The sequence below is a fragment of the Collimonas rhizosphaerae genome, from assembly GCF_038896935.1.
Taxonomy (GTDB): Bacteria; Pseudomonadota; Gammaproteobacteria; order Burkholderiales; family Burkholderiaceae_D; genus Collimonas; species Collimonas rhizosphaerae.
Genome location: NZ_JBANDC010000002.1, coordinates 284,955 through 458,790 on the forward strand (window position 1 = coordinate 284,955; position 173,836 = coordinate 458,790).

General features: G+C 59.9%; 155 protein-coding genes and 1 other RNA gene (1 of these 156 running past the window's edge). 63 read left to right on the plus strand and 93 right to left on the minus strand.

Annotated features, from left to right (window positions below):
- The 3 genes from V8G57_RS03740 to V8G57_RS03750 form a co-directional block, all read left to right on the plus strand.
- On the plus strand, positions 1–738 hold the 3' portion of the coding sequence (locus tag V8G57_RS03740; protein ID WP_342828238.1) for an amino acid deaminase. It extends 579 nt beyond the left edge of the window; the window shows 738 of its 1,317 coding nt (coding positions 580–1,317); the start codon falls outside the window, past its left edge; the stop codon is at positions 736–738.
- A gap of 20 nt (positions 739–758) precedes the next feature.
- Positions 759–1,679: a sugar kinase gene (locus V8G57_RS03745; RefSeq protein WP_342828239.1), complete on the plus strand. Its 921-nt coding sequence runs from the start codon at positions 759–761 to the stop codon at positions 1,677–1,679.
- Positions 1,680–1,870: 191 nt separating this feature from the next.
- On the plus strand, positions 1,871–2,536 hold the full coding sequence (locus tag V8G57_RS03750; RefSeq protein ID WP_342828241.1) for a gamma-glutamylcyclotransferase: 666 nt from the start codon (positions 1,871–1,873) through the stop codon (positions 2,534–2,536).
- A 115-nt stretch (positions 2,537–2,651) separates the two neighbouring features.
- On the opposite strand, the gene V8G57_RS03755 is transcribed toward V8G57_RS03750, so the two are convergent.
- The 10 genes from V8G57_RS03755 to V8G57_RS03800 form a co-directional block, all read right to left on the minus strand.
- A complete protein-coding gene (locus V8G57_RS03755) occupies positions 2,652–4,202 on the minus strand; it encodes a 2-isopropylmalate synthase (RefSeq protein ID WP_092396522.1) in 1,551 nt (516 codons plus the stop codon).
- Positions 4,203–4,337: 135 nt separating this feature from the next.
- A complete protein-coding gene (gene lysM, locus V8G57_RS03760) occupies positions 4,338–4,811 on the minus strand; it encodes a peptidoglycan-binding protein LysM (RefSeq protein ID WP_092396348.1) in 474 nt (157 codons plus the stop codon).
- A gap of 113 nt (positions 4,812–4,924) precedes the next feature.
- Positions 4,925–5,800 (minus strand): CDP-diacylglycerol--serine O-phosphatidyltransferase, encoded by an 876-nt coding sequence (gene pssA, locus V8G57_RS03765; RefSeq protein WP_342828242.1) that lies wholly within the window; start codon positions 5,798–5,800, stop codon positions 4,925–4,927.
- Positions 5,801–5,842: 42 nt separating this feature from the next.
- Positions 5,843–6,487, minus strand: coding sequence for a phosphatidylserine decarboxylase (locus tag V8G57_RS03770; RefSeq protein ID WP_342828243.1), 645 nt, complete (start codon positions 6,485–6,487; stop codon positions 5,843–5,845).
- A 363-nt stretch (positions 6,488–6,850) separates the two neighbouring features.
- Entirely contained in the window at positions 6,851–7,042 is a 192-nt protein-coding gene (locus V8G57_RS03775; RefSeq protein WP_092396344.1) for a hypothetical protein, read from the minus strand.
- Positions 7,039–7,791 (minus strand): SIMPL domain-containing protein, encoded by a 753-nt coding sequence (locus V8G57_RS03780; protein ID WP_342828244.1) that lies wholly within the window; start codon positions 7,789–7,791, stop codon positions 7,039–7,041. Before V8G57_RS03780 ends, V8G57_RS03775 begins: the two co-directional genes overlap by 4 nt.
- 157 nt (positions 7,792–7,948) lie before the next feature.
- On the minus strand, positions 7,949–8,899 hold the full coding sequence (locus V8G57_RS03785) for an ion transporter (protein WP_342828245.1): 951 nt from the start codon (positions 8,897–8,899) through the stop codon (positions 7,949–7,951).
- A 149-nt stretch (positions 8,900–9,048) separates the two neighbouring features.
- Positions 9,049–10,065: a ketol-acid reductoisomerase gene (ilvC, locus tag V8G57_RS03790; protein ID WP_061942400.1), complete on the minus strand. Its 1,017-nt coding sequence runs from the start codon at positions 10,063–10,065 to the stop codon at positions 9,049–9,051.
- Between the two features lie 82 nt (positions 10,066–10,147).
- A complete protein-coding gene (gene ilvN / locus V8G57_RS03795) occupies positions 10,148–10,639 on the minus strand; it encodes an acetolactate synthase small subunit (RefSeq protein WP_014005248.1) in 492 nt (163 codons plus the stop codon).
- A 2-nt stretch (positions 10,640–10,641) separates the two neighbouring features.
- On the minus strand, positions 10,642–12,369 hold the full coding sequence (locus V8G57_RS03800; protein WP_092396338.1) for an acetolactate synthase 3 catalytic subunit: 1,728 nt from the start codon (positions 12,367–12,369) through the stop codon (positions 10,642–10,644).
- A 623-nt stretch (positions 12,370–12,992) separates the two neighbouring features.
- Here V8G57_RS03800 and V8G57_RS03805 point away from each other — a divergent pair.
- Genes V8G57_RS03805 through V8G57_RS03820 form a run of 4 tightly spaced genes read left to right on the plus strand, consistent with a single transcriptional unit; the run spans position 12,993 to position 15,239 of the window.
- Positions 12,993–13,562 (plus strand): RNA polymerase sigma factor, encoded by a 570-nt coding sequence (locus tag V8G57_RS03805; protein ID WP_092396334.1) that lies wholly within the window; start codon positions 12,993–12,995, stop codon positions 13,560–13,562.
- Entirely contained in the window at positions 13,559–13,969 is a 411-nt protein-coding gene (locus V8G57_RS03810) for a DUF3619 family protein (protein WP_092396332.1), read from the plus strand. Before V8G57_RS03805 ends, V8G57_RS03810 begins: the two co-directional genes overlap by 4 nt.
- Complete coding sequence (locus tag V8G57_RS03815; RefSeq protein ID WP_342828246.1) at positions 13,966–14,685, plus strand: DUF3106 domain-containing protein; 720 nt, start codon at positions 13,966–13,968, stop codon at positions 14,683–14,685. Before V8G57_RS03810 ends, V8G57_RS03815 begins: the two co-directional genes overlap by 4 nt.
- Positions 14,686–14,690: 5 nt before the next feature.
- Positions 14,691–15,239, plus strand: coding sequence for an RDD family protein (locus V8G57_RS03820; protein WP_342828247.1), 549 nt, complete (start codon positions 14,691–14,693; stop codon positions 15,237–15,239).
- Here V8G57_RS03820 and V8G57_RS03825 read toward each other — a convergent pair.
- Positions 15,236–16,087: a ferritin-like domain-containing protein gene (locus V8G57_RS03825; protein ID WP_342828248.1), complete on the minus strand. Its 852-nt coding sequence runs from the start codon at positions 16,085–16,087 to the stop codon at positions 15,236–15,238. The two genes, V8G57_RS03820 and V8G57_RS03825, sit on opposite strands and share 4 nt — an antisense overlap.
- Before the next feature lie 105 nt (positions 16,088–16,192).
- Here V8G57_RS03825 and V8G57_RS03830 point away from each other — a divergent pair, with 105 nt between their 5' ends.
- Positions 16,193–16,717: a gamma carbonic anhydrase family protein gene (locus tag V8G57_RS03830; RefSeq protein ID WP_092396324.1), complete on the plus strand. Its 525-nt coding sequence runs from the start codon at positions 16,193–16,195 to the stop codon at positions 16,715–16,717.
- Positions 16,718–16,769: 52 nt separating this feature from the next.
- The gene (gene hslO / locus V8G57_RS03835) at positions 16,770–17,732 is read left to right on the plus strand and encodes an Hsp33 family molecular chaperone HslO (protein ID WP_342828249.1); all 963 of its coding nucleotides are present in this window, start codon (positions 16,770–16,772) and stop codon (positions 17,730–17,732) included.
- Positions 17,733–17,791: 59 nt separating this feature from the next.
- On the opposite strand, the gene ftsB is transcribed toward hslO, so the two are convergent.
- From ftsB to V8G57_RS03860, 5 genes are all read right to left on the minus strand, one after another.
- Positions 17,792–18,166, minus strand: coding sequence for a cell division protein FtsB (gene ftsB / locus V8G57_RS03840; RefSeq protein WP_092396320.1), 375 nt, complete (start codon positions 18,164–18,166; stop codon positions 17,792–17,794).
- A gap of 68 nt (positions 18,167–18,234) precedes the next feature.
- Complete coding sequence (eno, locus tag V8G57_RS03845; protein ID WP_092396318.1) at positions 18,235–19,518, minus strand: phosphopyruvate hydratase; 1,284 nt, start codon at positions 19,516–19,518, stop codon at positions 18,235–18,237.
- Positions 19,519–19,632: 114 nt separating this feature from the next.
- Positions 19,633–20,487, minus strand: a complete 855-nt coding sequence (gene kdsA, locus V8G57_RS03850; protein ID WP_144738774.1) for a 3-deoxy-8-phosphooctulonate synthase — start codon at positions 20,485–20,487, stop codon at positions 19,633–19,635.
- A gap of 9 nt (positions 20,488–20,496) precedes the next feature.
- On the minus strand, positions 20,497–22,152 hold the full coding sequence (locus V8G57_RS03855; protein WP_092396314.1) for a CTP synthase: 1,656 nt from the start codon (positions 22,150–22,152) through the stop codon (positions 20,497–20,499).
- Between the two features lie 38 nt (positions 22,153–22,190).
- Positions 22,191–22,313: a hypothetical protein gene (locus V8G57_RS03860; RefSeq protein WP_342828251.1), complete on the minus strand. Its 123-nt coding sequence runs from the start codon at positions 22,311–22,313 to the stop codon at positions 22,191–22,193.
- 118 nt (positions 22,314–22,431) lie between these two features.
- Here V8G57_RS03860 and V8G57_RS03865 point away from each other — a divergent pair, with 118 nt between their 5' ends.
- From V8G57_RS03865 to V8G57_RS03890, 6 genes are all read left to right on the plus strand, one after another.
- Positions 22,432–23,844: an MFS transporter gene (locus V8G57_RS03865; RefSeq protein WP_342828252.1), complete on the plus strand. Its 1,413-nt coding sequence runs from the start codon at positions 22,432–22,434 to the stop codon at positions 23,842–23,844.
- Between the two features lie 140 nt (positions 23,845–23,984).
- Positions 23,985–25,472, plus strand: coding sequence for an efflux transporter outer membrane subunit (locus V8G57_RS03870; protein ID WP_342828253.1), 1,488 nt, complete (start codon positions 23,985–23,987; stop codon positions 25,470–25,472).
- Positions 25,473–25,490: 18 nt separating this feature from the next.
- On the plus strand, positions 25,491–26,687 hold the full coding sequence (locus V8G57_RS03875) for an efflux RND transporter periplasmic adaptor subunit (RefSeq protein WP_092396308.1): 1,197 nt from the start codon (positions 25,491–25,493) through the stop codon (positions 26,685–26,687).
- Positions 26,684–29,833 (plus strand): efflux RND transporter permease subunit, encoded by a 3,150-nt coding sequence (locus tag V8G57_RS03880; protein WP_342828254.1) that lies wholly within the window; start codon positions 26,684–26,686, stop codon positions 29,831–29,833. Before V8G57_RS03875 ends, V8G57_RS03880 begins: the two co-directional genes overlap by 4 nt.
- Positions 29,834–29,937: 104 nt before the next feature.
- Positions 29,938–30,627 carry a heavy metal response regulator transcription factor gene (locus V8G57_RS03885; protein ID WP_342828255.1) on the plus strand — a complete coding sequence of 230 codons (690 nt, stop codon included), beginning with the start codon at positions 29,938–29,940 and terminating at the stop codon, positions 30,625–30,627.
- Positions 30,624–32,021 (plus strand): heavy metal sensor histidine kinase, encoded by a 1,398-nt coding sequence (locus tag V8G57_RS03890; protein WP_342828256.1) that lies wholly within the window; start codon positions 30,624–30,626, stop codon positions 32,019–32,021. Before V8G57_RS03885 ends, V8G57_RS03890 begins: the two co-directional genes overlap by 4 nt.
- 94 nt (positions 32,022–32,115) lie before the next feature.
- Here the strand turns inward: V8G57_RS03890 and ffs are convergent.
- Together ffs and ubiD are read right to left on the minus strand one after the other, a co-directional pair.
- An RNA gene (ffs, locus tag V8G57_RS03895) (signal recognition particle sRNA small type) lies at positions 32,116–32,214 on the minus strand.
- A 103-nt stretch (positions 32,215–32,317) separates the two neighbouring features.
- A complete protein-coding gene (ubiD, locus tag V8G57_RS03900) occupies positions 32,318–33,802 on the minus strand; it encodes a 4-hydroxy-3-polyprenylbenzoate decarboxylase (RefSeq protein ID WP_342828257.1) in 1,485 nt (494 codons plus the stop codon).
- Between the two features lie 570 nt (positions 33,803–34,372).
- On the opposite strand from ubiD, the gene V8G57_RS03905 reads away from it, so the two are divergent.
- A complete protein-coding gene (locus tag V8G57_RS03905) occupies positions 34,373–35,335 on the plus strand; it encodes a transglycosylase SLT domain-containing protein (RefSeq protein WP_342828258.1) in 963 nt (320 codons plus the stop codon).
- 96 nt (positions 35,336–35,431) lie between these two features.
- Here the strand turns inward: V8G57_RS03905 and V8G57_RS03910 are convergent, their stop codons facing one another.
- The 6 genes from V8G57_RS03910 to V8G57_RS03935 all read right to left on the minus strand — a co-directional run bounded on the left by V8G57_RS03910 (position 35,432) and on the right by V8G57_RS03935 (position 41,136).
- The gene (locus V8G57_RS03910; RefSeq protein ID WP_092396296.1) at positions 35,432–36,154 is read right to left on the minus strand and encodes an ABC transporter ATP-binding protein; all 723 of its coding nucleotides are present in this window, start codon (positions 36,152–36,154) and stop codon (positions 35,432–35,434) included.
- Positions 36,154–36,924: an ABC transporter ATP-binding protein gene (locus V8G57_RS03915; protein ID WP_342828259.1), complete on the minus strand. Its 771-nt coding sequence runs from the start codon at positions 36,922–36,924 to the stop codon at positions 36,154–36,156. The genes V8G57_RS03910 and V8G57_RS03915 overlap by 1 nt, the downstream gene beginning before the upstream one ends.
- Positions 36,925–36,933: 9 nt before the next feature.
- Positions 36,934–38,148, minus strand: coding sequence for an ABC transporter permease subunit (locus V8G57_RS03920; RefSeq protein ID WP_092396292.1), 1,215 nt, complete (start codon positions 38,146–38,148; stop codon positions 36,934–36,936).
- Positions 38,149–38,162: 14 nt separating this feature from the next.
- Entirely contained in the window at positions 38,163–39,092 is a 930-nt protein-coding gene (locus tag V8G57_RS03925) for a branched-chain amino acid ABC transporter permease (RefSeq protein ID WP_092396290.1), read from the minus strand.
- 621 nt (positions 39,093–39,713) lie between these two features.
- A complete protein-coding gene (ispH, locus tag V8G57_RS03930) occupies positions 39,714–40,652 on the minus strand; it encodes a 4-hydroxy-3-methylbut-2-enyl diphosphate reductase (RefSeq protein WP_092396520.1) in 939 nt (312 codons plus the stop codon).
- A 28-nt stretch (positions 40,653–40,680) separates the two neighbouring features.
- Positions 40,681–41,136, minus strand: coding sequence for an FKBP-type peptidyl-prolyl cis-trans isomerase (locus V8G57_RS03935; protein ID WP_092396288.1), 456 nt, complete (start codon positions 41,134–41,136; stop codon positions 40,681–40,683).
- A 112-nt stretch (positions 41,137–41,248) separates the two neighbouring features.
- On the opposite strand from V8G57_RS03935, the gene radC reads away from it, so the two are divergent.
- The 3 genes from radC (at position 41,249) to rpmG (ending at position 42,485) form a co-directional block, all read left to right on the plus strand.
- Positions 41,249–41,923, plus strand: a complete 675-nt coding sequence (radC, locus tag V8G57_RS03940) for a RadC family protein (RefSeq protein WP_342828260.1) — start codon at positions 41,249–41,251, stop codon at positions 41,921–41,923.
- 135 nt (positions 41,924–42,058) lie between these two features.
- Positions 42,059–42,295 (plus strand): 50S ribosomal protein L28, encoded by a 237-nt coding sequence (gene rpmB / locus V8G57_RS03945; RefSeq protein ID WP_014005219.1) that lies wholly within the window; start codon positions 42,059–42,061, stop codon positions 42,293–42,295.
- Positions 42,296–42,317: 22 nt separating this feature from the next.
- Positions 42,318–42,485 (plus strand): 50S ribosomal protein L33, encoded by a 168-nt coding sequence (rpmG, locus tag V8G57_RS03950; RefSeq protein ID WP_009667251.1) that lies wholly within the window; start codon positions 42,318–42,320, stop codon positions 42,483–42,485.
- A 199-nt stretch (positions 42,486–42,684) separates the two neighbouring features.
- Here rpmG and V8G57_RS03955 read toward each other — a convergent pair whose 3' ends face one another.
- The 15 genes from V8G57_RS03955 to V8G57_RS04025 form a co-directional block, all read right to left on the minus strand.
- Positions 42,685–43,878, minus strand: a complete 1,194-nt coding sequence (locus V8G57_RS03955; RefSeq protein WP_371326572.1) for a DesA family fatty acid desaturase — start codon at positions 43,876–43,878, stop codon at positions 42,685–42,687.
- 124 nt (positions 43,879–44,002) lie between these two features.
- The gene (locus V8G57_RS03960; RefSeq protein ID WP_342828265.1) at positions 44,003–45,376 is read right to left on the minus strand and encodes a mechanosensitive ion channel family protein; all 1,374 of its coding nucleotides are present in this window, start codon (positions 45,374–45,376) and stop codon (positions 44,003–44,005) included.
- A gap of 55 nt (positions 45,377–45,431) precedes the next feature.
- On the minus strand, positions 45,432–46,685 hold the full coding sequence (locus V8G57_RS03965) for an RsmB/NOP family class I SAM-dependent RNA methyltransferase (protein ID WP_342828267.1): 1,254 nt from the start codon (positions 46,683–46,685) through the stop codon (positions 45,432–45,434).
- A gap of 64 nt (positions 46,686–46,749) precedes the next feature.
- On the minus strand, positions 46,750–47,379 hold the full coding sequence (purN, locus tag V8G57_RS03970) for a phosphoribosylglycinamide formyltransferase (protein WP_342828268.1): 630 nt from the start codon (positions 47,377–47,379) through the stop codon (positions 46,750–46,752).
- Positions 47,380–47,439: 60 nt separating this feature from the next.
- On the minus strand, positions 47,440–47,838 hold the full coding sequence (locus tag V8G57_RS03975; RefSeq protein WP_092396276.1) for a barstar family protein: 399 nt from the start codon (positions 47,836–47,838) through the stop codon (positions 47,440–47,442).
- Between the two features lie 53 nt (positions 47,839–47,891).
- On the minus strand, positions 47,892–48,314 hold the full coding sequence (locus tag V8G57_RS03980) for a ribonuclease (protein ID WP_342828269.1): 423 nt from the start codon (positions 48,312–48,314) through the stop codon (positions 47,892–47,894).
- A 112-nt stretch (positions 48,315–48,426) separates the two neighbouring features.
- Positions 48,427–49,629 (minus strand): patatin-like phospholipase family protein, encoded by a 1,203-nt coding sequence (locus tag V8G57_RS03985; RefSeq protein ID WP_342828270.1) that lies wholly within the window; start codon positions 49,627–49,629, stop codon positions 48,427–48,429.
- Positions 49,630–49,766: 137 nt separating this feature from the next.
- Positions 49,767–52,235, minus strand: a complete 2,469-nt coding sequence (locus V8G57_RS03990; protein ID WP_342828271.1) for a sodium-translocating pyrophosphatase — start codon at positions 52,233–52,235, stop codon at positions 49,767–49,769.
- A 260-nt stretch (positions 52,236–52,495) separates the two neighbouring features.
- Complete coding sequence (gene adk / locus V8G57_RS03995; RefSeq protein ID WP_144738753.1) at positions 52,496–53,152, minus strand: adenylate kinase; 657 nt, start codon at positions 53,150–53,152, stop codon at positions 52,496–52,498.
- A 226-nt stretch (positions 53,153–53,378) separates the two neighbouring features.
- The gene (kdsB, locus tag V8G57_RS04000; RefSeq protein WP_342828272.1) at positions 53,379–54,143 is read right to left on the minus strand and encodes a 3-deoxy-manno-octulosonate cytidylyltransferase; all 765 of its coding nucleotides are present in this window, start codon (positions 54,141–54,143) and stop codon (positions 53,379–53,381) included.
- A 12-nt stretch (positions 54,144–54,155) separates the two neighbouring features.
- Entirely contained in the window at positions 54,156–54,353 is a 198-nt protein-coding gene (locus V8G57_RS04005) for a Trm112 family protein (RefSeq protein WP_342828273.1), read from the minus strand.
- Positions 54,334–55,377, minus strand: a complete 1,044-nt coding sequence (lpxK, locus tag V8G57_RS04010) for a tetraacyldisaccharide 4'-kinase (RefSeq protein ID WP_342828274.1) — start codon at positions 55,375–55,377, stop codon at positions 54,334–54,336. Before lpxK ends, V8G57_RS04005 begins: the two co-directional genes overlap by 20 nt.
- Positions 55,364–55,798, minus strand: a complete 435-nt coding sequence (locus V8G57_RS04015; protein WP_144738749.1) for a biopolymer transporter ExbD — start codon at positions 55,796–55,798, stop codon at positions 55,364–55,366. Before V8G57_RS04015 ends, lpxK begins: the two co-directional genes overlap by 14 nt.
- Complete coding sequence (locus V8G57_RS04020) at positions 55,795–56,400, minus strand: MotA/TolQ/ExbB proton channel family protein (protein WP_092396260.1); 606 nt, start codon at positions 56,398–56,400, stop codon at positions 55,795–55,797. The genes V8G57_RS04015 and V8G57_RS04020 overlap by 4 nt, the downstream gene beginning before the upstream one ends.
- 273 nt (positions 56,401–56,673) lie before the next feature.
- Entirely contained in the window at positions 56,674–57,594 is a 921-nt protein-coding gene (locus V8G57_RS04025) for a LysR family transcriptional regulator (RefSeq protein WP_342828275.1), read from the minus strand.
- A gap of 131 nt (positions 57,595–57,725) precedes the next feature.
- On the opposite strand from V8G57_RS04025, the gene V8G57_RS04030 reads away from it, so the two are divergent.
- The gene (locus V8G57_RS04030; protein ID WP_342828276.1) at positions 57,726–58,673 is read left to right on the plus strand and encodes an alpha/beta hydrolase; all 948 of its coding nucleotides are present in this window, start codon (positions 57,726–57,728) and stop codon (positions 58,671–58,673) included.
- 236 nt (positions 58,674–58,909) lie between these two features.
- On the opposite strand, the gene V8G57_RS04035 is transcribed toward V8G57_RS04030, so the two are convergent.
- Positions 58,910–60,928, minus strand: a complete 2,019-nt coding sequence (locus V8G57_RS04035) for a tetratricopeptide repeat protein (protein ID WP_342828277.1) — start codon at positions 60,926–60,928, stop codon at positions 58,910–58,912.
- 543 nt (positions 60,929–61,471) lie between these two features.
- Between V8G57_RS04035 and xseA the strand changes: the two genes are divergently transcribed.
- Positions 61,472–62,833 (plus strand): exodeoxyribonuclease VII large subunit, encoded by a 1,362-nt coding sequence (gene xseA, locus V8G57_RS04040; RefSeq protein WP_342828278.1) that lies wholly within the window; start codon positions 61,472–61,474, stop codon positions 62,831–62,833.
- 172 nt (positions 62,834–63,005) lie between these two features.
- Positions 63,006–63,584 carry a superoxide dismutase [Fe] gene (gene sodB / locus V8G57_RS04045; RefSeq protein WP_092396252.1) on the plus strand — a complete coding sequence of 193 codons (579 nt, stop codon included), beginning with the start codon at positions 63,006–63,008 and terminating at the stop codon, positions 63,582–63,584.
- Between the two features lie 108 nt (positions 63,585–63,692).
- Here sodB and V8G57_RS04050 read toward each other — a convergent pair whose 3' ends face one another.
- Entirely contained in the window at positions 63,693–64,316 is a 624-nt protein-coding gene (locus V8G57_RS04050) for a TetR/AcrR family transcriptional regulator (RefSeq protein ID WP_342828279.1), read from the minus strand.
- A 231-nt stretch (positions 64,317–64,547) separates the two neighbouring features.
- On the opposite strand from V8G57_RS04050, the gene V8G57_RS04055 reads away from it, so the two are divergent.
- The gene (locus V8G57_RS04055) at positions 64,548–65,753 is read left to right on the plus strand and encodes an acetyl-CoA C-acetyltransferase (protein ID WP_342828280.1); all 1,206 of its coding nucleotides are present in this window, start codon (positions 64,548–64,550) and stop codon (positions 65,751–65,753) included.
- A 17-nt stretch (positions 65,754–65,770) separates the two neighbouring features.
- Complete coding sequence (locus V8G57_RS04060; protein ID WP_342828281.1) at positions 65,771–67,903, plus strand: 3-hydroxyacyl-CoA dehydrogenase NAD-binding domain-containing protein; 2,133 nt, start codon at positions 65,771–65,773, stop codon at positions 67,901–67,903.
- A 53-nt stretch (positions 67,904–67,956) separates the two neighbouring features.
- On the opposite strand, the gene V8G57_RS04065 is transcribed toward V8G57_RS04060, so the two are convergent.
- From V8G57_RS04065 to V8G57_RS04080, 4 genes are all read right to left on the minus strand, one after another.
- Positions 67,957–68,274, minus strand: coding sequence for an SCP2 sterol-binding domain-containing protein (locus tag V8G57_RS04065; RefSeq protein ID WP_092396246.1), 318 nt, complete (start codon positions 68,272–68,274; stop codon positions 67,957–67,959).
- Positions 68,275–68,526: 252 nt separating this feature from the next.
- Positions 68,527–69,672, minus strand: coding sequence for a CaiB/BaiF CoA transferase family protein (locus V8G57_RS04070; RefSeq protein ID WP_342828282.1), 1,146 nt, complete (start codon positions 69,670–69,672; stop codon positions 68,527–68,529).
- A gap of 6 nt (positions 69,673–69,678) precedes the next feature.
- Positions 69,679–70,599: an SDR family oxidoreductase gene (locus V8G57_RS04075; protein ID WP_342828283.1), complete on the minus strand. Its 921-nt coding sequence runs from the start codon at positions 70,597–70,599 to the stop codon at positions 69,679–69,681.
- Between the two features lie 48 nt (positions 70,600–70,647).
- A complete protein-coding gene (locus tag V8G57_RS04080) occupies positions 70,648–71,787 on the minus strand; it encodes an acyl-CoA dehydrogenase family protein (protein WP_342828284.1) in 1,140 nt (379 codons plus the stop codon).
- A gap of 433 nt (positions 71,788–72,220) precedes the next feature.
- On the opposite strand from V8G57_RS04080, the gene ugpB reads away from it, so the two are divergent.
- The 4 genes from ugpB to V8G57_RS04100 all read left to right on the plus strand — a co-directional run bounded on the left by ugpB (position 72,221) and on the right by V8G57_RS04100 (position 76,478).
- Positions 72,221–73,528: a sn-glycerol-3-phosphate ABC transporter substrate-binding protein UgpB gene (gene ugpB, locus V8G57_RS04085; protein ID WP_092396512.1), complete on the plus strand. Its 1,308-nt coding sequence runs from the start codon at positions 72,221–72,223 to the stop codon at positions 73,526–73,528.
- A 111-nt stretch (positions 73,529–73,639) separates the two neighbouring features.
- Complete coding sequence (gene ugpA / locus V8G57_RS04090) at positions 73,640–74,524, plus strand: sn-glycerol-3-phosphate ABC transporter permease UgpA (protein ID WP_092396240.1); 885 nt, start codon at positions 73,640–73,642, stop codon at positions 74,522–74,524.
- Positions 74,525–74,545: 21 nt separating this feature from the next.
- Positions 74,546–75,397 carry a sn-glycerol-3-phosphate ABC transporter permease UgpE gene (gene ugpE / locus V8G57_RS04095; protein ID WP_092396238.1) on the plus strand — a complete coding sequence of 284 codons (852 nt, stop codon included), beginning with the start codon at positions 74,546–74,548 and terminating at the stop codon, positions 75,395–75,397.
- A gap of 1 nt (position 75,398) precedes the next feature.
- Complete coding sequence (locus V8G57_RS04100) at positions 75,399–76,478, plus strand: sn-glycerol-3-phosphate import ATP-binding protein UgpC (RefSeq protein WP_342828286.1); 1,080 nt, start codon at positions 75,399–75,401, stop codon at positions 76,476–76,478.
- 44 nt (positions 76,479–76,522) lie between these two features.
- Here the strand turns inward: V8G57_RS04100 and V8G57_RS04105 are convergent, their stop codons facing one another.
- Positions 76,523–78,937, minus strand: a complete 2,415-nt coding sequence (locus V8G57_RS04105) for a penicillin acylase family protein (protein ID WP_342828287.1) — start codon at positions 78,935–78,937, stop codon at positions 76,523–76,525.
- A gap of 62 nt (positions 78,938–78,999) precedes the next feature.
- Positions 79,000–79,233, minus strand: coding sequence for a hypothetical protein (locus V8G57_RS04110; RefSeq protein ID WP_092396234.1), 234 nt, complete (start codon positions 79,231–79,233; stop codon positions 79,000–79,002).
- A gap of 149 nt (positions 79,234–79,382) precedes the next feature.
- On the opposite strand from V8G57_RS04110, the gene V8G57_RS04115 reads away from it, so the two are divergent.
- Positions 79,383–80,210 (plus strand): ferritin-like domain-containing protein, encoded by an 828-nt coding sequence (locus V8G57_RS04115; RefSeq protein ID WP_092396232.1) that lies wholly within the window; start codon positions 79,383–79,385, stop codon positions 80,208–80,210.
- 6 nt (positions 80,211–80,216) lie between these two features.
- Here the strand turns inward: V8G57_RS04115 and V8G57_RS04120 are convergent, their stop codons facing one another.
- Positions 80,217–81,062, minus strand: a complete 846-nt coding sequence (locus V8G57_RS04120; RefSeq protein WP_342828288.1) for an amidohydrolase family protein — start codon at positions 81,060–81,062, stop codon at positions 80,217–80,219.
- 223 nt (positions 81,063–81,285) lie between these two features.
- Between V8G57_RS04120 and V8G57_RS04125 the strand changes: the two genes are divergently transcribed.
- From V8G57_RS04125 to V8G57_RS04150, 6 genes are all read left to right on the plus strand, one after another.
- Complete coding sequence (locus V8G57_RS04125; protein ID WP_342828289.1) at positions 81,286–81,960, plus strand: response regulator; 675 nt, start codon at positions 81,286–81,288, stop codon at positions 81,958–81,960.
- Positions 81,950–83,347: a sensor histidine kinase gene (locus V8G57_RS04130; protein WP_342828290.1), complete on the plus strand. Its 1,398-nt coding sequence runs from the start codon at positions 81,950–81,952 to the stop codon at positions 83,345–83,347. Before V8G57_RS04125 ends, V8G57_RS04130 begins: the two co-directional genes overlap by 11 nt.
- A gap of 198 nt (positions 83,348–83,545) precedes the next feature.
- Positions 83,546–84,673 (plus strand): porin, encoded by a 1,128-nt coding sequence (locus V8G57_RS04135; protein WP_342828291.1) that lies wholly within the window; start codon positions 83,546–83,548, stop codon positions 84,671–84,673.
- A 178-nt stretch (positions 84,674–84,851) separates the two neighbouring features.
- Positions 84,852–85,448, plus strand: a complete 597-nt coding sequence (locus V8G57_RS04140; RefSeq protein WP_342828293.1) for a phosphatase PAP2 family protein — start codon at positions 84,852–84,854, stop codon at positions 85,446–85,448.
- Between the two features lie 57 nt (positions 85,449–85,505).
- Positions 85,506–86,168 (plus strand): response regulator, encoded by a 663-nt coding sequence (locus V8G57_RS04145; protein WP_342828294.1) that lies wholly within the window; start codon positions 85,506–85,508, stop codon positions 86,166–86,168.
- Positions 86,144–87,484, plus strand: coding sequence for an ATP-binding protein (locus tag V8G57_RS04150; protein WP_342828295.1), 1,341 nt, complete (start codon positions 86,144–86,146; stop codon positions 87,482–87,484). The genes V8G57_RS04145 and V8G57_RS04150 overlap by 25 nt, the downstream gene beginning before the upstream one ends.
- 6 nt (positions 87,485–87,490) lie before the next feature.
- Here the strand turns inward: V8G57_RS04150 and V8G57_RS04155 are convergent, their stop codons facing one another.
- Positions 87,491–88,711, minus strand: coding sequence for a CaiB/BaiF CoA transferase family protein (locus tag V8G57_RS04155; protein WP_342828296.1), 1,221 nt, complete (start codon positions 88,709–88,711; stop codon positions 87,491–87,493).
- A 293-nt stretch (positions 88,712–89,004) separates the two neighbouring features.
- On the opposite strand from V8G57_RS04155, the gene V8G57_RS04160 reads away from it, so the two are divergent.
- Positions 89,005–89,349 carry a hypothetical protein gene (locus V8G57_RS04160; protein WP_092396219.1) on the plus strand — a complete coding sequence of 115 codons (345 nt, stop codon included), beginning with the start codon at positions 89,005–89,007 and terminating at the stop codon, positions 89,347–89,349.
- A gap of 11 nt (positions 89,350–89,360) precedes the next feature.
- Entirely contained in the window at positions 89,361–89,921 is a 561-nt protein-coding gene (locus tag V8G57_RS04165) for a glycine zipper family protein (protein ID WP_342828297.1), read from the plus strand.
- A 97-nt stretch (positions 89,922–90,018) separates the two neighbouring features.
- On the opposite strand, the gene V8G57_RS04170 is transcribed toward V8G57_RS04165, so the two are convergent.
- Together V8G57_RS04170 and V8G57_RS04175 are read right to left on the minus strand one after the other, a co-directional pair.
- Positions 90,019–91,386, minus strand: coding sequence for an ATP-binding protein (locus V8G57_RS04170; RefSeq protein WP_092396215.1), 1,368 nt, complete (start codon positions 91,384–91,386; stop codon positions 90,019–90,021).
- Positions 91,387–91,425: 39 nt separating this feature from the next.
- On the minus strand, positions 91,426–92,148 hold the full coding sequence (locus V8G57_RS04175; protein ID WP_175500945.1) for a response regulator: 723 nt from the start codon (positions 92,146–92,148) through the stop codon (positions 91,426–91,428).
- A 329-nt stretch (positions 92,149–92,477) separates the two neighbouring features.
- On the opposite strand from V8G57_RS04175, the gene V8G57_RS04180 reads away from it, so the two are divergent.
- The 6 genes from V8G57_RS04180 (at position 92,478) to V8G57_RS04205 (ending at position 103,166) form a co-directional block, all read left to right on the plus strand.
- A complete protein-coding gene (locus V8G57_RS04180) occupies positions 92,478–92,975 on the plus strand; it encodes a Spy/CpxP family protein refolding chaperone (protein ID WP_092396211.1) in 498 nt (165 codons plus the stop codon).
- 341 nt (positions 92,976–93,316) lie between these two features.
- On the plus strand, positions 93,317–94,735 hold the full coding sequence (locus tag V8G57_RS04185; protein ID WP_342828298.1) for an MdtA/MuxA family multidrug efflux RND transporter periplasmic adaptor subunit: 1,419 nt from the start codon (positions 93,317–93,319) through the stop codon (positions 94,733–94,735).
- A gap of 17 nt (positions 94,736–94,752) precedes the next feature.
- Positions 94,753–97,899: an MdtB/MuxB family multidrug efflux RND transporter permease subunit gene (locus V8G57_RS04190; RefSeq protein ID WP_342828299.1), complete on the plus strand. Its 3,147-nt coding sequence runs from the start codon at positions 94,753–94,755 to the stop codon at positions 97,897–97,899.
- Between the two features lie 15 nt (positions 97,900–97,914).
- A complete protein-coding gene (locus V8G57_RS04195; protein WP_342828300.1) occupies positions 97,915–101,133 on the plus strand; it encodes an efflux RND transporter permease subunit in 3,219 nt (1,072 codons plus the stop codon).
- Positions 101,134–101,184: 51 nt separating this feature from the next.
- Complete coding sequence (locus tag V8G57_RS04200) at positions 101,185–102,666, plus strand: efflux transporter outer membrane subunit (RefSeq protein ID WP_342828302.1); 1,482 nt, start codon at positions 101,185–101,187, stop codon at positions 102,664–102,666.
- Between the two features lie 68 nt (positions 102,667–102,734).
- Entirely contained in the window at positions 102,735–103,166 is a 432-nt protein-coding gene (locus V8G57_RS04205; protein ID WP_092396201.1) for an EamA family transporter, read from the plus strand.
- Positions 103,167–103,174: 8 nt separating this feature from the next.
- Here V8G57_RS04205 and pabB read toward each other — a convergent pair whose 3' ends face one another.
- The gene (gene pabB / locus V8G57_RS04210) at positions 103,175–105,064 is read right to left on the minus strand and encodes an aminodeoxychorismate synthase component I (RefSeq protein ID WP_342828303.1); all 1,890 of its coding nucleotides are present in this window, start codon (positions 105,062–105,064) and stop codon (positions 103,175–103,177) included.
- Positions 105,065–105,205: 141 nt separating this feature from the next.
- Here pabB and V8G57_RS04215 point away from each other — a divergent pair, with 141 nt between their 5' ends.
- Positions 105,206–106,597, plus strand: coding sequence for an MFS transporter (locus V8G57_RS04215; protein WP_342828304.1), 1,392 nt, complete (start codon positions 105,206–105,208; stop codon positions 106,595–106,597).
- A 9-nt stretch (positions 106,598–106,606) separates the two neighbouring features.
- Here V8G57_RS04215 and V8G57_RS04220 read toward each other — a convergent pair whose 3' ends face one another.
- The 11 genes from V8G57_RS04220 to rpsP all read right to left on the minus strand — a co-directional run bounded on the left by V8G57_RS04220 (position 106,607) and on the right by rpsP (position 121,961).
- A complete protein-coding gene (locus V8G57_RS04220) occupies positions 106,607–110,647 on the minus strand; it encodes a translocation/assembly module TamB domain-containing protein (RefSeq protein WP_342828305.1) in 4,041 nt (1,346 codons plus the stop codon).
- 23 nt (positions 110,648–110,670) lie between these two features.
- Positions 110,671–112,461 (minus strand): autotransporter assembly complex protein TamA, encoded by a 1,791-nt coding sequence (locus V8G57_RS04225; RefSeq protein ID WP_425458220.1) that lies wholly within the window; start codon positions 112,459–112,461, stop codon positions 110,671–110,673.
- Positions 112,462–112,704: 243 nt separating this feature from the next.
- Positions 112,705–114,096 (minus strand): class II fumarate hydratase, encoded by a 1,392-nt coding sequence (gene fumC, locus V8G57_RS04230; protein ID WP_342828306.1) that lies wholly within the window; start codon positions 114,094–114,096, stop codon positions 112,705–112,707.
- Between the two features lie 70 nt (positions 114,097–114,166).
- Entirely contained in the window at positions 114,167–116,950 is a 2,784-nt protein-coding gene (locus V8G57_RS04235; protein ID WP_342828307.1) for a bifunctional diguanylate cyclase/phosphodiesterase, read from the minus strand.
- Between the two features lie 193 nt (positions 116,951–117,143).
- On the minus strand, positions 117,144–117,491 hold the full coding sequence (locus V8G57_RS04240) for a DUF3579 domain-containing protein (RefSeq protein ID WP_092396191.1): 348 nt from the start codon (positions 117,489–117,491) through the stop codon (positions 117,144–117,146).
- A 164-nt stretch (positions 117,492–117,655) separates the two neighbouring features.
- Positions 117,656–118,612 (minus strand): CobD/CbiB family protein, encoded by a 957-nt coding sequence (locus tag V8G57_RS04245; RefSeq protein WP_092396189.1) that lies wholly within the window; start codon positions 118,610–118,612, stop codon positions 117,656–117,658.
- Between the two features lie 191 nt (positions 118,613–118,803).
- Positions 118,804–119,484 carry a CoA pyrophosphatase gene (locus tag V8G57_RS04250; protein ID WP_342828308.1) on the minus strand — a complete coding sequence of 227 codons (681 nt, stop codon included), beginning with the start codon at positions 119,482–119,484 and terminating at the stop codon, positions 118,804–118,806.
- Positions 119,485–119,707: 223 nt separating this feature from the next.
- Positions 119,708–120,100 (minus strand): 50S ribosomal protein L19, encoded by a 393-nt coding sequence (gene rplS, locus V8G57_RS04255; RefSeq protein ID WP_092396187.1) that lies wholly within the window; start codon positions 120,098–120,100, stop codon positions 119,708–119,710.
- 180 nt (positions 120,101–120,280) lie between these two features.
- A complete protein-coding gene (gene trmD / locus V8G57_RS04260; RefSeq protein WP_342828309.1) occupies positions 120,281–121,030 on the minus strand; it encodes a tRNA (guanosine(37)-N1)-methyltransferase TrmD in 750 nt (249 codons plus the stop codon).
- A gap of 68 nt (positions 121,031–121,098) precedes the next feature.
- Positions 121,099–121,680 (minus strand): ribosome maturation factor RimM, encoded by a 582-nt coding sequence (rimM, locus tag V8G57_RS04265; protein ID WP_092396183.1) that lies wholly within the window; start codon positions 121,678–121,680, stop codon positions 121,099–121,101.
- Positions 121,681–121,709: 29 nt separating this feature from the next.
- On the minus strand, positions 121,710–121,961 hold the full coding sequence (gene rpsP, locus V8G57_RS04270; protein WP_061534110.1) for a 30S ribosomal protein S16: 252 nt from the start codon (positions 121,959–121,961) through the stop codon (positions 121,710–121,712).
- Positions 121,962–122,305: 344 nt separating this feature from the next.
- On the opposite strand from rpsP, the gene V8G57_RS04275 reads away from it, so the two are divergent.
- Positions 122,306–122,725 carry an NINE protein gene (locus V8G57_RS04275; RefSeq protein WP_342828314.1) on the plus strand — a complete coding sequence of 140 codons (420 nt, stop codon included), beginning with the start codon at positions 122,306–122,308 and terminating at the stop codon, positions 122,723–122,725.
- 79 nt (positions 122,726–122,804) lie between these two features.
- On the opposite strand, the gene V8G57_RS04280 is transcribed toward V8G57_RS04275, so the two are convergent.
- The 4 genes from V8G57_RS04280 to V8G57_RS04295 all read right to left on the minus strand — a co-directional run bounded on the left by V8G57_RS04280 (position 122,805) and on the right by V8G57_RS04295 (position 127,053).
- Positions 122,805–124,595 carry an acyl-CoA dehydrogenase gene (locus V8G57_RS04280; RefSeq protein WP_342828316.1) on the minus strand — a complete coding sequence of 597 codons (1,791 nt, stop codon included), beginning with the start codon at positions 124,593–124,595 and terminating at the stop codon, positions 122,805–122,807.
- Positions 124,596–124,709: 114 nt separating this feature from the next.
- On the minus strand, positions 124,710–125,639 hold the full coding sequence (locus V8G57_RS04285) for an FAD-binding protein (protein WP_144738707.1): 930 nt from the start codon (positions 125,637–125,639) through the stop codon (positions 124,710–124,712).
- A 107-nt stretch (positions 125,640–125,746) separates the two neighbouring features.
- Positions 125,747–126,499, minus strand: a complete 753-nt coding sequence (locus V8G57_RS04290; RefSeq protein WP_092396175.1) for an electron transfer flavoprotein subunit beta/FixA family protein — start codon at positions 126,497–126,499, stop codon at positions 125,747–125,749.
- Between the two features lie 326 nt (positions 126,500–126,825).
- On the minus strand, positions 126,826–127,053 hold the full coding sequence (locus tag V8G57_RS04295) for a sulfurtransferase TusA family protein (protein WP_038491550.1): 228 nt from the start codon (positions 127,051–127,053) through the stop codon (positions 126,826–126,828).
- Positions 127,054–127,314: 261 nt separating this feature from the next.
- Here V8G57_RS04295 and V8G57_RS04300 point away from each other — a divergent pair, with 261 nt between their 5' ends.
- Positions 127,315–128,661 (plus strand): tetratricopeptide repeat protein, encoded by a 1,347-nt coding sequence (locus V8G57_RS04300; RefSeq protein ID WP_342828319.1) that lies wholly within the window; start codon positions 127,315–127,317, stop codon positions 128,659–128,661.
- Here the strand turns inward: V8G57_RS04300 and V8G57_RS04305 are convergent, their stop codons facing one another.
- The 5 genes from V8G57_RS04305 to ugpQ all read right to left on the minus strand — a co-directional run bounded on the left by V8G57_RS04305 (position 128,662) and on the right by ugpQ (position 135,150).
- A complete protein-coding gene (locus V8G57_RS04305) occupies positions 128,662–130,251 on the minus strand; it encodes a rhomboid family intramembrane serine protease (RefSeq protein WP_342828320.1) in 1,590 nt (529 codons plus the stop codon).
- 81 nt (positions 130,252–130,332) lie between these two features.
- Entirely contained in the window at positions 130,333–130,884 is a 552-nt protein-coding gene (locus V8G57_RS04310; protein ID WP_092396169.1) for an NUDIX domain-containing protein, read from the minus strand.
- Between the two features lie 109 nt (positions 130,885–130,993).
- Entirely contained in the window at positions 130,994–133,618 is a 2,625-nt protein-coding gene (alaS, locus tag V8G57_RS04315; RefSeq protein ID WP_342828321.1) for an alanine--tRNA ligase, read from the minus strand.
- A 323-nt stretch (positions 133,619–133,941) separates the two neighbouring features.
- The gene (locus V8G57_RS04320; RefSeq protein WP_092396167.1) at positions 133,942–134,160 is read right to left on the minus strand and encodes a hypothetical protein; all 219 of its coding nucleotides are present in this window, start codon (positions 134,158–134,160) and stop codon (positions 133,942–133,944) included.
- 201 nt (positions 134,161–134,361) lie between these two features.
- The gene (ugpQ, locus tag V8G57_RS04325) at positions 134,362–135,150 is read right to left on the minus strand and encodes a glycerophosphodiester phosphodiesterase (RefSeq protein WP_342828322.1); all 789 of its coding nucleotides are present in this window, start codon (positions 135,148–135,150) and stop codon (positions 134,362–134,364) included.
- Between the two features lie 263 nt (positions 135,151–135,413).
- Here ugpQ and V8G57_RS04330 point away from each other — a divergent pair, with 263 nt between their 5' ends.
- From V8G57_RS04330 to V8G57_RS04355, 6 genes are all read left to right on the plus strand, one after another.
- Complete coding sequence (locus V8G57_RS04330; protein WP_342828323.1) at positions 135,414–135,698, plus strand: 2TM domain-containing protein; 285 nt, start codon at positions 135,414–135,416, stop codon at positions 135,696–135,698.
- A complete protein-coding gene (locus V8G57_RS04335; protein ID WP_342828324.1) occupies positions 135,695–136,789 on the plus strand; it encodes a sensor histidine kinase in 1,095 nt (364 codons plus the stop codon). Before V8G57_RS04330 ends, V8G57_RS04335 begins: the two co-directional genes overlap by 4 nt.
- Positions 136,786–137,580, plus strand: coding sequence for a LytTR family transcriptional regulator DNA-binding domain-containing protein (locus V8G57_RS04340; RefSeq protein WP_144738699.1), 795 nt, complete (start codon positions 136,786–136,788; stop codon positions 137,578–137,580). Before V8G57_RS04335 ends, V8G57_RS04340 begins: the two co-directional genes overlap by 4 nt.
- A 186-nt stretch (positions 137,581–137,766) precedes the next feature.
- The gene (locus V8G57_RS04345; RefSeq protein ID WP_092396157.1) at positions 137,767–139,542 is read left to right on the plus strand and encodes a glutamine--tRNA ligase/YqeY domain fusion protein; all 1,776 of its coding nucleotides are present in this window, start codon (positions 137,767–137,769) and stop codon (positions 139,540–139,542) included.
- 123 nt (positions 139,543–139,665) lie between these two features.
- On the plus strand, positions 139,666–140,157 hold the full coding sequence (locus V8G57_RS04350; RefSeq protein ID WP_092396155.1) for a DUF4429 domain-containing protein: 492 nt from the start codon (positions 139,666–139,668) through the stop codon (positions 140,155–140,157).
- Positions 140,158–140,249: 92 nt separating this feature from the next.
- A complete protein-coding gene (locus V8G57_RS04355) occupies positions 140,250–140,759 on the plus strand; it encodes a DUF1993 domain-containing protein (RefSeq protein WP_342828325.1) in 510 nt (169 codons plus the stop codon).
- Positions 140,760–140,986: 227 nt separating this feature from the next.
- On the opposite strand, the gene V8G57_RS04360 is transcribed toward V8G57_RS04355, so the two are convergent.
- Positions 140,987–141,898, minus strand: a complete 912-nt coding sequence (locus V8G57_RS04360) for a LysR family transcriptional regulator (protein WP_092396496.1) — start codon at positions 141,896–141,898, stop codon at positions 140,987–140,989.
- A gap of 109 nt (positions 141,899–142,007) precedes the next feature.
- Here V8G57_RS04360 and V8G57_RS04365 point away from each other — a divergent pair, with 109 nt between their 5' ends.
- Entirely contained in the window at positions 142,008–143,270 is a 1,263-nt protein-coding gene (locus tag V8G57_RS04365) for an MFS transporter (RefSeq protein WP_342828326.1), read from the plus strand.
- 33 nt (positions 143,271–143,303) lie between these two features.
- Here the strand turns inward: V8G57_RS04365 and betA are convergent, their stop codons facing one another.
- The 3 genes from betA to betI form a co-directional block, all read right to left on the minus strand.
- A complete protein-coding gene (betA, locus tag V8G57_RS04370; protein WP_342828327.1) occupies positions 143,304–144,977 on the minus strand; it encodes a choline dehydrogenase in 1,674 nt (557 codons plus the stop codon).
- A 71-nt stretch (positions 144,978–145,048) separates the two neighbouring features.
- Entirely contained in the window at positions 145,049–146,521 is a 1,473-nt protein-coding gene (gene betB / locus V8G57_RS04375) for a betaine-aldehyde dehydrogenase (protein ID WP_342828328.1), read from the minus strand.
- Positions 146,522–146,562: 41 nt separating this feature from the next.
- Positions 146,563–147,165, minus strand: coding sequence for a transcriptional regulator BetI (gene betI / locus V8G57_RS04380; RefSeq protein ID WP_092396145.1), 603 nt, complete (start codon positions 147,163–147,165; stop codon positions 146,563–146,565).
- Positions 147,166–147,456: 291 nt separating this feature from the next.
- Here betI and V8G57_RS04385 point away from each other — a divergent pair, with 291 nt between their 5' ends.
- Positions 147,457–149,040, plus strand: a complete 1,584-nt coding sequence (locus V8G57_RS04385; protein WP_342828329.1) for a BCCT family transporter — start codon at positions 147,457–147,459, stop codon at positions 149,038–149,040.
- 50 nt (positions 149,041–149,090) lie between these two features.
- On the opposite strand, the gene V8G57_RS04390 is transcribed toward V8G57_RS04385, so the two are convergent.
- Positions 149,091–150,389, minus strand: coding sequence for a solute carrier family 23 protein (locus V8G57_RS04390; RefSeq protein ID WP_092402081.1), 1,299 nt, complete (start codon positions 150,387–150,389; stop codon positions 149,091–149,093).
- A 232-nt stretch (positions 150,390–150,621) separates the two neighbouring features.
- Positions 150,622–151,140 carry a DUF1269 domain-containing protein gene (locus tag V8G57_RS04395; protein ID WP_092402079.1) on the minus strand — a complete coding sequence of 173 codons (519 nt, stop codon included), beginning with the start codon at positions 151,138–151,140 and terminating at the stop codon, positions 150,622–150,624.
- Between the two features lie 130 nt (positions 151,141–151,270).
- On the opposite strand from V8G57_RS04395, the gene V8G57_RS04400 reads away from it, so the two are divergent.
- The gene (locus V8G57_RS04400) at positions 151,271–151,573 is read left to right on the plus strand and encodes an antibiotic biosynthesis monooxygenase family protein (RefSeq protein ID WP_342828330.1); all 303 of its coding nucleotides are present in this window, start codon (positions 151,271–151,273) and stop codon (positions 151,571–151,573) included.
- A gap of 210 nt (positions 151,574–151,783) precedes the next feature.
- Here the strand turns inward: V8G57_RS04400 and V8G57_RS04405 are convergent, their stop codons facing one another.
- Positions 151,784–152,110 carry a DUF3563 family protein gene (locus V8G57_RS04405; RefSeq protein ID WP_092402073.1) on the minus strand — a complete coding sequence of 109 codons (327 nt, stop codon included), beginning with the start codon at positions 152,108–152,110 and terminating at the stop codon, positions 151,784–151,786.
- Positions 152,111–152,281: 171 nt separating this feature from the next.
- Here V8G57_RS04405 and sbcB point away from each other — a divergent pair, with 171 nt between their 5' ends.
- A complete protein-coding gene (gene sbcB / locus V8G57_RS04410) occupies positions 152,282–153,715 on the plus strand; it encodes an exodeoxyribonuclease I (RefSeq protein ID WP_092402070.1) in 1,434 nt (477 codons plus the stop codon).
- A 133-nt stretch (positions 153,716–153,848) separates the two neighbouring features.
- Here sbcB and V8G57_RS04415 read toward each other — a convergent pair whose 3' ends face one another.
- From V8G57_RS04415 to V8G57_RS04430, 4 genes are all read right to left on the minus strand, one after another.
- Positions 153,849–154,184 carry a DUF3861 domain-containing protein gene (locus V8G57_RS04415; RefSeq protein WP_092402067.1) on the minus strand — a complete coding sequence of 112 codons (336 nt, stop codon included), beginning with the start codon at positions 154,182–154,184 and terminating at the stop codon, positions 153,849–153,851.
- Between the two features lie 58 nt (positions 154,185–154,242).
- Positions 154,243–154,812 (minus strand): PadR family transcriptional regulator, encoded by a 570-nt coding sequence (locus V8G57_RS04420; RefSeq protein WP_092402064.1) that lies wholly within the window; start codon positions 154,810–154,812, stop codon positions 154,243–154,245.
- 98 nt (positions 154,813–154,910) lie between these two features.
- The gene (gene speG, locus V8G57_RS04425; protein ID WP_092402061.1) at positions 154,911–155,447 is read right to left on the minus strand and encodes a spermidine N1-acetyltransferase; all 537 of its coding nucleotides are present in this window, start codon (positions 155,445–155,447) and stop codon (positions 154,911–154,913) included.
- Positions 155,448–155,489: 42 nt separating this feature from the next.
- Positions 155,490–157,979 carry an acyl-CoA dehydrogenase gene (locus tag V8G57_RS04430; protein WP_342828334.1) on the minus strand — a complete coding sequence of 830 codons (2,490 nt, stop codon included), beginning with the start codon at positions 157,977–157,979 and terminating at the stop codon, positions 155,490–155,492.
- Between the two features lie 496 nt (positions 157,980–158,475).
- On the opposite strand from V8G57_RS04430, the gene V8G57_RS04435 reads away from it, so the two are divergent.
- The 6 genes from V8G57_RS04435 to V8G57_RS04460 all read left to right on the plus strand — a co-directional run bounded on the left by V8G57_RS04435 (position 158,476) and on the right by V8G57_RS04460 (position 163,935).
- Complete coding sequence (locus tag V8G57_RS04435) at positions 158,476–159,594, plus strand: SDR family oxidoreductase (RefSeq protein ID WP_092402055.1); 1,119 nt, start codon at positions 158,476–158,478, stop codon at positions 159,592–159,594.
- An 89-nt stretch (positions 159,595–159,683) separates the two neighbouring features.
- Positions 159,684–160,571, plus strand: coding sequence for a KPN_02809 family neutral zinc metallopeptidase (ypfJ, locus tag V8G57_RS04440; protein ID WP_092402052.1), 888 nt, complete (start codon positions 159,684–159,686; stop codon positions 160,569–160,571).
- A gap of 35 nt (positions 160,572–160,606) precedes the next feature.
- Complete coding sequence (locus V8G57_RS04445; RefSeq protein WP_342828335.1) at positions 160,607–160,990, plus strand: MAPEG family protein; 384 nt, start codon at positions 160,607–160,609, stop codon at positions 160,988–160,990.
- A gap of 19 nt (positions 160,991–161,009) precedes the next feature.
- Positions 161,010–161,297 (plus strand): hypothetical protein, encoded by a 288-nt coding sequence (locus V8G57_RS04450; protein ID WP_092402045.1) that lies wholly within the window; start codon positions 161,010–161,012, stop codon positions 161,295–161,297.
- Positions 161,298–161,323: 26 nt separating this feature from the next.
- On the plus strand, positions 161,324–161,554 hold the full coding sequence (locus V8G57_RS04455) for an RNA-binding S4 domain-containing protein (RefSeq protein ID WP_061539267.1): 231 nt from the start codon (positions 161,324–161,326) through the stop codon (positions 161,552–161,554).
- Between the two features lie 359 nt (positions 161,555–161,913).
- The gene (locus tag V8G57_RS04460) at positions 161,914–163,935 is read left to right on the plus strand and encodes a PepSY domain-containing protein (protein WP_342828336.1); all 2,022 of its coding nucleotides are present in this window, start codon (positions 161,914–161,916) and stop codon (positions 163,933–163,935) included.
- A gap of 8 nt (positions 163,936–163,943) precedes the next feature.
- On the opposite strand, the gene V8G57_RS04465 is transcribed toward V8G57_RS04460, so the two are convergent.
- The 6 genes from V8G57_RS04465 to V8G57_RS04490 all read right to left on the minus strand — a co-directional run bounded on the left by V8G57_RS04465 (position 163,944) and on the right by V8G57_RS04490 (position 169,625).
- A complete protein-coding gene (locus V8G57_RS04465; protein WP_139220184.1) occupies positions 163,944–164,651 on the minus strand; it encodes a hypothetical protein in 708 nt (235 codons plus the stop codon).
- A 163-nt stretch (positions 164,652–164,814) separates the two neighbouring features.
- Positions 164,815–165,192 (minus strand): hypothetical protein, encoded by a 378-nt coding sequence (locus V8G57_RS04470; protein WP_092402036.1) that lies wholly within the window; start codon positions 165,190–165,192, stop codon positions 164,815–164,817.
- Positions 165,193–165,289: 97 nt separating this feature from the next.
- Positions 165,290–166,033, minus strand: coding sequence for a DUF4198 domain-containing protein (locus V8G57_RS04475; RefSeq protein ID WP_092402033.1), 744 nt, complete (start codon positions 166,031–166,033; stop codon positions 165,290–165,292).
- A gap of 55 nt (positions 166,034–166,088) precedes the next feature.
- Positions 166,089–166,673, minus strand: coding sequence for a transmembrane anchor protein (locus V8G57_RS04480; RefSeq protein ID WP_342828337.1), 585 nt, complete (start codon positions 166,671–166,673; stop codon positions 166,089–166,091).
- On the minus strand, positions 166,670–167,413 hold the full coding sequence (locus V8G57_RS04485; RefSeq protein ID WP_092402027.1) for a HupE/UreJ family protein: 744 nt from the start codon (positions 167,411–167,413) through the stop codon (positions 166,670–166,672). Before V8G57_RS04485 ends, V8G57_RS04480 begins: the two co-directional genes overlap by 4 nt.
- Positions 167,414–167,528: 115 nt before the next feature.
- Positions 167,529–169,625, minus strand: a complete 2,097-nt coding sequence (locus V8G57_RS04490; protein WP_342828338.1) for a TonB-dependent siderophore receptor — start codon at positions 169,623–169,625, stop codon at positions 167,529–167,531.
- A 509-nt stretch (positions 169,626–170,134) separates the two neighbouring features.
- On the opposite strand from V8G57_RS04490, the gene V8G57_RS04495 reads away from it, so the two are divergent.
- A complete protein-coding gene (locus V8G57_RS04495; RefSeq protein WP_342828339.1) occupies positions 170,135–171,361 on the plus strand; it encodes an acetyltransferase domain-containing protein in 1,227 nt (408 codons plus the stop codon).
- A gap of 128 nt (positions 171,362–171,489) precedes the next feature.
- Here V8G57_RS04495 and V8G57_RS04500 read toward each other — a convergent pair whose 3' ends face one another.
- From V8G57_RS04500 to V8G57_RS04515, 4 genes are all read right to left on the minus strand, one after another.
- Positions 171,490–172,242, minus strand: a complete 753-nt coding sequence (locus V8G57_RS04500) for a M14 family metallopeptidase (RefSeq protein WP_342828340.1) — start codon at positions 172,240–172,242, stop codon at positions 171,490–171,492.
- A 48-nt stretch (positions 172,243–172,290) separates the two neighbouring features.
- A complete protein-coding gene (locus V8G57_RS04505; protein WP_342828341.1) occupies positions 172,291–173,154 on the minus strand; it encodes a GNAT family N-acetyltransferase in 864 nt (287 codons plus the stop codon).
- Between the two features lie 120 nt (positions 173,155–173,274).
- Positions 173,275–173,709, minus strand: a complete 435-nt coding sequence (locus V8G57_RS04510) for an ExbD/TolR family protein (protein WP_342828342.1) — start codon at positions 173,707–173,709, stop codon at positions 173,275–173,277.
- Positions 173,710–173,722: 13 nt separating this feature from the next.
- A partial coding sequence (locus V8G57_RS04515) for an ExbD/TolR family protein (RefSeq protein ID WP_425458226.1) occupies positions 173,723–173,836 on the minus strand: 114 nt, incomplete at its 5' end.

Sequence of the window (173,836 nt, forward strand, 5' to 3'; positions counted from 1 at the left end):
CAGCAGGCGGCGGTGCTGGCGGCGCTGGCGCGCTGGCCCGAGAGCATCGTGCTGGCCGGCGTCGAAGTCTACGAAGGCGTGCTGAAAGAAGAAGCCGATATCCGCGCTTTCCTGCAGCATGCGGTGGCCTGCACCAAACAGCTGGCCAAGGATGGCCGCTTTGCTGCCCGCACCGGCGGCAGCGCGGCACGGCCGGTCATCCTGACCGGCGCCGGTTCGGCCTGGTACGACGTGGTCGCCGAGGAATTCGCCAAGACCGAGATCGGCCTGCCGCTGGACGTAGTGCTGCGCCCCGGCTGCTACCTGACCCACGATGTCGGCATCTATCGCGCGGCGCAGGCACAGATCCAGACCCGCAATCCTATCGCGCGCAAAATGCGCACCGAACTGCAGCCGGCCCTGCAGCTGTGGGCGTATGTGCAGTCGATCCCGGAAACCGGCAAGGCCATCATTGCACTCGGCAAGCGCGACGCCGCATTCGACGCCGGCCTGCCGTCGCCGGCGCTGCACTATCGTCCCGGCAGCACGGCGCCGGCGGCCACCCCGGCGCACTGGCAACTGACCGGCATGATGGACCAGCATGCCTATCTGCAGATCGCCGAAGGCGACGATATCAAGGTCGGCGACATGATCGGCTTCGACATCTCTCATCCTTGCCTGACCTTCGACAAGTGGCGCCAGATAGCGGTGCTTGATGCGCAGCACCAGGTGGTGGACGTGATCCAGACCTTCTTTTAATTTTTATGCCGGCACACGCAATGACTACAGATATCCTGGCCTATGGCGAAGCCATGGTGGAGTTCAACCAGCGGCAGCACGATGCGCGCATGTACTTGCAGGGCTTCGGCGGCGACACCTCGAATTTCTGCATCGCCGCGGCCCGCCAGGGTGCGCGCAGCGGTTATATCAGCGCGCTCGGCAACGATCATTTCGGCCAGAAACTGCGTGACCTGTGGCTGGCCGAACAGGTAGACGCCAGCCATGTCGCCAGCGATCCGCACGCCGCCACCGGCGTGTATTTCGTTTCGCACGACCAGGACGGCCATCACTTCGACTACCTGCGCGCCGGCTCGGCCGCCAGCCGCTATGCCAGCGCACAGCTGCCGCTGGCGGCGATCGCTGCGGCCAAGGTGCTGCATTTGTCGGGCATCAGCCTGGCGATCAGCGAATCGGCTTGCGATGCCGGCCTGGCGGCGATGGCGCATGCGCGCAAGCACGGCGTACGCACCTCGCTCGACACCAACCTGCGGCTGAAACTCTGGCCGCTGGAACGGGCCCGCGAAAAAATGCGCGAGGCGTTTGCGCTGTGCGACGTCTGCCTGCCCAGCTGGGACGACGTCAGCGCCCTCACCGGCCTTGACGACCGCGATGCGATTGTCGACGCCCTGCTGTCCTACGGCATCGGCCTGGTCGCCTTCAAGCTTGGCGCCGAAGGCTGTTATGTCGCTACCGCCGGCGAACGGCGTCTGGTGCCGGCTTACGGCGTGGAAGCAGTCGATGCTACCGGCGCCGGCGATTGTTTCGGCGGCGCTTTCATCGCGCGCCTGACGGCCGGCGACGATCCCTTCCACGCCGCCCGCTACGCCAATGTCTGCGCCGCCTTGTCGACGACAGGTTATGGCGCGGTTGCGCCGATTCCGCGCGCAGCGCAGGTCGAAGAAATACTAGGTTCGAATTAGTTGACCGGCTGTTGCATTGCTGCAGCAGCCTGCCGACGGCTCCCTGTACGGCAGCCGTCGGCGTCGGCGCGCCTGCTGTTCCCTCGTGGCGGCGAGCGTTTATCCCGGCTGCCCTCAAGGGGTGAGGCAAGTTCGCCGGCGATTTGGCAAAGCACTTGTTGCCGACGGCTGATCTGGCTTATTCTGTAGCCATGAGTATCACGCGTGAAGATCTTGAACAGGACCGCCTGCGGACCATCCTGGATAACACCCCGATTGCTTCCGCCCTGCTATCCGAAGCAGCGCTGGAGGCGTCCTGGCGCGCCGCCCTGGCGTCCCTGCCCGATCCCGACGGCGATGTCTGGCTGTTCGGCTATGGTTCCCTGATCTGGAATCCGATGGTGGAATACAGCGAGCGCGTGCCGGCCATGCTGTACGGCTATCACCGCGGCTTTTACCTGTATTCGCGCATCAACCGCGGCACCTGGGATAATCCCGGCCTGGTGCTGGGGCTGGACCGCGGCGGCTCCTGCCAGGGCATCGCCTTCCGCATCCCCGCCATCAGCATCGAAACCGAACTGAAAATGCTGTGGCGCCGTGAAATGATGACAGGCGCTTACCATCCGCGCTGGCTGCCGATGCAACTCAAGGGCAAGAACGGCCCGCGCGTCAAGGCGCTGGCGTTCGTCATGAACCGCCAGCATGAAAGCTATACCGGCCGGCTGCCGGACCCGAAAGTGGTTTCCCACCTGCGCGACGCCTGCGGACTCTACGGGCCGGCCAGGGATTATTTGCGGCATACCCTGGAAGGGCTGCTTAAAGAAGGATTCCGCGATCCATACCTGGCGCGGCTGTGGGCGCAGCTGGAATCTGGTTAGTAACGGTCGATGAAGACCATCGAATGCGGCTGCACGTACTCCGTGGACCGTTAAATAGGGTCGGAGTCGAATTATTGTTGTTCAATAATTCGACTCTGACCCTATTTAACTGCTGTTATAGCTGCGGGTTCAGTTTTTCGGACTTCGAGTGCAGTTTGTTGAGCGCTGACAGGTAGGCTTTGGCTGACGCCACCACGATATCCAGGTCGGCGCCGACGCCGTTGACGATGCGGCCGGCCTTGGACAAGCGCATGGTCACTTCGCCCTGCGACTGGGTGCCGGTGGTAATCGCATTGACCGAGAACAGCAGCAGCTCGGCGCCGCTGGCTACCTTGGTTTCGATGGCGTTGACGATGGCGTCCACCGGTCCGTTGCCCTCCGCTTCGCAGCTGGACTCCTTGCCGTCGATTGAAAACACCACGCTGGCGCTAGGCTTTTCGCCAGTCTCCGAATGCTGCGATAGCGACACGAAACGATAAAACTCCTTGTCGTGCGAATGCTGCTCATCCGAAACCAGGGCGATGATGTCTTCGTCGAATATCTCCGACTTGCGGTCCGCCAATTCCTTGAAGCGTGCAAAAGCCGCATTCACTTCCGTCTCCGATTCGAGCGCGATGCCCAGCTCTTCCAGCCGCTGCTTGAATGCATTACGTCCCGACAGCTTGCCCAGCACGATCTTGTTGGCGCTCCAGCCGACATCTTCGGCGCGCATGATTTCATAGGTGTCGCGCGCCTTCAGCACGCCGTCCTGATGGATCCCCGAAGCGTGGGCAAAGGCATTGGCGCCCACCACCGACTTGTTCGGCTGCACTGCAAACCCGGTGATCTGCGACACCAGCTTGGAAGCCGGCACGATCTGCGTGGTGTCGATGCCGATGTCCAGGTTGAAGTAATCGCGCCGGGTCTTGACCGCCATGACGATCTCTTCCAGCGCCGTATTGCCGGCCCGCTCGCCGAGTCCGTTGATGGTGCATTCGACCTGGCGCGCGCCGCCTATCATCACGCCCGCCAGCGAATTGGCGACCGCCATGCCGAGGTCGTTGTGGCAGTGCACCGACCAGATCGCCTTGTCCGAATTAGGAATCCGCTCGCGCAAAGTCTTCAGCATGTGGCCGTACAGTTCCGGCACGCCGTAGCCGACGGTGTCGGCGAAGTTGATTGTGGTCGCGCCTTCAGCGATCACTGCCTCCAGCACCCGGCACAGGAAGTCCATGTCGGAGCGGCTGCCGTCTTCCGGGCTGAACTCCACATCGTCGGTGAATTTGCGGGCATAGCGCACCGCCAGCCTGGCTTGTTCGAACACCTGGTCGGGCGTCATGCGCAGCTTTTTTTCCATGTGCAGCGGCGAGGTCGCCAGGAAGGTATGGATACGCTTGCGTTCGGCCGGCTGCAGCGCTTCGGCAGCGCGCGCGATGTCCTTGTCGTTGGCGCGCGACAGAGAACAGACCGTGGAATCCTTGATGATGCCGGCGATTGCCTTGATCGCCTCGAAATCGCCGGGAGAAGCGGCAGCAAACCCGGCTTCGATCACGTCGACTTTCATCCGTTCCAGCTGCTTGGCGATACGGATCTTTTCATCTTTGGTCATCGAGGCGCCGGGCGATTGTTCGCCATCGCGCAAAGTGGTGTCGAATATGATCAGTTTTTCGGGCGAGTTGGCTGCCATGCTGTGCTCCTGATTGGTCTTGTAAACCATCAATTTTAAAGACTTTGAGAGAATCCGGTATAAAAATCACAAAGCGGCGGCCGTAAAAAAACCGCCCGGGGCTTACCGGGCGGTTCTGTTCGGGTTGAATCCGAATTACTGTGGCGGAATACGCAGCATCTGGCCCGGATAAATCAGGTCTGGGCTTTTCAGCATTGGCTTGTTGGCTTCGAAAATTGCATTGTATTTGTTTGCATCGCCGTAGTACTCCTTGGAGATCTTCGACAGATTGTCGCCGCTGACCACTGTGTACCATTGCGACTCATCGACATCAGGCTTCAGGTTGTCGCTGTTCACGCTGGCGACGTCCTTGACATTGCCGCAGCACAGGATGATTTTCTCGCGCGTTGCCTGGTCCGGCGCTTCACCGCTGACGGTAACCTCCGATTTGGTTGCATCAAAGGCGAGCGTCAGGCCACTGGTGTCGATGCCTTGCGTGCCGACGTAGGCCTTGATCGCATCCGCTGCCTGGTTTTGCAGTTCTTCGACATTAGGAGCAGCAGCAACTTCCGCTGGTTTATGTCCCAGGAGCTTTTCACCGGCATCCTTAAAAAAAGAAAGTAAACCCATTTTTTTCTCCAGTAATAGTTGAAAAAGTATGATGCCACTTGCTGCCCTACAGTGCCGCTTGCAACCCAAGGTTTAACAACATTTAACCTTACTAATGTTTCACAGGCATTACCTTAGTCCTTATCGTCGTGCTCTAGTTCCGTCTGCACGATGCTGACCGGCTTGCCCTTGAACCAGCGCCAGAAATACACGCCAAAACCGGACAGGCCGTACAGCACGAACAGGCCGAACAGCACCTTCGACGGATCGCTGAAAATCGCCACCAGCGCCAGCACTACCATGAAAGCCGCGATGAACGGCATCGGCTTGCGCAGGTTGATGTCTTTAAAGCTATAAAAAGGGACATTGCTGACCATGGTCAGGCCAGCGTACAGGGTGATAGCCCATGCCGCCCAGCTCAGCGATGCGCCGCGAAAGCCGAGATCGTCCATCAGCCAGACAAAACCGGCCACCAGGGCCGCCGCCGCAGGGCTGGGCAAGCCTTGGAAATAGCGTTTGTCGACCACCGCGATGTTGGTGTTGAAGCGCGCCAGGCGCAAGGCGCCGCCGGCGCAATACACGAAAGCTGCCAGCCAGCCCAGCTTGCCCATGCCGCGCAAGGACCATTCATACACTACCAGCGCCGGCGCGGCGCCGAACGACACCATGTCGGACAGGCTGTCGTATTGCGCGCCGAACTCGCTCTGGGTATTGGTCAGGCGCGCCACGCGGCCATCCAGGCTGTCCAGCACCATCGCCACGAAGATGGCGATCGAAGCCTGGTCGAAACGCAGGTTCATCGCCATCACGATTGCATAAAAACCGCAGAACAGCGCCGCCGTGGTGAAGGCGTTCGGCAGCAGGTAGATGCCGCGCCGGCGTCGCACCGGCGGTTGGTCTCCTGCGTCCTGGTCCAGGTATTCGCTGCGTTCGGTGTTCTTGTTCGGGCGCAGCGCCTTGGGGAACTGCGCGATGTTGTTCTTCGCTTTACGGCGCTTGAATGTGGCCATGTAAGTTCCGTTTCAATCGACTCTGATTACCAGCAACACTGCTTAAAATTCGGCCAGGATGGTCTCGGTGGCGGATACCTTGTCGCCCACTGCAACCTTGGGCGTGGCCGTCAGCGGCAGGTAGACGTCGACCCGCGAACCGAAACGGATAAAGCCGTAGCGCTGGCCGCGCGCCAGCACGTCGGCCACCTTGACGTAGCACAGGATGCGGCGCGCAATCAGGCCGGCGACTTGCACGCAAGTCACGGTCTGGCCGTTGGCGGCGGTGATGACCAGGGCGTTGCGCTCGTTTTCGATCGAAGCCTTGTCGAGGTCGGCGTTGACGAACTTGCCCGGGAAATACTCTACCTTCTCGATCTTGCCGTCGACCGGGGCGCGATTCGAATGGACATTGAATACGTTCATGAAGACACTGATTTTCAGGGCTTCGCGATTAGCGTAAGGATCCATGGTTTTTTCCACTACCACGATGCGGCCGTCGGCCGGTGACAGCACTGCGGCCAGATTCTGTGGAATCACACGGGCCGGATCGCGGAAAAACTGCAATACGAACAAAGCAATAATCCAGAATGGCAGCGACCATGCAGGAGAGAAAAACGTGATCAGCAGCGCGACCGCAAAGGCGATGCCCAAAAACGGCCAGCCCTCGCGGGCAATAATAGGATGGGGGTAATTATTCAACTGCACTCCGGATTATCTGGGTAAATGATGGAAATTTGAAAGCGTGGCTATTCTAGTCGAGCGGGAAATAAATGTAACCTGCCGCTTTATTGCTTGCCGGGGGCGCACAGCCAGTTCTGCCAGCCGCCATGCTGCTTCTTGGTCAACTAACGCTGGCAAGTCGGTGATATGAGGCCGCCTGCATGATATCAGGGGTCTGGATGTTCATCGAAAGAAACAGCGCCTTGGCATTGTATAAAAAGACCAAGCTTTTCGCTCGGTTTTATTGGCCTGGATAAACACAATCAGGGAAATATTTTTAATATGACAATAAATATGCGGGATATCGCAGAAAAAAGAAGCTGAAGCGAGCGCTCCAGCTTCTCTTTCTTATTTCTGCTGTTCTTCTTCAGCTGCCTTGGCCTTGTCTTGGGCCTGCTGCAACTGCTGTTCAACCCCTTTTGCCTTTTCCAGCGCATCGGTCTGGGCCTTGAAGACTTGCGGCGTCGGCGCCGACGGCTTGCAGGCGGCCAGCGCCAATGTCATGCCCAGGGCCAGGCTAAAGACGGCCAGGCGGCTCATTTGAAGCGGACTTTGCCGACCACGCGCATGTTCAGGGTGGTTTCGCCCGGTTCGAAACTAGGTTCTTCCACTGGCGCGGAATCCATCGACGCAGCGCGCATCATCATCGCCTTCGGCGCCGCCGCGGATTCCTGGGCATAGTTGCCTGAACCTTCAAAATCTATCGTGTCGAGCACGGCGTCCGACGCATTGCGGCCCATGGCGCGGGCGATGGAAGCGATGCGCTCGGTCAGGTTCTGGTAGGTGGCGGCGATCCGCTGGTCATCCAGCTTTTTGCTGGTGGCGTCGCTCAGGCCGAAATACAGGCCGTTGAGGCCCAGGATGCTTTGCACCGCGGCGACCGTTTTCGGCAGGTTGTTCAAATTGGTGGTGGTGGCATCGAGGTACTGGCCGACGCGCCAGCCGGTTGGCTGGCGCGGCTTGTTGGCATTGCCGCGCGGCTGCGGCTGGTCTTCCGGATAGACCGGGTAGGTGTAATAACCGCGTGTCTGCAAGATCGCCTGCGGGTCCTGGCGCTTGAGGATATCGGTGCCCTGCTTCATCTTCAGGTTGACGCGGGAAGCCGCCGCCGCCTTGTCCTTGTCCTGCTCTTCAACGTTGAAGGTAATCCTTACCTGGTCATTGGCGTGCTTGACTTCACCGTAGGCCGGCACCACTACCAGGGTACCGCTGGTCGGCGCCTGGGCGTGCGCGGCGAAACCCGTTGCAGCCAGCAGTGACGACAACATCAATTTGCGTGATCGCGACATATTCTTCTCCAAGAAAAAATGGAGCGCTACCGGAAGTGCGCCCCAAAGACTATCAATTACAGACCAACCTTCGATTGTGTTCTGTCGAATTAGTTCGCTGACAATATTGCCTGCAGTTGGCGGCAAACGCAAGATCGCAAAAAGCCGTGGCGCAGCCTTATTTTTCCGGCGGATCCTGGTGCACATTACGGCCCATGCGGCCTCTGAATTCCGCCAGCGTGCTGAACGGATCGGCGCCGGCTGCGGCGGCATCGTATTGATAGGGCTCCAGCTTCTCGCCGCAGTGTTTGCAAAACAGGGAATCGGCTTCATGCCCTTCGGTCAGGCAATGGGTGCAGGTGCGGGTAGTCGGCGTGCCCTTCATCATGGTCATCGCCAGTTCCACGCCGACGATCCCGGTCGGCAAGGCGATGATGCCGTAGCCCAGCAGCATGGCGCAGGAAGTAATCAGCTGGCCCATCGGCGTTTTCGGATGGATGTCGCCATAGCCGGTGGTGGTGAGCGTCACAATCGACCAGTACATGCCGACCGGGATGCTGGTAAAGCCGTTTTCCGGCCCTTCGATCACATACATGATGGTGCCCAGAATCACGCTCATGATCAGCACCACGCCGAGGAACACCAGGATCTTGTGGCGGCTGTTGCGCAGCGCCTGCAGCAGGACCTGCGATTCGTCGAAATAGCGCGGCAGCTTCAGCACGCGGAATACGCGCAGCATGCGCAGCAGGCGGACATCGATCAGGAAATGGAATTCCGGCAGCAGGATCGCCAGGTAGGTCGGCAGGATCGATATCAGGTCGATGATGCCGAACAGGCTGAGGGCATAGCGCAAGGGGCGCTTGACGCACAGCAGGCGCACCACGTATTCGAGGGTGAACAAGATGGTGAACAGCCATTCGAGAATATTCAGCGCCAGCAAATCGCGCGAACGCACGGCGCCGACGCTGTCGATGATCACAGTCGCCACGCTGAGCACGATGATGATCAGCAAGGCGGTATCGAAGCGGCGCCCGGCGGCGGTGTCGGCCTCAAAAATAATCGTGTACAGGCGCTCCCGCCAGCCGCGGTCGGGCTTGCCGAATTTGCTGCCGATTGTGTTAGTTGCCATATTGCCCAAGGAATAAAAAGCCGCCACGATTGAGGATCGTCACAATCTAAACAATGTGGGAGTGCAGGTCAATCGCTTCTGCCTGAATCCCTGAAATGAAAAAAGGACGGCAATGCCGTCCTTTTTCGCCGGAGCTAATCGATTTCTGATTAGTTCTTCGATTGGTCAACCATTTTGTTTTTCTTAATCCAAGGCATCATGCCACGCAGCTGCTCACCGACTTGCTCGATCTGATGTTCTGCAGTGATGCGGCGACGGGAAATCAGGGTTGGCGCGCCAGCCTTGTTTTCCAGGATGAAGCTCTTCGCGTATTCGCCGGTCTGGATGTCTTTCAGGCACTGGCGCATGGCGTTCTTGGTGTCTTCGGTAACGATGCGCGGGCCGGTGACGTATTCGCCGTATTCAGCATTGTTGGAGATCGAATAGTTCATGTTGGCGATGCCGCCTTCATAGATCAGGTCGACGATCAGCTTCAGTTCGTGCAGGCACTCGAAGTAAGCCATTTCAGGCGCGTAGCCGGCTTCCACCAGGGTTTCAAAACCAGCCTTGATCAGTTCCACCGCACCACCGCACAGCACGGCTTGTTCGCCGAACAGGTCGGTCTCGGTTTCTTCGCGGAAGTTGGTTTCAATGATGCCGGCACGGCCGCCGCCGTTGGCGGTTGCATACGACAAGGCGATGTCGCGGGCGCTGCCGGACTTGTCTTGATAGACGGCGATCAGGTGCGGTACGCCGCCGCCCTGGGTGTAGGTCGCACGCACAGTGTGGCCAGGCGCCTTGGGAGCGATCATGATCACGTCCAGGTCGGCGCGCGGCACGACTTGGCCGTAGTGCACGTTGAAGCCGTGGGCGAATGCCAGCGTAGCGCCTTGCTTGGCGAACGGTGCGACGTTTTCCGCATAAACCTGGGCGATGTTTTCGTCCGGCAGCAAGATCATGATGACGTCAGCGGCTTTCACCGCATCGTTGACTTCAGCCACGTTCAGGCCCGCGTTCTTTGCCTTGTCCCACGAGGCGCCGCCCTTGCGCAGGCCGACTGTGACCTTGACGCCGGAATCGTTCAGGTTTTGTGCATGGGCATGGCCCTGCGAACCGTAACCGATGATGGCAACGTTCTTGCCTTTGATCAGGGAGAGGTCGCTGTCTTTGTCGTAGAAAACTTTCATTTTTGATCCTATATAGGTAATTTGATGTGAATTTTGCTTTAAAACGCGCTGGACGCTCCAGCGCGATGACTGCTTATTTTATTTAAACTTTGAGGATGCGCTCGCCGCGGCCGATGCCCGAGCCGCCGGTACGGACGGTTTCCAGGATCGCCGCGCGGTCGATCGAATCGATGAACGCATCCAGCTTGCCCTTGTTGCCTGTCAGTTCCAGGGTATAGGACTTGTCGGTGACGTCGATGATGCGGCCGCGGAAAATGTCCGCGGTGCGCTTCATTTCTTCACGTTCCTTGCCGACTGCGCGCACCTTGATCAGCATCAGTTCGCGTTCGATATGTGCGCCTTCGGTCAGGTCGACCACTTTGACGACTTCAATCAGACGGTTCAGGTGCTTGGTGATCTGTTCGATCACGTCATCCGAACCGCTTGTCACGATGGTCATGCGTGACAAGGTGGCATCTTCGGTCGGTGCGACCGTCAATGTCTCGATGTTGTAGCCACGGGCGGAAAACAGGCCGACCACGCGCGACAAGGCGCCCGCTTCATTTTCCAGCAGTACAGAAACGATGTGTCGCATGATTACAGATCCTCCGAACCGAGCAGCATTTCAGTCAAGCCCTTGCCCGCCTTGACCATAGGCCAGACGTTTTCGGTTTGATCCGTAATGAAATTCATGAATACCAGGCGATCCTTCATGCCGAACGCCTCTTTCAGCGCGCCGTCGACGTCGCCCGGCTTTTCGATCTTCATGCCGACGTGGCCGAAGGATTCCGCCAGCTTGGTGAAATCCGGCAGCGAATCCATGTAGGACTCGGAATAGCGCGAACCGTAATCGATCTGCTGCCATTGCCGGACCATGCCGAGGAAACGGTTGTTGAGCAGAATGATCTTCGGCGTCAGGTGATATTGCTTGCAGGTAGCCAGTTCCTGGATGCACATCTGGATCGATGCTTCGCCGGTGATGCAGGCCACGGTCGAACCCGGGTTGGCCATCTGCACGCCCATTGCGTACGGCAAGCCGACACCCATGGTGCCGAGGCCGCCGGAATTGATCCAGCGGCGCGGCTTGTCGAAGCCGTAGTACTGGGCCGCCCACATCTGGTGCTGGCCGACGTCGGAGGTGATGAACGCGTCGCCGTCGGTGATCTGCCATACCTTCTGCACCACGGACTGCGGCTTGATCACTTCGTTGGAATCGGCAAACTTGAGGCACTCGCGGCCGCGCCAGTCGTTGATCTGCTTCCACCAGTTGGACAAGGCCGGCGCATTCGGCCGGGTCTCTGCGGCATCCAGTTGCGCCAGCAGTTCCTGCAGCACATCCTTGACGTTGCCGACGATAGGGATATCGACCTTGACGCGCTTGGAAATCGACGATGGATCGATATCGATATGGATGATCTTGCGCGAGACCGAGGTGAAATTCTTCGGATTGCCGATCACACGGTCGTCAAAGCGGGCGCCGATGGCGATCAGCACGTCGCTGTTCTGCATCGCCATGTTGGCTTCATAAGTGCCATGCATGCCGGGCATGCCGACAAACTTGTCGCTGGACGACTTGTAGCCGCCGAGGCCCATCAAGGTCGTGGTGCATGGGTAGCCCAGGCGGTCCACCAGCTTGTTCAGCTCAGGCGAGGCATTCGCCAGGATCACGCCGCCGCCGGCGTAGATCATCGGCCGTTCCGCGCTCAGCAGCAGTTGCACCGCCTTGCGGATCTGGCCCGAGTGGCCTTTGTCGACCGGTTTGTAGGAACGCATTTCGACTTCCTTCGGATAGTCGAAAACGTGGCGGTGCATGGAGATGTCTTTAGGGATATCCACCAATACCGGGCCGGGACGGCCGGTTCTGGCGATAAAGAAAGCTTTCTTGATGGTCGACGCCAGGTCCTTGACATCCTTGACCAGGAAGTTGTGCTTGACGCAGGGACGGGTGATGCCGACCGTGTCGCATTCCTGGAACGCATCCTCGCCGATCGCATACGACGGCACCTGGCCCGAAATCACCACCATCGGGATCGAGTCCATGTAGGCCGTGGCCAGGCCGGTCACCGCATTGGTGACGCCGGGGCCGGACGTGACAATGGCCACGCCAACCTTGTTCGAACTGCGGGAATAGGCATCGGCTGCGTGGATCGCAGCTTGCTCATGACGTACCAGGATATGCTGGAATTTTTCTTGCTGGAATATGGCGTCGTAGATGTACAGCACTGCGCCGCCGGGATAACCGAACACGTGTTCGACACCCTCTTCCGCCAGGCAGCGCACGAGAATTTCCGCGCCGGTAACAGGCAGGTTTGTATCTTTGCTCATGATGACTAGATCCTTTCAAGGTCCATTGGAAATTGATCGGATGCTCTTTCCTGACGAAATGGCGCAGCGTACCAGTGCCACGGCGTCCCTTTTTTGTGCGATCACGTCATTCCGTTGCGTAGCCGTAGATACGATTCAAAATGGCGCTAAACGCTACTCGTTCGGCCGAAAATTCTGATTACGCCGTTGCCTGTTTCTCGCGCTTGTGGCACGGGTTGGAGCAAACAGCTTACAAATGTGAAGCATGCCTGTCCGTTGAACAACATCTTGAGTCGTCAGCGAAAAGGCTGGCACTCCAGGGTTCTGAAGTGGATAGCTACCATAATGCGTAGTTTCATTCCGGTCAAGCCAAATTACATGAAATCCAAGTTAAATCGTGTCTTTTGCAGTAGATTTGCCCACAAACCCCGCCTTTTTTGCTAGCATTCGGCCAGTCTGGAAATTAATCGCAAGCCATCGTAATGAAGGCAAGGCGAACCGCGATTTCCAGGCACAGGCCAAGGGCGGCTAGCGTAAACCAGTCAACACCGGGGCCTCCCTGCCTGTGACTGTGTTCCGGCCGCATAACAGAATTTTGAGAATCTTGAATCAGCAGTAGTGTATGACCCAATCCGCCGCGATGCATGGCCACCGATAAAGAACTTTCCGATTTCCTTGAAAACGTAGAACGCCGGGCTTTCAAGCAGGCGGTCTACGCCGTCCGCAAAGACGAATCCGCGCTGGACATCGTCCAGGACGCGATGATCAAGCTGGCGGAAAAATACGGCGACAAACCCGCAGCCGAGCTGCCGATGCTGTTCCAGCGCATCTTGCAGAACACGATCCATGACTATTTCCGCAGGGAAAAAGTACGCAACACCTGGGTCAGCCTGTTTTCCAGCATGGGGCGCAACAACGCCAATGACGAGGATTACGACGTCCTCGAGACCTTCGAATCGGATGAAGATTCGCAAGCGACCGAATCCAGCGCCAACAAGCTGGAACGTGAGCAAATTCTCAACATCATCGACGAAGAAGTACAGAAGCTGCCGCCGCGTCAACGAGAAGCCTTCCTGATGCGTTATTGGGAGGACATGGATGTTGCCGAGACCGCGGCCGCAATGGGATGCTCGGAAGGCAGCGTGAAAACGCACTGCTCTCGTGCAACGCACGCCCTGGCGCTATCGCTCAAGGCCAAAGGAATCAGTTTATGAACCACAAACAAATCAATTTCGCTTTCAAGGTGCGGCACGCACTGAATGAAAACCTGGACAATTTGCCGGCCCCGACCGCCGACCGCCTGGCGGCTGCCCGCAAGGCGGCCATGGCACGCAAGAAAAAAGATGCGCCGACCCGCGTCCTGGCGCGCCAAGGCGTGCTGGCAGGCCACGCCGGCAGCTTTTTCGGCAACCGCCTGTCCTGGCTGACGCGGCTCGGCGTCGCTGCGCCTATCCTGGTCGGCATGGTGCTGCTGTCGGGCCTGTACCAATATGAACAGCAACATCGGATCGCCGCCACCGCCGACATCGACGCTGCCGTGCTCTCGGACGAATTGCCGCCGTCGGCCTACCTGGATAACGGCTTTAGCGCCTATCTCGCCCAACAGCAGCAAGACCAATGACGCCAACCTCCTCTTCCAAGCCAGGCATGCTGAGCAGCCGCCGCAAGCGCCTGATCGGCGCCGCCTGCGCACTGCTGGTGAGCGGCGGCGCGGCGCTGGCGGTGCTGGGGCCGTTCACATCGACCCAGGCTGCGGCACAGCCTGCAGCTGCACAGCCGGCTGTCGTCAGTGTCAAGCCGGCCCCGCTGCCCCCTCCAAAAATGACCAAGGTGGTGGGCATCACCGCGCCTAACTGGAATGAATTGAGCGCTGTCCAGCAGCATGTGCTGGAGCCGCTGGCAGGCGACTGGAACAAGCTGAAGCCGGCTACCCGCAAGAAATGGCTGGAAATCAGCAACCGCTACGCCAGCATGACGCCGGCTGAGCAGGAGAGGCTGCAGGCTAGGATGCGCGGCTGGGTAACATTGACTCCTGAACAACGCCGTATCGCGCGCGAGAATTATGCCCGCGCCAACAAGCTCGATACCGAACAACGGGCCTTGCGCTGGCAGCAGTACCAGCAATTGTCGGAACAGCAAAAGAAAGAGCTGGCCGAACAAGCCGCGCCGAACCACAAGCGGGTAACCACCATGCCACCGGCCAAACTGAACAAGCCTAAACCTGCCGCGCCAGCCAGCCTGACGCCGGCGGCCGGCCAGGAACAGACTGCCGTGGTCGCTCCTGCGGCGGCGACGGCGCCAGGCCCGAGCCCGGTACTGGCGCCAACCGCGAAATAAGCATTTTGGATCCTTCCGCTACCAGCGCGCTCCCCAGCCAGCAGCAAACGCCATCGCTGAAACGCCGTTTCGGCAGCATCATGTATGAATCCATGCTGCTGTTCGGCATCCTGTTCATTTCCGGCTGGATTTTTTCCACCTTGCTGCAGCAGCGCCACGCGCTATACCTGCGGCACGCCCAGCAAGCCTGGCTGTTCCTTGTGCTGACCCTGTATTTCGTCTGGTGCTGGAGCCACGGCGGACAAACGCTCGCCATGAAAACCTGGCGCATCCAGCTGGTCAACCGAGACGGCAGCGCAGTCAAGGCCGGCCGCGCCGCCATCCGTTTCCTGCTCAGCTGGTGCTGGTTCCTGCCCGGGCTGGCGCTGGCGTGGGCGTTAGGCGCGCATACCTGGATGCTGGTCTGGATCCCGGCCGCGAATTTCCTGCTGTGGGCGATGACCGCTTACCTCGATCCGCAGCGCCAGTTCCTGCACGACCGCATCGCCGGCACCAAGCTGGTCAACATGGCGGATATCGCCAAACGTCCCGGCAAGCACAAGTGGTATCACTAGGCCGGACGCCTGCTTAGCCCCTGCTCCACCTCCTGCAGCAAGACCTGCAATTCTGCGTCGGAAAAACCCGCCGCCCTCCTCGCCTCCAGATTGAACGGCCCGCGCAGCTGCGGCGCCTTGTGCTGCACGGCCAGGGCGGCGAATGTCGCCAGCGGCTCCAGTCCGCGCGCCTGGCACAGCCAGCCATACCAGCGGTTGCCGATCGCCACATGGCCGATCTCGTCGCGCAGGATGATGTCTATAATGGCAGCCGCCTGTTCGTCGCCGGCCTGCGCCAGCTTGGCGCGGGTGCGCGGCGACGCATCCAGGCCGCGTGCCTCCATCAGGCGCGGCACCAGCGCCATCCTGGCCAGGATGTCATGGCTGGTCTTCTCGGTCAGCTCCCACAAGCTGTCATGCGCCGCGAAATCACCGTAGGCAAACCCGAGGCTGCGCAAATGCCTTGCCAGCAGGCTAAAGTGATAAGCTTCTTCCTTGGCCACACGCAGCCAGTCGGCATAATAATCGTGCGGCATGCCGGCGAAGCGCCAGATCGCATCGAGCGCCAGGTTGATGGCATTGAATTCGATATGCGCCAGGGCGTGGATCATGGCGGCACGCCCTTCCACAGTGGCCATGGAGCGATGCTTGACCTCGCGCGGCGGGACCAGCAGCGGCTGCGGCGGACGTCCCGGTATGCCCAGGGCCGGACGCAATTCAGACTCGCTGTCCAGCGCCATGGCGGCATTCTCCCAGGCCGTCGCCATCGCCTCGACGCCGGCGACCTTGGCAGCGACATCTGCCTCGCACAAACAGTGCAAGGCAGCGCTACGCAAGTCGGCTGGCGCGGCAAAGAGTGAATGGTTCATGTTGACAGCGGTAAAATGGCGCTACGGTTGAAAAATCGCAACTTGGACCTATCTACAGGAATTGAATCAGGGCCATGCCCGGCAACCAGCATTTTACGGAAATTTATGGCCATCTACCAATTGGGCGAACATGCCCCCGATATCGACCCTTCTGCGTATATTGCGCCTTCCGCCAACCTGATCGGCAAGGTCAGGATTGAAGCCGACGCCAGCGTCTGGTTCGGGGTCAACATCCGCGGCGACAACGAGCTGATCACGGTCGGCCAGGGCAGCAACGTGCAGGAGAGCTGCACATTGCATACCGACATGGGTTTTCCGCTGACGCTGGGCAAGAACGTGACGGTCGGCCACCAGGCAATGTTGCACGGATGCACGATTGGCGACGGCGCCTTGATCGGGATCCAGGCGGTGATCCTGAACGGCGCCAAGATCGGCAAGAACTGCCTGGTCGGCGCCGGTGCGCTGGTTACCGAAGGCAAGCAATTCCCGGACAACTCGCTGATCATCGGCAGCCCGGCCAAAGCCGTGCGCACCCTGAGCGAGCAGGACGTGGCGGCGCTGGCCGGCAACGCCAGGCACTACATAGAACGCGGACAAGAGTACAAGAACGGCCTGAAGCAAATCGGGTAACAATCGAACAACAAGCAGCAGCAATCAAGCAATAAATCAGCGGATAAAAAATATGGACGTAACAAAGATGACGGATGCAGGCGATGCGCATGGCGATTCGCTGCAAAAATTCATGGTGGAGAATGCCGCCGTGCGCGGCGAGCTGGTGGAGTTGTCCTCCACCTGGCGGCAGGTGCTGGCGCACCGCCACTACCCGGCACCGGTGAAGACCTTGCTGGGCGAGATGATGGCGGCAGCGGCGCTGCTGTCGGCCAACCTGAAATTCAACGGCGTCATCGTCATGCAGATCCATGGCGACGGCCCGATCCGGCTGCTGGTGGTCGAATGCGATTCGCAGCTGCAGATGCGCGCCACCGCCAAGCTGGCGCCAGACGCGGTGATCGATCCCGACGCCAGCATGCCGCAGCTGGTCAACCTGAACGGCCAGGGACGTTTTGCCATCACGCTAGACCCGCAGGACAAGATGCCGGGCCAGCAGGCTTACCAGGGCATCGTACCGCTGGACGGAGAGAATGTCGCGACTGTCATTGAAAACTACATGCTGCGTTCGGAACAGCTCGACACCAAGCTGTGGCTGGCCGCCGACGACAAGGTCGCACGCGGCCTGCTGCTGCAGAAACTGCCGAATCACGGCGGCATCGACGTCCCGGTCAACGATGAGCTGGAAACATGGAACCGCTTCCTGGCGCTGGGCGGCACCTTGCGCCCTGAAGAAATGCTGTCGACCGACATCCAGACTTTGCTGCGCCGCTTGTTCTGGGAAGAAACCATCCGTGTTTTCGAACCGCAGCAGCCTAGCTTCCAGTGCAACTGTTCACGTGAAAAAGTCGGCAACATGCTGAAGATGCTGGGCCAGCCCGAAATCGAAGAAGCGCTCGCCGACCTCGGCAAGCTGGCGGTAGACTGCGATTTCTGCGGCCAGCATTATGAGTTCGACAAAGTCGATTGCGCGCATCTGTTTGCCAGCGCGGCGCCGGTTGAAGCGCTGCTGCCTACCGGCAGCAGCAAACATTAAGAATCAAGTGGGGACCGGGGCGCTGCATACTGCATGGGCGCGCTGCCGGTTGAGGAATATCAGCGTTCTGGTTTCTTTTCCGTCGGCACCGCGACCGCTACGGTCTTTTCGACCGCCGTCAATGCGGCATTGGGCGGCGCCGGCGCATCGGCCGGATTGCCGTTCGGATCGAGGATCTGGATAAAGATCTCGTCCTGCTTGATCATGCCCAGCTCGGTGCGCGCCCGTTCTTCGACCGCGCCGGTGCCTTCTTTCAAATCGTGTACTTCCGAATCCAGCTTGGCGTTGCGGGCTTTCAATTCGTCGATCTTGTCATGCGCCGCATGCACTTGCTGGTCCATGTCCCAGACGCGCAGCCACCCCCCCTTGCCTAGCCACAGTGGGTACTGGACCAGTATCAGCAAGGCAGTCAGGAAAATGGCAATCAGGCGCATCGTTTCGGGCTTGGTTCTACTGTCTTATATGTAAATCGGGGCGGACACTGATGCCCACCCCGGCTTGATTACTTCAGATTATAAAACGCGCCGCGCCCAGGATAGCTGGCGATGTCGCCCAGGTCTTCTTCAATGCGCAGCAGCTGGTTGTACTTCGCCATGCGGTCCGAACGCGACATCGAGCCAGTCTTGATCTGCAAGGCGTTCATGCCAACCGCGATATCCGCAATGGTCGAATCTTCAGTCTCGCCCGAACGGTGCGAGATCACCGCGGTATAGCCGGCGCGCTTGGCCATTTCGATCGCAGCGAAAGTTTCGGTCAGGGTGCCGATCTGGTTGATCTTGATCAGGATCGAGTTGGCGATGTCTTTCTCGATGCCTTCCTTCAGGATCTTGGTGTTGGTGACGAACAGGTCGTCGCCTACCAGCTGGATCTTCTTGCCGAGTGTTTCGGTCAGCAGTTTCCAGCCGTCCCAGTCGTTTTCCGCCATGCCGTCTTCGATGCTGATGATCGGGTACTTGTCGCACCACGACGCCAGCAGGCCGGTGAACTGGGCGCCGGTCAGGGTCATGTTTTCGCCGGCCAGCACATAGCTGCCGTCTTTGTAGAATTCGCTGGCGGCGCAATCCAGGCCGAGGGCGATCTGGGTGCCCGGCTCGTAGCCTGCGGCTTCGATCGCCTGGATGATCAGCTTCAGCGCTTCTTCGTGGCTGGCCAGGTTAGGCGCAAAGCCGCCTTCATCGCCGACCGCGGTCGACAGGCCCTTGTCGTGCAGGATTTTCTTCAGCGCGTGGAACACTTCGGCGCCGTAACGCAGCGCTTCGCGGAAGCTCGGTGCGCCAACCGGGATGATCATGAATTCCTGGATATCCAGGTTGTTGTCGGCATGTTCGCCGCCGTTGATGACGTTCATCATCGGCACCGGCATCTGCATCGCGCCGCTGCCGCCGAAATAGCGGTACAGCGGCAGGCCGGCTTCTTCAGCTGCGGCCTTGGCCACCGCCATCGATACCGCCAGCATGGCGTTGGCGCCCAGGCGGCCTTTGTTTTCGGTGCCGTCGAGATCGATCAGGGTGCGGTCCAGGAACGCTTGTTCGCTGGCGTCCAGGCCCATGATGGCTTCGGAAATTTCAGTGTTGATATGCTCGCAGGCTTTCAAAACGCCCTTGCCGCCGTAACGGCTCTTGTCGCCGTCGCGCAGTTCGATCGCTTCGCGCGAACCGGTGGACGCGCCGGACGGCACGGCCGCACGGCCCATGACGCCGGATTCCAGCAGGACGTCGCATTCGACTGTCGGATTACCGCGCGAATCAATGATTTCGCGGCCAATGATGTCAACGATTGCACTCATGTATTTCCCTATCAAATAAAAATATGCGCGATATTAAAACCATTTGCGGGATCAGACTTCACGCACCGCCACTTGCTTGTATAGCGGCAGCGATATATTCCATCCCTCAAGCAATCAACCGAAATTGCTTTCGATAAAGCCATTCTTCTTGACGACCCGGTCCAGGTCTATCATGGTCGACAACAATTCTTTGATACGGTTCAGCGGCACCGCATTCGGTCCGTCCGATTTGGCTTCGGCAGGGTTCGGATGGGTTTCCATGAACACGCCGGCCACGCCCACCGCGATAGCAGCGCGCGCCAGCACCGGCACGAATTCGCGCTGGCCGCCGGATGTGCTGCCCTGGCCGCCTGGCAGCTGCACCGAGTGGGTGGCGTCGAACACCACCGGGCAGCCGGTTTCGCGCATGATCGCCAGCGAACGCATGTCGGACACCAGGTTGTTGTAGCCAAACGAAGCGCCGCGCTCGCAGGCCATGAAATTGTCTTCAGGCAGGCCGGCTTCGCGGGCGGCGGAGCGCGCCTTGGCGATGACATTGATCATGTCGTGCGGCGCCAGGAACTGGCCCTTCTTGATATTCACCGGCTTGCCCGACTGGGCGCAAGCGTTGATGAAATCGGTCTGGCGGCACAGGAAGGCCGGTGTCTGCAAGACATCGACCACCGCCGACACCGGCTCGATTTCATAGATTTCATGGATATCGGTCAGCACCGGCACGCCGATTTGCGCTTTGACTTCAGCCAGGATCTCCAGCCCTTTTTCCATGCCGAGGCCGCGGAAAGAAGAACCGGAAGAACGGTTCGCCTTGTCGAAAGACGATTTGTAGATGAAGTTGATGCCCAGTTCGCTGGTGATCTCTTTCAGTTTCCCGGCAGTGTCGAGCGCCATCTGGCGCGATTCGATCACGCACGGACCGGCGATCAGGAAAAACGGCTGATCCAGGCCGATGTCAAAGCCACAAAGTTTCATGTTCTTTCCTTACGCTGCAGTTGCAGTATTAGCTTGCTTGTGCGCCAGCGCAGCCTTGATGAACGAAATAAACAAGGGATGGCCATCGCGCGGAGTCGATTTGAATTCCGGGTGATACTGGACGCCGACATACCACGGATGGGCATTCTCGCCGGTGCGCGGCAATTCCATGATTTCACACAGGTCTTCAGTCGGGGTGCGGGCCGACACCACCAGGCCGGCCGCTTCGATCCGGTCCAGGTAATGGTTGTTGGCTTCGTAGCGATGACGATGGCGTTCGGTCACGGTCGGGCCGTAGACTTCGGCGGCCAGGGTGTCCGGCTTGACATCGCAGGTCTGCGCGCCCAGGCGCATGGTGCCGCCCAGGTCGGAATTGACGTCGCGCAGCTCTACCTTGCCGTCGTGATTCTGCCATTCGGTGATCAGGGCCACTACCGGCTGGTCGGTCTGCGCATCGAATTCGGTTGAATTGGCGTGCGGCAGGCCGGCCTTGTTACGCGCATATTCGAGCAGTGCGACTTGCATGCCGAGGCAGATACCCAGGTAAGGGATCTTGTTTTCGCGGGCGAAACGCGCCGCCGCGATCTTGCCTTCGACGCCGCGCTTGCCGAAACCGCCCGGCACCAGGATCGCATCGTACTTGGCCAAGGCACCGGTGCCGCTGGCTTCAATTTCTTCGGAGTCCAGGTATTCGATATTGACCCGGCTGCCGGTATGGATGCCGGCGTGGCGCAATGCTTCGGTCAGCGACTTGTAGGATTCGGTCAGGTCGACATATTTGCCGACCATGCCGATGGTGACTTCGTAGGTTGGATTTTCCAGCGCGTGCACCAGCTTGGTCCAGACCGAGAGGTCGGCAGGCTTGGGCGACAGGCCCAGCTTTTCGCAGACGATCGCGTCCAGCCCCTGGTCGTGCAGCATCTGCGGAATCTTGTAGATGGTGTCGGCGTCCCACACCGAAATCACGGCGTCGCCCTGGACGTTGGAGAACAGGGAAATCTTGGCCCGTTCGTCATCCGGGATCGGACGGTCGGCGCGGCACAGCAAGGCGTCCGGCGAAATACCGATTTCGCGCAGTTTCTGCACGCTGTGCTGGGTCGGCTTGGTCTTCAGCTCGCCGGCCGACACCAGGTAAGGCACCAGCGTCAGGTGGACGAAAGCCGCAGCCTTGCGGCCTGCGCGCAGGCTCAGCTGGCGCGCAGCTTCAAGGAAAGGCAAGGATTCGATATCGCCGACGGTGCCGCCGATTTCCACCAGCGCCACGTCGAAACCTTCGGCGCCGCGGTAGATGTAATCCTGGATCTCGTTGGTGATATGCGGAATAACCTGCACCGTCTTGCCCAGGTACTCGCCGCGGCGTTCCTTGCGGATCACCGATTCGTAGATCTGGCCGGTAGTGAAGTTATTCACCTTCTTCATCTTGGCCGTAATGAAGCGCTCATAGTGGCCGAGGTCGAGATCGGTCTCTGCGCCATCGTCGGTCACGAACACTTCGCCGTGCTGGAACGGGCTCATGGTGCCTGGATCGACGTTGATGTACGGATCAAGTTTAAGAAGGGTGACTTTAAGGCCGCGCGATTCCAAAATCGCGGCGAGAGAGGCGGCTGCAATCCCTTTACCAAGGGAAGAGACAACGCCGCCGGTAACAAATACAAACTTAGTCATTACGGAAGGTGCCGAACGGCACATGCGGGAAATTCGAATTATACATCAAACAGGCGCCGCGGCAGCCGCCGGCGATCTGAAAAATAACGCCTTTTTGCCGGCCGCCCCGCGATCGCCCGGTCGGCGGCCAGGCCCGGTGCCTGCGTGGAATTGCGCTTCATGTGATAATTCGCGGCTTCCGCCCCGCCCAATCAATGCTTTCCTCATTCTATTGTCGCCCGTGCCTATCTCGCCATTATTTCAAACAAGTGTTGCGCCAAAGCCGCGCCGCCTCGCTGCATGAGCCGGCTGTTCGGCGACCTGCCCGAGGATGACGGCCTGCCCGGAGCAGCGCGCCGGGTAGCGATCATCGTCATGATCCTCGGCACCAGCATGACCGTGCTGGACGGCTCCATTGTCAACGTCGCGCTGCCCATGATCGCGCGCAGCTTGCAGGTCGACCCGGCTGCCGCGGTCTGGATCGCCAACGCCTACATACTTGCCGGTGCCATGACCATGGTCACTTTCGCCTCGCTGGGCGAAGTGCTGGGCTTTCGCCGTGTATATATGAGCGGCATCCTGGTGTTCACCCTGGCCTCGCTGGGCTGCGCCCTGTCGCCGTCGCTGGCGATGCTGAACGGTATGCGATTCTTGCAAGGCGTCGGCGGCGCTGCCGCCATGAGCATCGGGCCGGCGCTCTACCGCAATATCTTCCCGACCCGCCTGCTGGGCGCGGCGCTTGGCATCAACGCCTTGGTGGTGGCCTCCTCCACCGCTGCCGGGCCGGCCATCGGCGGCCTGATGCTGTCGGTGCTGAGCTGGCAATGGCTGTTTGCGGTGAACGTGCCGATCGGCATCCTCACCCTGCTGCTGGCGCGCCGTGTGCTGCCGCGCGATCCGGGCCGCGGCGGCCGCTTCGATGCGCTCGGCGCCCTGCTCTCGGCGCTGGCCCTGGGCGCCATCGTCATGGCGGTCGACGGCTTGTCGCGCCACGACAGCTGGACTCAGGAGTTGCTGCTTGGCGGGATCGCCTTGGCATCGGTGGTTTTGTTTATCATTAGACAACGACGGTATTCCGCACCGCTGCTGCCGCTTGACATTTTTGCATCGCAACGCTTTTCGATGGCAGTCGCCACTTCGCTCTGCTCTTTTGTCGGGCAAGGAATTGCCTTTATTGCACTACCGTTCCTGTTCCAGGGCGCATACGGCTTCAGCCCGCTGCTGTCGGCCGCGCTGTTCACACCGTGGCCGGTGGCGATCGCCATCACCGCGCCGATCGCCGGGCGCCTGGCCGACCGCTATTCGGCCTCGCTGCTGTCGACCTGCGGCCTGCTGGTGCTGACGCTGGGCCTGGTGCTGCTGGCCTGCCTGGGCGCGCACGCATCGGTGCCGGACATCCTGTGGCGCGCCTTCGTCTGCGGGCTCGGCTTCGGTTTTTTCCAGAGCCCCAACAATCGCGAAATGCTGAGCAACGCGCCGCGCGCACGCAGCGGCACCGCTTCCGGCGTGCTGGCGATTGCCCGCACCTTCGGCCAGTCGCTCGGCGCCGCACTGGTCGCGGTAGTGCTGGCGGCGACCAGCATCGCCCAGGCCGCGGCTGACACCGCCCAGATCGACGCCAGCGCAGTCCACATGTCCTTATGGCTGGCGGCCAGCGCGACCTTGCTTGCGACCATCATCAGCGCATTGCGCATCAAACACGGGCGAAACTGACAGAATTGTCATATTAGCGACAGCGTCCCGTACCGCAGCAAGCTATAAAGTGTTTCCAAATACTGTCCGATGCTGCGCTTGTTGTTGACCTGCACATCGGATATTTCATCCGATGTGCCGAACGTGTCAGCTCAGGACTCATGAATTTTCCCCCTTCCCCAAGAACTTTCTCAGCCACCGTCATGGCTGCCGCGGTTGCGTTTGCGCTGGCAGGCTGCGCAGTCGGCCCCGATTACGTGCGCCCTGCCATGGACGTGCCCGCCGCCTATAAAGAGACCGGTCCGTGGAAACAGGCGCAGCCGCAACAGATAGACAGCAGCAACTGGTGGGAAGTCTATGGCGACGCCACCCTGAACGGCCTGATACAGCAAGCCAACCAGGCCAACCAGAACATCCGCGTGGCAGAGGCCCAGTATCGCCAGGCGCGTGCCGCCGGCGACGTGGCGCGCGCCGGCTTCTGGCCGACGGCGGGCGTCAGCGCCGGGGTAGACCGTTCGCGCAGCAACACCAATGGCGTCAAGATCGGCAACAGCTACAACGCCGGCCTGCAAGGCAGCTGGGAGCCCGATATCTGGGGCAGCGTGCGGCGCTCGGTGGAAGCCGGCGATGCCGGCAGCCAGGCCAGCGCGGCCGACCTGGCCGCCGCCCGCCTCAGCATCCAGGCGACCCTGGCGCAAGACTATCTGCAACTGCGCATCACCGACCTGCTCAAAGATTTGTACGCGCGCACCACGGCTGCCTATGCCCGTTCGCTGCAGCTGACCCAGAACCAGTATGCCGCCGGCGTGGCGCTGCGCTCCGACGTGGCGCTGGCCGAAAGCCAGCTGAAAACCGCGGAAGCGCAAGCCATCGACCTGCAGGCGCAGCGCAGCCAGCTGGAGCATGCAATCGCCATCCTGACCGGCAAGGCGCCTTCCGGATTCAACCTGGCGGCGTTGCCGGCCGACACGCAAATGCTGAGCAAGATGCAGGCAGGCTTGCCGCCGGTCCCGGCCGGCCTGCCATCCGACCTGCTGGAACGCCGGCCCGACATCGCCAGCGCCGAACGCCATGTGGCGCAGGCGAACGCCAATATCGGCGTCGCCAAGTCGGCCTTTTTCCCGGCGCTGACCCTGAGCGCCAGCGGCGGCTTCAATGGCGCCAGCCTGGCCCAGTGGTTCGACACGCCCAGCCGGGTCTGGTCGCTCGGCGCGGCGCTGGCCGAAACCATTTTCGACGGCGGCCTGCGGCGCGCGCATAGCGACCAGGCCATCGCCGCCTACGACGCCGCGGTAGCGCAATACAAGCAAACCGTGCTGGGCGGCTTCCAGGAAGTGGAAGACAACCTGGCCACGCTCAATGTCCTCGACCAGGAAGCAATCGCCCAGAAGCAGGCGGTGCAAGCTTCGCAGCTGGCGGAACGGCTGGCGCTGAGCCAGTATCGCGCCGGCACCGCGACTTACCTGACCGTGGTCACCGCGCAAACCCTTGCCCTGAGCAACGAGCGCACCCTGGTGCAGCTGCTGGGACGCCAGCTGCTGGCGAGCGTAGCGCTGATCAAGGCCGTTGGCGGCGGCTGGGATGCCAGCCGGCTGAACGGCGACCAGGCGCAAAACGATACGCAGCACACAAACAAAACGACAGATTAATTCCGCGAGCCGATAAACATGACCCCCACACTTTCCAAACCGCGTTCCACGCTGCTGATCACCGCCGCGATACTGGTCCTGATCGGCGCCGCCGGCTGGACCATGGTCCACAAGGCCGACGCCCAGACGGCGCCGAAGGCTGCCGCCGGCCCGATCTCGGTCAGCACCGCCAGCGTCTCGCAACAGGATGTGCCGATGTACCTGAGCGGAGTCGGCACCGTTACTTCGAATGCCAGCGTCACCGTCAAGGCCCGCATCGACGGCCAGCTCGACAAGGTCGGTTTTATCGAAGGCCAGGACGTCAAGGCCGGCCAGCTGCTGGCGCAGATCGACCCGCGCACCCTGCAGGCGCAGCTGGACCAGGCCGTCGCGCAAAAAGCCAAGGACCAGGCGCAGCTGGCCAACTCCAGGCTTGACCTGCAGCGTTACACCACGCTGGTGCAACAGGACGCCGCGACACAACAGACGCTGGATGCCACGCGGGCGCAGGTCACGCAGCTGCAGGCCGCGGTGCAAGCCGATGAAGCGCAGATCAACTACGCCAAGGTGCAGCTCAGCTTTACCCGCATCCTGGCGCCGATCAGCGGCCGGGTCGGCGCGCGCCTGGTCGATCCGGGCAATATCGTCCATGCCGCGGACGCCAACGGCCTGGTGGTCATCAACCAGATCGATCCGATCGCGGTGGTGTTCACCCTGCCGGAAGAAACCTTCCAGAGCATCAACAGCGCCCTGCGCGGCAGCCAGAAGCCGCTCAGCGTGTTGACCTATGCGCGCAACAGCAGCGCCCTGCTGGCGCAGGGAAACCTGGCGCTGCTCAACAACCAGATCGATACCAGCACCGGCACGGTGCAGCTGAAAGGCATTTTCCAGAATCCCTCGCATGTATTGTGGCCAGGCCAGTATGTCAATGTCAGGCTGGTCCTGGGTGACCGCAAGCAGGCGCTGACGGTGCCGGCGGCGGCAGTGCAGCGCAGCCAGGACGGCACCTACGCGTATGTCGTCAACGCCGACAGCACGGTGAAAATACAGGCGATCCAGGTCGCCAATATCCAGGACGGCCTGGCTGTGATCGACAAGGGACTGGATGCGGGGCAACGAGTGGTGGTCGACGGCCAGTACAAGCTGAAACCCGGCGCCAAGATCGTGGACGCCGGCGCTGCGGCTAGCCCCGCTCCTGCAGCCGCGGCAGAAAAAGCAAGCAAGGCCGGCAAATGAGCATCTCCGCGACTTTCATCAAACGGCCGATCGGCACCACGCTGCTCGCCATCGCGATTTTCCTGATCGGCGCCGCGGTGTGGCCGCTGCTGCCGGTGGCGCCGCTGCCGCAGGTCGACTTCCCGACGATCCAGGTCTCCGCCAACCTGCCCGGCGGCAATCCGGAAACCATGGCGTCGAGCGTGGCGCAGCCGCTGGAGCGGCAGTTTTCCCTGATCGCCGGCCTGTCGCAAATGACTTCGACCAGCTCGCTCGGTTCTACCCAGATCACGCTGCAGTTCGACCTCAACCGCAGCATCGACGCCGCGGCGCTCGACGTGCAGGCAGCGATCACCGCCGCCAGCGGCCAGCTGCCGGCCAACCTGCCGAGTCCGCCGACCTTCCGCAAGGTGAATCCTGCCGACTCGCCGATCCTGGTGATGGCGGTGCAATCGGACGCGTTGCCGCTGATCCAGGTGAATGACTATGCCGACAATATCCTGGCGCAGCAGATTTCGCAGATTCCCGGCGTCGGGCTGGTGAATATCGGCGGCGTGCAAAAGCCGTCGGTCCGGATCCAGGTCGACCCGACCAAGCTGACGGCGATAGGCATCAGCCTGGAAGATATCAGGGGCGTGATCGCCAGCCTCACCGTCAACCAGCCCAAAGGCACGGTGGACGGCGCCAGGCAAAGCTTTACCGTGTACACCAACGACCAGCTGCTGAGCGCTGAACCGTGGAACGACATGGTGCTGGCCTACAAGAATGGTGCGCCGATCAGGGTGCGCGATGTCGGCGTCGCCGTCGATGCCGCGGAAAACCTGAAGGTCGCGGGCTGGGCCTACGCCGGCGCCGCCGCGCCGGCCGGCAACACGATTACCAACGGCCGTTCGATCGTGCTGGCGATCACCAAGCAGCCGGGCGCCAACGTGATCGAAACCGTGGACCGCATCAAGGCTGCCCTGCCGCGCCTGCAAGCGGCAATCCCGCCGACGGTGCACGTCAACACCCTGATCGACCGTACCCAGACCATCCGCGCTTCGGTCGCCGACGTCGAATTCACGCTGGTGCTGACCATTGCCCTGGTGGTGCTGGTGATTTTCCTGTTCCTGCGCAACGTCCCCGCCACCCTGATCCCGAGCGTGACCGTGCCGCTGGCGCTGCTCGGCACTGCCGGCGTCATGTTCCTGCTCGGCTTCAGCCTCGACAACCTGTCGCTGATGGCGCTTACCATCGCGGTGGGCTTCGTGGTCGACGATGCGATCGTGATGCTGGAGAATATCTACCGCTACGTCGAAGAAGGCATGCCGCCGATGGAAGCGGCCTACAAGGGGGCAAGCGAAATCGGCTTCACGATTATCTCGATTTCGGTCTCGCTGGTGGCGGTGTTCATTCCGCTGCTGCTGATGGGCGGCATCGTCGGCCGCCTGTTCCGCGAATTTGCGATCACCGTGACGCTGACGATCGCAGTCTCGGTGGTGATTTCGCTGACCTTGACGCCGATGCTCTGCTCGCGCTTCCTTAAATCGCATACGGCCGAATCGCATGGCCGCATGTACCAGATATTCGAACGCGGTTTCGACGCCATGCTGAACGGCTACAAACGCGGCCTGAATGTGGTGCTGCGCCATCAATTCGTCACCCTGATGGTGTTCTTCGCCACCATGGCTGCCACCGTGGTGCTGTTCATCGTCATCCCGAAGGGCTTCTTTCCGCAACAGGACACCGGCTTCGTCTACGGCTTTGCCGAATCGGCGCAGGACTCTTCCTTTGTTTCGATGAACAAGCGCATGCTGGCCCTGGCTGACGTGGTGCGCAAGGATCCGGACGTGACCGGCTTCGGCATGAGCGGCGGCGGCAACACCTTCAACACCGGCAATTTCTTCATCAGCCTGAAACCGAAGGACGAAGGACGCACCGCCAGCGCCGATGAAATCATTACGCGCCTGCGGCCGCAGCTGGCCAAGGTGCAAGGGGTCAACCTGTTCCTGCAGGCAGGCCAGGATATCAACGTCGGCGGCCGCCTGTCGCGCACCCAGTACCAGTACACGGTGACCGACTCCAACCTGGATGAACTGAACGTCTGGGCGCCGAAACTGCTGAACCGTTTCCGCCAGCTGCCGCAACTGACCGACGTCGCCTCCGACCAGCAAAATGCCGCCGCCGCCGCCAACCTGACCATCGACCGTGCGCGCGCTTCCAGTTTCGGCATCACGCCGGCGCTGATCGATTCGACTATCTACGACGCCATCGGCCAACGCCAGGTGGCCCAGTACTTCACCCAGATCAACAGCTACCACGTGATCCTGGAAGTCACGCCCAAGCTGCAGGAAGATCCGGAACTGTTCAACAAGCTCTACCTGACCTCGCCGGTAACTGGCCAGCAAGTCCCGCTGTCGACCTTTGTCACCATCGACACCAGCAAGACTTCGTACCTGTCGATCAGCCACCAAGGCCAGTTCCCGGCAGTGACGATTTCCTTCAACCTGGCGCCGAACGTGGCGCTGGGCGAGGCGGTCGAGGCTATCCAGAAGGCGCAGAGCGAGATGGGCGTGCCAACCACCCTGACCGGCGCTTTCCAGGGTACGGCCAAGGCGTTCGGCGATTCGCTGTCGTCGCAGCCCTACCTGATTGCGGCGGCGCTGGTTGCGGTGTATATCGTGCTTGGACTGCTGTATGAAAGTTATATCCATCCGCTGACGATCTTGTCGACCTTGCCGTCGGCCGGCGTCGGCGCCCTGCTGATCCTGATGATGGGCGGTTACGACCTGAGCGTGATCGCCCTGATCGGCATCATCCTGCTGATCGGCATCGTCAAGAAGAACGGCATCATGATGATCGACTTTGCGCTGACGGCGGAACGGCAGCACGGCATGAAGCCCGAAGACGCGATTTACCAGGCTTGCCTGCTGCGCTTCCGCCCGATCATGATGACCACCATGTGCGCCCTGCTGAGCGGCTTGCCGCTGATGCTGGGCCATGGCGCCGGCTCCGAACTGCGGCGGCCGCTGGGTTATGCCATGGTGGGCGGCCTGGTGCTGTCGCAGGCGCTGACCTTGTTCACGACACCGGTGGTTTACCTGTACCTGGACCGCGCCCACTACTGGTACATGCGGCGCAAGGAAGCACGGCAGGCGCGCAAGGCGGCCCGCAAGGCTGCTGCATGATAAATTCAAGGTAACGCGACAAATATAATGCAGGCAATGAAACATCCTCCTGCATATCGGCACAGTGCCGGCATGCGGGAAACTAGCCAGGAGACAGGCTACACATGAAGATCCTGATCGTCGAAGACGAACTGAAGACAGCCGATTACCTGTGCAAGGGCCTGACCGAGCAGGGTTGCGCCGTCGACGTTGCGCACAATGGAACCGATGGCCAGCACCTGGCGCTGGAGCACGACTACGACGTCATCGTGCTCGACGTCATGCTGCCCGGCATAGACGGTTTTACGGTCCTGCACGCCTTGCGCGCCATCAAGCAGACGCCGGTCATCATGCTGACCGCGCGCGACCGCGTGGAAGACCGCATCAAAGGCTTGCAAGGCGGCGCCGACGACTACCTGGTGAAACCGTTTTCCTTCCTCGAACTGCTGGCGCGGCTGCAGGCGCTGACCCGGCGCGGCCGCGCCTTCGAGCCGGCGCAGCTGCGGATTGCCGACCTGCAGATCGACCTGATCAGCCGCAAGGCATATCGCGCCAATGTCCGCATCGACCTCACCGCCAAGGAATTCTCGCTGCTGGCGGTGCTGGCGCGGCGCCAGGGTGAAATCCTGTCCAAGACTGCAATCGCCGAGCTGGTCTGGGACATGAATTTCGACAGCAACACCAACGTCGTCGAAGTCGCCATCAAGCGTTTGCGCGCCAAGATCGACACGCCGTTCAGCCCCAAGCTGCTGCATACGATACGCGGCATGGGTTATGTGCTGGAACCGCGCACTCCCCAGGAGAGCAGCGAATGAAACGTTCCATCACCGTACGCCTGGTGGCGATGTTCGCGCTGGCGGCGCTGCTGATTTTTTCCCTGATCGGCAGCGCGCTGTATGGCGTGCTGCAACGCGAGCTGGCGCGCCACCAGCAAGACGAACTCAACACGCGTTTCCTCGATACCCGCTACATGATCGGCCACAACGGCGATCCGGTCCGCTGGCCGCGAGTGCAAGCCAAGCTGGACACCCTGACACCGGCCGACGGCAGCATCCGTTACTGGGTGCTAAGCGACGATCCCCGCTTCCAGTACGGCAAAGGCCTGGCCGACGTCGAGCAGCTGGACCGCAATCCGAACGGCATGGGCATCATGACGCTGCACGGCCGCGAATACCCGCTGCACACCATGGTAGGCACCATCGAGCCGTTCCAGGAACGGCCTGCGGTGCGCCTGATCGTGGCGGTCGACGCCGCGCCTTACATGCACACCTTGCATGCCTTCATGATTGCGCTGGTCGGCCTGTCCCTGCTGGGCGTGCTGCTGGTCATGCTGCTTGGCTACTGGATTGCGCAGGTCGGCTTGCGGCCGTTAAAACAACTGTCCAGCGCCGCGCAATCGCTGGGGCCCAGGACCTTGTCGCAACGCTTGCAGATTTCGCCGCTGCCGGGCGAGCTGTCGGACCTGACGATTGCCTTCAACGGCGTGCTGGAGCGCATGGAAGGCGCCTACAACCAGCTGGAAGCCTTCAATGCCGATGTCGCCCATGAGCTGCGCACGCCGCTGGCCAACCTGATCGGCGAAACCCAGGTAGCGCTGTCGCGGCAACGCACCGCGCCGCAGTTCGAGGAAGTGCTGCAATCGAACCTGGAAGAGCTTGAGCGCCTGCGCTCCATCATCAACGACATGCTGTTCCTGGCGCGCGCCGACCAGGGCGAGGCCGCCACCAGCCTGGTGCGCACTTCGATTGCGCAGGAAATCGGCAAGACCGTGGAGTTTTTTGAGTTTCTCCTGGACGATTCGAAAATGACGGTGAAAGTGGCCGGCGACGTGAACGCTGAAGCCTCCATCGAGACCTCGCTGTTCAAGCGCGCGATGAGCAACCTGCTGCATAACGCGATCCAGCATTCCAATCCCGGCGCCGCCATTGCGGTGACGATCACGCAGCAGCCCGAGGTGATCAGGATTGCCGTGTCGAACCCGGGCAAGCCGATCGCCGACAGCCACCTGCCGCGCCTGTTCGATCGTTTTTACCGGGTCGACGCCGCCCGCAACGACAAGGACCAGAGCCAGCTGCACGGCCATGGCCTGGGATTGGCGATCGTCAAGGCAATCGCCAAAATGCATGGCGGCGGCGTGTTTGCCGACAGCACGGACGGTACGACAACGATAGGCTTCAGTATTCCTGCCGGCGCATCGATGCTGCCTTGACAAGCTCGGGCTTGCACGGATGGTGACGCTTGCCATGAATAAACGGCAACCGCGAAGACGAACGTGGGGAGTAATACGGAAATAACTAGAGGATAGAGGCGAGCCTTGTCTGCGGCACTTGCAGGAAATGGCTGTGGCTGCTTCGTTCCCGACCTGACCAGGTTGACCACGCCACAATGCGCAGGGGCCCGCCGGGGTGAATTGTACCGCATTGCGGCATTGCTGGCAGGGCTTTTTCATCCCTGCCGCCATTTTCTGCCGGCACCGCCGGCAAACCCCGCCTAACAAGCCTCGCTTTATATGCCCAGTTCCTGCCAGATCTGGTCGACGCGCGTCTTCACCTCATCCGACATGCTGATGGTGCGCCCCCACTCGCGGCTGGTTTCACCCGGCCACTTGTTGGTGGCGTCAATCCCCATCTTGCTACCCAGGCCGCTGACCGGGGAGGCAAAATCGAGATAATCGATTGGCGTGTTGTCCACTATCGTGGTGTCGCGGATCGGATCGACCCGGGTAGTGATCGCCCAGATCACTTCATTCCAGTCGCGGATGTTGACGTCTTCATCGACCACCACGATGAACTTGGTATACATGAACTGGCGCAAGAAGCTCCAGACGCCAAACATCACCCGCTTGGCATGGCCGGCATACGCCTTCTTCATCTGCACCACCGCCATGCGGTAGCTGCAGCCTTCCGGCGGCAGATAGAAATCGGTAATTTCGGAAAACTGCTTTTGCAGCAAGGGGATGAACACTTCGTTCAACGCCACGCCGAGCACCGCCGGCTCGTCCGGCGGCTTGCCTGTATACGTAGAGTGATAAATCGGCGACTTGCGCATCGTGATGCGGTCGATGGTAAATACCGGGAACCAGTCCTGCTCATTGTAATAGCCGGTATGGTCCCCGTATGGCCCTTCCAGCGCCATTTCATAACCGGACGGATGGGACGGGTCGGGATTGATATGCCCTTCCAGCACGATCTCGGCCGACGCCGGCACCCGCAGCTCGCTGCCGATGGCCTTGACCAGCTCGGTACGGCTGCCGCGCAGCAGGCCGGCGAACTGGTATTCGGACAAGCTGTCCGGCACCGGCGTCACCGCACCTAATATAGTAGCGGGGTCGGCGCCGAGCGCTACCGCCACCGGATACGGCTTGCCGCCGGTTGCAATCGCGTGCTCGCGGAAATCGAGCGCGCCGCCGCGATGCGCCAGCCAGCGCATGATCACCTTGTTGCGGCCGAGGACCTGCTGGCGGTAGATGCCAAGGTTCTGGCGCTTCTTGTGCGGTCCTTTGGTAATCACCAGGCCCCAGGTAATCAGCGGCGCGACATCGCCTGGCCAGCAGTGCTGGATCGGCAGCCGCGCAAGGTCGACGTCGTTGCCTTCCCAGACGATGTCCTGGCACGGCGCCGAACGATGCTCCTTGGGCGCCATGTCCCACAACGATTTGACTAGGGTGCCGAGGCCGAGGATGTCTTTAAAACCTTTCGGCGGCTCCGGCTCTTTCAGCATCGCCAGCACATGGCCGATGCGCCGCAATTCGCTGACGTCGTCGGCTCCCATGCCAAGCGCAACGCGGCGCGGCGTGCCGAACAGATTGCCTAGCACAGGTATCGAATGTCCGACCGGATTTTCAAAAAGGAGCGCCGGGCCGCCTGCCCGCAAAGTGCGATCGCAGATTTCCGTCATCTCCAAATAGGGTGAAATCAGCGTCGAAACGCGTTTCAGCTCACCAATCTGTTCCAATTTGACAATAAAATCACGTAAATCTGAATATTTCATGGGTTTTACAATTTAAATGAATGTTAATTCAGCAATTAAGCCATTTTGGCCAAGTGCTTGATTTTATTGGCTTGCGGCGGCAAACCGGCGCATTCTTTAGACATAAAAGTTATTGATTTTGTTTTTCATAGTATTGACTTGATATAAAACGCCTCCTACAATGCGCCCAGCTTGAAGCAGTCGCATCGCCCAAAAAGCGATTTTCATGTCGACTCTCAATACTCACGGGATCGGGGTCCCACATGACATTTTAAGGAGTGTTTTCAAAAGGCGTCAGCCTTCTCCCCCGGACAAGTTGTTTGCCTGTAGCCGGCGCGCTCTACTGCGGCCGATCGATCCAAAGCTACTTAAGCGCAAGCAGCAACGACGCAGCGGCACACCGCAGATCATATGCGATGCCTTGCGATATTGATTACGGTGCACGCAGCATTCGGTAGATTCGCTCCAGCTTTAACCAGCCTTATCAAGGAGCCTGCATGCGCCGCGACGATTCAGGAGGTTCAATTGTTAGCAAGATCTACCAGAGCACTACCCGGTTGGGCGACGCTCGACCAAGCAAAGAAATTCGGCATGCAATCCGTTAATGGCGTGTTTTACGCCCGCGACACCGTCGGCGGCCTCATCGCCACTACCCGCATCACCGTACTGTTCAGCGCCATGCTGGCCATCATCGGCTTCACCACCATGCTGGTGAAACCTGACTTGGCATACAAGATTCAAAACCTGCCGCTGTTCGCCAGCAGCACTGAACCTAAAGCTGCGCCGCTGGCTGCGGCTGCACCGGTGCTTTCCAGCCAGGCCGATACCGCCCCCAAGGTGGCGAACCTGACTGCGCCGGCGACCGGCAACAATCATGTGCTGCACATGGACAGCTTGACGAACAAGGCCATCAAGCCGATCGACAGCTCGCGCCAGCAGCAATGGGTCACCAGCTGGCTGTCCAAGCGTTATCGGGTGGCAGGCGACGCCACCAACGTGTTCGTGACCACGGCCTACAAGACAGCGCGGGAAACCAAGCTCGACCCGTTGCTGATCCTGGCCGTGATGGCGATCGAATCCGGCCTGAATCCGTTTGCCGAAAGCCCGGTGGGCGCACAAGGCCTGATGCAAGTCATGTCTAAGGTACATGAAGACAAGTTTGAAAGCATGGGCGGCATCAAGGCAGCCCTGAATCCGACGGCCAACATCAAGGTCGGCTCCATGATCCTCAAGGATTATGTGACCCAGGGCGGTTCGGTCGAAGCCGGCTTGAAACGTTATGTCGGCGCTGCGGCGTTCGCCAATGACGGCGGTTACGGCTACAAGGTACTGGCTGAATATCGCCGCCTGCAAGACGTCGCCATCGGCAAGAATGTGCCTTCGACCGGTTCGACGGCACCGATCGCTACACCGAAACCGCGCGCAATCCAGACCACGGCGTCGCCAAGCGACGCCAGCCCGACACCGGCTGAAGCCGCTGTGACCGTGCCGGATGCGATTGAGCATCGGATCCAGCAGTCGGACAATCAGTTCAATTCGCTGCCGATGACCTGATCGCCCCTTCCGCCTGCAATAAAAAAAAGAGCCTATGGCTCTTTTTTTTTCGTTCCGGCAAACCGGCCGGGGTTGCGGACAACCCGGCCGTAGCAGTTATTCACCCAGGTATGCTGCCTTGACCTTAGGATCATCCAGCATGTCCTTGGCATTGCCGCTCATGGTCACCAGGCCGGAATCCATCACATAAGCCCGGTGCGCTGCTTCCAGCGCCAGCTTGGCGTTCTGCTCGACCAGCAGGATCGTGATGCCTTGCGCGGAAACGGTGCGGATCACTTCGAAGATCTTTTCCACCATGATCGGCGACAAACCCATTGACGGCTCATCCAGCAACAGCAGCTTGGGATGGCTCATCAGGGCACGAGCCATGGCCAGCATCTGCTGCTCGCCGCCCGACAAGGTGCCAGCCATCTGCGCGGCGCGCTCTTTCAGGCGCGGAAATACGCCAAACCACTTGTCGATGTCAGCCGCAATACCGGCCTTGTCGTCACGGGTATATGCGCCCATCAAAAGGTTTTCCTGGATGCTCATGCGCGTAAACACGCCGCGGCCTTCGGGCACCATGGCCAGCTTTTGCTTGACCAGGTTAAACGACGTCAGGCCTTTGGTGTGTTCGCCCAGGTAGTGCATCTCGCCTTCGACTTTACACTGCGGCAAGGTACCGGTGATGGCTTTCAGCGTAGTGGTTTTGCCGGCGCCGTTGGCGCCGATCAGCGTCACCAGTTCGCCTTCGTTGACCTCCAGGTTGATGCCCTTGACGGCCTGGATGCCGCCATAAGCGACTTTCAGGTTGCTGACTTTGAGGATATTGGTTGCCATTAGTGACCACCTCCCAGATAGGCTTCAATCACGGCCGGGTTCTTCTGGATTTCGGCCGGCAATCCTTCGGCAATCGGCTTGCCGTAGTCCAGCACGGTCAGGCGGTCGCACAAACCCATCATCAGCTTGACATCATGTTCGATCAGCAAAATGGTCTTTCCTTCATTCTTGATTTTCACCAGCAGCTCGCGCAGCGCCAGTTTCTCTGTAGCGTTCATGCCGGCGGCAGGCTCGTCCAGCGCCAGCAGCTGCGGATCGGTCGCCAGCGCGCGGGCAATTTCCAGGCGGCGCTGGTCACCGTACGACAGGTGACGCGCGGTACGATCGCCAAAACGGCCGATACCGACGAAATCCAGCAGCTCTTGGGAACGCTTGCGGATCGCCAGTTCTTCCATGCGCGCAGCCTTGTGGCGGAACACCGCGCCGAACACGCCCTGGTGGGTACGCACATGGCAACCCACCATGACATTTTCCAGCACGGTCATCTCGCCGAACAGGCGGATGTTCTGGAAGGTGCGTGCGATGCCCGCCTTGGCCACTTCATGCGGCGCCGACGGCGAATAGGGCTTGCCGGCCAGCTCGAAGGAGCCGGTGTCGGCCTGGTACAGACCGGTAATGACGTTGAAAAAAGTCGTCTTGCCGGCGCCGTTCGGCCCGATCAGGCCGTAGATCTGCCCTTTCAGGATCTGGATGTTGACTTCCGACAGGGCTTGCAAGCCGCCAAATCGCTTATTGACGCCGGAGATGCTCAGAATTGTAGGTGCGCTCATGTGATCTCCTTATGCCTCTACCACGCCGGTCGCCAGCGTAGGTTTATCGATATCGGCATCCGGCCGGTCCTCGTGCTTGGGCGCAGGCCACAAACCAGCAGGGCGAGTCAACATGATGACCACCATCGCCAGGCCGTACAGCAGCTGGCGCAAGACTTCGGCATCGATCAGCACCTTGCCGAACACCGCCATCTGCATCGGCTCCACGGTGTGCCGCAGCACTTCCGGCAAGGCAGCCAGCAGGATGCCGCCGAGCACCACGCCCGGGATATGGCCCATGCCGCCCAGCACCACCATCGCCAGCACCGCAATCGACTCAGTCAGAGAGAACGATTCAGGTGAGACAAAACCCTGGAACGAGGCGAACATGGCGCCGGCCACGCCGCCGAACGAGGCGCCCATGGAAAACGCCAGCAGCTTCATGTTGCGGGTATTGATGCCCATCGCCTTGGCGGCGATTTCATCTTCGCGTATCGCCACCCAGGCGCGGCCCAGCCGCGAATTCTGCAGACGGATCGAGATGAAGATGATCGCCATGCACAGGATCAGGAACAGGAAGTAGTAGGCATTGACCGACGGCATGCCGAAACCGCCGACATACACCATGGCGCTGGAACCGCGTTCGCCGGCCAGCGAAACGCCGAAGATACGGATCGGGTCGATCAGGTTGATCCCTTGCGGGCCGTTGGTGATATTCACCGGCGCGTTCAGGTTGTTCATGAAAATGCGGATGATTTCACCGAAGCCGAGGGTGACGATGGCCAGGTAGTCGCCGCGCAGCTTGAGCGTCGGCGCGCCGAGGATGGCGCCGAACAGGCCTGCCAGGCCAGCGCCCAGCGGCACGATCACCCACAGCGACAGGTGAATGCCGTTCTGGACAATCTCGGGACCGCAGACCATTACCAGGAAATTGCCGATGGCCGGATAGGTGTTGACGAAAGATTCCAGGACCGAAGCAAACTGCGGAGATGCCAGCAAGCCGGTCATGTAGGCGCCGATCGCATAGAAAGCGATGTAGCCCAGGTCCAGCAGGCCGGCGAAGCCGACCACGATGTTGAGACCTAGCGCCAGCATGATGTAGAGCAGCGCGAAGTCCATGATGCGGACCCAGGAATTGCCGAAATTCAAGGCAATGAACGGGAAGATCGCGAACAGGATCACAAGGGCGACCAGGCTGGTGTAAGCCTTGGTCGGGTTCTTTTTGGTGTCGAAGAAATTAGCCATATGTCCCCCTCCGGTCAAGCACGGTCAGCAACACGTTCGCCCATGATGCCGGACGGACGCAAGGTCAAGACGATAATCAGGACGATGAAGGCAAAAATGTCCTGGTAGTTGCTGCCGAAGAAATTGCCCGTCAGGTCGCCGATGTAGCCGGCGCCCAGGCTTTCGATCAGGCCCAGCAGGATACCGCCCAGCATGGCGCCGTAGATATTGCCGATACCGCCCAGCACCGCAGCGGAAAATGCTTTCAAGCCAGGCACGAAGCCCATGGCGAACTGCGCCGATGAATAGTTGGCGCCCCACATCACGCCGGCAACTGCCGCCAGCGCGGCGCCGATGGCGAAGGTCATCACGATGACGCGGTTGGAATCAACCCCCATCAAGCCGGCAACCCGCGGGTTCTCGGCAGTGGCGCGCATGGCGCGGCCCATCTTGGTTTTCTCGACCAGCATCACCAGGCCGAACATCGAGGCGGCGGCCAGCACCAGCAGCATGATCTGCGTCGGCGAAATCAACGCGCCGAAGATATGCACAGGATCGGAAGGCATGACTTGCGGCACCGGCAGCGGGCTGCGGCCCCAGATCATCATGGCGAAAGTCTGCAGCAGGATGGAAACGCCGATCGCCGTGATCAGCGGCGCCAGGCGCGGCGCATTGCGCAACGGCCGGTAGGCGACCCGTTCGATGATCAGGCTGATGATGACGCAGACCGGGATGGCGCCGATGATGGCGATCGCCAGCTGGACAATCCCGGGCAGGCCTGGCGCCACGTGCTGCAGCAGCTTGAGGATGGACAGTCCGACCATGGCCCCGATCATCAGGATGTCGCCGTGGGCGAAGTTGATCAGGTTCAGCACCCCGTACACCATCGTGTAACCGAGGGCAATCAACGCATACATGCTTCCCAGCACCAAGCCGTTGATAACTTGTTGGATAAAGATATCCATAATTTCCTTGTTCTATGTGTTTTGGGTCAAATCGGTCAGAACACTATTGCGACCATAGGCAGCACAGCAAAAATCATTCCCGATACAAAAACGGCACCCTGGATAAAGTCCTAGTGCCGTTGGGAGACGCCCTTCCTCTCATCTGCAACGATGGCTGGAAGGGTAATTTGGCATCGCGTGAATAGCCGGAATAAGAAAAAAGGATTGGGTATGCATACTCGTTTGTCTCCTATACGTCTTTCTGCAAAAACGTTTTTTGTCTTAGAGCGCCTTGCCGTGGCGGCAATGCACTATTACTGTGCAGATTATAGCTAACGTTGAGCGATAATCAACTCTGACAGTACTGCAATATTAACCTGCTGCCCGCGGTTCGCACAGTTTTTTACATTCAAACCGCAGCGCCGCAATGATAGCTAGGAAAACAAAAAACTATCGATGGAAAAGTGGAGTTTCTTCGAAATATAATTTCGCGCCAGAATAGGGCGGCAAGGCCGCTGGACGCGGCTTTTGCCAGGGAATCCAGGCAGACAAGGAATAGAAGTAACGCGGAAGTGAAATAGTATTACCAATAATTGTCACTAAATAATTATAGGCATATTGCCTGTTCCGCCATCTTCCCGCCTAAACCCTCGCCAGCCCCTTGGGCATGGGGAAAGTGACATTCTCTTCGGCGCCGTCCAGCGTACGCACATTCTTGGCGCCGCAGGCTTTCAGGCGGTCTATCACGGCCTGCACCAGGATTTCCGGCGCCGACGCGCCGGCGGTGACGCCGATCCGGTTTTTCCCTTGCAGCCAGGCCTGGTCGATCTGTTCAGCGTTGTCCACCATGTAGGCGACGGTGCCCTTCTTCTCCGCCACTTCGCGCAAGCGGTTGGAATTCGAGCTGTTCGGGCTGCCGACCACGATCACCATGTCGACCTGCGGCGCCATGAATTTGACCGCCTGCTGGCGGTTGGTGGTGGCGTAGCAGATATCGCCCTTTTTCGGCTCGGTGATGCTGGGGAATTTCTGCTTCAGCGCCGCGATCACGTCGGCGGTATCGTCGACCGACAAGGTAGTCTGCGACACATAGGCCAGCATGTCGGGATTGCCTACCTGCAGCCGCTCGACGTCGGCTACGGTCTCGACCAGGTGCATGCCGTCATTGGTCTGGCCCATGGTGCCCTCTACCTCGGGATGGCCTTCATGGCCGATCATGACGATTTCGCGGCCTTCGCGGCGCATCTTGGCGACTTCCATGTGGACCTTGGTCACCAGCGGACAAGTCGCATCGAACACTTTCAAGCCGCGCACTTCGGCCTCTTCCTGCACCGCCTTGGAGACGCCATGGGCAGAAAAAATCACGGTGTTGCCGGCCGGGACATCGGCCAGCTCCTCAATGAAAATGGCGCCCTTGTTGCGCAGGTCCGCCACTACATAAGCATTGTGGACAATTTCGTGACGCACATAAATCGGCGCGCCAAACTGCTCCAGCGCGCGCTCGACAATTTCGATCGCGCGGTCGACGCCGGCGCAGAAACCGCGCGGCTGCGCCAATAAAATCTCTTTATCCATATTCATATCCATGTTCATGCGCTTCGGCCGCAAACTACAAAATGCCGATGATTTTCACTTCGAACTTGAGCGACTGCCCGGCCAGGGGATGGTTGAAATCGAACAAGGCCCCCTGCTCGTCAATCTCGCGCAGCACGCCGGCAAACCGGCCGCCGCCCGGCGCCGCGAACTCCACCAGGTCACCGATACGATACTCCTCTCCCAGCTGGGAGTTCTGGCGCAGCGTGGCGCGCGAGACACGCTGGATCAGCTCGGGGTTGCGCGGCCCGAAAGCCTGCTCCGGCGGCAGATCGAAGGTTTGATGCGTGCCTTCCGGCAAACCCAGCAGGCAAGCTTCCAGGAAAGGCGCCAGCTGGCCCATGCCGAACTGCAGGGTAGCAGGCGATTCCTTGAAAGTGGTGACGATATCTTCGCCATCTTGCGAGGCGAGGCGATAGTGCAAGGTCAGATAGGATGCTTCGGTAACGACTGGGAGAGACAAATTAGACATAAATTAGGCAAAAGCACCATTAACAAAAAAATAACTGCCGATCAGAAGATGATATTGTAAGCCACCTTGGACCATATGACGTGGCCGATACCGGCCCTACCCCGATTACACCATGGCAATTACTGACTGGCCTGCGGATCAGAGGCCGCGCGAACGCTTGATCAAGCTTGGCCCGCAAGCGCTCTCCGATGCGGAGCTGCTGGCGGTATTCCTGCGGGTTGGCGCCGCCGGCAAAAGCGCGGTCGACCTGGGACGCGAGATGACCAGCCGTTTCGGCTCCCTGAATCGCCTGTTTTCCGCCCCGCTCAAGGAATTCTCTGCGATCAACGGCCTCGGCCCCGCCAAATTTGCCCAGCTGCAAGCGATACTCGAACTGGGCAGGCGCTCGCTGGTGGAAGAACTGCAGGCCGGCAGCAGCTTCGACGCCCCCGCCGCCGTCAAGCAGTACCTGCAGCTGCTGCTGACCAACAAACCCTATGAATCATTCCTGGTGCTGTTCCTGGACGTCAAGAACCGCCTGATCTGCGCCGAAGAACTATTCCGCGGCACGCTGACCCACGCCAGCGTCTATCCGCGCGAGGTGGTCAAGGCCGCGCTGCGGCACAATGCCGCCAGCGTCATGCTCGCGCATAACCATCCATCCGGCACGCTGGAGCCAAGCGCCGCCGATTGCCGGCTGACGCAAACCCTGAAGCAGGCGCTGGAGCTGATCAGCGTCAGAGTGCTGGATCATTTCATCGTGGCCGGCACGCAAGTGCACTCTTTCGCCGAGCATGGCCAGCTGTAAATCCCTGGATTTCAAATTGTTAAATCAACGAGCGCGCAGAAGACACAATTGTTTTCCGCAAGTCATTGAAAAATCTCATTTTTTTATATATACTCTCCTTTTTTCCAGTTTCGGAAATCTTTTAGGAGTAAAAACATGGCACGTGTCTGCCAAGTCACCGGGAAGGGGCCGATGGTCGGCAACAACGTTTCCCATGCAAACAACAAGACGAAACGTCGCTTTTTGCCTAACTTGCAAAATCGCCGCATTTTCGTTGAGTCTGAAAATCGCTGGGTCTCCCTGCGCTTGTCCAACGCCGGCTTGCGCGTGATCGACAAAATCGGCATCGATGCCGTGTTGACCGATTTGCGCGCTCGTGGCGAAAAAGTCTAACTAGCAGAATAAAGGAAGAATCATGGCGAAATCAGGCCGCGACAAAATCAAGCTGGAATCGACCGCAGGTACAGGTCATTTCTACACCACCACAAAAAACAAGCGTACGACGCCGGAAAAAATGTCGATCATGAAGTTCGACCCGAAGGTTCGTAAGCACGTTGAATACAAAGAGACCAAGATCAAGTAATTGACCCTGCTCTGCAAAAAGCCCCGCAAGACATCTGTCCTGCGGGGCTTTTTTACGTCCCTACGCTGCGGCAGGCGTCCGGGCCTGATGTGGCAACGCCCCCGCAAACACGTCAGGCGAAAAAAAACGGCCCGATTTGCATGGACCGTTTTCTTGGCAGGATCAGACGCTTCAATACATCAGCGCCCCGTCCCGCGGCTCAGGAATAACTACGCAGGCGCAGCGAGAAATCCTGTAGCGACTTGATGCCCGACGCTTCGGCACGTGCGCACCAGTCTTGCAGCTGATGCAGCAACTGATCGCGCGTAAAGTGTGAACGCTCCCATATCGCACCCAGCTCGACCCGCATCTCGTGCATGGTTTGCAGCGCTTTGCTATGCAGGAACAACTCGGTCAATTGCTGCTTCTGCGGCGCTTCCAGCTTGGTCGGTTCGCGTTGCAGCAGTTTCTTCGACGACTTCAGGAAAACGGCGCCCTGCTTGGCTTTGTCTGTCAGCTGGCCGCGCTCTTCATGCCAGGCGCTCTTCAGCGATTTGGCGTACTTGGCCATGACGTCGTAGCGGTTGGCGATCACCGATTGCAGCGTGTCCAGGTCCGGCACCAGCTTGGTGTGGTTGAATTTTGGCGCAGGTGCGATTTTCTTGACCTTGGCCAGGCCGCAGATTTCCAGCATGCGGATATACATCCAGCCGATGTCGAACTCGTACCACTTCGACGACAGCTTGGCGGAAGTGCCGAAGGTGTGATGATTATTGTGCAGCTCTTCGCCGCCGATGATGATGCCGAACGGGATGATGTTGGTCGCAGCATCGTTGCAATCGTAGTTGCGATAGCCCCAGTAGTGGCCGATGCCGTTGATGATGCCGGCAGCGGTAATCGGGATCCAGACCATTTGCACGGCCCAGACGCTGACGCCGATGACGCCGAACAGCATGATGTCGATAAACAGCATGGCTACGATGCCCAGGGCGCTGTGCTTGGTATACAGGTTTCTCTCGATCCAGTCGTCCGGTGTGCCATGGCCGAATTTTTCCATGGTTTCCAGGTTCTTGGATTCTGCACGGTACAGCTCCGCGCCTTCCCAGAATACTTTCTTGATGCCGCGCGTTACCGGGCTATGCGGATCTTCCTCGGTATCGCACTTTGCGTGATGCTTGCGGTGGATCGAAGCCCATTCCTTGGTCACCATGCCGGTCGTCAGCCACAGCCAGAAACGGAAGAAATGACTTGGAATCGCGTGCAGGTCGAGAGCGCGGTGAGCCTGGCAACGGTGCAGGAAAATAGTCACTGCAGCAATCGTGATATGTGTCACGACCAGCGTGAACACGACGACCTGCCAGGCGCTCGCGCCTGTTACGCCATTCGATAAGAAATCGAGTATTGCATTGAACACTATGTGTACTCCATGTGTAGATGGGTAGATGATGCCACTGCTTATTTTACAGTGAGATACGGGTAAGTTGACGGGTAGTTACCGAACAGTTACCCGAATTTCGAGTGCAATTGTACCCTTATTATTAGATGTTTTTAGGTTTTGGCGCGCCGCGCAGGCGATCTAATGGCAAATCTTGTTGCGAATCGGCGTCGAAATTACCTTTATGCAACTCCGTCTCGTGCATCATCCTGATATCTCGTTTCACTTGTGCAACCTTAATGTGACGGGCTTGCAACACGCGCCAGATAGCACGATTGACGTCTGACAACACATTCAGCCGGCCGTTCTCCGGATCCGTGATCCAGAATCCGACCTCTAGCTCTAGCCCATCGGGACCGATCTTCAGCAGCAAGGCCTGTGGCAAGATTTCGTGCGACACCCGCTCAACCTCGACCACAACCTGCTCCAGCAGCAACAATACGCTTTCGACATCGTCCTGATGCTCGATCGTCACATGCGCCGCCAGGCGCAGCACGCGATTGGTCAGCGAATAGTTCTGCACCGAATTGATCATGAAGACTTCATTCGGCACCACCGTATCGATCCCGTCCAACCCTTGCAGCACGGTGTAGCGGCTGTTGATCTGGACCACCTTGCCGTAAAACGTGCTGACCCCGACCATATCGCCGATCGCCAGGCTGCGCTCCAGCAAAATCACGAAGCCTGACACATAACTGCTGGCGATTTTCTGTAAACCAAGCCCCAGCGCCACGCCCAAAGCACCGCCGAATACCGACAGCACCGTCAGGTCGATGCCCACCAGTGACAAGCTCAGCAATACGGCAATCAGGATCAGGACAGCGCGCGCCATGCGCGCCACCACCGTGCGTACCGACGAATGCACGGTATTGACGCGCATCAGGCGCTCTTCCAGCGCGGCGCCGGCCCACAAGGCAATCACCAGCGTCACCAGCACCGAGACCAGCGCCTGCATGATCGCCAGCAGCGACACCTTGTAGCGGCCGATAGGCAGCACCGTGCCGTCCAGGTAGTCGAACAGGTCTGGCCACCAGCCGGTGATGTACAGCAGCAAGCCGATCCAGACCAGCACGCCGAAACTCTTTTCAAACAGCAGCAGGAAGGTGCCGACGCCGCTGTTGCGCGCGAAAACCCGGCGCAAGACATAAAACACGAAACGCATCAGCGCCAGCGAAGCCACCAATGGGATCACCAGCCGCATGATATCCACCGGCTGATGCCATTTCTGCAGCGCCAGTTTGACCAGTATCAGCAAAAGCAAGGTAATGATGGGGGTCAGGACCTTGGCAAAACTGCCGAGTCCGATCTGCATCGCCGGCGGCTGCGCCGTACTGACGCTGAAAGTGCGCCGCAGCAGGCGAGCCAGCAGCCAGCCCAGGCCTACGCACAACAACAGCAAGCCGACCTGCGCCGGCAAACCCGGTGCACGCAAGCTGTTCAGCAGGTCGTTGAGTAGTTCGGTAAAGATATCTGGCATTATTTTGCGTACAGCGTAACGTCCTGGCGGTTACGTCATCAGTCGAGCCGCTTGCTTATTTGCGCACGAACACCGCGGCAAAAAAACCGTCGGTCTGGTGCTGGTGCGGCAACAGTTTGAGATAGTCGCCCATCTCCAGTTCAATCTTTTGCTCGGCCAGTACATCTTTCATCGGCACCAGCGAGAAATCTTCGTGGCTGGCCAGGAACTGCGCCGCGATCGCGTCGTTTTCTTCATCCAGCAAGCTGCAGGTGCCGTACACCAGGCGGCCGCCAGACTTTACCAGGCGCGCTGCACTGGACAGGATCGCGATCTGCTTGGCATTCATCTCGACAATCGCTTCCGGCGTCTGCCGCCATTTGACGTCCGGATTGCGGCGCAGCGTGCCGAGGCCGCTGCACGGCGCATCGACCAGCACCCGGTCGATCTTGCCGGCCAGGCGCTTTACCTTGCCGTCATTCTCGTGCGCGATCAGTACCGGATGGATGTTGGACAACCCGCTGCGCGCCATGCGCGGCTTGAGTTTCGCCAGGCGTTTCTCGGAAACGTCGAAAGCATACAGGCGACCGGTGTTGCGCATGGTCGCGCCCAGGGCCAGCGTCTTGCCGCCGGCGCCGGCGCAGAAATCGACTACCATCTCGCCGCGCTTGGCGCCGACGATCTGCGCCAGCAACTGGCTGCCTTCATCCTGCACCTCGATCGCGCCGCTCTTGAACAGGGGCAGGTTTTGCAAAGTCGGCTTCTTGATGACGCGTAAGCCAAGCAGTGCATAAGGGGTCGGCTCGCACAAGATCGGCGCTTCAGCCAAAGCGGCAATGACGTCTTCCCGGTTAGCCTTGAGCGAATTCACACGCAGGTCGAGCGGCGCCGGCTGGTTCATCGCATGCGCCAGCTGCAAGGTAGCGGCTTCGCCGTCGCGCGCCACCAGTTTGTCGAACAGCCATTGCGGCAAGTTGGAACGCATCAGCGGCGGCATCAGGTTACGATCGATCTCGGCGACCCGTGTCAGCCATTCGGTTTCTTCTTCAGACAAGCCACCCAGCGACTCGATGCTGACCGCATCGGCCAGGCCCAGCAGGGTCATGCGGCGCATGGTCGGGCCGTTGCCGGATTCGGCGAAACTGGTATAGATCGCCTTATTGCGCAGCAAGCCGTAGACCGCTTCGGCGATCACGCCGCGCTCGCGCGAACCGAGCTTCGGATGATCGCGGAAATAGCGCGACAAGGTGCCGTCGGCAGGGCCGGTAAAACGTAAAATTTCGCGCAGGACTTCTTCGGTGTGACCGATGATCGCGGGAGGCAATCTCATAATGAATCTTTCATAAAAATCTTTTTAATCTGTTGGTCGCGCTCGGGCTTGCCAAACGCCGGTATTAGCGTTCGTGCGGAGCCGCACTGTTATGCACCAGTCCATCTTCGATGCTCAGCCGATTTTCGACAAACCAGCGCACTGCGCGCGGATATAGCTGATGCTCTTCGACCAGCACGCGCTGCTCCAGCGACTGTTCGGTATCGTCTTCCAGCACCGGCACCACGACCTGCGCCACGATCGGGCCATGGTCCAGCGCCGGCGTGACAAAATGCACGGTCGCGCCATGCACCTTGACGCCGGCCTGCAGCGCTTGCCTGTGGGTCGCCATTCCTGGAAAACTCGGCAGCAAAGAGGGATGGATATTCAGCATGCGGCCGGCATAATGTTCCACCAGCGGCGCAGTCAGGATACGCATGAAACCCGCCAGCACCACCAGGTCCGGGGCAAATCCGTCAATCACGACGCGTAAGGCGGCGTCGAACTGTTCACGATCAGGATAGTCTTTATTCGCAACCACTGCCGTTGGAATGCCTTGGGCAGCGGCAAATTTCAAACCCTCGGCATCTGCCCGGTTGCTGATGACAGCGGCGATTCTGGCAGGCCATTGTTCGGTTTGAGCGGCGCGGACGATGGCTTGCATGTTGCTGCCACGCCCGGAAATCAGGATAACAATGCTTCTCATGGCGCGCATTGTACCCGTTGCAATGCTGTTTTTGATTAAAAACAGCGGTAAATTTTGATTAAAACAGTGTTACTGGAATGAATAAAAAACGCGGAAAGCTACTTTTTTGTCGGCCCAGAAATCGGCGCTGTCGCGGAATACGTCGAGCAGGGTTTCCCGCGCTTCCTTGTCGAACTTGGGGGTATTCGGCAGTTGTTCGATCACCACAATGAAACCCGGCTGCGGGCCGGCTTTGTGGGCCAGATCGGTCAGGCAATCAGCCAGGGCGTCGAAATTCTTGCCGAAATGCTTGGGAAAATGGAAGGCGTGGGCGATATTTGCCAGTACTTGCTGTTTAGTCGTTGCTTCCGCGCAATAGGCATACAGGAAATGCTGCCCGAGGCGGCTGGCCTCCGCCTGCAGGTCGGTCACACGGAAGGCGCGGATGGACTGCACTACATTTGGCGGTACGGTTTTAAACAAACTCATTTTTCCCTCAGCTAGAGCAATGATGATGGATTGCTGTTGTTTTTTTATCTCAGTCACTCTTGGATGCGTCTGAAAGTTTGATAATGGTTATCAGTGTAGTAATACTCGCCTGAGGTCTGTGGATTGCCGCCGGCGATGATCCGGCGTGCGCCGCGGTTGCGGGCACGCGGCGTTTTCACCGTGAATTCGTGGTAATACCCGCGCCGCTGCCTGGGCAGCATCCCTTCATAATTGCCGAATACCACGCCATCCTTGGCGTACGGGAACGGTCCGCCCTGCTTAATCAATATCAACGTCGCTTGCGCTTCCTGCGGCAACTGGCTAACCGAAACCACGTCCTGCGGCAGGGATTCCCTTGCAAATACTTGAAAAGACAGCAGCAAGCCAAGCAACAGCAAGATTCCGTTACGCAATATAGCCGCGGCGAAATCGGAACTTAGACCAGGGAAATGGCGCCGGGTTGCGTGGCTTTTCATAAATTTAATATTTTATGGTTCTGATACCGTAGGGTAACGTGTTGATGAAAACGAATCAACCCGTATCCTTGTCACGGCTGCAAGTGTTGCAATATTTGACAATATTTACCGATCACAAGTTCTCCGCCGCTTGCCTGGCGGCCGGGCTCGGGCCAAAAAAATCGGCCACTTCATCGCGCCGCGCCAGCGTATCTTTCTGGCCCATGCGTATCAGTTCACGTGTATATCCCGATTCGAACAACAGATACGAGGCGAGACCGCCGCCGTGTGCATCCTTGGCGCCAAGGCCGCCGAGCAAGGTGCGGATCGGCAACGGCAAGCTGCCGAAATGCTTGGTAGCAATATCGTCGATCTGCTCCGATGGTGAAATGATCAGCATTTCCACAGGTTTCAGCGGCGTGCGCTGGCGTTGCTCGTCCGTCAGGAAGGAAAGCGTGTGATTGATGCGCTCCAGCCGCTCGATATCCACCGCCAGCCCATCCAGGAAAATGCTGGACAAGGCATGGCTGGCGATCTCCGCCAGGCTGGGGTAACGGGCAAACACGGGCGCATCGGTCGGCGCTTCCTTGCGGCGCCCTGCGCCCACCACCAGCACCTTGCTGGCGCCCAGGTGGATCGCCGGAGAAATCGGCGCCAGCTGGCGCATCGAACCGTCGCCGAAATATTCGCGGCGGCCGTCGCAATAAATCGGGATCGCCGGAAAAATGAAAGGAATCGCCGACGACGCCAGCAAATGGCCGACATTGATCTGGTCCCTGACCGCCCGCCGCTGGCTGCGGGTCCAGCCCTGGATTTCGACGGCGCTCTGGTAAAAGGTAATGTGCTGGCCGCCGCTGTATGAGGATGCGGTGATCGCCAGCGCCTCCAGGTGGCCGTTGACCAGCGCCGCATCGAGCCGCTCCAGGTCCAGCAGCCGGTGCAGCAAGGTAATCAGCGGCGTATTGTCGAGCAGGGAATTAGGCGGATGCGCGTGCCATTTGCGCAGCAGCCAGCCGAACGACAGCAGCGACAGCCAGCGCGCCCCCGAACGCAGCACGCCAAGCGAATCGGCGCGGTATACCTGTTCAACCGTGAAGTGTTCCCAGACATCCATCAGCTTTTGCACGCCCAGGCCGAAGTTCTCGACCCGGCAAGCCAGCGCCGTGGCGTTGATGGCGCCGGCGGACGTGCCGCAAATGATATCGAAGGGATTCTGTTCCGGCGCCCAGCCCTGCTCGCGCAAGATGGACGCCACCGCATCCATCACGCCAACCTGGTAAGCCGCGCGGGCGCCGCCGCCGGTCAGGATAAGGCCCGTTTTTTGTTTTGTCTCCATGGATATGAAGAGTAACAGGGAGAAGAAATTTGTGTAGGGCCCGGCTAGAACTCATTTCTTAAATATTCATGAGATGCGTTCTAAATAAAAGGGAGCGGCAAGCCGTGCCCGCCGCTCCCCTGGCCTCGCCAAATGGTTTAACGGACGCTGACTTCGACCCGCCGCGCCTGCGCGTTATCGCCGCTGCCGGTAGTCACTTGCGGTTTTTCCAGCACGATGGCGTCTTCAGCCACGCCCGCGATCAGCAGGATCGCTTTCACGCTCTTGGCGCGCTCCTTGGAAATTTCCTCGTTCTTGGCTGGGTCGCCGGTGGTGTCGTGAAAGCCGCTGACCACGACTTTGGAGCCGGCCTTGGCTTTCGCCGCATCCACCACGGCCGCCAGTTTTTCAGCGGTATCTGCCGGGGCTTCCGCCTTGCCGGATTCAAAGTAGATAACAGTCGCCGGCGAAGAAGCCGGGACCGCTGCTGTAGCCGCGGCAGCGCCGTTGTCGACGATGACCGCCGTCGCCGGGGCGGTTACCGGCACAGGCACCAGCACCACCGGCGCGCCTGCCGCCGCCTGCTGCATGCCCGAAGCCGGCAGCAGCGGCACCAGCAGCAAGGCCACGATATTGATGATCTTGATCAGGGGATTGACCGCCGGGCCCGCCGTATCTTTGTAAGGATCGCCGACCGTATCGCCGGTCACCGCCGCCTTGTGCGCTTCCGAGCCCTTGCCGCCATGGTTGCCATCCTCGATGTATTTCTTGGCATTGTCCCAGGCGCCGCCTCCGGTGGTCATCGAAATCGCCACGAACAGGCCGGTGACGATGGTCCCCATCAGCAGGCCGCCCAAGGCTGCCGGTCCCAGTATCAGGCCGACCAGGATCGGCACCACCACCGGCAGCAGTGACGGGATGATCATTTCCTTGATGGCCGATGATGTCAGCATGTCGACCGCCTTGTCGTACTCCGGCTTGCCGCTGCCGTCCATGATGCCCTTGATGTCGCGGAACTGGCGCCGCACTTCGATCACTACCGCGCCGGCTGCGCGCCCCACCGCTTCCATCGCCATCGCCCCGAACAGGTAGGGAATCAGGCCGCCGATGAACAGGCCGACAATCACCAGCGGATTCGACAAGTCGAACACCGTGCTTTTCCCCACCGAGTCGAGCGCATGGGTGTAATCGGCGAACAGCACCAGCGCCGCCAGGCCGGCCGAGCCGATGGCGTAACCCTTGGTGACCGCCTTGGTGGTGTTGCCGACTGCGTCCAGCGGATCGGTAATCGCCCGCACCGAATCCGGCAAACCCGACATCTCGGCGATGCCGCCGGCGTTGTCGGTAATCGGGCCATAGGCGTCCAGCGCGACTATGATGCCGGCCATCGACAACATGGCGGTAGCGGCAATCGCAATGCCGTACAGGCCGCCCAGCCAGTATGAAGCCAGGATGGCGACGCACACCGCCAGCACCGGATACGCAGTCGATTTCATCGAGACTCCAAGACCGGCGATGATGTTGGTGCCGTGGCCGGTAGTGGAAGCTTGCGCGATGTGCCGCACCGGCTTGAAATCGGTGCCGGTGTAATACTCGGTGATGTACACCATCAGGCCGGTCAGCACGATGCCGATCAGGGCCGAGCCCATCATCGGCACCCGCATCGGTTCCGGCAAGATCAGCCAGGTCACCACGACAAAGCCGATCAGGCTCAGGATCGCCGCCCACCACAGGCCGGTATACAAGGCCGACATGATTTTCTTGCCAGGCTTGGCCTTGACCATGGAACAGCCGATGATGGAAGCCAGGATAGACACCCCGCCCAAGGCCAGCGGATACAGCACGGCTTGCAGTTCGGCGCCGTGGATCAGCAAGGAACCCAGCAGCATGGTGGCGATCAGCGTCACCACGTAGGTTTCGAACAGGTCGGCCGCCATGCCGGCGCAGTCGCCGACATTGTCGCCGACGTTATCGGCGATCACCGCGGGATTGCGCGGATCGTCCTCCGGGATGCCGGCTTCCACCTTGCCTACCAGGTCGGCGCCGACATCGGCCCCTTTGGTAAAGATGCCGCCGCCGAGACGCGCGAAAATCGAAATCAGGGAAGCGCCGAACGCCAGTCCGATCAAAGGCCGGATGATGTCATGCAGGGAAAGTCCGGAAGGTCCGGCGAACGCCAGCAGCCACAAGAAGAACAAGGTCACGCCCAGCAGCCCCAGCCCGACCACCAGCATGCCGGTGATGGCGCCGCCGCGGAAAGCAACATCCAGCGCCGGCCCCATGCCCTTGGTGGCGGCCTGCGCGGTGCGCACATTGGCGCGCACCGAAACATTCATGCCGATGAAGCCGCAGGCTCCCGACAGCACCGCGCCGATCAGGAAACCGGCCGCGGTCACAAGGCCAAGCCCAGGCAGTATCGCGATAATGATGAACAGCACCACGCCGACGATGGCGATGGTGCGGTACTGGCGCGCCAGGTAGGCCGCAGCTCCTTGCTGGATCGCCGCGGCAATTTCCTGCATGCGCGCATTTCCGGGATCCTGTTTCAGGATCCAGCTGCGCGAGACCAGCCCATAGACAACGGCAATGATGCCGCAAGCGACGGCAAACCATAGACTTGATGCCATGTTCACTCCTCCAGTTTTTTTGTACGGCTTCACGACAAAGTAAGACAACTACACCATTTCACCTGCAACCATGTATCCCAAATAGGTGGACTGCCGGTCAATACTGCGTAATGCATTTCTTTTCGCTGCCCTTTTGTTCTTGGAGAGTTAGGCGGGCTGGTTTTCTATTGTGCTGTCGGTTGGTCCTGACGAATGATCCCTGGTGAATTCTAAATTATTTTGTTGATCAAAAGAAAAAGCGGACCGAAGTCCGCTTTTGTTTATGCTTCCAACGCCGCAAACGCGCTGTCGCGTATTTGTTCAACCGGACCGACGCCGGCGATCTTGCGGTACTTGGGAGCGCCCGGCAGTCCGGCCTTGGCCCAGTCGCCGTAATAGTTGACCAGCACCTCGGTCTGTTCGTGATACACCGACAGGCGCTTCTTGACGGTTTCTTCCTTGTCGTCGTCGCGCTGGATCAGGTCCTCGCCGGTGACGTCGTCCTTGCCTTCGACCTTGGGCGGATTGAACTTGGCATGGTAGGTGCGGCCGGACGACAAATGCACGCGGCGGCCGCTCATGCGTTCGATGATGGCGCTGTCTGGAACGTCGATTTCCAGCACGTAGTCGATCTTCACGCCGGCATCCTTCATGGCGTCAGCCTGCGGAATGGTGCGCGGGAAACCGTCGAACAGGTAGCCGTTGGCGCAATCGGGCTGCTTCAGCCGGTCCTTGACCAGGCCGATGATGATGTCGTCGGAAACCAGGCCGCCTGCATCCATCACCTTCTTCGCTTCGACGCCGAGCGGAGTGCCGGCCTTGACTGCTGCGCGCAACATGTCGCCCGTGGAAATCTGCGGAATGTTGAATTTCTCTTTAATGAAAGTCGCTTGCGTGCCTTTACCGGCACCAGGCGCTCCTAAAAGGATGAGGCGCATGTTAAAGTCCTAAGGTGAGTTTGTGAATTGATTGTGGCGACGGCGCGCCCAATGGTTGCTGGGTTTGTTGCGACGTCTCCGATATGCTTTTATTTGTACCACGCTATCTTTGCATGAAACTTACCATACAATTTTACCAAACAGCCAGTCCGCGGCACTATTTCTGTTGGTTCAACGATAATTTCCCGCCCGCTGCGTGATGCCTTTGCGCTCTTTTTGCACGCTATCAAGCGTCGAAAAAACGTCTTACCCGCTCCAGGTCTTCCGGCGTATCCACACCCACCGCAGGCGCCGCCGGCGCAATATGCACCGCAATCGGATAGCCGTGCCACAGCACCCGCAACTGCTCCAGCGCCTCGATCTGTTCCAGCGGCGACACCGCCAGGGTCGGATAGGTTTGCAAAAAACCATTGCTGTATGCGTACAGGCCGATATGGCGCAGCGGCAGGTAGCCTGCCGGCAAATCCTGGCGCGACTGCGCAAAGCCGTCGCGGTGCCAGGGAATCGTCGCCCGTGAAAAATACAGCGCGCGTCCAGCCTGGTTCAATACCACCTTGACTACATTCGGATTGAAGGCATCCGCCACCGAGTCGATCGCGTGCGCCGCGGTCGCCATCGGCACCTCGCCGGTGATCTGCGCCGCAGTGGCGGCGATCAGCTCCGGCTCGATCATCGGTTCGTCGCCCTGCACGTTCACCACCACGGCGTCAGCCGCCAGTCCCAGCGCCGCTGCCACTTCGGCAATGCGGTCGGTGCCTGACGGATGGTCGGCGCGCGTCAGGCGCGCGGCGATGCCATGCCGGGCGCAGACCGCCAGGATTTCGGCATGGTCGGTCGCCACGATGACCTGCGCCGCGCCGGACAGCGCGGCGCGCTCGGCGGTGCGCACGATCATCGGCTTGCCGCCGATGTCGGCCAGCGGCTTGTTAGGCAGCCTGGTCGACGCCAGCCGCGCCGGAATGATGACGGTGAAAGGCTTGCTCGAACTCACGATAAACGCCACCTATGCCGCAGGAGCTACAGCCGGCGCAGCCGGGCTGTTCAGGTCGCGCGCCTGGTCGGCCCACATGATGGGGATGCCGTCGCGCACCGGAAAAGCCAGCTTGTCGGCGTTGCAAATCAGTTCCTGGGCTTTTTTATCGTAATGCAGCGGACCTTTGCAGATCGGGCAAACCAGGATGTCAAGCAGTCGAATGTCCACGGAGTTTCTCCAGAATTTGGTGCGACAGCGCAGCATCGATCTGCGCCGTCACGGGAACGACCCAGATGCGCGGATCGTTCCTGATGGTTTCTATTTGCCGACATTTTACTGCATCCTTTTCAGTTATCAGGATGATCTCGGCCTGGAGCGCGGCAAACGGGTTGCCGGAAAAGTCATGATGGTCGGGCAAGGCGAGCGCCTCGAACTTCAGTCCGGCCGCGCTCAGCAGCGAAAAAAACCGCTGCGGATTGCCGATGCCGGCGGCGGCGGCAAGCCGCAAGGCCGGATCCTGCAGGCTGGCCAGCGGCCTGGTCCGGCTCGGATCGCCAAGCTGCTCGGCCTGCTCGCCCACCAGTTGCATGCGGATGGCGGAAGCCGGCATGGAGGCCGGGATGGTTGCCGCATTCACCACGGTAAAGTCGCGGCGGCGGCTTGCCGGTTCGCGCAGCGGCCCGGCCGGCAGCAGCCAGCCGTTGCCGGCGCCGCGCGCATCGAACAGCACGATTTCGATGTCGCGCTGCAAGCGATAGTGCTGCAGACCGTCGTCCGACAGGATCAGGTTGACTTCAGGATGCGCCTGCAGCAGCGCTTCGGCGGCCGCTACCCGGTTGCGGCCAACCACCACCGGGCATTGCGCGCGAGCGGCTATCAGCAAAGGCTCGTCGCCCACTTCGGCAGCCAGCGACGCCGAGGTCACGTGCCGTACTGCGGCCTGGCCGTCGCCGGACCGCGCGGCGTAACCGCGCGAAATCACGCCCGGCACATAACCGGCCTGGCGCAGCGCTTGCACCAGCCAGATCGTCAACGGCGTCTTGCCGGTGCCGCCGACAAAGATGTTGCCGACCACGATCACCGGCACCGGCAAACGCGTGCTGGCTTGCCAGCCGGCGGCGTACCAACGGCGCCGCAGCGCCGCCGCCAGGCCGAACAACAGCGACAGCGGCCACAGCAGGCATGCCAGCAAACCGCGCCGCTGCCAGGCGGCGCTCAGGACCGATTCCAGCGAAGGCTTATTTGTGCCCACTAGTCTGGGCGGCAAACGTGATCTTGTCGAAACCGGCCAGGCGCGCCGCTTCCAGCACATTGATCACGGTCTGGTGGGTCGCCATGGCGTCGGCGTTGATGATCACCACCGGGTCGCCCTTGGACTTGCCGTCGGCCTGCACCGCGTTCTTCAGGTCGAGCGCCAGCGATGCCGCATCCTTCGACGAGACCTGGACATTGTTGACCGCGTACTGCCCTTGCGGATTGACGGCGACGTTGATTTCCTGCGGCTGCACCATCGCCTTGTCGGCGTCGGCCGTCGGCAAGGTAATCTGCAGCGCGGTGAATTTGCTGTAGCTGGTGGTGACCATCAGGAAAATGACGATCACCAGCAAGACATCGATAAACGGAATCAGGTTGATTTCAGGGTCGTCGCGGCCCTTGCCTTTGCGGAAGTTCATTTGCGTGCGCCATGAACGGTATCGACAAATTTCACAGCCTGCTGCTCCATGTCAACGATGAAACTGTCCACCAGGGCCCGGAAATGGCGATAGAAAATCAGCGCCGGCATGGCGATCGCCAGGCCGAAACCGGTGTTGTACAAAGCCACCGAAATGCCGTGGCCCAATTGCGCTGGATCGGCGCCGGCGCCATTGGTTGCGCCAAAAATCTCGATCATGCCGACCACGGTGCCGAACAGGCCCATCAGCGGCGCCAGCGAGGCAATCGTGCCGAGCGTGGTGAGGAATCGTTCCAGTTCATGCGCGGTAGCCTGGCCGGCTTCCTCGATCGATTCTTTCATCAGGTCGCGCGGCGCATCGACGTTGCGCAGGCCGGCAGCCAGCACCCGGCCTAGCGGCGAGTTGGTTTCCAGGTTGGTCAGTACTTCGGTATTGATCTTGCCGTTGTGATAAACCCGTATCACTTCCTGCAGCAGCTGCGGCGGCAGGATGCGCGGCCGGCGCAGGTAAACCAGACGTTCGATAATCAATGCGGTGGCAATGATGGAGGCAATCAGCAACAGCCAGATCGGCCAGCCCGCAGCTTGAATAATGGCAAACAAAAGAAACTCCTTGGTGAAATCGCATTCAATATCGGCAAATGCGGATGAGGGGGTTCATCAGCATGGATGCAGAATGTAACTTGTTGAAGGCTTGTGAGCAAGGGCGAGTAGCGTTGCGGAGCGGAAATTTTTTCACTTAATTTCAGAGTGGCCGGGCAACGCTCCGAGTTCCACACATATTATGTGAACAAGACTGTGGACAAGTCCAAAACCGTGCATTGAAGTCCATGATTTCAAAGGACTTTTTTGTGCTGCATCAAAAACGTGCAGATTTCACCCGTCCACTCTGGCAAAACGGCCAGCCTCCGCCAGAAAATGTTGCACGGCCGGCAGCGTGTCCGCCTGCCGGCACACCAGCGTTAACGGCGCGCTGAATCCGCCGCCGCTTTCCAGCACACGGCAATACGCCACCTGGTCGGTATGGAAACCGTTCATGGATGCCGGCACGACGGAAATGCCGACACCGGCGGCTACCAGGCAGATATTGGTCAGCATGCGGTCGACTTCGACGGCGATGCTGGGCGAGAATCCGGCGCGTACGCAGGCATCGATGAAACCGGAATACATGCCTGTAGCGCCCGGATTGCGGACCAGGATGAACTGCTCGTCGCGCAACGACTTCAGGGGAATCACCGGCATGCCTTTTTTCGGCCGCTTTTGCAAAAGTGCATGTCCGACAGGCAGCACCAGCAGCATTTCCTCGTCAAGCAGGCGGTGGAACGCCAGTCCGGGAGGACGGCTGACCGGCATGCGCAGGAACCCGAGATCGAGTTTTCCCGAAGCGACCGCGCTCGTCAGTTCGGCCGCATTGCCTTCGCTGAATTTGACGGCGACGCCAGGTTTTGCCGCGCGGTGCGCCCGCAGGATTTCTGGAATCAGGGGATGCGCTGCAGCCGAACTGGTGAACCCTACCGAAATGATGCCTTCGATCCCGTTTGCCGCACGCGCCGCGCGCTGCGTGCCTTGGGCGACATTTGCCAGGATCGATTTCGCCTCGTGCAAAAACACCTCGCCGCCGATGCTCAGGTCGACGCCTTTCGGATGCCGGTGGAACAGCGCAAATCCCAGTTCGTTCTCCAGCATGCGGATCTGCTGGCTGAGCGGAGGTTGCTGCATGCTCAGCCGTTTCGCCGCACGCGTGAAATTCCTCTCCTCGGCAACAACCACAAAATAACGCAAGTGCCTCAATTCCATGCTGCCCTCAATGTAGTACATCGATACATATAAAGTATGGAGATGCCGTTTTTATTATATTTTACATTGGCCTACTGCCCTCTTATGATCAGTGGCGTAACCACATCGGCAATTTCAACGGGACTTTTGACATGGACAACATCAAACGGCGGACCTTGTTAGGAATGGGCGCCATGGGAGCATCGGCGCTGGTCGCTCCACGCTATCTTTACGCGGCATCCTCATCCGCGGAACAGCAGGAGATTCCGCTCTGGTCCAGGCCGCCCGGAGGAAACGGTCCCGAAGGGCCGGAACAGACCAATGCCAAAGGATCGGTCACCAACGTCTCGCGCCCGCGCCTGGTGGTCTATCGTCCCGAGCGGCCTGACGGCAGCGCGGCACTGGTGATTGCCGGCGGCGGTTATGGGCATATCGAGCGAGGCAGCGAAAGCATCCCGGCAGCCCAATGGCTGCAATCGATTGGCGTCACCGTATTCGAACTGGTCTATCGCTTGCCCGGCGAAGGCTGGTCAAACATCGCACCGTTCCAGGATGGCCAGCGAGCCATGCGGCTGATCAAGGCGCTGGCGCCAAAGTACGGACTGGCGGCCAATCGCATCGGTATCCTCGGTTTTTCCGCCGGCGGACATCTGGCGGGAACCACAGCGGCAGAAACGGATGCCCGGCGTTACGCGGCCATCGACGCCGCGGATCAATTTTCCGCCCGCCCCGATTTCGCCGGCTTGATCTATCCCGTGCTTACTTTCATGCCGCCCTACGACAACACGCGCTCGCGCCGTGAAATCGTCGGCAAGCATCCGGACCTTGCCGCCAGCGAAGAATTTTCGGTGGAACGGCATGTCGGCAGCGGCATGCCGCCAACCTTCCTGGCGCAAGCCGCGGACGATCCGATTGCGCCGATCCAGAACAGCCTGCTGATGTTCAACGCGCTCAAGGCCGCGCAGATCCCGGCGGAAATGCATGTGTTCCAGGATGGCGGACATGGCTGGGGACTGGGGAAACCAGGCAGCCAGCCGCATGCCTGGCCGCGCCTGTTCGAGTCCTGGCTGGCGCACAACGGCTGGATAAAAGCAGCCTGAAACAGCGCCCGGCGCTTGCCATCCGAAGTTCCACACATATTATGTGAACAAGATTGTGGACAAGTACTTAGTTCGAAACTTAAGCCGATGATTTGAAAGGATTTTTTCGTGCTGCACGAAAAACGTGCAGGATCTTCGGGCGCCACCTCGGCAAAGTTCTCCACAGATTTTGGGGATGACTTTGCGCGCAGGTGCACTGGATTCAAAAGATGTCCTTGATTGGAAACCTCTTTTTGCTACCTCATCCGCAGCAAATCCTCACGGACCCTCGCAATAGGCGTAGCCCAGTCGCCAGCGACGGGTTGCTGGAACAGCCTCAGGACACCGGGATACCATGGCGAGTCGTCACGTTCCTCCAGCCATCGCCAACAGCCGTCGAACCGCGATAGAACCCAGACCGGCTTGTTCAGCGCGCCAGCCAGATGGGCGATCGCGGTATCCACGGTAATCACCAGATCGAGATTCTGGATGATGGCTGCCGTGTCGCCGAAATCCTGGACCGCGCCCATGAGATCCAAGGGGCGCAAATCCGGCGGCAGCTCTTCTAGCTGCGCGCGGGCGGCTTCATCTTTTTGCAAACTGACAAAGGCGATGCCAGGCAGCTGCAGCAACGGCAGGAAGTGTCCGATATGCATCGAGCGACGCTGATCAACGGCATTCGCGTTGAAATTGCCAACACGCGGATTGCCCGACCAGACCAGGCCCACTTTCAGCTTGCGCGAGGGTAATCGAGGCAGCCAGGCCGCTACGCGTTCGGCGGCGGCGCGCAGGTACGGCAACCGATCGGGGATTGTATCCAAGGTGGTGCTCAGATGCAGCGGCAGGCTCATGACAAATGACCAATAGTCGTGCGCAGGCAGAGATTCGGTCTCGGTCACCACGGCATCTATGCCGTCGACGGTTTCCAGCAAAGATTTGATAGCTGGCGTGCAGACCAAAGTGAGACGAGACGCACCGCACTGCTTGAGCATCGATGCATATCGGGCAAACTGGATCTGATCGCCGAACCCTTGCTCCGGATAGAGCAGCAGGGATTTATTGGAAAGGGATTCCCCTCGCCATTGCGGATACGGGAGATCCGGCAAAACAAATTCCTGTTTTTCCCGCTCCGGGCTGTAGCGCAGCTCATAGTACGGCCAGGCTTCGGCATAGCGCCCAAGCGCCAGCAGTAAAAGACCCAAGCCAAAGAGAGCCTCTGCATAGTCGGGTTTCAGCTCTAATGCACGACGATAAGCGCTTTCCGCTTCAGGAAACCGCCGCGCTTCATAGAACAGCTTACCCAGATTGCCATGCGCCTTGGCAAAATCCTGATCCAGCTCCAACACGCGGCAGTAAGCCGCTTCCGCTTCGACAGGTCGCCTGGTCATGTAAAACAGGTTGCCCAGATTGTAGTGAGCCTCTGGAAAATCTGGATTAAGCTTGAGTGCACGGAGCAAGGCACTTTCTGCTTCGGCAAACCTTCTGGTTCCATTGAAAAGATTGCCCAGATTGTTGTGGGCTTTTGCGAAATCCGGGTTCAGTTCCAGTGCGCGACAAAAGGCGTTTTCAGCTTCGGCGAGCCGGTCGGTATCGTGGAGAAGATTACCCAGATTAAAGTATGCCTCTGCATAACCGGAATTCAATTCCAGCGCGCGGCGTAAAGCCGCTTCTGCTTCTGCAAGCCGCCCGGTTTCACAAAGCAGGCTGCCCAGATTACCCAAGAAAACGGCATCTTCGCGATAGGCGAGCGCCTTGCGAATCAGCGCTTCCGCTTCGACCGGGTCGCCTCTTTGCACTGCGATCACTCCCAGCAGGTGGATGGCATCTGCGTGGGACATGTCAACCGACAAAATTCGCCGATAGCCTGCTTCAGCCTCAATGAACCGGCCTGCCCGATGCAAGGCAACAGCCGATGCCAGCAAATCGGCGGCAAGTTCCTGCGGCACAGCCGGCATGCCATCGTTCATCATCGAAGTCGGGAGTTCTTGTTCATCGGACATAAGGAGGAGCAGCGTTGTCTTCTGGATGCAGCTAAGGGTCGGTGTTTTAAGCCGCGGATTGTACCTTACCGGAAAAGCAGGAACAGCTTCTTGTCCAATGCTCAGCGGGCTCAGCTTGCCCGACAGCGATGCAAAAAAATAAAAACCAGCATGCGGTTTGCAGCAAGATATAGTACCGTTCACTATCAGCGAAACACAGAAAATTCCGCAAAAAAAAAACGCAAAAATACGCTGGCAAGCGAAGCAAGTTAGGCGATTCGGATCAGCCGGCTGCATGATAGACAGAATTTTTACTCCCCCCCTCCCCGACCGATAGAACTAGCCACCAAGTTCCACACATATTATGTGAACAAGATTGTGGACAAGTACTTAGTTCGAAACTTAAGCCGATGATTTGAAAGGATTTTTTCGTGCTGCATGAAAAACGTGCAGGATCTTCGGGCGCCATCTCGGCAAAGTTCTCCACAGATTTTGGGGATAACTTTGTGCACAAGCCCACTCGATTCACGCGAAGTCCTTGATTGGAAACGCCTTTTCACTATTGTTGGTGATAGGTGCAAATGCAGCTTAAACAGCCGTTTACAGATAGCGGCGACGATTTTCCTGCATCTTTCCCGGTGGTTTTGCCACAGCCGCGGCGACGGATATCCACAAGCCGCGGCTGATCCACAGTTACCCACAGAATTTGTGGATAAGCTTGTGCGCAAGCACACTGCAATCTGGACAAGCCCTTGATTTGTTTCGCTTTTCCATTGATGTTCAGCGACCGTGCTTTACAATGGCAACGCTCCAGCCAATCAAGAACCCCGGAAAGCCCGTATGAATTTCTCCAGCGACACCGACAACCGTTCCAGCGGACCGCCAATACTGACGGTTTCTGCCTTGAATCAAGCCGTGGCGCGTTTGCTGGAACGCAGCTTTCCGCTGGCCTGGGTCGCGGGCGAAATATCGAATTTCAAAAGTTACGCTTCCGGCCATTGGTACTTCACGCTGAAAGACGATGCGGCGCAAGTGCGCGGCGTGATGTTCAAGGGCCGTGCCCAGCACGCCGGCTTCACCCCGCGCGACGGCGACAAGGTGGAAGTGCGGGCGCTGGTGACGCTGTATGCGGCGCGCGGCGACTACCAGCTCAACGTCGAAGCGATCCGGCGCGCCGGCGTCGGCAACCTGTATGAAGCATTCTTGCGCCTGAAAGAAAAACTGAATGCGGAAGGCTTGTTCGATCCGGCCCGTAAACGGCCGCTGCCGCAATTCGCCCGCACCATCGGCATCGTCACCAGCCTGCAGGCTGCAGCGCTGCGCGACATCCTGAGCGCGCTCGCGCGCCGTGCGCCGCATGTGCGCGTGATCCTTTATCCGACGCCGGTGCAAGGCGACGGCGCAGCGGAGAAAATCGCGCGCGCCATCAATACCGCCGCCGCACGCGCCGAGTGCGAACTGCTGCTGGTGTGCCGCGGCGGCGGCAGCATCGAAGACTTGTGGTCGTTCAATGATGAAGCGGTGGCGCGCGCCATCGTCGCCGCGCCCATGCCGGTGATTTCCGGCGTCGGCCACGAAACCGATTTCACCATCGCCGATTTTGCCGCCGACCTGCGCGCCGCCACCCCGACTGCCGCCGCCGAACTGGCGACGGTGGCGCGCGCCGACTGGCTGGCGACATTGGAAACCCATGCCGACGACCTGACGCGCGCCTTGCGCCGGCGGCTGGCCGAAACCAGCCAGACCCTGGACTGGCTGAGCCGGCGCCTGAGCAGTCCGGCCACCACCATCGCCCACGAACGCGTCAAGCTGCAAAGCCTGCAAGCCAGGCTGCTGCACGCCACCCGCATCCCGCTGACGCAATCGCGCCATGCACTGTTGAATCTGCACACCCGCTTGGCTGCGCACATACCCAGCACGGTTGCATCCCGCACTGCGCTGCTGGAGCAGAGCCGTCGCCTCAACGGCGCGATGGCTGCGCAAAACCGCGATCGCCGCCAGGCATTGGCAGCGCTCAGCGCCCAGCTGGAATTGCTGAATCCGCAGCGCACTCTGGAGCGCGGCTACGCCATCGTCTCCGACGCCAAAGGCCAGGTAATCCGGACGCCGCGGGCGCTGCAGCCGCGCCACGTGATTACCGTGCAGCTGGCTGAAGGCAGCGCCCAGGTCGGCATAGACAGCGTGCAGGCGACGCTTGATTGAGGGCATGTTTCTTTGCGACGCAAGTCACATGGCGGATTGAATAAAAGCGCGAGCATGCTGCATGGAATAGCTAAGCGCTTTACAATAGCCCTCTCCGGGAAACTGTTCACGAGATAGATGTATAGGCAACAGCTTCCTTGTAATCCCAATAAAACTATAGAAAGGACGCACCATGGCACACACACTCCCGCCTCTCCCGTACGATCTGGACGCACTGGCTCCGCACATCTCCAAGGAAACCCTGGAATTCCACTATGGTAAGCATCACCAGACCTATGTGACCAACCTGAACAACCTGGTTCCAGGCACAGAATTCGAAAACGCGACTCTGGAAGAGATCGTCAAGAAATCCTCCGGCGGCATTTTCAACAATGCAGCGCAAATCTGGAATCACACTTTTTACTGGGACAGCCTGTCGCCAAAAGGTGGCGGCGCACCAACCGGCGCACTGGCAGATGCGATCAACGCCAAATGGGGTTCGTTCGACAAGTTCAAGGAAGAACTGACCAAGACTGCAGTCGGCACTTTCGGCTCCGGCTGGGCATGGCTGGTGAAGAACGCTGACGGTTCGCTCGGCCTGGTGTCGACTTCCAATGCAGCCACTCCGCTGACTACCGACGCCAAGCCTTTGATCACCGTCGACGTCTGGGAACACGCTTATTACATCGACTACCGCAACGCCCGTCCAAAATACCTGGAAGCATTCTGGGCATTGGCGAATTGGGAATTTGCTTCGAAGAATTTCGCATAAGACAAATTTGTCATGGCCGGTAAGGAATAAAATCTTATCGGCGCCGCAAATGAAAATAGCGCCGGCTTTATTGCCTGCGCTATTTTTTTATGGGCAAGCCAGATTTGCCTAAACCGGTTCAGGCTTGGCGATGGCCCGCCACAGCATCCTGAACAGCGCATTGGCCTGTAATGCCAGCGGCTCTTTTGCGCCGCGCATGGTGTGCATGTGCACCAGCCTTTCCAGGATGCCGATGAAATAATCGAGCAGGATCTTTTCATCCACTTCGTCGGTCAGCACGCCTTGCGCCCTGCCGTCGGCCAGGGTTTTCATCAGCACTTCCATCATTTCCGGCTGGCGGAAAGTACGGTCGCGCCCCCATGCGCTGATCTGCAGCGAACTCATGATCAGCTGGCTGACCTTGGGATTGCGGTCGAAAAAATCCAGCACTACCCAGAACACCTTGCGCAGCTTGTCCTGGCAACTCTCGATGCCTTGCAGGTGATCGAGCATGCGCGACGCCAGGGTGCTCAGCCAGGTCTCGAGGCAGGCAAACAGCAGCGCTTCCTTGCTGCCGTAGTATTTATAGATAGTCTGCAGGGAGACACTGGCGGCGCCGGCGATTTCTCCATAGGCGACGCTGCGGAATTCGCGTTCTGAAAACAGATCCAGCACGGCGTTTTCTATCCTTTGCCTGATCACGGGCTTGAGCAGCGCACGATCCAATACGATTTTCTGTTTTTCAGAGGCCATGGGCTGAGTGATGGTTTTGCCATACGTGTAATTAATATTACTATCGCGCTCCAGGCAGTTTCTGCCCTGGTTTAGAGTAGATTACCAATTGACGCTGGCCATTGCTTTAACTACAGTGGCTGTTCAGCATGGATCGGACATCAAGCGAGACATCGATCGAAGTGTAATTATAATTACGCAAACATACAAGCGCATACAAGCGCATACAAGCAAATATCAGCCGGAGACGCTATGACTGAAGCCTATATTTTCGATTCCGTACGGACCCCGCGCGGCAAGGGCAAGAAAGACGGCAGCCTGCACCAGGTCTCGCCGGTCAACCTGCTGGCCCAGCTGCTGCAGGCGCTGCAGCAACGCAACCGCCTCGACACCTCGCAAGTCGACGATGTAGTGCTCGGCTGCGTGACGCCGGTCGGCGAACAAGGCGCCGACATCGCCCGCACCGCGGTGCTGTATGCCGGCTGGGACCAGTCGGTGCCGGGCGTGACGCAGTCGCGGTTTTGCGCTTCGGGCCTGGAATCGGTCAACCTGGCGGCGATGAAAGTCATGTCCGGCCAGGAGCAGCTGGTGGTGGCCGGCGGCGTTGAAAGCATGTCACGCTGGGCCATGGGTTCGGACGGCGGCGCCTGGTTCATGGATCCGCGGATCAACCAGATCACCGGCTTCGCGCCGCAAGGCATAGGCGCCGACCTGATCGCGACACTGGAAAATTTCTCGCGCGGCGATGTCGACAGCTTTGCCGTGCAGTCGCAGCAGAAAGCCGCGCGCGCCCGCGCCGAAGGGCGCTTCAGCAAGTCGCTGGTCGCAGTCAAGGACCTCAATGGCCTGGTGCTGCTGGATCATGACGAATACATCCGCGCCCAGACCACCATGGAAAACCTGGCAGCACTGAACCCGTCCTTCGAACAGATCGGCCAGATGGGTTTCGATGCGACCGCGCTGCGCAAATACACTACCGTCGAAAAAATCAGCCATGTGCACCATGCCGGCAATTCCTCCGGCATCGTCGACGGCGCTGCGCTGGTGCTGGTCGGCAGCAAGGAGATGGGCCAGAGGCTGGGACTGAAGCCGCGCGCCCGGATTGTCGCCGCCGCCGTCACCGGCTCGGAGCCGACCATCATGCTGACCGGCATCGCTCCTGCCGCCCGCAAGGCGCTGGCCAAGGCCAGGATGTCAGCCAAGGATATCGACCTGTTTGAAATCAATGAAGCGTTTGCCGCGGTCGTGATGCGCGCCATCCGCGACCTCGATATCGACCCGGAGCGGGTCAACGTCAATGGCGGCTCGATCGCCATGGGCCATCCGCTGGGCGCAACCGGCGCCATGATCCTCGGCACCGCGCTCGACGAACTGGAGCGCAGCGGCAAGGCAAGCGCCTTGATCTCGCTCTGCGTCGGCGGCGGCATGGGCATCGCCACCATCATCGAACGTGTCTAACGGACTGGATCCAGATCATGAGTGTAAATTTCCAAAAAGACAGCGACAATATCGTGACCTTGACCCTGGACATGCCAGGACGGTCGATGAATGTATTGAACGAAGCGCTGACGGCGCCGTTCATGGAGGCGATTGCCGCCATCGAAGCCGATCCAGCCATCGCCGGCGTCATCATCACCTCGGGCAAGGCGGATTTCGTCGCCGGCGCCGATATTGAAAAACTGTTCCAGATCACCGACGCGCAAGCAGCCTTCGACCTGGTGCAGGAATTCAAAGGTTTCCTGCGCCGCCTGGAGTTGTGCGGCCGGCCGGTGGTGGCTGCGCTGAACGGCACCGCCCTGGGCGGCGGCCTGGAGCTGGCGCTGGCCTGCCATCACCGCATCGCCATCAACAACCCGAAAGCCAAGTTCGGCCTGCCGGAAGTCAAGCTCGGCCTGCTGCCGGGCGGCGGCGGCACGCAGCGTTTGCCGCGCATGATCGGCATCCAGGGCGCATTGCAGCTCATGCTGGAAGGCAAGGAGCTGCGCGCCGAAGAGGCGCTGCAGCAAGGCATCGTCCAGGAACTGGCGAGCGACAGGGAACAGCTGCTGGCAAAAGCCAAGGCCTGGTGCCTGGCCAATCCCAAGGCGAAGCAGCCGTGGGACGACAAGAAATTCCGCTGGCCCGGCGGCGACTCGCGCAGCCCGGCCAACGGCCAGCTGTGGGCCATCGCACCGTCCATGGCAAGCGCCAAGACGCACGGCAATTATCCGGCGGCGACCAATATCATGAGCTGCGTATTCGAAGGCGGCATCGTCGATTTCGATACCGGCTGCGAAATCGAATCGCGCTACTTCGTCAATTGCGCATTGTCGCCGGTGGCCAAGAACATGATCGGCACCTTGTGGTTCCAGCTGAACGCCATCAACAAGGGCAAGTCGCGCCCGGAAGGCTTTGCACCGTCCAAAGTCAGCAAGGTCGGCATCCTCGGCGCCGGCATGATGGGCGCCGGCATCGCCTATGCCTCGGCCAAGGCCGGCATAGACGTGGTGTTGCTGGACAACAGCCTGGAAACCGCGGCACACGGCAAGGATTATTCCAGCAAGCTGCTCGACAAGGCGATCAAGCGCAAGCAGCAAACCGCGGAAGGCAAGGAAGCCCTGCTCAAACGGATCACGCCTACCGTGGATTTCAATGACCTGGCCAACTGCGACCTGATTATCGAAGCGGTGTTTGAAGATCGCCAGGTGAAGGCCGAGGTGACTCGCAAGACCGAGGCGCTGATCAGTAAAGACGCCGTGTTTGCGTCGAACACCTCTACCCTGCCGATTACCGGCCTGGCGCAGGCCAGCGTGCGGCCGGAAAATTTCATCGGCCTGCATTTTTTCTCGCCGGTAGACAAGATGCCGCTGGTAGAAATCATCGTCGGCCAGCAAACCAGCCAGCAAACGCTGGCGCGCGGCTTCGACTACGTGCAGCAGATCAGGAAAACCCCGATCGTGGTCCACGATTCACGCGGCTTCTATACCTCGCGCGTATTCGGCACCTACGTGATGGAAGGCTTGCAGCTGCTGATGGAAGGCCAGCATCCGCGCGCCATCGAGATGGCCGGCTTGCAGGCCGGCATGCCGGTAGGACCGCTGGCCGTGCATGACGAAGTCAGCTTGTCCTTGTCCCTGCATATCCTGGAACAGACGCGCAAGGATTTTGCCGAAGCCGGCAAACCGTTCGCCGGCCATCCGGCCGATGCCGGGCTGGAAAAAATGGTGACCCAGCTGGACCGCAAGGGGAAGAAAGCCGGCAAGGGATTTTATGATTATCCCGAAAACCAGAACAAGCACCTGTGGCCCGGCTTGCAGCAAGCGTTTCCGCTCGCCGCCACGCAGCTGCCGCAAAAGGACCTGATCGAGCGCATGATGTTTGTGCAAGCCAACGAGGCGGCAAAATGCTACGAGGAACAGGTAGTGCTGACCGTTGCCGACGCCAACATCGGCAGCATTTTCGGCTGGGGTTTCGCGCCGTTCCAGGGCGGCGCCCTGCAATACATCAATGCCTACGGCGTCGCCGATTTTGTCCAGCGGGCAAACCAGCTGTCAGCCCGGTTCGGCAGTTATTTCGCACCGGCGGCAATCCTCGTGACAATGGCGGAACAGGGCAAGCGCTTCGAGTGATACAGGGATACGCTGAGGCTCTTCCTCGGCGACGACGAAGAGCTGCAGGCAACTCAGCCGATCTTGCTGGCGTCAAACAGGGAAGGAATGCGCTGGGCCAGCATCATGTCGCCCTTGAGTTTCAGCTTGCCGCTCATGAACGCCATGGCGCCGTTCAGCTCGCCTTTCAGCATGGCCTTCAAGTCTTCATCGGCCATGGTCAGCGCCACATCGGGGGAGTCGACCACGCCTTCGTGCGCGGCGCAGGTTCCATGATCGATCAGCAGGTACATCGGCTTCGAAATGTCGAACTGGATGCTGCTTTTCATGTCCGCCGCCGCTACGGTGTTCAGGCAGGACGGCATGAGCTTGATGATATCGTTGACTGTCATTGCATTTCCTCTGGTTGTTTAAAAATCTGTTGCCGGCAGTAATGCAAGCGGATGCAGGCAAGCGGCCTGTCATTCCCATCCGACTGCATCCCGCACCTGCAGTTCCTTCTCCATCAACGCGGCGTAGCGTTTTTCCACTTCGCCGCGCTTGACTTTCATGGTCGGCGACCGGATTTTTTGCAGGTCCATGGCCTCTCCTCGCACATCGATCTGGATAACCGTTTACCGATATTTTTGCTGAACAGCCTTGCTTCAAATCGCGCCGCTTGCGTGCAACGCGGCCAGCGCTGCCGCATCAAATCCCAGGCCCGCCAGCACATCGGCAGTATCCGCTCCCAGCGCCGGACAATCGCCAGCCGTGCCGGCAGCATCGCTGAACCTGATCGGCAGGTCCGATACAGGCTTGCCGTCTTCCATGCGGACCAGGCCGCGCGCCTTGACCTGCGGGTTGTCCAATGCTTCCTGTGGCGTGTAGATGCCAGATACGCAGCAGTCGCGGCCGGCCAGCAGTTGTTCCCACTCATCGCGCGAGCGGGTCTTGAACAATGCGCTTAAAGCCGCTCTCAAGGCTGCGCCATCCGCTCCCGGCGCGAGCGGCAAGGCCGCGAGGTCGGGCCGATCCACCGCCTTGCAGAAATTGAGGAAGAATTTAGGCTCCAGTGCCGCCAGCGCCACATGTTTGCCGTCGGCGCAAGCGTAGATGCTGTAGTTGGCCAGGCCGCCGCTCAAGATATCGCCGCCGCGCTCCGCGCTGCCGCCCAGCGTGCGGATAGTGGCCAGCGATAGCGCCTGCAGCGCCAGCGTGCCGTCCAGCATGCCGACATCGACCATGGTGCCCTGGCCCGAGGCGCGCGCGCCGATCACCGCCGCCAGTATCCCGAGGGCGCAGGTCAGCGCACCGCCGGCGAGGTCGGCGCCCTGGAAATTCGACAGCACCGGCGGGCCGCCGGCAGCGCCAGTCTGGTCCAGCAAGCCGGCATAGGCGCAGTAATTCATGTCGTGCCCGGCACGGTCTTTGTAGGGGCCGGTCTGCCCGTAACCGGTGAGCGCGGCGTAGACCAGCCGCGGATTGATCAGCTTCAGGTCGTGGTAGCCGCAGCCCAGCTTGTCCATCACGCCGGGCCGGAACGATTCGATCAGGACATCGGCCTGCGCCGCCATGACCTTGAGCACGGCGACCGCTTGCGGCTGCCGCAAATCCAGGGTGACCGATTTCTTGCCGCGGTTGAGCAGGGTAAACAGTTCAGGCGACAGCATGCGCGCGTAATCGCCGCCTTGCGGCTCTTCCAGCTTGACCACCTCGGCTCCCAGCTGCGCCAGGTAAAAGCTGCAGAAGGGGCCAGGCAGCAAACGGGTCAGGTCGAGCACCCGGATGCCGGACAGAAGCGGATTAGCCATTACGCTTCATGGCTTGCCCTGGCCGAAAGGCGAACCGACGTCCTGCACGATGGATGTCAACGATTCGCCTATGCTGGCAGGATAAGTCGCGTCGTCGAAATCGACGATCTCTTGCCAATGCCGGGCCACCTGCTCGGGACCGAAAGCCTGCCCGTGGAAATGATGGCCTTGCGTGCGCTGCCAGCGCAGCTTGGCGTGGAAACCGGCGCCGACTTCGAACAGGCTGCCGTTTTCCCTGCAGCTCTCGTGGCACAGGTATGCCGCCAGCGGCGCCACGAACTCCGGCTTGAGCGCCGCCATCATCTGCGGCGGCATCACCGTTTCCGAGATGCGCGAGCCGGCCAGCGGCGCGATGGTATTGACCAGCACGTTCTTGGCGGCGCCTTCGATCGCCAGCGTATTCGCCATGCCGACCAGGCCCATCTTCGCCATGCTGTAGTTGGCCTGGCCGAAATTGCCGTAGATGCCGGCAGCGGAGGTGGTCATGACGATGCGGCCGTAACCCTTGTTGCGCATGTGCGGCCAAGCCGCATGGGTGACACGGAACGCCCCCAGCACGTGCACCCGGTAGATCAGGTCCCAGTCGTCCTCTGTCATCTTGGCGAAACTGCTGTCGCGCAAGATGCCGGCATTGTTGATCACGATATCGACGCCACCGAAATGATCGAGCGCGGCCTGCACGATCTGGCTGCCGTCTTCCACCGAATCGTAGTTGGCGACCGCGCTGCCGCCGGCAGCTTTGATCTCCGCCACCACCTGGTCGGCGGCAGCGCTGGACTTGCCGCCGCCATGGACATCGCCGCCCAGGTCATTTACCACCACATGGGCGCCGCGCGCACCAAGCAGCAAGGCATGCACCCGGCCCAGGCCGTTGCCGGCGCCGGTGACGATCGCCACCCGGCCGTCGTAGCGCAATGCATTTTGCATTTCATTTTCCATAGTTTCTGTCTTTATTCAAAATAGAAAAACCCGCACTCATATTGACCGAGAAATGATCTCTTTCATGATTTCGTTGGTGCCGCCGTAAATCCGCTGGGCGCGCGCATCGATATAGGCGCGCGCAATCGGGTACTCCTGCATGAAACCGTAACCGCCATGCAGTTGCAGGCATTGGTCCAGCACCTTGCCTTGCAGGTCGGAACACCAGTACTTGGCGGCAGCGGCGGCATCCACCCACAGCTCGCCTTCGACTTCCAGCTCGACGCAGCGGTCGACAAACACGCGCGCAATCTGCAGTTCGGTTTTCATCTCCGCCAGCTTGAAGCGCGTATTCTGGAATGACGATACGGTACGGCCGAAAGCCTGCCTGTCGCGCGTGTATTCGATGGTTGCGGCGAGCATCGCTTCCGCATTGGCCACCGAGGTAATCGCAATCAGCAGCCGTTCCCAGGCCAGCTCTTGCATCAGCATGGTGAAGCCGGCGCCGACCTGGCCGATGATGTTGCTCTTCGGGACCCGTACGTTGTCAAAGAACAGCTCGCAGGTATCCTGCGCTTTCATGCCGATCTTCTTCAACGGCTTGCCTTTGCTGAAACCGGGACGCCCGGCTTCTATCACCAGCAACGATACATTCTTCGCTCCGCGGCTCTTGTCGCCCACCTTCACCGCCACCACCACCATGTCGCTGTTATAGCCGTTGGTGATGAATATCTTGGCGCCGTTGACGATGTAGTCGTCGCCATCTTCGATGGCCGTGGTCTGGATCGCCTGCAGGTCCGAACCGGTGCCCGGTTCGGTCATCGCGATCGCCGTGATCGCGGTGCCGGCGGCCATCTTCGGCAGCCAGGCTTGCTTCAGTTCTTCGCTGCCGTAACGCAGCAGGTAAGGCGCGACGATGTCGGAATGCAGCGGCCAGCCTATGCCCGACGCGTTGCTGCTTGCCAGCTCTTCCAGCACGATGGTGCTGAACTTGCGGTCGACGCCGGAGCCGCCATAGTTTTCCGGCATGTTGGTGCACAGGAAGCCGAGCTCGCCGGCGCGCTGCCAGATATCGCGGTCGACAAACCCTTGTTCCTCCCAGCCGGCATGGCGCGGCAAGACTTCAGCCTGCAGGAAGCGCCGCAGGCTCTGGCGAAACTCTTCATGGTCGGAATTGAACAACAGGCGCGGGATCATGCGTTGCTCCGGCAAACGGCAAGCGCAATCAAGCCGGCGGTACGGCAGGCAAATACGTGAGGCATGGCGTCTCCAGATATTTTTACCGTGTAATTTAATTTACACTTTCATCGATCACAATTCAAAAACAACCCTGATTGATGGTATTTGAGAATACGCCGGTTTGCAATATGAATGCTAGAGACAGACCTCTGACTTTTTGGTAATTATTATTACACCATATGCGATTCCAGAAGCTGCGCTTATCCGGCAACTGCGAGCCGCAAACCAAGCCCGTCAACCGGGCCGCATTCCGGCTTTCATCGCGCACAAGGAAAACAAACATTGCGCGGCTGACAAACTCACCTATAGAATCCGGCTTTACAGCGAGGCTGCTGCTGTCATGCAGTCGTCATATGATTTCGCTACCATAAAAAATTTTACGGAGGCCCTGATGAAATTGAAAGCACTGGCTATTGCTTGCACACTAGCGACCATGAGCATTGCGGCGCACGCCGCCACCGAGATATCGTGGTGGCACTCGATGGCCGGCGCTCTCGGCGACCGCGTCAACGGGCTGGCCGACGAATTCAACAAGAGCCAGTCGGAATACAAGGTCACCCCGGTTTACAAGGGCGCCTACGACGAAGCCATGGCAGCGGCAACCGCCGCCTATCGCGCCGGCAACGCCCCCGACATCCTGCAGGTGTTTGAAGTCGGCACCGCCACCATGATGTATTCCAAGGGCGCCATCAAGCCGGTGTCGGAAGTCATGAAGCTGGCCGGCGAACCGTTCGATCCTTCCGCCTATGTACCGGCCATCGGCGGCTATTACGCCGCACCAAAAGGCGGCGGCCTGCTGTCGCTGCCGTTCAACAGCTCGACCACCGTGATGTTCTACAACAAGGACATGTTCGCCAAGGCCGGACTGGATCCGAACAAGCCGCCGGTGACCTGGCAGGAACTCGCGGTCGACGCCGCCAAGCTGAAAGCCAGCGGCGCCAAATGCGCCTACACCACTACCTGGCAATCGTGGGTCGAACTGGAATCGTTCTCGACTTGGCACAACGTTGAATTCGCCTCCAGGAACAATGGTTTCGACGGCCTCGACACGCGCCTGAAATTCAACAGCCCGCTGCACGTCAAGCACATCGAAAACCTGGCCAACTGGGCCAAGCAAGGCTACTTTACCTACGCCGGCCGCAAGGATGAAGCGACTTCGAAATTCTATGCCGGCGAATGCGGCATCCTGACCGGTTCTTCGTCCAGCTATGCGGACATTGCGAAAAATTCCAAGTTCAAGTTCGGCATCGCTACCCTGCCGTATTACAACGACGTGCCCGGCGCACCGCAAAACACCATGATAGGCGGCGCTTCGCTGTGGGTCATGGGCGGCAAGAAAACCGAAGACTATAAAGGCGTCGCCAAGTTCTTCAAGTTCCTGTCGAAACCGGAAGTGCAAGCCAAATGGCACCAGGAAACCGGCTACCTGCCGACCACCACGGCGGCTTACGAAATCACCAGGAAATCCGGTTTCTATGAGCGCAATCCCGGCACCGATGTCCCGGTCAAGCAGATGATCACCAAGACCACCGACAAGTCGCGCGGCATCCGCCTCGGCAACATGCCGCAGATCCGCACCATCATCGACGAAGAACTGGAAAACGTCTGGACCGGCAAGATCACGCCGAAACAGGCGCTGGATACCGCGGTGGAACGCGGTAACCTGCTGCTGGAACGTTTTGAAAAAACCAACAAGTAAAACCAGCGGATACCTGGTTTCCCCCGCAGTGTTGACCTGCACTGCGGGAATTGCTCCTGTCATGCCCTGAAATCCCGCGTCAACGCGGATGCCCGGTAAGAAAGCCTCATCTTGGAAAAACGCGCACGCTTCAAGTCTGCCTGGCTGCCCTATGCGCTGGTCGCGCCGCAGATCATCGTTACCCTATTGTTTTTCGTCTGGCCGGCGGTGCAAGCCCTGTACCAGTCGATGCTGCTGCAGGACGCCTTCGGCGGCTATTCCGAATTCGTCTGGTTCGACAATTTCCGCACCCTGTTCGCTGACAGCAATTACCTTGCCTCGTTCAAGACCACCGCGGTCTTTTCGATCCTGGTCGCGGTGCTCGGCCTGTCACTGTCGCTGATGCTGGCCGCGTTTGCCGACCGCGTGATAAAAGGCGCGGCCATCTACAAGACCTTCCTGATCTGGCCTTATGCGGTGTCGCCGGTGGTGGTCGGCGTGTTGTGGATGTTCATGCTGAGCCCTACGCTCGGGATCGTGTCGAACTGGCTGCATCACGTCGGCATCGACTGGAACCACGTGCTCAACGGCCGCCACGCGATGATACTGATCGTCATCGCCGCCGTCTGGAAACAGGTCAGCTACAACTTCCTGTTCTTCCTGGCCGGCCTGCAGGCCATACCGAAATCGCTGGTCGAAGCCGCCGCGATCGACGGCGCCGGCCCGGTCAAACGTTTCGCCACCATCATTTTCCCGCTGCTGTCGCCCACCACCTTCTTCCTGCTGGTGGTGAACATCGTCTACGCCTTCTTCGACACCTTCGCGATCATCGAAGCCACCACCCAGGGTGGCCCCGGCAAGGATACCGAGATCCTGGTCTACAAGGTCTTCATCGACGGCTTCAAGGGCGGCGACCTGGGCAGCGCCGCGGCGCAGTCGGTGATCCTGATGACCATCGTCATCGTGCTCACCGTGGCGCAGTTCAAGTATGTTGAAAAGAAAGTCCAGTACGCATGAAAAACCTCATGAAAGCCGCCCGTGATTGAGCGCCGCCCCATCCTCGACATGGTCAGCCACCTGGTGCTGATCCTGGGTGTCATCATCATTGCCTTCCCGCTGTATGTGGCTTTTGTCGCCAGCACGCAAACCGCGCAGGAGGCCGCGGCGGCGCCCTTGTCGCTGCTGCCCGGCAGCCATCTTGTAGAAAATTACGGCGCCCTGCTGACCAAGGGCGCGTCCGGCAACGTCTCGGCGCCGCCGGTGGCGCGCATGCTGCTGGTGAGCCTGGTGTCGGCGCTGGCGATTGCGATCGGCAAGATCTCGATTTCCATGCTGTCGGCATTCGCCATGGTGTACTTCCGTTTCCCCGGGCGCTCGCTGTTTTTCTGGATGATTTTCATGACGCTGATGCTGCCGGTGGAGGTGCGCATCACGCCGACCTACCAGGTGGTTTCCGATTTCCACATGCTCAACACCTATGCCGGACTGACCATTCCGCTGATCGCATCGGCCACCGCCACTTTCCTGTTCCGGCAGTTCTTCCTGACCATCCCGGACGAACTGGCCGAAGCCGCGCGCATCGACGGCGCCGGCCCCTTGCGCTTTTTCAAGGACGTGATCTGGCCGCTGTCGCGCACCAATATCATCGCGCTGTTCGTCATCATGTTCATCTACGGCTGGAACCAGTACCTGTGGCCGCTGATGATCGCCACCAACCAAAACATGTACCCGATCGGGATAGGCATCAAGACCCTGATCGCCGGCGGCGATTCGGCGGTGGAATGGAACATGGTGATGGCTACCCTGGTGCTGGCGATGCTGCCGCCGGGCCTGGTGGTGGTAGTGATGCAAAAATGGTTTGTTAAAGGTCTGGTTGATTCCGAGAAGTGATATGGCAAAAGTACACCTAGAAAACGTCAAGAAAACCTATGGCAAGGCGCCCAAGGCGGTCGATGTCATCCACGGCATCTCGATCGATATCGCCGACGGCGAATTCATCGTCATGGTGGGCCCTTCCGGTTGCGGAAAATCGACCTTGCTGCGCATGGTGGCGGGGCTGGAAGAAGTCACCTCGGGCGACATCGTGATCGGCGACCGCGTGGTCAACCAGCTGGAACCGAAAGACCGCGACATCGCCATGGTGTTCCAGAATTATGCGCTGTACCCGCACATGAGCGTCTACGAGAACATGGCTTACGGCCTGAAGATCCGCGGCCTGGGCAAGGACGACATCGAAGTCCGGGTGCAAAAGGCAGCCAAGATCCTGGAGCTGGGCGCCCTGCTGCAGCGCACCCCGCGCCAGCTGTCCGGCGGCCAGCGCCAGCGCGTGGCGATGGGACGCGCCATCGTGCGCGAGCCGGCGGTGTTCCTGTTCGATGAACCGCTGTCCAACCTGGACGCCAAGCTGCGCGTGCAGATGCGCCTGGAAATCCAGAAGCTGCACCGCACGCTGGGCACCACCAGCCTGTATGTAACGCATGACCAGGTCGAAGCCATGACCCTGGGCCAGCGCATGATCGTCATGAACGGCGGCCGCGCCGAACAGATAGGCACGCCGGCCGAGGTCTACGCCAGGCCGGCCACCACTTTTGTCGCCAGCTTCATCGGTTCGCCGCCGATGAACCTGCTGCACGGAAAACTGGCAGCGGACGGCAACAGCTTCACGCTGGCCAACGCCGATGCCGTCGCGCTGCCCTCTACCTGCAGCACCATCGCTGGCCGCGATTGCATCATGGGCCTGCGCCCGGAACAGCTGATCTTCGGCCGCCCCGGCTTGAACCTGCGCGCAGAACTGGTGGAAGCGCTGGGCGCCGACCTGCTGGTGCACGCTTCGATAGGAGACCAGCTGCTGGTGATGCGAGTGCCAGCCGCGACCGCGGTCGTGACCGGGCAACAGATCACCGCCGGTTTTGACGCCGCGGCCCTGCACTGGTTTGATCCGCAGACCACGCAGCGCATCGGGCAAGCGTAAAAAAAGGGCGCTGACCGGCGCCCTTTTTACTTTCCGCCGGCAGCTCAGTTTTCCGGCTGCAGGCGAATCCTCTGCACAGTGGCTTTCTCCACCGCCGCCCGCGAATACAGCAGCGGGAAATACTCGCCCTTGAGCCACTTGTCGGCCAGGTCGCGATAGTGCGGACTATCCGGATCGCCCGACTGTCCCGGCGAATTGACCGCACGCGAGTTATCCCAGTTGCCGACATCGACCACCACCCGGAACGAAGGGCCGTTGGTCTGCAGGAAATCGCTGCTGCGATAAGTCGACTGATTGGGCGAATACGCGCCGCCATGGGTCGGCATGGGACCGACATTCAATTTTGCCCGGGTAGCATCATCCACCGCGGCCGCCAGCGGATGCTCCATCAGGTTGTGATGCAGCTTGCCCCACTGCCACTGGCTGGCGTCCTCGCCTTGCAGCTTCTGCAGTTCGGCATACGCCTCGCCCAAGCTGCTTAACAGCAGCTGGTCGCGCTTGCGTACGGCATCCGGCCCAAAACGCGTTTGCGGCTGCTCCAGGGTATCCAGCAGCACGGCGGTGTCGGGCGCGCCCATCGCCTCCGCCGCGGCCGGACTCAGCACCGCTGCCTTGAACGCCTTGCCCAGATGGCGCGAGAGCCAGACTTCAAACAAGGCGGCCTGTGCCGAATCGGCGCGCTCGACGAAATCCCAGCCGGTGAATACATCCAGCGCCGCCTGGGTCCGGGCGTCGCTGGAAGACAGCGGTTTCAGCAATGCAGCCAGGCGCCGCGCCGGAATCGACAGGTCGTCGTTTTGCAGGCGCATGGAATCTTCCAGCGAAACCTTGTTCAGCGCCGACAGTACTTCGCTGATGCGCGTAAAGCGCGAATTGTTGGTCCATTCAAAACCGAGCTTGCGTTCACGGTACGGATAGCCATCCGGCAGGTTCATCTGGTTGGCGGAGGCGAACCAGCCCTGTTTTGGATTGTAGCTGGACGGCAGCTGGTCGCCGGACCAGAAGCCGGCCCATTCATAACGGCCGTCGCCCGGCACCGGCAGCAAGCCGTCCCAGTTGGGGCGGATCGGCGCCAGGCCGCCCGGCACCCAGCCGATATTGCCCTTGGTGTCGGCATATACCTGGTTCTCGGTCGGTGCGCCCCAATGCAGCAAGGAGTGCTTGAATTCGGCAAAATTCCTGGCGCGCATATAGTCAATGCTGCCGAAATACGGCGACATGCCCGGCTCCAGCCAGCCGGACCGGACGGCAAAGGCGCGATTTTTCCCCGGTTCGGAAAAAATCACCGGGCCATGGCGGCTGAACACCAGTTCGGCAGTCACGGGCGCAGCATCCTTGACCTGGATCTGTTCCATGATGATGTTGAACGGCTCCCACTTTCCCCGGTATTCATACTGGTCGGAATGCTCAGGGTTAAGCTTGTAGACGTACAAATCTTCCTGGTCGATATTGAAGATGGTCAGGCCGAAGGCGACGCTGCCGTTATGCCCGATCGAAATGCCCGGCAGCGCCGGTTCGCCGGCGCCGATCACGTTCAAGCCCGGCGCATTGATATGGGCGATGTAACGCAAGGACGGCGCCGAATAGGCGCGATGCGGATCGTTCGCCATGATGGCGCGGCCGGTGGCCGATTTTGCCGGCGCCACCACCCAGTTGTTGCTGCCCTCGGCGACCTCTTCCGGATTCTCCGCAACGGCCATCACCGCGGCGTCGCTCTGCCCTTTCTGCAAGCTGTCCTTGTTGATCTTGACACCCTGGGTCGCCAGCTTGAACACTTTCAGCAAGTCCTTCGGCAGGCACGGATCCAGGCCGTCCGGCATCGTCGTCTCCCATTTTGGCGTGAGGCCGAAACGGATTTCATCGGATTTCAGGTCAGCTTTGCAGGCGACGTTGGCGCGCGCCACTTCGCTGTCCAGGTTGCGGGTAAGGCCGTGGCTGCGGATGCGCACCACATCTTCCGCCTGCCACCTGGCCGGCGCATAACCCAGCTGCCTGAACTCGAACGGCAATTTTTCGGGATGGGCGTTGACATGATCGACATAGGCATTGATGCCGGCCACGAAGGTATTCGCCACCTGCTGCGCATGCGGGCCGTAGGACTGCCACTCGCGCTGCATGTCGCCGCGGTACAGGAACAGCCGCGCGGCGCGGTCTTGCTGGACGTAGGCCGGACCGAACACCTGCGCCAGCAGTCCCAGGCCGCGGCGGCGCCACAAATCGATCTGGAACAGGCGGTCGCGCGCTGCGTTGAAACCCTGGACAAAAAAAGCATCGTCCTGATTCGCGGCGTATATGTGCGGTACGCCCCATTGGTCCACCAGGATTTCCGCAGGTTTTTTCAATCCTGCAATCTTGTAAGTGGTGACAAAAGTCGGCGGCGTGTCCCTGGCCTGGCTCGAGGTTGCGGCCAACAACCCCAGCAGCGCCGCCGCAGCGCAGATAGATCGTTGCATGAGCATTTGTCTCTTTTGTATTTTTTTACAAACCGGCGCTTGCCGGGCAACTGCCGCCGCGGAAGAATTTATTCGGTCAGCGCAACCAGGTTATCCACCTCGATTTTTGCAAATTCGACGCTGCTGTCATAGGCGGTAGCCAGGCTGGTGTGCGCGCTTTCGGTGTTGGTGCGGCTGGAAACGCTGGTCCCCGCCTTCAATATCTGGTAGCCGTCATGCCACAGGTCATCATGGCCCTGCACCGGTTTCGGCACGATGACGTAACCGCGATATTCGACGTTTTCATTGGTGTGATCGCTCATATTGGCCTCGCTGCAAAATAAGGCTTAATCCTAGCATGAGCCCGAAATGCACACATCGCGGCAAAATCGTGTACCTTGAACCTATTGCAAAAGCATGCGTCATACCTAAGTAGTCCTATATCAGTCACAACCACATGGAGAGATTGATTATGCACAGAGGTAGCGAACAGAATACGCACTGGAAAATCGCCGACCTGGATTTTTCAAAAATCAACATCCCCAAAGTCCGGCCCGACGAAAACCTTTTTTACCTGGTCACCTGCGCGTCGTTTGTCGAAAGCGGCTCCGACCTGTACACACAGAACCTGGTGGATTACTACGGCGACGAGCCGGAAATCTCCACCTGGCTGCGCGAGCAGTGGGAAGTCGAAGAATTGCAGCATGGCCAGGCTCTGCGCGCCTATGTCGAGCACATATGGCCTGAATTCGACTGGCCGACGGCGTACCGCAATTTTCTCGACGAATATTCAACCTATTGCAAGGTTGAACTGCTGGAGCCCAGCAAGGGCCTGGAAATGGTGGCGCGCTGCGTGGTGGAAGCCGGGACCGCCACCTTCTACGGCGCATTGTCGCGCAGCACCGATGAACCGGTGCTGAAGGACCTGGCCTCGCGCATCGCCAAGGACGAGGTGAACCACTACAAGCATTTCTTCCGCTATTTCCGCCGCTTCCGGCAGCACGAGGGACTGCGCCGCCACCGCATCTTCGGCGCCCTGCGCCGCCGCACCCTGGAAATGAAAAACGAGGACGCCGCTTGCGCCCTGCGCCATGTGCTCGGCACCAGGGCGCCGCGGCATGCCGACGACCAGGCCATGCTGCAGCAGATCCACAGCAAGATGAACACCACCATCCGCGCCCACCTGTCGCCCGACATGACGATCAAGATGATCATGCGCCCGCTGGACCTGCCGCCTGCCGTGCAGTCGCTGGTGGCCTACCCGGTTACGCAGATCATGAACAAGGTGTTCCTGCGTTAAGCCGCGCTACAGGCGGTAAAAGCGCTGCGCATTCAAGCCCATGACCTGCTGCCGCTGGAGCGGCGCCAGGCCGCCCAGCAAGACATCGGTGGCAGCCAGCCAGCTGCCGTAATCGGCCGCCAGGTTGACTACCGGCCAGTCGCTGCCCCAGATCACCCGCTCCGCGCCAAACGCATCCAGCACGTGAGATGCATACGGCTGCAGCTGGGCGACCTGCCAGCCGGGCGCAGCCTCGGTCACCAGTCCCGACAGTTTGCAATGCACCTGCGGCAATGCCGCCAGCCGGTCCATCGACGTGCGCCAGGGCTCCATCGCGGCGCTGGCGATCTGCGGCTTGGCGGCGTGGTCGATGACGATAGGCAGGTCCGGGTGGCGCTCGGCGAACTTCAGCAACGACGGCAAGTGGCGCGGCAGGACCAGCGCATCCAGGCTCAGCCGATGGCGCTGCATGGCGGCGATTGCCGGCGCCAGTTGCGGATCGCAGATCCAGTCGTCAGCCAGGTCCTGCAGCATGGGCCGCAACCCGCGCATTTTCGGGTGGCTGGCCAGCAGCTGTATCTGCGGCTCGGCGTTGGCTGCTTTCAAGTCGGCCCAGCCCACCACGGCCCTTACGAATTCGCTGCGTTCGGCCAGGCCGAGCATGAACAAGGTATCGCTCATGCTGGGCAGCGATTGCACCAGCACGCTGCCCGTCATACCGTGCTGCCGCAGCAAGGGTTCCAGCTGCGGCGGCAGAAAATCGCGGTGGATTTCCGCCAGTTCCGGCGGCGGCCATTGCCCTGTCCGGTTCGCCAGCAGCCAGAAATGCTGGTGGGCATCGATGCGTAGGGGAGCAGGCGTCGTATCAGGCATATTGTCGGTCTCGAATTGGTTTCCATGGATCAATTGCCTTGCACACAATTGGTCTATTGGATGGACCAATACTATCATGTGCAATTTTCGCAAGGCAATTGGAAATTTGCCGGCGCAGCGATTTATCGATAGCCAAGTCCGGGCATGCCTTTCATAATCCGCCTCATCGCCACATCGCCACATGCAGTCATAAAATAATGGCGTCCCAGAGACGGAAACAAACATGCGAATTTTGCTGGTAGAAGACAACAGGCCCCTGTCCGAATGGCTGGCGCTGACCCTGCACCGCAATAAATACACGGTCGATTGCGTTTATAACGGCGCCGACGCCGACCATTTGCTGCTGACGCAGCAATATGAACTGGTCATTCTTGACATGTCCCTGCCGAAACTGGACGGCAGCGAAGTGCTCAAGCGCCTGCGTGCGCGCCACAACAACGTGCCGGTGCTGATCCTGACCGCCAACAATTCGGTCGAGGGCCGTATCGTCGGCCTCAATACGGGCGCCGACGACTACATGGCCAAACCGTTCGACGTCAACGAACTGGAAGCCCGCATCCGTGCCCTGCTGCGCCGCTCCAACCAGCAGAGAAACCCGATCCTGCAGTGCGGATCGCTGAGCTACGACAGCAACAGCCTGATCTTCTCGATCGACGGCGTGGCGCTCACCCTGACCCGGCGCGAACATGCCGTGCTGGAAACCCTGATCATGAAAATGGGAAAAACCGTCAGCAAGCAAGCCCTGGCCGAGAGCCTGTACGCAATGGCGGAAGATGTGTCGCAGGATGCCATCGAAGTCTATATCCACCGCATCCGCAAGAAACTGGAACATGGCGACGCCGCCATCATCACCTTGCGCGGACTCGGTTACCTGCTCAAGCAGCACCATGAAATTTAGCAGCCTGCGCGCCCAATTGCTGCTGTGGCTGCTGGTGCCGCTGGTGCTGTTCGTCGGTTTCAACATCTGGGTCACCTACCATAATGCGATCAAGATGGCGACGGTGGTGCACGACCGCATGCTGCTCGGGTCGGCGCGCATCATCGGCGAACAGATCCATTACGAAGACGACGTATTGCAAGTGCCCATTCCGCCCGCCGCGCTGGAACTGTTCCAGTCGGATTCGCACGACCGCGTCTACTACCGCGTGGTCGCCGCCAACGGCAAGCTGCTGGCCGGGCAGCTTGACCTGCCCGCTCCGCCGCATATCCCGCGCAACGAAGAATCGGTCTATTTCAACGCCAGCTTCCGCGACGATCCGGTGCGCATCGTCGCCTTTTCACAGCCGGTGTTCGGCGTGCCCGCGCAGGAGCCGGTACTGATCGAAGTGGCGCAAACCCAGCATTCCTACAATGCGCTGTCGGACCGCATGTGGGAACACACCGTGCAGCAGCAGCTGGCGATACTGGTGCTGATGGTGCTGCTGCTGTTGCTCGGGTTGCGCCACGGCCTGGCGCCGATGATGCGCCTGCGCGACCGGGTCCAGCGCCGCAAGCCCGGCGCCCTGGAAGCGCTCGATACCGCGCCGGTGCCGACCGAACTGGCGCCGCTGGTGCACGCCATCAACGACTATGTGCAGCGGCTGGACGACCACATGTCGGCGCATGGACGGTTCATCGCCAACGCTTCGCACCAGCTGCGCACGCCGCTGACCGTGCTCAACACCCAGGTCAACTACGGCTTGCGCAGCAACGACGCCGACGCCAAGGATGCCGCGCTGCGCGCGATCAACAAAGGCGTGCAGCACGGGATCCGGCTGGTCAACCAGCTGCTGACGCTGTCCAACGCCGAAACCGGCGTCGGCCATCCTTTGCGCCAGACCGATGTCGACCTGGTCGAAGTGGTGCGGCGCGTGCTGGAGGAACTGGCGACGCTGGCGCAGACCAAGAATATCGATCTTGGCTTTGAGTTCGCAGGCACGCCGGTGACGGTCCATGCCACGCCATCGATGCTGGAAGAACTGGTCGCCAACCTGGTCGACAATGCATTGCGCTATACCCCGGCCGGCGGCAAGGTAACCGTCGCCATCGCCATGGCTGAACACGCCGTCTTGTTGCGCGTCATAGACAACGGCCCCGGAATTCCCGAGGCAGAACGAGAGCACGTATTTGAACGTTTTTATCGCTTGCGCGAAGAGCACTCGGACGGCAGCGGGCTCGGGCTGGCTATCGTACGAGAGATCGCACTCGCCAGCCGGGCGGAAATCGTCTTGTCCACCCCCGCAGCCGGCAACGGACTGGTCGTTACCGTCACTTTCCCACCACCGGGTACGCGACAAGCGGCATGACAACCGGCCGCAATCTCCAGCAAAACTTACTGACAGCTTTCAAAAACAGAATTTATTTTCTCCGGCTGTGGCGCAAACCATACAGCCGACAGCCAACCATTTGATGCCCTGAAAGCAGTTAGTAAGCTTGCGAATTTTATAGTTGGCTCACCGATCCAAGCGGTCGGTAAAGCCAACTATAAATATCTGGAGACAACGATGAAAAAAACGCTACTTGCGCTGGCAGTTCTGGGGACATGCGCCAACGCCGCATTTGCGCAAACCAATGTCACGATCTATGGCCTGATCGACGCCACCATCAGCACCGTCAACCATGCCGACAAGAATGGCGACCGCCTGACCGGCATCCCGGTCGCCTGGTTCAGCGGCAACCGCATCGGCTTCCGCGGCGCCGAGGATCTCGGCGGCGGCCTCAAGGCCATTTTCAAGCTGGAAGCAGAGTTCGTGGTCGGCACCGGTGAAATGGACACGCCGGGCGTACTGTTCAACCGCGATGCCTGGGTCGGTTTGCAAGACAACACTTTCGGCCAAGTCGTTCTGGGCCGCCAAAATACTCTGGCACGTGATTTCTCCCAGGTCTATGGCGACGCCTACGGCTCCAAGCTCGGCCTGGAAGAAGGCGGCTACACCAACAACAACAACTTCAAGCAACTGATTTTCTACTCCGGCAGCGCCACCGGCACACGCTACGACAATGGCGTTACCTGGAAGAAAGTATTCAGTAACGGCGTGGTGGCCGGCCTTGGCTACCAGTTCGGCGAGACCGCCGGCCAGTTCGCGCGCAACACCACCAAATCCGCGGCGATCGGCTACAACGGCTCTAACTTTATCGTTTCCGGCTTCATCAACCAGGCCGACGTCGGCAACGGAATCGACAGCAGTCTCGAAAAGCACAAGTCCTATTCGGTCGGCGGCAGCTACATTTTCGACCTGGTGCGCCTGAACGCAGGTTACTTCCACTACACGGCAGAGCAAGGGGCGCTGGGCAAGCGCAAGGACGACGCGTACACTGTATCGGCCAAGTTCACGCCGCAGGGTTCGTTCGACTATGAACTCGGCTATCAGGTAATGAAAGCTGAAAATGCAGCTTACAATGCGGCCGGCACCAGCACCTTGAATGCCTACGCAGACGCCAGCGGTTCGACTGCAACCGGCAGCGGCAAGAAGAAAACGCTGTACGCCTCGACCTTCTACCACCTGTCGAAGCGCACCGAGCTGTATCTCGCCGCGGATTACATGAAACTTGACGGCGGCTATCTCGTAGGATCAGCCAACGGCTTCAAGAACCAGACCGAATTCGCAGTCGGCATGCGTACCCGCTTCTGATTTTTTATCCCGCAGCAAGCAAGGCCGGCCATGACTAACGTCAGCGCCGGCTTTTTTCATGGCGCACGGCCGGCCGCGGCGCCCATCCCGCTTCTCCTCAGTAATAGCTAAGTCTCCGCAACTATCCTGCTTCCACCTGTCCGATACGGCGTTTAGCCTCACTTTGCCAAAGGCCCCCATGGAAGAACTGAATCACTCGCTGTTTCTGCTGATCAATGCCAGCCCCCATCCCTCGCCGATCTTGCTGAACGCCGCCATGCTATGCGCCGAATGGCTGATTTTCCTGGTCCCGGCCATCCTGCTGTCAGGCTGGCTGCGCGGCGGCGAACAGACGCGCAAGCTGATGCTGGAAGCCGCCGCCTGCGGCGTCCTCGCGTTATCCGTCAGCATGCTGGTCGGCGCGCTGTGGCCGCATCCGCGCCCGTTCATGATCGGCCTTGGCACGAATTTCCTTGCACATGCCGCCGATTCTTCGTTCCCCAGCGACCACCTGACTTTGCAGTGGTCCGTGGCTTTCAGTTTCCTGCGGCATCGCCAGCTGCGCACGCTGGGACTGGCCTTAAGCCTGCTCGGCCTGCCCATGGCGTGGGCCCGCATCTACCTCGGCGTCCACTTCCCGCTGGACATGCTGGGCGCCGCCCTGGTCGCCGCGCTCAGCGCGGGACTCTGCTTTAGCGGCGCAAAATGGTTTATCGGGCCGCTGTTCCGAGCCGCTTCCCTCATTCACCAACGCCTGTTCGCGCCGCTGATCCGGCGCGGCTGGATATTGAAATAGGCGGCGTGCAAGGTAGAATCAGCGACAAAGGCAACCTGGCGCATGGAGAGGCACGCAATGAGAGTACTGCTGGTGGAAGACGACCGCATGATCGGCGACGCAGTGCAGACGGCATTGCGCGACGCCAGCCATGCAGTCGACTGGGTGCATGACGGCGCGGCTGCCCTGAGCGCCGCGTCCGGCCAAAGCTACGATGTGATGCTGCTCGACCTCGGCCTGCCGCGCCAGGACGGCTTCGCCGTGCTGCGCCAGCTGCGGCAGCAGGGCAGCGCGCTGCCCTTGCTGATCGTGACCGCGCGCGACGCTGTCGAAGACCGCATCGGCGGCCTCGACCTCGGCGCCGACGATTACCTGGTCAAGCCGTTCGAGATGGGCGAGCTGCTGGCGCGCATGCGCGCGGTGGTAAGGCGCAAGGCCGGCAACGCCAATCCGGTGATGAGCAACGGCTCCCTGTTCCTCGACCCCAGCACGCGCGAAGTAACCGCTGACGGTGTCGCAACCCGCCTGTCAGCGCGCGAATTTTCCCTGCTTCATGCACTGCTGCTGAGACCGGGAGCGATCCTGTCGCGCCAGGAACTGGAAGACCGCATCTATGGCTGGAATGAAGAAGTCGAAAGCAATGCGGTGGAATTCCTGATTCATTCGATCCGTAAAAAACTGGGCGCGGCGTCAATCAAAAATGTCAGGGGACTGGGATGGATGGTTTCCAAGCAAGACTAAGCCGTTCGTTGCAGTTCCGGCTATCGCTGTGGCTGTCCCTGGTGATCCTGGCGATGGCGGTGCCGGCCGGCGTGTTTTCCTTTTATTCTGCTTACCATGAAGCCAACGACCTGCAGGATGACCAGCTGCGCCAGGTAGCGGCGCTGGTGCTTAGCCGCGACCTGCCGCCGGCCACGCCGGACCGCCATGCGATTGGAAAAATGAAGGACGAGGAATCGAAAGTCATCGTCCAGGTCCTGGCGCCGGCCGCGCCAGCCAAAGGTGACGATGATGCGCTGCGACTGCCCGCCGATCTGCGCGACGGCATACAGACATTCAAGGCGGGCCGTGTGCATTGGCGTCTGTTCGTACAGACGACGCCTTCCGGCCAGCGCCTGGCGGTAGGCCAGCAGACCGCGGTGCGCGACGAAATCGCGCGCGACAGCGGCCTGCGCACCATGATGCCGTTCATGGTCCTGATCCCGGTACTGATCGCCTTGGTCAGTTTCCTGGTGCGTCGCATGCTGCGGCCGATCGCCCTGCTGTCGCAGGAAGTCGACCGCCGCGACGACCAGGACATGCGTCCGCTCGCCGAGCAGCAGGTGGCCGATGAAATCCGGCCGCTGATTGGCTCGATCAATCGCCTGCTGCGGCGGGTCGCCGACAACATGGATGCCCAGCGGCGCTTCCTGGCCGACGCTGCCCATGAATTGCGCTCGCCGCTGACGGCGTTGTCGCTGCAGGCGGAAAACCTGGCCGCAACCGATCTTTCGCCGGCCTCGACAGCGCGCCTGCTGCCGTTGCGGCAAGGTCTCAATCGCAGCAAGGCCTTGCTGGAACAGCTGCTGACGCTGGCGCGTTCGCAAAATACCGGCGCGCCCCAGCTCGCCCGGGTTTCCCTGCAAGCCGTGCTGCGGCGCGTGATGGAGGATAGCCTGCCGCTGGCGCAAGCCAGGCAGGTCGATATCGGCATCGAAGCGGATACCGAGATCACGCTGGCGGCGCAGGAAGTCGATATCGTCGCCCTGGTGCGCAACCTGATCGACAACGCCATCCGCTATACGCCCCAAGGCGGCAGCGTAGAGCTGCGCGCCGGCATGCAGCCCGGCCTGGTATCGATCGAAGTGGAAGACAGCGGTCCGGGGATTGAAGAAGCTGAACGCGAGCGGGTATTCGACCCCTTTTACCGGGTGCTGGGCAGCGGCCAGGACGGCTCAGGCCTGGGACTGTCGATCGTCAAGTCGATCGTGGCCAGGCTGCATGGCAGGATCGAGCTGCAGCATGCCCGCGGCACGGCACCTTACGGACTAAAGGTGGTTATCCACATTCCGGTCTGAAGCTGTTCAGATCACGCCTTGCTGCCGCAACTGTGCGATCTGCTCGGCGCTCCGGCCAATGGTGGCCAGCACTTCCGCCGTATGCTGCCCCAGCTCCGGCCCCACCCAGTTAGTCTGGCCCGGTGTCGCCGACAGCTTAGGCACGATGCCCGGCAAATCTATCGGCTGGCCGTCCGGCAGCACATGCCGCTGGATCATGTCGCGCGCGCGGAAATGCGGGTCCTGGTGGATATCGGCCGCGGTATAGACTTTGCTGCTCGGTACTTCCGCCTGTTCCAGCACCTGCAGCACATGCTCCAGGCCATGCCGCGAGGTCCATTCCGTGATGGCGGCATCAAGCATGTCGTTATGCTGCGCCCGGCCGTCGTTGCGCGCCAGGCGCGGATCTTCCGCCAGGTCGCTGCGGCCGATGGCGTGCATCAGGCGCTTGAAGATGCTGTCGCCGTTGCCGGCAATGATCACATAGTGTTCGCCGCGGGCATCGCTCAGGCAGGGATAAGTGCTGGACGGTGAAATGCCCGGAAAACTGGCGCCGGTACGCTCGCGCACGAAACCGAACTCGGCATATTCCGGAATCAGGCTTTCCATCACGCCGAACACCGCTTCGTACAGAGCGATGTCGATGAACTGCCCAGTACCGCCGTTCGCTTTCAGATGGTGCATGGCCAGCAAGGCGCCGATCACGCCATACAGCGACGCCAGCGTATCGCCGATGCTGACGCCGACCCGCACCGGCGGCCGGTCGGGATAACCGGCCAGGTTGCGCAGACCGCCCATCGATTCGGCAATCGCCGCAAACCCGGGCCGCGCATGATAAGGGCCGTCCTGGCCGTAACCGGATACACGCACCATGATCAGCTTCGGATTGATCTTCGACAAATCTTCCCAGCCCAGGCCCCAGCCTTCCAGCGTGCCGGGACGGAAATTCTCGATCACGATATCGGCGTCCTTGACCAGGTCGCGCACAATCTGCTGGCCCTGCTCCGACTTCAGGTTCAAGGTCACCGACTTCTTGTTGCGGCTTTGCGAATACCACCACAGCGAAGTGCCATTGTGCAGCTTGCGCCACTTGCGCAAGGGATCGCCGTCGCCCGGCGCTTCGATCTTGATCACTTCGGCGCCAAACTGGCCCAGCAGGCTGGCGGCATAAGGGCCGGCGATCAAGGTGCCGAGTTCGATCACCTTGACGCCCTGGAGGGAGGATTGCTGTTGTGCGCTTGGCTGCATTTCTTTCACCTGTTTTCTGTCGTCTGTCGATGCGGAGGATCGGCTGATTATAGAGTAGGTCGCAAGCCGCCCGCCTTGCAGACTGCCGCGCAGGGGCAAGTAAAAATCTCCTGCTGTCCTGCAACAATTCTCCGCATTGGCTCTCCTGCATTCCACCCATATAAGCCGCTTTGTATCAAAGAGTTAAAATGATTGATCTTGACGCCAACATTTGCAACCAGAAGTAACTCCTTTTTGCGCTTGCGGCTGTCCGGGATTATGATTAAATCACTGATAAATGCGTGGGACATATCATGAAAAAAATTGCTCTATTGGTACTTGCCGCTGCGGGCCTGATGGTCACCAGCTCGGCCAGTTTTGCCTACGGCTATTACGGACATGGCGGCTTTTACGGCCCGCGCTTCGGTGTAACCATAGGCGGACCGCTGTATTGGGGCCCGCCGCCGGTGTACTACGCGCCGCCACCGGTGTATTACGCCCCACCGCCGGTCTACGTTGAACCTGAGCCGCAAACCTATATAGAAAAAGCCCCGAACTATGCTTATTACTGCCCTAGTCCGGCTGGCTACTACCCCCAGATTCCTCGCTGCCCGAAGGGCTGGATGAAGGTAATGCCGGACGAAGCTCAACCTAGATAAGGCGGTGTGTGATGATAAGTGGAACGACCAAGATAATCGCGGCCTCGCTGGCCGTCATTCTGACCGGCTGCGTTACCGCGCCGTCAGGCCCGAATGTGATGGCGCTGCCGGGTGCGGGTAAAAGCTATGAACAGTTCCGTAACGACGAAGGAGTCTGCCAGCGTTACGCCCAGGAACGGATAGGACCATACGCGCCGCAAGCAGCCGCCGATAATGCGGTAGGAACGGCAGCGGCAGGCACCGTGATCGGCGCCGCGGCCGGCGCCTTGATCGGTGCGGCAACCGGCCGTGCCGGCGCCGGTGCGGCGATTGGCGGCGGCGTCGGCCTGCTGGCCGGCAGCTCGGTCGCCGGCGACTCGGCGGCGCGCAGCAGCTACGGCATGCAGCGCGAGTACAACAATGTCTATACCCAATGCATGTACGCCAAGGGCAACCAGGTGCCGGTCGCCGGCGGCTATGCAAACAGCCGTCGCCAGCAGTATGCTCCGGCTCCGCAGTACTCGGCGCCGCCTGACTATTACCCGCCGCAACGCGGCAACTACGGTCCGCCGCCAGACTATGTTCCTTACTGATCCCGGCTGATCGCAACCACAAAAAAAAAGACATGCTTCAGGCATGTCTTTTTGCATTCAGGGGAAGATTTTCTGTTGGGCCGCCGCTCGGCTATTTTCAGATGCCGTTCAAGGCCGGCAACCTCAAGGTCGCTTCCAGGCCGCCTTCCGGATGGTTGCGCAGCTGCAGCGTCGCCCGGTGGTTCTCGGCGATATTGCGTGCGATGGTCAGTCCCAGCCCGGTGCCGCCGGTATCGCGCGAACGGGAGGTCTCCAGGCGGAAAAACGGGTCGAACACCGTTTCCAGCAACTCGGCAGGAATGCCGGTGCCGCCGTCGCGGATCCTGATCACGATGTCGTTCCCTTCACGCACCGCCAGCAGGCGCGCATAACGGCCGTATTTGGTCGCATTGTCGACCAGGTTGGTGAGGCAGCGCCGCAGCGTGTTCGGCTGCGCCATGATCGAAGCGCGCGTGCGCCCTTCCAGCGTCACATCCTGCCGGGCGTCGACAGCATCGGCGCACACGCTGTCGAGCAGGGAATCGATATCGAGCTTTTGCATCGCTTCAGCCGAATCCATGCTGCGCGCCAGGTCCAGGCCCTCGCGCACCATGCTTTGCATGACCGCCAGGTCTTCCAGCAGCTTGCGGCGCAAATCGGCCTCGCCCACCTTTTCCAGGCGCAGGCGCAACCTGGTCAGGGGCGTCTGCAAATCGTGGGTGATCGCCGCCAGCATGTGGGTGCGGTGCTGGATCTGCCGCTTGATGCGCGCTTGCATGGCGTTGAAAGCGGTGGCTGCCTGCCGTACTTCGGTCGGACCGGTTTCGTCCAGCGGCGGCCGGTCGATATCGCGCCCCAGTTCACCGGCGGCAACCGCCAGGTGCTTGATCGGCCGCGCCGTCATCTTGGCGACGAAATAAGCCAGGCCGCCGATCAGCGTCAGGAACAAGGCGAAATAAGGCGACAGGTAGGGCATGCCTGGCGGCCGCGCCGGAGGAGGCGCGCCGGGGCCGCGCGTCATGCGCAGCTTGAGCTTGAGCAGCGCCCCGTCTTTCAGGCTGACGTATACCACCTGGCATTCCTCAGGCCGGCGAAAATCGAAATTCCTGCGCATATGGAGCTTGCAGTCGCTTTGCTTGTCCACCACAATGCTGCGATCGGCGCCCAGGCGCGCCTTCAGCAGCGAGGTCAGGGACGGATTGTCGTCGACGGCGTTCTCGGTGTCTTTGACCATGCTGGCTTCCAGGCCGAAATTCTCGCTGGTCTGGAGCACGACGGAACGCATGTCGGGGCCGACATTGTCGAGCGAAAAAACGATCTGCTCGACCCGTTCGGCGATGCGGAATTCATAAAATTCCTTGAAAGCCTTGCGCCGCTCGTTTTCAGCCAGCCAGCTGGTGGCGGCGGCGGCGACCAGTATGCCCGTCAGCAGGATCAGGAATACCCGGTTGGCAACCGAGCCAAAAAAATTTCTCACGAACGGCATTCCTCTTCTACTTTATCCGAGCGCACAACCGGCGCTGCGTCACGACTCAACCGTCACCGCGGTGGCCAATACATAACCTTCGTTGCGCACGGTCTTGATGATCACCGGGGTACGCGCGTCGTCGCCCAGTTTCTGGCGCAGGCGGCTGATCTGGATATCGACCGAACGGTCGAAGGGATCGGATTCGCGCCCCTGGGTCAGCTCCAGCAGCTGGTCGCGGTTCAAGACCCGGTTCGGATGGTCCAGGAACACCTTGAGGATACGGTACTCGGCGCCAGACAGGGCCACCACCAGCCCCTCGCTGTTGACCAGGTGGCGCGCGATCAGGTCCAGCGTCCAGCGTCCGAACTGGATCTGCTGGGCTTCCGGCGAGGCCATGTTCGGCGGCAGCGCCTGGGTGCGGCGCAAGACGCTGCGGATGCGGGCAAACAGCTCGCGCGGCTCGAACGGTTTCGACAAATAATCGTCGGCGCCCATTTCCAGGCCGAGGATGCGGTCCAGCGGTTCGCCGCGCGCGGTCAGCATGATCACCGGGATGTTCGAATCGGCGCGCAGGTTGCGGCACAGCGTCAGGCCGTCTTCGCCCGGCAAGGTGAGATCCAGCACCACCAGGTCGACCCGCGCTTCCGACAACACCTTGCGCATGTCGTTGCCGTTGGTCGCCATCAAGGTGCGGAAGCCGTTGGCGTCGAGGTACTCGGCCAGCAAGGTGCGGATTTCGTGGTCGTCATCGACCACCAATATGTGAGCAGCAGTTTCCATATGCGTGATTATCCTAGGACCGGAAGTGCGGCCAATCGAAAAAAGAAGTGCTTAATGATGAATGGCGAAGTATTCAATGCGGTCAATCCCTGGTAGGCGGCAGCTGCCGGCGGCTGCAGTTTCTAGGATTATGGCAACTCGGCACAAGAAAGACGATAGTAATTTGTATATTGGCATATCTGCCACCTGTGTGGACACATTAAGATACAAAGCAAACTGGATGCCATACATGCAGATACAAAGCTGGACTTCCATGAAAAACCGGCGATACACCAGCGCGGTCCAATGCGAACTGTGCGGATTGCACTTAAATTCATGGAGATTTCACGATGTTCAAGCTTCGCAAACAACTGCTGATTGGCGTGACCGCACTGAGCTTTGCTGCCATGGGCATGACCGCCCAGGCCCAGGTCGACGGCGGCCCGGGACGTCACGCGCCTACGCCGGAACAACAGGCCAAATTCGCTGAAAAGATGGCAAAACGGCAGGCCAAACTGCATGACGACCTGAAAATCACCTCGGCCCAGGAACCCGCATGGCAGACCTTTATCGGCAAAATCAAGCCGGTCCCGCCTACCGACAAGCCGCAACGCCCGAGCAAGGAAGAATGGGCCAAGCAAACCGCCCCTGAACGCATGGAGCACAAGATGGAATTCCTGAAGCGGGCTGAAAGCCGCCTGGCCGACCGCACCGCTGCGGTCAAGGAGTTCTACGCCGCGCTGACGCCAGTCCAGCAAAAGGTGTTTGACGACCACTTCAAGCAAATGGAACAGCATCGTTTCGGCCATCGCGGTGGTCACCGCGGCGGTCCTGACGCCGCCCCTTAACTGCAAAACGGCCCGGTTTCCGACCGGGCCGCAGCCGGCTCCCGGCAAACGGCGCAGCCCCGGAACCAGCCCGGCCCGACTCCCTCCTGGCGCATATTCCGCGGCCTCGCCGTTTGCCGGCGGATCCTGCCGAAACAACCCAATTGCCGACCGCCTAGCCAGCGGCTACACTGCCTCGCTGCGTCTTTCATTAATTTGAAACAATTTCTAATAAATACACACGGCGGTAAAATTTACTCGCTAAACTCATGTAATTATTTTTCAACAATCTGCCGCAGGCCAGCCCCCCGGCAAATTGTTGCATTGCATCCGTCCACATTCTGACTGACCTCCTGCCTGCGATGACTACTACACCGACCTCTCAAACCGACCAATCCAGCCAAACCCGGCCTGCCCTTGCCAGCCAACGCCAGGGCGGATTCCAGCGCGGCTGGTGGTGGCTGGCCGCGGTCGTCGTGCTGGCGCTGGCGGCTTACCTGATCTGGGGCCGCAGCCATCAGTCTGGCGATGCGGCTGCGGCAAAACCCGGGCAAGCGGGGTCGGCGGCCAACGGCGGCGGTAAAGGTGGCCGGCGCGGCGGGCCCGGCGGACCGAGCGGCCCATTGCCGGTAGGCGTAGCTGCAGCAAAAACTGGCGATATCCGTATCTATCTTTCCGGCCTCGGCAGCGTCACGCCGGAAGCGACAGCGACGGTGAAAAGCCGGGTCAACGGCCAGTTGATGAAACTGCATTTCAAGGAAGGCCAGGTGGTCAAGGCCGGCGACTTGCTGGCAGAACTGGATCCGCGTCCGTACCAGGTGGCGGTAACGCAGGCCGAGGGCCAGCTGATCCGCGACACTGCCCTGCTGAAGGCAGCGCAGATCGATTTGCAGCGCTACCGCACATTGCTGGCGCAGGATTCGATCGCCAGCCAGCAAGTCGACACCCAGGCCGCGCTGGTCAAGCAATATGAAGGCACGGTCAGGTCGGACCAGGGCGCGCTCGACAGCGCCCGCCTGCAGCTCACCTACTCGCGCGTCACCGCGCCGATCAGCGGCCGCATCGGCCTGCGCCAGGTCGACCTCGGCAATATCGTGCAGAGCAGTGATACCAACGGCATCGCCGTCATCACCCAGCTGCAGCCGATCACCAGCGTATTCAGCATCCCGGAAGACAATATTCCCAGCGTCATGAAACAGATCCAGGCCGGCAAGACGCTGGCGACCGACGTCTGGGACCGCGACCAGAAGAACAAGCTCGATAGCGGCGCGCTGCTCACCATCGACAACCAGGTCGACAGCACTACCGGCACGGTCAAGCTCAAGGCGGAATTCCCGAACGCCGGCTACGCTCTGTTTCCAAGCCAGTTCGTCAACGTCCGCCTGCTGCTGGACACCCGCCGCGACGCCACCGTGATTCCGAACGCGGCAATCCAGCGCGGCTCCAGCGGCAATTTCGTGTACGTCGTGAAAGCCGACCACACTGTCACCATCCGCCCCGTGACGGCCGGTCCGGTGGAAGGCGAATCGACCGCCATCGACAAAGGCATCGCAGTCGGTGAAACCGTGGTGATCGACGGCATAGACAAACTGAAGGAAGGCGCCAAAGTGGAGCCGGTGACCCGCGGCGGACCTGCAGCAGCAGCGACCGGGGCCGACCCCGCCGCTGCCGGTGCCCATAAGGGTGGCCGGCGCCACCGCGCGGACGCCGGCGGCGATGCGTCTGCCCCCGCAGCCTCTGCGCCGGCGCCTGCCGTCCCCAATAACCGCAGCAGTCAATAATCGGCCGTGAAGAACGCATGAATCCCTCACGTCAGTTCATTCTCCGGCCGGTCGCCACATCCCTGTTGATGCTGGCGATTTTCCTGGCCGGCATCGTCGCCTACAAGCAGTTGCCGCTTTCGGCCTTGCCGGAAGTCGACTATCCCACCATCCAGGTGGTGACGCTGTATCCCGGCGCCAGCCCGGACGTCATGACTTCCTCGGTCACCGCGCCGCTGGAGCGCCAGTTCGGCCAGATGCCGGGTCTCAACCAGATGTCGTCAACCAGTTCCGGCGGCGCTTCGGTGATCACCCTGCAGTTCAGCCTCGACCTGAGCCTGGATATCGCCGAACAGGAAGTCCAGGCAGCGATCAACGCCGGCGGCAACCTGCTGCCGTCCGACTTGCCGACGCCGCCGATCTACAACAAGGTGAATCCGGCCGACACGCCTATCATGTCGCTGGCGATCACCTCGAAAACGCTGCCGCTGCCCAAGGTGCAGGACCTGATCGACACCCGCCTGGCGCAAAAGATTTCGCAAGTGCCGGGAGTCGGCCTGGTCACCCTGTCCGGCGGCCAGCGGCCTGCCGTGCGCCTGCAGCTGAATCCGCGCGCAGTCGCCGCGCTGGGCATGAACCTGGATGACATCCGCACCGCCATCGGCAATGCCAACGTCAACCAGGCCAAGGGCAGTTTCGACGGACCGGCGCGCGCCTCGACCATCGACGCCAACGACCAGCTGCGTTCGGCCGACGAATACCGCAACCTGATCATCGCCTACAAGAACGGCGCGCCGGTCCGCATCTCCGATGTCGCCGATGTGGTCGACGATGCGGAAAACATTCGCCTGGCGGCCTGGTCCAACACCTCGCCTGCCGTGATCCTGAATATCCAGCGGCAGCCGGGCGCCAACGTGATCGGCGTGGTCGACAACATCAAGAAGATCTTGCCGAAACTGCAGGAAACCTTGCCTGGCGCGATCGATGTCCAGATCCTGACCGACCGCACCACCACCATCCGCGCCTCGGTGGCGGACGTGCAATTCGAGCTGCTGCTGTCGATCGCGCTGGTGGTGATGGTGATCTTCGTCTTCCTGCGCAGCGTGCCGGCTACCATCATTCCTAGCGTGGCGGTGCCGCTGTCGCTGATCGGCACTTTCGGCATCATGTACCTGGCCGGATTCTCGGTGAACAACCTGACCCTGATGGCGCTCACCATCGCCACCGGCTTCGTGGTGGACGATGCGATCGTGATGATCGAAAACATTTCACGCTACATCGAAGAAGGCATGAAGCCCTTGCAGGCGGCCCTGAAAGGCGCCGAGCAAATCGGCTTCACCATCATTTCGCTGACCTTTTCGCTGATCGCAGTGCTGATCCCGCTGCTGTTCATGGGCGACGTGGTCGGCCGCCTGTTCCGCGAGTTCGCCATCACGCTGGCGGTGGCGATCCTGATTTCCGCCGTCATCTCGCTGACCCTGACGCCGATGATGTGCGCCAAGCTGCTGCACCATATCCCGGAAGAAAAACAAAGCTGGTTCTACCGCAAGAGCGGCGAGTTCTTCGACAACATCATTGCCCGCTACGGCGTGGCGCTGGAGTGGGTGCTGCGCCACCAGCTTTCCACCCTGGTGGTGGCGATCGGCACCCTGGTGCTGACCGCGGTGCTGTACATATTCATTCCAAAGGGCTTTTTCCCGGTGCAGGATACCGGCGTGATCCAGGGCATTTCGGAAGCCAGCCAGTCGATTTCGTTTGCCGCCATGTCGGAACGGCAGCAGGCGCTGGCGGCAGTGGTGCTGAAAGACCCGGCGGTCGAGAGCCTGTCCTCGTTCATCGGCGTCGACGGCAGCAACGCCACCCTCAACAGCGGACGCATGCTGATCAACCTGAAGCCGCGCGAACAACGCAACATCAGCGCCAGCGACGTCATCCGCCGCCTGCAGCCGGAACTGGACCGCCAGGTCGGCGACATCACGCTGTACATGCAGCCGGTGCAGGACTTGACGATTGAAGACAGCGTCAGCCGCACCCAGTATCAGTTCAGCGTCGAAGACGCCAACGCCGCGGAGCTCAGCATCTGGGTGCCCAAGCTGATCGAACGCCTGCGCAAGATCCCGGAACTGGCGGATATCGCCAGCAACCAGCAGGATCTCGGCTTGCAAGCCTACATCGCGATCGACCGCGACGCCGCTTCGCGGCTGGGCATCACCACGGCGGCGATCGACAATGCCTTGTATAACGCGTTCGGCCAGCGCCTGATCTCCACCATCTACACCCAGTCGAACCAGTACCGGGTGGTGATGGAAGTCAAGCCGGAATTCCAGAAAGGCCCGGCGGCGCTGAACAGCATTTTCCTGGTCGCCGGCAACGGCAACCAGGTCCCGCTGTCGAGCATCGCCAGCATCGAGGAGCGTACTTCGCCGCTGGTGGTGAACCATATCGGCCAGTTCCCCGCCACCACGATTTCCTTCAACCTGGCGCCCGGCGCCTCGCTGGGCAACGCGGTCAAGGCAATCCAGGCGGCCGAAAAGGAAATCGGCATGCCGGACAGCATCCAGACCAGCTTCCAGGGCGCCGCGCTGGCGTTCCAGGCTTCCCTCAGCAACACCCTGATGCTGATCCTGGCGGCGATCATCACGATGTACATCGTGCTCGGCGTCCTGTATGAAAGCTACATCCACCCGATCACGATCCTGTCGACGCTGCCGTCGGCCGGGGTGGGCGCCCTGCTGTCGCTGATGATCGCCGGCACCGACCTCGGCATCATCGGCATCATCGGCATCATCCTGCTGATCGGTATCGTCAAGAAGAACGCCATCATGATGATCGACTTTGCGCTGGATGCCGAACGCAATGAAGGCAAGAGCCCGCGTGAAGCGATCTACCAGGCTTGCCTGCTGCGTTTCCGCCCGATCCTGATGACCACCATGGCGGCCTTGCTGGGCGCCTTGCCACTGATGCTGGGCACCGGCGTCGGCTCCGAGCTGCGGCAACCGCTGGGGATCACCATGGTCGGCGGCTTGCTGCTGTCGCAGGTGCTGACCTTGTTTACCACGCCGGTCATCTACCTGGCGTTCGACGACCTGGCGCGCCGTACAAAAGCACGTTTCGGCATCAAGCAAGACGACCACAAGGGCGACGACGACAGCGACGGCGCGATTCCTGAACCGGCCAAGCCGTAGGGAAGCCAAGACAGCATGAATATCTCGCGTCCCTTTATCCAACGGCCGATCGCCACCACCCTGCTGACCATCGGCATCGCCCTGGCCGGCATGGTGGCGTTCCGGCTGCTGCCCGTTTCGCCGTTGCCGCAGGTGGATTTTCCGACGATCTCGATCTCCGCCTCATTGCCGGGCGCCAGCCCGGAAACCATGGCCGCCACCGTGGCCACGCCGCTGGAGCGCGCGCTGGGATCGATCGCCGGCATCACTGAAATGACTTCGTCGAGTTCGCTCAGCTCGACCCGCATCACCCTGCAGTTCGACCTCAGCCGCGACATCGACGGCGCGGCGCGCGACGTCCAGGCTGCCCTGAATGCGGCGCGCAATCTGCTGCCGACCGGCTTGCCCAGCAATCCGAACTATCGCAAGGTGAATCCGGCCGATGCGCCCGTGATGATCCTGGCGCTGACCTCGGACAGCATGACGCAAGGCCAGATGTACGATGCCGCCGACACCATCCTGGCGCAAAAGCTGTCGCAGGTGAAAGGCATCGGCCAGGTCAGCGTCGGCGGCAGCTCGCAGCCGGCGGTGCGGGTCGAGCTGAATCCGACCGCGCTCAACAAATACGGCATAGGCACGGCCGACGTCCGCACAGCGATCGCGGCCACCAACGCCAACCGTCCCAAGGGCATGCTGGAAGACGGCGACAAGAACTGGCAGATTTACGCCAACGACCAGGCCAAGACCGCCGCCGAATACATGCCGCTGATCGTTTCCTATCGCAACGGTGCGCCGGTGCGCGTCAGCGATGTCGCCACGGTGGTCGACTCGGTCGCCAACCTGCGCAACTCCGGTTCGGCCAACGGCAAGCCGTCGGTGCTGGTGATCCTGAGCCGCCAGCCCGGCGCCAATATCATCGAAACGGTGGATGAAGTACGGGCCCTGCTGCCGCAGCTGCGCGCCTCGATTCCGGCTGCCATCAACCTCGATGTCGCCATGGACCGGACGCCGACCATCCGCGCCTCCTTGCGCGAGACCGAAAACACCCTGCTGATGTCGATCGCGCTGGTGATCATGGTGGTGTTCCTGTTCCTGCGCAACGGCCGCGCCACGCTGATCCCGGCGGTCGCGGTGCCGATCTCGCTGATCGGCACGTTCGGCGCCATGTACCTGCTCGGCTACAGCCTCGACAACCTGTCCCTGATGGCGTTGACGATCGCCACCGGCTTTGTGGTGGACGATGCGATCGTGGTCCTGGAAAACGTCTCGCGCCATATCGAAGACGGCATGAAACCGTTTGCAGCGGCGTTGAAGGGCGCCAAGGAAGTCGGCTTTACCGTGATGTCGATGAGCATTTCCCTGATCGCGGTATTCATCCCTATCCTGCTGATGGGCGGCATCGTCGGCCGCCTGTTCCGCGAATTTGCCGTCACCCTGTCGGTCGCGATCCTGGTTTCGCTGGTGGTGTCGCTGACCACCACGCCGATGATGTGCGCGCGCCTTCTGAAGCACGAGCCGGACCGCAAGCAGGGGCGTTTTTTCAACGCCACCGAACGCGCCTTCAACGCCATGCTGCGCGGCTACGAACGTTCGCTGGCGTGGGCCTTGCGTTTTGCGCCCTTGATGATGCTGATCCTGTTCGGCACCATCGTGCTCAACGTGTATCTTTACACCGCGATTCCCAAAGGGTTTTTCCCGCAGCAGGATACCGGCCTGGTGATCGGCGGCATCCAGGGCGACCAGTCGATTTCGTTCCAGTCGATGAGCACCAAACTGAACCAGTTTGTCGAGATCGTCCGCAAGGATCCCGACGTGCAGAGCGTGATCGCATTCACCGGCGGCGGCCAGAGCAACCGCGGCCAGATGTTCATCACGCTGAAGCCCCTGACGCAGCGCAAGCTGACAGCGGACCAGGTGATCGGACGGCTGCGCGGCAAGCTCAGCCATATTGCCGGCGCCAACCTGTTCATGCAGTCGGTGCAGGATATCCGGGTCGGCGGCCGTGTCAGCGACGGCCAGTACCAGTACACCTTGCAGTCTGACGACCTGAACGAACTGCGCACCTGGGAGCCGAAGATCCGCGAGGCGTTCAGCGCCCTGCCGCAGCTGGCCGACGTCAGCACCGACCAGCAGGACAAAGGCTTGCAGACCACACTGACCATCGACCGCGAAACCGCCATCCGCAGCGGCGTCACGCCGCAGCTGATCGATTCGACCCTGAACGACCTGTTCGGCCAGCGCCAGGTGTCGACCATCTACAGCGGCATGAACCAGTACCACGTGGTGATGGAAGCAGCGCCGCAGTATTGGCAGAGTCCGCAAATCCTGCACGACACTTACGTCAGCATTCCTTCCAGCACCGCCAACCTGTCGCCCACCACCTCCGCTCTCGGCACGCCGCCGGCGTTGACGGCGGGCGGCAAGCTGGCGTCCAATTCGTCGCTGGCGCTGACCTTGTCGACCACGGCGGAACAACAGATGCCGCTGGCGGCGTTCTCCAGCTTCCAGCCCACCAACACCTCGCTCGGCGTCAACCACCAGAGCCAGTTCATCGCCTCCACCATTTCCTTCAACCTGCCGGTCGGCGGCTCCCTGTCCGACGCCACCTTGGCAATCAACGACGCCATGGCCCGGATCGGCGTGCCGACCTCCGTGCACGGCAGCTTCCAGGGCAGCGCCAACCTGTTCCAGTCATCCCTGAGCAGCCAGCCGCTGCTGATCCTGACGGCGCTGCTGGCGGTGTACATCGTGCTCGGCGTCCTGTATGAAAGCTACGTCCATCCGATCACCATCCTCTCGACCCTGCCTTCGGCCGGCGTCGGCGCCCTGCTGGCCTTGCTTGCGACCGGCACCGAATTCAGCCTGATCGCCCTGATCGGCGTGATCCTGCTGATCGGCATCGTCAAGAAAAATGCGATCATGATGATCGACTTCGCCCTCGACGTTGAACGCACCCGCGGCCTGTCGCCGCGCGATTCGATTTTCGAAGCCTGCAAGCTGCGTTTCCGGCCGATCATGATGACCACCATGGCGGCCATGCTGGGCGCGGTGCCGCTGGCGCTGGGCCAGGGCGACGGCGCCGAACTCCGGCGGCCGCTGGGCATCGCGATTGTCGGCGGCCTGATCGTGAGCCAGCTGCTGACCCTCTACACGACGCCGGTGGTCTACCTGTACATGGACCGCTTCCGCCTGTGGAGCAAGGATAAATGGGAACGGCGCGGCGGCAGGCCGTTGCCTGACGCCAGCGAAGCATAAGCACGACACGGAAATCATGGCCGATGCAAAACGATAATCAACGGATCCAATATGAAACAAGCACCTACCCGTAAAACCCTGTTGGCGGCGGCAGCCGCGGCGCTGCTGTTGAGCGCCTGCGCCGTCGGGCCGGACTATGTAAAGCCGGCCACGGCTGCGCCGGCCGCCTTCAAGGAAATGAAAGACTGGAAGACAGCTACCCCGCAAGACCAGGAACTGCATGGCAAGTGGTGGGAAATCTTCCAGGATCCGCAACTGAATGCGCTGGTCGGGCAAGTCAATATCTCCAACCAGAACCTGGCGCAAGCCGAAGCGCAGTTCCGGCAGGCCAAAGCCTTGGTGGAATCGGCCAGGTCGTCTTACTTCCCGACCGTGTCGGCCAACGTGTCAGCCACCCGCTCCGGCGGGCGCAGCAGCAGCCTGAGCAGTTCCGGCGGCTCGGTGACCACCACCGATGCGCTCGGCCTGAGCGCCAGCTGGGAACCAGACCTGTGGGGCCGCATCGGCCGCACGGTGGAAGCCAACCAGGCTTCGGCCCAGGCTAGCGCCGCCGACCTGCAGGTGGCCAGGCTCAGCGCGCAGTCGACGCTGGCCCAGAATTACCTGCAACTGCGGGTGCTCGACATGCAGCAGACCTTGCTCGACGACACGGTAGCGGCCTATCAGAAATCGCTGCAGCTGACCCAGAACCAGTATGCAGTTGGGGTGGTCGCGCGCTCTGACGTGATCCAGGCCCAGACCCAGCTCAAAGGCGCGCAGGCGCAAGCGCTGGACAATGGCGTAGCGCGCTCCCAGCTGGAACATGCGATTGCCTTGCTGACCGGACAGGCAGCCTCTACTTTCTCGATCACACCGGCGCCGCTGGTAGCGGTGCTGCCGGCGATCCCGGTCGGCGTGCCATCCTCGCTGCTGGAGCGCCGCCCCGATGTCAGCTCGGCGGAACGGCTGGCGGCATCGGCCAACGCCAAGATCGGCGTGGCCAAGGCGGCTTATTTCCCGGACCTGACCTTGTCGGCTTCCGGCGGCTTCCAAAGCAACAGCTTCGCCAACTGGCTGACGGTTCCTAACCGCATCTGGTCGCTCGGGCCGGCGCTGGCCGCCACCCTGTTCGACGGCGGCGCGCGGCGCGCCCAAAGCGACCAGGCGATTGCCGCCTACGACGCCAGCGTCGCGGTGTACAAGCAGGCGGTGCTGACCAGTTTCCAGGAGGTGGAAGACAACCTGGCGGCCTTGCGCATCCTGGAACAGGAGGCCGCGGTCCAGGCCGAGACAGTCCAGTTCGCGCATCATGCGCTGGAACTGATCTTGAACCAGTACAGGGCCGGCACCGTCAACTACACCAGCGTGGTGACGGCGCAGGCGACCGCATTCAACGCCGATCTGTCGGCCCTGAATATCCAGAACCGGCGCTTTGCGGCAAGCGTGCTGCTGATCAAGGCGCTAGGCGGCGGCTGGAACCAGGCCGAGCTGCCCGGCAACGCGATGCTGAACGATCGCGATGCCACCGCCACGGGCAAACCTGCGGCCAAATGAAATCCGGGGCAAAATGGCGTTGACTTGAATCCTGTCGGTCAAGTCCTATTCGATATCAGGGGAAAAAAATGAATTTCGGCTCCAGCTGGCAGGTATTTGCTCTTGGCTCTGCATTCTTCGCCGGCCTGACGGCGATCTTCGGCAAGTTCGGCGTCGCCGGCATGAACTCCAACTTCGCCACCTTCATCCGCACCGTCATCATCCTGTTCGTGATCGCCGGCATCGTCAGCTTGCGCGGCGAATGGCAGAAACCGACGCTGGTCAGCTCGTCCAACTGGCTATTCCTGGTGCTGTCGGCCATCGCCACCGGCCTGTCCTGGCTGTGCTACTACCATGCGCTGCAGATCGGCCCGGTGTCCAAGGTCGCGCCTATCGACAAACTGAGCGTAGCCTTCGCCATCGTGCTCGGCTTGCTGTTCGCCGGCGAACAGCTGACCTGGCCGGTAGCGATCGGCGGTTCGCTGATCGTGGCCGGATCGGTCGTGATCATCGCGTTCTGACCAGCCTGCTACACGATTTGCAGCAGCGTCGCCGGCATGGTTCCGCGCAAGGCGTTGCACACCATGATCTGTTCGGCGGCCAGCAAATCTTCCAGGTCCAGGCTGCGTTCGCTGGCGTTCCACGCCGGATCGTCCAGCACCACGCTGCGCATCACTCCGGGCAGCAATCCCGCCCGCAGCGGCGGCGTGTACCAGCGCCCGTCCAGCTTGACAAACACACTGCTGCGGCCGCCTTCGGTCAACTCGCCCTCGCCATTAAAGAACAGCATGTCGAAAGCCCCCAGTTGCTGCGCCTGTTGCCAAGCCTGGTCGTAGCGTTGCCGTATCGTGGTTTTATGCCGCAGGAACAGGTCGCCGGACTGCACCCGCGCCGGCGCGATCAACAGGCTGACCGGCAGTTCAAGTGTCCCCAGCTCCGCGCTTTGCAGGCTGCAGCCGCCATCTGCCGACAAGGTCAGGCGCAAGCGCTGGGGTGCGCCGGCAGGCAAGTTGGCGCAATGCGCGCGCAAAGTCGCGCGCAGGACGTTTTCATCGTAAGGAAAACCAAAGTAGGCGGCCGATGCCTGCAAGCGCTGCAAATGCAGGTCCAGGTGACGGCATCCGTCCGCGGCAGTCGCGTACATGGTTTCAAACAAGGAAAAATCGCCGACCATGCCAGTCAGGAATTTGGCTTTCAATGCGCATTCGGCAAACTCCTCCGCCGCCACGCTGTCGTGCACGATGCCGGCGCCGACGCCCATTTCGCCGTGGCGTATGCTGGCGCCGTGCAAGCCGTCCGGCGCGGCTGGCTGCAGCCATAAAGTCCTGATCGGCACCGACAGGCAGAAATCGCCGAACCGGCGGCCCGGCTGCTCCACATCGAACCATCCGATCGCGCCGGTATACAGGCCGCGCGGCTCCGGCTCCAGCTCATTGATGATTTGCATGGTGCGATGCTTGGGCGCGCCGGTTATCGATCCGCACGGGTACAGCGCCTGGATCACGGCGCTGAGGCTGATATCGTCGCGCACCTGCGCCTGCACGGTGGATGTCATTTGCAGCACGGTGTTGAAGCGGGTCACCTCGAACAATTGCGGCACGCGCACCGAGCCGAGGACGGCGATGCGTCCCAGGTCGTTGCGCAGCAAGTCGACGATCATCAGGTTTTCCGCCCGGTTCTTGGGATCCGCGGCGAGCGCCTTGGCGGCCAGGGCATCCTGTCCGGCGTCGCCGCTGGCGGCGGCGGTGCCTTTCATCGGCCGCGTGGTCAGCACGCCGGCCGCATGGCGTACGAACAGCTCCGGCGACAGCGACAGGACCGCCGCGCCGTCCTCCAGCAGGATCAGGCTGCCGTAAGGCACCGGCTGGCGTTGCCTGAGCCGGCGATACAGTGTAACCGGGCTGCCGTAGGCATCGAAACGCAGGCGGTAGGTATAGTTGACCTGGTAGGTGTCGCCGGCTTCGATGTAGGCGTGGATCTTGGCGATGGCGGCGGCGAATTGCGCGGCGCTGACGTTCGGATGGAGATTGGCGATGCCAGCCTCGGCTTCCGCTGCGCCATGTTCTGCAGCCTGGCGTTGCGCCAGCCAGGCGTCTACCTCGGCATCGTTCAAACGCTCGCAATGCGAGAACAGCAGGATTTGCGCCAAAGGCTGGGGCGCCGCTGCCGGCGACTGCGGCAGCGCGACATGCTGCAGCCCGATCCCGAGTTCATAGGTAAACAAGGTTACCGCGTGCAAACCCTCGCGCAAGGCTTGCTGCATCTGTTCGATCAACTGCGGCAGCCGGTCCGTTTCAAAACACGACAGGCTGCGCACGTGGCCGGTGTATAGTCGGGAACAATGCGCTTGCGCAGAAACGGCGCTGCGGTCATCCAGCAAGGCAAAACACTCGGTTGACGAGGGAAATGTGTTGGTCATGGTTCTCGTGAAAAGCGGCAGGCGGCCAAGGTAACAGATTGCATGCTATCTGAACGGCAAAAAATTGTCAAAAATACTATAATTATCCTCTTTTAAGCAGGGCAGGCGGGGCTTTTGCCCGCCCCGCCCGCCTACCCCTTCATGCCCATATCCCGCGTCTTCCTCACGCCGCTGATCGTAGCTTGCGCCCTGTTCATGGAAAACATGGACTCCACCGTGATCGCCACCTCGTTACCCATGATGGCGCGCGACATGGGAGAAAGCCCGATCGCGCTCAAGCTGGCGATGACGTCCTACCTGGTCAGCCTGGCGGTATTCATCCCGATCAGCGGCTGGATGGCCGACCGCTTTGGCGCCCGCACGATATTCCGCAGCGCCATCGGCGTGTTCATGCTCGGTTCGATCCTGTGCGGCATGTCGAACACGCTGGCGGAATTTGTCGCGGCCCGTTTCCTGCAGGGCGTGGGCGGCGCCATGATGGTCCCGGTCGGGCGGCTGGTCATCCTGCGCACCACCTCCAAGGCGGAACTGGTGCGCGCGCTCAGCTACCTGACCATCCCGGCTTTGCTGGGGCCGGTGATCGGGCCGCCGCTGGGCGGTTTCATCACCACCTATTTCCATTGGCGCTGGATCTTCTTCATCAATGTCCCGATCAGCATCCTCGGCATCTACCTTGCTACCCGCTATATCGAGAACCTGCGCAGCGATGATACCGTACCGCTCGACTGGATCGGTTTCCTGCTGTCGGCGATCGGCTGTTCGACGCTGATGTTCGGCCTGGCCAGCGCCGGCCGGCACCTGGTGGCCGGCGATGTCTCGCTGGCCTGCGTGGCAGCCGGCACCGTGAGCTTGCTGGCGTACACATGGCATGCCTTCCGTACTCCGCATCCGCTGATCAACCTGCGGCTGCTGCAGATTCCGACGCTGCGCATGAACGTCTTCGGCGGCTCGCTGTTCCGCATCGGCGTAGGCGCCTTGCCGTTCCTGCTGCCGCTGCTGTTCCAGCTGGGCTTCGGCCTGACGCCGTTCCAGTCCGGCCTGCTGACCTGCGCTTCGGCCGCCGGCGCGATTTTCGTCAAGACCATGACCACCACCGTGCTGAAAAAATTCGGTTTCAGGAGCGTGCTGGTCTACAACACGCTGCTTGGCGCGCTGTCGATGGCGGCGTTCGGCGTGCTGAAAGCCGATTCACCGCATATCTTCATCATCCTCATGCTGCTGCTGGGCGGCTGCGTGCGGTCGATGCAGTTCACCAGCCTGAATGCGATTGCCTATGCCGAGATCGACCAGCGCCAGATGAGCCAGGCCACCAGCCTGACCAGCGTCGCCCAGCAGCTGGCGATCGGCCTGGGCGTGACGGTCGGCGGTTTTGCATTGCAGGTGTCGAACCAGGTGCAGGGCCACGCCACCATCGTCAGCGCCGATTTCTGGCCGGCCTTCCTGCTGATCGCGCTGGTTGCGCTGGCTTCGCTGCCGTTTGCCTTGAAACTGCAGCCCGACGCCGGCGCCGAACTGTCGGGCCGCCGCGCCTGATGGCCAGGATTAATCGAAGCGCAAGTTGTACAGGACTTCCAGGCCGTTGATGGTGCCGCCGCGCATCACCATCGACCAGCGCCGTGAAAATTGCCAGGTCAGTTTCAAGATGCTGGCGGCGCTGGTCAGGCTCTGTTCGTAACCCAGGTTGATCTTCTCGGTGATGACCTTGCCCAGGCTGACCACCTGCTCGTTTTCGATGCCGGAGTCGCTGGAACCGATCGAGAATTCGTCGAACCCGATGCCTTGGGCAATCTTCTTGCCGCCATAATTTCCCAGCAGCGCCAGCGCCTGGCCGGCGGCCTGGCGCTGGCCCAGCGCAGAACTGTCGCTGCCGTGGCCGAACATCAGCCAGGAGAGTTTTTCCTCGTCCGACACGTTCGGCTCCGATACCAGCTTGACCCGCAGGTTGCCTGGATTGCCTGTGATCTCGGCGCCCGCTTCGACTTCCTGGTTGCGCTTCATGGCGAGGATGTTGATATTCGGATTGTCGATCGCCCCCTGGAAATTGATCAGTCCGCGCTCGATCGCCAGCTTGCGGCCAAACACTTCGTAGCTGCCGCTCGCGACCCGGATCGTGCCGGTGGCGCGCAGGGGCTGGTAAGGTTCGCTGCGGACCTGCATGGCGCCACGCAGCAGCAGGTCGGCGCCGCTGCCGCGGAAGCGGAAATCGCTGCCGAAATCGACTTCCACATTCATCACCGGGGTGGCGCCGCCGGCCGGTTTCTGCGCTGCCTTGGCCAGGCGTTCCTGCTCGGTCAACGGCGTTGCGCGCGCCTTCACTTCCTTGCGCACGATGACCACATCGTCGCCCAGCACCGGCGCGCTGCTCTTCGGCAGGTCGAACAGCGCTTTGTCGACCGTGAACTTACCGTCGACGTGCAGCTGCTCCTTGACGTTGGCGATCTTGGCCTGGCCCGACAGCATCAGCTGGCGGTCCGGGCTGGCGAACAGCTGCAGGCGGTCGGCGACCACGCTGGCAGTCAGGTCAGGATTGTCATGGCCGAGCTGCAGCCGGCCGGTGGCGCGTATGGTGCCGTCGCCGCCGTGGAATTCCAGCTGCTGCAGCTCGACCACGTTGTCCGCCAGGTTCAGGCGCGCCGTGCCGTCCTTCAGCTTGATGCCCTGGTCGAACAGGGTGACGGCAAGCTGGTCGCCGGCGACTTTGCCTGACAGCATCGGCTTGCCCAGCTGGCCGCCCAGGCTCAGGTCCAGCGCCAGGCTGCCATCCAGCGCAACCTGCGGTCCGATCAGCGCGCCGATGGATTTCAATTGCGGCACCTGCAACCTGGCCTGGCCGGACAACGCCGAACTGTCGCTGGCGGCCCAGCCGCTGTCGCCATGCTGCAGGGCCAGTTGCAGCTGCGCGTCCAGCGTCCCTATCCTGGAAGCCGCCAGCCGGCTATCCAGCCTGACCTGGCCGCCCTGCAGGTCTGCCCGCAGCTTCAGCTCCGACAAACCGAGGCTGATGTCGCCGCGTCCCGGATTGACGCGCAGGTCGCCGCTGCGGCGGACGATCTGCAGGTAACCGCCGACGGTCTCCGCCAGCGAAAAATCCCAGCTGCTATCCAGCACCAGGTCCGTCTTCAAAGGAAGTTCGGGGCCGCCGAACTCATGCGCCAGGCCAAGTATCGTCGCTACGTTGAGCGCATTGACGCTGCCGGCCGAACGGATTTTTCCATGGTCGTAGCTGAAATTTTTCAGGTCGACCTGCGCATCGGCCACATTCAAGCGGCTTGCGCCCAGCACCACGCGCCCCGCCTCGGCGCTGACCGCCAGCGGCGCCGCCAGGCTGATGCGCGGCGTGCCTTGGTTCTGCAATTCGCTGAGCTGGCCCTGCCAGCCGTATCCGGCCTTGCTTTCGTTCAGCTGGCCTTGCGCTGCCAAGGTCAGGTGCAAAGGTTTGCCGCGCAGGGTGCCGCTGCTGTCCAGCTTCAGGGTATGGGCGCCATACGTGCCGGCCAGGTTCAGGCTCAGCTTGTCGAGCGCCATGTCGGCGCTATGCAAGCCGCGGCCCTCTACGCTAAGGACCAGCCGGTTGGCGGCGGAATTGAGCTTGGCGTTCAGGTCCGCCTGTATATCGGCCTGCCCTGACAGGCTATCCGCCCGATGTTCGCCATAGGCCAGTTTTTCGGCACGATACGTGGCTTGCACATTCGGCTTTTGCAAGGTTCCGCTGAGCTGGCCGTCCAGGTGTACGGCGCCGGAAATGCCGAAACCCAGGCCCTGCAGCTGCGGCGCATCAAGCTTCAAGACCAGGCGGTCGCCGGCAGCGCCGAAGCTGCCCTTGGCCTGCAGTTCGTTGCCGGCCACCGACAGCGCAACGTCGCTAGGCAGCAAGCGCGCGCCGGCCAGGTTGAGCAAGCCGCTGCCGGTCATCGGCAGCTGGTCGTAGCGGCTATCGCGGATGGCGAACTTGAGCTTCACCTTCAGTTCCGGCTCCAGGTTGCCGCTGGCGTCGATATCCATGTTGATGTTTGCCGTCACAGCCTTGGCTTTAGGAGCGCTGACGGCGCTACCGGATTTTGCTGCACCCTTGGCAGCGCTTTTCGCCGGAGCCGCGCTGTCGATCCAGAGGAAGGGATTGAAATCGCGCAGGCTGCCTTTTACCGCGTAGGCCATTCCGGCGCCGCGTTCCAGGCTGCCAGTGGCATCGAGACGCGCCGCCCCGGCTGCCAGCTGCGCCGTTTTCACGGCGATCTGTTTGGCGTCGATCACGGTTTCCAGTTTTGCCTTGTAGTTGGCGTCGGCCAGGTCCAGGCTGATCTGCTGGTTTTCCGGCGTCAGCCTGACCTTGAGCGGCCCGCGCAACTGCGTCGGCTTCAGCTTGCCGTGCAGCGCCTGCAGATCCAGGCCGGCAACGTCGAAACTGAATTCACCGTTGCCCTTGTTCTTGCCGTCGCCATGGTATTCGCCCTGGCCGCTGATGCTGGCGTCTTTCAGCAGTTTCAGCTGCAGCCGCGACAATTGCTGGACCTGGGTATCGAGCCGCAATTCGGCGCCGGCGCTGACCAGCGGCAAGCGGTCCTGGTCCAGCGCGCCGGCGTTGGCATTGGCGATGCGTATCGGTCCGCTCACCGTCAGCGTCGCCAAGTCCACCACAGCCGGCGCGCTGCCGGCCGCAGCAGCAGCGGCAGCAGGCATCTCCGGCTTCAGCGCAACCTGCAGGCTGAGGTCGGCCTGCGGCGCGCTGCTGCTGAACAGTTTCGGATTGATGTGGGCGGCGTTCAATTCAAGCTGCTGGAACGGGATGGGTGCAAACGGCGTCGCGGCAATCTTCGCAGTTCCACTCAATTTGTCGCCGCGTGCATTCAAGCCTATGTCCAGCAGCGCCAGGGTGCCGGACAACACCGCGTCCACCTGGTATTTTTCTTTCTGGTATTCGCCGCTCAAATCCGCCCCGCCGCTCAACGCAAACGGCTTCACGCCGTTCAGGCTGAGTTTGGCGCTGGCCTTGCCGTATGGCGTGTCAAGCCGTTCCAGCACCAGGTTATGCTGGGTGCCGTCGGACTCTCCATGCAGCTGCAGGCGGCTCAGTTCAGTCGTACTCAATCCTTGGTGCAGGGATAGCTTGTCCAGCGAAACATCATTGAGCGCCAGTTGCAGCGGCAGCGGCAGCGGCAGCGCCAGGCTGGCCGGCATGACGGTCGGTTCCGGCGGCGTCGGCTCCAGCCGGGCGTCGACATTGCCTACGTGCAGGTAAGCGACATCCAGCTTGAGCGGCGACAGGTTCACATGCCACTTTGCGTCGATCCGGTCAATCTTGTATTGCTGGGTGGCGTCGCGATAGACCACGTTGCGCAACTGCAGACCGTCCGCAACCGTGCCGCCGGCCAGCTGCCCGGACAAATTGCCATGCATTGCCCAGGTGGCCAATTGCCACATGGCCCGGGCGCCGGATTCGGAATGGATGCCGAAAAACAGCGAGCCTGTCAGCACCAGCGTCAGCAACGGCAAAACCGCAAGCGTCCGCCACAGCCAGCGCATGCCTCCGCCGTTCTTGTTCGGCGGCGGGCTGGCTGATTCCTTGGAGATGGCTGCTTCGGTCATGCGTTCAATCTTGAAAAGAAAAATCAGAAGGCGATGCCCAGCGAAATATGCGGCCGGAACTGCTTGGCCTGGACGCCGTAGGCAAGGTCGACATTCACCGTCCCGACCGGGCTGCGGTAACGCACGCCGAGACCGGTGCCGACCTTGGTAGCGCGGTCGGCCCAGCTGTCGGTGGCGGTGCCGATATCGTAAAACACGGCGCCGCCCCATTGCCGGGTCAGCCAGTGCTGGTATTCGGCGCTGCCGGTCACCATGTACTTGGTCGGATAGACGGTGCCGTTCTGCGCATTGCCGATACTGTCGTAACTATAGCCGCGCACCGATTCATTGCCGCCGGCGCGGAACAGCAAGGAGGCCGGCACCGCGGCGCTGGAACCGGCGGTAAACACGCCGCCCAGTTCGGTGCGCAGGATCACCACATCGCGTTTCGCTACCGGGAAATAATGCTTGTAGCGGCCATCGGCCCGGAAAAATGTCTGGTCGGTCAGCAAGCCCTTCACGGCAAACCCGGTCTGCACCGAAAAGATATGGCCGCTGCGCGGGAAAATGGAATCGTCGACGGCGCGCCTGACCCAGGCAAATCCAGGCACCAGGGCCTGGTGCTGGCCCGGCTGCACCACGGTATTCGGCGGCAAGGTCGCTCCATCGGTCTGCTGCAGGCGGTCGCGATAATAATCCAGGGTCAGCGCGGTATCGTAGTTTTCCAGCGAGCGGGCGCGCTTCAGGCCGATTTTCATGCTGCGCAAATCGACGCCCTGCAGGGTGGTCCGGTCGTACGAGCCGTTGATGCCGTTGACGAAGCTGCGCTTGTCCGGCGGCATCGACAGGTCCAGCGCACCGTATTGGCGGCGCTGTTCGATCTTGGTCTGGGCGTCGAACACCCAGGCTTTGCCGAACACATTGTAGTTGGTGTAGCGGCCTTGCACCTGGGCTCCGGTGTCAGAGGCGTAACCCAGCCCGGTGCGTATCCGCTGCGTCTGGAACTCGGTGACCTGGACATTCACCGGCGATTCCAGCGCTTGCGCAGGATCGTCATTGATGCTGACGATCACATTACCGAAATATGGCGTGTTCTGGATCTGGCGCTGCAGCAGCAGCAGGCGGTCGACGCTGTACTCCTCCCCTACCTGCAAGGGATTGACGTTCTCGATGATGCTGGCCGGGTAGCGCTTGGTGCCGGTGATGTGCAGCGCCCCCAGTGTGAACGCGGGGCCGCTGTCGTATTGCACGGACAATTCGGCGTCATTGTCTTCCGGCGTGATCCGCGCTTCCGAATGCGCGACCTTGGCCGCCGGATAGCGTTTCTTGAGCAGCACCTGCAAACCGTCATCCTTGGCCTTGGCCCAGTCTGCCTGGCGAAAAGGCTGGCCTGCGGGCAAGCCCCAGTTCTGCTGTATCTGGCGCACCCGCTCAGGCATCTCGGTGGCGGCACTGCCGATGACGCCGACAGTCGCAGCGGACACCATGGTGCGCTGCTGCGGATCGACCTTCAAACGGATGGTCTTGACCTCCCCCGGTTCCACCGTGACGCTGGTCTTGGGCGAAAAATAACCCTCGGTCGAGGTCAGCTGCGTAACCTGCTCATCGACCGTATCAACCAGGAACTTCAGCTGATCCTCGCTCAGGTCCTGGCGGTCCTTGTAGCGCGACAGGTCGAGGTGCTGGTCAAGCAAAGCCTTCAGATCGCCGGGAGCCTCGATCTCCACCCGATAGGCGGCGCCGGCGCCGGCCGCGCTCAGGGACAACAGGCCAAAAACCATGCCATACAGATAGGGCTTCAAGCAAGTGGCAGGCGCACGCAAGCACTTCATCATGCGCGGCAGCCCATGGCCGGCAACGGCAGCGGCGTGTCGGGTGTGATCAGCAAAACCAGTAAGCGCATAAGCAAGGGCAACAGTAGCGGAGGGTCATTTTAACAAATATTGTTTTTCTATTGCGAAAACGACATTATCCCTATGGCGTCATTGTATTGGATGCTCTGCACGTTTGGTGCGATGTAACATGATTTAACCTGCGGCTGCCGAAGACGGCCAACATCAGCCGCCCTGGCAAAACGCTTATTCCGGGTACGTCATTTTTGCCGGCTGCACCCATTCGGCAAACTCCTGCTCTGTCACATAACCCAGCGCCAGCGCCGCCTGCTTCAGCGTGCTGCCGTCGTGGTGCGCATGCTTGGCGATCTGTGCCGCGCGGTCATAACCGATGTGCGGCGCCAGCGCCGTCACCAGCATCAGCGAACGTTCCATCAGTTCGGCGATGCGGTCGCGGTTGGCGGCGATGCCGTCGGCGCAATGCTCTTCAAAACTGGCCATGCCGTCGGCCAGCAAACGCACGCTTTGCAGGAAATTATGGGCGATCAGGGGCTTGAATACATTCAGTTCGAAATTGCCGGAAGCGCCGCCGAAATTGATCGCCACGTCATTGCCGAACACCTGGCAGCACAGCATGGTCAGCGCTTCGCACTGGGTCGGGTTGACCTTGCCCGGCATGATCGAGCTGCCCGGCTCGTTCTCCGGGATGCTGATCTCGCCCAGGCCGGAACGCGGCCCTGACGCCAGCCAGCGCACATCGTTGGCGATTTTCATCAAGGCCGCGGCCAGGGTTTTCAAGGCGCCGTGGCCGGCAACCAGGGCGTCGTGCGCGGCCAGCGCGGCAAACTTGTTGTCGGCGGTACGGAACGGCAGGTTTTCAGTTTTCGCCAGCTGCGCCGCCACCCGGCTGCCGAAATCCTTGGGCGCGTTGAGTCCGGTGCCGACCGCGGTGCCGCCGGCCGCCAGGTCGCACAAAGGTTCCAGCGCGGCCTTGATGATTTTTTCCGCGAGATCCAGCTGCGCCACATAACCTGAGAACTCCTGGCCCAGCGTCAGCGGCGTCGCATCCTGCAGGTGGGTGCGCCCGATCTTGACGATGTCATCGAAATCCGCAGATTTCCTGTGCAGTGTTGCGCGCAGTTTTTGCAGCGACGGCAGCAGCTTGCCGACGATGGCGAGAGCGGCGGCGACATGCATCGCCGTCGGAAAGATATCGTTCGAGGACTGGCTCAGATTGACCGCATCGTTGGGATGCACCAGGCGCGCTTCGCCGCGCACGCCGCCCAGGATTTCCGAGGCGCGGTTGGCCAGCACCTCGTTCATGTTCATGTTGCTCTGGGTGCCGGAACCGGTCTGCCACACCGACAGTGGAAACTCGTCCGGATGCTGTCCCGCCACGACCTCTTGCGCCGCCTGGATGATGGCGGCAGCCTGGGTTTTCGGCAGCTTGCCGAGATCCAGGTTGACTTGCGCGCACGCTTGCTTGACCGCCGCCAGCGCCACGATCAGTTCGGGCGGCATGCGCTCGCTGGAGATATGGAAATGATGCAGGCTGCGCTGGGTCTGGGCGCCCCACAGCCGCTCGTCCGGGACTTCAATCTTGCCAAAGGTATCGCGTTCGGTTCTGCTGGTAGCCATTTCATCTCCATAAAAGTGACGACGCCCGACAGATCCGCAAAATCCGCAGCCAAAGGGCGCCAACAGAGTCCTATGGTAATACTTTTCCCTCGCGCAGGATGACTTCGATGTCATCCGCCGATACCGGTTCGCTGAAATAGAAACCTTGCATTTCATCGCAGCGATGGCGCTGCAGATAAGATAACTGCTCTTGCGTTTCGACGCCTTCGGCGATTACCTGCAGGCGCAGGTTATGAGCCAGGGAAATGATCGAGGCCACGATCGCCGCGTCGTCCTGGTCAACCGTGATGTCGCGCACAAAAGACTGGTCGATCTTCAGCGCGTCGATCGGGAAACTCTTGAGATAGGCCAGGCTCGAATAGCCGGTGCCGAAATCGTCGATCGACAGCTGCACGCCGATCGATTTCAAGTCATTCAGGATGCCGACGGCCAGTTCGACATCCGTCATCACCAGGCTTTCCGTCAGCTCGATTTCAAGGTAGTGCGGCGCCAGCCCGGTTTCTTCGAGCACCTTGGCGACCTGCTGCACCAGGTTTTGCTGGAAGAACTGGCGCGTCGACAGGTTCACCGACATCCGCAGGTAACCCAGCCCCATGCGCTGCCATGTCTTATTCTGTTCGCAGGCGGTATGCATCACCCAGGCGCCCATCTGCACGATCAGGCCGGTTTCTTCCGCCAGGTCGATGAAACGCGTCGGCGAAATCATGCCGAGCTGGGGATGCTTCCAGCGGATCAGCGCTTCCATGCCGACCATGCGGCCGGTGCGCAGATCCACCTGCGGCTGGTAGTAGAGCAGCAGTTCCTTGCGCTCCATCGCATTGCGCAGGTCGCCCTCGATGCGCAAGCGTTCCAGCGCGCGTTCATTCATCGCCGCGGTATAGAACTGGTAATTGTTGTTCCCCATTTCCTTGGCCCGGTACATGGCGATGTCGGCGTGCTTGAGCAGGCTTTCCGGGTCTTCGCCGTCATTCGGGTAGACCGCAACGCCGATGCTGCAGCTCAGGAAAAAATCGTAGCCTTCGATTTGCAAGGGACGCGCGATCGCATCCATCATGCCTTGGATCAGGCCCACGCTCAGCTCTTCCTCAAGGCGCTCCGGCAGGATCAGGACAAACTCATCGCTGCCCAGGCGCGCGATGGTGTCCGCCTCGCGCGTGAACGCCTTCAGGCGGCTGGCGACTTCCTTCAGCAGCTGGTCGCCGGCATTGTGGCCTAGCGTATCGTTGACGAATTTAAAGCGGTCGAGATCGACGAACAGCACCCACACCCGGTGGCCGTACAGCTCGCCGTAGACGATCGCCTGGCTCAGCCGGTCGCTCAGCACGTTGCGGTTGGCCAGCCCGGTCAAGGTATCGTGGCGGGCCTGGTGCTCCAGCTCGGCTTCGTAGCTCTTCATTTCCGTGATGTCGTACAGCGCCGTGACGAAATGGCTGACGCGCCCGGAACTGTCTTTCACCGGCGCCACATACAGTTCGTTCCAGAACAAGGTGCCGTCCTTGCGATAACTGCGGAACACGGCGTTCGCGCTGCGCTTTTCACGCAATGCGGCGCGGATTTCCTCCAGGCCGATCTGGTCGTGGTCGTCGCCATGCAGCATCTCCAGGTTGCGGCCGATCATCTCGCTGGCGGTGTAGCCGGTGATCCGCTCGAATGCCGGATTGACGTACTCCACCAGGTAGTCCGGTAATTTGGCGCTGGAAATGATGATCGCGTTGGCGCTCGACTCGATGGCGCGCTCGCGCAGCTGCAAGGCGTCTTCGGCGCGTTTGCGGGCGACGATGTCCTCTTTCATCATCTGCGTCGCCAGCCTGACCTGCTGGGTGCGGGCATCCACCAGCTGCTCGATCCGTTTGGAGCGGGTCGACAGGAAATACAGGTAGGTGGCGCCCATCCAGCTCAGCAGGCTGCCCAGTATCAGCACCAGGATCGATCCGGCGTTCTTCTTGGTGAATACGCGCGGCGGCGCCGACGCTTCTATATACCAGGACTTGCCGGCCAGCTCGAAAGTCTGCGACATGTCTTGCGGGGCGTCGTACAGCAGCCAGGCGGGCAGCCAGTCGCTGGCGTTGGACAGGGCAATCGGATTGCCCTGGCGATATACCAGAGTGCTCTCCTCCGGCTTGGCGCTGGCATATACCCGCAGGTAGAAATCTTCGCGGGCCTGCACGCCGTCGCGCGACAGGACACTGCTGACGAAAGCATCCGCCCGCAGTGCCGCGCTGGTATAGCCCATCAATGCAAGGCGACGCTGCTCGACGCTGTCCAGCGCTGCGCCGTGCCGATATACCGGCATCAGGATAATCAGCGCCAGCTTGCCGTCGCTGGTGGCGGAGCGCAATGCAAACAGATCGGTAGACGAGGGCAAGCCGGAGTCGCGCGCACGCTGCCCCGGTTCTGCCTGCAGCAAGCTGGGGGCGACATCGACGCCGAATACGTTTTCATTCCCTGTCATCGGCTCCACATAGTCGACCACCCGGTACTGGTCCCGGCCTATGCTCGGCGCCGGCTTGCCGTCGCTCAGCTGGCGAATCGCGAAATTGGGGAAATGCTTGCGCATTTCCGCTTCATAGGCGGGCCGCTGGGCGGCCGTCAGCACCCGCTGGAAAGTCAATGACTTGATAAAGGGAGAACGGCGCAGCATCGGCGCCGTGAAGGTATGGAACTGTTCACGGCTGACGTCGTCCACCGTGAGGAACAAGCGATTCACGGTTTCCAGCTCATGGACCAGGGAGTCCAGGCCATCCACCACGGCCTTCAGGTGGCCGCTGGCCAGGCGCCGGAATTCGGCGTCCATTTTTTCATATTCGAGGTGGCGTACCGAGACAAACAAGCCGAGCGTAATGGCCAGACCCAATATCAAACTGGATAAAGAGGCAATGGGTATGAAGATTGACGAGCCACGACGAAACATTTCTACTCCATTGCGAACAATAGGCGAAATATTACACGGTCTTCTTACTGGAGAACGTCGCGCGCCGATTTCTTTTTAGTGCCGGGAATCAACTAAAAGCTGTGTGGCAAGAACCCTCGCCGGCGCAGGCAAGAAATCAGGCAGGTTTTGGTGTTTCAGCATCCGGCAACAGGCAGGCATGCAGGATCTGCAGATCGTTGTCTTTCGCAAAATTGACCACAAAATGGTAAGCCAATGGCTCAATCTGCCGCAGGTCTTCATTGACGACGACCGAGCGCACGCCGTTCAGCAGCACCGGCCGCACATACGGCGAATATTGCAGGTGGGCGTTGCGGCCGCCCGATCCTTCCGGGCGAAAACAGGCCATGACGCCGCACAGGCGCTCAGCCCAGTCGCTGGGACGGAACTGCCTGCCATCGCTGGTAATACCTTGGATGAAAAATTCGCGGGCGGCGGCGTCAGGAGGTTGGATGGTATCAGCCATGCGTACAGCTCGTTTCTTCTATAACGCTTGCTACAGACATTTGCTTAACCTCTGATAGAAGCAAGCTACAATTTTCACGTTACTCATTTACGTAAGCGATTCTTACGTATTATATCTTATAGAAGACCAAGACACCATCTGGCGCAGTCGCCTGCCGGCCCTGCTTAGCCGAACCAGATCGCCGCCGACAACAGCAGCAACAGGAACATCCACAGCAACAGTGCGCGCCAGACCAGGCCCACCGTGCTTTGCAGCGCGCGCGGCGTCGGTACGTCGCCCGGCGGGCTTTCGCTTTCCATCGCGGTCGAATCAACCGTGGATGCATCGGCCGGCAGGATGGCAATCGCGGTTTCCAGCGGCGTGCCGAGCAATACCCCCATGGCGCCGCCGCCGGTGGACAAGATGATGCCGTCGGTTTCGTTTTTCCAGCGATCCGCAAAATTACGCCAGGCGTAGATCGCATCCTCAAAATTGCCGACGACCGCAAATGCCGCAGCCGTCATGCGCGCCGGAATCCAGTCAATCCAGTAAAACGCCTGGGCTGCAAAACGCCCGAAGGCTTCATTGCGCATGTGGTCCGGCTCGTTCCAGCCGCGCGCCAGGTATTCGGCGACGCGATACATGACGGCGCAAGCCGGGCCGACCGGCATGAGGAACCAGAAAAACACGCCGAATACATGGCGGTGGGTGGTGATCAGCGCTTTTTCCACCGCGATGCGGGAGATTTCGCTGACATCCATATCCGTGGTGTCGAGCTTGGTCCATTCAGCCAGCAGGGTGCGCGCGGTGGCGTCGTCGCCGGTGTTGAGCGCCAGCTGGATCGAGCTGAAATAATGGCTGTAGTGGCGGAAGCCGAGGGTCAGGTACACGATCAGGACGTTCCACAGCAGCGCGGCCCAGTGGCCGATGTGCGCGCACAGCCAGTAGACCAGCGCGGTCGGCACAGTCAGCGCCAGGATCACGCAGAACCATCCCAAACGGCCCTGGCGCGCTTGTCCCGCATTAAATGACGCTTCTATCTTGCCCGCAAATTGCTTGACCCATGCATACACGGGATTGTCCGCGCGCAGCGGCTTCAGTTGCTCGATCAACAATGCAAACAGAATAGAGAGAAATGTCATTAACCAGCCTTATAAGTAAAGCAATAGCACTGCAAGATCCCGTCTCATGACCGCTTCGTGGCGGCACGCCGGTCTTGCCATAACGTCCAAAATCGCAGTATCCCATACGATAACGCAGCACACACGCGGAATCAAACTTGTACTGAACTTGTTTTCCGTATTTTTTCTGCCTGCGGCGCCACACGATAAATCTAAGCGCGCAGAAAGTGAAACAAATTCCTTAGCATGGCAGCCGTCGCCCCCCAAATGAAGAAGCGCTCATAAGGCATTGCATAAAAAGTGCGGCGATAGCCGTCCGGCAGGTCAAAGCTGCGCAACTGATGATTCAAGCCATCCATCAGGAACGCCAGCGGGACTTCAAAAATTTCGGCTACCTCGTCAGGATCGGCGCGCAAGCTGACCGGCGGATTGACCAAGCACACCACCGGCGTGACGCGATAGCCGGTGCCGGTAAAATATTCCGGCAGGCTGCCGATTACCTCGACCTGGCTGCGCGCCAGGCCAATCTCTTCTTCCGCTTCGCGCAAAGCCGTTTCAACCGGCGAGGCATCGCTATCTTCCATCCGGCCGCCGGGGAAGCTGACCTGCCCTGCATGATCGGTGAGATGGGCTGCGCGCTGGGTAAACAACAAGGTCGGCTGCTGTTCGTGCATGACGATAGGAATCAGCACCGATGCCGGCGTTACCGGCTTGCCCTGCAGCTGCGTCATGCGCTGCAAAGTCTGGCTATCGATATGCTCCGGGCGCCAGTCCGGCTGCTGCGCGAACCGTTGCCGCAGCCATGCCGCGCTCATCCGTTCGGTTGCCAGCGCAGATTCGCCGGCAACCGCATCAACCGGCAGCATCAGGGGATCGAAAGTCAATTTAACCAAGAAAATTCCTCTAACAATCTAGCAATCTTTTGATACTTTACCGCGATGACCGCGAATGGCCTATCGTCGTCACAGTTAATAACAATTAGTGCAATTTTACTTTACAGCAACTAAAAATATGCGGCTCGGAACCAGCCTGCAGCAATCATGAAGCGCAAATGAAAAAAGGGCGCCTGACGGCGCCCCTTTTTTCATGCAATACCTATGCCTGCATGACAACGGCTTACTCTGCTGCTGGTGCAGCTTTTGCAGCGTTGCGACGTTGTGGCAGTTTTTCCTTGATACGTGCCGATTTACCGGAACGCTCACGCAGGTAGTACAGCTTGGCGCGACGGACATCGCCGCGACGCTTGACTTCGATCGAAGCGATCAGTGGCGAATACAGCTGGAATGTACGCTCAACGCCTTCGCCGGAAGAAATCTTGCGGACGATGAAGTTGGAGTTCAAACCACGGTTACGACGCGAAATCACGACGCCTTCGTAAGCCTGGGCGCGCTTGCGCGTACCTTCGACTACGTTGACGCTGACCACGACTGTATCGCCTGGTGCGAAATCAGGGATATTCTTGCCGAGGCGGGCAATTTCTTCTTGCTCAAGTTGTTGGATCAAGTCCATTTTTAGCTCCATATACCATCTTGCTGACGCCGTTTTGTGCAAGGCTTTTTGCCAGGCACTGCTCAGTAGAGGATGGGGTTGATACACAGGTGGCCGGCTGGCCTCCCCTAGTTACTGCTTGCTTACTGCTTGGTTGCTGCCTACTACAACGGACCGGGTGCTCGGTTATTGGCCAGGCACTCAATCCATATTCCGTAAAAACTTTTCATCGGCGGCGCTCAGCAAACCCGCTGCACGCATCTTCTGAATCAGGTCCGGCCGCTTTTTTGCCGTCGCCGACAACATCTGCTGGCGCCGCCATTTTTCAATTTCGGCATGATGGCCGCCCAACAGGACCGGCGGCACCGGCACGCCTTCATACTGTTCCGGCCGGGTGTAGTGCGGACAATCCAGCAAGCCATTGACAAAACTGTCTTCGACCGCCGAGGCGCCGTCATTCAACACGCCAGGCAATTGCCGGATCACCGCATCCATCAACGCCATCGCCGGCAATTCGCCGCCGGACAAAACGAAATCGCCAAGGCTGATCTCTTCATCCACGCACCGATCCAGCAAACGCTGGTCCACCGCTTCATAGCGCCCGCAGAGCAATACCAAACCGGGTTCGGTACGCAACTCCATGACGCGCTGATGGGTCAGCGGCTGGCCTTGCGGCGACAGGTAGACGACTCTCGGCGCCGGCAGGTCTTGCTGCAGCTGGCGCGCCTTGGCAGCTTCAATCGCCGCTTCCAGCGGTTTCGCCAGCATCACCATCCCGGGGCCGCCGCCATAAGGCCGGTCATCCACGGTACGGTGGTTGTCGGTGGTGAAATCACGCGGATTCCACAACGCCAGTTCACATTTTTTCTGCTCAAACGCACGCCGGGTAATACCCGATTGCGTCAATGCGGCAAACATCTCGGGAAACAGTGTGACGACATCAAATTGCATACCGCTCACCTTCTTGTTTCGCTTGCGATCTTGTTTGCTGCTTTGGCTGCCTGGTTCCAGCTCCGGATTTAATAATCCAGTCCCCAGTCAACCGTGATTTTCTTTGCTTGCTGATCTACCGTCTTGACGAACTGCTCGACAAACGGGATCAATAATTCCGGTGCGGCCTTGTCTTGATCCGCGGCTGCCGGCGCCGTGATCCGAAGAATCGGATGCGCGCCATTGTCCATCAGATCAGCAACCACGCCCAGATGCTCGCCTTGCAGATTCTCAACCACCAGGCCGATCAGGTCGACCCAATAGAATTCATCGTCGGCAAGCGCCGGGAAATGGCTGCGCGGGATATGCACCACACTGCCCTTCATGGCTTCGGCCGCATCGCGCCCTGCCACACCCATCAGGCGCGCCACAATGTCGCCACTGTGGTTTTTCGCCTGCATCATCTCGACATCGTGCAATTCCGGCGAATTCTGCCGGCCCAGCCACCATGTCTTGGCGTGCAACAGTGCATCTGCGTCCGCTGAATACGGTTTGATCCGCACCCAGCCATTAATACCGTAGGCGCCAGTAATGTAACCGACCACCACCAAATCTGAAGGTATTGCAGTTCCAGCTGGTGCCGTGGCCGACAAGTTTACTGACGCGCTCATCGGATGACCTGGCGATTCAAACTGCTTGATTAAGCAGTTTTCTTGGCAGCGTCGGCAACCAGACGTGCAACGGTCGGCGACAATTGCGCGCCAACACCTTGCCAATGCGTCAGGCGGTCCTGAGCAATGCGGAAAGTCTCTTCTGCACCGGAAGCTACCGGATTGTAGAAGCCGATACGCTCGATGAAGCGACCGTCACGGCGATTGCGCGAATCAGTAGCTACGATGTTGTAAAAAGGACGCTTCTTTGCGCCACCACGGGATAAACGAATAACGACCATAATGTTTCCAAAAAGTGTTCGAACACGGAAAAAGCCGCAAATTATAACGCAAAGTGAGCCGCTCCCGCAACCAAAGCAGGCCATGGGTGTGGTTTCACTACGTCAAACAGGTATTTGCAGGGCTCTAAAACGCTCCGCGACGCTATGCCGCGAGCGGGCCTGACTATCAAAGTGACATTCTATTGAAGCAGGCTGTACACTACGCCCTCAATCTGCTTTCCGACATGCATGCTGCACTTCGGAAACATCAGTGGCGATAGCCAAGCCCGTATATTAGCAATATTCCCACTTGATGCAAGGATTGCCTTCTTTTTTTACATGTTCCAGCCCCTTCCATCCCGCACATGACCCAACCCCACAAGAACAAGACTCTCGCCACTTTCACGGCTACCGTATTCGGCAGCATCGGCTTGCATCGCTTCTACCTGAGAGGAATCAAGGACGCCTGGGGCTGGCTGCACCTTGCCACTTTGCCAATTTCCCTGCTGGCTTACATGTCGTGGGGACAAAACCAGCAAACGGCATTCCTGTTCGGGCCGCTGATCATCTCGGGCCTGATTGCCTGTATCGAATCGCTGGTCATTGGACTGACCCCGGATGAAAAATGGGATGCCCAATATAACCCGGACTCCGGCCGCAAATCGGACTCCAGCTGGTTTGTGGTGCTGCTGGTGGTGCTGACCCTGGGTTGCGGCGCAATTGCCTTGATCGGCGCCATTGCCCGTACTTTCGACCTGCTGTTCACCGGCGGCGCCTACGGCTGAATCCGTGGCGCGCATCGAAAAAAAAAAGCAGCCTTCAATTCCGGCTGCTTTTTTACATCGGCATACATCGGCAAAAAAATCAGAACTGATCTTCCGTCAACGCCATCACCCCGCTGCTGCCTTCGACTATCGAGATGCGGTAAGCGTCGGCCTGGGACAGGATATGCTCGGCAAAGAAACGCGCCGTACCGATCTTGGCTTGGTAGAAATTGCTGTCGCCCGTCGCCGATTGCAGTTTTTGCGTTGCCACCAGCGCCGCTCGTCCGAGCTGCCAGCCGCCCAGCACGATGCCGGCCAGCTTCAGGTACGGCACGCTGCCGGCAAACACGCCCTTGATATCGCTCTTCAGGTTGTCGACCACGTAGGCGACCACCTGCTCCAGGGCATCGGCGCCGCTGGCCAGCTGCTTGCCGATGGCGACCAGGTCAGCCGCACCGCTGCCCGCCAGCTCGGCTTGCGTAGCACGCACCTGGGCGATGATGGCCTTGGCAACCGCACCGCCGTCGCGCGCAGTCTTGCGGCCGACCAGGTCGTTGGCCTGGATCGCCGTGGTGCCTTCGTAAATCGTCAGGATGCGCGCATCGCGATAGAACTGCGCAGCGCCGGTTTCCTCGATGAAACCCATGCCGCCGTGGATCTGCACGCCGGTCGAGGCGACATCGATCGAAATCTCGGTCGACCAGCCTTTGACCACAGGCACCATGTATTCATAAAACGCCTGGTTGGCCTTGCGCGTCTCAGCGTCGCCATGATGATGGGCCGCATCGTGGGCCGCCGCGGTGACATAAGCCAGCGCACGCGCGGCCTCGGTCTGTGAACGCATGCTCATCAGCATGCGGCGCACATCGGGCTGGTGGATGATGGTCACGGCGCCGGCAGAGCCTGCCAGGTCGCGCGATTGCACGCGATCCTTGGCATAGGCCAGCGCTTTCTGGTAAGCGCGCTCAGCCACGCTGATGCCTTGCAAGCCGACCGCAAAACGCGCAGCGTTCATCATGATGAACATGTATTCGAGGCCGCGATTCTCTTCCCCCACCAGGGTGCCGACAGCACCGCCGTTATCGCCGAACTGCAACACCGCGGTCGGGCTGGCCTTGATGCCCAGCTTGTGTTCCAGCGAAACGCAATGAACATCGTTGCGCGCGCCCGGCGTACCGTCTGCGTTGACCATGAATTTCGGCACGATGAACAGTGAAATGCCCTTCACTCCTTCCGGCGCATTCGGCGTACGCGCCAGCACCAGGTGCACGATGTTTTCAGCCATATCGTGTTCACCGTACGTGATGAAAATCTTGGTGCCGGAAACCTTGTAAGTGCCGTCGCCCTGCGGCACCGCACGGGTGCGCACCAGCGCCAGGTCGGAACCGGCTTGCGGCTCGGTCAGGTTCATGGTGCCGGTCCATTTTCCCGATACCAGGTTCTCCAGGTAAATCCGCTTTTGCTCATCGCTGCCCGCAGTCAGCAAGGCTTCGATGGCGCCGTCGCTCAACAGCGGGCACAGCGCGAATGACAGGTTGGCTGCATTCAGCATCTCTATGCAAGGCGTCGCCACCAGCTTGGGCAAACCCTGGCCGCCGAATTCGACCGGATGCTGCACGCCTTGCCAGCCGGCTTCGGCAAATGCCTTGAATGCTTCCTTGAAACCCTTGCTGGTAGTGACTTCGCCGTCATGCCAATAGCTCGGCTCCTGGTCGCCGCTACGGTTCAAAGGCGCCACCACCTCGCTGCAAAACTTGGCGTTCTCCTGCAATACGGCTTCCACGGTTTCCGGCGTCGCGTCTTCGCAACCCGGCAGCGTGCTGACCTGCTCCAGGCCGGCCAGTTCGTTCAGCACGAACAGCATGTCTTTCAACGGCGCTACATAACTCATGAGCTACTCCTAAAAATTCGGGTGGCATCGCCAGGCCTGACTCTGCCAGCACCTGCAATACCACCCGTATGCGTTCCATTGACAAGTGGGCGCCATGCAGCGCCCGCCGGCGGCTTAGCCCAGTTCGGCCACCAGTTGCGGCACGATCTCGAACAGGTCGCCGACAATGCCGTAATCCGCCACCGAGAAAATCGGCGCTTCTTCGTCTTTGTTGATAGCGACGATCACCTTGGAATCCTTCATCCCGGCCAGATGCTGGATCGCGCCGGAAATGCCGACTGCGATATACAGCTGCGGCGCCACGATCTTGCCGGTTTGCCCGACCTGCCAGTCGTTCGGCACGAAACCGGCGTCGACCGCCGCGCGCGAAGCGCCCATGGCAGCGCCGAGCTTGTCAGCCAGCGGTTCCAGGATCTTGAAATTTTCAGCGGAACCCATGCCGCGGCCGCCGGATACGATGATCTTGGCTGCAGTCAGCTCAGGACGATCCGACTTGGCCAGTTCGCGCGAGACAAATGCCGATTTGCCGAAGTCGGCAGCCGCCGTGACATTCTCAACGGCAGCAGAACCGCCGCCGGCAGCAGCGTCAAAGCCGGTGGTGCGGACGGTGATGACTTTGGTGGCGTCGCTCGATTGCACGGTAGCGATGGCGTTGCCGGCGTAGATAGGACGCTCGAAGGTGTCGGGGCTGTCGACCTTGGTGATTTCGGAGATCTGGCCGACGTCCAGCTTGGCGGCGACGCGCGGCAAGATGTTTTTACCGTAGGCGGTAGCCGGCGCCAGGATATGGCTGTAGCCGGCGGCCAGGGCCAATACCTGTTCGGCGACGTTCTCGGCGAGGCCGTCAGCGAAATAAGCGGCGTCCGCCACTAATACTTTGCTGACGCCAGCCAGCTGGGCCGCGGCCTGGGCTGCCGCGCCGCAGTTGCTGCCTGCGACCAGCACGTGGACTTCGCCGCCGCATTGGCTGGCGGCGGTGACGGTGTTGAGGGTACTGCCTTTTAATGAGGCATTATCGTGTTCAGCGATGACTAGGGCTGTCATGTGGGCTCCTGATTTATATGTGGCTCGCCTGCATCGTGCTGGCACTGATGCGGCGTTACGCCTGGTTCTTGAATAGTGGTTTGGAAATTCGCCGGCTCTGCAATCGCTTACAGGACCTTGGCTTCGTTCTTCAGCTTGGCGACCAGGGTCGCTACGTCAGGCACCTTGATGCCGGCGCTGCGCTTGGCCGGCTCCACTACTTTCAGCGTCTTCAGGCGCGGTGCGGCATCCACGCCCAGGTCGGCCGGCTTGAACACGTCCAGCGTTTTCTTCTTGGCTTTCATGATGTTCGGCAGCGTCACGTAACGCGGCTCATTCAGGCGCAAATCGGTTGTGATGATGGCCGGCAGCGTCAGGGCGATGGTTTCCAGTCCGCCGTCGACTTCGCGCGTGACCGTGACCTTGCCGTCTTCCAGCACGACCTTGGAAGCAAAGGTCGCTTGCGGCCAGCCCAGCAGCGCAGCCAGCATCTGGCCGGTCTGGTTGCAATCGTCATCGATCGCCTGCTTGCCGAGGATGATCAGCTGCGGCTGTTCCTTGTCAGCCACCGCCTTCAACAATTTGGCTACCGCCAGCGGTTGCAGGTCGGTATCGGCGGTATCGACCAGGATGCCGCGGTCGGCGCCGATCGCCATTGCCGTGCGCAGCGTTTCCTGGCATTGCGTCACGCCGCAGGAAATGGCGATCACTTCCGTCACTTTGCCGCCTTCTTTCAGGCGCGTGGCTTCCTCCACCGCGATTTCGTCAAACGGATTCATCGACATCTTGACGTTAGCAATATCTACGCCGCTGCCGTCCGACTTGACTCGCACCTTGACGTTGTAGTCGACGACACGCTTGACTGGTACTAATACTTTCATCGTTATGCCTTTTATTGAAAATAGAAAAATCTGAATTGACGTTAACGTAAATCTTAATTGGGAATTATAAGAGAGAATTCGATCCGACGCTGAAATTTAGCACGATCGTTCTATTAAATCTTAGAGCAAATCGACTAATCGCGCCAGCCTCTTGTAAAACGAGACAGGTTCAGCGCGGTTTGGTGCATTGGGAATGTGATGTGCCTGCCTTGGACAAGGTGGCGGGAAACAAGCAAAAATCGAGGACGGCACGACCAGCAGGACGCTGGTTGCAGCATTTATTGATGGGCAAGGACTTACTGTAGAACGACAGTCAACTTACGTTCTTATTTACGCTTCATGAAGAAAATGAACTCTCTATTTTCTTCGCTTTGCTCCAGCAAATCATTACCGGTCTGCTTCGCGAATGCCTGGAAATCGCGCACCGAACCAGAGTCAGTCGCCAACACACGCAGCACTTCGCCACTCAGCATGTCCGCCAATGCCTTCTTGGTTTTCAAAATCGGCAGTGGGCAGTGCAAACCGCGTGCATCGAGTTCTTTATTAAATTCCATAACCACTTCGTAATGTAAAAATTTTTAACATTTGCTGCTATTTGACGATTCTACTCCAAACGCAGGACCCTTTGACGCATCGCAACAATCCATCAATCATTTTTACAACAGCGGTGCCATAAATAAATATGTCTTTAATGCAATTTAAATTTCGATTCACATGCTAACATTCATTTTTTTTGACGTAACAAAATGTAACGAATAGACACCAGCGACAATGCCGCTCAAAGGCAGCTCTGCGCATCATTCCGGGGAACCAGCATGCAGGACAGTCTTAGCCAAAATCCTTACAACAACATTACGCCGTTCTGGCAGCGCTTGCCTCTTTTTTTCCTGTATCCGCTGCAGCAACAGCTGGTCTGGCGTCCTGTCGTATATGCCTTGATCGGCAGCGGCCTGTGGCTGCTGGGCCGCAGCGGCGACGACGGCTTCTCGCCGGTCATCCTGATTATCGCGGTGCTGGTCGGGTTGGGCTTGTCGATTGACCTGATGCGCCAGGCGTTCCGGATCCTGGAGCAAACCTCGCTCGGCAATTTGCGCTACGCCGATTTCGACGAACCGGACGACATGCACAAGATGTCGCCCTACAAGCTCTATTTCGTGATGCTGGCGCAAGCGATTCTTGTCGGCATCATGGCCGACCTCCATCCTTTCCTCGGGCTGCTCGGAAGCGCCTTGGCCAACCTGATGCTGCCGGCCTGCATCATGGTGCTGGGACATACCCACAGCTTTACCGACGCCATCAATCCATTCAACGTATTCAAGATGATCAAGGCATGCGGCTGGCCCTACCTGGCGCTGTGGGCCTTCGGCTTCATATTGAGCCAGTGCGCGCCGATTACCATTGCGCTATTCCTTGGGAAATTGCCGATCACCATGATGATCGGCCTGGGTATTTTCGTCTGCGCTTATTTCACGCTGGTCGGTTTCAACCTGATGGGCTACACGATGTACCAGTACCACCAGCAGATCGGCTATGCGCCTGACCGCAATTTTGAAATCAATGCGCTTGCCAGCAGCCGCCAGCACCGGCCCTTGAGCGACGACGAGATCCTGGCGCAACAGATCGGCGCGTTGATCCGCGATGGCGACATCGACCTGGCCATCGAAATGGTGTGGGAAGAGCTGCGTTACGACCAAACCAACGCACAATTATCGAGCCATTACGCCAAGCTGCTGATGCTCAAGGGCGACAAGGGCAAGCAGCTGGAATATGCGCCACGCCATCTGTTTACACTGGCCCGCTCGGGCAAGGCCGGCGGCATCGGCGATACCTGGCGCCAGGCGCGCCAGCTCAATCCCGAATTCAAGATCGACAATCCCGATCACGTGCTGGAAATCGCGGCGGCTGCCGCTTCCGTGCGCGAATACCAGATTGCGCTGGAGATCGTGTCGGGCTTCCACAAACGCGCCGCCCGCCATAAAGATGTGCCTGCCGTGCTGGTCCTGGCCGGCAAGCTGCTGTCCGATCACCTGCGCCAGGATGCCCGCGCCTTGTCGCTGTTCAATCACGTGATCGCACAATGGCCGGCCAATCCGGCGGCCGACGAAGCGCAGCGGTACAAGAATGTGATCGAACGCTTGGGACAGGGCTCCGCGCAGGCCTGATCAGTACCGGTTGCCCGGGCTGGTCGCCAGCCGGCTTGCTTCGCTCAAGGGAAACTGCTGCTGCAGCATTTTCTGGTAATGCTGCGCCTTCTCATGCATGCCGGCTGCCATGAACCCGCGGGCCACGAACTGCACCAGCTGCGGCAATTGCTGATGCTGGCGTGCGGTCACCATCAATATCTGCAGGATCGCTGCCGCGGTTTGCGGCTGGCCGTTCAAGGCGAACCGCTTGGCCGCCGCCAGCGACTGCTCGCTGCTCAGCTGCGGCCGCGGTTCGGCCCGCGCAACATAATCCAGGTAGACCTGGTGGATCTTGTCCTCGGCCAGGCTGCCCTTCGGCAAGCGCAACAGCATCTCGGCGGTCTTGTGGAAAACCGGCGCGGCCGGCACTTGTTTCGACAGATTGAACAATTGCAGCAGCCAGTCCGGCTGCGGCGTCTTTTGCTGCGCCAGGGTACGCCTCACCAGGCTGCTGAAATCACGCCGGGCGCGCTCGAAATCCAGCCGGCTCAAGGCCGAATAGGCGCTCTGCTGCAAGCTGAGCAACTGCTTGTCATCGTCGGCGGGAGCGATGTAAGTAGCGTGCGCCTGCTCCAGCTTGCGCCGCGCCAGCAAACGATAAACCAGGGCCAGCAGGGCGCCGCCCAGCAAGCCGCCGATATGGGCGTAGTAATTTGTGTTGGAGGGCGCGCCAAACCACAGGTCGAAGGCTTCCTTGCCGACCCAGATCGGCAGCATGATCAGTGCCGGAGCCTTGAAAAAATCGAAGTAAAAAACAAACCAGTAAAAAAAACGTATCTTGCGTAAACCATACAGCACGGTGTACATCCCCATGACGCCGGAAATGGCGCCCGACGCGCCCAGCGACAAGATCATGCTGTCGCCTCGGAACACCAGGTAAAACGCTGCCGACAGCAAACCCGACAAAAGATAAAACAGCAGGTACCAGCCGCCGCCCAGCAAGATCTCGACCGCATAACCAACCATCGCCAGGAACACCATATTGCCCAGCACGTGCTCGACGCTGGCGTGCAGGAACATGTGGGTCAGCAAGGTGATCGGGCGTTCGAACGCCTGCGCCGGAATCAATGAATAGCGCTCGGTAAAACTGCGCTTGCGGGTCGACACGTAGTGATCCCGCTGTTCCTTCCATTCGGCCAGGTCGTCAGCGGCTATGGTGCCCAGCACAGCGGGTTTCGCTTGCTGCATCAAGGCAGCAAAACGGAGATCGGCATCGAGCACATACCAGCTCTCGATCAGCGGTTCGTAATATTCCAGGGAAGCGGTCTTGCCGTCGCGCGCCACGGCCAGGTCGGCCCGTGCCCGCAACCGCTGCCAGAGTTCGAGCCCCTTGCGCATGGCTGCAGCGGCTTCGGGTTTGTTGTCGCTTTCCAGGTAACGCGCATAGGCGGGAAATTCGAATTCCGGCAGGCGCGATTCGACCAGGTAATAGTGCGCCGCAGGCTCCATCTGGCTGCGCTCATGCCACTGGATGCCGAAATAGATCAGCAAGTTGATCAGCACCAGCAAGATAGTGACCAGCGGCGGACGCTTCCAGTCTGGCTTACGGTCTACCGGGATAATCAGCATGGCGGGTCAAGGACGGGCGGGAATTTTAATCATGCAATTTTACCCAGTCATTGCCGTCTGGAGCGTTATTTTTTGCGCCGCTCACGCTTTCAAGGCTGGCTCGGGCTGCGCCTGCAGCAAGGGCCGCTCGACATACTCGACCGCCAGTCCCTGCGCCCGCATCCAGTCGGCAACCGCATGGCCGGTGCCGGCGCGCCACGGGCGCAGCGCGGCCGGTTCCAGCAGGCGGTACTCCAGCAGTTCCGGCGACAGCTGGACCGCGCCCGAAGCCTTGACATGATAGGCGATGATCAATTCGTTCTTGCGCATGAATTCATAGACGCCGACCAGCTTGATCTGCTCAGCGTCTAGATTGGTTTCTTCCTTGATTTCGCGTGCGATGCCCTGCTCCGGAGTCTCGTCGCGCTCCATGAAACCGGTGATCAGCGCAAACATGCCCTCCTGCCATGCCGCATTGCGCGCCAGCAGGATCTTGCCGTCGATCTCGACGATCGCCGCCAGCACCGGCAAGGGATTGTCCCAATGCGTCCAGTGACCTTCCGGGCATGCCAGGCGCGACTTCCCGCCCTCGCCTTCATCGACACGCTGGACCAGGGAGGTGGCGCAAACCGGGCAGAATTTGAAATCGCTCATGACAGGATCGTTAAGTTAGGGACGAAAAAAAGCGGGAAACATCAATCCGCGATACTACTGCGATTCGATGCTTCCCGCTTTGGCTAGCCACGATCTCTGGCCAGGTTCTTTATGCGCGTTCGCCGACCCAGGCCGCAACGCCTTGCAGCGCCGCCGCCAGGCCGCTGGCGTCGGTGCCGCCGGCTTGCGCCATGTCGGGCCGGCCGCCGCCTTTGCCGCCCACCTGCAAGGCGACAAAGTTGACCAGTTCGCCGGCCTTGACCTTGCCGATAGCGTCGGCAGTGACGCCGGCGATCAGGCTGACCTTGCCATCCTTGACGGCAGCCAGCACGATGGCGGCAGTCTTCAGCTTATCCTTCAGCTTATCCATGGTTTCACGCAAGGTCGCACTGTCGGCGCCTTCCAGCGTGGCCGCCAGCACCTTGATGCCCTTGACGTCCACTGCCTGCGAAACCAGTTCGTCGCCCTGGTTCGCCGCCAGTTTCGACTTCAGGCTGCTCAGTTCCTTTTCCAGCGCCTTGACGTGTTCCTGCACTTGCGCGATGCGCTGGGTCAGTTCTTCCGGCTGGGCTTTCAATGCCGCCGCGGCTTCATTGACGCGGTTGCTCAGGTTCTGCACCAGCGCCAGCCCGGCTTCGCCGGTCACCGCTTCGATGCGGCGGATGCCGGCGGCAACGCCGCCTTCAGCCACCACCTTGAACAGGCCGATATCACCGGTGCGGCTGACGTGGGTGCCGCCGCACAGCTCACGCGAGCTGCCTATCGACAGTACGCGTACTTCGTCGCCATATTTTTCGCCAAACAGGGCCATGGCGCCGGCGCCGACTGCGTCGTCGAACGACATCAGCCTGGCTTCGGTAGCGACGTTGGCGAGGATTTCGCGGTTGACGATTTCCTCGATGCGACGGATTTCATCGGCGCTGACCGGCGCATTATGGCTAAAGTCGAAGCGCGTCTTGTCGGCATCGACCAAAGAACCTTTTTGCGCGACATGGCTGCCCAATACTTCACGCAGCGCCTTGTGCATCAGGTGAGTAGCCGAGTGATTGCGCACGGTGCGCGCGCGCACCGCGGTATCCACCTTGGCGTTCAGCTGGCCGCCGACCGCCAGCGAACCGCTGAGCAGTTTGCCGTGATGGCCGAAAACGTCGGCCTGGATCTTTTGGGTGTCGGCGACTTCGAACAGACCGCCTGCCGCTTCCAGCACGCCCGAATCGCCAGCCTGGCCGCCCGATTCCGCGTAGAACGGCGTGGTGTCGAGCACCACGATCGCGTCCTGGCCGGCTTCGATTTTTTGCACCGTGCTGCCGTCCACATACAAGGCCAGTACCTTGGCGTCATGCGCCAGGCTGTCGTAGCCGACAAAACTGGTCTTGTCGCCGCTGTATTCCACTGCTGCCGCCATCTTGAACTTGCCGGCTGCGCGCGCGGTCGACTTCTGGCGTTCCATCGCCGTGGCGAAGCCCGCTTCGTCCAGTTCGACTTCGCGTTCGCGGCAGATGTCCGCGGTCAAGTCGAGCGGGAAGCCGAACGTGTCGTACAGCGTAAATGCAGTTTCGCCATCCAGTTTCTTCGGCGTCTTGGCCAGCGCGGTTTCCAGGATCTTCATGCCGTGTTCCAGCGTTTCGCCGAAACGTTCTTCTTCCTGCTTCAGCACTTGCTCAACGCGCTCTGCCGCTTCCGGCAGTTCCGGGTAAGCGGCGCCCATTTCCAGCACCAGGTCCTTGACCAGCTTGTAGAAGAACGGCTTGGTCTGGCCCAGTTTGTGGCCGTGACGCAAGGCACGGCGGATGATGCGGCGCAGTACATAACCGCGGCCTTCATTGCCGGGGATGACGCCGTCGACCACCAGGAATGAACAGGCGCGGATGTGATCGGCGATCACTTTCAGCGAATTGTTTCCCAGGTCGGTAATATTGGTTTCACGCGCGGCAGCCTTGATCAGGCGCTGGAACAGGTCGATTTCGTAGTTGCTGTGCACGTGCTGCAACACTGCGGCCAGGCGCTCCAGTCCCATGCCGGTATCGACGCACTGCTTCGGCAGCGGGGTCAAGGTCGCTACGCCGGTTTTCGGGTCGATCTGGCGGTCGAACTGCATGAACACGTTGTTCCAGATTTCGATGTAACGGTCGCCGTCCTGCTCCGGGCTTCCCGGCGGGCCGCCCCAGACGTCGGGACCGTGGTCGTAGAAGATCTCCGAGCAAGGGCCGCAAGGACCGGTGTCGGCCATCTGCCAGAAATTGTCGGATGCGTACGGCGCGCCCTTGTTGTCGCCAATGCGCACGATGCGCTCCTTCGGCAGGCCAATGACCTTGTGCCAAATGTCGTAGGCTTCGTCGTCGGTTTCATACACCGTGGCCCACAGCTTGTCGGCCGGCAGGCCGTACACCTTGGTCAGCAGCTCCCAGGCCCAGACCAGCGAATCGTGCTTGAAATAGTCGCCGAACGACCAGTTGCCCAGCATCTCGAAAAAAGTGTGGTGGCGTGCGGTATACCCGACGTTTTCCAGGTCGTTGTGCTTGCCGCCGGCGCGCAGGCAGCGCTGGACCGAGGTGGCGCGCACGTAATTGCGCTTTTCGGTGCCCAGGAATACGTCCTTGAACTGCACCATGCCGGAATTGGTAAACAACAAGGTCGGGTCGTTGCCTGGCACCAGGCTCGACGAGCGCACGATGGTGTGGCCTTTGGATTCAAAGAATTTGAGAAACTTTTCGCGGATTTCGGCTGAGTTCATGTTCTTGGGCAAAAAATGAAACGAAAAAAAGGCAAGGGACGCAATATCAGGACTTACGCAAAATTGCCCCAGCAAGGCACGACGACGAAGACAGTACGGCGTACGGCCAGGAGGAGTAACGCCGCTGGGGCAATTTTGCGTAAGTCCTGAGTATGTCCTTTTGCAAACCTTTGATTATACGTGATACCTGCCGGGCTATTCTGCCGCCAATGCATGAAAAAAGCCCACCGGGATCGCTCCCAACGGGCCTTTAATGACATGAGGACGTTGATCCAGGCGGATTTGCGCCGGATTCGACCTATATCAGTTGTGTTGCACGCTATTTAAGCGCCTTTGTTTACCGGTGTAGGTGCGATCTTGTGGCTTTTCTTGTGGTGATGCTTCTTGCCCATTTTTTTTGCAGGTGCTGCAGCAGGTGCATCAGCGGCCGGAGCGGCGGCTGGAGCGGCAGGAGCAGGTGCTGCGGCAGGTGCGTTTTGCGCCATGACTGGCAGAGCGAAAGCAGCGACGACGACGGCAGCCAGCAATTTATTGATCTTCATTTTGACTTCCTTTCAGTTATTTTAAAAACAAGCAAATTTGGTGCTTTACGAGTAAAGCTAACGATCAACCATTGGCCTTGGCACGGTGAACATGGCCTGAAACTCGGTTCTGCACTCTATTAACGCCAGCTTGCGGATTTGGTTGACATCAAGTTACCGGCCATTTTTGGCTTGCTTCCTGCCGGCGGCTGACGAGCCGTTTCAGCCCTGCGCGCCGGCAAAATCGGCGCCGATCAGGTCGATCCGGTCGGTACAGAAACCGTCTACGCCCCAGCCAAGTATTTCCTTGGCCCGCGCCGGCTTGTTCACCGTGTAGCAGAACAGACCGTAGCCGGCCTGGCTGACCGACTGCGCCTGCATCGGCGACAGGTATTTATGGTTGGTGTGCAGGGCCACCGCATCCAGCTCCTGCAGCCGCTCTTGCCAGTCGTCTTCGATGGCGTCCGTCAGGAAACCGCGCGGTATGTCGGGCGCAGCAACTTGCGCGGCGCGCAAGGCCGCAAACGAGAAAGACGACAGCAACGGCAAGGCTGGGTCGGCCCAGGCGCCGCGCCGGCTGGCCGCGTGAGCCGCAACTTCGGCGGCAAAAAATTCCTCGGTGACCTGGGCTACCACGCGCCCGGTCTCCACTTCAAACCCCTCTGCCGGCTTGATTTCGACATTCATCCAGATGCCGTTCTGCCGGCAAAACTCCAGCACCTGGCGATAGGTGCATACCGGCTCGCCGGCAAACTGCGGCCCCAGCCAGCTGCCGGCGTCCAGCGCGGCCAGTTCGTCCGCGCTGAAATCGGCGACCCGGCCGACGCCGCGCACGGTGCGGCCGAACACCGCGTCGTGCATCAGGACAGGCACGCCGTCGCGCGCCAGCATGACGTCGAATTCGACCGCATGGAAACCAAGCTGCAGGCCGCAGCGCATGGCTGCCAGGGTATTTTCAGGTGCCAGGGTGCCGCCGCCGCGATGCGCGACAACTTTTGGATAAGGCCACATAACTCTTCTCTTTCAAGCAAATACGTTGGAATAACGATCAGGCAACCATAAAAAGATACTGGAAGCTGTATTGCTGATCCTGAACTGCCATCTTAAATGATTCGATTTATTTGGCACACCCCGCCCTGCCGATCCTGTCCCGGATTTGTTCCATCGCGCCGCAGGCGCCATTCGCGACAAATTGAGCCGGTTTCGTCGCATTTTGCTGTCGGCCGCCGGCCATGGCGTTCAGAATCCAAGCATGTCCACACAGGAGAACAACGATGAACGGCAACATACTCAGCTATCAGGACGCGCAAGACCGGGTCGAGCGCAAACTCGGCTTTTTCAGGCACCTGGCGATTTACCTGATCGTCAACAGCGGCCTGGCGCTGCTGAATTACCTGCACAATCCTGGCCATGCCTGGGCATTCTGGCCGGCCCTGGGCTGGGGAATCGGGTTACTATCACACGCCTTGGCGGTGTTCCTGCACGCTCCGGGCGCGCAATGGAAGCGGCGCATGATAGAACGAGAACTAGATAAACATAACCACAACCCGCACGCATGAAGCCGACCACCGCATTGCCGCAAAATGACCAGCCGCTGGCCCGGCGCCTGCTGCGCAGCCTGCTCATCAACGTCGGCATCGACGTCATCTGCGCCCTGATCGTCACTTATGTGATGCGCATCAACGACCTCTTCTGGACCAACCTGGTGTTTTCGCTATGCATCGGCATGCTGGCGTTGCTGTTCATCGAAACCGGCCGTTATCTGTTCCAGCGCAAAGCGATGCTGCGGAAAGTGCATTTTCTCGCATTCACAATGGTGGCTTCCAGTCTCGCCCTATTCTTCGGCATCCTGCTGGCCAGCTGGCTGCTCGGCCTGCCCGTGGATAGTTTTTCGATGTACATGAGCGTTGGCGGCCTCGGCCTGGTGATCCTGACAGTGTCGGTCTGCATCGGCGCCACGCTGTTCTTCTGGAACCTCAGCACGCTGGCAGAATTGCGCAACCAGGCGGCTACCGAAAGGGCGCGCTCGGTCGGCATCGAGAAACAGGCGTTACAGGCACAGTTGCAGATGCTGCAAGCGCAGATTGAACCGCATATGCTGTTCAACACGCTCGCTACCCTGCAAAGCCTGATTGCGCTGGATCCGCCGCGGGCGCAGCAGATGCTGGACCAGCTGATCCATTTCCTGCGCGCTTCGCTGTCCTCGTCGCGCATCGAACAGACCACGCTGGCGCAGGAATTCGCTCTGATGGAAGCCTACCTGGAACTGATGTCACTGCGCATGGGCAACCGCCTCAGCTTCGACCTGCAGCTGCCCCCCGCCTTGCGCGACACCGTGATAGCGCCGATGCTGCTGCAGCCGCTGGTGGAAAACGCCATCAAGCATGGACTGGAACCCAAGATCGAAGGCGGCCGGATCGAAGTTGTCGCCAGCCGCCAAGGCCAGCTGCTGCAGCTCGACGTCAGCGACACCGGCCTTGGGCTGACGGCCGGACCGCAACTGCAGCCAGCCAGCCATGCCAGCCACATCGGCCTCAGCAATATCCATGAACGCCTGCAGGCGCTGTACGGCGCGCAGGCCAGCCTGACCCTGAAACCGAAACTGCCGCACGGCGTTATCGCACAACTCCAACTGCCCATCCTGCCATGACCAACTCCTCCAGTTTGCGCGCCCTGATTGCCGAAGACGAACCGATCCTGGCTGCCGCCCTGCAGCAAGCGTTACAGCGCCTGTGGCCGGAACTGCAGATCATCGCCAGCGTCGACAACGGCCAGGCGGTAGTCGAGCAAACCCTCCGGCTGCGTCCGGACATCCTGTTCCTGGACATCAAGATGCCCGGCAAAACCGGGCTCGAAGCAGCCCAGGAGCTGGCCGAGGATTGGCCGGAGAACGAAGCCTTTCCACTGATCGTGTTTGTCACCGCCTATGACGAATATGCTGTCAGCGCCTTCGAGCAGGCCGCCGCCGACTACGTGCTGAAGCCGATCAGCGACGCCCGCCTGGGCAAGACCGTCGCCCGCCTGCAGCAGCACCTGCAACAGGACAACGGCAGCAATGCAGCGCTGGATAGCCTGATCGGCCAATTGCGCAACATGCAGCCCAAGGCCGGCGCCGCGCCGCTGACCATGATCCGGGCCGCGGTCGGCAACCAGATCCGCATGATCCCGATAGGCGAAGTGATCTATTTCGAAGCCAGCGACAAATACATCAATGTGGTCACCGCCGAAAACGAGTCGCTGATACGCACCAGCCTCAAGGAGTTGCTGCCGCAGCTCGACAGCCGGCAATTCTGGCAGGTGCACCGCGGCACCATCGTCAACCACCAGTTCATCCAGGTGGCGACGCGCGATGAAAGCGGGAAATTGTCGCTGAAGTTGCGCGGCCGCAGCGAAAGCGTGGCGGTGAGCCGTGTATTTGCCCATTTGTTCAGGCAGATGTAACGGACCGCATTTTTCGGCAAGCAGACCACAATGGCATTTTTAGCAACAAACGTCATTCGCCCAGCACCCCCTTGCCGGCCGCAAAACCGCAGTGCAACAAAATCCCTCAGGTCGCGCCTGCAAAGCGCCACGCTACGGTAAAATGAGTCATATCCTCATTCAGCAAAGCGTATAAACAGATCCTCCATGAGCAACGACCACACCAACGGCCATACCCCACCTGCACCAGCCTCGTCCAATTTCTTGCGCGGCATCATCGAAACCGACCTGACCGCCGGCGCCTACGCCGAGCGCAAGGACAGCCAGGGTCAGCCGTTGCCGCAGGTAGTCACCCGTTTCCCGCCGGAGCCCAACGGCTACCTGCACATCGGCCACGCCAAGTCGATCTGCGTCAACTTCGGCCTGGCGCGCGATTACGCCGGCCGCTGCCACCTGCGTTTCGACGACACCAATCCTGAAAAGGAAGAACAGGAATACGTCGACACCATCATCGACAGCGTCCGCTGGCTGGGTTTCGACTGGACGGACAGCAGCGGCGAGCATTTGTACTTCGCCAGCAACTACTTCGACAAGCTGTATGAAATGGCGGAATACCTGATCACCGCGGGCTTGGCTTACGTCGACAGTCAAAGCGCCGAACAGATGGCTGCCAACCGCGGCAATTTCGGCGAGGCGGGCAAGGATTCGCCGTTCCGCAACCGCTCGGCCGCAGAGTCGCTCGACCTGTTCCGCCGCATGAAAGCCGGCGAATTCAAGGATGGCGAGCACATCGTGCGCGCCAAGATCGACATGGCGTCGCCCAACATGAACCTGCGCGACCCGGCGATCTACCGGATCCGCCATGCCCATCACCACCGTACCGGCGACAAGTGGTGCATCTATCCGATGTACGACTACACGCATCCGATTTCAGACGCGCTGGAAAACATTTCGCATTCGATCTGCACCCTGGAGTTCCAGGACCACCGCCCGTTCTACGACTGGCTGCTGGAACACCTGAGCGGCGCCGGCTTCCTGCAAAAACCGGTGCCGCACCAGTATGAATTCTCGCGCCTCAACGTTACCTATGTGATCACCAGCAAACGCAAGCTGCGCCAGCTGGTGGACGAAGGCATCGTCGACGGCTGGGACGATCCGCGCATGCCGACCCTGGTCGGCATCCGGCGCCGCGGCTTTACGCCGGAATCGCTGCAATTGTTCTGCGACCGCACCGGCGTCACCAAGTCCGACGGCTGGATCGACATGAGTTCGCTGGAAGGCGCCCTGCGCGAAGACCTCGATCCCAAGGCGCCGCGCGCCAGCGCCGTGCTGCAGCCGCTGAAGCTGATCATCGACAATTTCCCGGAAGGAGAAACCGTGGCCTGCCATGCGCCGGTCTATCCGCCGGCCCATCCGGAACACGCTACCGCGCTGCGCCATTTCCCGATCAGCAAAACGCTGTGGATAGAGCAGGAAGATTTCATGGAAACCCCGGTCAAAGGGTATTTCCGCCTGTTCCCGCCGAGCGCCGACAAGCCGGGCAGCCGGGTGCGCCTGCGTCACGGTTACGTGGTCGAATGCACCGGCTTCGATAAAGATGCCGACGGCAAGGTGATTGCGGTCCACTGCACCTATTTCCCGGACAGCAAGAGCGGCACCGAAGGCAGCGCCAACTACAAGGTCAAAGGTAACATTCACTGGATCAGCGTGGCGCATGCGATCGAGGCCGAAGTGCGCCTGTACGACCGCCTGTTCACTGATCCCCATCCGGACGCCGGCGGCAAGGACTTCAAGGCGGCATTGAATCCGGACGCCAAGAAAGTGATCACCGCCTACCTGGAACCGGGCTTGAAAGACGCCAAGGCCGAAGAGCGCTACCAGTTCGAACGGCACGGCTATTTCATCGCCGACCGGGTTGATTCGCAGCCTGGCAAACTGGTGTTCAACCGCACTGTTACCTTGAAAGACAGCTGGGGCAAATAACACTCCTGAACACTGAAGAAAAAGACGTCGCACCGGAAATCCGGTCCGGCGTCTTTATTCATTGTGGCGGTAGTGTTACATTATCCGATGTAAATACAACAATAGTCATTGCCTGAGAAGATCGTGAACCAGAAAGTAGCAGACGTGAACCAAGCTGTCATACAGGTGGAGATGCAGGTACGGGGCATCAACGGCCAGGTAATCCTGCTCAGCGACCGCGTCCAGATAAAACGCGCCGGCGCCATGGCGCGCCTGACACAGTCGCGCAATAGTGAAAAGGACATCCCCGTGTCGGCCCTGAGCGCGGTCCGCATCCAGTTGCCGGGCCTGCTGACCAACGGCTATATCCGCTTCTACCTGAGCGCCGGCAAGCAAGGCGACGACACCCTGATCCGCGCCGCCGGCGACGAAAACACGGTGCTGTTCAACCACCGGCAATTCACCCGATTCGCCAACCTGAAAACCGAGATCGAGAAAAAGATCGCGGCTTCGCAGGCAATCACCCGCGCTCCCGTGGATTTTGAGCAGCTGGACAGGCTGGCGGAGCAATACAAGCAGGGGCTGATTTCGCGTTCGGAATGGATCAGCACCAAGAAAAGGCTGCTGGGGCTTTGAACATACGTAGCGCGAGCAGCAGGCCCGGCACGCAAGTACTATAATCACGCCACCTTTCCCGGACACCAAGCTACAACCAACCAAGGAACACCATGACCATTTCCATGTACAGCGCCTCGATTCCTGTCTTCAAGCAGATGCTCAGCGCACTCAACGACGTATTGGCAAAGGCCGAAGCGCACGCAGCCGAAAAGAAGATCGATCCCAATGCGTTCCTGCAGGCGCGCCTGTTCCCGGACATGTTCCCGCTGCTGCGCCAGGTGCAGATCGCTGCCGATTTCGCCAAGAGCGTGCCGGCCCGCCTGGCAGGCGCCGAAGTTCCTGCGTATGAAGACAGCGAACTGACTTTCGCCGATCTGCACGCCCGCATCCAGAAGACGCTGGCATTCATCGACGGCCTGACCGCAGCGCAGATCGACGGCAGCGAAACGCTGGAAATCGTCTTGCGGCCCGGCACGCCGAAAGAAAAGAAGCTGAGCGGCCAGACTTATCTGCTGGGCTACGGCCTGCCGCAGTTTTTCTTCCATGTGACCACTGCGTATGACATCCTGCGCCACAACGGCGTGGAAGTCGGCAAGCGTGACTTCATGGGCGCTTATTAAGCCGGCGGCTGGTCCTCATCTGTCCTGCCTGAAAAACTAACGAAAAAAGCCCCGTTCTTACTTGAACGGGGCTTTTTTTCGGGTGCCGCGCCTGAATCACGGCGAAGCGCTTTGATAAACGCAGTTGCACTGGCGCGCGCCAGCCGCGGCCACCAATCCTTGTCCGCCGAGATACCGGCGTCCGTCAGGCAAAAATTGCTCAGCCAGCGCTAATCTTGCCTGGCCGTTCAAAGCGGCAGCTGTTCCTCCGCCTCCAGCATCGCGCTCATGTCCTGCCGCAAGCGCTCGATCGGCGCGGCCAGCCGCCCCGGCGCCCGGGCGTGCGCCAGCCATGTATTCACTCCCCCCTTGAATTGCGGCACCTGCAACACCCGCAACTGCTCGCGGAACGCGCTGCGCGCCAGGGCGCCCGGCATCACCATGCCGATGCCGACGCCGCGCGCCACCAGCGACAATTGCAGCTCGCTGCCATAAGTCTCCACCGCAATATCCACCGGCAAACGCGCCGCATCCAGCGCATGCCGGATCGAGCGGCGTATGCCGCAGCCGTCCTGGCTCAGCACCCAGGATTGCGTCGCCAGTTCCTGCAATGACAAGCTGCCCTTGCGCATGGGCGCTTCCCTGTGCGCCACGATCAGCGGGATCTGATGGCAAAGCAAATGCGTGGTCAGCGTGGCAGGCGGCATCACGTCGTCCGGCAGCACTACCGCAGCGGCGTCGATCGCATTGCTTTCCAGCAGGGTCAGCAGCGACGGCGACCAGCCGGTTGTAATGCGCAAAGCCAGCCTGGCGAATTCGCTGCGCAGCCTGTCGATAGGCTGGGCCAGCGCCAGTTCAGCCACGAAGGGCGCCACCCCAAGCCGGAATTCGCCGCTCGCTTCCGAACCGGGTTCGACGCCCGCCAGCAGATCCGCCACCGATCCCAGCACGCGGCGGCCGCGCTGGTAGACCTCGCGCCCGGCCGCAGTCGGCTTGAGCGGCTTCGACTGCCGCTCAAGCAGCGCCACTCCCAGCCGCTCTTCCAGGCTTTGCACGCGACGGCTGATGCCGGGCTGGGTCAGGTGCAGGCGAGTCGCCGCGGCAACAATGGAGCCGGTCTCGACCACGGCGACGAACGCTTCGATGTCATGGGTATTCACAAACAAACTCGCATAATATTTATGATGATAATTCACTTGTAGCATAAATATCGACGATGCACAATCACCCCATTGAAAACCTGCCCCCCCCTCCCCTGGGAAGAATGCGATGAATACCCCTCGACTCCCCTCAACCGTTCCCTACCCTGCCTCCAAGACGAGTGCCGCACGCATCGCCGGCGATGGCATCTCGACCGGGCTGCAACTGCTGTTCGCTGCCGCGGTCGGCATTACCGTCATCAATTTATTCGCAACCCAGACCCTGATAGGCCCTATCGCCGCGGCACTGGGCCTGGATGCGCGGCTGAGCGGCATGGTCGCCATGCTGCCGCAGCTCGGTTACGCCGCCGGCCTGGTGCTGCTGGTGCCGCTCGCCGACCTGCTGGAAAACCGGCGCCTGATCGTGCGCTTGCTGATGTGCTGCGCGCTGGCGCTGGCAGCGGCCACGCTGTCGACTTCCGGCTGGCTGTTCCTGCTGGCGATCTTCCTGGCGGGCGCTGCCTCCAGCGCGATCCAGATCATGGTGCCGCTGGCGGCGCTGATGGCTTGCGAGGCGCATCGCGGCAAGGTGGTAGGCAACGTCATGAGCGGCCTGATGCTGGGCATCCTGCTGTCGCGGCCATTGGCCAGCCTGCTGGTGGATGCCGGCGGCTGGCGCCTGCTGTATCTTGTGCTGGCCGTTTCGGTAACCGTGGTTGCGATCACCCTGAGGCGTACGCTGCCGCTGCGCCAGCCCGCCGCCATCCTGTCTTATCCGGCCTTGATCAGGTCGCTGTGGAGCTTGCTGCGCAGCCAGCCGGTACTGCGCCGGCGCGCGCTGACCGCCGCGCTTGCCATGGCTGCTTTCAGCCTGTTCTGGACCGCGGTCGCCCTGCTCCTGACGCAGCAGCCGTTCAACATGAACCAGCGCCACATCGCCCTGTTCGCGCTGGCAGGCGCGGCGGGCGCCATCGTTGCGCCGCTGGCCGGCCGTATCGGCGACCGCGGCTGGACCCGCCAGGCGACCTTGGCAGCACACCTGCTGATGATAGGGGCGTTGTTGCTGGCTGGCGTGGCCGGCGCCGGATGGGGCGGTTTCGCCATTTCCATCCATCCGTGGCTGGCGCTGGGCATGCTGGTGCTGGCCGCCATCGGGCTGGACGCCGGCGTGACCACCGACCAGACACTGGGCCGGCGCGCCATCAACCTGCTGCAGCCGGAAGCGCGGGGACGCTTGAACGGTTTGTTCGTCGGCATTTTCTTTATCGGCGGCGCGCTAGGCGCGGCCAGCGCGGCGCTGGCCTGGGTCGCCGGCGGCTGGAGCGGCGTCTGCCTGGCGGGCATTGCCTACGCTGCGGCGGCATTGATATTCGCTGTCTTTCAACAGCGCTGATGCGGCAGCGGCGCCGTCATGGCTCCGCCTCGGTCAGCCCTGCCGTGCCGGCTTGCCGCCAGCGACGAAATACGGCACCTCCACCCGCGGCAGCGGTTGCCGGCCGCGGATGCAGTCGGCGATTTTTTCCGCGATCATGATGGTCGGCGCATTCAGGTTGCCGGTGGTGATCTGCGGCATGATCGATGCATCCACCACACGCAGGCCTTGCAAGCCATGCACCCGGCCCTGGTTATCCACCACCGCCATTTCGTCATATCCCATGGCGTTGGAACAGGATGGATGAAAAGCGGTTTCAGCATGCCGGCGCACGAAGGCATCGAGCTCAGCATCGGTCTGCACCTGCGCTCCCGGTGAAATTTCGCGGCCGGCATAGGCAGACAACGCCTGCTGCGCAATGATGTCGCGCGTGATGCGGATACCGTTGCGGAATTCCTGCCAGTCCTGCTCGGTCGACATGTAGTTGAACAGGATGCTCGGATGCTGGCGCGGGTCTTTCGAGCGCAGGTGGACCCGGCCGCGGCTGGGCGAACGCATCGAGCCCATGTGGGCCTGGAAGCTGTGCACCTTGATCGGGTTGCTGCCGTTATAGTTGATCGCTACCGGCAGGAAGTGATACTGGATATTCGGCCACTCGAAGCTGTCGTCGCTGCGGATGAAACCGCCGGCCTCGAACTGGTTGCTGGCGCCGATGCCGCTGCCCATCAGCAGCCACTCGGCGCCGATTTGCGGCTGGTTCCACGGCTTCAATGCCGGCGCCAGCGAGACCGGCTGCTTGCATTCGTACTGCTGGTAGATTTCCAGGTGGTCTTGCAGGTTGGCGCCGACGCCCGGCAAATCCAGCACCACGGGAATATCATGCTGGCGCAGCAGCGCAGCCGGACCGACGCCGGAGCGCTGCAGGATTTGCGGCGAAGCGATCGCGCCCGAACACAGCAGCACTTCGCGCCGCGCTTGCGCGGTTTGCGGCTGGTCGTTGTGCAGGTAAGCGACGCCGACGGCACGCTTGCCTGAGAACAGGATGCGATCGGTCAGCGCATGCGTCACAATCGTCAGGTTGGACCTTGCCCGCGCCTGGTCCAGGTAGCCGCGCGCAGTGCTGGCGCGCCGCCCTTGCGGCGTAGTGGTGCGGTCCATCGGACCGAAACCTTCCTGCTGGTAACCGTTGAGGTCATCGGTGCGCGGGTAACCGGCTTGCACGCCGGCTTCCACCATCGCGTGGTAGAGCACGTTGTTGCCGCTCTTCGGCGTGGTCACGCTGACCGGGCCGTCGCTGCCGTGGTAGTCGTTGCCGCCGATGTCGCGCGTTTCAGCCTTCTTGAAGTACGGCAGGCAATCCAGGTAAGACCAGTTTTCCAGTCCTTCCCGCGTGGCCCAGTGATCGTAATCCAGCGCATTGCCGCGGATGTAGCACATGCCGTTGATCAGCGACGAGCCGCCCAGGCCTTTGCCGCGGCCGCACTCCATGCGGCGGTTGTCCATGTGCGGCTCGGGATCGGTTTCATAAGCCCAGTTGTAACGCCGTCCTTGCAGCGGAAACGCCAGCGCCGCCGGCATCTGGGTGCGGAAATCGAAGCGGTAGTCGGGACCGCCGGCTTCCAGCAACAGCACGCTGGCATCCGCGTCTTCGGTCAGGCGCGTAGCCAGGACATTGCCGGCCGAGCCGGCGCCGATGATGATGTAATCGTATTCTTTTGCTTGCTGCATGATGATCCTTCCTGCCGATGCCGGCTCGGCGGCATCGTTGTGAGACGTGGGCGGTAGCGTTGCAACGGCGCTCAGAACACCGAGGCGTAAGCGCCCAGCTCCACTTGAATCGACTTGATGCGGGTGTAGTGCTCCAGCGTGGCCAAGCCGTTTTCGCGGCCGACGCCGGATTGCTTGTAACCGCCGACCGGCATCTCGGCCGCCGATTCGCCCCAGGTGTTGATCCAGCAGATGCCGGCTTCCAGCTGGTGGATGACGCGATGCGCGCGGCTCAGGTTTTCCGTCATCAGGCCGGCCGCCAGGCCGTACTCGGTGTCGTTGGCGCGCCGGATCACTTCATCCTCTTCTTCAAAAGACAGGATGCTCATGACCGGGCCGAAGATTTCTTCGCGCACGATCTTCATGTCGTCGCGGCAGTCGGTGAACACGGTAGGCTGCACATAAGCGCCGCTGGCATAGGCGCCGCCGACTTCGCGCTTGCCGCCGGCCAGCAGGCGCGCGCCTTCGGCCAGGCCGGATTCGATGTAAGACAGCACGCTGTCCATGTGCGGGAAACTGACCAGCGGACCAAAATTGGTGTTCATCTCGAGCGGATTGCCGAGGCGGATGCGCGCTACCCGTTCCAGCACCTTGGCTTCGAACGCTTGCTTGACCGAGCTGTGGACAAACACCCGGGTGCCGTTGGTGCACACCTGGCCCGAGCTGTAGAAATTCGCCATCACGGCGACATCGGCGGCGCGTTCCAGGTCGGCGTCGGCAAACACGATCAGCGGCGACTTGCCGCCCAGTTCCATGGTCACTTCCTTCAGCGTCGAGCTGGAGGCGCTGGCCATGACTTTCTTGCCGGTCGCGGTGCCGCCGGTGAACGAGATCTTTTCGATGCCGGCATGCTCGGTGAGCCAGGTGCCGACTTCGCGGCCGCTGCCAGTCAGCACATTGAAGACGCCGTCCGGCAAACCCGCTTCGGTATAGATTTCAGCCAGCTTGAGCGTGCTCAGCGGCGTCACTTCGCTAGGCTTGAAAATCATCGCATTGCCGGCCGCCAGCGCCGGCGCCGATTTCCACAGGGCGATCTGGATCGGATAATTCCAGGCGCCGATGCCGGCCACCACGCCGAGCGGCTCGCGCCGGGTGTAGACAAACGCGCTTTCACGCAAGGGGATCTGCGTGCCTTCGATCGACGGCACCAGGCCGGAATAATATTCCAGCACGTCGGCGCCGGTGACGATGTCGACGGCGCGCGTTTCCGACAGCGCCTTGCCGGTATCCAGGGTTTCCAGTTCGGCCAGTTCATCGTTGCGCTCGCGCAGGATCGCTACTGCGCGACGCAATACACGCGAGCGCTGCATGGCGGTCTGTGCGGCCCACACGCGCTGGCCTTGTCGGGCGCTGGCGACGGCGCGGTCGACGTCAGCCTTGGTGGCGCGCTGGACTTCTGCCAGCACTTCGCCATTGGCGGGATTGATGGTCTGGAAAGTATCGCTGCCGCTGGCGTCAACGCGGCGGCCGCCGATATAAAGTTGCTGCTGCTTGAAAACAGGCATGGGGATTCTCCTCAACGGGTTGCTATCAGGTAGGTCAAAGATCAGGCGGCTGCAGCGCTTGCAGTGGCGTTGCTTTTCTTTGCCAATTGGTAATCCAGGTATTCGTAGGCCAGCTGCCGCGCTGCGTCGGCGTCGAAGGTCTTGCCCGACAAGGAGCCGCGCAGCCACAAGCCGTCGATCATCGCCGCCAGCCCGCGGGCAGCGTGGCGCGCTTGCGGCAACGGCAGTTCGCGCAAAAACTGGCAGCACAGGTTGGAGCGCAGGCGCTGGTCATTCACATGCTGCAGCCTGCGCAGCGATTCCTGGTGCATGCTGGACGACCAGAATGCCAGCCAGGTTTTCATGACAGGGCCGCTGACCTGGCTGTCGTTGAAGTTGGCGTCGACGATGGCGCGCAAATGGGCGGCGGCGGTGTCTTCTGCCAGTTCGCTGCGGCGGCGCAGGGTGTCTTCCCTTAAATCGCGCAGGATCTGGCGCATGGTGCCTTCGAGCAGACCGCTCTTGTCGCCGAAATAATGGCTGATGATGCCGGTCGACAAACCGGCCTGCCTGGCAATCAAGGCAATGGTGGCGTCAGCCAGGCCGACCCGGTCGATCACTTCCAGCGTGGCCTGGATCAGCTGCTTGCGGCGCAGCGGCAGCATCTCGTTTTTTTTCCTCAACGCACTTCCCCTCAAAACATTCGCGCAAAGCGGCCTGCCATCCGCTGCCTAAATTCAGTATAATTTAAATTGATTGGACGTTCAATCAATTTAAATCCAAGGTGTCATTGATAGCAAAATGTTTTCCTTATGAAAACAAAAGAAAACAAAATCAGGCCAGAAGCCCGGCAACAGAATCGGAATGAGGTTTATTTAAATGCAACATCAATCAAGCACAAAGACAATGAGACAGTCAGGCCAGGCAGCAAAACCGGCATTCCGCGGGCAGATCAAATGAGCACCCCAGCATCAGCCGTCAGCCATCGGCCATCCATGAAGACACGGCTCAACCGCCCCGTCTTCTTCTCTTCGGCAATCCTGATCATTGCCTTCACCGCCATCATCATCGCCTTCCCGCAGGCATCCACCGCCTGGCTGTCGAGCGCGCAAGCGACCCTGGCCAGCAGCTTCGGCTGGTACTACATGCTGGTAGTGGCCGCTTACCTTGGTTTCATCGTCTGGCTTGCCGCATCTCCTTACGGCAAGATAAAACTGGGGGCGGATGACGAACAGCCGGCCTTCAGCTACGGCGCCTGGGCCGGCATGCTGTTTTCTTCCGGCATCGGCATTTCCCTGCTCTATTTCGGCGCCTCGGAACCGTTGACGCATTACCTGTACCCACCCCAGGGAACGGCAGCGACACCGGCGGCGGCAAGCCAGGCGATGACCCTGACCTTCCTCCACTGGGGCCTGCACGGCTGGGCCATCTATGCCTTGATCGCGGTGGCGCTGGGCTACTTTGCCTACCGCCACAAGCAGCCGCTGGCTTTGCGCACCGCCTTGTATCCCCTGCTCGGCGAACGCGTCCACGGCGCCGCCGGCCACGCCGTCGATTGTTTCGGCATCGTGGTGACCGTGCTGGGCCTGGTCAGCAACCTGGGCATAGGATCGCTGCAGATCAGCGCCGGCCTGGAACACCTGTTCGGCCTGCAAAACAGCCACGGCACGCTGCTGGCGGTGATCATCGTGATGACCATCGTGGCGACCCTGGCGGCGGTCTCCGGCGTCGAAACCGGCATCCGGCGCCTGTCGAACCTGAACGTCGTGCTGTTTGCAAGCTTGCTGGTTTTTGTGCTGTCGATGGGACCGACGCTGCATCTGCTGAACGCCATGATCCAGAACCTGGGCGACTACGTCAGCAACTTCGTCGGCAAGACGTTTGACCTGTATGCCTATGACCGGCCGAGCGACTGGCTCGGCAAATGGACCCTGTTCTACTGGGCCTGGTGGATTTCCTGGGCGCCATTTGTCGGCCTGTTCATTGCCCGCATTTCACGCGGACGCACTATCCGGGAAGTGGTCACCGGCGTACTGCTGCTGCCGCTGGCGTTCACCCTGGTGTGGCTGTCGGTGTTCGGCAACAGCGCGCTGGACCTGCTGATCAGCCACGGCGCAGCCGAGTTGAGCCGGGCAGCGCTGGAACAGCCGGCCATGACCATGTACAAGCTGCTGGCGCACTACCCGTTCGGCACCGCCATGTCGGGCGTGGCGATTTTCGTCGGCTTCGTGCTGTTCCTGACGCCGGCCGATTCGGGCGCCGTGATGCTGGCCAACCTGTCGGTGCGCGGCGCCGACGACGATGCCGATGCGCCGCACTGGCTGCGCATTTTCTGGTCGGCGCTGATCATGGCGGTCACCGTCGGCCTGATGTTCGCGGATAACATCAGCGCGATACAAACCACGATCGTGCTGGCGTCGTTGCCGTTTTCCGTGGTGCTGGTGCTGTACATGGTTTGCCTGATGAAAAGCCTGCGTATGGAATTCGAACCCGCCGTTGCGGTAAAGACCACGGCGAAGGTCGCCAAGCAAGCCTGGTAGCAACAAAAAAAGCTGCGCAATGCGCAGCTTTTTTGCGGTTGCAATCCGTCTCAGGATTTCTTTTCGCGCAGCAAGGCATGCAAGATGATCGCGCCGAAAGTCGCGGTGCCGATGCCGCCCAGGGAGAACTGGCCGAGCTTCAAGGTAAAGTCGCCGGCTCCCAGCACCAGGGTCACGGCCGCCACAATCAGGTTGCGGTTGTTAGAGAAATCAACCTTGTTCTCGACCCAGATACGCGCCCCTGACACAGCGATCAAACCGAACACCACGATCGACACGCCACCCAGCACCGCACCCGGAATGGTCTGGATCACGGCGCCGAATTTCGGCGAAAAGCCCAGGATGATGGCCAGGCAAGCCGCCACCACGAACACCAGCGTCGAATAGATCTTGGTGACCGCCATCACGCCGATGTTTTCCGCGTAAGTGGTGACGCCGGTGCCGCCGACGCTGCCGGAGACGATCGTCGCCAAGCCGTCGCCGACGAAAGCGCGGCCCATGTATTTGTCCAGGTTTTGCCCGGTCATGGCAGCCACCGCCTTGATATGGCCAAGGTTTTCCGCCACCAGGATAATCGCGATCGGCGCCAGCAAAGCCATGGCGTCGGCCTTGAATACCGGTGCGGAGAAATGCGGGATGCCGAACCACGCAGCTTGCGCAACGATGCCAAAATCAATCGGCTTGCCAAGACCCGCGCCGTTGGTCAGCAACGCATAAATCACATACGCCAGCATCAGGCCGACCAGTATCAGCAGCCGCTGCAGCATGCCGCGCGCAAACACGGCGACGCCGCCCACGCACAGCACCGTCCCCAGCGCCATCCAGGCGTCGAAGTTGTTGCCGCTGACGCCCTTTACCGCAATCGGCGCCAGGTTGAGCCCGATCACCGCAACGACCGCACCGGTCACCACCGGCGGCATCAGGGTCTCGATCCAGCGCGTGCCGATCGCCATCACCAGCAGGCCGATCAGCGCGTACAGCACGCCGCAGGCAATGATGCCGCCCAGCGCTACGCCGAGGTTGGGATTGAGGCCATGGCCGCCATAGGCGCTGACGGCAATCACCAGGCCGATGAAAGAAAAGCTGGAGCCGAGATAACTCGGCACCCGGCCGCCGACCAGCACGAAGAACAGCAAGGTGCCGATGCCGGACATGAAAATCGCCAGGTTCGGATCGAAACCCATGAGCAGCGGCGCCAGCACGGTCGAACCGAACATCGCGACAACGTGCTGCACCCCCATGGCGAAAGTCTGCGGCCATGGCAAGCGTTCGTCGGCAGCGATGACCTGGCCCTGCCCGTCCGCCATGCTGGCGCGCAGGCGCCATTTGGGAAAATAAGAAGCCGCCATGAATTTCCTCTCTGTATGTCGATTTACCTGCCTGCCGGCGCCGCATGAGGCGTAAGCCAGGCGCAACCGGCAGCGTAAAACGTATGATTGATTTTGTTTTTTTACCGCAAGCTAGTGTACGAAGCCCGCCGCAAAATAACAATCGAGATCAGGAAAGAAATGTCTTGCGATTTGCATAAAAAAACACCGGCGCGATGGCCGGTGTTTTTTTGTCGCTAGTCCGATGCATTTACTACGGGAAGACAGGAAGATGCTTTTCCACTCCAGAGAAAGCGGCTTCCGGGTGACGCTTTTCAATCAACTCCTCTATCGCCGGCACCCGTTTGAACGGCACGTCGATCAGGAGCAGGATCTTGCCCTCGTCGATCCCGGCATGGAACGCCTTCAGGCGGGAATTAGGCAGCGCCGCCGCAGCCATCCCCGACATCCAGCTGCCGAGCACCGCGCCGGCCAAGGTCAGCGCCACCAGCGCCAGCCAGTTCAGGTGCACCCACTCCGGCGGGAAATACACTAGCCACATGCCCAGCAGCAGACCTATCACGCCGCCGGCCAGCAAACCGATCTCGGCGCCGTTGGCAAGGTCGGTTTTATGAAACACATTGGCCTCAGGCATATCGGCCGGCAGTGTGCCGTCCGCAGCCCAGAAGTGAATGTGCCGAATCCCCACCCTGGCCAGCAGCAACTCGTCTAGTGTGCTGCGTGCGCTGGAAACGTCCGGCAACATGAAATATAGTCGTTGTCTACCCAACATGATGGCCTCCTATGACTGTGTATACACTCAGCATAGTCAATGGGAGGGGAATCCACAAAGGTTGATTGCCGCCTGGTTTGTCTAAAAATGCGACAATTCCCGTCCCGCCAACCAAAACGATGGAACCACCATGATTCTCGAATTAGCCGATATCCGCATCCAGCCCGGTAAACAACAGGAATTCGACGCCGCGATCCAGCGCGGAATCGAACAAGTCATCAGCAAAGCCAAAGGATTTTCCGGTTTCAAGATACACAAGGGAATTGAATCGCCGGAACGCTATGTGCTGACGATTTCCTGGCAGACGCTGGAAAACCATACCGTGGATTTCCGCGAATCGCCGGCCTTTGCCGAATGGCGCGCGCTGGTCGGGCCGTTTTTTGCCGTGGCGCCCACCGTCGAGCATTTCACGCTGTTGACGGAATCGCACTGAAGCACTGAATTCGTAGCTGGGAGATGTGACAAGGCATGCACTGTGTGAGCAGCAGGGCAACCCGGTCTGACGGCCAATGCCGGCGGGATGCCCGACTGCTACGCAGCGATAAAGACGAACTACTGCAGGGTACTGAAACTACTTCTTGCCGCAAACACTTGCAGCTTGCTTACTGCCGGCATCGCGCTGCCGTAATACCCGACGTGATGCTTAGAAACCCTTGATCCATGCTGCAGTCTGGGCGCTTTCACGGTCCAGGCGTTGCATGCGGTATTCCAGGTCATACAGGTCGACGGCTTCTGCCAGGTAAGCTTCCTTGCGTGCCGCTTCCGAACGCTCGTAGGCAGTGCCGACGCGCTTGAAAAATGCAGCGATGCTGGCCAGGACGCCGGCAGCTTGGGCTTGGGCCGAAGCAGCTGGACGGGAGATGCTAGAACTGTTGCTGATAGTCATTGTAGACATGATGTATTCCTCTTTCGTTTTGCGTTCACCGCAAGCCAATTGTTGCGTCGCACAACCAGAATAGCGTTTCCCCATCAATTATCCAATTTCGATTGCCAATAGCAGTTATCAGTTTTGTGAATTTAAGGGGCTAAAAGCCCTATTTTGGCTGGGCTTACGATTTGGCCTAAAGCGTTGTAAAACTGCTATACAGGCATGGAAAGATGCCTGTAAACTGCTGCACCTCCCTCAAGCATTTAGCCCTCCATGTCCACGCATACCTTCCTCTGGCACGACTACGAAACTTTCGGCGTCCAGCCGCGGCGTGACCGCCCGGCCCAATTCGCGGCAATCCGCACGGACGCCGAACTGAACGAAATCGGCGAACCGCTCATGCTGTATTGCCAACCAGCAAATGACTTCTTGCCGGACCCGCAGTCCTGCCTGATCACCGGCATCACGCCGCAGCAATGCCTGGAGCGCGGCGTTCCCGAATACCAGTTCGCGGCCCAGATCGAGAAAGCGTTTTCCGAACCCGGCACAATCGGCGTCGGCTACAACACGATCCGCTTCGACGACGAGGTCACGCGTTTCCTGTTCTGGCGCAACCTGATCGATCCCTATGCGCGCGAATGGCAGAACCAGTGCGGCCGCTGGGACATCCTGGATGTGGTGCGCACCGCCTACGCCTTGCGCCCCGAGGGCATCCAATGGCCGGTGAACGATGAGGGACGGCCGAGTTTCCGCCTGGAACACCTGACCGCCGCCAACGGCCTCAGCCATGAAGCCGCGCACGATGCGCTGTCCGACGTGCGGGCCACCATCGGCCTCGCAAGGCTGATACGGCAACACCAGCCACGGCTATTCGATTTCTGCCTGGCCCTGCACAAGAAAGACCGCGCCGGCGCTGAAATCGGTTTGCCGACGCCGCGGCCGTTCCTGCATATTTCCGGCATGTTCCCGGCCGAACACGGCTGCCTGGCCGTCATGTGGCCGCTCGGCGTGCATCCCACCAACAAAAATGAAATCCTGGCCTGGGACCTGGCGTTCGATCCAAGCGAACTGTTTTCCCTGGATGCGGATACCGTGCGCACCCGGCTGTTCAGCAAGGCTGCCGACCTGCCCGAAGGCGTAACCCGCCTGCCCTTGAAATCGGTGCACCTGAACAAATCGCCGATGGTGATCAATAAATTGCAAACGCTGTCGGCCGACATGGCGGCGCGCTGGGGCACCGATATCCCGCTGGCGCTGCGCCATGCCGAGATCGCGGCGCGGGCTCCCGACCTCAGCGGCTTATGGCGCCAGGTGTTCCAGCGTCCCGATGAGCCGGCCAGCGATGTCGATGAAGACCTGTACGGCGGTTTCGTCGGCAATAACGATCGCCGCAAGCTGAATGAATTGCGCGCCCTGCCGCCGCAAAAACTGGCGGCTGCCCGCATCAGTTTCGACGACCAGCGCCTGGAAGAACTGGCGTTCCGCTACCGGGCCCGGAATTTCCCTGAGACGCTGGCCGCGGAAGACCGGCAGCGCTGGGAAGAACACCGGGTGGCGCGCCTGTTCGACGGCGAAGGCAAGGCGCGCACGGTCGAGATGCTGTTTGAAGAGATAGACAAGTTGTCGGAATCGGCGGACGAGCGCGGCGAAGAAATTCTTGGCGCGCTGTATGACTATGCCGAGATGATTGCGCCGGCTCGCGAATAACACCCTGCCGCCGACTGCAGCGAGGCAGTAAACACAAAGCGGGCCCCGGATGATTTTCGGTCATACGAAAATCATCCGGGGCCCGCGTACTTGCATTCAAATAACCGGCGCGGCGTCCCGCCCGGTTTCCTTGTTAATCCTGTGTTTCCGGCGCCAGCGCTGGCAGCGTTTGCGCATCCGCTTGCGGCAGCGCCTTCAGTTTCTGGATGAAATCGCGCATGGGCTGATTGATATCTGCGAATAGCGGATGGCTGCGATTTTTCAGCATCACTTCGGTAAACAGCTTCAAGCCCAGCGCCAGCGAAGCTGCAGCATCGGCGTCAAACTGGTTCTTGCTGCGCACCTTGTCGACGATCGTAAACAGATCGTCGTGGTTGCCGGTTTCAAAACCGATGGCGGCATGGGTCGGCTCGCCTTGTTTTGGCGTTGCCAGGTGCTCCAGGGTGATGCGGTAGCGGTGTTCACGCATAACTGCTCCTTCTTTCCAAACGACTTGCGGTTGCCTGATATGGCGATAACGCCTTGCTTCAGATGCGTTCGATCTTCACGGCTGCCAGGTCGATGGCGTCGACGATGGCGTGGATCTGGTCCTGGCTAAGCTCACCCTTTTCCAGCCGCGTATGCAATGCCATCCGAAAATTCTGGATCGCCCGCCGCAGCTCCGGCGCCGAACTGCCCGATGCGCGCTGCGCGGTTTCCAGGCGCTGTAGCGCCAAGGCCAGGGCTTCTCCGTTTTCAGCCAGGAACGCACTGCCTTCCGCCGTGATCCGGTACAGCTTTTTGCCGCCGGTTTCTGCTTCGATCGCCGTATAGCCCAGCTCTTCCAGCAGCGTCAAAGTCGGGTAGATCACGCCCGGGCTCGGGCTGTAGTCGCCACCAACCAGTTCTTCGATCGCCTTGATGACTTCGTAGCCGTGGCGTGGCTTTTCTTGCAACAGCTTGAGGATCACCAGGCGCAGGCTGCCTTGCTCAAACATCCGTCCGCCGCGTCCGCCTTCACGCCGCCCGCCCCGTTCAAACAGGCCGCCGCCCCGATGTTGCCTTTCATGACCTTGATGCATGCGGCTGTGGTCGCAGCCTCTTCTATGTCCAAACATGTTTCTTCCTTATCTCATTGAATGAGATACTAAGATATATCTTAGAAACAGCTAAGTCAAGGACGTTTTGATGCCCAGAGGCGCGTTGCAAGAAATCTTCAACGCCCGCGCTTGGCCAGGTATTCCGGCTGGAACATGCACATGCGGATCGCGTCGCGATACACGCCATTGATGAAAAACTCGCTTTTCAACTCGCTTTCCAGTCCGAATCCGCACTTTTGGTAAATATGGATGGCTTTGTGGTTTTCCTTGTCGACATACAGGTAAAGCTTGTACAGGTTGAGCACGCAGAAGGCGTATTCAATCGCCAGCCGGGTGGCGCGCTCGGCATAGCCCTTGCCTTGCGCGCCGGGGGCGACGATGATCTGGAATTCGGCGCGCCGGTGGATATGGGTAATCTCGACCAGCTCCACCAGCCCCACCATTTCGCCGTTGTCGCTTTCCAGGATGAAACGCCGCTCGCTCTGGTCATGGACGTGCTGGTCGTACAGCTGCACCAGTTCGACATAGGCTTCATACGGCTCCTCGAACCAATAACGCATGATGTGGCTGTTATTGTCGAGCTGATGCACAAAATGCAGGTCGTTACGCTCCAGGGGCCGCAGTTTCAGGCCCGGTTGCACTAGGGTAGTCATCGGTTTTCTTTCTTATCGTGTTGCAAATTCCATGATTGGTGCTCAAGGCTGGCGCAGCGCTTGCAGGCGCGTCTGCGCCGATTCCAGCAAGTTGAAATCTTGCGGGAAATCGTCCACCTGGACGCTGATATCGCCGCAGTGCGCGAAATCGTGCAAGACCTGCTGCTCCGCTTCCGTGATATCGCCGCTGGCGGCAGCCGCCGTTATCCAGTGCTGCATCTCGATCAGGCTTTGCGGCAGAGGCGGCAGCGTGCCGGCCTGGATTGCCGGCTTGAGGCGCGCTTCGATCGCATTCACCTGCGGGATCAGCTGGAACGCCAGCTCGCCAAAAGCATGCGGCGATTGTCCGGTGCTCGGCATGTGCATGCCGGCGGTCAGGCGGTCGCGGCTGTCGCTGTCGGTTTGCATGATGCGGGCGACCGTGCTGTCCAGCGCATCCGACGGCAGCTTGTAAGGCCGTCCGAAAGGAAAGGCGATGAAACGCAGCAGGATGGCCAGCGCACGATTCGGGAAATTATCCAGCACGCCCAGGTATGCCTCCTGCGCCTGGTGCAGGGAATCCTGTATCGCCCAATGCACGTAGGGCAAATCTTCCTGCGGCCGGCCGTCGTCCTCGTAACGCTTGAGCACGCTCGACACCAGGTACAGCTGCGACAGGATGTCGCCCAGGCGGCCGGAAATCCGTTCGCGGAATTTCAGGGAACCGCCGATGACAAACATCGACATATCGCTCAGCAGCGCGAATGCGGCCGACATGCGGTTGACCGCGCGGTAGAAATGGCGCAGCTCCACCGGCGCAGCGCTCGGCGCGCCGGGCAGGCTGCCGCTGGTCAGGCCTGCCAGCAGGGTGCGTGAAAAATTGGCGCAAACAAAACTGATGTGGGCGAAGAACGCCTGGTCGAAATCAGCCAGCGCCTTGCCCTGGTCTGCCTCGCCGGCAGCCGCCATTTCCTTCAGCACATAAGGATGGCAGCGGATCGCCCCTTGCCCGAAAATGATCAGGCAGCGCGTCAGGATATTCGCGCCTTCGACCGTAATCGCAATCGGCATCTGCTGGTAGCTGCGCGCCAGGAAATTATTCGGGCCCATGCAGATGCCCTTGCCGCCCAGCACATCCATGCCGGCGTTGACCAGCACCCGGCCGCGCTCGGTCACATGGTATTTCGAGATGGCCGAAATCACGGAAGGTTTTTCGCCGGCGTCCACCGCCAGCGCCGACAGCCTGCGCACCGCGTCCATCAGATACAGGTTGCCGCCCATGCGCGCCAGCATCTCGTGTACGCCTTCGAACTTGCCGATCGGGATCTTGAACTGATGGCGCATCGCTACATAAGCGCTGGTGCCGCGCACCGCCAGCTTGGAAAAGCCGACAGTCGAGGACGGCAAGGAGATCGCGCGGCCGGCAGCCAGGCATTCCATCAGCATGCGCCAGCCCTTGCCGATCATGTCGCGGCCGCCGATCACCCAGTCGAGCGGGATGAACACATCCTTGCCGGAAGTCGGGCCGTTCTGGAATACAGCATTCAAGGGCCAATGGCGGCGGCCGGTCACCACGCCGGGATGGCTGGTTGGAATCAGCGCGCAGGTGATGCCGAGGTCGGTGCTGCCGTCGGCTGCCAGCAAATGGTCTGGATCATGCACCCGGAACGCCAGGCCCAGCACCGTCGCCACCGGCCCCAGCGTGATGTAGCGCTTGTCCCAGGTAATGCGGAAACCCAGCATTTCCTGGCCATCGTAGCTGCCTACGCAAACCACGCCGATATCCGGGATCGCCGCCGCATCAGAACCGGCGTAAGGGCTCGTCAAGGCAAAACACGGGATCTCCTCGCCGGCGGCCAGGCGCGGCAGGAAATAATCCTTTTGCACTTCAGTGCCGTACTGCAGCAGCAGTTCGGCCGGCCCCAGCGAATTCGGCACCATCACTGAAATCGCCGCCGCCGAACAGTGCGACGACAACTTCATGATCACCTGCGAGTGCATGTAGGCCGAGAACTCCTTGCCGCCATACCGCTTGGGAATGATCATGCCGAGGAACCCTTTCTCCTTGACGAACTGCCAGGCTTGCGGCGACAGGTCCTGCCAGATCTCGGTGCTTTCCCAGTCGCTGACCAGACCGCACAGCTGCTCGACTTCGTTGTCGAAAAAATCCTGCTCTTCAATCGTCAGTTTCGGCGCCGGCAGCTGCAGCAGCTTGTCCCAGGCCGGTTTGCCGGAAAACAGCTCGGCGTCCCACCAGGTGGTGCCGGCTTCGATGGCGTCGCGCTCGGTCTCCGACATGCGCGGCAGGATGCGCTGGAATATCTGCAATATCGGGCTGCTGAGCAAGGTGTATCGCAGAGGCTTGATAGCCACGATCAAGGTGGGGATCACCATGAGCAGCAACAGCAGTACCGCTGCCAGCGCGCCGATCCCGGCAAACCGGAAACCGCCGCCTATCCAGAGCAGGATGGCCAGCAGCCAGATCCAGGCGCTCGCGCGCAACTGCATTAATGCCATGGCGCCGACCAGCAACGCTGCGATCCAGTAGAACATGTTGACTCCCAATTTGGCGGTTCATCGTGCGGCAAATCTTGAACATGCCCAGGCGCAAAACGGGGCGCGGCCATGAAGATAGGACAGGATTGAATGTGGAACGGGCGCGCCAGACAAATGCCGTACCTGACGACAGCACCCGATAATTCTTTAACCTTTGGTCACTGTTTGCTTGATGAAAGTTCACGAAAAGCAAATTTAAATGTTAAAAAACATTCACTTAGCCTTTTTTTGCAATTGCCCAAAGGCAACCAAAAAACAATGGATAGCCGGCAACATGCTACTCTTTGTAAATCTTTGTATCCGTTTGTCAACCTTACTATAGAATCGCGCGTTACATGGTATGTAAACTTGTGCCGCCTTATGAGAAAATCTAAAACCACCAGGCGTCGCAATTAACTCCCTACACCATAAATACCCAGTAGCCAGCGTGTAATCAGCCAGCAGGCGCAACCATCAATCTCTATCAGAAAAGTTACAAGAGCACACGCCTTTCATGAATAATTTAATGTTGATGACCGGCGCGACCGGCTTCTTAGGTGGCGCCAACGCAGTTGAGGCAATTCATCGTGGCCTAGGCAAGAATCTATTGCTGCTGGCAAGAGCGGAAACCCCGGCTGCGGCGCATGCCAGGGTTATCGAAAACCTGCTGCTGCTGGGTGCGAGCGCGGCCGACGTGGCGCAGATCGGGGTTGAACAAATCCTCTGCTGCGATTTGTCGGAGCTCGACAAGATCAGCGGCGACCCGCGCCTGGACCGGGTTTCGGTGGTCATCCATTCAGCCGCCCTGGCGACTTTCTCGAACCACCCCTTGCTCGAAACAATCAATGTCGACGGCACTCTGGCGCTCGGCAAGCTGATGCACCGGCGGCCAGCCTTGAAGCGCTTCATGTATATCGGCACCGCCATGGCTTGCGGCGAAGGCGCCGGCATCAATGCCGTGGTGAAAGAACAGATCGACCTGCCGCTCGGCGACGAGCACCTGGTGGCCTACACGCGCTCCAAGGCAATGGGTGAAAAGAAATTGCGCGACATCTACCCCGACCTGCCGGTGGTGTATGTCAGGCCATCGATCATCGTCGGCCATACCGTGCTGGGCTGCGCCCCTTCGCAAAGCATTTTCTGGGTCTTCATGGTCTGGCAGCTGCTGGGCGCGCTGACCACCTCGCTCGACGAAAAAGTCGACGTGGTGCCGGTCGACTGGTGCGCCCAAGCCATCATCGACCTGGCCCAGAAAGAAACGCTGACCCACAACGTATTCCATATCTCGGCCGGCCTCGGCTCGTGCGTATCGTTCCGCGAAATCGACCTGGCGCTGGCGGCGGCGCGCGGCATCGAACCGATAGGCGCCACTTACAAGCAGATCACGCCGGACGCCATCCCGACCCTGTTGCCGCGCATGCGCGAATGCGTGCCGGAATGCAATGACCGCCTGCTGCTGCGCGCGCTCAAGCTGTATGGCGCTTTCGCCGGCCTGAATTATGTATTTGACAATGAAAACCTGCTGGCCGAAGGAATCCGTCCTGCCCCGCGGTTTACCGATTACATCGCGCTCTGCGTCGAATCGGCAAAACACATCCCGATTGCCGAACAGATGAAATGGGATTTCAAGTAGATTTTTTACAATATCTCACAGTAGTTTTACGTCTATATCTGTGGCTGTTCCGTTAGAATTGCCTACTAAAGTCAACGGGGGAAGCAGCCATGAAATGGGAAGGCAATCGGGAAAGTGACAACGTCGAAGATCGCCGCAGCGATGGTGGTGGAGGCGGAGGAGGCGGTTTCGGCGGCGGCCGTTCCATTGGCCTTGGCACGATCGCCATCGCGCTGGTGGCCTCGTATTTCTTCGGCATCAGCCCGACCACCGTACTGAGCCTGCTCAGCGGCGGACCGGTCAGCCAGCCGCAGTCGCAGCAAGCCCCAAATCCCAATCGCAGCGCGCAGCCTGAAGATCGCCAGACCAAATTCGTGCGCACGGTGCTGGCCGACACTGAAGACGTCTGGACCCAGATTTTCCGCGCCAACGGCAAGACTTATCCGCCGCCGAAGCTGGTGCTGTTTTCCGGCGCCACGCAAACCGCCTGCGGCACCGGCCAGACCGCTTCCGGCCCCTTCTATTGCCCCGGCGACCGCAAGGTATACATCGACCTCAGCTTTTATCAGCTGATGCAGCAGCGCTTCCATGTATCCGGCGAATTTGCCCAGGCTTACGTGATCGCCCATGAAGTCGGACACCATGTGCAAAACCTGATGGGCATCATGGACAAGGTCAACAGCGCCGAACGCCAGATGTCGAAAGCACAGGCGAACGCCATGTCGGTGCGGCTTGAACTGCAAGCCGACTGCCTGGCCGGGGTCTGGGCCTTCCACGCCAACCAGGCGCGCAGCATCCTGGAGCAAGGTGATGTCGAAGGGGCCTTGAACGCAGCTACCGCGATCGGCGACGACGCCCTGCAAAAACAGGAACAGGGATATGTCGTGCCGGACTCTTTCACCCATGGCACTTCGGCGCAGCGGGTGCACTGGTTCAAGCAAGGCGTCAGCAGCGGCGAAGTCAAGTCCTGCAACACGTTTGAAGTCAAAGCGCTTTAACCGCAGCCAACCCATAACCAGACCACGGGAATTCCATGACGATTGCTTACTGGTGCGTATTGATTGCCGGACTGATGCCGCTGTTTACGGTCGCGCTCGCCAAGCGCGGCCGTCCTGATTTTGACAATGCCGAACCGCGCGCCTGGCTGGAGAAACAGTCCGGACTGCGGCGCCGCGCCGATTATGCCCATCGCAATCATTTCGAGGCTTTCCCGTTTTTCGCCGCCGGCGTGATCATTGCGCAGCAAGTGCACGCGACGCAGAACATGGTGAATTTGCTGGCGCTGGCATTTATCGCCGCCCGCATCGTTTATACCGTCCTGTACCTGGCGGACCGCCCCAGCATGCGCTCGGCCGTGTGGACCCTTGCATTCCTGGCCGCGATCGGCCTGTTCGTGCTGGCCGGGCTGACGCATTAAACAGATAGACAGTGACACCATGCAGCATCAAGACACGATCCAACTCTTGCGCACGGCCTTAGGCGCCACGCAAAACAACGGCAGCACCGTCGCCGCCCTGTGCCAAGCCTGGCGCGCGCAAACCGCGCTGCTGTCAGCATTGCCGCCGCGTTTTGCGGAAGTCGCGGAAAATTTTCTCGGACGGCTGGAAGCCGGCAGCCTGTTCAGCGAAGAAAGCTGTTCGTTCAGCCAGCAGGATTTGCTGGACCATTTGCACGTCTGGCTCGACCAGGCGCAGCTGGCGCTAGAGCGCACTGCCAGCGCCTGACATTCATTCATCTACATCGGAATACCATGCAACAACTGGAACTACGCCTCAATAGCGACTACGTCGAACTCAATCAACTGCTCAAGCTGACCGGCGTGTGCGACAGCGGCGGCGCCGGCAAGGCGCTGGTCGCCAGCGGCGTGGTGGCCGTCGACGGCAAGATCGAGCTGCGCAAAACCTGCAAGATCCAGGCCGGCCAAAAAGTCACCATCGGCGATCTGCTGATCTATGTGCTGCCTCGGCGCAGCGCCGGCTGATTGATCACCCAATCAATTCGACACAGCTTGATAAGTAGTCCGTCCTTCACTGAACCGCCCCGGCTTTGCCGAAGACTGCCAAGTTTGGCGCTACGCCGCGCAGGCGGGCAACGCTTGATTCAGACAGTGAAACAAAGTGTTCTGGCAGGCTATGCTGACTGGGACACTTAAAACCATCGTTTCTGTTTTGTGGTAAAGGCAAAACAAGATATCTGCAGATCTTCTACATGGTGTAATCAATACCATAGTTGACGATGCTGATAACTTGCTGAATCCGCCACATTACGCAGCTTGTCTGATCGACTTCCACTGATAAAAAAAGGTTGTTCTTCCAACGTAAGCAGCGTCATTCCTGAAGCATGCCCCCTCCTTTTCGCCACCGTGTTCTTCAATTCCATCGTTGGACCGGCTTGATTCTCGGTGTGGTCATGGTCATGATTGCGGTCACGGGCGCCGGCATGATTTTCCGTCCTCAGCTCGATCCTGTCATCAATCGCGATCAGTTCGCAATAGCGGCTTGCCATGCGAATTTGCCGCTTGATACCCTGATTTCCAATGCACGTACGGCCAATCCGAATGGCGGCGCGCTCACTTATATACGACTTTACCCAGATACGAATGCGGCTGCGCGCATCCGCTTTAGCGATGACAAATGGGTGAACATAAATCCGTGTTCCGGCGCGGTGCTTGGGCAAGATAATCGTTACGGCGGTCTGTTCGGTACGCTAGCGCTGTTACACAGTTTCCACTTTGTAAAAAACGGCCACCTGATTGCCGGCACTGTCACCCTTGCGTTTACGGTCATGCTTATCCTGGGCGGCCTCATGGCCTGGTGGTCCGGCAGGCCGCACAGCAGCCGCAAATCCGTCGGCCGCACCTTTCCGCGGCATCTTCACCAAAGCACGGCGCTATATGCCAGCCTGATTCTTTTGACCAGCGCGCTCACTGGCTTGCCTCAAGCTTTTGAGTGGTGCCGGCACAGTATCTACCTGCTTACGGGGTCGCAATTACCTGCGCCAACGCCGCAATCGGCGGCGCCAGCCGGCGTCCGACGCTTGTCGGCAGAAGCAGTTTGGCAGCATGCGCAATCCGTGATGCCGCAGGTCAGGCAAGCGCAAATCCGGTTCTCCGAGAAATCTGACGATGCAATTGACATCAGGCTGGTCGGCAGCGACGCACCACATGCCCAGGCATTTTCCTATCTGGAATTGGATTCCTGCACCGGGAAGGTACTGCGTTTTATTCCTTACGCCAAAAACAGCCTTGGAGAAAAAATCTATCTTTGGGCCTTATCCATCCACTATGGCTGGGTAGGCGGCCTGTTCGGCCAACTGCTGCTGTTAGCCGGTGCGCTATCCATACCAGTGCTCGCCTATACCGGCATAGGCAGTTATCTGCGCAGGGAATCAAAACGTCCGGCCAAAAAAAGACTGTTATTGCACATTCGTAAAAAGACAATCGAAGCAAAAGGAATCTGTAGCTTCGAACTGGTCGATCCCGCAGGGAAAAAACTGCCTCCCTTCAGCTCCGGTTCGCACATCGACGTCTATCTGCGTAGCGGCCTGGTACGGCAATATTCCCTGTGCAACGACCCGCGAGAGCGGTATCGCTACCAGATCGGCGTGCTCCGTACATCGGATTCGCGTGGCGGGTCGCAGGCCATGCATGACGATCTTGAAGAAGGTTCTGCATTGGAAGTCGGGATGCCAAGAAACCATTTTCCTCTTGTGCCTGCCGCCAAGCGATCGCTATTGATTGCCGGCGGCATCGGCGTGACTCCTATCCTGTCCATGGCAGAACAGCTTGCCAGCATAGAGGCCGATTTCAGCATGCATTACTGCAGCCGTTCATTGCTACACGCCGGGTTTCTTAATCGAATCAAATCGTCAATATATGCACAACGCGTGACATTTCACTTCAGCGAAGGCGCATCGTCCCCACGCCTCGACCTGCAGGCGTTACTCGCCGGTCCGGATGCGGTGACACATCTCTATGTCTGCGGCCCGGTCGGATTCATGGATGCGGTAATAGACACGGCGAAGAAGAATGGCTGGAGCAATGAGCGGCTGCACCGCGAATATTTTGCGAGTGAAATCGGCAATCCAGACCACAATGTCGAGTTCGACGTCAAGCTGGCTAGTACCGGAAGGATCTATCGCATCACTAAAGACAAATCCATTGTTGCCGCGTTGTCCGAAGCAGGCGTCTCGATACCAACCAGTTGCGAACAAGGCGTATGCGGCACTTGCCTGACCCGAGTACTGAATGGCGAACCCGATCATCGAGATAGCTACCTGAACGAAGAAGACAGGATGAAGAACGATCTGTTGTTGCCCTGCTGTTCGCGCGCGAAGAGCACCATGCTGGTACTGGATCTGTAGCCGACAATCTACGGCAACAAGCCGGGAAGACTAAAACGAATGGCAATCGCGATAAACTGCCCTGCGCGCGCACTTCCGATTACATTGCCAAAAGTAGTACTCAACTCAACCCGATCAGGTATCAGCACAGTGCGCAACCCCGCTTGATACGACGGTTTTCCTTTGTCCTCGCCATAAATTTCAGCGATCGACGTGACGCGGCGGGACAGCATTTTTTCCATTCCCATGCCCCAAGTCAAGCGTGCAGCATGCTGCGTGTTCGAATAAATGGCGCCTAGATTGACGTGCAGTAAAAACACATCGTCGGATAGCGATAGGGTGACCGGGATCTTGGCGTAAGAGTGCAAAACATTCTCTCTGCCGCCCGCCTCCGTTTCTCTATCCGCTCCTGCAATCAAGCCAATCCCGACGTCATTGGTTTGCAGCTTTTTCAAGATGGTTTTAAGCTGGATCTGCGCATGCGCCATGTATGGACCTTGAATATCTCTCTGCACAGCGCCCCCAGCGGCAATTTCAAGATTCCCGGTCGCGTTGCAAGCCGGCATGAACCAGCGTTCAGTGCGATCCCGGTTGAAACGCAGCCAGGATTCAAGCTGGCAGGCATGCGGCTCGACGATGGCGGCATCGTCTACATTCAGCGCTCCCGATGCCATGGCATTCGGCGACGCAACAACGCCAGATGCCAGCAATGCGCCGCTGGCCAGGATTTTCTTCATAGAGATAGCATGGCCGGCCGAACCGGCCAACCCGAAAAAATGGGAAATTCATGCTTAAAAGCGCCAGCCGCATTTTGTGCATTTGGCAGAAAACCGATAACGCCGCAGATTTATCCGAGCGTTACCAGGCTGGCACAGCAGCGCTGCAGTGAATGGAGCGCGATTATTTAGTCGTGAAGCTGGCGCTGACTTTTGTGGTCTTGTCTTTTAAAACCACCATCGCGACCACCTTCGAACCCGCTGGGATTCTGACTCCCCTAGCCTCAAATTTGTTGCCGCCGGCGGGCTTGAGCAACGCTTCCGACTTGGCTCCTTTGCTGGTGATGGTCAGCTTTCCGCTCAGATCGGCGCTCGGCAGTTCGTCGTCGTCGTCCACGACGTACAACTCAGCTCCGTCTTTGCCCTGAACCAGTTCCAGCGACATGTCGCCATCGATCTGAATCAAGCCGCCATGTTCCGGTTTTGTGTTGCCGTGAGCATGTGCTGCGTTGAATGTCATGGACATGGCGCCCAACAATAATGAAATTGCAATCTTCTTCATGGAGTTACCTTTGCATAAAGCGGCGCCCTTGGACGGGGAGCGCCGAAAGCCCGATACCGGACAGGCCGGCAGTAAAACTGCCGGCCCGGGCTGTTCATTATTCGGGGGCGTGCGGCAACACAAACGAAAGCGACGCCAGGTGTTCCACCGTATTCGTCTTCTTTGGATCTTCCGGCGGCGAATTGAAAATGGCGACGACGACATTCAGTCCTTGATTTCTGACTTTGATCGTCACAGTGCCGTCCGCAGATGTTTTGAGCTGCTCGCTGTCAGGATCGTTGATCCAGTCATGCAATACGCGCGCGCCTGCCACCGGCTTGCCTTGATACATGACGCGCAGCTTCATCGATTGCCCCAATAATGCTGGCAGCGTTGCATCGACCGGCAAGATCTGCAGCGTTTGTCCCGGCAAGAGCGGCAAAGGCGCTGTCATTTGTCCACGAATAAGCACCGCATATTTGTAGTTCTGTTCACTGACGACGGCGTCGGGTACTTCGTCCTTCCCCTTTTTCAGCCATTTGCCTTCAGGTGTCTTGCTCCATGTGCCATTATCGAGAACCGCTGCCACCAGCGCCGGCTGGTTTTCCGTATCGACCAGGATCAAATGATCGGTTTTGATCAATGACGTCGGCACCGGCTTGCCTGTCGCATCGAATCCTGCAATGCTTTTCACCATGGAGAAACGCTTGACCATGTCGAGATCGTCTGCGCCGATGCCATACAGCAGCGCCAGTTGATTGTTGCGTTGGGCAAACCAGATGCCATGCGCATGCGTGGCCGCGCTTGCAAGCAAGCTTGCAGCCAAGGCTGCAGTCGTAACGAATTTGGTGATGTTGTTCATTTTGTCCCTCAAAGTTGGTTGATCAGGTTGGCTAAGAATTCAATAAAAACGACGTTTAAGACGGCACATAAAGTTTCTCGAAAAAGCCGCTGACTTTTACCTTTATCGTGACCGGTTTGTCGCTGTGATTGCGCCAGAACCAGCCGTGTATACCGTCAAACGGCGCGACAAAAGATCCTTGGTCGCCCGCTTGCTGTTTATCTTTCCAATAGCGCGTAAATTCCTTGCCGGCATTGGGCCGTTCGCCGTGCATGTCGACGGTGACTTTGCCGCCTTCGGCAGACCACGTATAGACGAAGTGTTCACCTTGGCGCATCAAGGCCTTAATCTCGCCGCCTTGATTTGGTTGCAATATCAGAGACATTTCACTCTCATTAAATGGCATCCGGCTTTTGACCAAGGTCACTTCCGGTGCAACCGCGGCCGCGGTTGCAGGCAGCGCAGGGCTAAGCGGTGCCTCCGCGCTATCGGCGCCTAATTTCTTTATCTGCAGAAGCTTGCCGATGCCGGTGACATCAATCCCGTACTCGGCAGGTAAAACAAAGGCGACCAGCATGGCTGCCGCGGCGATGATGGCGATGCCAGTTGCCTTACGCAATTGCGGCAAGGTCGGTAGTGCTGCATTGTCGACAGGTGTCATGTCGGGATCCTTGGTGAATTCATGAAATAGCCAGTCAGCTGATAGCCAATCAAGATAAAACCGGCGGTCATCAAAACGACGTTGGCGGAAAAGGCCTGGCGCCGGAAATTTTCGGTGCGGCGCCAGAATCCCATCGCAATCATGATGGCGCTGAGAGCCAGCAGCTGCCCCATCTCCACGCCGACATTGAAAGCGACGATATTCGGGATCAATCCGTCTTGAGACAGAGTCAGTTCTTGCAGCTTGGTAGCCAGGCCGAAACCGTGAAAGAAGCCGAAAATAAGCACGGCGGCCTTGGCATTCGGCTGAAAACCCAGGACCAGCTTGAACGCCCCAAGATTGTCTAGCGCCTTGTAGACGACCGACAAGCCGATGATGGCGTCCACGATATACGGATTGACATGGGTGCCTGTCAGCACGCCGGTCAACAAGGTGACGCTATGACCGATGGCAAACAAGCTGACGTAGGTGCCGACATCCTTCATCCGGTAGAGGAAAAAAATGACGCCGAACAGGAACAGCAGATGGTCATAACCGGTAACCATATGCTTGGCGCCGAGATAGATGAATGGCAGCAGGTGGATACCGGTGTTTTGTTCGATAAAGGTTTTATCTTCATCCGCCACCCCATGCGCAAAAGCATGGGATGCGGTGAACGCCAGAAGCAACAGAAGAGCGGGGATCAACACGCATTTGGCGATGCCGAGCCAATGCGTCTTTCGACCTAATAATTCTTGCATGCAAATTCTCCGGTGTGCATGATCAGTCAATAAAACTTGCGTCGGATATCATTCAATCTGCTTGAACAAGCGCTCCGCCGCGCGCTTGGGCGGCAGAGCGCCTTAAGCCAAGTCATTAGAATTTATATTGCGCCTTCAGTGTGATCGTGCGCTCCGTCCCGGGAGCAACCCAGAGCTGGCTGTAAGAGCTGGCGTAGTAAGTCTTGTTGAACAGGTTGTCGACGTTCAAGGAAATACGCAGCTTTTTGGTCGGTTTATAAGAGGCGATCATTTTGTAGGTGGTGTAGGCCGGCAATTTGAAATTGCTGCTTACAGCTACGTCACCGTTGCGTTCACCGACATAGTTCGCACCGCCGCCGAAAGATGCAACGCCGTCGCCAAGTTTGAAATCCTGAACCAGGAGCAGGTTGGCGCTGTTTTTAGGAACATCCGGCAACGCGCTGCCAACCTTGAACAAATTGTCTTTGGTGATTTTGGTATCGGTGTAGGCATACGCTGCCGTAAGACGCAGGTTGCGGACGATTTCTCCAGAGACGTCGAGTTCGACGCCCCTGCTTTCGACCTCGCCGGCAGCGACCGAGTAATTGGGGTCCAACGGATCCACCGTCAGCACATTCTGTTTCTGAATCTTGTAAACCGCCAAAGTGCTGCTGAGTTTGCCGTTGGCCGCATCGTACTTTGTGCCGAGCTCATAAGAACGGCTGCTTTCCGGGGCAAAAGGCAGACCGCCCGATGTAGTGCCGCTGCTTGGCCGGAAACCTTTGGATACGCTGGCATAGAACGATAGCGTCTTGAGCGGTTGATAGACGATACCGAAGCGCGGGCTGGTCGCATTGCCGGATTGCTCGGTATTGCGCAAGAAGCGCCGGTCATCGAAAGTCTGCGTGTAATTGTCGTAACGCACCCCGATCAAGGCCTTCCATTGCTTGGTAATATCGATCTGGTCTTGCGCATACAAGCCATGTGCGCGCTGCTTTTCCTTGGTGCTGATATTGAGCGTCATGGCCGCCGGCACGGATTGACCATATGCAGGATTGTAAATATCGATAGCATAAGGAGCGGCCGCAGTTGGATTGGCGCGCATCAAAACGCGATCGTCGTCGAAACGATAAGCGTCGACGCCGAACAGCAGATTATTCACCACAGGACCGGTTGCGACTTTGCCGAGTAATTCCATGCGGCCAGAGGTATCGGTGGCCGAGAAATCACGCAGCCGGTGCTGCCGCCATAAGGTACGTCCATCGGCAAGCAATTTGCTGGCCTCTGTCGACAATCCCTTGAGCGAACTTTCGCGATAGGACAATCCGCTCTGCAGCGACCAGTCGTCGTTGAATTGATGTTGCACAAACAGCTGGTGGCTGAGCGACTTGATGGTTATCGGACCGTCGCCAGGCTCACCGAGAAAGCGCGAGTTGGGAATCAGGCCGAGCCTTCCGTTAACTGCAAGGACGCCGCGATCAAACGGCGTTCTTTGCTGGACCGCCTCCATTTCATATGAAAGAGTGGTATCCGGCGAGATCATCCAGATAAAGGAAGGCGAAATTACATAACTCTCTGAATGCTCGGTGTCGCGAAAACTGTTGCCGTTTTGATAGGCGGCGTTAAGGCGGTAGGCAACCGTTTCACTGAGAGGACCGGTCAGGTCGACCGCGGTTCTGTAAGTACTGTAGTTCCCGACGGATTGCTCAATGGTTTGCGACGGCTGAAATAAGGGTTTCTTGGTCGTGATATTGACGGTGCCGCCTGGATCGCCGCGACCATACAGCGCGGAAGCAGGGCCTTTCAATATCTCGACGGTGTTCGTATTGGCAGAATCGCGCTGGCCGTTGTAGCCGCGGCTGGAATTAAAACCATTCACCAGGAAATCGGAGCCGAAATTCGGATCGCCGGTGAATCCGCGCATGGCATAACTGTCCCACAGACCACCCAGATTGCTTTGACGAGCGATGCCGCTGGCCAGGTCCAAGGCATCGGAAAATTTGACGACGCCGACATCCTGCAACAGGTCGGCAGTCAATACGCGTGCACTCTGCGGCAAATCCATCAAGAGCGTATCGGTCTTGGTCGCACCGGTAGCGGAGATGCTGCGATACGGTTGTTTTTGGCCGACGACGACCACTTCCGGAGAACTATCGGTGTCAGCGGCAGAGGCTGCAAGCGGATAGGTAGCCGCAAGAAAAAGTGCGAGATGAAAACGTGGCGAGGCGTGCATGAAAACTCCCTGTTGGAATAGATATCGTGTGGAAGTCCGATTCCCTGCGGGACCGCGGTTCGCAAAAACATCGTCTTCTGGTATTGATTACAGCATGTCGAAATTACGCAGTTATCTTGTTTTCGGCATGTCACAGAACAGAAATATCTGTTTTGCCCGACCGAATCAGCATGCCGTGCCGAGATGAGCGCGCATGCGTTGAAACTGTGCAGATTCTTGTGAATCTCCCCAAGAAAGTGCGATTTCCTTAGCGGTTTCACTGTTTCGACTTCACTACTGATTTATTTTTTCCAAATGACGCCGACACAATATGCGCACACGCCATTGCAGCAATAAGTTTCCAAGCGGCCTGCAAGCAGGCACGATAGAAAATGCTATATCACTGCATCTTTTCAAAGAGAAAAGCCTGCTTTCCATCCAAAGAAAGCAGAATAATTCATAGGCGGGATTTAGAATAATCGAGCACTTCTTGCTATCTGCAACCCCTCCAACCAAACCAGGCCAACACCATGACGAATCCGACGGTCAATCCGAAAGTCCCGCTGTCATACGGCGCCAGCACATACACTACACACTCATCTGCAAAATCGGCCGCTGCATCACGCTCGCGGATAGCCGTAATCGATGTTCTTCGTGGCCTGGTGATGTTGATCATGCTGTTCGACCACGTGCGCGAGACAATTTATCTGCACATGCAAGTCAGCGACCCGATGGACGTCAACACCACCGAACCCGCCATGTTCTTCATGCGTCTTGCTGCGCACTTCTGCGCGCCGATGTTTGTATTTCTTACCGGACTGTCTGCGTGGCTATATGCCAACCCGTCGTCCGGCACGCCGCGTTCCGCCACGGGTTTCCTGGTCAAGCGCGGATTGCTGCTGGTAGTTCTTGAATGGACTCTGGTCACGTTTGCATGGTCCGGCGAATTCCCGCCATCGACCATCTACCTGCAGGTGATCTGGGTTATCGGACTGGCCATGATCGTGCTTGCCTTACTGCATCGGCAGCCGCGCTGGCTGCTCGCTTCTATTGGCTTGGCCATAGTGTTCGGCCACAATCTGTTGACCTCGCTGAGCTTCGATCCCGGCAGCGTCGGTTACTACCTGTGGACGCTGCTGCTGCATCGCGGCTATCTGGTGGCCGACGGTGCTGTCAAAATCAAGGTCACCTATCCCTTGCTGCCGTGGATTGGCGTGATCCTGCTGGGTTATGTCGCCGGCCCGCTGTATGCGCAAACCGTGGCAGCAGCCAGCCGCAGGCGACTGCTGGTAATCGTCGGCATTATCTGCCTGGCGCTGCTGGGACTGCTGCGCGGCTTCAATATTTATGGAGAATCGCTGCCCTGGGTGCATGGCGAGGATTTGGTGCATACGCTCATGTCGTGGTTGAACTTCACCAAATATCCGCCATCGCTATCGTTCCTGCTGCTCACTCTGGGCACTGGATTAATATCGCTGGCCTGGTTCGAAGCCATCGATAACTGGTTCACTCGCGTATGTGCAACTTTTGGCGGCGCGCCGATGTTTTACTATTTGCTGCACCTGTACGTATTATTGATCCTGCAGCATCTTCTGGTCGCCATTTTCGGCGCAAACCATGGCGTGCGCTTTGGCGTCGATCATTACTGGATAGTATGGCCGACAGCCTTTGCATTGATGCCTCTGCTGTATTTTCCCTGCCGCGCATTTGCCCGATTCAAACGGGTATCGACACAGAAATGGGTGCGCTACTTCTAGGTAGGCGCCGCGGTGATATGAATCGTTCCCGCTGAAACCGGGAACGATTTTTTTTGCAGCTGAGAATTCAGATAAGGAACGCAGGCAAGAATCGAGATGTCATCATTGGACGGGGGAATCCGTGCCAGTTACATCGCCGCCGGCAGGCAAGAAAACCATCGGAATGAAAAATCGCTAATATCGAGTGTGCCGGTTGCCAGTAGAAAGCGCGCTACGCTGTCCTTCGCCACCAGAACAGAAAATGATTCCCAATGCTGGCCGCACTCGATCTGCAAGGCGACTTTGCTGTTGTCTGGAGCGCCAAATTCGCCATAATCGCGCAGGCGCCGATCGGCCATATCTCCTGCAGCGCTGACAATGCGGGATGACGACCTGAGCTGTCTGGCCAAGGCAATGTCTTTGTCATGCGGACCGCAGACATTTAACGGCGCACCGCGCTCATCCGTGGAACGCAAGTCCAGCAAAAAATCAACAGTGTCGATGATCGGGCGCATTTGGCGCGCGCGTCGCAATTCGATCGAATCGATCGCTGTATCGTCGAGCATGCACGGATCCCACAAGCGACCAAAATCCTGATCGACATATTTCGACGCATAAGGATTTGCGCGATCGAAGCGCAGATAGGCGTCGATATTGGCGAACGCTAACGTGAGCCGGCCGCACCGTGGCCGCACATCCAGATCCAGCAACGCCTTCACCGCAACCGCGCCGCAGATTTGATTGCCGCCGGCAAGGGCATTGATCATGGTATGCGGGCCCGGCAAGCGGGTATCGAACGAATATACATAAGGGATTCCAGTGTTGCCTTTGGTATAGCGCCGGATATCGGGAAGATCGATTTCGATCGGATAATCGTTGAGGTGATTTTGAATGGCAATCATGTCGAATCAACTTTTGGGATAAATGACCGATTCGGAATGGCGCTTGCATCAGCCAAGCGCCTGGTTGATCATGGCGTACTGATGCAAATTTTTATCAAGTAGCGGCGGCTCCCCCCTTGCCATTGTGACGACGTCACGCACCGGCATCAATCCAACCCCGCTCAGCCATGGACTCATATCACCGGCCAGCGCGACATCGATGCGCATGAAAGCGCCGGCGTGCGAACCCGCCCAATGGCTGATCAAGGCTTTGGCGCGAGCAATATCTGGAGCAATCACCGGCCCGATCGCATAACCTTGACCGAAACGGCGCAATACAGCGCAACCGACCATCTGCTCATAACTCTCGATGATGACCCCACCCTCCGCCGATTCCAGCAGCGCCGCCATCACGGTACCGCGCGGCATGCCTGCGGCGCGGCTGCTGAGGGCCGCAATCTTGATCTTGTCGCTGGCGCCGATTGGACGGATTCTGTCGCCCGGAACGGACAGTGCGACCTGCGATTGAATCACTGTCCCTTGATGCTGGCGAACTTCACCAAATGGCGTAAATCCAAGCTGTTCATAAAGTGGCCGACATTGCGGCGAGGAGCTGAGCAGGATAGTACGGTCGCCGATTTCCGTCAGCACATGGGATAGCAATTGTCGCCTTATGAGCTGGCCTTGGCAGTCCGGCGGCACAATCACCATGCCGAGAGAGGCATATTCCTGGCCATGCCCCCAGCACATCGCCGTGCCGATTACACCGTCTTTACTTTCCGCCACAAAGCCGGTGCCGAGTCGTTGGACAAATTGCCAGTCGGCCAACCGATGCGGCCAGCCGGCCGCCAGCGACAACTCATGTGCAGCCGCCGCATCTTCTGCGGTAAACCGGCGGTATCTGACATTGCTATTGGCGATGTGCTTTTTCACTGAGTACTCCTGCAATTTCGGACTTGATTTCGAGTGATGTAGAGAGGGTTGCCTTGTAAAGAAATATTTGGTTCGGTAAATCTGTTCTTTGCTTCAAATTTTTATATCGAATCAGGGACCTTATTCAAGGTATTGCTCATTGCCGACGATGCCGATCTTGGTGACGCCCAGCCGCTGCGCCGACGCCATCACGGCGGCCACCGACTTGTACTCCACCAGCTTGTTCGGCCGCAGGTGCACTTCATCGATATTGCCGCCCGCGACCACCGTCTTCAAGCGGTCTTCCAGTTCCGCGCGGTTCGCCATCGGCGTGCCGTTCCACATCACGGTTCCTGTCGGATCGATGTCCACCGTGTCGACCACCGGCAAGGCCAATGGCGGCGGCGGATTACCGGTCGGCATGTTCAGCTTGATCGCGTGATTCTGGATCGGAATCGTGATGATCAGCATGATGATCAGCACCAGCATGACGTCGATCAGCGGCGTCATGTTCATCTCCATCATCGGTTCCGGATCGTTGGCGTTGCCGCCGGAAGAACCTACATTCATACCCATTGCAATACTCCTATCAATTACGCGCAGGCGGTTCGGTAATGAAACCGATTTTCGCAATGCCCGCCCGTTGCGCCGTCAGGATCACCTTGCCGATATATTCGTACTTGGTTTGCTGATCGCCGCGGAT

What these genes read in the sequence shown, in the direction of transcription:
- V8G57_RS04415 (WP_092402067.1), bottom strand. Translation starts at nt 154,184, where the DNA reads ATGCGTGAACACCGCTACCGCATCACCCTGGAGCACCTGGCAACGCCA.
- V8G57_RS04480 (WP_342828337.1), bottom strand. Translation starts at nt 166,673, where the DNA reads ATGACACCTGTCGACAATGCAGCACTACCGACCTTGCCGCAATTGCGT.
- kdsA (WP_144738774.1), bottom strand. Translation starts at nt 20,487, where the DNA reads ATGAAACTTTGTGGCTTTGACATCGGCCTGGATCAGCCGTTTTTCCTG.
- V8G57_RS04335 (WP_342828324.1), top strand. Translation starts at nt 135,695, where the DNA reads ATGAAGCCGACCACCGCATTGCCGCAAAATGACCAGCCGCTGGCCCGG.
- V8G57_RS03815 (WP_342828246.1), top strand. Translation starts at nt 13,966, where the DNA reads ATGACGCCAACCTCCTCTTCCAAGCCAGGCATGCTGAGCAGCCGCCGC.
- V8G57_RS03885 (WP_342828255.1), top strand. Translation starts at nt 29,938, where the DNA reads ATGAAGATCCTGATCGTCGAAGACGAACTGAAGACAGCCGATTACCTG.
- V8G57_RS04220 (WP_342828305.1), bottom strand. Translation starts at nt 110,647, where the DNA reads ATGACCGAAGCAGCCATCTCCAAGGAATCAGCCAGCCCGCCGCCGAAC.
- V8G57_RS04080 (WP_342828284.1), bottom strand. Translation starts at nt 71,787, where the DNA reads ATGATCCCGCGCCTGTTGTTCAATTCCGACCATGAAGAGTTTCGCCAG.
- V8G57_RS03870 (WP_342828253.1), top strand. Translation starts at nt 23,985, where the DNA reads ATGAATTTTCCCCCTTCCCCAAGAACTTTCTCAGCCACCGTCATGGCT.
- V8G57_RS04390 (WP_092402081.1), bottom strand. Translation starts at nt 150,389, where the DNA reads ATGGCGGCTTCTTATTTTCCCAAATGGCGCCTGCGCGCCAGCATGGCG.
- V8G57_RS03890 (WP_342828256.1), top strand. Translation starts at nt 30,624, where the DNA reads ATGAAACGTTCCATCACCGTACGCCTGGTGGCGATGTTCGCGCTGGCG.
- V8G57_RS04275 (WP_342828314.1), top strand. Translation starts at nt 122,306, where the DNA reads ATGACCCAACCCCACAAGAACAAGACTCTCGCCACTTTCACGGCTACC.
- lysM (WP_092396348.1), bottom strand. Translation starts at nt 4,811, where the DNA reads ATGGGTTTACTTTCTTTTTTTAAGGATGCCGGTGAAAAGCTCCTGGGA.
- V8G57_RS04305 (WP_342828320.1), bottom strand. Translation starts at nt 130,251, where the DNA reads ATGCTGATTATCCCGGTAGACCGTAAGCCAGACTGGAAGCGTCCGCCG.
- V8G57_RS04055 (WP_342828280.1), top strand. Translation starts at nt 64,548, where the DNA reads ATGACTGAAGCCTATATTTTCGATTCCGTACGGACCCCGCGCGGCAAG.
- V8G57_RS04160 (WP_092396219.1), top strand. Translation starts at nt 89,005, where the DNA reads ATGAAAAAAATTGCTCTATTGGTACTTGCCGCTGCGGGCCTGATGGTC.
- V8G57_RS03965 (WP_342828267.1), bottom strand. Translation starts at nt 46,685, where the DNA reads ATGAGATTGCCTCCCGCGATCATCGGTCACACCGAAGAAGTCCTGCGC.
- fumC (WP_342828306.1), bottom strand. Translation starts at nt 114,096, where the DNA reads ATGGCTACCAGCAGAACCGAACGCGATACCTTTGGCAAGATTGAAGTC.
- V8G57_RS04165 (WP_342828297.1), top strand. Translation starts at nt 89,361, where the DNA reads ATGATAAGTGGAACGACCAAGATAATCGCGGCCTCGCTGGCCGTCATT.
- pabB (WP_342828303.1), bottom strand. Translation starts at nt 105,064, where the DNA reads ATGACCAACACATTTCCCTCGTCAACCGAGTGTTTTGCCTTGCTGGAT.
- V8G57_RS03905 (WP_342828258.1), top strand. Translation starts at nt 34,373, where the DNA reads ATGCAATCCGTTAATGGCGTGTTTTACGCCCGCGACACCGTCGGCGGC.
- V8G57_RS04125 (WP_342828289.1), top strand. Translation starts at nt 81,286, where the DNA reads ATGCGAATTTTGCTGGTAGAAGACAACAGGCCCCTGTCCGAATGGCTG.
- V8G57_RS04200 (WP_342828302.1), top strand. Translation starts at nt 101,185, where the DNA reads ATGAAACAAGCACCTACCCGTAAAACCCTGTTGGCGGCGGCAGCCGCG.
- betB (WP_342828328.1), bottom strand. Translation starts at nt 146,521, where the DNA reads ATGCCTGTTTTCAAGCAGCAGCAACTTTATATCGGCGGCCGCCGCGTT.
- V8G57_RS04150 (WP_342828295.1), top strand. Translation starts at nt 86,144, where the DNA reads ATGGATGGTTTCCAAGCAAGACTAAGCCGTTCGTTGCAGTTCCGGCTA.
- V8G57_RS04330 (WP_342828323.1), top strand. Translation starts at nt 135,414, where the DNA reads ATGAACGGCAACATACTCAGCTATCAGGACGCGCAAGACCGGGTCGAG.
- V8G57_RS04300 (WP_342828319.1), top strand. Translation starts at nt 127,315, where the DNA reads ATGCAGGACAGTCTTAGCCAAAATCCTTACAACAACATTACGCCGTTC.
- V8G57_RS04435 (WP_092402055.1), top strand. Translation starts at nt 158,476, where the DNA reads ATGAATAATTTAATGTTGATGACCGGCGCGACCGGCTTCTTAGGTGGC.
- V8G57_RS03935 (WP_092396288.1), bottom strand. Translation starts at nt 41,136, where the DNA reads ATGTCTAATTTGTCTCTCCCAGTCGTTACCGAAGCATCCTATCTGACC.
- V8G57_RS04475 (WP_092402033.1), bottom strand. Translation starts at nt 166,033, where the DNA reads ATGAACAACATCACCAAATTCGTTACGACTGCAGCCTTGGCTGCAAGC.
- rpmG (WP_009667251.1), top strand. Translation starts at nt 42,318, where the DNA reads ATGGCGAAATCAGGCCGCGACAAAATCAAGCTGGAATCGACCGCAGGT.
- sbcB (WP_092402070.1), top strand. Translation starts at nt 152,282, where the DNA reads ATGTCCACGCATACCTTCCTCTGGCACGACTACGAAACTTTCGGCGTC.
- V8G57_RS04445 (WP_342828335.1), top strand. Translation starts at nt 160,607, where the DNA reads ATGACGATTGCTTACTGGTGCGTATTGATTGCCGGACTGATGCCGCTG.
- ilvC (WP_061942400.1), bottom strand. Translation starts at nt 10,065, where the DNA reads ATGAAAGTTTTCTACGACAAAGACAGCGACCTCTCCCTGATCAAAGGC.
- V8G57_RS04175 (WP_175500945.1), bottom strand. Translation starts at nt 92,148, where the DNA reads ATGGAAACTGCTGCTCACATATTGGTGGTCGATGACGACCACGAAATC.
- V8G57_RS03745 (WP_342828239.1), top strand. Translation starts at nt 759, where the DNA reads ATGACTACAGATATCCTGGCCTATGGCGAAGCCATGGTGGAGTTCAAC.
- ilvN (WP_014005248.1), bottom strand. Translation starts at nt 10,639, where the DNA reads ATGCGACACATCGTTTCTGTACTGCTGGAAAATGAAGCGGGCGCCTTG.
- V8G57_RS03915 (WP_342828259.1), bottom strand. Translation starts at nt 36,924, where the DNA reads ATGAGCGCACCTACAATTCTGAGCATCTCCGGCGTCAATAAGCGATTT.
- V8G57_RS04115 (WP_092396232.1), top strand. Translation starts at nt 79,383, where the DNA reads ATGCACAGAGGTAGCGAACAGAATACGCACTGGAAAATCGCCGACCTG.
- purN (WP_342828268.1), bottom strand. Translation starts at nt 47,379, where the DNA reads ATGCGCGCCATGAGAAGCATTGTTATCCTGATTTCCGGGCGTGGCAGC.
- rplS (WP_092396187.1), bottom strand. Translation starts at nt 120,100, where the DNA reads ATGGACTTGATCCAACAACTTGAGCAAGAAGAAATTGCCCGCCTCGGC.
- V8G57_RS04225 (WP_425458220.1), bottom strand. Translation starts at nt 112,461, where the DNA reads ATGATGAAGTGCTTGCGTGCGCCTGCCACTTGCTTGAAGCCCTATCTG.
- sodB (WP_092396252.1), top strand. Translation starts at nt 63,006, where the DNA reads ATGGCACACACACTCCCGCCTCTCCCGTACGATCTGGACGCACTGGCT.
- trmD (WP_342828309.1), bottom strand. Translation starts at nt 121,030, where the DNA reads ATGCAATTTGATGTCGTCACACTGTTTCCCGAGATGTTTGCCGCATTG.
- V8G57_RS04145 (WP_342828294.1), top strand. Translation starts at nt 85,506, where the DNA reads ATGAGAGTACTGCTGGTGGAAGACGACCGCATGATCGGCGACGCAGTG.
- V8G57_RS04430 (WP_342828334.1), bottom strand. Translation starts at nt 157,979, where the DNA reads ATGTTCTACTGGATCGCAGCGTTGCTGGTCGGCGCCATGGCATTAATG.
- V8G57_RS03780 (WP_342828244.1), bottom strand. Translation starts at nt 7,791, where the DNA reads ATGTCGCGATCACGCAAATTGATGTTGTCGTCACTGCTGGCTGCAACG.
- V8G57_RS03810 (WP_092396332.1), top strand. Translation starts at nt 13,559, where the DNA reads ATGAACCACAAACAAATCAATTTCGCTTTCAAGGTGCGGCACGCACTG.
- V8G57_RS04050 (WP_342828279.1), bottom strand. Translation starts at nt 64,316, where the DNA reads ATGGCCTCTGAAAAACAGAAAATCGTATTGGATCGTGCGCTGCTCAAG.
- V8G57_RS03805 (WP_092396334.1), top strand. Translation starts at nt 12,993, where the DNA reads ATGGCCACCGATAAAGAACTTTCCGATTTCCTTGAAAACGTAGAACGC.
- V8G57_RS03830 (WP_092396324.1), top strand. Translation starts at nt 16,193, where the DNA reads ATGGCCATCTACCAATTGGGCGAACATGCCCCCGATATCGACCCTTCT.
- V8G57_RS04470 (WP_092402036.1), bottom strand. Translation starts at nt 165,192, where the DNA reads ATGAAGAAGATTGCAATTTCATTATTGTTGGGCGCCATGTCCATGACA.
- V8G57_RS04510 (WP_342828342.1), bottom strand. Translation starts at nt 173,709, where the DNA reads ATGGGTATGAATGTAGGTTCTTCCGGCGGCAACGCCAACGATCCGGAA.
- V8G57_RS04490 (WP_342828338.1), bottom strand. Translation starts at nt 169,625, where the DNA reads ATGCACGCCTCGCCACGTTTTCATCTCGCACTTTTTCTTGCGGCTACC.
- V8G57_RS03860 (WP_342828251.1), bottom strand. Translation starts at nt 22,313, where the DNA reads ATGAAGCGCAATTCCACGCAGGCACCGGGCCTGGCCGCCGACCGGGCG.
- V8G57_RS03755 (WP_092396522.1), bottom strand. Translation starts at nt 4,202, where the DNA reads ATGGCAGCCAACTCGCCCGAAAAACTGATCATATTCGACACCACTTTG.
- V8G57_RS04140 (WP_342828293.1), top strand. Translation starts at nt 84,852, where the DNA reads ATGGAAGAACTGAATCACTCGCTGTTTCTGCTGATCAATGCCAGCCCC.
- V8G57_RS04310 (WP_092396169.1), bottom strand. Translation starts at nt 130,884, where the DNA reads ATGAGCGATTTCAAATTCTGCCCGGTTTGCGCCACCTCCCTGGTCCAG.
- V8G57_RS03825 (WP_342828248.1), bottom strand. Translation starts at nt 16,087, where the DNA reads ATGAACCATTCACTCTTTGCCGCGCCAGCCGACTTGCGTAGCGCTGCC.
- V8G57_RS03800 (WP_092396338.1), bottom strand. Translation starts at nt 12,369, where the DNA reads ATGAGCAAAGATACAAACCTGCCTGTTACCGGCGCGGAAATTCTCGTG.
- V8G57_RS04100 (WP_342828286.1), top strand. Translation starts at nt 75,399, where the DNA reads ATGGCAAAAGTACACCTAGAAAACGTCAAGAAAACCTATGGCAAGGCG.
- rpsP (WP_061534110.1), bottom strand. Translation starts at nt 121,961, where the DNA reads ATGGTCGTTATTCGTTTATCCCGTGGTGGCGCAAAGAAGCGTCCTTTT.
- V8G57_RS04395 (WP_092402079.1), bottom strand. Translation starts at nt 151,140, where the DNA reads ATGTTGGGTAGACAACGACTATATTTCATGTTGCCGGACGTTTCCAGC.
- V8G57_RS04385 (WP_342828329.1), top strand. Translation starts at nt 147,457, where the DNA reads ATGAGCACCCCAGCATCAGCCGTCAGCCATCGGCCATCCATGAAGACA.
- V8G57_RS03925 (WP_092396290.1), bottom strand. Translation starts at nt 39,092, where the DNA reads ATGGATATCTTTATCCAACAAGTTATCAACGGCTTGGTGCTGGGAAGC.
- V8G57_RS04025 (WP_342828275.1), bottom strand. Translation starts at nt 57,594, where the DNA reads ATGGAATTGAGGCACTTGCGTTATTTTGTGGTTGTTGCCGAGGAGAGG.
- V8G57_RS04460 (WP_342828336.1), top strand. Translation starts at nt 161,914, where the DNA reads ATGCCCCCTCCTTTTCGCCACCGTGTTCTTCAATTCCATCGTTGGACC.
- V8G57_RS04155 (WP_342828296.1), bottom strand. Translation starts at nt 88,711, where the DNA reads ATGCAGCCAAGCGCACAACAGCAATCCTCCCTCCAGGGCGTCAAGGTG.
- V8G57_RS04180 (WP_092396211.1), top strand. Translation starts at nt 92,478, where the DNA reads ATGTTCAAGCTTCGCAAACAACTGCTGATTGGCGTGACCGCACTGAGC.
- V8G57_RS04120 (WP_342828288.1), bottom strand. Translation starts at nt 81,062, where the DNA reads ATGCCTGATACGACGCCTGCTCCCCTACGCATCGATGCCCACCAGCAT.
- V8G57_RS03785 (WP_342828245.1), bottom strand. Translation starts at nt 8,899, where the DNA reads ATGGCAACTAACACAATCGGCAGCAAATTCGGCAAGCCCGACCGCGGC.
- V8G57_RS04030 (WP_342828276.1), top strand. Translation starts at nt 57,726, where the DNA reads ATGGACAACATCAAACGGCGGACCTTGTTAGGAATGGGCGCCATGGGA.
- radC (WP_342828260.1), top strand. Translation starts at nt 41,249, where the DNA reads ATGGCAATTACTGACTGGCCTGCGGATCAGAGGCCGCGCGAACGCTTG.
- V8G57_RS04290 (WP_092396175.1), bottom strand. Translation starts at nt 126,499, where the DNA reads ATGAAAGTATTAGTACCAGTCAAGCGTGTCGTCGACTACAACGTCAAG.
- V8G57_RS04455 (WP_061539267.1), top strand. Translation starts at nt 161,324, where the DNA reads ATGCAACAACTGGAACTACGCCTCAATAGCGACTACGTCGAACTCAAT.
- V8G57_RS03865 (WP_342828252.1), top strand. Translation starts at nt 22,432, where the DNA reads ATGAGCCGGCTGTTCGGCGACCTGCCCGAGGATGACGGCCTGCCCGGA.
- ubiD (WP_342828257.1), bottom strand. Translation starts at nt 33,802, where the DNA reads ATGAAATATTCAGATTTACGTGATTTTATTGTCAAATTGGAACAGATT.
- xseA (WP_342828278.1), top strand. Translation starts at nt 61,472, where the DNA reads ATGAATTTCTCCAGCGACACCGACAACCGTTCCAGCGGACCGCCAATA.
- V8G57_RS03985 (WP_342828270.1), bottom strand. Translation starts at nt 49,629, where the DNA reads ATGGAGACAAAACAAAAAACGGGCCTTATCCTGACCGGCGGCGGCGCC.
- pssA (WP_342828242.1), bottom strand. Translation starts at nt 5,800, where the DNA reads ATGGCCACATTCAAGCGCCGTAAAGCGAAGAACAACATCGCGCAGTTC.
- V8G57_RS04345 (WP_092396157.1), top strand. Translation starts at nt 137,767, where the DNA reads ATGAGCAACGACCACACCAACGGCCATACCCCACCTGCACCAGCCTCG.
- V8G57_RS04355 (WP_342828325.1), top strand. Translation starts at nt 140,250, where the DNA reads ATGACCATTTCCATGTACAGCGCCTCGATTCCTGTCTTCAAGCAGATG.
- V8G57_RS04065 (WP_092396246.1), bottom strand. Translation starts at nt 68,274, where the DNA reads ATGACAGTCAACGATATCATCAAGCTCATGCCGTCCTGCCTGAACACC.
- V8G57_RS04450 (WP_092402045.1), top strand. Translation starts at nt 161,010, where the DNA reads ATGCAGCATCAAGACACGATCCAACTCTTGCGCACGGCCTTAGGCGCC.
- rpmB (WP_014005219.1), top strand. Translation starts at nt 42,059, where the DNA reads ATGGCACGTGTCTGCCAAGTCACCGGGAAGGGGCCGATGGTCGGCAAC.
- V8G57_RS04500 (WP_342828340.1), bottom strand. Translation starts at nt 172,242, where the DNA reads ATGATTGCCATTCAAAATCACCTCAACGATTATCCGATCGAAATCGAT.
- V8G57_RS04245 (WP_092396189.1), bottom strand. Translation starts at nt 118,612, where the DNA reads ATGACATTTCTCTCTATTCTGTTTGCATTGTTGATCGAGCAACTGAAG.
- V8G57_RS04105 (WP_342828287.1), bottom strand. Translation starts at nt 78,937, where the DNA reads ATGCTCATGCAACGATCTATCTGCGCTGCGGCGGCGCTGCTGGGGTTG.
- V8G57_RS04340 (WP_144738699.1), top strand. Translation starts at nt 136,786, where the DNA reads ATGACCAACTCCTCCAGTTTGCGCGCCCTGATTGCCGAAGACGAACCG.
- V8G57_RS04205 (WP_092396201.1), top strand. Translation starts at nt 102,735, where the DNA reads ATGAATTTCGGCTCCAGCTGGCAGGTATTTGCTCTTGGCTCTGCATTC.
- V8G57_RS04060 (WP_342828281.1), top strand. Translation starts at nt 65,771, where the DNA reads ATGAGTGTAAATTTCCAAAAAGACAGCGACAATATCGTGACCTTGACC.
- betI (WP_092396145.1), bottom strand. Translation starts at nt 147,165, where the DNA reads ATGCTGCCGCTGCGCCGCAAGCAGCTGATCCAGGCCACGCTGGAAGTG.
- V8G57_RS04485 (WP_092402027.1), bottom strand. Translation starts at nt 167,413, where the DNA reads ATGCAAGAATTATTAGGTCGAAAGACGCATTGGCTCGGCATCGCCAAA.
- V8G57_RS04190 (WP_342828299.1), top strand. Translation starts at nt 94,753, where the DNA reads ATGAATCCCTCACGTCAGTTCATTCTCCGGCCGGTCGCCACATCCCTG.
- V8G57_RS04185 (WP_342828298.1), top strand. Translation starts at nt 93,317, where the DNA reads ATGACTACTACACCGACCTCTCAAACCGACCAATCCAGCCAAACCCGG.
- V8G57_RS04110 (WP_092396234.1), bottom strand. Translation starts at nt 79,233, where the DNA reads ATGAGCGATCACACCAATGAAAACGTCGAATATCGCGGTTACGTCATC.
- V8G57_RS04070 (WP_342828282.1), bottom strand. Translation starts at nt 69,672, where the DNA reads ATGGCTAATCCGCTTCTGTCCGGCATCCGGGTGCTCGACCTGACCCGT.
- V8G57_RS04320 (WP_092396167.1), bottom strand. Translation starts at nt 134,160, where the DNA reads ATGAAGATCAATAAATTGCTGGCTGCCGTCGTCGTCGCTGCTTTCGCT.
- betA (WP_342828327.1), bottom strand. Translation starts at nt 144,977, where the DNA reads ATGCAGCAAGCAAAAGAATACGATTACATCATCATCGGCGCCGGCTCG.
- V8G57_RS04405 (WP_092402073.1), bottom strand. Translation starts at nt 152,110, where the DNA reads ATGGGGAAACGCTATTCTGGTTGTGCGACGCAACAATTGGCTTGCGGT.
- eno (WP_092396318.1), bottom strand. Translation starts at nt 19,518, where the DNA reads ATGAGTGCAATCGTTGACATCATTGGCCGCGAAATCATTGATTCGCGC.
- V8G57_RS04130 (WP_342828290.1), top strand. Translation starts at nt 81,950, where the DNA reads ATGAAATTTAGCAGCCTGCGCGCCCAATTGCTGCTGTGGCTGCTGGTG.
- V8G57_RS03910 (WP_092396296.1), bottom strand. Translation starts at nt 36,154, where the DNA reads ATGGCAACCAATATCCTCAAAGTCAGCAACCTGAAAGTCGCTTATGGC.
- V8G57_RS04365 (WP_342828326.1), top strand. Translation starts at nt 142,008, where the DNA reads ATGAATACCCCTCGACTCCCCTCAACCGTTCCCTACCCTGCCTCCAAG.
- V8G57_RS04295 (WP_038491550.1), bottom strand. Translation starts at nt 127,053, where the DNA reads ATGGAATTTAATAAAGAACTCGATGCACGCGGTTTGCACTGCCCACTG.
- V8G57_RS04015 (WP_144738749.1), bottom strand. Translation starts at nt 55,798, where the DNA reads ATGAACTTCCGCAAAGGCAAGGGCCGCGACGACCCTGAAATCAACCTG.
- V8G57_RS04495 (WP_342828339.1), top strand. Translation starts at nt 170,135, where the DNA reads ATGACGAATCCGACGGTCAATCCGAAAGTCCCGCTGTCATACGGCGCC.
- V8G57_RS03990 (WP_342828271.1), bottom strand. Translation starts at nt 52,235, where the DNA reads ATGGCATCAAGTCTATGGTTTGCCGTCGCTTGCGGCATCATTGCCGTT.
- V8G57_RS04465 (WP_139220184.1), bottom strand. Translation starts at nt 164,651, where the DNA reads ATGAAGAAAATCCTGGCCAGCGGCGCATTGCTGGCATCTGGCGTTGTT.
- V8G57_RS03875 (WP_092396308.1), top strand. Translation starts at nt 25,491, where the DNA reads ATGACCCCCACACTTTCCAAACCGCGTTCCACGCTGCTGATCACCGCC.
- speG (WP_092402061.1), bottom strand. Translation starts at nt 155,447, where the DNA reads ATGACTACCCTAGTGCAACCGGGCCTGAAACTGCGGCCCCTGGAGCGT.
- alaS (WP_342828321.1), bottom strand. Translation starts at nt 133,618, where the DNA reads ATGAACTCAGCCGAAATCCGCGAAAAGTTTCTCAAATTCTTTGAATCC.
- V8G57_RS04280 (WP_342828316.1), bottom strand. Translation starts at nt 124,595, where the DNA reads ATGAGTTATGTAGCGCCGTTGAAAGACATGCTGTTCGTGCTGAACGAA.
- V8G57_RS04075 (WP_342828283.1), bottom strand. Translation starts at nt 70,599, where the DNA reads ATGCAAAATGCATTGCGCTACGACGGCCGGGTGGCGATCGTCACCGGC.
- V8G57_RS04285 (WP_144738707.1), bottom strand. Translation starts at nt 125,639, where the DNA reads ATGACAGCCCTAGTCATCGCTGAACACGATAATGCCTCATTAAAAGGC.
- V8G57_RS04215 (WP_342828304.1), top strand. Translation starts at nt 105,206, where the DNA reads ATGCCCATATCCCGCGTCTTCCTCACGCCGCTGATCGTAGCTTGCGCC.
- V8G57_RS03960 (WP_342828265.1), bottom strand. Translation starts at nt 45,376, where the DNA reads ATGCCAGATATCTTTACCGAACTACTCAACGACCTGCTGAACAGCTTG.
- V8G57_RS04135 (WP_342828291.1), top strand. Translation starts at nt 83,546, where the DNA reads ATGAAAAAAACGCTACTTGCGCTGGCAGTTCTGGGGACATGCGCCAAC.
- V8G57_RS03855 (WP_092396314.1), bottom strand. Translation starts at nt 22,152, where the DNA reads ATGACTAAGTTTGTATTTGTTACCGGCGGCGTTGTCTCTTCCCTTGGT.
- V8G57_RS03750 (WP_342828241.1), top strand. Translation starts at nt 1,871, where the DNA reads ATGAGTATCACGCGTGAAGATCTTGAACAGGACCGCCTGCGGACCATC.
- ftsB (WP_092396320.1), bottom strand. Translation starts at nt 18,166, where the DNA reads ATGCGCCTGATTGCCATTTTCCTGACTGCCTTGCTGATACTGGTCCAG.
- ugpB (WP_092396512.1), top strand. Translation starts at nt 72,221, where the DNA reads ATGAAATTGAAAGCACTGGCTATTGCTTGCACACTAGCGACCATGAGC.
- ypfJ (WP_092402052.1), top strand. Translation starts at nt 159,684, where the DNA reads ATGAAATGGGAAGGCAATCGGGAAAGTGACAACGTCGAAGATCGCCGC.
- V8G57_RS04170 (WP_092396215.1), bottom strand. Translation starts at nt 91,386, where the DNA reads ATGCCGTTCGTGAGAAATTTTTTTGGCTCGGTTGCCAACCGGGTATTC.
- adk (WP_144738753.1), bottom strand. Translation starts at nt 53,152, where the DNA reads ATGCGCCTCATCCTTTTAGGAGCGCCTGGTGCCGGTAAAGGCACGCAA.
- rimM (WP_092396183.1), bottom strand. Translation starts at nt 121,680, where the DNA reads ATGAGCGCGTCAGTAAACTTGTCGGCCACGGCACCAGCTGGAACTGCA.
- ugpQ (WP_342828322.1), bottom strand. Translation starts at nt 135,150, where the DNA reads ATGTGGCCTTATCCAAAAGTTGTCGCGCATCGCGGCGGCGGCACCCTG.
- V8G57_RS04400 (WP_342828330.1), top strand. Translation starts at nt 151,271, where the DNA reads ATGATTCTCGAATTAGCCGATATCCGCATCCAGCCCGGTAAACAACAG.
- ispH (WP_092396520.1), bottom strand. Translation starts at nt 40,652, where the DNA reads ATGAATATGGATAAAGAGATTTTATTGGCGCAGCCGCGCGGTTTCTGC.
- V8G57_RS04195 (WP_342828300.1), top strand. Translation starts at nt 97,915, where the DNA reads ATGAATATCTCGCGTCCCTTTATCCAACGGCCGATCGCCACCACCCTG.
- V8G57_RS04240 (WP_092396191.1), bottom strand. Translation starts at nt 117,491, where the DNA reads ATGGCTGATACCATCCAACCTCCTGACGCCGCCGCCCGCGAATTTTTC.
- V8G57_RS03975 (WP_092396276.1), bottom strand. Translation starts at nt 47,838, where the DNA reads ATGAGTTTGTTTAAAACCGTACCGCCAAATGTAGTGCAGTCCATCCGC.
- V8G57_RS03980 (WP_342828269.1), bottom strand. Translation starts at nt 48,314, where the DNA reads ATGAAAAGCCACGCAACCCGGCGCCATTTCCCTGGTCTAAGTTCCGAT.
- hslO (WP_342828249.1), top strand. Translation starts at nt 16,770, where the DNA reads ATGGACGTAACAAAGATGACGGATGCAGGCGATGCGCATGGCGATTCG.
- V8G57_RS04420 (WP_092402064.1), bottom strand. Translation starts at nt 154,812, where the DNA reads ATGTTTGGACATAGAAGAGGCTGCGACCACAGCCGCATGCATCAAGGT.
- V8G57_RS03880 (WP_342828254.1), top strand. Translation starts at nt 26,684, where the DNA reads ATGAGCATCTCCGCGACTTTCATCAAACGGCCGATCGGCACCACGCTG.
- V8G57_RS04035 (WP_342828277.1), bottom strand. Translation starts at nt 60,928, where the DNA reads ATGCAGCCGGCTGATCCGAATCGCCTAACTTGCTTCGCTTGCCAGCGT.
- V8G57_RS03920 (WP_092396292.1), bottom strand. Translation starts at nt 38,148, where the DNA reads ATGGCTAATTTCTTCGACACCAAAAAGAACCCGACCAAGGCTTACACC.
- V8G57_RS03775 (WP_092396344.1), bottom strand. Translation starts at nt 7,042, where the DNA reads ATGAGCCGCCTGGCCGTCTTTAGCCTGGCCCTGGGCATGACATTGGCG.